The organism is Clostridium sp. chh4-2, assembly GCF_002899675.1.
GTDB lineage: Bacteria > Bacillota > Clostridia > Lachnospirales > Lachnospiraceae > CHH4-2.
On the sequence record NZ_PKUU01000001.1, the window covers coordinates 230686 to 408427 of the forward strand.

The following is a 177742-nucleotide window of genomic DNA, read 5'->3' on the forward strand; positions in this document are numbered from 1 at the left end:
GTCCGCAACAAGGGGGATATGGATTTTCTTTTTTATGGAACGGAGCGCCTGGGCAGCTTCCATGGTGGGCACGGCTACACGGATGATGTCGCAGCCGGCCGCTTCCAGTTCCAGAATCTGAGCAACCGTTTGGTTCACATCTTCCGTTTTCGTATTGCACATGGACTGGATCAGAATCGGATTTCCTCCGCCGATCACCCTGTCGCCTATATGAATTTCCTTTGTATGATCTCGATACATGTTCGTTCTCCTTTAAAAGTAACTTTTAATATCATTATATAATACAAAGACCATCAATGTCATGAGCAGTACCATTCCTGCCATATGAATCATACCTTCTTTTTCCCGGTCAACCGGCTTGCCTCTCACCGCTTCAAGGAATAAAAAGACAAGGCGTCCTCCGTCCAAAGCCGGAATCGGAAGCAGATTCATGATTCCTAAGCTGGCGCTTAAAATCAAACACCAGTTGGAAATAGTAAGCAGCATAGCTTCCACACCGTACCGGCTGTTTTCATTCACCGTACCGCCGATCATGGTAACAATCTTTATCGGTCCGGCCATAGCGTCTTCCGGCTTAATCTTCCGCTGGATCAGCATGCCAAGCCCCTGGAGGGTGGAACGGATATTATATTCGATCTCATAAGCGCTGTATTCAAGCATCTCCGGGATCGAATTAGTTTGCCTGTAAGTACCGTAAAACTGGAGTCCCATCAGATACGTCTCATCCTCTTCGGAATACTTCGGAGTGATCACCGTCTGATACGTTTTTCCGGCTGACGGGCGCTCATAGGTCACATTCAGATCTTCTCCCTGATGGAACATCAGATAGACCATGATATCACGATACGTCTTAATCTTCTGATTATTCAGCTTTTTAATCACATCTCCCGACTCTAACCCAGCCTCCGCCGCAGGATACCCTTCCATGGTTTTTGCCACTTCAGGCGGGTCATAACCGGCAACTCCCACGATAATCATTGCGAACAGAAATGCCAGAATAAAGTTGAAAACCGGGCCGGCTGCTATAACCGTTATTCTGCCCCAGACGGATTTATTGTTAAATGCCCTCTCATCGCTTTCCTCTTCATCTTCACCCAGCATCATACAAGAGCCGCCAAACGGCAGGATCTTTAACGAATACCTGGTTTCTCCCTTCATAAAACTGAAAAGCCTGGGCCCCATACCTATCGAAAATTCAACCACTTTAATGCCGTTTAATTTGGCAAACAAAAAATGCCCGAATTCATGGACCAGCACAACCAGGCCAAATACCAGTATTGCCACAATAGTACTCAGCAAATTACCACCTGCTTTCTAAAAATTCATAAGTCTCTGCCTCTGCCTCAAGTATCTTATCTACAGTTGGTTCTTTTACCGCCTGATGGTGGTTCATCGCTTCTTCAATCATTTCCGTAATATCTAAATACCGGATCTCACGGTTCAAAAATTTCTTGACCGCAAGCTCATTGGCCGCGTTAAAAACGGTCGGCATCGATCCCCCTGTTTTCCCGGCTTCATATGCAAGCCTGAGCCCTTTAAAATTATGAAAATCCGGTGCTTCAAATGTTATGCTTTTCAGAGCCGCAAAATCCAGCCTCTCCCCCGGCAAATATCTCCTTTCCGGGTAATAAAGCGCATATTGGATCGGCAGCTTCATATCCGGAGTTCCAAGCTGGGCCATAACCGCTCCGTCATTAAACTGTATCATCGAATGGATTACGCTCTGAGGCTGTACAACCACCTGAACCTGATCCATCTCAACGCCAAACAGCCACTTCGCTTCCATGACCTCCAGACCTTTATTCACCATAGTAGAGGAATCAATGGTAATCTTCTGTCCCATAGCCCAGTTGGGATGTTTCAGGGCGTCTTCCACACGCACATCCGCCATCTGCTCTCTTGTTCTTCCCCGGAACGGACCGCCGGACGCAGTCAGCAGGATCTTATGGATCTCTTTTTTATTCTCTCCGTTAAGACATTGGAAAATGGCGCTGTGTTCACTGTCCACAGGCAGAATCCGAACGTGTTTCTCTTCAGCCAGTTTCATAATAATATGTCCGGCTGTAACCAATGTTTCTTTGTTGGCCAGGGCAATGTCCTTCCCCGCTTCCATGGCGGCAATCGTCGGGCGGATTCCGATCATTCCCACAACCGCAGTCACCACAATCTCAGCAGACGGTTCCGTAGCCGCCTCGATCAGCCCATCCATGCCGGAAACCACCTTCGTATCCAGATCGGATATGAGTGCGGCCAGTTCTTTTGCTTTTTTCTCATCCCACACGCAGACAATAGACGGATGGAACTCCCTGATCTGCTGTTCCAAAACCACAATATTACTCCCGGCAGCCAAAGCGGTAACCTGTATATCCTTTTGGTTTCTAACCACCTCTAAGGTCTGGGTTCCTATGGAACCAGTTGATCCCAAAATTGAAATCTTCTTCATGGTTTTAACTCCTAACGTAAAAATAATATGGCAAAGTAGATGGCCGGAGCCGTAAACAGCATGCTGTCAAACCGGTCCAGAATCCCCCCATGCCCAGGGATCAGATGTCCATAATCCTTAATATTATGGTTCCTCTTAATTGCGGACGCCGCCAGATCCCCGATCTGCGAAATCACCGCCGCAATTGCGCAGGCTGCCGAGCAGGCCAGCTGTGGATTCGACATCTCTCTCATATGGGAACCGAAAAAGCATGCGTAGATAAATCCCAAAACCGCCGCTCCGGCCACTCCTCCCACGGCTCCTTCAATTGATTTTTTAGGGCTTAACACCGGCGCCAGCTTGTGTTTTCCCAGCAGCATACCGCTGCAGTAGGCACAGGTGTCGCATCCCCAGGAACTGAGGAATATAAGCCAGACGAGATATCTTCCATCCGGAATCACCCTCACCTGATAGAGGTAAGAAAGCATGACGGCCGCATAGAAAATGCCGAAAAATGCAACTGTCACCTCTTCTGTTTTATACTTCGGAAATGTAAAAACATAGACCGACATCAGAAGCATCAGGGCTGCAATCACCATCAGCATCACATACTGCTGGCCTTCAAACCACAGAAGTCCGTAATAAGATATTACAGTCAGGTATCCGATAACGCCAAGAGGATTTTTCTCTATCTTCATCACGCGGTATAATTCAAACAAACCTATCAATGAAATCATTCCCGTTGTAAGAAAAAGTATACTGCCGCCGCTCACCACTACAAAAAGCGCAATGATGACCAGAATGATTCCGCTAATCAACCGGGTTGTAAACATGCCGTCCCTCCTCTTTTGTTATTTTGCTCCGCCAAAGCGCCGTTCCCTACTATTATATTGAACAATAGCTTTTTTTAATTCATCCATATTAAAATCAGGCCACAAACAGTCCGTCACATAGATTTCCGTATAAGCCAGCTGCCAAAGCAGATAGTTTGACAGACGCAGCTCCCCGCTGGTGCGGATTAAAAGATCCGGGTCCGGCATAGAAGCCGTATCCAGATAAGAATTAAATACCTCTTCATTCATATCTTCCGGCAGAATCTTCTGTTCCTGGCAGTCTTTCATCACATGCTTTACCGCGCGGACGATCTCATCACGTCCTCCGTAATTGACGGCAATTACAAATGTGAGGCCGGTATTCTCTTTTGTTTCCTGTTCCAAACGGTTAATGCCATCGATAATGTCCTGGTCAAACCGCCTCCGGTCCCCAATCATCTTAACACGGACGTTATTTGCAGAAGCCACTTTTAAAAGCCGTACCATATAGTAGCGGAACAGCTGCATAAGAGCTCCCACCTCTTCCGACGACCTTTTCCAGTTTTCTGTTGAAAATCCGTATACGGTCAGATATTGGATACCCAGGCGGGCTGCGTTCTCAACCGTCTTTTCCACTGTGACACAGCCTTCTTTATGGCCTAACGATCTGGGAAGACCTCTTTTTTTCGCCCATCTGCCATTACCGTCCAAAATGATCGCCACATGGCCCGGTATCACCATATTTTCAAATTCTGCTGCCATACAATTCTCCCTCGTTCACACAATTCATCACATTTTCAAAATAATTCAATCTAAAAACAGGGACAGGTTTAGAGCCTGTCCCCGCCATCCTCTTACTAAACGGTAAGAATCTCTTTTGTCTTCGCTTCGATGGCTTTATCTACCTTTTCCACCATCTTATCCGTCAACTTCTGGATCTTTTCTTCCGCTAAATCCCGGTCATCTTCTGAAATCTCATTGGATTTCTCCATCTTTTTGAATACATCATTGGCATCCCTACGGATATTACGAAGCGCTACTTTACAGGCTTCGCCCTTTTTCTTCACATCTTTTGCCAGATCTTTTCTGCGCTCTTCCGTCAGTTCAGGGAATACCAGACGGATCGTGTTGCCGTCATTGGTCGGATTAATTCCCAAATCTGAAGTAAGAATTGCTTTTTCAATCCCTTTTAAAAGCCCTTTTTCCCAAGGCTGAATCACAATCATTCTGGCTTCCGGCACGGATATGTTGCCCACCTGCTGAAGCGGAGTCAGTGTTCCGTAATAATCTACTTTGATCTTATCGAGCACATGCGGGTTTGCACGTCCGGCACGGATCGACGCGTATTCCTCCTGAAGTACCTCCAAAGATTTTTCCATCTTCTCCTCATACATCTTCAATTTTTCCTGCATAATTCCCTCCTGATTATACGGTCACCACTGTGCCGTTAATTTTACCCTGCATCGCATTCGCAATGCTGTCTTTTTCATTCAAATCAAATACAGCCATAGGCATCTTATGCTCCATGCACATAATTGACGCAGTGAGGTCAACCACAGCTAGCTGCTTATCAATCACTTCCTGAATGCTGATGGTATCATAGCGCTTCGCATCCGGATTCACCTTAGGATCGCTGTCATATACTCCGTCAATGGACTTCGCAAGCAAAATACAGTCCGCATCCATCTCGATCGCCCTTAACGTGATGCCGGTATCCGTTGAAAAATAAGGATGTCCCGTTCCGCCTGCAAAGAATACCACCATTCCATGTTCAAAATACTTATTCGCCCGATCCTTTGAAAACAGCTTTGTCATGGAGCCGCATTCAAACGGGGTCAGAATCTGTGTTTTCATACCTGCATTGCGGAAAATCTCTGATACGTAAATGCAGTTCATAACAGTTGCCAGCATACCGATCTGATCCGCTTTGGTACGGTCAATCGCATTGCTGGTGCGCCCTCTCCAGAAATTACCGCCGCCGATCACGATGCCGACCTGAACGCCTGCATCCACCGAAATCTTAACCTGTCTGGCTACTTCTTTCACCGTATCTTCATCAAAACCTGTCTTTTTCGGACCGGCAAGAGCTTCACCGCTTAATTTTAATAATACCCGATTCATCTTCATCAGACTAATCTCCCTGCAATCTATTATTCTTCTGTTTGTCTTGTATATCATACCATACTTCCATGAAATTGAAAAGAGAGAAATCCGCTCCCTCACAGAAAAAGGGACTTTATGTTCATCCAGTGTTTTTGCACCAAAGCATCGAATGTTCATCGTCCCTTATTCCGTATTATTTAAACTTTTCTACCTGCTGGTTAATCAGTTCCATGTCCTCAAAGTAGTTAATCTTCATCGCATTCTTCACGTCGGTAAGCGTCTTGGCAGCTGTTTCATGTGCCTTTTGGCTTCCTTCCTTCAAAATACGGAAGATCTCAGGAATATCCTTTTCAAACTCTTTCCTGCGGCTGCGGATCGGTTCTAATTCCTCCTGCAATACGGAATTGAGGAAACGTTTCACCTTTACATCTCCTAAACCGCCGCGGGTATAATGAGCCTTCAGTTCATCCAAACACTGATAATCCGGTAAATACCGCTCAAAGTGCTCGTCCCGGCAGAATGCATCCAGATAAATGAACACCGGATTTCCTTCCACCTGTCCCGGATCAGAAACCTTCAGATGATTCGGGTCTGTGAACATGCTCATAATCTTCTGTTTCACCTCATCTTCGGAATCGGACAGATAAATACAGTTATTTAAGGATTTGCTCATCTTGGCTTTTCCATCGATGCCAGGAAGGCGCAGACATGCTTTATTGTCCGGAAGCAGGATATCCGGCTCCACCAAAGTTTCACCGTAAACGGAGTTAAACTTGCGGACGATCTCCTTGGTCTGCTCTAACATAGGCAGCTGGTCTTCTCCTACCGGCACAGTAGTCGCTTTAAATGCCGTAATGTCCGCAGCCTGGCTGATCGGATATGTGAAGAATCCAACCGGAATGCTGGCTTCAAAATTCCTCATCTGAATCTCGGATTTCACCGTAGGATTTCTCTGAAGTCTGGATACCGTCACCAAATTCATATAATAAAAGGACAATTCACATAATTCCGAAATCTGTGATTGTACAAACAGCGTAGATTTTGCCGGATCAAGTCCGCAAGCGAGATAATCCAACGCTACCTCGATTATGTTCTGCCGAACCTTCTCCGGATTATCCGCATTGTCCGTCAATGCCTGCGCATCCGCAATCATAATGTAGATTTCATCATACTGGCCTGAATTCTGAAGTTCTACCCTGCGCTTTAAAGACCCTACATAATGGCCTACATGCAGCCTTCCGGTAGGCCTGTCACCAGTTAAAATTATTTTACCCATCTTATGTCCTCCAACAGTCATCTATTATTGCTTAAATAAAATCCTGATTTATTTCAATCATAGGTTTTAGTATACCATAAGAATCAGGATAGTTACAATAACTTTCATCATTTTTGCTCTGATAATGTGACAATAGTAAGCCATCCCAACCCATAAGAAACCATTTCAAGCTTCTGTGTTTCCTTGTCAAAAATGAGTTCTATATCAATTGGATCGCTTGTATATACTCCGATTCCATCGCATACAATCCTTCCATCATACCCATCTTCGTAAGGGATTTTTTCTGCCTCCAAATACTCTATCACCTCATCCTTAACCGCCTTTTTATTAAATCTCCCATCCAATACATAGATATTGTCCTCCAGCTTATCCAGAGTAATATCCAGTGACGTAATAAAGCACTCTTTTACGCTTATTTTCTTATCTGCATAGGGATTAAACAAACTGCATGACATATAATACTCTCCGGACGGTGACGAAAAAAAGGCAGTAATGGAATGATTCTCTGAGTCCACACCGGTTCTTTCATCAATCATAAACTTAGCTGCAGATTCTTTATCCATTCTTGAAGGCCATACACAATGAAGATCCGTATAGTCTGTAACGGTTTTATCCAGCATCTCAATGGTCATATCGCATACATTCAAGGTTTCATCCCCAATTTGAATATTGAATAAGTTCTGTCCTTTCCTAATCTCTTCCGGGACTTTCTCAAACTCAGTTAGTTTCTTTTTCTGCTTATGATTCTGTTTCACCGTTTCTTCCTGCTGTACCAGGTTCTGTTCTTCCTTTTTGGGACTACAGGCCATCATTATGCTTAAAGAGATTAACAAACCTGATACATAGGCTAAAACTGCTGCTTTTCTAAAAATTTTTGTATTTTTCAACTCATTCTTCCCCTTTTATTCTATGTAAATAGAGTAACAATATATAAAAACTCCAGGATAAATTAAATATCCTGGAGCCAATTGTTTATTCCATATATTTATCATAATTTTCTGTCAGATATAAGGGACTACCCCCTCTCTCTGATAGAGGAAATTAATCATTACTGACCCATCTGTTTAGCAACTTCTTCAGCAAAGTTCTCTTCCTTCTTCTCTAAACCTTCACCGGTTTCGAAACGAACGAATTTTTTAACTTTAATAGCTGCGCCGTTTGCTTTAGCAACTTCAGCTACATACTGAGCTACAGACTGTTTTCCGTCTTCTGCTTTTACATAAACCTGGTCTAACAGACAGATTTCCTTTAATTCTTTGTTGATACGTCCCATAACCATACCGCTGATGATCTTGTCATTCGCATCCGGTTTTTCGTTCTTAGCTGCTACAGTTAAGATTTCTTTCTCTTTTTCAATATAGTCAGCATCCACTTCTTCTCTGCTTGTATATAATGGTTTTAAAGCGGCTGCCTGCATAGCTACGTTCTTAGCCATCTCTTTGATCGCATCGTTAACTACAGTAGTTTCAACGTCTACTAAAACGCCGATCTTTCCGCCTGCATGGATATAGGAAGCTACAAAACCATCATTCTCTTCTAATCTCTCAAATCTTCTGATGTTCATGTTCTCGCCGATGATGGAGATCTGGGAAGCCAGAGCTTCTTTTACTGTTAAAGTAGTATCTTTTGCCCATGCTTCTGCCATGAAATCGTCGATAGAAACGGATGAAGAGTTCAGTGCCTGAGCTGCTACATCTGCTGCATATGTCTGGAATTTCTCATTCTTAGCAACAAAGTCTGTCTCTGCATTAACTTCTACAACAACTGCTTTTTTCTCATCAGCTGAAAGAGCGGTAACTACAATACCTTCTGCTGCAATACGTCCAGCCTTTTTAGCTGCGCCTGCAAGTCCTTTTTCTCTTAAAAATTCAACTGCTTTATCCATATCACCTTCAGTAGCTGCAAGTGCTTTCTTACAATCCATCATACCTGCACCGGTCATTTCTCTTAATTCTTTTACCATTGCTGCTGTTACTGCTGCCATCGTATTTCCCTCCGTTATTCGTTTTAAGTTATCTTTAAACACAAAAGTGCTTCAACCTGTTTATCACAGGCCGAAGCACCCTTCATTCCAATTAAGCTTCTACAGTTTCTTCAGCATCTGCTTCAAAAGCTTCTTCAACATCTGCAACTGCTTCGCCCTGGTTTGCTTCGATTACTGCGTCTGCCATCTTAGCTACAATTAACTTAACGGCTCTGATTGCATCGTCGTTACCCGGGATTACATAATCTAATTCTTCTGGATCACAGTTTGTATCTGCAATACCGATCAGCGGAATACCTAATGTATGTGCTTCCTGAATACAGATTCTTTCTTTCTTAGGATCTACTACGAAGATTGCATCTGGGATCTTCTTCATTTCCTTGATACCGCCAAGGTTTCTCTCAAGTTTTTCCCATTCTTTCTTTAATTCGATAACTTCCTTTTTAGGCAGTACATCGAATGTTCCGTCTTCAGCCATAGTCTCGATTGCTTTTAATCTTGCGATTCTGCTCTGGATTGTCTTGAAGTTTGTTAACATACCACCAAGCCATCTTTCGTTAACATAGAACATTCCGCAGCGCTCTGCTTCTGTTTTGATTGCATCCTGAGCCTGTTTTTTTGTTCCTACGAAAAGGATTGTACCGCCTTCAGCAGCGATATCAGAGATTGCATTGTATGCTTCGTCAACTTTACCTACAGATTTCTGTAAGTCGATGATGTAGATACCGTTTCTCTCTGTGTAGATGTAAGGAGCCATCTTAGGGTTCCATCTTCTTGTCTGATGTCCGAAATGAACACCTGCTTCCAAAAGCTGTTTCATTGAAATAACGCTCATGTTATTACCTCCATTTGGTTTTTTTACTTCCGCCTGCGTCTCATGCTTCTTCAGGGACCTGTTTCAGGCACCTCCTGAAAAATCGACAGACGTGTTTTTTGTCAGCCTTATAAATATAGCATAAGTCTATTTTCTATGCAAGCACTTTTCTTCATTTTGTCCAAAAAATTACAGCAACAGTCAAAATAACTGTTGCTGCAACTGTTTTAACCTCTTTTATCTGGCCAGCGTTTTTTCTTTCAGTTTATCCAGTTCATCAAAAATCACATCATTCAGAACCTTAATATAGGTTCCCTTCATACCGGAAGAACGTGATTCTATAACTCCTGCGCTTTCAAACTTGCGGAGTGCATTAACAATAACAGATCTCGTAATTCCCACTCTGTCCGCAATCTTACTGGCAACCAGGATTCCCTCGTTACCGTCCAATTCCTCAAATATATGAGTGATGGCTTCCAATTCTGAAAATGACAAGGTGCTGATCGCTGATTTTACAATCTGGATCTTTCTGCTCTCTTCCGCATTCTCTTCATTCACGGAACGCATCATCTCCAAGCCTACCACAGTTGTTCCATACTCACTCAGAATAATATCATCGATATCATACTGCGCATCTGCTTTATAGATAAATAAGGTTCCGAGACGTTCCCCAGCTATATCAATCGGTGTGATAATTGCCTGATACTTTTTAACATTTTCTTCTGCAAAACCTAATGTTGCAAGATTAACATTTTCTTTTGTTGAAAGAATGCTAAGCAGCCTTTCGTTCAGCATGCGGTCTACATAACCGCCAACCTGATCCTCAATCAATTCCTCAATCTCATCAACTCCGGGACTGATGCTTACTCCAAGCACTTTTCCCTTCTTGCTGATCACCAAAATATTAGACTGTAAGATTTCCGTCAAAACATGACAGATATCATTGAAGACCACTTTGTGTGAATTATTGTTATGCAATAGCTTATTGATTTTTCTGGTTTTATCCAACAATTGAACGCTCACCTTCGAATACCTCCTTGTTTAATTTTAATATCGCCGAAAAAATACCCTTTTAATGGATAAATTGTAACACGATTTTTTATTAATAACAAGAGTTTTTCGAAGTTTTATGAATTTTTTAATAATTATTTTTATTTCGCATTCATATTCACGCTATATCCGCACTGTTCGTTGGAACAAAGTAGTTTATTTCCTTTTTCTACCATATATTCTCCACATTCCGGACACTTTACCGTAGACGGTTTTTGCCAGGACATAAAATCACATTCCGGATTGTTTTCACAGCCAAAATACTTTCTGCCCTTTTTCGTCTTTTTAATTACGACTTCTTTTCCACATTTCGGACAAGGAATTCCCGTCTTCTCAAAATATGGTTTCGTATTTTTACAATCCGGAAATCCGGGGCAGGCCAGAAACTTTCCGTGCGGGCCATATTTGATCACCATGTTGCGCCCGCAGAGCTCGCAGATCTCATCAGATACTTCATCCGCAATCGTTACGGATTCCAACTCTTCCGCAGCTTTCTTAACCGCTTCGTCCAGATCCGGATAGAAATTGCGTACAACCGTTTTCCAGTTTGCAGATCCGTCTCCCACCTTATCCAGCAGATATTCCAGGTTTGCAGTAAACTGAAGATCCACAATGCTGGGGAAGTTTTCCTTCATGATCCGGTTCACAACTTCTCCAAGCTCTGTTACGTAAAGATTTTTGTTTTCTTTCGCAACATAGCGTCTTGCAATAATTGTGGTAATTGTGGGTGCATAGGTACTTGGCCTTCCTATTCCCTGTTCTTCCAGCGCCTTTACAAGCGACGCTTCCGTATAATGGGACGGCGGCTGCGTGAAGTGTTGGCTGTGTTTTAACTCCTCCAGCTTCAGTACGGTTCCCTTTTCCAGTTTGCCAAGAATCAGATTGTTGTCTTCCTTATCCTCATCCTGAACATAGACGGACATGAATCCGTCAAATACGATCTTAGACGCAGCCAGGGTAAAGTAATATTCTCCTGCGCCAATTCTTACGGATGTGGTTTCATATATGGCAGGTTTCATTCTGCTGGCTGTGAAACGCTTCCAGATCAGCTGATAAAGCCGGAACAGATCTCTCTGCAGGGACTCTTTCACAAGGACAGGAGTCAGGGCGATATCGGTCGGACGGATCGCCTCGTGAGCATCCTGAATCTTTCCGTTCTGTTTTGCCTCTTGTTCATTCAATTCCACATATTGTCCGCCATAGGTAGCGTCAATGTATTTTCTGGCTGCAATATCCGCTTCTTCTGCAATTCGGGTGGAGTCGGTTCTCAGATATGTGATCAGACCAACCGTTCCCTTTCCTGCGATATCCACACCCTCATATAACTGCTGCGCCAAACGCATGGTTTTCTGGGTAGAAAAATTCAGGACCTTCGATGCTTCCTGCTGTAAGGTACTGGTGGTAAAAGGAATCGGAGACTTCTTGATCCGCTCCCCCTTTTTCACTTCCTCCACAATATAGCTGGCATTCTCAAGTCCGTCTAATATCTTCTGCAGTTCTTCCTTGTTGTGTATGGTCTGTTTGCCGTTTTTATCTCCATAAAATTTAGCATTTAAGGCTTTTTTATTGCCTTCCGGCTTTAAATCGGCTTCCAGATTCCAATATTCTTCCGGAATAAATGCATCGATCTCTTCTTCTCTGTCACAAATCATGCGAAGCGCTACGGACTGGACACGGCCGGCGCTTAATCCGCGCTTTACTTTTGCCCATAAAAGCGGGCTGATGCTGTAACCCACCATACGGTCCAGTATACGCCTTGTCTGCTGGGCATCCACCAGATCCATATCGATCTCCCTCGGAGACTTTAATGAGGTTTTCACTGCGTTTTTAGTAATTTCGTTAAAGCTGATGCGGTAGACTTTCTTGTCTTTCGCTTCATCCAGTTTAAGTGCTTTGACTAAATGCCAGGAAATCGCCTCCCCCTCCCGGTCAGGGTCAGTTGCGAGATAAATCGTATCCGCTTTTTTCACTTCTTTGCGAAGCTTTGCAAGAATATCCCCTTTTCCACGAATGGTAATATATTTGGGTTCATAATCATTTTCAACATCGATTCCGAGCTGGCTTTTTGGTAAATCCCTGACATGCCCGTTCGATGCGTCCACTTCATAATTCGTACCCAAAAATTTTTTAATTGTTTTTACCTTTGCCGGTGATTCCACAATTACTAAACATTTGGCCATTGCTGACACTCCTTATCTCTTCTCTATATCTTTTTTACATAATAATTGCTGGTTGTCTGCAGTATAAAACCGCCCAATTCCAGGCCAATCAGAATGCTCATGCACTCGCTTGGCGGCAACCCGCACGCTTTTACAATCTGTTCTAAAAATTTTGGTTGTAAATCCAAGCAACTATACACCATTTTTTCTTTCTTTGCAAGTCCATTTACATTTTTTTCATGAAGTCTTAATATTTTTTCTTGCTTCAAACCAAAATATTCTATTAAATCAGACGGATTTGTCACCAAATTTGCTCCGTTTTTTATCAATTGATTACAACCTGCGCTGAGCGCATCGGCCGCCCGCCCAGGCAATGCAAATATTTCCTTTCCCTGTTCCAGCCCATAGTCCACAGTAATCAGGGAACCGCTCTTTTCCTTTGCTTCAATCACGAGTACTGCATCGGACAATCCGCTGATAATCCTGTTTCTCATGGGAAAATTTGCGGATTTGGGTTCCTCTCCCAAACGGAATTCCGATATGATCCCGCCGCTTTTTAGAATCTCTTCGTACAGGGCATAATTCTCTTTCGGGTAGCAGATATTAATTCCGCATCCCAACACCGCATAGGTATCCCTTCCTTCTTTTACAGCTCCCCACTGGGCCGCTCCGTCGATGCCGCGGGCCAAACCGCTGACAATCTGTATGCCGTGGCGGCTGAGAATTTTACCAAAATATTCCGCTTCCTGTTCCCCATAGCTGGTACAGTTTCTGGCTCCGATTACTGCAATGGACGGGCGTTCCGTCTCCGGCAGCTTTCCTTTTACATAAATTCCCATAGGCTTTCCATAAATATGCATCAACCGCTTCGGATATTCAGAATCCCAAGGGGTAAGGAACCGTATTCCCATCTTCTCCAACGAATGATACTCTTTTTTGTAATGATCCCGTTTCCCTTTCATCATTTGAAAGCATTCTGCCTGGCGTTCATTGAGGAATTTATTGTCCACTAAACTTTTTTCTTCTATATTATATATGTCTTGAAAGCTTCCGCAGTAATCATAAAGCCTGTCAATCGTTACAGCCCCTAAACCCGGTACCTGGCACAGCCAATAAAGATACTCTTTCTCACATTCTTCCATATGCGTTCCCTCCCCAATACTTTTCATCCAAAGACCGGTATGCAATGGCCTCACACAGATGTTCATGGCCTATGTTTTCTTCCCCTGACAGGTCCGCAATCGTCCTGGCTACTTTTAAAATCTTATTATATCCTCTGACGCTTAATTTCATGGTTTCAAAAATCTTCTTGATAAATGTTTCATCCTCCGGCATTAAAGCGCAGTATCTTTTAATCTGCTGGCCATTCATGCGGCTGTTAAAAAGCATTCCGCTTCCCGCAAGCCGTTTCTGCTGAATCACCTGAGCCTTTATCACCCGTTCTTTAATCCGGTCGGAACCCTCTTCCTTCTGTTCACCATTTAAGTCTTCAAAACTTACAGGAGAGCTTTCTACACAGATGTCAATCCGATCCAGCAATGGTTTTGATATTTTTCCCAAATACCGCTTTATCTGCCATTCACTGCAGCTGCACCTGGATCGGTCCGGGAAGAATCCGCAAGGGCAGGGGTTCATGGCCGCGGCCAGTAAAAAATCAGCCGGAAATACATAAGAACCATGCAGCCTGGTCACTGTAATTTTATGTTCTTCCAACGGCTGCCGGAGCGCTTCTATGGTACTGCGCTTAAATTCAGGAAATTCATCCAAAAATAAAACGCCTTCTGAAGCCAAAGACAATTCTCCCGGCCTGGGATATCTTCCTCCGCCGGTCAATGCCTGCTGGCTGATTGTGTGATGAGGCGTCCGGAACGGACGTTCTGATAAAAGTGGGGTTTCATGCGGGAGAAGTCCGCATATGCTGTAGACTTTAGAAATTTCCAGACGTTCCTCCGGGGTCAGATCCGGCATAATGGTGGGAATCCTCTGAGCGATCATAGTTTTCCCTATCCCAGCCATGCCAATATAAAGAATGTTGTGTCTGCCTGCCACCGCAATCTCAGTCGCCCGTTTAAACAGCAGTTGGCCATGTACATCCGAAAAATCCGCCCGATTCCTCGTAACAGGAAATATCGGTTTAATCTTGGGCCCGGCGTTTCGTTTTTTCAATTCCGCCGGATTATTCAACAGCTCTGTTACTTCCAGGATATGCGAAACGCCGATAACCTGTATTCCCTGAATCACGCTCCCTTCCATAACATTCTCTTCCGGCAGAAAACACCTGCTAAATCCCGCCTCTTTTGCTGCCGATACAATGGATAATATGCCTCTCACTGCCTTAATCTCTCCATCCAGGCCCAATTCCCCGATCAGCAGGGAATGTTTCAGCACTTCCGGTTCAAGCACCCCATAAGCGCCTAATACTGCCACCGCTATGGGCAGATCATAGGCTGTTCCTTCTTTTCGAATATCGGCCGGGGATAAATTTACCGTCACTTTCTTGGCCTGCAGACGAAAACCTGAATTTTTCAAAGCGGTTCTGACCCGGTCCTGAGCCTCTTTCACCTCTGATGCCAGATAACCGACCATGGAAAAACCCGGAAGCCCCTCGCTGACGTCGGCTTCAATTGAGACAATATAGCCCTCAAGGCCTAATATCCCCCCACTAAATGCTTTACTGAACAAACCAATTTCCTCCAATCTCAATTTATCGTAATTTTTACAATGGAAAACTTGTACAGAATTGTACGCGAAACTTGAATAAATAAGAATAAGTACACTATAACGGATTTTTCCGTAAAAGGCAAGGGAAATCATACCGGAATATTCTCATCTTATATAGAAGGCAGCTCGGGCAAGTCTTTTTCCCTGTATGAAACATAAAAGGGATAACACTTGCCCATGCAACACATGGTAAGCCAAAAAAGCGGTTCATAACGCATCATTTTCCCTGAAATTCAGTCATATAAGGGCGGTATCTGAGAGCCAGGTTCCCTCTCTGGCGTTTAGGATTCTCCCTTTCTTTTATCGAAATACTATCGTGAAATACTTTCCAAAGATCCTGATAGAGTGTTTCATCGGTCTGCTGGGACAGCCGTTCCTCCCAAAGTTCACCGGCCGTATGAACCATCATCCAGCCGCAGTCTTTTTTATGAACCGCGGCCTTATGCCGCAGTTCGTCATACAAGATCCAATTTTCACCGGAAAGACGGTCTGCAAAATACGGGGCAGTAAGCACCGTGGCATCATTTTTCGGCCCGATCTTACTGAAAAGGATTCCATCCTTCATCTGTGAAAAGCGCACAAATCCCGTTAAAAGGTGGGCTTCATGCTCCACATGACGGGTAATTGTAAAAATATCATAAACCTCCGGCATTGCAAGCATATCCGTAATTTTTCTTCCATGGTGGAATGCCTGTTTTAAAAAGCGGAACATCTTATCCGCCTTCTTGGGGTCAAAACTAAGAGAAGTCTTATAGACCAGTTCCCATACCTCTTCCGATATCTTCCGCCTTATGGAATCGGAAACTTTACCCGCTTTTTCTTCATCGGTGACCACTGGACGGTAGTCACAAAAAAATTCCAGATTGTACTCTCCGTCCAGAACAAGCCGGACTTCATTCTCATCCAGCCATGCATCATAAATTCCGCACAGAATATTCTCAAACGAGTCCTGACAAATATATATGTTCTTCAAACTAAATCCTCCCCGTTAAGCTGGACAGGCAGTCTTCCTGGGTAGGAGCTGCATTGACATTAAAATCATCAAACAGGGATAATTGGCGAAATGTATCTTTATGCTCAATATCCCAAATCTTTCTCTTTTCTTCGCCCACAATACGCCTGGCTATATCATCCTGATCCAAACGGATCGGAAAACAGGTTTTGCCGGAGCAGGTGATAAAATATCCGGCCCGTTTCAACACAACTCCCAGTTTCTTTAAATCTTTAAAATCGAGAATGCAGCTTCTTCTGGCAGCCAAAATACGCCTGGCTGATTTCACACCCATTCCGGGCACGCGAAGCAGTGTATAGTAGTCCGCTTTATTAACTTCTACCGGGAACTGATCCAGATGGCGGATCGCCCAGTCACACTTGGGATCTAAGAACACATTAAAATTCGGATTCTTCTCCGACAGCAGTTCCTCTGCCTGAAAACCGTAAAAACGCAGAAGCCAGTCCGCCTGATATAAGCGGTGTTCTCTGAGCAAGGGAGGTCCTCCCGGCAGTGCCGGAAGCAGTTTATCATCGTTAACCCTTATAAACGCGGAATAAAAAACCCGCTTCAAGTCGTAATTCTTGTAAAGAGCTTCCGCTACGGCTATCATCTGGAAATCCGTCTCCGGAGTCGCTCCCACAATCATCTGCGTACTCTGTCCGGCCGGCACAAAGTCCGGTTTTTTCCCATAGACAGCCAATTCCTGCTTTTGAACGGAGATTCCGGTCTGAATCTGGCGCATGGGGGAAAGTATATTCTTTCTGCTCTTTCCCGGAGCCAGCTTCTTCAGGCCGTCTGCGGTGGGAAGCTCCAGATTCACGCTCATACGGTCCGCTAAAAAGCCAGTCTTTTCTATTAAAACAGGATCTGCTCCGGGGATCGCTTTCACATGAATATATCCGTTAAAACGGTGGACTTCTCTCAGTTTCTTTAACGTGAGATAAATCAGCTCCATCGTATAATTGGCGCTGTGAAGGATACCGGAACTAAGAAACAGCCCCTCAATATAATTCCTCTTATAAAACTCCATGGTGAGCGCACAGACTTCATCCGGCGTAAAAGAGGTTCTCACCACGTCATTGGACTTGCGGTTGATACAGTATTTACAGTCATGGATACACTGGTTTGTAAACAATATTTTTAAAAGGGAAATGCATCTGCCGTCGGCAGAAAAACTATGACAGATACCGGCTTCCCTGGCATTGCCCATCGTTCCTTTTTTTCCGGATCTGTCGACGCCGCTGGACGTACATGCAGCGTCATACTTGGCCGCATCAGACAGAATCCTTAGCTTTTCCTGTAAATTCATCTCTTCCTGTATTAACATAATCTGCACCTTCTTTAAGCTGATAAGAACATATGTTCTATCAAAATCTTATCACAAATAATGCAGATATGCAACCATTTATTCGAACGTTTGTTCTTTTTATTTTGTTTCTGCTAAAGACTGCAGGTAATCAATAATTCCGTTATCCTCATAATAATCTGCCAAACGCTCTCCGCTGCCAATAAAAATCGTATGGTCGGCATTGATTCGAAAGATCAAATCATAAGAGTGAAAATACCGCCGCGGGAAATTGATCCAGACAATATCCAGATTGCCTGAATTTCCATGATCCTTTGTTCTCACACGCTTTTCCTCTTCTTTTGGAAGGCGTTTCATATCGGCGGCCAGTTCCTGCAGCCTTACCAGGCGCTCGTCACCAGCCTGCAATTCCATATGGTTTCCATCTATGGTCACCATGGCCGATACGGCCGGCGTGGTATACACTTGGCGCACCAGAAGCCATCCGTGAACATAATATCCGCAGAACAGGGCTGTGGATATTAAAAGTCCGGTTCCCACAGTTATCCACATAACTCTTTTCTTCTTTTTATTGCAGTGCTCCAAAATGAGAAGCAGCAAGGTCATAACCAGTACAGTCACAATCATCGTTCCATAACCGCCCGGCTGGTTCATAACCGTCAGTTTATCAGGCATAAACCGTTCCATAAAATGCATGATCCGGCTCCCAAAGCATCCGTTTACCACACCATAAACCAAAAGAGCGGCACAGATGAAAAATATAATCCAATCCTTTTTTGTCTTAATCCGCCAATGTTTCATCCAGATTCACCCTCCCGCTGCTTTCATATTCGTCCCATACGTCCTTAAAATTGTCATAGTTGAATTTCTGTATATAACCGGCAAAACGCTCCGTAATCCGGTAAATCCATCCCTCATCCGTAACTAAATACCGCTTATAAGGATTTACAAATGCGATCATATATCCGCTTCGCAGCTTCCCCATTCTGATCTCCAAACGGACTTCCTGTTCGCCGATTCTCTGTACATCTGTCAGCAGTTCCGGTTTTCCGTCTTCGAAAAAGGCTTCATTTAACTGATCGAAAACCTGCTTGGAAAAACTGTCTCCGATCTCATCGGCAAAAAGCGTACCGTAATATTCCGAATTGAGAAAATACGCATTGATTTCCTCCAAACGGTTATTTTTTTCCACGCAATAAGCATTGAGCCCGGTAAGCGCTCCTCCGTAAAGGCCGATCACAAGCATCCAGACCACCGCAAACTTCAGATATTTTCTCAAGGTAAAGATCCTGGAATCCCCGGTAAAAAATGCCAGGCTTCCATATACGGCGCCTCCTGTCAGCACAGGTGTAATCCGCTCCGCTAAAATGCTCAATGTGCCATTTTGCGGGAAATATGCGTCCGCAATACCACCGAAACGGGTATAGAGATAAGGAACATCGTGGATCAATCCATAAAAAACCTCACTGATCTTATATGGAACCGCCAATATGATCTTTGTAAGGAGAAAACGGTCTGTATAATACGAGATGCTGAACCATCCCATGATCAGCCCAACCAGCGTGAAAACGATAATCCGCCTTGTTCCCTTTTCATAGTGGACGATTTGCTCTTTTAATTTATGGTCTTCCCCCTCATAAAGAGTATGGGGGATTTCCAACTCCTTTTCTTTTTCCAGATATCCTTCTACAAGCGCGCTGCACTCGGAACAGTTCTCAATGTGCTTTTCAATATCCGGATCTTCATTCTTTCCTTTCAGGTAATCCAACACCCTTTCCTTATAGCTGCATCCCATTATCTCACCTCCGATTTTCCGGCAGCAGTATGATTTGTTCCATATACCTTCCTGTACCGCCCTCTTGCCCGATAGATCCTGACCTTAATGACCGCCTCAGAAAGGCCCATAATGCCGGCTATTTCCGCGTAGGAAAGCCTTTCATAATCTCTCAGCAGCAAAATGGTGCGGTCATCTGCATTCAGAGCAAAAAATGCCGCTGCAATTTCCTCTCTGTTTTCCTGTTCAATGATCTTTTCTTCAGGCATATTTTCAAAGGGAAGCATCTGTTCCGGGCACTCTTCACAAAGCAGTTCCGGCCGTTTTTTTCTTGCAAACGACAGAAACGTATTCCTGGCAATGGTAAGGCACCACGTTTTTTCACTGCATTCTTCCTTAAATTTCTTCATTCCCAAATATACCTTCAAAAAAGTTTCCTGGGACAAATCTTCCGCCGTCTGATGGTTTTTGGTCATATAATACAGGTATCCGTATACCGAATTCTTCTGCTCCTGGTAGATCCGTTCGAACTGAAGCTTCATCACGCTCCTCCTTTGTCCTGCCGTTAAGCGGCCGTTCAGTTATATAGACGCAGCAAACGTTTAAAAGTTACAGCTGATTTTATTCCGTAATACAAAAAATGCAGGAGAGAATGAATCCAGCCATTCTCTCCTGCACAACTGCCTTTTATTCTTCATATCCGTTAGGATTATTCTTCTGCCATCTCCAGGAATCCTGACACATCTCCTTAATTCCCCGTTTTGCAGCCCATCCAAGCTCTTCTTTTGCTTTCGACGGATCAGCATAACATGCAGGAATATCTCCCGGACGTCTCTCTTTGAACACATAATTAATCTTTAAACCATTGGCCTCTTCAAATGCGTTAATCACATCCAGAACGCTGTAACCCACACCAGTTCCCAGGTTATAGATCCATACGCCGCCGGAGTTCTTCTCCAGCTTTCTGACAGCCTTTACATGGCCGTCCGCCAAGTCTACCACATGGATATAGTCTCTGACGCATGTTCCGTCAGGAGTATCATAATCGTTGCCGAATACGCCAAGACAAACCAGTTTTCCAACCGCTACCTGAGTGATGTACGGAAGCAGGTTATTGGGAATTCCCTTTGGATTTTCTCCAATTCTTCCTGATTCATGAGCACCGATCGGATTAAAGTAGCGTAAAAGCATGACCTTCCATTCCGGATCAGCCGTATGTAAATCGGTCAGGATCTGCTCCAGCATTCCCTTTGTTCTGCCATAAGGATTGGTGATCTGTCCCATCGGGCATTCCTCTGTGATCGGAACAAAAGCAGGATCTCCATAAACGGTTGCGGAGGAGCTGAACACGATGTTCTTAACGTTATGTTTTCTCATAACATCGCAGAGAATCAAAGTTCCCGTAATATTGTTATGATAGTATTCCAACGGTTTATAAACAGACTCGCCGACCGCCTTTAACCCTGCAAAATGGATTACAGCTTCAATCTCTTCGTTCTCAAATACCTGTTCCAGTCTTTTCTCATCCAGCAGATCTACTTCATAAAATACAAGTGATTTCCCTGTTATCTCCTGTACGCGGTCCAATGATTCTTTACATGAATTGCACAGATTATCCACGACCACAACCTCATATCCTGCATTAAGCAGCTCGATACATGTGTGGCTGCCGATATAACCAGCGCCGCCAGTAACTAAAATTGCCATAACAAAATCCTCCTTTATGCGAAATAAAACCTTTCCAGTTCATTATAATTGGAAAGGTTTTATTATTCAATGTAAAATTCTTAGAATTTGTGTACAAATTCTTTTAATATTACCTGCACAGTTTTCTGAATTCATCGGCCACGAACTGAACCTGAGGCCCGATAATTACCTGAATACTGGTTTTTCCAGGACGGATTACACCTGCTACTCCGGCAGATTTGATTATTTTTTCATTTACTAACGTATTATCCTTGATTTCCAGTCTCAGTCTTGTGATACAGTTATCGATGCTGGTAATATTCTCACTTCCGCCCAGACCTTCCAGAATAATGGAAGCCACTGTGGTGAAGTCATTATTTTCCAAAGTTACTTTGCTTTCATCCTCTTCATCGTCATCTTCACGTCCGGGAGTCTTAAAATTAAATTTAACAATTGCAAAACGGAAGATCACATAATAAATCGCGCCCACAACTAAGCCGATAGGAAGCAGAAGCAAAGGATTCTCTGCCATAGGAGCTTTCATGCTGAGCACCCAGTCTACAAGTCCTGCGCTGAACCAGAAACCGGAACGCACCGGAAGATAAGCGCATACAGCCAGAGAAAGTCCGGTTAAAATTGCATGGATCAGGTATAATCCCGGAGCCAGGAACATGAATGCGAACTCCAGAGGTTCTGTTACGCCTGTAAAGAAGGAACACAATGCCGCTGCCATTAAAAGGCCTGCTGCAACTTTCTTTTTATTAGATTTTGCAGTATGCATCATTGCCAGTGTTGCTGCCGGAAGACCGAACATCATTACCGGGAAGAAACCTGTCATATACATACCTGTCTGTCCGTAAACAGCTCCGTCAACCGTTCCCCAGAATTTAAATAAATCATTGATATCGGCAACATCAAACCAGAATACAGAGTTCATCGCATGATGAAGTCCTGTCGGTATTAAAATACGGTTGCAGAATCCATAAATACCTGCGCCGATCGGGCCTAATCCGATTACAGATTCGCCGAACTTAACGAGGCCGCCGTAAACAAACGGCCATACAAAGAATAAAACTAAAGCTACTACAAGAGAGCACAATGCCGTAATAATGGCTACACACCGTTTACCGCTGAAAAATGCCAGCGCATCCGGCAGTTTCGTGTTCTTAAACCGGTTATATACGGAAGAACCGATAAGTCCGCACAGGATACCAATCGCCTGGTTCTCCATCTTACTGAATGCAGGAGCCACTTCTTCTATCGGAATTCCCTGCAGAACAGACAATATATCCGGTGAAAGGATCTTTTGAATCATCAGCCATGATACAAGAGCAGCCAGAGCCACCGTACCGTCATTGTCATCCGACATGCCGATAGCGACACCAAGAGCAAATAAGAGTCCCATATTGCCGATCAATGCATCGCCTGCCTTTACCAGGAAAAATGCTAGCGGCATAGGATTTCCCTGTCCTGACATAACCGATGGGCTGATCCAATATCCAATACCCATTAAAATACCTGCTGCAGGCAGAACAGCCACCGGCAGCATTAATGATTTCCCCAGTTTCTGAAGATACTTCATCATAATTAATTAACCCCTTTCTTTTTCAAACGCCTCTTTTAATGCTTCAATTGCCTCCGCTTCATCCGGACCCTCCGCCCGGATCAGAACGTCATCCCCAAACTCTGCGCCCAGGCCCAAAATCTCAATTATGTTCTTTAAATCAGCGGAATGTTTATTAGAATCCCCTCGTAATTCTGATTGAAACTTTCTTGCCGTCATCGTAAGTGCCGACGCCGGTCTTGCGTGAAGCCCACACGGATCTGTTATCTGAAACCGCCACTCCCTCATAGCAGCCTCCTACAGATCTATGATCTTATCCAGTTCCTTCACCTGCATACCGATATGGCATACCATATCAGGAAATTGCGGTGTATTACAGATAATAACCGGTGTTATCACATCATAGCCTTCCTCCTTTATTTTCTGAATATCAAATTCTACCAACAGGTCTCCGGCCTTTACATGGTCTCCCGCTTTCACATGGCTGGTATAGTATTTTCCCTGAAGATTTACGGTATCAAGCCCGATATGGATGATGATTTCCGCACCGTTTTCCGTCTTAATGCTGACCGCATGTTTTGTTTCAAACATCACGACAACTTCTCCGTCCGCAGGTGACACAACCCTGCCTTTAGAAGGAATGATCGCCACCCCTTTACCCAGGATCTCATCGCTGAACACAGGATCCTTTACCTCTTTCATCGACACTGCCATGCCCTCCACCGGAGCCAGCACTACTTTTTTGTTTGAATTTCCCCCAAGCATTTTTTTTAATGATCCAAACATCTTTCACCCTTCCTTTCTTTAACCTCTCACCCGTTTGATATGAATGGCGAGATAAGCCGCCTCTTCGTCCGTCACATCGTGGTGATAAGTATTGTTTATATACTCCCGGATTTCCTCGCTCAAAGCAAATTCTTCCGGATACATCGTGGAAATCATGGTAATGAATTCTGGATTTGTCTGTTCCAACAATTCATTACTGTAAATTCTCTGCGACAAAAAGCGCAGATGGGTGATGAACCTCTCATAATTCAAAGACTGTTCATCATAGCTCATATGAAACCGCTGTTTCACCAGTTCCAGAACATACTGAATTAAATTGGTAATATCAATTGTATCCTTCATCTTAGTATTGTATTCTGCATTTACAATATGAAGGGCTACTGAAGCCGCCTCATCCACCGGCAGATCCACATGAAGCTTCCGTTTAATCAATGCCACCGCATATTCTCCAATCAGATATTCTTCCCGGTAAAAACTTCTGACCTCTCTCAAAAGCGGATTGGCAAACATCATGTTTTTATGAAACCGTTCAATGGAAAAATTAATATGATCAGTCAAAGTGATATAAATATTTTGGTTCAGCTTTTTATTTAAAACCTCTTTGGCATAATTAATAATCTCTGTGGAAACCTGAATATGCTCCAAAGGAAGATTGGACAGCAATGTTTTAAATTGGTCTACCTCGGTCTGGCTGTCTAAGCGGAAGATCTTTTCAATCCGGGGTTCCGGAATTTCTGATCCGGGTTTGGCTCTGAATCCCAGCCCTCTTCCCATCACCACGATCTCCTTCCCATCTTCCAAAACGCTTACTATATTATTATTGATCACTTTATCTACTTTCATGTTCACCCCCACATCGCTGCTGCCATTTGGTTCAGGGCATAAAAAAAACCAACCCTGATATTAAGCCATATGTACTATGTCTTTTATCAAAATTGGTTTTGCCTGCTTACCAGTAACAATCCATATCTATTATGTTTTCAACTGTCGTCAGTATATCAGCTTTCTATTACAATGTCAACAGATTTTTATATGTTTTTTATATATTTATAACTTATTTTTTCATAATCCCCGTCAAAACAGACGATAGAAGGTTCCGGCATCTTAGTTTCCACTGGAAAGTATTTGTGAAATCAGATACTTTCTGGCATCCCTTTGCGTCTCAAACTCCCGTCTCTCTCCCAGGATATAGGATATCGCATCGTTCCAGTCTTTAATTGAATATAAAGACGGTTCCATACGGTTCAACAGTGGTATTAAAGAAAGACGGTTCGCCGGAAGGCGAAGATCCGATAAATAATCGCTGTGAAGTTCTTTAGCCAGTTCGTCCAGTAATTTGCCTTGATGTAATACTTCTCTGTCATCTGTAGTCATCGGTACCACCTCTCAAACTCATCACATAATAAGCATTATGTAGTGAATGATATGGAAATGAAACGGATCCCTGGCATTTCAATTAAATTTGGATGCAGTCAGGGCTTTTTTTCGTGCACAAGAAAGAAAAACGCTGCATTTTAACACCGCCGGATAAAATTTTATGGAATAAAATGCTTTTTTTCTTGCTATTTTTTTCCTGTTATTGCATAATAAAGTAAGATATAATTCATATGTAAAAAACTATATGGCACATAATGCTTATTATGTGCTTTTTATTATGCCAAGTTCCAATGAACTCTTTCGATATGAACAGAACCGCCTAAATAACCAGTTTCAGCCGGTTTAACTTTCTCGCCTGCTCCATGCTGCTGGTCAGCGTATAAATTCTGGTTGTTTCAATGCTGGTATGCCCCAGAATATCCGCCAAATGGACAATATCTTTTTCCAATTGATAAAACGACAGGGCAAACAGATGGCGCAGATTATGGGGATATACCTTTTCCGGACTGACCTTTGCCGCCATGCACAGCCGTTTCATTTCAGACCAGATATTGCTTCTGTTCAGCGGTTTTCCGCTTTTGGTGATAAATATGGGGCCGGAAATGATCCCTCTCTTTTTACAGTATCTCGTCAGTAGATCTAAAAGCTTGGGGGGAAGGAAAACCGTGCGTTCCTTGCCCTTATTGACAATGATAACTCTGCCTGTTTTCAGCGCTTCCGCCGTGATGAACTGATGCTCGCTCACTCTGATTCCCGTGCTGCAGATCGCCTGCATAAGCAGATCCAGACGTTCATTTTTCCGGCTTCTGGCCGCCTGCACCAGTCTCTGATACTCATTCCTGTTCAGTTCCTTGTCCATCTCCCGGAAGCTCTTTCTCTGAATTTTTAACAGCCGCACCCGGCATTCAGGCCAAACCAGAAAAGAAAACAAATTATTCAAGGCCACCAGCATGGAATTCGTGCTGGCAGCCTTGTATTTTTCTGATAGCATCTGTTTGTATTTTACCATACATTCTTTTGTTATCTCTTTTCCTTCCGGAAGCCAGTTGTAAAACGCCCGGATATCTCTTCGGTACTTTTCAATAGTCGCCTTAGAGCGCTCTTCCTCCGTCAGATACGTTTCAAAAGCTATCATCATCTCTTCAGTCAATATTTTTTCTGTCATTTCAGCCATCGTCCTTTCCTGCGTTACATCGGATACAGATCTTATTATAACCACAGAGAACGATTTTACTAAATAGCTGACGCGTCATTTCTTTTCTCAACGCATTTTTTATCTTTTATTGTGATGCTTGTCCGCATACATCGCCTTATCCGCCTTATGGATCAGATCATTCAGAGAAAACGGAGCTTCACTCCATGCAGTTCCCACAGCAGCGGTCGCCGCCACCTTCCTATCTTTTGCCAGCATCTCCATTCTGGATCTCCACAGCTCGATCAGGCGTTCCAGCTCAGATTCTTTTCCGTCGCATACCACCACCAGAAACTCGTCTCCGCCATACCGGTAGCCATGAATACGGCGTCCCATAACGGAACGTATGCTGTCGGCCACAATACACAGCAGCACATCTCCTACATCATGACCTTTTGTATCATTCACCTCTTTTAAATGATTTACATCAAAAAAGATGACGCCGCAGGACGTAAGCATTTGGTATTCGCCGTTTACCATATGCGCCAGTTTTGTCCGGTTAAACAGGCCGGTCAGCTGGTCGTGTTCAGCCAATTTCCGTTCTTCCAGGGCAATTTGCTCGGTCAGGTCGGTATAATAACCGCTGAGATAAAGGTTGCCCGCATTATCCTCCGTCACGCGGTAAAATACCTGCATCGGAACATAGACGCCGCTGCCGTTTGTAAGGCGCAGCCGCAGGGTACTTGTATTGCGGTTTTTAATCATCTCCTCCATCACGCTGTGCGCCATCGCTTGATCGTCCGGATGCAGTCCGGTATAGGCATCGCGCCCGTAGTAGTCCATGCACTGTTCATGGCTCATACCGCTCATACGGCAAAACTCCTCATTGATAAATACCGGAATTACTCTTCCGTCCGGATAGATCTTCATCTGCACAAAACCACCGGGCATATCGTTCATCAGGTCATGCATAATCCGGTTGTCGCTCAGAATCTGCGCTTCGTTGTCACGCCGCAGCAGGATGGCCGCTATATAATCGCCCAGCGCCAGCAAATGATCAGCATGGGAAACATTTCGTTTGGGATTATCAACTCCCATATAACCGATCAGCGTTTCTCCCATCCACAGCGGAACGAGAATCAAACTGTAAATCCCCTGGCTCGTTATAATCTTATTGGTGTCAATTCCGCTTTTCTCAATGCTCTCTATGTTCTCCAGACAGACATGGCCTTTGTTTTTAAAAATCTTCAGCGCATATTCCTGAATCGAATACGGAAGGTTCTGCAGATTATCTTTTTCCGGCTGAATGCCGGGCGCACAGAACTCATAGGTGTTTTGTGATACCTGCTTTTCATCGTCCAGTTCGAAAATATAGGACCGGTCTCCGTCAAAATACTCCATCGTCTTCTCCAGAGTCAAAAGTATGGATTGTTCCGGATCATCCTTCATCAGGAGATACCGGGACGCATCATTTAAAAAGCTCAGCTGCTCGTTGATCTCCTTAGCCGCCTGTTCCGCCTTTTGCTGATCAGCCAATGCAAGGCTCAGCTGTCTCGTTTCCTCCGTAATCGGCGTATATGCGGTATAGATAACCGTATTCCCATTTTCCCGGGAAGCAATGCGGCCTACGAGATGAAAAGCGCTGTAACCGCCGCTGCCGTTAAGCACCCGTATATTGCATTCCATATCCCGGTCATTTTTGACGGCTTCTTTGATTGTATTCATCATGCGCTCCCGGTCCTCCGGGTAAATGGCCTGAGCCGGTTCCTGCATCTGAAGATCCCCGCCGTTCCTGTTCACAAGTTCCGCGTACCTTTTATTTACATGCGAAGCGCTGATGGTGCCGTCTGAAGTCACCTCAAATATAATCGCGCCGCATGGAAGATTGTCTAAAAGTTCCCTTCTGCGCTCTTCGATTCCGGCATCAGACGTCATATCCGCATAATATCCATTAATGAATTTTCCCCCGGAAGGATCTGCAGTGGTGCGGTAAAATGCCTGAATATGCACATACCCCTTCCCTTTGCTGCATAGACGTACACGAGTCGAAAAGATTCCCTCTTCCGCCTCCGTCTTGGCGACCACCCGTTTCAGTTCCAAAAGGTCGTCCGGATGCACGCCCGCAAACGCATTATCTGCATAGAGTTCAAAAGCCTCCTCATGGGTCATGCCCATCATCTGACAAAAGCCGTCATTGATGAACACCGGTAAAGCGCTTCCGTCGGGAAGCAGCTTCATGCGCACAAAACCGCCGGGCGTATCGTTCATCAGCCGCTGCAGCAGTTCGTTGTCATTTTTTATATGCAGCAAATGATCGCGGCGCATCAGCATAGACGCCATATAGGCGCCGATAGCTACAAGCTGGTCAGTGTGGCTTGTATTTTTCCTGGGATTATCCACACCTGCATATCCTATAAGTTTCTTATGGTTTCTCAGCGGAACAAGAAAAACATTATGAATATTCTGCTGTATGAACACCTGTTTTTCATGTTCCCGGTACTCAGGCATTTCATTTACATCCTCAATGCAGATATTCTGGCCTTTGCGGAATTCTTCCAGCGCATAATTCTGTCTCCAGTATGGCATCGCCTGCAAATTAGCCTTTTCTGAGGAAATACCGGGCGCACAAACTTCGTAGGTATTCACCGATACCTGATTTTCATCATCCAGCTCAAATATATAGGACCGGTCTCCGTCAAAATGCTCCATAACCTTTTGCAGCGCCTGGTAAATGGCTTCGCCCGGTTCCTTATCGCTTAGCAGGTATCCTGAAATTTCATTGAGGAAAAGAAGCTGTTCATTTACCTCATTCGCCAGCTGTTCGGCCTTCTGCCTGTCGGCAAGCGCTACGCTGATTGACAGCGCTTCCTCCGTAATCGGAATGTACGTAACATATATGAGAATGGTTTCACTATCCTGCACTTCTGTCTTGCCCACCACATGCATGGGAAGATATCCTCCGCTGCCATGAAGCACGCGGAAATCACACGACATCTCTCCTCCGGTTATCGCTTCTTTTACGGCCGCCATCACACGGTCCCGGTCGTCAGGATGCACCGCGGTTATGGCATTTTCTCTGTGAATCTGCTCTTCGTCACGGCACACTAATTCTGAAAAACGCTTGTTTATATGCCGGACATTTAAGAGACCGTTCTTCATTTCATAGACCGCGGCGCCGCAGGGCAGGTTGTCTAAAAGCTCTTTTCTCCGTTCTTCCAGCTCCATATCCGCCGTCATATCCGCATAATATCCGTTTGTATACTGAACTCCGTTTGGATCTGTGGTTGTCCGGTAAAAAGCCTGAAAATGCATATAGCCCTTTTCCTTATGATAGAATCTTGCCCGCGCGGAAAAAATCCCGTCTTCTTTCATGGCATTAATCACAGCCTGCTGAATTTCCTCCACATCCTCAGGGTGCACTCCGGCATAGGCATTTTCGCCATAAATCCGCTGCGCTTCTTCGTGGCTCATGCCCATCATCCGGCAAAAACCATCATTGATAAATACAGGAACCGCTCCTCCATCCGGAAGCATCTGCATGCGCACAAATCCCCCCGGCGTATCGTTCATAAGCCGCTGCATGGAATCATTGTCATTTTCTATTGTTGTGAGCAGATCGCGCCGGTTTAAAAGCACTGCCACATAATCGCCAAGCGCAGACAAATACCCGACGAAATTAAAGGACCTCCGGGGATTACATGCCCCCAGCATGCCGACGAGCACACCGTCCTGCATCAGCGGCACGGCAATTAAAGACTGGATTCCCGCTGCCCTGAGTTTCAGTTTTTCAACAGACCGTTCGGGCTCCAGCTCCTCGATATTTTCGATCACGATCTGTCTGTCGCTCTTTAACTGCTCAATCCAGCCGGCCATCTCAGCGTATGGAATCTGCTTTTTCGTATCTATATTTACTGAAAGTCCGTCGGCACAGACCACATAAGAGATGCTCCCGGCCTGTCTCGCTTCTGAATACTCCATTATATATACAAAATCCGCATTAAAATAAGCCATCTGCCTACTCAGCAGACGTTCAATCGCCGCCTCCGTATCCGGGTTGCTGAGAATACTTTTAGACACTTCATTCAGAAACTGAAGCTGTTCCGTAGTTTCCGCCACTTTCTGCTGTGTCTGCTTCTGTTCCGTAATATTCTCAATAAGCAGATAAACCACACTGCAAGCCGGACTTTTTGCAATCACTCTGCCGTAATAACGGAGACACTCTTCATGGGCAGGCTGTGTCAGATGGTCATAAAAAATCACGTCTCCACGCATCTCCACTCCGTCCCGTGAGGCTGTGCGGACCTCTTCCTTAAAACGCCCGGCCTCCTCTTTGGACATAAACGTCAGCGGATCGATTCTCAGTATATCGGTTAAAGGGATGCCGGTGCGCATCTCCTCCCGGTATTTTTCATTGGCACGGATGATCTCGCACTTTCCTTCCGTAAATTCCAGAACACAGGCGCCGCCCACATAGCTGTTAAAGATCAGACTTTCAATGGATTCCGAATTCCAGAACGCATTGCCGTCCAGCGCACTGATCGTTTCAAACGTACCTATATTTTTCGCTTTTTCTCTGCACCTGGACAGATTTTCGAACTCGTTCACCGGCATCGGCCTGTCGTAATAATAGCCCTGGATCAAAAGGCAGCCGATGGACTGAAGAAAATCCGCCTGTTCCTTTGTTTCCACGCCCTCGGCAATCACCCGCATGCCAATCCATTTTGCCATACGGACAATGGACTCGATAATGTTGCCGCCCCGTCCGGTATTATCCCTTCCCGACAAAAAACGCATGTCCATTTTCAACACGTCGGCAGGCACATCCTTGAGCACGCTGAAGGACGAATAACCGCTGCCGAAATCGTCGATTTCAATGGTAAAACCATAGGCCCGCAGTTTTTTTACCATCTCCACAATCCGCACAATATCGAAAGAAAGGGCCGATTCCGTAATCTCCAGCTGTAAAAGCTCTGCTGGTATTCCATATGATTCTACCAGACCGGTAAGCTTCTCATAGAAGTCTTCTTCCAGAATATCGATTCGGGAAACATTGACAGAGACAGGCAGAGGGTATCGGCCCTCATCAATCCAACGGCGCAGAAGCCCGCATACCTTCTCCCATACATACTTATCCAGCTCATAGATAAAACCATTTTTCTCGAACAGTGGTATAAAAGAGTTGGGAGGGATCATGCTTTTCTGTTCTTTGCTGCGCCAGCGGGCCAGCGCTTCCGCCCCGACCAAAGCGCCGGTTTCATGGTTGTACTGAGGCTGGAGCCATACCTCAAACTGGCCGTCCGAAAGAGCGTACTCCATCTGTCCCAGGATTTTCTGGTCCTCCATAAACCGCTTCTGCATCTCATTGTTATAAGTTGCCACAGAAACGTTATACCGTCCTTTTACGGAGCGTTTCGCCAAAAGAGCCTTATTCATCATATCGTTAAATGAAAGGCTTTTATCGTCGATCAGATAGCGTCCTATGCTCAGCTGAAGCTTGATGTGAATCCCCTCCGCCTTAAAACAGTCTTCCACCGATATGATAAGTTCCGGCAAAAGGGCGGGCGTATCGCTGGGAAGAAGAAGCGCAAAATTATCCGCCGATATACGGCACGCGATACCGCGATATTCATCCACAAAACCGGTCAGGACGTTGGCGATTTGTTTTAACGCACGGTCTCCGTTTTCCCGGCCATACTGCGTATTGATTGCATTAAAATTATCCACATCCAGACAAGCCAGCAGATAAGATCCCACAGGCTCCCTGGCAATCATTCCGGCTGACTTACGGAAAAACAGATCGCTGCTGTAAAGACCTGTTAATGCATCCAACTGGCTGAGACGGCTTTTAACCGCATTTTTCACCCGCAAAAGGGCAATCCGCGGCTTCACCGGTTTGGTAATAATATCCTCTGCGCCAAAATCCAGCGCTCTCATCTGGCCGCTCTCATCTTCTTCTGTTGTAACCGCAAAAACAGGAAACAGAAGCATCTCGCTCTCCCTGCCGATCTGGTCCAGCACCTCAAAACTCCCCGGCATGTCCAAGTCACACAAAACCGCTAAAACCGTTTCCCTGTGTATTATTTGAAGCGCCTGTGCACTGTTTTCGGCCTCCTTGACGCTGTATTCACGTTCAAATACAGCGCGCAGACTACTGCGTTCCGCCTCTGTTTTGCCGACAACCAATATGGGCGCCTGTATCGTTTCATCCGTCGTAATCATTCAAAGGATAACTCCTTTCCCAATATCCCGAAGCCGGATTCTCATCCGGCTCCCAGACTTCCTATTCGCAGCACGGCAGAGCCGCGGGCTCCATCCGTCAGCCATTCAAATAACGTTTCATCTCATGCAGCATGTGCTGGATATTCACCGGTTTGGACAGATGCGCATTCATCCCCGCCCGCTTTGCCTCCTCACGGTCTTCCGTGAATGCGTCTGCGGTCATGGCAAAGATCGGTATGGTGGCCGCATCTTCCCGATCCATCCGCCTGATTGTTCTGGTCGCCTCATATCCATTCATAACCGGCATATGCACATCCATTAAAATCAAATCGATCTCTCCGGGAGCCGACTGGGCAAAATAATCCACGCAGGACTGTCCGTCGCCTACAATGTCGATCAGCATGCCTCTGTCCTGCAGCAGTTCCTTTACAATTAACTGGTTCAATTGATTATCTTCTGCCAAAAGGATATGCTTACCAGCCAGATCAACAATTTCATCCTCTTCGGAACTGGATTCCACTTCTTCAGACATCTTCTTCTCCTGCTCCCTGGAAGGAAGGGCGAAATCGAGATTTACCGTAAATACAGTGCCCTCCCCAGAGGTGCTTTCCACAAAGATCGTTCCTTCCATCAGATCCACAATCATTTTTGCTATTGCCATCCCCAGTCCGCTGCCCTCGATCTTATTAATCCGGCTGTCCTGTTCTCTGGTAAAAGACTCAAATATATGGGCGGCAAAATCAGGACTCATCCCAATTCCGGTATCCTCCACCCGGAACGTCAGATGGGTAAAGTTTTCACGCTTAGAAGCTTCTTCCGTCACGTCCATCGTGATCCTCCCGCACTCCGGGGTGAATTTTACCGCATTGGACAGCAAGTTGATTAACAGCTGGTTCAAACGCAGAGCATCAAAACAGAGAACCTTATGCTCAATCTGATGGAGCCTGATCTCAAAATGCTGCTTTTTCTGTGCCGAAGCAGGCCTGATAAGCTTCTCCAGATTATTCAAAAGGTCCTCCAGTGAAGCCGCGTCATTGTGCAGCAGCATCTGTCCGCTTTCAATTTTTGATAAGTCTAAAATGTCATTGATCAGGCTGACCAGCAGCTGTCCTGACTGCTCGATATTCTTTAAATATCCCTTCACTTTTTCCGTATCTTCCAAATGGTCATCTGCCAGTCTGGCCATGCCGACAATGGCGTTCATCGGAGTTCTTATATCGTGAGACATATTGGACAGGAACCGGCTCTTTGCCAAGTTAGCGCTCTCCGCAGCCTTTCTGGCCTGTTCCTCTGCCAATACAATCCGGCGGGTGGAATTACGGTAAAGGAAGACAAACGCGCCTAATATACAAATACTGAATATTATCAGAATATAAAATAATTGGGAATTATGGATAATCGTCTCTGCCTGTTCCATAATAACACGGTTCGGAATAATGGATAACACATACCAGCCGGGCGCACTGTTCATAGGAACATAACAGAATACATATTCCTCCTTCTGATATTTAAATCGGGCCACGCCGAAATTCTGCTGTTTTAAAGCGGTGCGGAATGACTGAACAGCCTGATTGTTATTTCCCTGCAAATCGATAATATCAAACAGGTTCTGAAATGTGCGGTTGCTGTTGCGGTGCTGGGAGCGGATCAGAATATCCCCTTCCTGATTCACCACATAGGAAAAACCGGTATCATTAAAAAATGACAGGGAAAACTGCTGTGCAATTTCTGCGCGGCTTTTCGATTTCTGAATAACACCACGGGCGCCGTCCGCAAAGGAGAAGCACTCATAACTGTTCAATGTCCATACACCGGTCTGCATATCCAAAAATGGTTCCAATACCCCATGGCCGCTCAAATTCTGGAACTGTGCAAGCTGTTCCGGTTCTAAAGCCCTTCTTTCTTCCCGCAAATCCGTATAGATTATGCCGGAATCCAGATTGATGCAGGCAACTGAGGATTCCATCGTGCCAAACAATTCCATTTTTTTCTGAATGATATCGTAATTATCCGAGTCTTCCACGGACAGCCCTTTGGCCAGTCCGTGAAGCGCCTCCGCATCTTTTTCTATGTAAGTGTCCAAAGCATGCCCTCCCTGGGCTGTTACCTCCAGAATATCTGTCACTGACAGGTTCCAAAGAGACTGGCGCACTTGGGCGAGATAAATGATGCCTCCAATCAAAATAGCGGCTACAATCCCAACCAGAAAAACGCCCCAAAAATAATTTTTTTTCGATTTCACCACCTGTCACCGCCCCTCATTTTCGCTGTCCCAATTCCCGATCAGCTCACTCATACCGGTAACAGCCGCAGCCGCATCGCCGCCCTCTAACATTCCCACGATACTCTCCCGGGAAAAATCCCAAATAGGGAATCTCAAGTTGTCGTCAGATCCTATCACACTGCGGCCATTGGTCAAATAAGGGCCAATTGACTGAATCGCTTTGTCTTCAGCAAGCCTGTTCTCATTTAACGGGCTGAAAGAACACTGGCTGTTCACAAATTCCCAAATAACGTCCGGTCTTGTCAAATATTCCACAAACTGCTTGGCCTCCTTTAGATGTGGGCTCTCCGCCCATACGCTGACACGTGTATCCACATTGATAACCAGAACACTGCCATCGTCCATAATCGGGTAAGGCCGTACCTTAAATTCAAATTCCGGATTCAGATCCAGAAGACGCGGGACAGCCCATGCGCCGGTCAGCATAAAAGGCTGTTCCCCTTTGGCAAACAACGTCAAATCATCCTTCGTTTTGGCTGTCTTCAATGCTTCTTCCCGATCCACCCAGCCGCGCTCCAGCATCCGCTCCACCAGTTCAAATCCAGGACGGAGCGCTTCTGCCAAATCTGCTTTTCCCTCATTAAACTGTGATATCGCCCAAACGGGATCTTCCTGCTGGTAATAAGGCAGCATCCCTTTGGCAATCACAATGGTTTTCAAAGAAATATCGTTATTTGCCACAATTGGAGTGATTCCCTGTGAAACAAAATAATCGCATACGCTCTCCAACTCCGACAGGTTTTCCGGCACCATCTGCCCGTGTTTCTTTAACAGATCGGTATTGCAGAAAAGTCCGAATGCAGAAATAGAGGTTGGCAGATAGCAAATCTCTCCCGCTGCCGCCATCTGGCTTTTCGCCAAATCACTGAATTGATCCAGCGTGGATAAGTCAGACAAATCCGCCAGCCGGTTCTGCTTTTCCAGGTCCAAAGCCCGGGCATGGTCCACCATGATAATATCGTCCCCATTCCCTGTATCCAAACGTTTTTCCAATACATCGAAATAGGTCGGACTTTTAATCCCGTCATAAGAGATTGTAATATCGGGATATTCATCCATAAAACCGTGCAGTGCATTTTCTATCGCCTTAACATTCAATGCCTCGTATTTAAAACCAAAAAAAGTCAATTCTGTCTCAGGTGCCGTGGGTTCCTGCGCTTGATAAAGGATCCTGTTCTCGCCCTGCTGTTTTGCACATCCGCTCAATATCCCAAATAACGGAAGGATGCAAACCAGCAATTTATATCTCCAACTTCTCATTCTGTACCTCCAAATTATCCGCAAAAACCCCTTATTAAAATCTCAATTGATTATATATTATCACACCAGCGCCGATCGCGCAACGTAACCTGAACATCAAAACAACACCTTGGTATCAGATTTAAAATCTGATACCAAGGTGTTGTTTTTCTTCATTCCTCTTCGAACTATTTTTCATTTTTCTCAAACTCCGTCTTGAGCTTTTCCAGGGCCTTTTTTTCGATCCTGGACACATAAGAGCGGGATATATCCAGTTTCTCAGCAATTTCTCTCTGCGTATGTTCTTTTATCCCAAATAATCCGTAACGCATACTGATTACAATTTTTTCCTGATCCTTTAAACAGCTTTCATAGGCGAGGTATAGCTCCCTCACCTCCTGCTGCAGAATCAAGCCCTCCAGTATTTCTTTATTTTCCAGTTCGATCACATCCACAAGGCTGACCGTTTCGCCATCCTTGTCGACCCCAATCGGCTCAAACAGTGAAACCTCTTTCGAGTATTTCTTATTGGCCCGAAGAAGCATTAAGATCTCGTTTTCCACGCACTTTGCGGCATACGTAGCCAGCCTAGATCCTCTGTCAACATTAAATGTGTTCACCGCTTTAATCAGGCCAATGGTACCAACAGACAGCAGATCATCCATATCATGATCTGTATATTGATATTTTTTAACCACATGCGCTACCAAACGCATATTCCGTTCAATGAGTACGGACCTTGCTTCCTGGTCACCCTCTTTGTAGCGTTCCAGATATTCTCGTTCCTCTCGTGCAGTTAAAGGCTGGGGAAATGTCTTCAAAGAAAGCCACCTTACGCATTACTTACTTTTATTTTATGCTAAGGTGGCTTTTTAAGTGCTTTTACACTTTTATTTTATTTTAGTGATGGAACAGGCGGATGCCGGTAAAGGCCATGGACATTCCGTATTTGTTGCAGGTTTCAATTACATTGTCATCCCGGACAGAACCTCCCGGCTGGGCGATATACTTTACGCCGCTCTTGTATGCACGGTCAATGTTATCCCCGAATGGGAAAAATGCATCCGAACCGAGGGATACATCCTTCATCTGATCCAGCCATGCCCTCTTCTCTTCTTTTGTAAATACCGGCGGTTTTACCTTAAAGGTATTTTCCCAGATACCGTCGGCCAAAACATCCATATAATCGTCGCCAATATAAACGTCAATGGCGTTGTCGCGGTCCGCCCGGCGGATGCTGTCGACAAACTGCAGGTTCAGCACCTGAGGCGCCTGGCGCAAAAACCAGTTGTCCGCTTTATTTCCCGCCAAACGGGTGCAGTGGACTCTGGACTGCTGGCCTGCTCCGATTCCGATGGCCTGGCCGCCCTTTGCATAGCATACGGAATTGGACTGGGTATATTTTAACGTGATCAAGGAGATCAAAAGATCGCGCTTGGCATCTTCCGGAATCTCTTTATTCTCAGTCACTACCTTAGACAGCAGTTCGCTGTCGATCTTTAATTCATTTCTGCCCTGTTCGAAAACAATTCCAAATACCTGTTTCCGTTCAATCGGGTCCGGAACATAGTCGGGATCGATCTGTATTACATTATAATTGCCGTTCTTTTTGGACTTTAAGATCTCGAAAGCCTCCGGTTCATAACCAGGGGCGATCACTCCGTCTGAAACCTCCCTTTTAATGATACGGGCCGTATCCACGTCGCACACATCGGAAAGAGAGATAAAATCGCCAAATGAAGACATGCGGTCAGCTCCTCTGGCTCTGGCATATGCGCATGCAAGCGGAGAAAGTTCACCCATATCCTCCACCCAGTAAATCTTAGCCAGCGTCTCGTCAAGAGGCAGGCCTACTGCGGCTCCGGCCGGAGATACATGCTTAAAAGAAGCTGCTGCCGGCAGTCCGGTGGCCTGTTTTAATTCCCGCACAAGCTGCCAGCCGTTAAATGCATCCAGAAAGTTGATATATCCCGGTTTTCCGCTTAAAACCTGGATCGGAAGTTCTCTCTCCCCCCGCATGAAGATTCTGGAAGGCTTTTGATTTGGGTTGCATCCATACTTTAACTCCAATTCTTTCATCTTAACGTTCTCCTGTTCTTATCTGTTTTTATTAACAATTCTTGTTTCATAAGCGCCTGTAGCGATATCAATATATCTCACGAATAAGGAAACTTTATTATCTTCGTTTAAATTCTTCCACAAAAGATCGGTAAATTCATCAATATCTCCCTTGATTCCAACAAGTTTCGGCTCTCCTTCAAAACTTGGAAGCGGATTTCCGTCATGCATATATGTGTGGATAAAGTGGCCCTCGCCTGCCGCAGGATTCTCATATGCAAACGTATAGCGGCTGCAGGATTCCGGGTTCCCGTTATTGCTCTTTAAAATGGACATGGCATAATTATATCTTCCATTTTCAATATGCATAATTCCTGAAATTCTCGGTGTATAATTAGGGCCGTCCGGTTCAAACTCACGGCTGCGCAGAGACTGTTCAAAAGTCAGCTGTTTATCCATTCCTTCATAGATTGTGTCGGTCTGGTCTCCGTTGGTAACAATCGTTTTATTGCCGAGGACCCGAACCGGAGCATAGATAATCAGGCTTGGATCGGTTAATTTGGATGGATCAAACGCCTGAGTGCGGATTCCTTCCCCGTCTTCCACAAACACACGGTTACGGCTGTTTTCGCTTCTTCCCATGATGAAATAAGCGGTCACTGCCGTTTTTCCGTCCTCCGTTCTTCCAATCACAATTCCTCTGCCCGGATAGGCATTATTCTTCAATTCCTCTTCAATTGCCAGCATCTTCATCAGCTGATTCCTCCTAACTTTTTATATGTCCTGCCCAGCCGTTACTATGAAACATTTAATCAATAAAAAAACGCCTGGGCAGTACGAAGATCAAAAGGAATTTCTCCTTTTGTCTTCAGCATGCCCAGGCGGTCGGCTCAATCTTCTTACGTGCTCCCCTGTAGTTTCCCACTTATCCGCCAGTCGCACGTCCTTTTCTAATCATATAATATTATTTTTTTCTTTGCAAGAAGATTTTTAAATTTTATTCATTTCTTATTGCGGCCAATGGGCTCAGCTTCATCGCCCTTAAAGCCGGGAAGAAGCCTGCAGCCATACCTACGAAGATGGCGAACAGAATTGCAGATCCTGACAGCCACGGCGGAATTCTGGATATATCGCCGTCAATTCCCATCATGAGCTGGGCCGCTCCTAAAAATTTATTGATCACAATGGACAGGGTGTAACTTAATATAATCCCGATCATTCCTCCCATAAATCCGATAAATCCCGACTCCAAAAGGAACATATTGCGGATTACGCCCATATCACAGCCAAGAACCTTGATGATTCCGATCTCCTTTGTCCGTTCATAGATGGACATCATCATGGTATTGGCAATGCCGATTGCCGCTACAAACAGGGAAACCGCGCCGATTCCGCCTAAAACGGCCTGAATCATATTATACTGCTGCTGGGACTGTTCCAGCCACTCCATGCTGCTGTATGCCTGATATCCCATATCTGTAATCTCTTTCTGCACTGTGGTAACATTTGACATATCATCTGCATAGACGATCGCCTGGTCATAGATAAAATAGTTATATGGTTTTCCCTTTTTATTGGTGGGCTGTCCCGGGATCGGATCTTTTCCAAATACCCGCTTCAGTTGGGCTTTCAGAGAATCGATATCCACGTAGACGTCATAGCTGTAACTGTTCCAGTCATCAACGCCTCCCTCTACCATCGCCGCTGTGGGAATCATATACTTTTTCGGAGGTTTGGAAGGAGATCCCCCTTCTCTTGATCCCCCGCTCTGTGCCTGATAATATGCATTCGTATCAAAGACCACAAACATGGGTTTATTCAGAAAATCCACGTCCGGTATCTCGTCATAATTACGGTAACCGCCTTTACTTTTCGTATTGTAGAAGTTACGGGCGGCCTGATTTCCCACCACCATCGCAAGATCGCCGCCCGGCTCAGGCAAGCTTCCTTCTCCAATGGAAATCTGCTCCATATACTCTCTGGAAACCCCGTTCATGCCCAGCTGCGCTTCATAAACGCCCTGCTTCATAACCACATAAAAGGACAGCATGGGAGATACTGCCTGCACATGTTCAACCCGCTTCAGCAGTTTTACCGTATCATCCGTTATGTAATTAGGCTCCTTTGAAGTGTCGTTATTTCCCCACCTGTTCTGCGAATATACGGTGATGGCCGTCAAACTTCCGGAAGCCTCGTACTGCTCCATTGTCAGTTCCTTTAAACCAATTCCCAAGGAAACCATTACAACAATGGAAGCCGTACCTATAACAACTCCCAACACAGTGAGTGTCGTCCTCAGCTTTCTCCGCCGCAGGTTATTTACGCTCATTAAGAGCAGATCAAGAAATCTCATCGTCTGTCTCATCCTCTTCCTGGGCCGCTTTTTTCTTTTTTCTCTTTCTGACAATAATGACAGCAACCACTATGACGGCCAGCGCTGCAGCCGGCAGTATAATTAATTTGTATTTACTGAAGAAAGACGGATTTTCTGCCGGGATGTCATCGAAATTACCAACCATGGAATCATCAAAATCCATCGGAATTTCTTCCGTTACATAAAGAGTCATCTCTTTTTCCAAAGCGGTTTCATTTCCATTCTCATCTTCATAGGTTATGGTGATCTTCACTTTGCCGTCGTCGGCCGTTGGAGCCACGCCGCTGATCATCACATCCACATTGCCGGTTTCACCCGGTTTAATATTGCCTACATAGGTGTCTGTCGTCTGTATGGAATCGGCTTCAAATTTTGCCATAACATTATAAAGAAGCACTTTTCCGGTGTTATTGATCGAGAACATGACATTGGATTCCGATCCCACGTTAATGCTTTCCGGCATAATCTCTATGGTGCCCGTGTTGATTCTGGCATGCTGGTAAACGGGGATATCCACAACCACGCTTTCCTCGGCATTCTTAAACTCAGGGCTGTCATACTTTTCCTTAACCGTGATGGAATAGGATCTCTGGTCAATGCTGGCTTTCGACACCATCTTCACCCGGATCTCAGCAGTTCCTCCGGCAGGCATGGAATTCACAACCGTTGAAGAAGAGCCGGATTCCATGGAAAAGACAGCGCTCTCAGTGACTTTTTCAGACTCTAATGAGAACAGGATGTTGCTGGCAGGCACGTCGGCAGATGCATTCTTCATCCTTAAAATCAATTCAAACTCTTCACCCGCAAAGATCTTCTCCGGAATTGTCTCGTAGCTGTCCACAATTAAACGGGCTTTTGTTCTGTCGTTTGCATTGAAATCGCCTTTATTGTCTTCTTTGTCTTTATTGGTAACGCGGACGAAGAAAGACTCCTCCGCTTTTAATAATGCGCCTTCGGAACTGTCTCTGTATGTAATCTCCAATTTTACCGGGTAATATCCGCTGTAGGCCTCTTTACGGATCATAAAGCTGTAAGGCAGCTCCACCGTCTCTCCGCCTGCGATTTTATCAAAACGGCGGTCGTAATTGGCATCGTTAATTTCAAATGGAAATTCCGTATCTTCTTTGCTCATCACCATGCTCACCGTAACGTCCTGAGCTGAAATGGTGCTGTCATTTCTCAAATTCATGGTAAAGTTGAGAACATTCGGATAAACGCCGTCAGGAGTGCTCTGCCCCTCTCCAAGGACAAAGGTTATGGTTTTATCGTCCTCTTCATCGTCATTCGACGAACCGGTGGACTTGCTGATCCAGACATTGATATATTCGTCCGCAAGTTCATTATTCTTATCGTCATACACTTTAATCGGAACTGAATAATATCCCTCGGCGATATCACGCCTTACCCTTGCGGAAATCGATACGCTTTTTGAGGAACCGTCCTTGAGAGAACCCACGTCTTTAATATCAAAGGTGCTCTCATTCACTTCAAAGGGAAACACATAGGTGGAGTCCAGATCTTCATCATCCGAAATGATCACATCCGTTGAAAGGGACACGCCCATCTTGCTTAAATCTTTTCCCGAGTTATTCTTCAACGTAAAGGAAATGCTCATGCTCTTTCCCGTTTTACCGCTAGGCGTCTTTTTTGTAATTACATAGTCGTTATCGCTGGTATCAATCAGGGCAAAGGACGTAAACGGCACCGCTCCCAGCAAAGTGATCACCGCTAAAATCCAAACCAGACTTTTTTTCAGCTTTTTCATACTCTAATCTCCTCTTTGTTTAACTTTCTTCTGTATCAGGACCATCTTCCTCTGAATGATGGCGCTCTTCTATCTTTAAGATCTTGCCGTCCACGATATGAAACTGCCGGTCGGCAAAGGATGCGATATGGTTGTCATGAGTAACCATAACGAGGGTCTGGTGCTGCTCCCTGACAATCTTTCTCATCAGTTTCAGCACTTCCATGGTGGTCTTCGAATCCAGATTACCGGTAGGCTCATCCGCAAATATGATCTGCGGGTCCACAGCCAGAGCCCTGGCAATTCCCACACGCTGCTGCTGCCCTCCGGACATCTCATTGGCCATATGCTTCATCTGCTTTTCCAGGCCAACCAGTTTCAGATATTTGACTGCTTTTTCATTCCTCACCTTTCGCGGGATTCCACGGAAGGAAAGGGGCAGAGCCACATTCTCCACCGCGTTCATGGTCTGAAGCAGGTTATAGGACTGAAAAATGAATCCCACATGCTTTCTTCTGAATGCCACCAGCTGATTCTCCGTCAGCTTCTCTATGTGGGTCTTAGCGATCACGATCTCACCTTTTGTCGGCTTTTCCAAACCGGCCAGCATATTTAAAAGCGTCGACTTGCCGGAACCGGACGGGCCTACAATGGCACAAAATTCTCCTTTGTACATGGTAAAATCCACACCGTTGAGGGCGTATACTTTGGTATGGCCTACCTTGTATATCTTATAAAGGTCTTTTACTTCTATAATGGGTATTTTGTTGTCTGACAAAGTTAAGGACCTCCCTTTTCCTGTTTCTATTGGTTTATTATACAGTAAAATGATAATTTGTACCGCCTTTATTTTCTTAAAGTTCCTTAAATATTCCTTACACGGTTTTTCCGGAAAACTTTCTAAAAAAGTATAACATATTTTTGTAAAAAATTGTAGAAATATCCGGACTTATACTATATAATAGGGAAAGGAAAAAAAGGAGGTTCGAGATGAATACCATAGACGCTATTAAAACACGAAGAAGCATTCGCCGTTTTAAAGAGACTGCCGTCCCTCATTCTTTGCTGGAACAGATCGTCTCTGCTGCTTCATTTGCTCCATCCTGGAAGAATTCTCAGGTAACACGTTATATTGCTATTGAGGATTCCAATTTAAAGAAGGCGATTGCCGACACCTGCTGTGGTGAGCATAACGCCTGTATTATAAAGCCAGCACCATTATTAGTCGCTACTACCTTAATTACAGGTCGTTCCGGTTATGAACGTGATGGCTCTTTTTCTACCATCCGGGGTGAAGCATGGCAGGCCTTTGACTGCGGAATCGCATGTCAGACCTTTTGCCTTGCGGCGAAAGAATTAGGACTTGACACAGTGATTCTGGGGCTTTATGATTTTGAGAAGGCATCTGCCCTCATTCAGGTTCCGGACGGTCAGCAGCTGATGGCTCTGATTGCCGTAGGCTATGGGGATGAAACTCCTGAAGCTCCGAAACGCAAACCATTAGAAACATTATTAACATACCGTTAAAAGGAGATAGTTATGAGACATTTATTAAACCCGCTGGACTTTACAGTGGAAGAAATTGATGAATTGCTGGAACTTGCAACAGATATCCAACACAATCTGCCGAAATACAGTCATGTATGTGACGGCAAAAAGATCGCAACTTTATTTTATGAGCCAAGCACCAGGACCCGTTTAAGTTTTGAAGCTGCTATGCTGAATTTAGGCGGCAACGTGCTGGGCTTTTCTTCTGCCGATTCCAGCTCCGCTTCCAAAGGTGAGAGCGTTGCAGATACCATCCGCATGATCTCCTGCTATGCGGATATCGCAGCCATGAGACATCCAAAAGAAGGTTCCGCCCTGGTTGCTTCCCAGGCTTCCCATATTCCGGTTATCAATGCAGGCGACGGCGGACATCAGCATCCGACTCAGACATTAACGGATCTGATGACAATCCGTTCTGAAAAGGGACGTTTGAACAATATGACCGTAGGTCTTTGCGGCGACTTAAAATTCGGCCGTACCGTACATTCTTTAATCAACGCCCTGGTTCGTTATCCAAACATCAAGTTCCTCCTGATCTCCCCTCCGGAACTGCGCATACCGGATTACATCCGCAAAGACGTTCTGGAAGCCAACCACATCGAGTTTGAGGAGATCGGTAATTTAGACGACGCCATGCCGGAACTGGACATTCTTTATATGACCCGTGTTCAGAAAGAGCGTTTCTTCAACGAAGAAGATTATATCCGTTTAAAAGACTGCTACATCCTGAACAAGGAAAAGATGAAACTCGCTAAAGATGATATGTTCGTCCTTCACCCTCTTCCAAGGGTTAATGAGATTTCAACCGAAGTGGACAGCGATCCGAGAGCCGCCTACTTCAGACAGGCACAGTACGGAGTTTATGTGAGAATGGCCCTTATTATGACACTTTTGGAGGTGAATAAACCATGTTAAATATCAGCGGATTAAAAGAAGGCGTGGTCTTAGACCACATTCAGGCCGGAAAAAGCCTGGATATCTACTATCATTTAGGCCTGGACAAGCTGGAATGCCAGGTAGCCATCATTAAAAATGCCAAGAGCAGCAAAATGGGCAAAAAGGATATCATCAAAATTGACGGCGATCTGGAACATATCGATCTCAATGTGCTGGGTTATATCGATCACAATATCACGGTCAACATCATCCATGACAGCGTAATCTCTGAGAAACGCAGCTTAAAACTGCCGAAAAAGATTACGAACGTAATCCACTGCAAGAATCCTCGCTGCATCACATCCATTGAGCAGGAGCTTCCTCATATCTTCTACTTATCCGATGAGGAAACAGAAACCTACCGCTGCATGTACTGCGAAGAGAAATATTCCAAATAATCAGACGAAACACCGGAAAGAGAGAACCTGAAACGGCATAAAAGCCTGTGTTCCAGGTTCTCTCTTTCCATCTGGTTTTGCCGATCCCGGGCCTTCAATGACACCTCATGATCTTATTACCCCTTATTCTCTAAACTTTTCTTTTGTAATCTCGATAAACAGTTTCGCCGCATCCGACAGATAGACATTTTTCCGGTAGGCGATAACGAAATCCCATTCATTATTTCTTTTTCCCGCGGAACAAAACAGCAGTCGTTTTGGAGTATAGAAGTATTTTTCACACATATCGGTACAAAATCCTACTCCGATCCCTGAGGCGATGATGGAAAGCACGCTCTCCACGCTTTCAAGGGTTATGATTTCCGGGGAAATGGTGGAATCCATCATGATTTTGTTTGCGATTTTTCTGGTCCGGAATTTGGAGTCCACCAGGAAAAACAACTCCTCTCCTAACTGGTTTACGTCAATCCAGGGATGCTTTCTGCCCTCTCTTGCTTCAACGTAACGTGACAGCTTGTTATCCGGCGAGATAGCCAAAACCACCTCTTCTTTGCATATCTGTTCATAATTAAATCCGGCATAATACCCGTCCGTCACCGTATAAACGGCCAGATCGATCTTTCCGTCAATCAGCGCTTTATTTAATTCGGAAACTCCGTTTTCCACCACACGGATCTTATAATTGGGGTAACGCTTTTTAAACTCCGGCAGCGTATTGGGCAGCACATAACGCCCTCTGGTCGGCGTGATTCCGATCGAAAGTCTGCCTCTGAAGTTTTGATTAATATCATTTAAATTATTTTGGAGCTGTCTGCTCAAATCCAGGATTTTGAAACCGGTTTCCACATACTGTTCTCCTGCATAAGTGAGGATCAGTCTGTTGTCCACCCGTTCAAACAGCTTAGTCTGGAGCCGTTTCTCCAGATTCTGCAGGAATTTACTGATTGACGGCTGTGTGATATCCAATGCCCGCGCCGCGCCTGAAAGTGTCTGATTATCTCTAATTGCCACCACATACTGTATCTCTCTAAAATCCATAAGCCCCTCCAATCCTTTCTTTTTCCCAGTATACCACACTTATAACTTTAAGCTATAAAAAGTATGCTTAAACTCTGGATTTACAGCAATATTACCATATAGTAAGATAAGTCCAAGAGATTTCAGGAGGTAAAATTGATGATAAAAGGCTATTTGACTACCAGCGACAGAGCAAGAATTTACTATGAGGACCGAGGAACCGGAATACCCATTCTTTTCGTTCCCGGCCACATGTGCACCACCAAATTTTTTGAAAAAAATGCAGAGGTGCTGGAAAAAGATTACCGGGTGGTAACATTTGACCCGAGAGGTTTCGGCAATTCTTCTAAAGTGCTTCACGGAAATGACATTGAACGCCATGCGGACGATATCAAAGAGCTGATCGATCTTTTAGACTTAAAGGACGTAATCCTGTTGGGATGGTCTTTGGAAGGCAGCACCGTAGTCACTTATGCGGACAAATACAACTCCTACCGTTTAAAAGGCCTGGGACTGATCGACTGCTGCCTGTTCCCCTTCTCTCCCGAAGACTGGAACTCTTATAATTCCAAAAATTACAATATGGATGACTGGAATCAAAAATACCGGCTGTGGATCACAGATCCGGAGGTTTATTTTGATAATTTCATCCAGAGAATTGATAAATATCTCACGCAGGAAGAGATTTCCATGGTACGCACAGAGATTTCTAAAACTCCACCCTGGATCGGGTTTGCAATTCATTCCGACTGGTGCCACACCAATGCGGAACCATTGTTAAAAAATCTTACGGTTCCGGTTTACATCGCCAGCGGCTGTTCCAAAGGGCACACACCTTCCATGGGCCGTCATTACAATGAAGTGATTCCTACTTATCATGAGCTCCATGAATTTGAGAACGGGGGCCATATCTTATTCTGGGTAGAACATGAAAAGTTCAATCGGACATTGGGGAGTTTTATATCAAAGATATCTTAATCTATTGACAATTCACAAATAGGAGGGTTTTATGTTAGCAATTATTGGGTATGCCATAATTATTGTTATGATGTTTTTGATCCTGAAGGATAAGGCTTTACCAGCCACTTGTTTTGTATTCCTGCCGATCATTGGGGCGGTCATTGCAGGATTCAGCATTACGGATATTTCCGGTTTTGTATCAAAAGGCGTGGGTACCACCTGGGCCACCGCTATTCTGTTCGTATTTTCCATCTTATATTTCGGAATTATGAACTATGCCGGCCTTTTTGATAAGCTGGTGGATTATTTATTAAAGGTAGCAGGCAATAACGTCACCATGATCCTGCTGGCAACTGCCATTATCGCCATTATCGGCCATATCGACGGAGCGACCACCTCCACTTACCTTATCACTATCCCGGTTATGCTCCCGATCTTTAAGAAAATGAAACTGCGTCCGACGGTTCTTCTGCTCATTGTCAGCTCAGCCACCGGAGTCATGAACCTGGTTCCATGGGGAGGGCCTACCATCCGTGCAGCCACCGCAATCGGCCAGGACGCCACCCAATTATGGGTCAGCATGATTCCCATGCAGGTATTTGGAATCGTCTGTACGTTATCTCTCGCCGTTTACTTCAGCTTTGTCGAAAAGAAACGTCTGGCTAAAGCAGGTGAAGCGGGCATCGTTGTGGATTTATCCAAGGACAGCGGACGCATAGAAGAAACCGACCTTTCCATGAAACGTCCTAAATTGTTATGGTTCAACCTTTTACTTACCATTATAATCATCGTTTTATTAGTTAAAAACATATTCCCGGCTTACGCGGTATTCATGTTCGGAATGTTAATCGCCATCGCTGTCAACTACCCGGATTTAAAGATGCAGCAGACCATCATCCATGATTTAGCCGGAGGCTCCATCGGCCTGGTTGTCACATTAATCGGCGCAGGCGTATTCTTAGGCATCTTTGTCAATACAGGCATGATTGACGCAATGTCACAGGTATTAATTCATTTGCTCCCAGGCAGCCTGCAGAAATATCTCCATCTCATCATCGGAGCCTTAGGCGCGCCAATGGGCATGATCATGGGACCGGATCCTTATTATTATGGAGTGCTTCCGTTAATCAGCGAAACCGTCGCCCGTTTCGGCGTGACACCGGATCAGGTTGCTCACGCGATGTTAATTGGAGAAAATGTTGCTCTCGCAGTCAGCCCCTGCGTTCCAACCACCTTCTTGGCAATGGGCCTTGCCGGAGTAGAATTGAAAGACCATATCAAATTCTCCTTCAAATGGCTATGGGGAATCAGCATCCTCATGTTAGTTTTCGCAGTCTTATTTAACATTATATAATAAGATACGCCGGAAAGAAGGGGATGCCCAGGCAGGCGGGGAAAGTATTGAGCCAAATGGGATTCGGGATTCGCCCCTAAGATGTACTAAGACCCGCAAGAACTAAAAGAGACAGGGCGCGCCCATTCGCAGTAAACTCTTGATGACTTTGCTGCTCAAGGGGCGCTTAGAAACTGATTCGGAATTCAGTTTCTACCTGTCTCTTTTTGTCCTTGTGGATCTAAGTACATCTAAGGGGTTCCATACGATCCCATTTGGCTCAATACTTTCCCCGTCTGCCTGGGCATCCCCTTCTTTCCGGCTGTTGCTTGGCTAGCTAAGGATAAAAAAGATTTGGTGAATGCGGGAGTAAGTTTTTACATAAACCATGAAGTCTTTTTCAAAAATGCCTTCACCATTTAATGTAAAGGGTGAGGTCATTTTGCGAAATGACTTGATGATTAAAGTAAAATCCGAAGACATTTCTGAAACTCCCTTAACGATCTGTGTAAATGTGATTCTACATAAATACCTACGCACCAATATTGTTTTTAACCAAGCCAGCGAAAACCAGCCCGGAATCGGGAGGCGGAACCGGAAGCCAAAGGTCGGAGGGGCCGTCCGGGCCGGGGAAGGAAGATGCAGCCAAATGGGATCGTATGGAACCCCTTTAGAACTACTTAGTCCCGTGAGGACAGAACGAGGCAGGTAGAACCTGATTTCGGTGTCAGGTTCTAAAGCGCCACTGAGCAGCGAAGTCATAAAGAGTTCACTGCGAATGGCGCTGGCCTGCCTCGTTCTGTCCTTACGGGTCTTAGTAGTTCTTAGGGGCGAATCCCGAATCCCATTTGGCTACATCTTCCTTCCCCGGCCCGGACGGCCCCTCCGACCTTTGGCTTCCGGTTCCGCCTCCCGATTCCGGGCGTCCCCCTTTCGCCAGCTCAGTTAAATAACAATTTTGTGCATTGATTTTTATTGCAGGTGAATTACTTCGATTTCGGGGATCGTATAATTTCTTATAATGCTGTCGCTGGTGTAGATCTTTGATATGGAACTGTTTTCTCTTACAATATCGTATTTAATTACGTTATTCTCACAGTGGGCTACCCACAGCGCGATATCGGAAACGCCTCTCTGTCTCATGATGTTGGCCGCCCTCAATACGGTTCCTCCGGTGCAGCAGATATCGTCTATGATTAGAATCCGCTTTCCGGTCAGGCTCAGATTCTTATTAAACAGCTCATAACTGATGATCTCTCTGCTGTCGTCTAAGACCCTTTGTTTTTGCCCATAGAAGTATGGAATCTCATCGTTGGCACAGACATTTAGTCTCTTTGGATATTTCTTCATGGCTCCTGCATCTGGGAAAAACAGATAATCGGGCTGAAACAGCCGTCTCACCTCATCAATATAAGGATTAATGTCCAGCTCGACCACATGATGTATCAGATCGGCTATTCCGTGGGAATGATTGTCCAAGGTATAGATATGTGAGAAATTCAGCCGGTTGATGATATTGGCAAACAGTTTCAGACTGTATACGTACCCGTCAATCGGGCGGTCCATGCGCCCGTATGGGACATACAGCATGGTCAGTTCAATCTCAGCTCCAGGTTCCTTATCTCTTATAAACTCTACGGCAAACTGGAGATCCGTAATGTCTTTATTATCCTGAAAAAACAATTCGATTCTGTTAAGATCCGGCTTCACTGCAGCCGGTTTATAAGAAACTTCACCGTTGCTGAACTGCTCGCTTCCGAAAATTCTGTTATTTACCTTTATCATGGTCTTCCTCCCGTTGTTCCTTATCTTCACTTTCTTCTATATTTATCTTCCATTTACCCTTACTTGCACTGCATGTTCGCATTTATTCTTTCCGTATTCGAAAAACCCGAAATAAATACAGAAATCTCTTATCAAATTGGATTTCTTAATTTATTTCGGGTTTTCAAACAGACATTATCTGCATATATCATTTTTAGTTTGAGCAAGACGATAAGCCGGGTTATGTCGTTGGATGGCCATCTATCTAGGTCTGCCGTCGCCGGCAGACTCAAGCGACCTACCCGGAAACAGACGGGCCGCCTTATGTTTCCTGTTCGGTCTTGCTTCGGATGGGGTTTACATATGCCCCGGCTGTTACCAGCCAGGCGGTAGTCTCTTACACTGCCCTTCCACCCTTACATGTTTCCATGCGGTATATTTCTGTTGCACTATCCCTGGAGTCGCCTCCGCCAGACGTTATCTGGCATCCTGCCCTGTGAAGCCCGGACTTTCCTCATCTGCAACCTTTCGGTATCACAGCTGCGGCCACCTGTCTTACTCAAACTAAAACAGTTTATCACAATTTTATATCTGGTGTCAACTGATTATTCTGCTTGTTTATGTTCTCACCTTAAACCCGGAAACAGCTTCCGCCGATAAATTCTCTGACAATGGAATTTTTCGGAATATCCTCACTGCTGACGCCCAGGAAATAATCCAGGAATTTAAGCAACCTCTTGGCTTCCAGATATTCCTCAGAATCTCTCGGAATTCCGAACAAAAGCGGTTCTGCGTATTGTTTCAGCACAGCCAGTTCATAGACAGATGCAGAATTAAACATGATATCCGCCTCTTCCTGGAATGGGAATATATTATTCTCCTCCCCGTTGCGCACCGACTGCCATCTGCTTATGGTTTCCTGAGCGCTTTCTCCTCTTGTTCTGGCATCCCGGACCATCCGGCGGATCAAACGTCCATCCGTGGTTGGTATCCGGTTGTGCTCATCAATATTCAGCTGCGTCAACGCGCTGATATAAATCTTGAATTTATTCGCTTTCGGTAGAGAATAGGAAAAGCGGTCATTCAGGCAGTGAATGCCCTCAATCACCAGGATATCTTCCTTGCCAAGGGTCAGATAGTCTCCCTTGTACTCCCTCATCCCGGATATAAAATTATACCGCGGCATCTCCACGGTTTTTCCGGCCAGAAGATTGGTCATATCCTCATTAAACTGTTTGATATCCAGACATTCCAAAATCTCATAATTATAATTGCCGTTTTCATCTTTGGGACTGTCCACCCGGTTTACGAAATAATCGTCTGCAGCTATCGGGTGTGGTTTCATCCCCAACGCTTCCAGCTGAATGGAAAGGCGGTGGGAAAATGTCGTTTTGCCGGAAGAAGAAGGACCTGCGATCATCACAATTTTTTTATCCGGCTGTGCGACGATCTGTTCTGCGATCTGCCCGATCTTCTTCTCCTGAAGCGCTTCCTGGATCAGAATCAGCTCATTGGCCTTTCCGTGGGCGATCATGTCATTTAATGCGCCTACCGTGGGCACTCCAAGGCGGTCGCCCCAATCGGAGGATTCCTTTAAGACATGGAATAATTTTTCCTTTTTCTTAAACTTAGGCGTCTTTTGGGGAGCGGAAACGTCCGGAAGCATCAGCATGAATCCGTTGTCATACAAGACCAGATCGAAATATTTGATATAGCCCGTATTCTGAACCATATAACCGTAAAAATAATCCTCAAATCCTCCGATGCTGTAAATATTTACCCTGGATACACGGCGGTACTTGAACAATTTTTCCTTGTCATACATCCGGTGTTTATGAAATAATTCCACCGCTTCATCCGTATGGACATTCCGCTTCATGATTGGGATCTCCGCTTCCACATATTCCCGCATCTGTGCCTTTACCCGGTCCAAAAGATCTTGGTTCAGCACAAAATCTCCTTTCGGCTGTGCAAAAAGGCCCTTTCCAAGGGAAAAATCAATGGCCACTTTTTCGATATTCTCAGCTCCCACCACCTCGTAAAATGATTTGAGCATCAATAAAATTGCGCTGCGGTGATACGTCTGCATCCCGGGTTTATCCGCAGTAGTTACAAATTCTATGGTACAGTCTCCGGTCACCTTTTTGTGGAGCTCCGCCAGCTTCCTGTTTACAAAAACCAGCACAATATCATTTTCAAATTCAGACTGGTGATCCTTCGCAATATCCAGATAAGAAGTTCCCTCTTCATATTCTTTCTTTATACCGCCGATTGTCACAAACGCCATGCACATCCTCCTTTTGTTCTGAATCTATACGATTACAGCAGCCGGAAATGCCGGCGCCGCTTTTATAATCTCTATTTGCCCATCCGTAATTTTATTAATATAACCTGCCATAAAATCGATAAAAATATGCTCCACACCATAATGCCCGGCATCGATCACTGCCATTCCTCCGGCAACTGCATCAATTCCCTCATGGTGGCCGATGTCCCCGGTAATCAGCACCTGAGCCTGTCCCTTTAATCCATGGGAAATCATGCTGGAGCCGGAACCCGGGGATACGGCGATTCTGCGAACCGGACTTTGGATCTCGTCCATCCCATAGATGGTCACAAACGGCAGTCCAAATGTATCTTTTACATAAGTTCCAAGCTCACTTAACGTCATTTCCGATGGGAGGGTTCCGATTCTTCCGATTCCATACTCACCGTCTTCCGACTGTCCGGTAACCTCCAAAACGCTGCAGTCTGAAAGCTTCAGATAATCAGCTGCCAAATCCGCCATGCACCCCGGCGCAATATCGAAATTGGTATGCATCGCATAATAGGAAATTCCGTTTTCTATCAGGTCAAGCAGCCTGCGGCCGATAAAATCCTGGTCATTAATCTTTTTAACCGCCTTAAAAATCAGCGGATGATGGGTTAACAGCATATCCGCCTTTTGGCTCACCGCCAAGTTAACCACATCATCCGTCGCATCCAGCGCAATCACTATTTTTTTCACTTCTCTGTCCATCCTGCCGGCCAGCAGACCCGGATTATCCCATTCACAGGCATAGTTCTCGTCCGCCAGCTGGTTTAACAGGTTTATGATCTGTTCACATCTCATTCAGTATCTCCTCAATCCACTGTAACTGTAATAAAATCTCCTGTTTTCTGCTTTTGCTTCCTTCTGTCCCGTGAAGTTCCAGCTGTTTTAAAACATTCTGGTACAAGCATTTTTCCTTTTTGAGAAATTCCTTTAAAACAGGGTTTTTATGTTCTGCCAAATATTTTCCATAGAGATAATAGGAATCCCTGGAAAGGTTCATGGTTCCGCGGATCACTTTCATGACCGTATAATATTTTCCCTCATCACAGGTCATATCCTCTTTTACAATACAAAATCCCTGGTCTTCCAGATATCTTCTGACCTTGTCAAGCTCTGACTGAGGGGACAGAATCCAGGTTACCACACTGTCCCACACATGTCTTCCCTCTTCCAGAATATGTATTACCAGTTCTCCGCCCATTCCGGCGATCACCACGGTGTCCGCTTCACCGGAATTTAATTTCGATACGCCGTCACTTAAACGCGTTTCAATCCGCTCCTCTAATCCATGAAGCTTAATATGCTTTTGAGCCCGCTCCAAAGGGCCCGGCCGTACATCCATCGCAATGGCGGATACAGCTGTATTCTGCTCCACCAGCCAGATCGGGACATATCCATGATCTGTCCCGACATCAGCGATCCGGCTGCCCGGTTCCACAAAGGAAGCTACCAGCTCCAGTCTGCGTGATAATTTCATAAGTTCCTCTCACTCTGCCAACGGCGTATTTTATATCCTTAATCTAAATAATCTTTTAATTTCTTGCTACGGCTGGGATGGCGCAGCTTGCGAAGGGCCTTGGCCTCAATCTGCCTGATCCGCTCCCGCGTTACATTAAACTCTTTTCCCACTTCCTCTAAAGTTCTGGGGCGGCCGTCCTCTAAGCCAAACCTCAGTTTCAGCACCTTCTGCTCCCTTTCGGTCAGCGTATCAAGCACTTCCATCAACTGCTCGTGAAGCAGAGTAAAGGTAGCTGCATCCGCAGGAACCGCCACATGGTCATCCTGTATGAAGTCGCCTAAATGGCTGTCCTCCTCTTCACCGATCGGGGTTTCCAGAGAAACTGGTTCCTGGGATATCTTCATGATCTCCCTGACGCGCTCCACCGGTATCTCCATCTTCTCCGCAATCTCTTCCGGCTGCGGTTCCCGTCCCAAATCCTGCAGAAGCTGTCTGGATACCCGGATCAGCCGGTTTATGGTTTCCACCATATGTACCGGAATACGGATGGTTCTGGCCTGATCCGCGATGGATCTGGTGATGGCCTGGCGAATCCACCAGGTCGCATACGTGCTGAATTTATAACCCTTTGTATAGTCGAACTTTTCCACGGCCTTTATCAGACCTAAATTGCCTTCCTGGATCAGGTCCAAAAACTGCATTCCCCGGCCCACATACCGCTTGGCTATGCTGACAACAAGGCGCAGATTGGCTTCCGCCAGTTTCTTTCTGGCGTTTTCATCGCCCAGGCTCATGCGTTTTGCAAGATCGATTTCTTCCTCTGTGCTCAAAAGAGGAACCTTGCCGATCTCTTTCAGATACATGCGGACCGGATCTTCGATGTTGACGCCTTCCGGCACAGAGAGGTCAATGTTCTCCACATCGATCTCTTCCTCATCGTCCAGCTCTTCTTCGATGAACAGATCCGGATCAATGTCCTCGTCATCGCCGATTCGCAGCACATCCACTTTATTATTTTCCAAAAACTCGTAAATCTTGTCCAGCTTATCCGGGTCAAGAATTTCATCACGGAAGAAACCAAGAATCTCCTGATTTTCCAGTACATTCTTTTTCTTTTTCGCTTCTGCCAACAACAGTTCCAGCTTTTCATCGAATCCTAATGTCTTCTCGTCCATGTTTCTCCATCCCTCCACAGCCTGCTAATAGTGTTGCCCTAATCAAAAGAAATATGCAGTGTTTTCAACGCTGCCTGTTCCTTGATAATCCGCTGTAATTCCGCAATATCTCCAGCATTCCTGCTGGCATGGTCAAGGCTGTTCTTCTTCACTTTTAATACGGTTTCCGTAAATGCCTTTTTCTGTTCCTCATCGTCCAAAGCCCCTTTTAAGCTGGCATTAAATAAAGACGCCACCTCTTTGTACTGATCCTCATCGTTGATAAAACGGTTCAGGATACCGGCCGGATTCACTTTTCCCTCCGCATGGTCTTTAAACACCATCTCCGCTACCTGATGGTACAAATCCTCGATAAAATCAGACGGCGTAATAATATTCTCAATACGTTCAAACAGGGATGGATTTTCAATCAGCCAAGTGAGCAGCAGACGCTGGGACTTTTTCGTTCCATCTTCTTTTTCTGCCTTTGTCGGCCTGATCTTCTCTTTTTTATAGGTTTCATCTTTCACTGCGCCCGGTACAATGCGGTTTCCCAGGCGGTTAACCAGCTGCCTTAAATCCTCATAATTGATAAAATGTTCTCTGGAAACTGCCTGCAGATAATTATCCCTCTCCAGCGCTTCCGGGAATTCCAACAGCTTTTTAGCCACTTCATTGTAAAACTGGGTCTTCTGTTCCGGGTCGTCCATGCTGTAATTCTTCTTAATTACATCGATCTCATACATAAAACTGTTCTTCGCCTGTTCAATCCGTTCCCGGAACGCTTCCGGCCCCAGATTTTTCATAAATTCGTCCGGGTCTTTATATGGCTGCATATTCAGCACTTTAATGGACATTCCGACGGATTTCAGAATCGGGATCGCGCGAAGCGCAGCCTTAACTCCCGCACCGTCGCTGTCATAAGTCAGGATTACCTGATCCGTGTAGCGTTTTAAAAGCGCCGCATGCTGGGTGGTAAACGCAGTTCCCAAAGAAGCCACCGCATTGGTAAATCCGGCCTGATGCATGGCGATCACATCCATATATCCCTCGCAGATTAAAATGAACTTCTCTCTGGAAGTCCTGGCATAATTGAGCCCGTAAAGGTTCCGGCTCTTATCAAACAGCTTTGTCTCCGGGGAGTTTAGATATTTAGGAGTGCCGTCTCCCATCACGCGTCCCCCAAAACCGATCACCCGGTTGTTCACATCCAGGATGGGAAACATGACGCGGTTCCAGAACTTGTCATACGTTCCCCGCTCTTCAATATTTACCAGGCCTGTCTCCTTTAAAATCTGGTCTTTATATCCTTTGGATTTTAAATAGCGGTACAGGTCATCGCTTGTCTTATTGGCAAAACCCAAGCCAAACCGCGTGATCGTCTCATCGCTCAGCTTCCGGTCCTTCAGATACTGGTATCCGATCTGGCCCTGGGGCTGTTTCAGCTGATAATAAAAATAATTGGCAGCCGTCTTATTGATCTCTAACAGCGTGGATCTTAAATCCGCCTGCTCTCTTGCCTCTTTATCATATTCCATAGTCGGCAGCTCCACTCCGGCCCGGTCGGCCAGCATCCGGAGCGCTTCTGTAAAGGAATAATTTTCATATTCCATAATAAATGTAATTACATTCCCACCTGCCCCGCAGCCGAAGCAATAGTACATCTGCTTGGCCGGTGATACGGAAAACGACGGAGACTTCTCACTATGAAAAGGACATAATCCAAAATAGTTGCTTCCCTTTTTTTGTAATTTTACATATCCAGAAATCACATCTACAATGTCATTTCTCGCCCTTACTTCCTCAACAATGTCTTCCGGATAGTACATGAAGTAACTCCTTTCTCTATGCTTTCCATGCCTTTGGCACAAATAATTCCTCAAATTTATCGATGGCGTAGATATCGCTCATGCCGGCGATATAGTCGCAGACCACCCGCTCCGCCTTTTCTCCTCTGGATTCCATCATACAGAAATATTCTTCCGGAAGCTTATCTAAATGTTCCAGATAATATTGGTACAGGTTCACGATTAACTGCTGCGCCTTTCCCTCTTCCGCCTTTGGAATATCGCTTCTATATACATTGTCAAACATCCATTTGCGAAGCCCCTTCATCGCCTCTTCCATACCGGGCGACATGGTAATCTCCGGTTTGTTCATGCTGTGGCCGATGATGTCGTGAATCATGGTATTGAGACGCTCCCTGACGCTGTGACCCAAAAGATCCGTATATTCACACGGAAGGTCTGATTCCACAAAAATCTGCGCGCGGATCGCATCGTCAATATCGTGGTTGATATACGCGATCTTATCCGACAGCCTGACAATGCATCCTTCCAGAGTGGACGGATGGCCTGCGGTCCTGTGATTTAAAATGCCGTCCCTGACCTCTTTTGTCAGATTCAGCCCCTCTCCCTTTTTCTCCAATACCTCCACCACGCGGACGCTCTGCTCATAATGGGCAAATCCTTCCGTACAGATCCTGTCCAGAATGGCTTCTCCCGAATGTCCGAACGGCGTATGGCCGAGATCGTGGCCAAGTGCGATGGCCTCCGTCAGATCTTCATTCAAACGGAGCGCTTTCGCAATGGTCCTGGCAATCTGGGCCACCTCCAGCGTGTGCGTCAGCCGGGTGCGGTAATGGTCGCCTTCAGGCGCCAGAAATACCTGGGTTTTATGTTTCAGTCGTCGAAATGCCTTGCAGTGCAGGATCCTGTCCCTGTCCCGCTGATACACCGGCCGTATGTCGCAGAGCGGCTCCGGCCTGTCCCTTCCAAGGGTATTCTTGCTCAGTGATGCATATGGACTGAGGTATTCCTCTTCCCAAGCTTCAATCGATTCTCTGATATTCATATAAACCCACCTTTCCCCATGCGGATTCAGAACTCAAATCAGTAAAGTTTCCGGTTTATCCTTCGTATTTCTTGATCTCCCTATATGTATTATATTTCCACATCTGCGGTTTTACCACAACATACCGTAAGTATGTCTTCTCCATTGTCCGAAAATTATTTAAATTATATCACAAAAATGGCAAAAAGTATAGCTCAGCATCAAATAGAAAAAGATCCCCGCCATATGATAAATCATTGTATGGGAAGATCTTTTTCCTCTTTATTCCGTTATTTTTCTATCAATTCCATAGCTGCTTCCCCGATTCCCTCGCAAAATGTGGGATGGGGCATCATGACTTCTGCCAAATCCCCGGCAGTCATTCCTTTGCTGACAGCAAGCTCCAATTCTCCGATCATATCCGTAGCCCTGGCGCACATGAGCTGGGCTCCGATAAGCTTTTTGCTTTCCGCTCCCGCCACCAGCTTGATAAAACCTCTTTCCTGCATGGACAACACCGATTTTCCATTCACGGACATGATATATTTTCCTGTCTTTACTTCTATGCCCTTTTCCTTCGCCTGATCCGCAGTCATGCCCACGCAGGCGATCTCCGGGCTTGTGTATACGCAGGAGGGAACTACATCCAGATTCTGACTAAAAGGCAGGCCGAACATGGCCTCCACCGCGCGGTATCCTTCCGCACTGGCCACATGAGCCAGCTGGATTCCTCCTGTCACATCCCCGATGGCATAGATGCCTTTTACGGATGTCCGGAAGTCTCCGTCCACTGCCAGGAATCCTCTGTTTTTCTCTATTTTTTGTTCCATCACTTCGGAAAACAGCTCCTCCGTATTCGGCTTCCGCCCGGTGGCAATCAGGATGCGGTCCGCACATACCTTCGCTTCCCTGCCTTTTTCTTCATAACGGCAGACCAGCCCATCGTCTGTTTTTTGGATCTCCTTCACCGCTGCGGATGTATGGATGTCCACTCCTCTTTTTTTCATAATCATCTTCAGGTTTTGGGATATCTCCTTATCCATTCCGGGAAGAATCCGGTCCATGGCCTCAATGACCGTCACCTGGCTGCCGAAATCGCTGTAAATCGTAGCCATCTCCATGCCGATCACTCCGCCTCCGATAATGACAAAACGCGGATAAATGGTTCCGTCCCCATTTAAAATACCGTCGCTGTCCACAACGCCTTCCGTCTGTGCTCCGGCAATCGGAGGTATGGACGGCCTGGAACCGGTTGCAATCAAGATCTTATCACACGAAAGAACCTGCTGTTCCCCGCCTTCCTTTCTAACCGTCACTTCCTTTTCTCCGGTCACCGTTCCCTGTCCGTAAATCACCTCAACCTTGGCTTTTTTCAGGCTTTGGGCGATACCGTTTCTCAGTTCCGAAACCACCTGGTCCTTACGGTTCCAAACATCGGCGCTGCAAAGAATGCGTTCACCACAGGTGATGCCAATTCGTTCTGCCGCCCCCATCTCCCTGTATAACTCGCAGGCATGAAGCAGGGATTTAGTGGGAATGCAGCCTTTATTTAAGCAGGTTCCTCCCACATTTTCACGTTCGATCACCGCCGTTTTCCTGCCCAGCTTAGCGGCCTTTAACGCCGCTAAATATCCTCCCGGCCCGGCTCCGATCACGATTAAATCATAACTTTCTGCCATAATTCCTCCCTTCCGTCACGGTACGGACTGTTCATTTTCTTTAAAGCAGCCTTTGATATCCGCTTTGACCGTTTCCTGAAGCGGGTTTTCGCATGTAATCCCCTCCACGGCTTCCCTCATATCTTTCTGCCGGTGGGGTACGCCGCAAAGAGCCTGTTCCAGCTTTGCCGTAAACTCCGTATCCAGCATATCGGAATAGGCCGCCGCTTCCTGAATCTTCCCGCCGTTTACATTCAGCCGGATCATAATGTTCCCCCAGGAAAACCTCTGGTTAATTTCATACTGAAACGGGATTTTCCGTCCGTATTTCCACTCCCAGGAGGAAAACTTCTCACGAGCCTTTTCGATCTCAGCATCATTAAGCCTTTCTTTCGAAAACGGTTCCGCCTTTTTTTGGTAAACCTGTTCAAATGCGCGGATCAGCGCCTGTTTCATCTGTTCCACGGTGATATCCGGCACATAGGAAACCAGATTTTCTACCCGGCTTTTCACCGAATCCACGCTTTTCGATCGTAACTTATCCATAGACACATTGAGATATTCGGACATCTTATCCGTGTCCACCTGAAGCAGCACCGTGCCATGGTGATAACAGTAATCTCCGGTCTGGTAAAATGCATGGCCGGAAAACTTTTTTCCGTCCACCGTCAGGTCATTGCGCCCGGTCCGCTTTGCCTGGATGCCGAATGACTGAACCGCCTTTAATATCACTTCTGTCTGTTTCTCCACATCGTAATTTTCTTTTCTAGCAAAAAATGTGAAATTTAAATTGCCCAGATCATGAAACACCGCTCCGCCTCCGGAAAGACGGCGGGCCAGAAACCCGCCGTCTTCCTCCAGACGTTCTATTCTGCATTCCTTCCAGCTGTTCTGGTTTTTCCCGATCACCACCGTTTTCCGGTTCTGCCACAGGTAAAGAATGCATTCTTCCGGACGGACATGCATGAGCAGATATTCCTCCAATGCCAGGTTCCCGTAGGGATTGGTATCTTTGCTTTCGATTATGCTGATTGACTCTATCATACCGCTCCTTTATCCGCCATACGGCTCTTATTCAAACATATATTTCAGTTTTGGACTGCGGGCCGCCGCCACTTCATCCAGACGTTTGATCCGGGTGGTATGCGGGGAACCCTGAATCCATTCCGGATCGCTTTCTGCCTTTTCATAGATATCCAAAAATGCGCCGATCAGCTCATCCAGCCCTTCTTTCGATTCGGTTTCCGTCGGCTCCACCATCAGCGCTTCGTGCACAATCAGCGGGAAATACATGGTCGGAGGATGGATGCCGTAATCCAGCAGCGCTTTTGCAATATCCATAGCCGACACATGAATCTGGTGTTTTTCCTGTTCCAGACTCATCACAAATTCATGCATGCAGGTTTCCTCATACGGCATATGGTATTTTCCGGATAATTTCACACGGATGTAATTGGCGTTTAAGACCGCATTCTTACAAGCGTCAGGGATGCCATCTTTCCCCAGCATCAGCGCATAAGTTAACGCCTTTACGACCACCAGAAAATTGCCGTAGAAGGATTTTACCATGCCAACGGAAGAAGCGTATTCTTCCATATGATAACCGTCCTGTTCCACCACTTTAAGCCCCGGCAGAAATTCCGCCAAAAATTCCTTGCAGCCCACCGGGCCGCTTCCCGGACCGCCTCCGCCATGCGGGGTTGAAAATGTTTTATGAAGATTTAAATGCACCACGTCAAATCCCATATCTCCCGGCCGGACCACACCCATAACGGCGTTTAAATTAGCTCCGTCATAGTAGTTGAGCCCTCCGGCTTCATGGATGATCCTGGTGATCTCCAAAATATTCTTATCAAACAGCCCCACCGTATTGGGATTGGTCAGCATTAAACCGGCCGTATCCTCTCCCACAGCCTCTCTCAGTTTCTCCAAGTCCACGCAGCCATCCTCCTGTGAAGGAATATTAACCACCTCAAAACCGGCCATCACCGCGCTGGCCGGATTGGTCCCGTGAGCGGAATCCGGCACAATGATCTTGGTTCTCTTTAAATCCTTCCGTTTATCATGATAGGCTTTAATCAGTAAAAGGCCTGTAAACTCGCCGTGAGCGCCTGCCGCAGGCTGAAATGTCATCTGATCCATTCCCGTGATTTCACAAAAAACTGTTTCCGCTGTTTTTAACACCTTCAGACAGCCCTGAACCGTATGTTCCGGCTGCAGAGGGTGAATCTGGGTGAATTCCTTTAAGGAAGCGGTCTCCTCATTCACCTTTGGGTTGTACTTCATGGTACAGGAACCCAGCGGATAGAAACCGTCGTTTACTCCATGGGTGGCCTTTGCGAGTTCCGTATAGTGGCGGCTGATATCATTTTCCGACACTTCCGGCAGATGGAGCGGCTGTTTTCTGGCCGCTGCGCCAAGTTCCACAACCGGCACGTCGCATTCCGGCAGAATGCTGCATCTTCTTCCCTCTACGCTTCGTTCAAATATCAGTTTCATCCTGCGCACACCTCCTTTACCAAACGGGCCAGTTCATCCATCTCAGCCTTGGAATTCATCTCCGTAGCGCACCATAAAATCCGTTTGTCTTTTAAAGGCAGCCCTCCAAGGTATCCGTTCTCCTCCAAATGATCAAAAAGAACCTTTGGTTCCACAGGACATTCCGTCACAAACTCATGGAAAAATTCTTTATCATATACCGGTTTTAATCCCGCCTCTGCCAATGCATTCCTTAGATAATGTGCTTTTGACATACAGGAAACGGCCGCCTGATAAAGCCCCTCCGCTCCCATAGCCGACAGATAAACCGACGCGGTCATGGCGCACAGCGCCTGGTTGGAGCAGATGTTGCTGCTGGCTTTTTCACGCCTGATATGCTGTTCTCTTGCCTGAAGGGTCAGCACAAATCCTCTCTTTCCCTCGCTGTCAACCGTCTCTCCCACAATTCTGCCCGGAAGCTTTCTCATCATCGCCTTTGTGGCCGCCATAAATCCCAGATAAGGGCCTCCGAATGCCAGCGGAAGTCCTAACGGCTGGCCTTCTCCCACCGCCACATCGGCGCCGCATTCCGCCGGCGTCTGAAGCACCGCCAGGGAGATCGGATTGCATCCCATCACAAATTTGCCGCCCTTTTCATGAACCGCCCGGCCACAGCTTTCTGCATCTTCCAGAACCCCGTAATAATTGGGCTGCTGAAGGTAAAAACAGGCGGTCGTCTCATCTGCCAGGGAAGCCAGAGCTTCCAAATCGGTCACCCCGTCCTTTTCCGGCACGATGATCAGCTCTGTATCACGTCCATAACAGTAGGTTTTCATGGTTTCAATCACCTGAGGATTCATCGTGGCGGAAACAAGGGCTTTCACCCTCTTCCGTTCCTTACACATAAAAATGCTTTCGGCCGCAGCGGATGCTCCGTCATAAACCGATGCGTTGGCACAGTCCATCCCGGTCAGCTCGCAGATCATAGTCTGGAATTCAAAGATGGACTGCAGATTTCCCTGGCTGATCTCCGCCTGATACGGCGTATAAGCGGTAACAAAATCCTCTTTGGTGGTAACGCTTTTCACAATTGCGGGTATGTAATGGTGATAAGCCCCGGCTCCCCGGAAAATATGTTTGAACACCCGGTTTAAAGAAGCCATCTCCTCCAGCTTTTCCCGGACTTCCATCTCCGAACAGCCCGACGGGATGTTCATCTCCCCTTTTAACATCACTTCCTGGGGAATATGGGAAAACAGGGCGTCAAAACTGTCATAGCCGGCTTCTTTAAGCATCTCTTCCTGCTGTTTATTCGTATTGGATAGATAAGACCCCATATCCTTCTCCTTTCGCCGTTTCCTTAATCGCTGTTTTCGTTATTCGGTGTCCTCTTTCGTAAATGCTTCGTAGCTGTCCGCATCCATCAGCTCTTCCTGATCACTGACATCCGTCACTTTGATAAACCATGCCCCATATGCATCCGCATTGATGGATTCCGGGCTGTCCAGCAGCTCTTCATTGATCTCGGCCACAATTCCGGTCACCGGTGAATACACATCGGAAACTGCTTTTACTGATTCCACGTCTCCGAACGCTTCTCCGGCCGTCACTTCATCCCCCGGCTCCGGCAGATTCACAAATACAAGATCCCCCAATTCGTTCTGTGCATAATCGGTCAATCCGATTAACACGGTATTATCATCCTCAAATTTTACCCACTCGTGTGATTTTGCGTACTTTAACTCCTTTGGAAATGTCATGATAAACTCCTCCTGTTATTTATTTTCTTTTATAAAATGGCAGTGCCACAACTTCTGCTTCGATCTTTCTTCCTCTTACCAATGCTTCCACCGGAGTGCCCGGCTCGGCATATTCCTTCTCTAAAAGAGCCATTGCCACCGGATAGCCAAGATACGGGCAATGGGTTCCTGAGGTCGTAATTCCGATCTCTTTTCCATCCGCATAGACGGTTTCATGTTCCCGGATGATTCCGCGCCCGGTCACCTTTAAGCCAACCCGCTTTCTGGACGGCTCTCCTTTTGCTTCCAGGGCATGTTTTCCGATAAATTCTTCTTTTTTCATCTTTACCGCAAATCCAAGGCCGGTTTCTATCGGAGTGATCACGTCATCCATCTCATGACCGTAAAGCGGCATGGAAGCCTCTAACCTAAGGGTATCCCTGGCGCCTAATCCGCATGGAATCAGCCCCTCTTCCTCTCCGGCAGCCATAAGTGCTTCCCACATCTGCGGAGCCTGATCCGCCGCCATATAGAGTTCATAACCGTCTTCTCCCGTATATCCTGTCTTAGAAATGATGCATTTCATTCCGGCCGCCTGGGCGTCTGCATTGCAGCTGTAATATTTAACAGGTATCTGATCCTCCTTGGCGATCTTTAGAAGGATTTCATGGGCTTTTGGTCCCTGCAGGGCGATCTGTCCCACGCTCTTTGAAATATCCGTAAATACAGCGTCTCCGAACTCATGTTCTTTCATCCATGCGAAATCCTTATCCTTGTTGGACGCGTTGACAACGATAAAATAATGGTCGTCCCTGATCTTATATACGATCAGGTCATCCACAACTCCCCCTTCTTCATTGCACATCGGGCTGTACCTGGCCTGGCCGTCATACATGCCGGTAAAGTCATTGGTCAGAAGATGATTTAAATTCTTTAAAGCATCGCTGCCAATGCAGGTGATCTCTCCCATATGGGAAACATCAAACAAGCCGCATTTCGTTCTCACAGCCATGTGCTCTGCTATGACACCCGTCTTGTACTGGACAGGAAGAAGATATCCTGCAAACGGTACAATCTTGCCCCCATATTTAACATGGGTGTCATACAATGTTGTTTTTAGTTCCATGTGCTACCTCCTCAAGTTTGACAAATTTTAGACACAAAAAAGAGCATACAGCAAATAATTGCTATATGCCCTGTCTTCGTACCTGAAAGATTACTTCGGTTTTCCGAAGCTGCCTCGTCGGTGGTGCTAACGGCAATGGTTAAAATGCCATATTCACCTTTCCAGAGTTTCGTCCAAATCCGGTCCTTTTGCCTGAGAGTTTCTCTCCCCTTCGGCGCTGTTAACCAGTCTCTCCCGGATTCTTCAACCGATTATGAATTTGTATTTTAATCCTACCATATGTTGTGGTGAAAATCAAGTTTCTTTATACATATCCCAAAAGTCCCGGCAGCCACATGGACAGAATCGGCACATAGGATACCAGTAAAAGGACGATAAAGATGGCCGCAAAGTAGAGAAGGAGGGGCCGGATTACATTTTCAATTCTGGTCTTTCCTACCTTAACACCTACGAATAATGTGGTTCCCACAGGCGGCGTGATGGTTCCGATGCACAAGTTGAAGATCATCATAATTCCGAAATGCACGGTATTCATCCCAAGGGCCTGGCAGATCGGAAGAAAGATCGGCGTAAAGATCAGGCAGGCCGGAGTCATATCCATAAATGTTCCGATAATCAGCAGTAAAATATTGATGATGAACAGGATCACATACCGGTTGTCGCTGATGCTCAGCATAGCTTCTGAAACAGCGGTTGGAATTCCTGTAAACGCCATAACCCAGCTCATGATGCTGGACACGCCGATCAGGAAGATGATGATGCCCGTCATTTCCGCACTGTCTAAGAAGATTTTAGGCAGCTCGCTGAATTTGATGGATTTGTAGAAAAACAGGGACAGCACCAGGCTGTACACAACCGCCACAACGCTTCCTTCCGTCGCTGTAAAAATACCTGAGATAATGCCGCCGATTACGATAATAATCATCAGCAGGCACGGGATGGCCTGGAAGAACACCTTCACCTTTTCAGACATGGTATATTTCTTCGTGCTCCGGTATCCGCGCTTTTTCGCGAAATAATAGATAACGATCATACAGGCCAGGCCCCACAAAATTCCCGGAATGTATCCGGCCATAAAAAGCGCCGCTACGGAAGTTCCTCCGCTCACCAAAGAATAAGTGATCATAACATTGCTGGGAGGAATTAAAAGTCCCGTAGGTGCCGTTGCTATATTGGCCGCCGCGGAGAAGTCGCGGTCATAGCCCTCTTCCTCTTCAATGGGCCCGATGATGGAACCCATAGCGGAAGCAGCCGCAGTACCGGAACCGGAAATCGCTCCGAACAGCATGTTTGCAACCGCATTGGTGTGGGCTAAAGCGCCCGGAATTCTCCCGGTAAACAGCTTTGCAAAGTTGATTAACCGGATGGCAATTCCGCCTTTATTCATGATATTTCCTGCCAGAATGAAAAAGGGAATGGCAAGTAAGCTGAATACGGAAATGCCGGAAAAAATTCTCTGTGCGCCGGTCAGTACGGCCGCTCCCGTGTTTAATACGGGAAGGATGGCACAGATCGAAGAGATGGCAAGGGCTACGGCGATTGGCACGCCGGCCAGCAGCATAATTACTAAAAGGACCAGAATAATCAGTCCGCAGACAACAGCTATATTCATACGTTTGCTTCCCCCCGTTCGCTGAAATCACCATGGAGCATGTCCAGGGCGTTGATAAGGCTAAAGATCATAATCAGAATGCCGGTCACCGGAACGATCACATAGATATATCCCATAGGAACGCGAAGAGATGCGGTGGTCTGAATCATGGTGAGCTTGGTGATGGAGATTCCTCCGTATACCATCACCACTCCGGCAAATGCAAATGCTAAGAGGTCAATGGCCACTTCCAGGTATTTTCTGCCGGGTCCGGTCAGTTTATCGGCTAAAAATCCCATTCTCATGTGGTCGCGTTTTCCGAATACATAGGCGGATGCCAAAAGGGCCATCCAGGTGAAAGAATAAGTCAGCAGTTCCTCGGATACCGTGCTGGGACGGTTAAAGAAATACCGGGTAATAATCTGATAGGTACCGATCACGGTCATCATCATGAATAAAACGATGATGCACAGGCCTAAGACTTTCATCAATATCTTTCTCACATTATGCAGAGCTTCCATCTATTCTCCCCCTTTCGCTTTTTCATTGGCTTCCTGGATATGCTGATAAAGATCGGCAATTTTCGGATTTTCTTTTAACATTTTTTCATGGAGAGGAAGGACTTTTTCCTTGAATGCGTTCACATCCACATCGATGAACGTCACTCCCATGTCTTCCGTGGCGATGCGCTTTGCTTCCACGATGCTGTCATCCCACTCTTTCATCTCCACCTCGGTGGACAAAGCGGCCGCATCTTTAAAGACCTGATATTCTTCCGGGCTTAAACTGTTTAAAAATTTCAGGTTTCCAACCAGCATATCCGGAACCATCTGATGTTTGTTGTAGCAGTAATATTTGGCAACTTCGCCGTGTTTGTTATTGGTTAATGCCAGCTCGTTGTTTTCCGCTCCGTCGATCACGCCCTGCTGGATGGCCGTATACACCTCGCCGAATCCCATGGGCGCTGCCGCCGCCCCAAATGCATTTACCATGGCTACGCTGGCCGGGCTCTGCTGAACCCTGATCTTTTTGCCCTTTAAGTCGTCCGGCGTGTTGATCGGTGTTTTAGCATAGAAATTACGTGTTCCCGCATTGTACCAGGTCACCACGCGGAATCCGGCTTCATCTGTGGAAGCATAAACCTGCTCCATATAGTCCGTGTCTTCCATGACTGATTTATATACGTCCTCTGAATCAAACAAGTAAGGCATGCTGAAGATCTCATATACACCGGCAAATGTTTCCAGGTTGGCAGTTCCGGCCACAACGAAGTCAATGGCTCCCGTCTGGGTCAGCTCGATGGCCTTCTGGGCAGAGCCTAAAATCTCGTTGGGGAAAATCTGAACTTCATATTTATCGCCCAGGCGTTCTTCCACATATTCCTTAAATGCCAAAAGTCCCAAATGCTGCGGATGTGTTTCCGACTGTCCGTGAGAAATACGGATAATCCGTTTCCCCGATGTTACAGAACCGCATCCTGCAAGTCCTGCACACATTACGGCCGCCATGGCGATGGCTGTTATTTTTTTTAATATCTTTTTCAATGCTCTCTCCATTCCTTTCTAAATCTAATTAACCGTGTCATCCTTATGAGCCGGACAGAATTATAAATGGTTCCGGAACCTGCGTCATACCAGGAAAGGGCCCTTTCCCTGGAATCTTCAAACTCCTTTTCAGTCACTTAGCCGGTTGGCCTGTCCGTTTTTTTTCACGCAGCCGCTTATCGCGAAAACGGCTGCTGCCTTCAGAATAGCAATTGCTGTTCCAACATGTTTGAACAAAAAAATACTCCCGGAATTTTACAACTCAGATATTGTTAAGTTTTTAGCGATTTCTTAACAGTATCCTCATTATAAAGCCCGGGAGGACTTTTGGATAGCGTAAAATATTGTCATTGAGGTGGACATTTTTAGCCTGTTTGATTCTTTTTTTGTCTCATTAGTACATATGTACAAAATTTATCGATCATTTTTGTACATTATAACTACTGCGATACTCGGATGGAAGCATACCATTCATCCTTTTGAACACTTTAGAAAAATACTTGGAATCCGTATATCCGACTCCGCTGCTCACGTCTTTTATATTGATCGCCTTATTCTGGAGCATTTTTTTCGCCTCATTCATCCGCACCTGGGTCAAATAGGCGGTAAAATTCTGGCCGAAGCACTGCTTAAACAGCTTGCAGAAATAAGCGTCCGAATAATTCATAGCCTTGGCCGCATCCTGCATGGAGATCTCCTCCATATAGTGATTTTTCACATAATCCCGGATGATTCCGGCGATCTGGCTGATCCGATCTTCATTGATTTCCTCCTCCGGTTCCTGCATGTCCTCGAATGAAACCGGCTGCTCTGCGTCCTTTTTCTCCGCCTTTAATCCCGCCTGGCGCAGCGCTTCCTCCATCACCGGAAGAAGTTCTTCATCGTCACACGGTTTTAGCAGATATTCCAGAGCGCGGATCGAAATCGCCCTCTTTGCATAGGAAAATTCATCGTATGCCGTAAGGAAAATGATGACCGCTCCCGAATCCTGACGCCGGATCTGTTCCGCAGCCTCTACCCCGTTCATTCCCGGCATACCGATATCCATAATGACAATCTGTATCTCATGCTCTTTAAAGATTCTGAGGGCTTCCAGTCCGTTTTCCGCCTGGATCACCTGGCAGATATCACCAAAATGCTTTTTCAGTTTTCTGCTGAGCGCCATCCGCTCGATCATCTCATCGTCTACAACTAATACCTGATACATATTATCCTTCTTCCTCAACTGTAAATGTCATCTGTACCACAGTTCCGCAACCGGCGCTGCTGTACAGATAGAGTTCCCCATCCTTATACATGGTATGAAGCCGTCGGTAGATATTGCCGATTCCAACTCCGGTCTTATCCTCTTTTCCCTCCGAAAGAGCTTCCCTTATCTCCTTCAGCCGTTCTTTTGATATACCGCTTCCCGTGTCCGCAACGGAAATCCAAAGCTTTCTTCCTTTCATCCAGGAGCGGATACAAATCTTGCCGCCTTCCGGTTTATCGCAGATTCCGTGAACAATCGCATTTTCCACAATCGGCTGCAGGGCAAAGGACGGAATCAGAAGATCCAGGGTTTCCGGACTGCAGTCAATGCTGTACCGGATACGTCCCCCAAATCTCATCTTTTGAAGGTAAATATAGTCTTCCACCACCTTAATCTCCCGTTCCAAGGGCATGACGGACGCAGTGGATTTTAAATTATACCGGAACAGGCGGCTCATGGCGGTAATCATCTTCTCTGTGGTCTCGGCCTCTTCCACCTGAGCCATTCCCACGATCATATTCAGGGTATTAAAAAGGAAATGAGGGTTAATCTGGTTTTTCAGCATCTGAAGGCGGACGGCATCCAACTGTTTTTCCACCTCATGTTTTTCCTTCAATGTGGTAATATACCCCTTTGTAGAATGTTTCATCACCCCAAAGGCACGGATCAAATCTGCGATCTCGTCTTCCCCTTCCGGGCAAAGGTCCCTGCCGCTGAAATCATTCTGCGCAATCCTTTTGGATTCCTCGGAAAGCTTCAGAACCGGCGCCACCAGATTGCGTTCCAAAGAACGGTTCATCCTCCAGATCACCAGCACGGCCACAGCCGCGAATATAACGGTGAAAGCAGGCACAAGCATAAATAAGGGCACGAGGCGATGATAATTCAGATTTCCTTCCTCCTCATTCATCTGCTGCAGACTGCCCGCATAACTTTGCAGATATCCTTGTATGCCGTAAATCTCATAGAGCCGGTCCACATACGCCTCATCGGACGGATCGGTGGAAAAAAAGAGTTCTTTCCTTTTCTCATAGGTCTCAAAACTGTTTCGGATAGACCAGGTTTTAGCAAACCGGTCTGCTCCGATCTTCTCATAATCATAAGGAAGGGCGGACAATGCAGATAATGTCTCCTGGCATGCATTTAAATAGGCATCCCTGTTTTCTTCACTGCCGTCCCGGATAAAATCGGCAAACCTCCTGCTCTCCGTCTCGATAGCCACCCTGAAATCCAGGCTTTTTGCATTATTTTCCAGAATCGTATGAAATCCCGTCATCCCGAAACCTGCAATTGAAAATGCGGCCAATACGGCCAGAAAAACGGCGGCTGTAGCCGGGCCGGTAATCATACGGATCTTCTGCCTGAGGGAATAAGAAAGCCATTGTCTATGAAATTTTTCTCTGATCTTTGACACGGCCACCCTGATCTGCTCCATCCTAAAGTCCTTCCCGCGTATGTTCCATCTATTTCTGATACTCTTATTCTATCTCAATTAAAAGCGTTTGAAAAGGAAGAAGTTTCCTTCTTCTTATTCTCCAAATAATTCCTCAAAGGAACGGATGCAGCTCTGAGTTTTAGACCGATCCAGAACCGCAAATAAAATGCGCTCAAAATATCCGTCAAAACCGCCTTCCAAAAGCTCCTTCCACCACAAAGCCACCTCTTTCGGATCATTTCTGAACACTCCGCATCCATATGCGCCTAAAACCAGATTCCTATCCCCTTGTTCTGCAAATACAGCCAGGGCAATAGCCATCCGCCGCTTCATAATCCTCTTTGCCTCCTGCTGATCTTCTCCCTTCTGCAGAACCTGCCCCATATTAACGGCCGGAAGGGTCAGAACCGACGCCTTTACCGGTTCCTTTAAAAGATTAAATCCTCCGTCTCTGAAAAATACAACATTGGGAGAATAGATCCCATGATCCGTATACATCACGGAACCAAAATTCCGGTTGGCTCTGTAGTACTCCTCATGCACCGTCAAGGTCTTATATAACCCGCTGGAGGCGGCCAGGCTCTCTTCCTGCGCCATCGCCCCGTTTAAAAATCCGCCTCCCGGATTCTTAGCGCTGGCGAAATTCAGCACACCAATCGAGTTCTTTCCTTCCTCCACAAGTTCGATAACCGCATCTACTGTAGAATTATTTTCCACAGTCATGTATAAAACGCCTTTTCGTTTCCGTTCACCGCTTTTATATTTCTTTAAAAGGTTCTCTCCTTCTTCCGGCGTGATTAAGATACTTTTCTTAACAGACGCTCTGTGATCTTCCATAATGGAGATTTTTTCTCCCTGATATTCATAATATCCCTGTTCCATAATCCGCAGCGTTTCTTTTGCAGTCGCTTTTCTATCCATTCTCATCCTCCAATTTTCTTCTGTAAAGCCTGGATGGACGATGTCCCTCCTTTTCCGTAAAAAATCCGGTTTCCTCCACCAGGTCTGCCGCCTTTCTCCTGAATGCCGCCTTTAACAGCGTTTTACCCAGAATCACTTCATACACCTGCTGCAGCTGGGTCAGGGTAAACTGTTCCGGCATCAAATGAAGCGCCAGATCCGTATATTCCAGTTTTCCCCTAAGCCGTTCCACCGCATAGGCGATAATCTTGGCATGGTCAAAAGCCAGCCCGTCATTATCCGTTATGATATACTCGCAGGACTGGCCGCTCATTCCCTTTGTCGTGACCTTATCCACCGTACTTTTTAATACCGTCGATTTATGGCGCAGCTCCAAACGAAATCTCTGCCTTTTTATGATCTTCCCATCTTTTTTCTCCGTAATCTCTTCCACCATGGGACAGGTGAGACTGAACCACGCCGCATTATCCGCGTCATCCCCTGCCTCTAGCTGCACTTTAGTCCCGTCAACCAACGCCATATAGGAACAGCTCATAACCCAGGTACGGGGATCTCTTCCCAAATCACTGAATGTATAAAGCTGCTCCAAATACACCTGATCCACGCCCGTCTCTTCCTTCAGCTCTCTCCTGGCCGCCTGTTCCGTCGTCTCAACCGGGCGCACAAACCCTCCCGGAAGAGCCCAACACCCCAGATAAGGATGGCCGCCTCTCTGAATCAACAGCACTCGTAATTCCTTTTCCGGCAGCTTCCTGTAATTTTCCTCTTCCTCTTCCGTTACAGTAAAGATCACCATATCCGCCGCCACGGAAGGTCTCTCATAATCCCCCGGCTTATACTGCCTCAGAAATTCTTCTTCCGTCAATCCGTTCCTGTCCCTCAACGCTTCCATCCTCACGCCTCCTCATCTTCCTGTTTCAGCAAAATATCCCGAACCTCCGTCAATGCAAATCCCAGAAGATTCGTTCCCCTCCACTTCACAGGACATTCCGCATCCGGGTTATTTTTCCCCATTCCGATTCCCCATATCCGGTCTCTGGGGCTGGCTTCGACTAAAATTCTCTTTTTTGTGGTCTTTAAAAATTCCCACAAATCCGGATTCTGAGAAAACTTCGCCAGATTAGCCCGTTTTACTATCTCATAACAAGAACTCCCCCACCGGTCAGGATCAAAGTTTTTCACCGCCCGTCCATAAGCTTTCATCTCTTTGGGATGATTCGCTTTCATAATCATAGAAAGCATCTCCTCATCCCCAAACATTCTGGCCTTCTCCGCCATCATATACTGCTCCGCGCAGGAATAGGTAACGCCGTCTATCGTAAATGGGCACTTCCACCACTGGCTGAGACAGCTTTCATTGATATGCCCGTCCGCAGGAGGCGTATGACCCCAAAAGAACAAAAACCGCAGTTTTTCGCCTTTCATGTATGCTTTCTTCAATTCCTGGATTTCGTAAATCATGACATTCTCCTTTTTTATCTGCTTTTGTTATTATCATTTTGTTAATATCTATATGTTAATAACATTATACCACTGCATTTAGAGATGTCAATCCTTTATTTTGTCCCCAAAAAAGATACACACAGAATTTTTTACATCAAACGTGAAGGCATTTCGGAAAATGCCCTCACCCTTTACATTAAATCCTCAAAGCATTTTCAGAAAAGCCTTCACCCTTTACATTAAATCCTCAAAGCATTTTCAGAAAAACCTTCACGTTTAATGTAAAACCTTACTCTAGCATCCACCAAATCTTTTTATCCTCAGCCAGCCAAGCAACAGCCGGAAAGAAGGGATCACCCGGGCACCCGGCAGAACTGATAAGGCATAGGGGATCGTTTGCAGCCCCTTAGTGATACTTGGTCGGCAAGAGCGGAAAATGGCAGACAAATACTGAATTCCGAATCAGTATTTGAGGCGCCTCTGAGCGATGAAGTCATAAAGAGTTCATCGCGAATGGCGCCGCGCTGCCTTTTTCCGCTCTTGACGGCCTAGTATCACTTAGGGGCGAAACTCGAATCCCCTATGCCTTATCAGTTCTGCCGGGTGCCCGGGTGATCCCTTCTTTCCGGCGTTTCTTTCTAAACTAAATAAAAATTTGAACCCACCCTACTGCGCCTTCACAGAGGTAATGTGAGGATTTACACCCTCATACCAGTATAAAAATCCTTCCATATCAATTACATCGCCAATCTGCAGATTCTTCACCGCTTCATAAACCTCAGTGGTATTGTCACACAGATAGGATTCCACCGTAAAGGTGTAGGTCTCACCATTCAGGGAGACATTAAAATACAAATCGTTTCCGTCTTCTCCGGAGCCGTCCCAGTTATACAGAAAAGCGACGTCCTTTCCATCCGCATCCTGTCCCGCAGCTTCAACCGTCATGCCTTTGAAAGACACGAACTGGTTCTGATGGTTAATCAGCTCATCGGTGCCAAGCAGTTCAGTAACATCAAATGCCGGCGCGATATAGCTGCCGTCCAGGATCTCAAAGGATGCTCCTTCTGCAATTTCAACTTCTCCGGCCCACTCAGTCTTGTAACCGGTTACTTTGATCTTGGTTCCGGGAACCAGTTTTGCATACTCTTCTTCGGTGCAGTTCACATTGTAGACAAAATATGCGCCGTCTTCATCCTGAGTATACAGAGTCGCTTTGTTATCCCACCAGGACTGTTTTGCCTGAACATAGGTCTCGATCACAACTTCACTCTCAAGTTCTGCAGCCACATACTCTTCATAAGTCATAACGCCCTCAGATTTAGCGCCGGCGTTTTCAGAAGCGCTGCTTTCCTCTTTGCTTTCCTGTCCGGCAGCTTCAGAAGCTGCAGCAGTCTGAGCGGCCACGGTGGTTTCGGCAGCACTCGCTTCTGTGCCTGCTGCAGATGTGGTTCCTTCGGACTTTCCACAGCCGGAAAGTGCCAGCATAAGCGTAAGTGCCATTGATAATACAACTGTTTTTTTCATAATTCCTCCTCTTTTCTGAAAAAAATACTTACCTTGTTTCCAAAAGTATTATACCTTAAAATTCCAATAAATCAATGTTTTTTCTTTTTTATGAACACATACAGCAGAATCAGAATCCAGGCCGACACCAGCGAAAGGAGCAGAAAAACAGACGGGAGCGGAAGCTCTCCCAAGTCTTTCTTGCCGAAGGTGGATTCGTTCCCCTGGCCAAGACGGTATAAAGCGGTCACATCGCTGTAGAGCTTTTCCATATATGCATCATCCACAGTTTCTTTACGCTTAACTGACTTTACCACATTCTCAATCAGCTGTCCGGCAGCGTCGCGAAGGGAGGCAGAACCGTTAAATACCGGTGTCACAAAGGTATCATCCATATGATCCAGCAAAAGCTTTGCCGCCTCTATCTTCACCTCGTAGTGAAGGTTATTGTCCTCTCCGGCTCGTGACAGATATTCCTGGTACTCGGCCGACTCCTGAGCCTTTAAGGTGACCGGTATATACCCTTCAGTCTCTGAATAGGCAGTCTGAACATCATTGGTCAGCAGATATTGGGCAAACAGCCAGGAAGCCAGAACCTCCTGTGGATTTGTCTTGTTAAATACGCATATGGAAGGCCCCTGGGATATCATCTGCGGATTCTTTGGATCAAACTGGGGAATCATCTTGACCTCAGTCTCAAATTCCACCTTGGAATCCTCGCTGATGTCGCTGAGCGGCGCTTCGCTTCCCATCCAAGTCGCTCCCGCCGTGGAATCTACGGCAAATACACACTGGCCGGCATTGAGGAAATTGGCGGGATAACTGGATATCTTAAAGGTCGAAAAAGCTCCGTTCTTCACATGCTCCGATATGGTGTACAGCAGTTCTGTGGCCGTATCATTGAATATTTCAATGGTTCCGTCACCGGTCGAATATCCTGCGCCTTTCTGCTTCAGCATTTGAATCATCATATTATCTGTGGACTTATAGATAAAGGGGATCATGACCTTCTGTCCGTTTATCGAATAAATGCCTTCGCCATCCCGCACAGCCGCCGCGTCGGACACTTCCCAGATAAAATCCCAGGTTAAAACCTCCGGCAGTTCATATCCCAAAGCTTCCACGTAAGTTTTGTTGATATAGCAGGCTTCTGTGGAACGCATAAACGGAATGGCATAATAATGGCCGTCAATAGAACCCTCCTCCAAAAACCGCGGAATGATCTCATCCTGTTTTGGGCTGTCGTACATTACCTTGCTGCCGCCAAACCCATATTTTTCATCAGTAAACAACTCATCTAGCGGCGCCACCACATTAACTCCCGTCAGATAGGTGGCAATATGGTCCGGATAGGTAATGCAGACATTTGGCGTAGTATTGGTGGAAATATTGGTAATCACATCATTGTATATCTTGCCGTAATCCGTATACAGGCGCAGATTCACTGTGATATTTGGATACAGCTTCTGGAAATCGTCAATGGCTTTCCGGTAGATATCGGTCTGGGTTTTGTTGGTATCGTTTTTGGCCCAGAAGGTGATCTCATAGTTTTTCGACATATCGAACTCCTCGGGAACCGTAAAATCAGGCAGGCCCCGGGAACCGTGACAGCCGTTTAAAGAAAATGCAGCCATCATGGCAGTAAAAAAGAGAACGCCGCGTTTGAATAATCCTTTCATCCTTTTGTACCTCCACGCGCCACTCCTTCCATTACCTTCTTATGGAATGCAAGAAACAGCAGAATCAGCGGAACGGATATCACCACCACTGCAGCCATCATTGCCGGAATATTTTCGCGGCCGAAACCATTTTCACGGATTTCCTGAATACCGTTTGATACCAGATAGTAGTTGGGATCGTCGGTGATCAGCCTGGGCCATACGTAGGAATTCCAGCACTCGATCACTTTCAGAATAACGATAGTGATCAGCGTCGGTTTGCAGATCGGCATCATCACCCGTCTCAGATACCGGAAATCCGACGTGCCGTCCACTTTGGCGGCATAGTACAGCTCGTCCGGAATCTGGGCGAAATTTTCCCTCAGAAGATATATATAGAACACCGATGTTACCGAAGGAAGGATTAATCCCATAAAGGTATTGCGCAGCCCCAAATCCGTGATGGTGGTAAAGTTGGTAATGACCACCAGTTCATTGGGAATCATCATCAGAGAAAGGAAACAGGTAAACGCCAGGTTTTTTCCCTTAAATTCCAGTCTGGCAAATGCAAAAGCCGCCAAAATAATCACCCCCAGCATCAGCACCGTGGTGATCACAGTAAAAACTAACGTATTTAAAAGGTATTTTCCAAGAGCCACCGTGGTAAATGCATCCAAATAGTTCTGCAGAGTGGGCGACAGGGTAAAGAATCTTGGAATATGTTCCGAGTTGTAGGAACCATAACTTTTTACAGATGTCAGAATCATCCAGTAAAAGGGAAACAATACGACTACCGCCCAGAAAATGAGCAACGCATAGACAGCTGCCTTGCCGGCATTTCTCCGTACTCTGGCTGACTTTTCTATCTTTTCATAATCAATTTGTTTTTCCATCAGTGTCTTCCTGCCCTTTCCTTATGAATAGTAAACATGCTTCCTGCTGACCAACAGGTTAATGCAGGTGATGGTGAGCACAATGGCAAACAGAAGAATGGCCGCCGACGACGCATAAGAAGGGTACCCGCCGCTGTCCCCATAGAGCATATCGTACACATAGCCCACAATGGTGTTCATCTGCGCTGCATTCAAATCCGTGCCAAACAAAGCCACCGCGTCGCTGTAAGACTTAAATGCTCCGATAAAGCCGGTGATAACCAGATAAAAGATCATCGGCGAAATCATCGGCAGCGTGATCTTGCGGAATATGCGGAATTTGGAAGTGCCGTCCACCCTCGCGGCATTATAATAGACCTGATTGACGGAAGCCAGCGCACTGACCAGAATCAGAATTTTAAAGGGCATAACTACCCAAATGGTATAAAAACACAGCACAAACATCTTAGCCCAGTAGGGTCCGTCAATGAAATCAACGGAACCGCCGCCGAACCAGTTGATCAAAAGATTTACCAGACCGTCCGAATATGCCGTCTTCTTAAATAAAATCATAAACACCAGACCGACCGCCAGCGTATTGGTCACATACGGCAGGAAGTAAATGGTCTGGAACAGCTCCCGCAGCGGCTTAATGGAACTGAGCTCCACAGATATCAGCAAAGCAAGTCCGGTGGATACCGGCACCGTAATAATCACAAGAAGAAAGGTATTTTTCAACGCCTGCAGAAAATAAGGGTCATGCAGGACATAGGAATAGTTATAAATGCCCACTCCAAAAAATGTCTGGGACGCGGAGTTATAGCCTTCTTCAAAGGAATAAATAAAGACATCGATCAGGGGATATATCATAAATGCGCCCAGAAACAGGAATGCCGGTATGAGATACAGCCAGCCCTTCAAATTATTTTTTTCCATAATATTCTCCCATCATCCAAGTTCAAAACGGATTCTCTCCTCCGTTTCCTTGTGAAACAGAAATACCTTTCGGGGCTTCAGGGCAAATCCCATCGTCTCCGCCCCCGTATCCAGACGGCTTTCGGAATCAATAATGGAGCGGATGACAGCATTTTGTGAGTGTTCATGAGTGGTAACCACACTGAAATCTCTGCCCATCACCTCCAGGCGGCTCAGGCGGCAATGCAGAGGGCCTTCCGCCTGAAGGAGAAAGCCTTCCGGCCGGATTCCAACCGTAACCGGCTGATCCGAAACGCCTTTTACATCCAGAACCGCTTCGGTTCCAATGTATAGCCTGCCGCCGCGGACCTCTCCGTCAAACACATTGATCGGCGGAGTTCCTAAAAACTTCGCCACAAAAAGATTCACCGGATCGTCGTAAACCTCCTGAGGCTTTCCGATCTGCTGAACCACTCCCGCCTTCATCACCACAATGATATCGGAAATGCTCATGGCCTCGTCCTGGTCATGGGTGACAAAGATAGTGGTAATCTTCGTCTGTTTCTGGATTCTCTTTATCTCCTCTCTGGTCTGAAGCCTCAGCCTGGCATCCAGATTGGAAAGGGGCTCGTCCAATAAAAGCACACGGGGCATCTTAACAAGCGCCCTGGCGATGGCAACGCGCTGCTGCTGCCCTCCGGAAAGCTCACTGGGCCTGCGGTCCATCAGCTCTTCAATCTGCACCAGACCGGCCGCCTCATACACCCGCTCCTTCATCTGATCCCTCGATAGTTTGTCCGCTCCCTTTAGATTCTCCAATGGGAACCTGATATTTTCCTCCACGGTCAGATGAGGATAGAGGGCATAATTCTGAAATACCAGTCCAACGCCCCTGTTTTCCGGCGGTAAATTGGTGACATCATCTTCTCCAAAGAAGATTTTGCCTCCGGTAGGCTTTTGCAGGCCGCAGATCAGGTTCAGTGTGGTGCTTTTGCCACAGCCTGAGGGCCCCAGAAGCCCCACCAAAGAGCCGTCCGGAATTTCAAAATTGAAATCATTCACGGCTGTCACCTCGCTGCTCACCTTCTTATTCCGCCCGGAAAATTTCTTTGTCAGATTCTGCAATACGATTTTCATGCTGTCTCGCTCCTTATTTTATTCAAAACGTACTTGTCCAGTAGCCTTTACAATTACTCTCTGCTTTCTTTTTTACATCATTCAGAATTGTCCGTTAAATTATTAGATTTTAATAATCCCCATATTGTTTGCTCCCCCTTACGGATCTTAGATACCCTTTTATATTCATTAAGGCTATTCTCTAACACTGATACATCCGAAAAATACTTTTTAACAAATGTAACACTTTTTACGTTTTTAAATTTTAAAACGGATTTACAATATTCACTTGGCAACATATTTTTTCGTTTTTCAAAATCTTTATACTTACCTTCATTACAAATAATAAGCATTTCAATTTCTGGTGCAGTAACTACATTTATAATCTCCACTTTATCTTGATACGCTTTACTTATTTTAAAATTTTCTCTTCGTGAATCCAGTATTCTATACACGATTATTTTTCCTGAAAATTCTTTTCGTAAATATTTTTCTTCAAAATCTTTTCCTTTTCTTGATCTAAGAACTTCTTCTTCAAGTAATTCAGCTCTTGAAAAAATCAACTTATCCTGATCCAATAGCAAATCCAATATAGCTCTCTCAGCTCCACCTTCACAAATACAAGCTTTATATCCAGCCATTTTCATTCTCCCGTATTTTTACACTAGAAAGAATCTTTTTTAGTGCTAAATATGAATCATATACCGGCACTGTACCCTCTAAATACCCGCTTTCATATGCTTCACTCTTTTTTATATCATTACGTTTCAAGATAATAGAAAGATTCTCTGCATAAATTCCTCCACGGTTTCTAACAATGTAAATACAATCGTTTCTCTCAAATTCGTCTAGTAGTTCTGAATAATGAGTAGAATAAATTAAGGTTGCACCATTCTTATTCACATTTGGATTCATAAAAAAGCGTACTAATGTAGTAACAATTTCTTCGTTAAAATGATTTTCTAATTCATCAACAATTAAATATCCACCATCCACAAAGCAAAGCAGTGCATTCATAAAAACATTTATTCCTTTAATAGTTCCTGATGAAAGATATTTTTCTATCTCACTCGGTCTATTGAGTATAATTTCTTCTGACTCATAGAACTTTAGCCGAATATCAGTTTGCTTTTTTTCTATATTACATTTAAAATACTCAATACTTGGATCCAGAAAAGTGAGAAGTTCTCTCGGAAATCTTCCAAGAATATTTAACATATTATGATTGGTCCACATCAGCATATCCCGTAATGGAAAATTAGATTGCTTCTCTTTATTTATCGCAATCATAATACTCACATCATCTAACAAAAATTGCTCTTTCTGATTTCTTTCAATCTTTATATCCACATTTTTGAAATCAAATAAACTCTTTTTAGTTTTTACTTTGTGCACATCTTTTTCCCACAATCGCTCATCCGTTATAACTAATTTTTCTCCATTATCGACAGTATTTATTTTTTTAGTAATTACTGTTTCAAGCTTATAAATACAATTTTCATTATAAAAAAAACTAAAAATTTTTACATTTTCCTCTTCTGATAAATCATTCAGAATTTCTTTAGATTTAATATTGTTAAGAGCCTCGTTATTAAGAAGATTAAAGACAAATGAAACCGCTTTTAATATTGTTGTTTTTCCAGAAGCATTAATACCTATAAAAGAAATTGCCTGATTAGTATAAATATTCGAAAAAACATGAAATAATTTTTCTTTATCATCTTCAGCAACTCTTTGTTTGGTAATAAAATCAATGTCAATATTTCCCTTAAACCGTGGCATATTTTGTATACTAATTTTCAACAGCCTCATGTTTTCACCTCTTTTATTCTCGTGATACTTGTTTTTACCATTATATTATGTCATAAATCAATTGAATATTCAATGATTATTAACGAAATATCCGATTTTATTTTCATTTTTTATTGATTCACCCTGGAAAACTGTCACGCAGACACAGCGCCCCATACCCCAGCTGGGGGTTAGGCCAGACATCATATCCGGGCAACTGTCTGGCCCCTCTGCGCAGATAGGCTTTGATTTTTTCCCCATAGAGAAAAGGATCATGGCCTTCAATAATCCCCCATTCCATCATCAGAGCCGCGCTTCCCGCCACAAATGGAGAAGCGAAGGACGTTCCCGTAACCGTTTCATAGCCTCCCCCGGAATTGGCAGTCATAATATTAACTCCCGGCGCCGCCAAATCCGGTTTTACCTGATTTGTCACCCGGGTATAACCGCGTCCTGAAAAGTCCGCATAGGACTGGTATCTGCTGTTATAAGCTCCTACGGAGATCACCTGGGCTGCAGTGGAAGGTATGGTCAGCGTAATGTCCGGAGTGGGTCTTAAAAATTTTGTAGAGGCATTTAAAATATTAGAAGACGGCAGCCACATATCATAGCTTCCTGATACGATATGCTGCGGCTCCAGGCGGAATGTCCAGATTCCGCTGTCTATATACAGATCCACCGGCTGAAAATCCAGATAGATTTCCTGGGCCTGGCTGTATGGACTGGGTTCCCCATAGAATACGAGAATCCTGGTCTGCCCGTAACGCAGAGTCCGGTTTCCTCCGCCCTGGTCCGTAACGCTCAGCACTTCCCCGGACGGGGTGATGAGGCTGATCGTAAAGGAATCCACATACTCCTTCCAGATCTGGACGCTGAATCCCGTCTCGTATGGGGCAGCCGAAAGTTCTACAAGCTCCGTCTCCCCCATTCTCAGCACTCCTGACGTATGTCCGCCCGTATTCCCTTCATTGCCGGTACCCGCAACGATGGAAGTTCTCCCGTAATTGGAAATATCGTCTAAAAATGTTTCCACCAGACTGGTTCCGTCATGAGAGCCATAAGTATTTCCAAAGCTTAAATTAACCGCAGCGGGCATCTGAAGACGGACGCCTGTTTTCACCACATAATCCACCGCCTTCATGAGCTCAGTTGTTCTTGGAAATCCCCCTTCTTCCGGCACACCTAATTTCACGATCACCAGAGGACTTTCATACGCCACCCCACGGTACCGTCCTCTGCTCTCCCTCCCATTTCCTGCCGCGATTCCTGCGACTGCGGTTCCATGGCCGCTGGCATCGACAGAGGGCACAATTCTTCTGGCCGCCGTCCTCTCTCCTGCATTCAAAGCTTCATTTATCTCCTCCTCCGTAAAAATCCGGTCCAAGACCTGATCCCACAGATAGAGAATCCTGGTGCTTCCGTCCTCATTTCTGAAATCTTCATGGTAATAATCGATCCCTGAGTCAATGATCCCCATAATCACCCCGCGTCCGCTCAGATTCTTGCCGGTATCCTGAACATAGGTAATGCAGGAAGCGGACTTCCCCTGGTTCAATGCGAAAAACAGCCGTTTGGGCTTTTCAATGTATTCAATTTCCGGCAGCCGGCTGAGCCATTCGATCAAATGCTGCGGTACGGTCAATATGGCGTACTCATTGAGCAGATCAAAGATGATGATCCCCATATCCGCCAGACTGGAAATGTCTCCCGAATATTTCACAATCAGATCCCAGGTGCGTTCCTCCGGATTATACCCCACCCCCAATTCTTCCGATTTTTCCAATTCCTCTTCCGAGGAATCCAGCGCTAAATTTAAAAGATTATCCAGTTTTTGATTGTCCATCTGATCTCCGTTTTTTGTTACGATTCACAGCCCCGGTGGTCTCTGAACAGCAACTTTTTTACCAATATATGCAAAAAGGAAGAAATCTTTCGATCTCTTCCTGCTGTTAGTACTCTTATTCCAATTTTCTTATTTCAAAAATCCGTTTACAATCTGTGCCTCGGCTTCCGCTTCCGTCAATCCCAGAGTCATAAGCTTAATAATCTGTTCTCCCGCAATCTTTCCGATCGCCGCTTCGTGAATCAGCGCCGCATCCGGGTTGTTGGCCGTAATCTCAGGAATCGCGCTGATCTTTGCATCGTCCATGATGATCGCATCACATTCCGTATGGCCTGCGCACTTGGCATTTCCGTTAATCTTGGAAATAAATGTCTGTCTGGAATTTTCCTTTGCCACAGAACGGGAAATGACATTGGCGCTGGAATCCTCCCCGTTTAAGTTAACCGTGAATTCGCTGACCGCATCCTGGATTCCATGGGTTAAAAGCCGTTCCCTGATCACCAGCTTGGCGCCTTTTGCCAGATCGGCCACTGTGCTGCGCTTGGTGGAATCCACGCCTTTGATCTGAACCATCTCCATCTCCACATACCCGTTCTCTTCCACCGTGACTTCCGTGCCCGGGTTCATGATTCTGTGGCCTTTCCCGTCTCCGCTTCCGTAGTGTTTTTCCACATACTTCACTTTCGCATTCTTTCCTACGAAGAAACGGTGGATTCCGTCGTGTTTGGAATCCGCATCCCCGCTGTTATGAATGCCGCACCCTGCAATAATCGTAACGTCCGCATCATCCCCGATGTAGAAATCATTGTATACCATCTCGGTAAGACCGCTTTGGCTCAGAACCACCGGAATATGAACGCTTTCATTCTTCGTGCCGGGTTTGATTCTGATATCAATGCCGGTTCCATCTTCTTTTGAAATAATATCGATGTTGGCTGTCGTATTTCTTCCTGCCATCTGTCCGTTTGCGCGGATATTGTATGCACCTGCCGGAATTTCGTGCAGGTCTGCCACTTCTTCTAATAAGGTTTTCTGAATCTGGTCCATATTATCTCGCCTCCTTATAGAACTTTTCACACGCATCCACCGCGGAAGCGGTTCCTAAAATCTCCGGAAGAATCTCATCTTTCGGCCCCTGTTTTGTAATACTGCCATCCGCTATGACCACAATCTCGTCTGCGATATTGAGAATCCGCTCCTGATGGGAAATAATCAAAATGGAACCGTCTGTCTGCTGGCGCATCCGGTCGAACACCTGAATCAGGTTCTGGAAGCTCCATAAATCGATTCCGGCTTCCGGCTCGTCGAATACGGAAAGCTTGGAAGCCCGGGCCAGAACGGTTGCGATTTCAATCCGCTTTAATTCACCGCCTGAAAGGCTGGCGTTGACTTCCCGGTTGATATAATCCTTGGCGCAGAGCCCTACTTCCGAAAGGTACTTGCACGCATCCACCGCGGACAGATTCTCCTTGGCCGCAAGGCGGATCAAATCCAGCACCTGAACGCCTTTAAAGCGGACCGGCTGCTGGAAAGCAAAGCTGATTCCCATATTGGCCCTGTCCGTAATGCTCATTTCCGTAATATCGGTTCCGTCAAATATAATGCGGCCGCTGTTCGGCTTTTCAATTCCGGCAATTAACTTTGCCAGCGTGGATTTCCCGCCGCCGTTGGGGCCGGTAATTACCACGAATTTATGATCTTCAATGGTTAAATTCAAATCCCGTATGATACCTTTTTGTCCCTTTTCCGCCTGAACTTCAAAGGACACATTCTCTAATGTAAGCATGACTTCCTCCAAATATTGTTTCTGGTTTTACCCGCATTTGATATTATATACCATTTTTCCAATCATTACTATATCTTTATCCAACTTTTACAATTCGACCCGCCTTCCTCCGGCGCATTCGTACAGCCGGTGAGAAATCGACAGCACAGTCCGGCTTCGTGCCGCGGCCTGCAGCGCCTCCAGCACCCGCTGTTCCGTATTGGAATCCAGGTTTGCCGTGACCTCGTCCAGCAAAAGGATCTTCGGGTCTGCCGCAATCGCCCTGGCGATGGAAAGCAGCTGTATCTGCCCTTGTGAAAAAAGCGCGGCGCTGTAAGGGGTATCCAGCTGTTTTGGCAGCTCTTGTACCGCATCCAGCAGCCCTGCCGTATCGAGAGCCTGAATCACCTGTTCCCGGCAGAGATTTGTATCTCCCAGCGTAATCTGGTCCAGGATTGTCCCCGGCACCGGATGAAATCCCTGCTCCACATAGCCAAATATCTTTCTTCTGTCATTCTCACCAATCTGGTCAGCCCGCTGCCCGAACACATTTACAGCGCCGCTCCATGGCTCATACAGACCGAGCAGCAGCTTGAACACAGTGCTTTTCCCCGCCCCGGTTCTGCCGGACAGAGTCACATGTTCTCCCTGACGCACCGTCAGAGAAAATTCATGCAGGATTTCCTGCGCGTCTTCATATCCGAAGGTTACATTCTTTAGCTGCAGTGCCGGAATATCTGTCACAGACTGCCTTTCCTCCTTCGCAGGCAGATCCGAAACCAGCGGCATTTCCGGTTCTTCCAAAAACTCGTTGATTCGGTGGATGCCGGCCGCCGCTGCCTGAATATTCTGAATCTCCATACCGATGCTTTCTAACGGGTCAAAGATTTTTCCCACATAGGAAATCACGGCGACGGCCGTGCCCACGGACATTCCGAACAGCTGCATGAGCCAGCCGCCTTTCGCCGACAGAATCATCATCAGAGCCACAAGAACTGAACTAACCGTAATGATGATGGGGGAATAGACCGCATCGTAAAAATTGGCGCGGTTCACCGCCTTGAATCCATCCTGAATATAGCTGTCATACCGCCCTTCCATATAGCTTTCTTTATGCAGATTATGAATCATCCGAATATTTCGGATGGTATCCGGCACATGATTATTTGCACGGCCGACTGCTATGCGGTTATCCAATTGTGCCGCCAGCATCCTCTTTTGAAAAATGCGCGTCATCAGATACAAGAAAGGCAGAACCAAAAGCAGCAAAATACCAAGTCCCGGGCTTTTCAAAAAAATCACTGCCAAAATACTGAGCATGCGGAATGCATCCGCCGCCATACTGATCACTCCCGAGGTAAACAGCGCTTCCACGGTATCCACATCATTTACAAACCGGGATACGGTGGTTCCGGTATCCTGACCGGTATAATAATCCGCCGGCAGCATTTTTAATTTTCGGCACATACAGCTTCGTATCTGATGGGTCGCTTTCTGTCCGAATACGGTAATTAAACTCTCCTTTCCCGCATCCAGAATGCCGGAAGCTGAAAATAGGAGAAAATAGATGAGTACCAGAGATGGAGAAAAGGATTTTCCTTCCGCCAAAGCGTTCACAATCCGTTCCAGCGCCAGCGGCGGAAGAATCCCGGCAAATACACTCCCTGCAACAAATAAAACCAGCAGGCCGGACAGCCCTTTATTCTTTAATACCGTTTGCTTCACAGCTTCTGTAATCGGACGTTTACTCTTCACTCCGGCTGCCTCCTTTCCTATGACTGGCCGCATGATTCTGCGCCTTATATAAGTATGCGTATTCCGGATTCTCATCCATCAGCCGCTCATGAGAGGAAACCGTTACTCTGCCGTCCGACATCCACAGCACCTGGTCCATCTCAGAAAACAGCGCCAGCCGGTGTGAAAGAATGAGCACCGTACAGACACCGGGCAATCGTTTTATATTTTCAAATATTTCTCTTTCCGTCTGCATATCCACTGCGGAAAATGGGTCGTCCAGGACAAGAAACTCTTTTCGGTGGAACAGTGTCCGGGCCAGAGCAATCCGGGCCTGCTGGCCTCCTGACAGCGTCACGCCGCCATTTCCAATCCGGGAATGGATTCCCTCCGGCATCTGTCTCACTTCTTCATCCATCTTCACCCAGGAAAGCGCCTCCCAGGCATCCCCTTCTAAACCCAGAAGAATATTTTCTTCAATTGTTCCGCAGATCAATTCCGGCTCATGTCCCATATATACGGCACTGCCCCGCAGACTAATTTTCCCTTCATAAGGCAGATTTTCCAGAAACAGTTTCCCCAAGGTGGATTTTCCACAGGCCACAGGGCCGGTAACGCCAATAATTTCTCCCTCGCCTGCCGAAAATGAAACATTCGAAAGGATTTCTGCTCCATTGGGGTAGGAAAAGGATACATTTTCCATCCTCACAGACGTTCCGGAAGCCGGCATTTTCATTGACGGGCATTTCCCGCCGTCCGCACCGTTTCCGCGGCCTGACAACAGCGGTTCGATCCTCTTCCAGGAAACGGCTGCCTTCTGCACGGAATTGAAAAGCTTGGCTGCTTTGGAGGATTTGGACGCCAGTTTTGTAAAGCAGGATAAAAATGTGACAAATGCAGCGATATCCCAGGAAGTCCATCCTTCGCCCAATACATTTTTTCCTCCAAACCACAGGATACAGACTGCTCCTATCATGGAAATCACCTGATATACCGGCTGCATGGAATTTTCCCATATATTCGCCCGAACCGCTTTTTTCTCATAATCCTGCAGGCATTCCTCATAGACTTCATCCCTTCCGGTTTCCCGCCCATAAATCCGGTAAGTGACCGCATTTCCCACCCTGTCATAAGTGGCTGAGTTCAACAACCCTTCGCTCTCTTTATAGGCCCGGGCGCTGCGGGTCACGATTCCCTTCAGCCGATTGGCGATCCCGTAGGCCACAGGAGGAAAGAGCATCGCCAGCAGAGTCAGCCGCCAGTCATAACCAAGCAGCATTGCAAGATAGGCAAGCATCACAACCCCGGTATCAAAGATCTCCGTAGTAAACTTCCTGATTCCTTCCACACAGGCATCTACATCCGCCGCAGCTTTTGTCATCAGAGATCCGATTCCCTCTTTCTCAAGCTGTATCTGACTTTTCGCCAGCATGCTGCGATACAGTTCTTCCTTCATATCACGGTTGACCTGGTTCGCAAATTTTCTCACATAGAGCCGCTTAACATACCGCATTATCTGTACCAGAAGAATCACCAGCACATATGTAAAGGCAAGCGCCGCCATGGAACCAAATGTTCGGCTGCCTCTGATGATATCGCAAAGGTACTGCGCAAGCTTCCCCTCAAACCAAGGGCCAGCCGTCATACCCACATTGTAAATGATACCGGATACCGTCACGATGACAAGCGTCAATTTTTCCGGTCTGATAAAAGCTGCGATCGTTCCCTTTTTCTCATCAGCCATCTTCCTATTCCTCCCCCAGAATCTCTCATTTCCGGCGTTCATACCGCTTTATTTCGTCTGCTCAAGCCTCTCACAGATATGCGGAAAGCCGCTGCGGCTTTCTGCTTTAGACCGGAGATACAGTTGATTCAATGTCTTACAAAAATTCCGGCATTCCTCCTCCGGAAGTTCTTCTAGCAGCCACTCATAAAAGGATGCTTCTACGACGGCCTTGGAATTCTTCAATGAATCTGCTTTGGCAGTAGCATAGAGCAGCCGGCTTCTATGGTCTTCCGGATTTTCCTCCCGCAGCAGATACCCTTTCTGCTCCAGCCTGACCACTCTCCTGGCCACAGCCCCTTTGTCCATGTTGAGGCTCTGCCCCGCATCCCTCTGTGATATTCCGGGATGATGCCGGACAAGATGGATCAGATCGAATTCCCCGCTTCCAATTCCTTTTTCTTTCATCATTTGCACCACCAATTTACCGGCCTCCCGTGCAATCTTTGTTATTTGCCGTTTCGTCGCGTCCATTTTCCCACCGTACCCCCTCTATTGCAAATTGGTTGTACCATCAACCTTTTTTTGAATTGTATCACTACTACAGCCATCTGTCAATCCGTCCTGACGCCAGAAAAGACCACTGTGACTGTGAACAGTAGCGCAAGCAGCTCTTCTGGCTTCATTCGTTTTTGACACTTCAATCCGTCCTGTGATATACTGGACGTAATTGTTCAGTACCCTCACAATTACGAGCAAAAATCTTTGCGAAATCGCATGTGGCGATGGGATTTTTGCCTGCTTTTCCAAGTTTTATTACGGTCAGCGCAGTAAATGCGCAGACCTGCTGAACAATTACTACCGGACAATAAATTCATTAAAAAGAAGGATATTCCATGCTGATACTTAAAATAATCGTTCCACTTATCTTTTATAATCTCGTTCTCAACGTTGTGAACCTGATCCTGCCGCTTGGCATGTCACCGCTGGCTGTCACCGGTACAGGCGCCATCGCGTCCATTCCGATACTCTACATCTTTTACCGCATGGAGCAAAGACAACGTGGAAAATGCCGTGAAACTGATGTAACGCTGTTTCACGGCATTCCCTATATTATGCTGTTGGCGGCTGCCTCCTGTATCCTGCTGAATTACCTCATCAGCGTTTCTCCTCTCCCTGAACTATTTATGGGATACGAAGAACAATTTGCTCAAGATCTGCTCAGCCCTCCTTTATGGGTGCAGCTTTTATGCACCGTAATCGCAATACCGGCGGCGGAGGAACTGTGTTTCCGCGGTTATATCTTCGCCCTCGTCCGGGATAAGGCCGGTTTTTGGCCGGCAGCATTATTCTCCGCCCTTCTATTCGGACTTTATCATGGAAATATGCTGCAGGGAATCTACGGTTTCTGCCTCGGTTTTCTCCTTGCCTGGATTTATGAGAAGTACCGCTCTGTATGGGCATCCTACCTTTTCCACCTGACCGCCAATCTCGTATCCGTATTGGCATCCAAATGGGACCTGCTGAATAATGCCTCCGGCCAACCGGCCGCTGCTCTGCTTCTCATTGCGGGATGCCTGATATTGGTTCCTTTCTGCATTTTAAAAATCCAAAGCAGCGTTCATACACGTTAAGGCTTTATTCTTCAGGGAAATTCCATTGAATAAACCGGTAAAACGGCTTTCTCTGGCGTTTCCTGAAGTCTTCTTCATCGATCTTAGACCAGTCCAGAACACCACGTTTCGTCCTGGCTCCCAACTCTCCTACTTCAATATGATTGATCAAGCATTTCTGCGGCCGGTCTGTGTTGCACAGAGTCGGGAAAAGGTTGGACTGCACCTCTTTTTGCAGAGAAAGCCCTGCGGCATCATAATGCTCAAATATTCCGATGGAAGAATATCTCTGTCCAAAACTGTAATAAACCACATCATCGATCTGCTCCGGAGTTGCAATTCCTTCATCGATCAGATACATGGCCTCCCGGAACAGGGCGTGCTGAAGGCGGTTTCCAATAAATCCTTCGATATTCTTATTCAGAGTCACAACTTTTTTACCGACATCATTTAACAGATCTTCTGTAATCTTTACCGCTTCCTCGTCTGTATATTGGCTTTTACACACTTCCACCAACGGCACCACATGGGCAGGATTCCATGGATGAGCCACCAAAAAGCGCTCCTTATGCACCAAAAGGCTGCCTAATATATCGGCAGAAATTGCAGAAGTGGCCGAAGCGATCACAATATCTTCCCGGCAGCATTGTTCCACCTTCTGATATACGCCCCTCTTAATTTCCACGTCTTCCGTTACCGCTTCATAGCAGAAGTCAATTCCGCTCAGATCTTCATAGCTGTAGGTATAACGCACCTTTGACATGCAGACCGCTTTTTGCTTCTCATCCATGATTCCCTCTGAAATCAATTCATCAAAATTATGGCTGATCTCAATTTCCCCTTTGTTCACGCCAGTATCATGGCTTCCCAGCAAAATCACTTCATACCCGTTGCCGGAAAATAACGTAGCCAGACTCGCCCCGATCTGCCCTCTGCCGACAATACCAATTGTTTTGATATCATTCATAAACCCCAACCTCCTATTTTTCGTTCTATTACTAATTTAACACAGACGGGGTGGGACGTCTAACAAATTTTACATTAAGGGTGAAGTCATTTTGAGAAATGCCTTCACCCTTAATGTAAAAAAGCTTTATTTAGCCCGGCCAGCCATTTAGGGCAAAAAAATAAGAACCTCTGAAAATCAAAGATTCCTATCTTACTTAATGCGGGAGATGGGACTTGAACCCACACGAGCATACACCCACAAGATCCTTAGTCTTGCCTGTCTGCCAATTCCAGCACTCCCGCAAAAGAACAAATGCAGAAGAAGGGAGTCGAACCCTCAAGGTATTGCTACCACACGGACCTGAACCGTGCGCGTCTGCCAATTCCGCCACTTCTGCATTTAAAAGTTTTACGAATTTTTTAATCAATTCGTACAATTATAGTACTATACTTTTCGAAATTAATCAAGTACTTTTTTCAATTTTTTTAAATTATTTTTGTTTTTTTCCAGATTATCGTATAATCCGGGAAAAAAGCAGCAAACTATACTTCAGTGATAAGAAAAAAGCCAACTGCAAATGCAATCGGCTTCTCTTCTTTCTGATGCGGGAGATGGGACTTGAACCCACACGAGCATACACCCACAAGATCCTTAGTCTTGCCTGTCTGCCAATTCCAGCACTCCCGCTCAACGTATGGTAGTATATCATAATTTGTAATAAATGGCAAGTATTTTCGATAATTTTATTTTTTCAAAATATTGACATTTTTGGTTGACAAATCCTGAAAAGCATATTATAATAAACTTCGTTGATTTGCAGAAGTGGCGGAATTGGCAGACGCGCACGGTTCAGGTCCGTGTGGTAGCAATACCTTGAGGGTTCGACTCCCTTCTTCTGCACTTTTCAATATTCCTTGATAGCTCAGTCGGTAGAGCACGCGGCTGTTAACCGCGGTGTCGTAGGTTCGAGTCCTACTCAGGGAGCTTTTAAGAATCATGCTGAGGCATGGTTCTTTTTTTTATATCATAGGAAAGTGCTCCTATGATATAAAAAAGCCCTCCGGGCAGGAACGCACTGCGGTGGTGAGGTATAATGTCGCTAAAGCGACCCGCCTGCCCCATCTTCAATTTCCAGTTATCTCCTATGGCTTAAATATTACAAAAGTGTTACAATTCTATTGTTCCATGAAACACATCCCCGTTTTTCTTTCGAATCTCAGGGACTGTAATCACAAAACACAAGAAATAAAAGGAGGTACTGTTCCATGAATTTTAACTTTAACTGTACCGGATATCCATGTCCGGACACTAACAGCTGCGCATCTCTCTACGAATTACTTTGCCAGTTAGTTAGCTGTAAATAATTACATACCATAGGATAAATCAAAAGCCGCAGCCGGATTTTACAAGCTGCGGTTTTTGCCCTATCACTGCATATTTTTTAAAAGCTTCGGATATTGTCATTCTCATCCCCGCCGCTTTTATCAATTGATTTTATAACAACGTAATATCCAAAATTATCATTTGCTTTCACATATACCCGGTCATTCACCTTGTGGCCGATCACGGCTTTTCCAAGCGGTGATTCAATGCTGATCTTGCCCTGAAGAGAATTGCCCCGGATGCTGGTTACGATCTTATAGGTTTCCGTCTCGTCGTCTTCTTCAAAATAAAGTTCTACCAGATTGTTAAGCCCCGCTTCATCCCCTGTGGATTCGTCGGAAACTACGATTGCAGTTTTTAACATGCGCTCCAAATAGCGGATTCGGCTTTCATTTTTATTCTTGTCCTTTTTGGCCGCATAATACTCGAAATTTTCACTCAGGTCTCCCTGGGCTCTGGCCTCTTTTACTGCTTCAATCGCTTCTTTGCGCACCACCAGTTTTCTATATTCAATCTCTTTTTCTATCTTTTCTATATCACTTTTGGTTAAACGCTCTGCCATGGCTTCCTCCATTTTTACATCAGGCGTGAAGGGATTTCTGAAAAAGCCTTAGCGTCTGATGTAAAAAAGCGGGAAACTCCCACTTTTTTACATCGATCGCTAAGGCTTTTTCAGAAATCCCTTCACGTTTAAAATAACGGTAACTATTCAGAGGGGGCATCTTCTTGCATGGCCTACGGCCATACAAGAAGCATCGGAGATTCCTCCGATGTGAATATTGAGACAAAAATCCGCTTACAAGCAAGCTTGACGCTGATTTTTGTCTCAATATTCCCGCCCTCTGAACAGTTACAAATAAATAATTAAGCGATTTTAGTTTTTGCAAGCTCTGCTAATTTAGCAAAACCTTCTGCATCGTTAATAGCCATGTCAGATAAAACTTTTCTGTTCATCTCAACACCAGCTAATTTTAAACCATACATAAATTTGCTGTAAGATAAGCCGTTGATTCTTGCTGCTGCGTTGATACGGGCAATCCATAACTGTCTGAACTGTCTCTTTCTTTCTTTTCTTCCTGCATAAGAGCTTGTTAATGCTCTCATTACGGACTGTTTTGCTACTCTATACTGTTTTGAACGAGCGCCTCTGTAGCCTTTAGCCAGCTTTAACACTCTGTTATGTCTTTTTTTAGCGTTCATACCGCCTTTAATTCTTGCCATCGGTTATTTCCTCCTTCTTAACTATCAAATCTTATAAATATGGTAAAATCTTTTTCATAACTTTTGCGTTTGTTGCATCAGTTACGATATCTTTTCTAAGATTTCTTTTTCTCTTGGTAGACTTCTTAGTTAAGATGTGAGATTTATATGCTTTGTTTCTAACCAATTTTCCGGTTCCTGTTTTTTTGAAACGTTTTGCAGCTGCTCTGCTTGTTTTTAATTTAGGCATTGTAATTTCCTCCTTGATAATTGTCTAACGCTTTGCGGTTAAGAACATAACCATGCTTCTTCCTTCTACTTTGGATGGCTTATCGATAACTGCGATATCCGATAAATTCTGTGCGAAATCGTCCAGGATATATCTGGACTTGGACATATGCGCCATCTCACGGCCTCTGAAACGAAGAGTAACTTTTACTTTATCCCCTTTTTCCAAGAATTTTCTTGCCGCGCCCATCTTGGTATTCAAGTCGTTGGTATCAATGTTGGGAGATAAGCGAACTTCTTTCACTTCGATTACCTTCTGTTTTTTCTTAGCTTCTTTTTCTTTTCTTGCCAGTTCGTAACGATATTTACCGTAATCGATAATCTTACAAACCGGTGGCTTTGCTGTAGGAGCAATCTTTACTAAATCCAATTCTGCCTCTTCTGCTAATTTCAACGCATCTTTGACAGGCATGATACCAAGTTGTTCCCCATTCTCGCCAATCAATCGAACTTCCTTATCTCTGATTTGTTCGTTAATCATTAACTCGCTAATAGCCGTGCACCTCCATAGTGTGATATAATATAGGAATTCACATAAAAAAATAGATAGAATAAATTCTATCCACCATCTAAGCTGCTTACATAGTTCATCTATGTATCTCTTAAATATGAACCAGGGTCACGTAATTGTGCCGAGGTGAGGTGGATACCTACTTTCCTGTTTGTTGTTCTCACAACTTTATTCATTCTACAATAACATTTACTAAATGTCAACTCTATTCTTGATTTAATTGCAAAAATAATTGCAAAAATTGTAACACTTCAGCCTTCCAATGCCTGTATCGGCTCATTTGTGATGATTCATAAAAAATGGGAGACTGCAAATCCGTATCTGCAGCCTCCTGTTTTTTTCTTATTTCGCTTTAAATGTAGCACATTCTGTATGGCTGGCCTGACGTGCGCCGTCTCCTGCGATTCCGATGTGTTCGGCAGAGCAGTGACGGTTTTCATTGTACACGCACTGAACTGCCTCACAATCGATCTCCAGTTTGCTTTCCGGCGTTTTAAACACGTTGTGGAAAGAACTGTCCTTGCTCTCGTCAAAACTTCCGCAGCAGGTATCACATTTGTCCTTTGCGCTGTGTCCATCCACAATAATGGCATTTTTACAGCAGCAATTATCTGCATTATGCATACAGGTTGTTACATTACAGTCTAATTTTGTCATGATAAACTGCCTCCTTGTTTTTCACTTAATAACAAGGATAGTATGCCGCAATCCAACCGGTTATATGCGCTTTATTTCTGCTCTTCCGTCACTACAACTTTTTTGATTTCTTTGGTTCTGATTTCTTTACAAATGTCATCGATGAACGCGTCAAGAGCCTTCTGTCCCTCATCTCCATTAAAGCGGCTGCGAACGGAAACCAGACCGTCAGCCTGTTCCTTCTCTCCTACAACCAGCATATAAGGGATCTTTTTAAGCCTTGCATCACGGATCTTGTAACCGATCTTTTCAGAGCGCTCATCCACGGTGCAGAGGATGCCGTTGGCTTTCAGCTGTTCTTCCACTTTCTCCGCATAATCATGATATTTTTCGGAAATAGGAAGCACGCGAACCTGTTCCGGACACAGCCAGGTCGGGAATGCACCTTCGTATTTCTCAATCAGCCATGCCAAAGTTCTCTCATAACATCCCATGGAAGTTCTGTGGATGATGTAAGGGCGCTTCTTCTCGCCGTCTCTGTCAATATAGGTCATATCAAACCGTTCTGCCAGGAACATATCCAGCTGAATGGTGATCATCGTATCCTCTTTACCGTATACGTTCTTGGCCTGGATATCCAGCTTCGGTCCGTAGAACGCCGCCTCTCCGGCTTCTTCCGTGTAATCGATTCCGATATCGTCCAAAATCGTTCTCATCATGCCTTCCACTTCATCCCAAAGCCCTGCATTGCCCAGGTATTTGTCGGAATTAGCAGGGTCCCATTTAGACATACGGTATGTTACATCGTCTGCAAGTCCTAACGTTGTTAAACAATATTTAGCCAGATCCACGCAGCCTTTAAACTCATCTTCCAGCTGTTCCGGCGTTACGATCAGATGGCCTTCTGAAATGGTGAACTGGCGCACACGTGTTAAACCATGCATTTCACCTGAATCCTCGTTACGGAACAATGTGGATGTCTCGCCGTAGCGGCAAGGCAGGTCACGGTAGGATTTCTGGCTCGCTTTATAAACATAATACTGGAATGGACAGGTCATCGGACGGAGTGCGAACACTTCATCGTCCTTCTCCTCATCTCCCAGCACAAACATGCCTTCTTTATAGTGTCCCCAATGATCCGAAATCTTATAGAGATCAGATTTTGCCATAAGCGGAGTCTTGGTTCTCATATAACCGCGGCGCTCTTCTTCATCCTCGATCCACCTCTGCAGCGTCTGTACGATCTTCGTTCCCTTAGGAAGAAGCAATGGAAGTCCCTGTCCGATCACGTCCACGGTTGTGAACAGTTCCAGATCACGTCCCAATTTATTGTGATCGCGTTTTTTAATATTTTCCAGATATTCCAGGTATTCATTCAGTTCGTCTTTTTTTGCAAATGCGGTGCCGTATACACGGGTCAGCATGGCATTTTTCTCGCTTCCTCTCCAGTAAGCGCCGGAAGATGAAGTCAGCTTAAATGCTTTGATCGGCTTTGTGCTCATCAGATGAGGGCCTGCACAAAGGTCTGTGAAATCTCCCTGAGTATAGAAGGATATCTCCGCATCTTCCGGAAGATCCTGAATCAGCTCCACTTTATATGGCTCCCCTTTTTCTTCCATGAACTTAATTGCTTCTTCTCTCGGAAGGGTAAAGCGTTCAATCTTAGCTCCTTCTTTGATAATCTTCTTCATCTCCGCTTCGATTTTATCAAGATCCTCTCTGGACAAAGAAGGCATATCGAAATCATAATAATAACCGGTATCAATGGACGGGCCGATAGCCAGTTTTGCATCCGGATACAGACGCTTTACCGCCTGGGCAAGAACGTGGCTGGTCGTATGACGGTATGCGGCAAGACCAGCTTTATCGCCGGCTGTCAGTATGCTCAATTCACTGTCTTCCTCCACAACGGTTCTTAAATCCACCACTTTTCCGTTAAGTTCCCCTGCACACGCCATTCTGGCAAGCCCTTCGCTGATATCCGAAGCAATATCAATCACCGACATAGGCTGTGCGTATTCTTTCACGCTTCCATCTTTTAATGTAATCTTCATCACTTTGTCTCCTTTATTTGATTTTCAATAAGTGCATTTGAAATACTGCCGCCGCTTCCCGATGACGGGCTTTCGGCTGGATACAAAAAGTCCCTTCTATATGCCTAAACATATAAAAGGGACGATACACTTCACTGTGTTAATCGCGGTTCCACCCTAATTGTTATTGATCCAACAATCAAAACCACTTCATTCTGATGATAACGGAATCACCGTGTCCGATTAAGGACCGCTCCGAGATGGTTTTCAGATATCATTTCCGCAAGGCACTTCCACCATATATGCCTCTCTCTGTCCGTTCCTCATATCCTACTGTTCTCATCAACGTTTTTTCTATATCTGCCTATGATTATATCATGTTGAAATCATTTGTCAACCGGTTGATCCAAACTGTCGTTTAACTCTCTTACTGCCTCAATGCAGCTCAGTTCCTCGCCGTCTAAGCTGTACAGCTGCCCATCCTGTTCATAAGTAAATACATTCACATTATCAATATAAACCTCGTCATCGCAGGCAATTGTGATCTTAGTGAAATTCAGCGGCCCGAAATCCAGATCCACCTGAGTATCTCCTTTAACATTGACCAGCTTGCTCACATTTCCCAATGTGACGATAACCGTACTCAGGGATTCACTGTCCGCCCTCAGCCGTACTCTGATATTCTTATTCTGCCTGGAACCTCCTCTGGTTCCTATATTCTGGCTGATCTGGCTTCCCTTTCCCGAAAGTTTTGCCATCTTATTGGACTCTCTGTTCACAATGCTGCTTCCCCGCCCAAGTGTCCATTCTTTTCCGTCCAATCCGAACTGAGAGTTGAAGACAAGGTTGTTCGTATAGTTTCGGTAAGTCCAGATGCCGTAGCCCATCGTCTTCGCCTTTAATACAGGCTCTAAAGAAGACAGAAATTCAGGGCGCTGATCCGCATCGATCCGGGCGTTGTGGCCGAATTCCTCAGTGGTATCCATAAACAGAAGCTGATCCACATATAAAGGCTTGCCGCCGCTGAAAAAGCTGGCCAGATCCAAGAAATTGTTTAAATGACCCAGCACCGATTCAGCGCTGACCACTTCACCCTCGTTCATCTGTCCCATAGACGTCCCAAACATCAGCGATGTATAAGGCGCAGTACCGCAGGGAAACGTGTTGTAATGATCCGCTCCCACCAAGCCGCCGTCACCATCCGTGACCGGGTCCACATCCAGCCGTACTTCCATGGATAGTTCCGGAAATACCGTTTGAGTATCCGCTAAAAGCTTATTTAAAAAATCATCATAAAATTGGTAAAAGCAGAGAAATGCCTTATCCTCTCTGGGAGGAAGGTAGATATCATCAAAACTTTTTAATTCCGTTCCGTAATATTCCTGAACTTCTTCCAGTTTATAGTGTTCAATCATGTAATCCTGATAACCCACGATCTCCGCCATGCGGATACTGGTGCTTCCCCGCCCCATACTTCCTGCAGAATCAACGAAATTCCAGAAATCTTCCCAAGTAAGAAATCCACCGTAAAAATTGGGATGGGAGGACGCCTTTTCATAGACCGTCTTCGCATAATCCAGCCACGCTTCCTTGGTGCTTTCCTGGTAAAGCAGTCCCTGATACCGGGGCAGAACGCTTTCCTGGGAGTAATAATCCCAGGTATAACCAACCCTGAGCTCCACCCAAAGTCCGTTGTTCTCGGCCGCCTTCATCACCTTATCCAGCTTCTTCCACGCATAGGAATTATAAGAAACGGGAGAAATCTGAGGCTGAAATTCCCGCCAGGGAAGTGCCAATATGATACTGTTGAATCCATCCTTTGCAATCTGCGCCAGCTCCTGATCCATATTCGGACTTTCACTGTTCCAGAAATTCACCACCCAGTCATCCGAATAATAGGTAGCTGATTTTAAATATTCAGGTTTTTCTGTAAAATCATGGTTCTTGGTTTCAAATCCGCACAATAAAACCCAGGCTGCCGCCATACAAAGGAGGATTTTAATTTTTCTTTTGCTCATAAAAATCCTCTATAAAATAATAATCAGCGCAATCGTGATGGATATGATGCTGACAAGTATGGAAAGTGAATTTACCGCGCTTGCCAATTCCACATCCCCGCCTAAATTGCCTGTAAATGCCGGAGATACCGATGAAACAGGGCCGAATGAAAGAATTGCCAGCGCCTGACGCACTTCCAGCTCAAACGGCATAAGAAAGTAAAAGGCAAGGGAAAATAACACGGCAGTTCCGTAACGCAGCACCAGAAGTTTCATAATCCTGGCTGCTTTTCCTTTATCCAAATTCACCTCAAAGCCGATTCCCAGCATTAAAAGGGCCAGAAACGCATTGGCGCCCCCAACCGTTCCGGTAAAGTCAATGAGAAGGGAAGGGAGTTTTACATTCATTATGGTTAATGTTGTCATCACAACATAAGAATCAAAAGGCACGGAAGAAAACAGCTTGCGCAAAACGGCCTTTATGGAAACCTTCTCTCCGGTTCCCATAACAGCCGATGCCAGACTGTAAGTAATCCCCGTGCACATAACTGCGTTTCCGGCGTCAAACAAACTGGTTGCCGCAAAACCAACCGGCCCTAAAAAGCTCTGCACAAACGGCACTGTAAAATTGCCGATATTGTATCCGGACAAGTTGATCATATCAAACATCTTGTCTTCTTTTGATCTGCCGAGATTTATCATAAATCCCAGCAGAACCAGAAGAATATTGCTGACCAGACCGATGACGCACATCATCAGCAGTGACTTTTCCATGGTGATCTTACTGAAATTCGATATGATCGCCGACGGCAAAGTGATATTAATTACAATTTTAGAAATCAGGAAAAAATCTTTTGCATGAAAGAAGCCTCTGCGCTTCAGCACATAACCGACGGCTATAATCATGACAAAAGCAAATGCCCTTGAAAAAACCGGTAATATAGCAGCCATTACTTAACTTCTACGCTCCATCCTTCAGGTCCTTCAATCTTACCTAACTGAATTCCGGTAATGGTATCATAGATTCTCTGGGTTACGGCTCCGATTTTTCCTCCGCCGATTTCCATTCTCTCCTCTTCATAGCGAAGCTCTCCTACAGGAGAAACCACCGCTGCTGTTCCGGTTCCGAAACACTCTTCCATCTCGCCTGATTCAGCAGCTGCTACCACCTCATCCACTGAGATTCTTCTCTCTTCTACCGGAATGCCCCATTCCTTGCAGAGTGCGATTACAGAATCTCTTGTAACACCCGGCAGAATGCTTCCGTTGAGTTCCGGAGTTATAACAACGCCGTTGATCTTAAAGAAGATGTTCATAGCTCCGACTTCTTCGATGTATTTACGGTGAACGCCGTCCAGCCACAGTACCTGGGAATATCCTTCGTCATGCGCTTTCACCTGGGAAGCCAGAGATGCAACATAATTGCCGCCTGTCTTCGCTTCTCCAATACCGCCTTTTACGGCTCTTACATACTCGTCTTCGATCCAGATCTTAACCGGATTAATGCCTGTTTCATAATAAGCGCCCACCGGTGAAAGAATGATGATAAATTTATAAGTGTTCGACGGTCTTACTCCTAAAAATGGATCTGTCGCAATGACAAATGGTCTGATATAAAGGGAAGTTCCCGGTTTTGTAGGAATCCAGTCGGAATCCAGCTTAACAAGCTGAATCAGTGCATCCATGAATAAGTCCTTTGGAATCTCCGGCATACACAGTCTTCTGTTGCTGCTGGCAGCTCTTTCAATATTTTTATCAGGGCGGAATAACAGAATTCTTCCGTCTTCTGCCTTATATGCCTTTAATCCTTCAAACATCTCCTGACCATAGTGGAATACCATGGCAGACGGTTCCAGAACAAGGGGCTGGTAAGGGATAATTCTCGCGTCAATCCATCCTTTTCCCTCTACATAATCTGCTACAAACATGTGGTCTGTAAAAATCGTTCCAAATACCAATGGGTTGTCCTTTCCTGGTTTTTCCTTCGGACAAGTTGTCTTCTCAATTCTTATGTTGCTCATAGCGCTTTTTCTTCCTTTCCCACACTGGCTTAAAATGTCAGCAAATTTATAAATCATTATCAACCAAAACCTAGGATCTGTCAATAGATATTAAATGTTTTTTCAGCCATCCGCCGCTCAAATAACGCCACAGATAGATGGAAGCCCGGGCCACCCAGTCCAGAATCATGGCAATCCAAACACCTACCAATCCCATTCCCATATATCGTCCCAGCACATAGCTCATCAGTACTCTGCAGAAGATCATGGAAAGCACGGTGATTACCATCGCAAATTTGGCGTCATCAGCGGCCCTCAGCGCATTGGGAAGCGCAAAGGACGGCGGCCATATCAGCACACAGCAGATTCCATGGATCATGCTGACCTTCCATGCCAGCTCGCTTGTTTCCTGAGACATCCGGTAAAATCCGATAATATGATGCAGTCCTAATATCATAGGCAGACAGATCGCAAGGTGGGCGGCCGCAACCAATAGGCACAGTTTCATTGTATATTTTTTCGCCTCGTCAAAACGTTTTGCCCCCACAGTCTGACCCACAACAGTGACGATTGCAAGCCCAATTGCAGTGCCGGGTATCACCTGGAAAGAAGCGATGGTATTACTCACCGCATTGGCAGCTATTGAAACAGTGCCAAAGCTGCTGATCAGCCCGGCCACCATAAGCTTGCCTCCCTGGAACAACCCGTTTTCAATCGCAACCGGTATCCCAACATGCATAATCTGGGCCACCATATACCGGTTTATACGGAAATTAAATTTCCGGCTGATATGAAGGGGAAGCTTTTGATTTCTGACCACATTTACCATAATAACCGCAGCGACCACCCTGGACGTTAATGTGGAAATACCGGCTCCCTCCACTTCCATATGAAATCCGAAGATCAGACAGGCGTTGCCCACTATATTGATCGCATTCATCAAAGCGGATACTTTCATGGATATGAGGGAATTGCCCATGGACCGGCAGATGGCCGCACATCCGTTGTAAACCGCTAAAAAAGGGAAGGATAAGGCGGTCAGATAGAAATATGTTCTGGCATAGCTCATAACCGCAGGCTCAATCCGCCCGTAAATTCCCCTTAGAATTTGGAAATTAAACAATAAAGAAAACGAGGTAATAACCGTTGCCAGCATTAAAACAACCAATACCAGCTGATCCGCCGCTTTACAGGCTGTCTTTTGATCTTCTCCTCCCAAGTAATGTGAGGAAACCACCGCTCCACCGGTAGCTAATGCAGTAAAAACATTGATCAAAAGTATATTCAGCGTATCCACAAGAGAGATTCCCGATACGGCGGCCTCTCCCACATTTGCAATCATGACCGTATCGGCCATACCTACCATAACCGCCAAAAACTGTTCAATAATCAGCGGCAGTATCAAACGCCGGATAGCCGCAGTGGAAAACAGCGGAGCTTTGCTTTTTGTTTGTTCCATCTTAAACCTCTTTCTTCCGTTCGGATCTGTTGTCACTCAATTCAGGCCATACCGTTACCAGCATGGTGCCGAAACAGGCAACGCCGCCGATAAAGTTGGATATGGGTTCCGCCATAAAGATACCGTCTGTCCCCATTCCAAACCGGGGCAGTAAAAAGATCAATGGAATAACAATAATCACCTTTCTGAAAATAGAGAAAAATACGGCTCTCTTTGACTTTCCAAGAGCCACAAATACGGCCTGCCCTGCAAACTGCAAGGACATCATAAAAAATCCAAAATAGTAGATCTGCATGGCCGGAACCCCTGCTGCAACAAGTTCCGTATCCTTATTAAAGATACGGATGAAAAATTCCGGATAGCCATGAACCAGAAGCCACATAAAAGAGGTGTAGATAATGGAAACTGCGGAAGTAAATATAATGGCTTTTTTCACCCGCTTATACTCCCTCGCCCCATAATTAAATCCCATAACCGGCTGCGCACTGTTGGTAACACCGTTAACCGGCATGGAAATCACCTCGCGGACAGAGTTGACCACCGTCATAATTCCCACGTACAGATCCCCGCCATACTGCTGTAAGCTGGCATTATACATGATCTGTACCAAACTGTTGGTGATAGCCATGGTAAACCCGGACATGCCCAATCCCACAATGCTGAGTACCCGGCTTTTTTTCAAATGAAAGCAGGAAACCTTCAGTTTCAGTATCGTCTTTTTCCCGGTCAGGAAATGAACGATCCAAACAGCGGATAATCCCTGGGAGATTACGGTAGCCACCGCAGCTCCCCTAACCCCCATATTCAATACAAAGATAAAAATAGGGTCCAGGATAATATTAGTAACTGCTCCCAAAAGCACGGTCATCATTCCGATCCGCCCAAAGCCCTGAGAGTTGATGAAACTGTTCATTCCCAACCCCACCATGACAAACAGGCTTCCCAACAGATAGATTGTCACATACTGGTCGGCAAATGGAAATGTCATGTCGCTGGCCCCAAATAAATACAGCATAGGCCGTTTTAAAAGCAAACCAAGAACGGTTATCACAATTCCTACAATGATCATCATGGCAAATGAATTGCCCATGATCGCTTCCGCCTCTTTATTATTTCCCCGCCCCCTTTCGATCGAACACAAAGGAGCGCCTCCCATCCCAAATAAATTCGCAAAAGCAATTACTATGGAAATAATTGGAAGGCAAAGCCCGATCCCCGTCAGGGAAAGGGTGGCATGATCCGGTATCCTGCCTATGTATATGCGGTCAACAATGTTATAAAGCACGTTAATCAGCTGCGCCAGCGTCATGGGCACCGCCAAATTCAAAATATTTTTAACAATGCTGCCCTTGGAAAAATCATTTTTTGTCTCTTCCATACCCTCACCTTATCTTTCCATTTTCAATATTCATTGCCAATTATAGCACCATCACGGGAGACGGCGCAATAAGAAAAGGCGGAAAGTCTGTTTCCTTATTTAACACAATAGAAAAACTGCCAACCCGATATTCTTAGGTTGGCAGCTTATTACAATTTCGAAGTTTTTCAAATCATAAATCCGGAATATATCCACTGTTTCCATACTCATTACAAGCTTCGCCTAAATTTTTCTTTTTTAATTCCCTGTGATAATTTCCCACCCCCGGACCGCAGAAATGCTGCTTAGCAAAATATACTTGCCAATAGAGAATATAAATTTCTTTTGTCAATCTATGTATCGACTCATTGGACAAATACCTCATAAAATTATCATATCTTGATTTTTCGTTCAAACAAAATATTTCTGAAGTTTCAACAAAACCCTCTTTTTTCATTTCGTTATTAAAGTCATCGCTTATTTTTTTAAGAATATTTCCATTTAATCCATACTTGCTGCATTTACTACTCAAAGTATCCATAATCAGATCGAATTCCTTTAACACATTTTCCGTAACATTATTAATATCAAGTTTTTGTTCAATGATATAATAATCTACAGCCCCCAAAAGCCTGTACAGCAATGTGAAATGTTGGGGCATCTCTGAGACGCCTGCCGGAATCGCCGGAATCGACAAAGCAACAGAATATGCATATGCCGCTTTCGCCCCATACTTGACAAGTGTAACTGCAAGCCCTTCAATGTCCTTGCCAGACTTCCCATCATGATAGGTTCCTCTATACCCGCATTCACAGCAATTTAAGTTAAATACAGTATTTTTGCAGGCATTTTTAAATTTCGCCTGATTTTGCATTACCCACACAGAGCTTAATAAGGGGATTCCATTGCCAACATAAAAACTATTGCCATGGCAATGGAAAGCCACATATTCATACTGCCCTGTTAACAGATAGTTTTGCACTGTAGATCCGTCAACTTTAGCAACTACCTGATTGCAACAGCTTTTAGCCGGTATACAGTCATAGTCTTCTATCTTTTCCTTATGGCCGTTAAACCAATTTCTCCAATATCGGTTTAACAGCTTTGCACTTTCGTCAACTTTATCCTTTCCATTACCTGCGCCTACCACATTCACAAACAATATCTTATTCCCTGTTGTATTTTTACTGCCGCTGCCTGCTGCTGCCAAATTCCTGATATTTCTATTTTTTCTCGTAAATCTGCTAAGGAAACCACCCATATAGTGATTATACAGACCGGTAAAAGCCCAGAGTTCTTCCCCAGGTTCAGCAGTCAATTCATAGTTATGCTTATGATAAAAGGTTGACGGCAAAGAACTTTTGGGCAATCCTGCACTGTAAGTTTTCCCATTGCTCAGAGTAGCCGTTATCTGTGTCAGCAGTACACTTCCGCCATATTTTTCGTCGTCGCACTTCGCATTTGTGTACTTGAAATTCACTAATTTAGCGTCACCTATAGGGAAATTAAAGGGTACCTCCCCCTCTTTCTCACAGCCATGGCTTTTTGTAATACCAGAATTGTTGTCATAAACAAACTGCAGCCTGTTAATACAGTTATCACAAACTGCCCCGTTAATCCCGGTAAGCTTATCTGCATTTACGACAAAGCTATAGTCACTATAATAAGTATCCTGATACGTATCAATTGGTTCTACCTCATATTCATATACATGCGATATGGCGTAGAGGACATTTGGCACTATGCCGCAAGTTCCCGCCTTGTCAGTGGGCTGCGAATCCTTGTCACTGCATCTGGCCTTACATCTGATACCGACAATTTTATGCCCTCTATCTGCCTCCAGCGTATAGGTTTTCTTATCAAAGCAATACTGAACCGCAGGTTCTTCGCCATAGGTGTATCTGCTTTTATTTGTTGTTATCTGTATATGCCAGGTAAATACCCCCGCTGAATTAGAATAATAAAAATTACAGCCTGAGATCCAAGAGAAAACAGTTATATATTCATCGCTGTCAAATTTAGTTTCAATAAGATTCCCCTCACTGCTTCCATGGCATTCACTTAAAGCCGGGTTATTATTATATATGAATTGTATACCGTTAACAAGACCGTCACCTATTGCTATCCGTACACCCGTCACATCATAACCACATCTTATAGGTATTCTGTCTGAATAAACCTTACCGTTAGATTTCTCGAACCGTGGATCATTAGAGGGTATTCTTATACTCTCATTTATTGCTGTTTCCGTTACCTTTGCCATATGTTTTCCCCTTCTTATACTTTAATTGAGTACTCACCATTCTGCAGATTCGTAAAAGATACCCTTCCTAAATATTAAATTTCCACAAAATTTATATGAGATTTTGATATATTCTCATTATAACTTATTAATACGGGAATGTATAGCACAACTCAATTCCCTATTCGGCATGAGGCTTATTGAAGACATGAAAAAAGAAGAGCCTTTACGACTCTCCTTCTCCATATTTTTCCGTCTTCTCTTCCTGTCGAAATGTATTCGGTCCTAAAAACTCTCCTGCATTCCAATGTGGATTGAATGTTTCAACCGACTTAGCTTTTTCTTCCAACGTTTTTGATTTCTGCTCTTTTTGGTCCATTGTTATCACCTCGAAAATAGTATGGCCGAAATCCCGTGTTGGTATTCAAAAACCATTGTAAACAGGCTGGTGCTGTCTCTAAGCTTTTAAGTTTATGATACCGCACCTCCGCCACTATTCTACTATAAAAATGCAGATATTATTTTTAGCACATTATGGTGAATGGCTCATATGATTCAGCGAAACTCTTACAAACCTCATTTATTCAAAAATTCCTTACAAACCGTTCATATTTCAGAAATACACTGCTCATATTTTTTGCCTATACTATGTTCTATAAGACAAAAGCGCTTATGATTTTTTTCATAATACTTGGCCGGTTGGAGCGATCCAGACCGGCCTCCTCCCTTTTTAGGGAAAATTATCAGCACGGTGATCAATAAATACGCTCTCTGATCTCATTTACAACCTCTACTGCTTCTCCCCACACCCCTTCAGTCCCTGTCATATAATAAATACCTCGTCTATACTATACGATTCTACTGCTGGAGATTCCGTGACGCTTAGTAATATCTCCGCCAACTGCACTTGGTACTATTGCAAATCAACTCTGCGCATTAGCTATTACAAAACCATAAAATGATCCTAATAGATGAATTTAGGTTTGACAGAACTGTACTAAAATCGTAGAATGAAATAAAGGCAGTAGGTTAATGCACATCAGACCAATATAAACGTTGCCATAAGAGGAGGGATTGCGATGAAAAATATGATTTATCAGCTACAGAAAACCAGAATAGAAAGTAGAGGAAAAAAGTATGAACGCAATAACTTATCTAGAAATGAGCAAAGAACTGCTTTGTGAAGATGCATTGGATTCTTTTTGTAGGTATCAGCAGGTAAAACGATGCTGGCGTAAACAAAACAATGAATGGGTTTTGGTTGACAACAAATTTGTTGAAGATTGGGATTCTTCCAAAAAACGCAGCATAATAGCTGATTTAAAATCTTGTTTAGATGCCGGTGGAGTTGTTTTTGGAGCTATTGATGACAGTAAAATCATTGGATTCGCTTCTGTTTCATCTGATTTGTTTGGAATAAATAAGGAATACGTTGAGTTACTAATGATCCATGTATCTAATGCCTACAGAAGCAAAGGCATTGGGCGGAACCTCTTTGCGCTTATTGCAGAAAGTGCAAAGAAAATGGGCGCAAAAAAAATTTATATATCAGCACATTCATCTGAAGAATCACAAGCTTTTTACAGAAAAATTGGCTGTGTTGATGCAGTTGAGATCAATCAAGTTATCGCCCAAAACGAGCCATTTGACGTCCAAATGGAATTTGAACTCTAATTATTGGAATTTTAATATTAGATAATTCTTTATAGTGAGTATGTGTTAAATAGTATTCAAAAAGGGGTGAAGTCAATGGCTTCACCCTTTTCTCTTCTCTTTAGTTTCTATAATATATCCAAAGATTTCCTGTTGTTAGAGTCCTATTGTTACAAAACTCTCCTTTCCCGTGAACTTTATTTTTTATCGAACATATGTCTGATTAACTTCTTGATTAACTTTTGATTAAGCAAATAAAAAAACCCTTGATTTATCAAGAGTTTTTCATGGAGTAGACGGGATTTGAACCCGTGTCCAAAAACCAATTCCCTGTTCTTCTACTATCATAGTCCGTTGTTTAACATTCCCTCTGCCTCACGGAAACGAACATCCTTGAGGTTTCAGTAGCTTCATCATACGCCCAGGTGCTCAAAGCTTTGCACAAGTCGTTTCTCACAAAGTCGATGCCAGGGTCTTAATGTGTGAGTGCACTAAGTCTGACAGCTGCCATTAGGCAGCGATTGCTAAATTGTCTTCAGCGTTTATATTTATTTTGCCATTTAACGCATCGCATGCGGATAGCTTCACCAGCTGCATGGCCCCTGTCGAAACCAGTACTACCCCTGACTGGCATCTCTTTCAAAAGAGATGCCTATATCTTATCATCATCTAAAGTTTGTGTCAAGCACGCCTTTTATCGAAATTTCTGGCGGTAATCCCGCTCCACTTCCCTCTGCTGGTCCTTTTTTGCAATATCCTGTCGTTTATCATAAAGCTTCTTGCCTCGCGCCAGGCCGATCTCCACTTTTACCAGGCTTCCTTTAAAATAAACCTGAAGCGGGACGAGGGTATATCCTTTTTCCTTAATCTTGCCTGCCATCTTATTGATCTCTGATTTATGAAGAAGAAGCCTTCTGACGCGAAGGGGATCTTTATTGAAGATATTGCCCTTTTCATAGGGACTGATGTGCATGCCGTAAATATATACCTCACCCTTATCAATCCGGACAAATGCCTCCTTAATACTGCATTTACCCATACGGATGGATTTTACTTCCGTACCATATAATTCAATTCCACATTCGTACTTTTCATCAATAAAATAATCATGATATGCTTTTTTGTTATTGGCGATTAATTTAAAACTTTCTTTCCCCATACTTCCTCCTGTTATTCCACTTCTTCTGTCTCTCTTTTTGCTGGAATAAAGTCGATTGTCTTGGCGAGTTTGTCGGTTCCGGTCACTGTAACCCAGATCTTTTGTCCCAGCTTGTATGTCTTTCTGGAAAGTTCTCCGATCAGTTCCATCCGCTCCTCGTCAAAGGCATAATAATCTCCGTGAAGATCATTTACGTGAACAAGCCCTTCCACCGTATTCGGCAGCTCCACATAGAATCCCCAGTTTGTGACGCCTGAGATAACGCCTTCAAACTCTTCTCCAATGTGGCGGGACATGTATTCACATTTTTTAAGCTTCAAAGTCTCCCTCTCCGCTTCATCCGCCCGGCGTTCCATGGCAGAACACTGCACCGTAACGCCCTGAAGGATCTTATCATAGTGGGCAATCCGCTTTTCCGACAGCCCGCCCCTCATGTTCTCCTTGATGATCCGGTGAATCTGTAAATCAGGATACCGGCGGATCGGAGACGTAAAATGAGTATAATATTTGGCAGCCAGGCCGAAATGCCCAATGCACATAGGCATGTACTTGGCTTGTTTCATGGATCTTAATGTAAGCCGGCTGATCAGCGCCTCTTCTGTAGTTCCTTCAATCTTTTCCAGCAGCTTCTGAAGCTCTTTCGGATGCACTTCTCCCTGCTGGGTTTTAATGGTATAGCCAAAATTGTTGATAAATGTTCCCAGACGCTTCATCTTTTCCGGGTCCGGATAATCATGCGTACGGTAAACGAAAGGAAGATCCTGCCAGAAATAATCTTCCGCCACGGTTTCATTTGCCAAAAGCATGAAATCTTCAATCAGCTTTGTGGCGGCATTTCTTTCATAAGGCTTGATCTCTATAGGTTTTCCGTTTTCATCCAGAATGACCTTGCTCTCAGGAAAATCAAAGTCGATAGAGCCCCTTTTTCTTCTCTTCTCCCGTAAAATGTCGGACAGCTCTTTCATCAGGTCGAACATCTCCACAAAATCCCGGTATTCCTCCATCACCGCTTTATCCCGGTCTGTTATGATGGCATTCACCGCTGTATACGTCATCCTGCGGTCCACATTAACCACAGTTTCTGCAATCCGGTGGCCTGTGACGGTTCCATGCTCATCCACATCCATAATACAGCTTAAAGCCAAACGGTCCGTACCCGCATTCAATGAACAGATTCCGTTGGAAAGCTTATGCGGCAGCATGGGGATCACACGGTCCACCAGATAAACGCTTGTTCCTCTGTTTAACGCTTCCTGATCCAATGGGCTTCCTTCTGTCACATAATTGGTAACATCCGCTATATGAACGCCCAGCTTATAGGATTTTCCCTCTTTAGTAAGGGTGATCGCATCATCCAAATCCTTTGCGTCTTCCCCATCAATGGTCACCGTCTGCCATCCTCTTAGATCCAGACGCCCTTCCATCTCTTTAGGGTCTACACTGTCCCCGATTCGCTCCACCTGTTTCATCACTTCTTCCGGATATGCTTCCGGCAGTCCATAGGCTTTCACGATAGATAAAATGTCCGTACCCGGATCATTCACATGGCCGATGATCTCTGTAATCACGCCTTCCGGTTTCTTATTCCCGTCGCCGAAATCCGTGATCTTAACCACCACCTTATGTCCCTGAACCGCTCCCATGTCTTTTCCCTGGGGTATGAAAACATCCTTATTGATTTTAAGATTATCCGGAATTACAAATCCAAAATTTTTGTTTTTTTGATAAAAACCCACAAGGGTTTCATTGGCATGTTCCAGAATACGGATAACGGAACCTTCCGCCCTCTTCCCCTTGCTCTCCTGCTCGATCACGATCTGAACCTTGTCCCCGTGCAAGGCTCCGCCGGTCTTGTCCTCAGGAATAAATACATCGCTGTCCCGTCCTTCGATTGTGACAAATCCGAATCCCTTGGGGTGTCCTGAAAACATTCCAACCATCGCAAATGTCTCCGGCTTTCCATATTTACCGCGCTTGGAAATGCCCACTTTGCCTTCTCTCAAAAGCTCGTCTAAGACTGCCTTTAAGTCGTCTCTCTGATGTTTCGGGACATTTAAAAGCATTGCCATCTCTTTTAACTTCATCGGCACGTAAGCCGGGTCACCAATCAGAGACAGCACAATCTCTTTTCTCTCTTTTAACTGCTCTTCGGTCATCTCTACCTCTCATTTCTTGTTAGTTCCTTATGATAAAATGAAAGCACCCTTGTTCCCAAGAGTGCTCATCTGTTAAAGTAAATTCAAAACAATTGCCAATATAACAAACGCAAAGGCTGCAAACTTTGTAAACTTCTCAAGGTTTCCTTCCATGGAACGACCCTTGTTCTTTCCCCAATAAGTTTCCGCCATGCCGCCGATGGAACCAAGTCCTGCTGACTTGCCTTCCTGAAGCAATACAATCACTGTTAACGCTATGCATATGAGAACAAATACTATTGATAATATCAACTTAACCATTACAATCCACACCTCCTATAGTCAAACACAGATATCATACCATATTTGTCCTCTAAATACAACCTCTATTTTATTTTTTCTTCGATCCTGAGAAGCTGGTTATACTTGGCTGTCCGGTCTGATCTGCAGGGAGCTCCGGTCTTTATCTGACCGCTGTTTACTGCCACCGCAATGTCTGCGATAATGGAATCTTCCGTCTCACCTGAGCGGTGGGAAATCACGGTAGTAAATCCCGCTTTCTTCGCCATCTCGATGGCTTCCAGGCTTTCGCTCAGCGTACCGATCTGGTTTACTTTGATGAGGATAGAATTTCCGGCTTTCATTTCGATTCCCTTTTTGAGGCGCTCTGTATTGGTTACAAACAGATCGTCTCCAACCAGCTGTACTTTATCTCCCAACGTCTTAGTGAGCATCTGCCATCCTTCCCAATCCTCTTCCTGAAGACCGTCTTCAATGGAAATGATCGGGAAGCCGTCTACCAGCCTGCGGTAATAATCCACCATTTCTTTGGCATCCCTGCGCACTTCAATACCCGTCATCTTGCTCTCACCCGGGAAATAATACAGCCCCGTTTCCTCTTCAAAAAGTTCGCTGGAAGCCGCATCGATTGCAATCTTTATATCTTTTCCCGGATGGTATCCGCTCAGTTTTACCGCCTCCACAATATAGGAAAGCACTTCCTCCGTATTTTTAAGGTCAGGGGCAAATCCGCCTTCATCTCCCACCGCGGTGGAATATCCGCTGGTTTTCAGCAGTTTTTTCAGCGTATGGTAGATTTCGGCGCACATCTGAAGACCCTGGCTAAAGCATTCCGCCCCCACCGGCATGATCATAAATTCCTGGAGGTCTACGGTATTGTCCGCATGAACGCCGCCATTTAAAATGTTCATCATGGGAACCGGCATCGTATCCGCCTGAATTCCTCCTAAATAACGGAACAGCGGAATTCCCAATTCGTTGGCCGCAGCCCTGGCAACCGCCAGGGATACGCCCAGGATGGCATTGGCGCCCAGTTTTTCTTTATTATCCGTTCCGTCCGCTTCCCTGAGAAGACGGTCAATCAGCTTTTGGTTGGAGGCGTCTTCAAATGCGACCACCTCGGCCAGAACCGTATTAACGTATTCCACCGCTTTTTTAACGCCCAAACCATGATATCTGGAACCACCGTCCCTTAATTCCACCGCTTCGTATTTGCCTGTGGACGCCCCTGACGGAACGGCTGCCCGTCCTTTAGCTCCGCCCTCCAGCGTCACCTCCACCTCTACGGTGGGATTTCCCCTGGAATCCAGAATTTCACGTCCCATCACGCCTACAATTTCGAATTTATTATACATAAAATGGCCTCCTAAAATTAGTTTCGTTCTAATGTAAGGATAGCCATTTTCTGCATTTCTATGCGCTTTTTTTATGGGCTTTCGAACACCGTTTTTTACATCAAGGGTGAAGGCATTTTCGAAAATGCCTTCACCCTTCACTTTAAATCTCAGGTTAACCAGCCAATATCAAGAAAAAAAGAGACAAGGAGTATCATTGAAACTCCTTGTCTCTTTTTTTCTGCCTGCCGTCCGGGTATCCCCTTCTTTCCGGCATTTCTTTCTAACTAAAATAACGCTTCACAACATCATTATCTTTCATCATAGGTCCCTTTAACAAGTACTTCCCCATTCCGCATCATCACATTTCCGCCTGCAATCACAGTATCCAGTTCCATACTGTCGTTAACAAGCAGAAGATCCGCATCTGCGCCCTCTCTGATGGAACCTTTCAGTCCGTCGATTTCAAGCGCCCGCGCTACATTGGAGGTTCCAAGAGGAAGAACTTCTTCTAATGGGAAACCTGCCTCATTTACGAGATAAGCCAGCTCCTTTATAATCGTGTCCACATCTGAAACCCCGATCTTTACCAGCTTTCCGTTTTCATCATATTTTGACCAGCTGCCCTGTCCATCGGAACTGAAGGTCAGGTTTTCCATAGGAACTCCCTGGCTCTTCGCATCTTTTAACAGAAGCGCCACTTTGTCCCGTCTGGACTCGCCGCAGGTAATGTCAATGGTTCCGCCCATTTTGGCAAACTTAAACGCATCCTTTAACAGCTTTTCCGTGCGGCTTACATGGGTCGGCTGGAAGGTTTTAATCGGAATGGAGGTTCTCTCCAAAGCCTCGAATACAGGTTCCAATCCCCTGTTATCGTCTCCCATATGCAGAACCACGATTCCGGCTTTGCCTGAAAGCATTCCTGCCGTCCTGACATCGCTTCCAAGGCGGATCAGTTCTTCAACGGAGATATTGGGCGCGCGATGGTCTGATATGGCCAGTTTTACGCCGATCACTTCATCGATAAATACGATGTCCTTCTGAAGGTCGCCGGTGATCGTAACCGGTGGGAAACCATAGGAGCCGGAAACAGCGTATGCGCTGATTCCCTCTTCTTTCAAAGCTTTAACCTTTGCTACAAGATTTTCAACACTTCTGGTGATTCCATCTGTTCCGAGCAGTCCCAGAACTGTGGTCACACCGCCCTGAATCAGGGAAGAAAGCTGGACTTCAGGCGCTCTCGTATGAAAGCTTCCCTCACCGCCTCCGCCTGTAACATGCACATGGCGGTCGATGATGCCGGGAATCAGCTTCATCCCGGTTCCGTCGATCACCTGGCAGTTACAGAGCGGAGAAAGATCATCTCCAATTGCCTCTATCTTCCCGGCACAAAGCAGCACATCATGAATGCCGATGGATTCCGGCGCGTAGATGTCTGCCTGTTTTATCAATATCATAATGATACCCCTCTTTACATTTGGTAATTATTCTAACTTATTTGCCTTTCACATGATGACAGGCTACATAATGTTCGCCTCCGATATCTTTCAGTTCCGGACGCTCTTTTTTGCACAGATCCGTCGCATAAGGGCAGCGGTCATGGAAATAGCATCCGCTCGGAAGATTAACCGGGTTCGGAATTTCGCCTTCAATCTCAACGCTTTCCACCAAAGGAGCTTCTCCTACGGTAGGAACAGCGGAAAACAGAAGGTTCGTATATGGATGAAGCGGATTTTCAAAAATCGTATTCTTATCTCCCATCTCCACGATACCGCCCAGGTACATAACGCCGAGACGGTCGCTGATATGGCGCACAACCGAAAGGTCATGGGCAATAAACAGATAGGAGAAATTAAATTCATCTTTTAAGTCCATCAAAAGATTCAGAATCTGAGCCTGAATGGACACATCCAGCGCAGATACCGGTTCGTCCGCAATGATGAATTCCGGCTGAACCGCCAGAGCTCTGGCAACGCCGATACGCTGTCTCTGTCCGCCTGAAAACTGATGAGGATAACGGGACGCCTGCTCAGGACGAAGTCCCACGCGTTCCAGAATCTCCATACATTTTTTTCGCGCTTCTTCTTTGGTGTTCACAATCTTATGAAACAGCATTGGTTCCATAATAATATCTTCTACGCGCTGTTTAGGGTTCAACGATGCATAGGGGTCCTGGAAGATCATCTGCATATCTTTTCTGTAAGGCAGAATCTGGTTGGGTTTTAAATGGCTGATATCCGTTCCTTTATAGAGAACCTGGCCTCCGGCCGGCTCTAAAAGACGGATGATCGTTCTCGCAGTTGTGGATTTCCCGCATCCGCTCTCTCCAACCAGACTGAATACTTCCCCTTTATTGATCTTAAAGCTGACATCATTGACCGCATGCACGATCTTATCCTCTTTGACAATCTTTCCGTCTTCAATACGAAGGGACTGAAGAAGACCTTTTGTAAGACGGAACTCCTGTTTTAAATTTTTAACTTCAATTAATGGTTCCTGCATTGCTGTCCTCCTATTTAACTTCCTTCGAGATCAACGGAAAATGACACGCTACCTTATGATCATTTCCTAAATCCTGCATCTGAGGCTGCTCTTTATTACAGATCTCCTGGCAGTATTTACATCTCGGTGCAAAGTAACATCCCTGAGGTAATTCAAACATGTTGGGAACCATACCCGGTATGAATTCCAGGCGGTCTCTGTCTTCCCTTAACTTAGGAATCGAGTTCAAAAGACCTTCGGTATAAGGATGCGCGCTGTGGTAAACCACGTCCTCATTGCTGCCTGTTTCAACCAGCTTGCCGCAGTACATAACGTTGATTTTATCAACCATTTCAGAAACTACAGCAAGGTCATGTGTGATCAGAATCAGAGACGCATGTTTTTCCTTAACTAACTTCTTCATTAATCTCAGGATCTGAGCCTGAATGGTAACGTCCAGAGCCGTAGTCGGCTCATCTGCGATCAGCAGTTTGGGATCGGTTGCGAGTGAAATCGCGATGATAACTCTCTGCCTCATACCACCAGAAAATTCATGAGGATATGCTTTTAAACGGTCTTCCGGATTGGGAATTCCTACCTGTCTTAAAAGTTCAATACAGCGTTCCTTCCTCTGAGCCGCATTCATCTGCGGTGCGTGGAGGATTAACACTTCCTCCATCTGTCTCTGTATCGTATAGAGCGGATTTAAAGAAGTCATCGGGTCCTGGAATACCATGGAGATATCTTTTCCCCTGATCTGAGTCATGTCTTTTTCGCTCATTTTTGTTAATTCTTTGCCGTCGAACAGGATGCTGTCAGCCTCTACCACGCCCGGCTCTTCTACCAGCTTCAGAATGGAGAAGCTGGTAACGGATTTTCCGCTTCCGGATTCTCCAACGATACCGAGGATCTCTCCCTTTTTCAGGGAAAAGCTGACATCATCAACCGCTTTTACTACGCCTTTAAATGTATGAAAATACGTTTTCAGTCTTTGTACGTCCAATAACGTTGTTTCTTCATTCGCCATTGTCATTCTCCCTTCCAGCTTATTTCAGATTCGGGTTCAATTCATCGCGCAGGAAGTCTCCCAGCAGATTGATACCGAACACAACCAGCATAATATAAAGTCCCGGGAATACAGATGCCCACCAGAGTCCGCTGAACAATACATCGAATCCGGTCTTAACCAACAGTCCTAAGGACGGTTCCGTAATCGGCACGCCGACACCCAGGAAACTGAGCGTTGCTTCAGTCAGGATAAAATCACCGACCTGAATCGTTGCCAGGACAATAATTGAAGTCACAACATTGGGCATAACGTGTTTTAATATAATCCGGTAATTTGGAAGCCCGATGGTTCTGGCCGCCTCCACATACTCCTTCTTGCGGACGGAAAGCGTCTCGCCTCTGACCGTTCGGGCATATTTCACCCATCCAACCATGGTTAACGCGATCAGCAGCTTATCAATACCACGGCCGAACACGGACATGATAAATAAAGCGATCAGCATAGATGGGAAAGACAGCTGGATATCAGCGATTCTCATGATGATAGAATCCACTTTTCCGCCGAAATAACCGGCAATCAGACCTAACGTGGTACCGATTAAACAGGATGCCAGCATACCTACTAATCCGATCGTAAGAGAACTGACGCTTCCGTAGATAATCGCACTTAAAATATCACGGCCCTGGTTATCCGTACCCAGAAGGAATTTCAAGCTTCCTCCATTGCTCCAGGCAGGAGGAAGATAGGAATCCATCAGATCGATCTGTGTCAGATCATATGGATTCTGAGGAGCCAGGAACTTTCCAAAAACTGCAACAAGAATTGCAATCAAAACTAATATGCTGCCGATGATGGCGGGCAAATTATGTTTATAATGGTAGAAGAATTCTGATTCCAGAAAATTCTTCCACGCTGATTTCTTTTCATTTTTTGTGTTTTTTGTCTCACCCATGTCGTCACCTCAACTCAATTCTAGGGTCTATAAAGGTATATAAGATATCTACGATGAAATTAAGCACTACGAACAGGCAGGAGGTTGCCATCAGGTAAGCCACGATAATCGGACGGTCTGCTTTACCGATCGCATCGATCAGCAGTTTTCCCATACCAGGCCACGCAAAGATCGTTTCCGTAATCGTAGTAAATGCGATCATGCTTCCCAGGTTCATACCAAAGATCGTAATAACCGGAATCAGCGCATTTTTAAGCGCATGCCCGAACAATACCGTTCTGGACGGAACACCCTTTGCTCTTGCAAATTTAATATAGTCCTGCTTCATATTTTCCAGAATACCGGAACGGGTCAAACGCAGAGTAGTTGCGATATTGGTCATAGCCAGTGTTACAGACGGCAGCAGGATATATTTCCATCCTCCCGGCGCAAAAAGACTGGTTTTAATTCCCAAAATTGTTACGGTATTACCTCTTCCTGAAGCCGGAAGAAGACGGAATACTACAGCAAATATATAAATCATCATCATGCCCAGCCAGAATGAAGGCAGTGAAATTCCCAGGATGGAACCTGACATGATAATTTTACTTGATTTCCTTTTTGGAAAAGCGCCTGCATAAACACCCAGAGGGATTGCAATCACCAGAGTCAGCAGTGCTGCTACAATTACGATTTCCATCGTTGCCGGAATTCGTTCCACAATCAGCCCCATAGCCGGAAGACCATAAGAATAGGACTTACCGAAATTACCATGAAGAACATCATTTAAAAAGATTCCGTACTGAACAGGAAGCGGACGGTCTAATCCCAAACGCGCACGCGCGGATTCAATCTGTTCCAATGTTGCATTTTCCGGAACCAGCATATCTACCGGATCACCAATAAAATTGGTTAACAAAAAGACGAGTACTGATACTATAAACAATACTACAAGCATTTGAACAAACCGTTTGATAATATACTTAATCACTTTTTCTCACCTCAATGTGTAGTTCTTGTCAATAAAACAGGCTTCCATCGGCAGACCCTTATTTCAGCTGACTGCCGTGAAAGCCTGTAGCCTATATTCGTTTCAATCCCTTATAAGCCAAAGCTTATTTGTAAGAGAACTCCCAAGCAAATACATAGTTGTTTGGTCTTGGTGTGTAGTTCAGAGTATCTTTAATTGCGTATGTATCCTGTTCAAAATGAAGAGGAATATAAGCAAACTCGTCTCTTGCGATCTTCTCAGCCTGTGCGATGATCTCGCCGCGTTTTGTCTCGTCGATTTCTTCATATGCCTGGTCGATCAGTTTATCAACTTCTGCATTAGAATAATGGCCTCTGTTTACACCGCCTACAGCTGCTTCTCTGTCATAAGTATAAAGCATATCATGAAGCAGGGAAGTACCGTCGCCTGAAGAATCAGACCATCCGGTCATAAGCAGCATGGATTTGTTCTCAAAAGGTTTAATATAAGTAAAGAAGTTTGCCTTTGGCATCAGGTTTAAGTTAACCTTAATACCGATTTTTTCGAAGTAACCAGTAACTGCCTGTGCGATTTCCGCATCATTTACATAACGGTCGTTTGGAGCGTCTAAAGTAACTTCAAATCCATCCGGATATCCTGCTTCTGCAAGAAGCTGTTTTGCACGTTCCGGATCATAAGCCGGGCGGTCTACCGGCTGATAGCCAATGTAATTTTCAGGAATGATGGAGTTCATAACATAAGCAGATCCGTTCATAACAGATTTGATGATTGCATCTTCATCAATTGAAATATACATAGCTTCTCTGACCTTAGGATCAGACATCGGGTTTTTCACTCCTGGGAATAAAGGAGAATCCTCACGGCTGTCCAGGTTTAAGTAAATTTCACGTAAGCCTTTCTGTTTCAGCACCTGGATTCCGGCAGTGTTCTCAAGTCTGTCGATATCCCTTACTGCTACGTTGATTGTAACATCAACTTCACCGGTCAGCATGGTTGCTGTTCTGGTTGCTTCATTGCTGATTGGGCGGAATCTTACGTTCTTAATAGAAGGCATTTCACCCCAGTAATCTTCGTTGGCAACTAAATCAATATGATCTTCTTTTACCTGCTCAACAAATTTATAACGTCCGGTACCGCATACATTTGCTGCGATCTCTTCTTCTGTTTTGCCTTCGATGTTCTCTTTTTTCAGTATGTAAATCTGTGCCATATTGAAAAGCATAATCGGATTGGTCTGGTTGAGCTTAATCTCAACTGTATAGTCATCAACAGCTGTTACAGACGCAAATGTAGATGTATAGCTGCTGAATGCAGAAGGTGAATCTGGGTTGCCTGCTACATTGATGGAAGCAACAACGTCTTCTGCTGTCATCTCGTCGCCGTCATGGAATTTAACACCTTTTCTTAAATGGAATGTCCAGGTGAGTCCATCCTCTGACTGATCCCAGCTCTCTGCAAGATGTGGCTGATACTTCATCTCAGGATCTGCCATTACAAGAGGCTCGTAAACATGAAGCATAAACTGGTTTGTAGGACCTTCATCATAACGGTATGGGTCCATAGAAAGAATATCAGAAGAAGTAACGATAACAATGCTGTCCTTACCCTCTGTAGATGTTCCTTCTGCTGCTGCGGCTGTTGTTTCTCCAGATGCTGCCGCTGTTGTCGTAGCGCCTGCCGCGGTCGTTCCCGCTGCTGTGGTTCCTGAAGTGGAAGAACCGCCGCCGCATCCTGCTAATGATGCGGAGATCATAGTTGCTGCCAGAACCAAAGAAATCATTCTCTTTTTCATAGTACACTCTCCTATCTTTTTGCTTAACAAAAAACAAAGGCGCAGATCACCTGTAAAAGTGTAAGCGTCTTTGCTTTTCCTTTATTCAAATTTTACATACCTAGACTTCATTCGTCAAATATTTTATAACAAATTGTTAAAGTTTCCTGGTTTCTTCCCTTTAAAGCAGCACATTAGGTTGTTTTATTTGTAATTTTATATTATAATCAACCTAATAACTATTGATAAAGGAGAATCAATATGAAAGAAAAACTGGTGATAATAACACTCAATTCCACGGCCCGCATCGGACTATACTCCTATCTCTCCTCCATATTCCACAATTATCTGGAAATCGAATCCGTTCTGCTGCCCGATGTGACCCCAAAACTGCTGTCCTCCACCTCATGTATCCTGTATTCCGCCGCAGATATCCAGCCTAAATGTCAGGATATGTTGCCGGATCATGTCCACGAGTTGATTTGCATCCGTACCTTTAACCATACGTACCTGCATAAAATACTTCAGATTCCGCCCGGCTCCTTTGTTTATCTGGTAAATGACTCCGAACGGAACACCTATGAAGTAATCCGCCAGCTTCAGGATTTTGGTATTTCCCAATATCATTTTCTGCCCTATTATCCCGGCTGCAGCCCTGTTTCCCCTGAAATCAAATATGCGGTGACCGTAGGAGAAGTCCATCTTGTTCCCAAAACCATTCCAACTGTAATTGATATCGGAAACCGGGTGGTGGATATCTCTACCATTAACGAAATTATCGCATGGTATCACCTGCCCCTCAACCTGGCGGATGAAATCACCAGAAACTACATCAACCACATTGTTCAGATCATCAAGCTTTCCAACCAGCAGCTTTCTCAGGCCCTCGACACGCAGATGATAACCCAGGCCATAATCAATACCATCGCTAACGGCGTCTGCCTGATCGACAGCAGCGACTCCATCCAGATGGTCAACCAGCCATTTACTTCCATGCTCTGCCTGCTAAATCACGATTTAATCGGCCAGAACCTGCCTGCGCTTTTAGAGGATCACGCCATAACCTGTGACCTGCATGGAAGCAGTGAATTCCTGTTAAAAAATACCAACGAAGAACTGATACGCCTTTGGATTCAGGAAATCGACACCATCAATGCTTCCCGCATGTATCTGATTCACTCCTACCGCTCTAACGATACCAGTGAACTGATGGACGATACCACACCAGGTTCCATGACCAGGAAGCTGTATGATTTCAGCCATATTATCACCCAGACCCCTTCCGTTCTCCATCTGATTGAAACTGCCAAACGGATCTCTTTAAATGACTTCCACGTTATCATCCAAGGAGAAAGCGGAACGGAAAAGGAAGTGCTGGCACAGGCCATCCACAATAATTCCAGACGCCACGACGCTCCCTTTGTCACCCTCAATCTCACCTCTTTGGAAGCAGCCGTGATAAATACCGAACTTCTGGGATATGAAGACGGAGCATTTCCCGGCGCCCGCCCCGGAGGCATGACAGGAATTTTGGAATCCGCAGACGGCGGAACCCTGTTCATCGACGGAATCCAGTACATGCCCCACTATCTTCAGTCGGTGCTGCTTCAGGTGCTCCGAAACGGTTCCGTAAAACGGGTTGGGGGTACCCGTCCCATACCGGTCAATATCAGAGTGATCGCCACCACGACAAAAGACCTGTATCAGATGGTCCAGGAGGGAACCTTTATAGATGAATTATTTTTTACCATCAATTCCGTGTCTTTAATCACAGTTCCGCTCAGGCAGAGGGAGGCTGATATTCCATTGCTGCTGGACCACTATTTGAAAAATGTATTTAACAATTACAATATAGCGCCGGAAACCATTTTGTCGGAGCAATTGCTTCAATATTTGAAACAATACTCCTGGCCCGGCAACACACAGGAACTGAACAATTTATGCCGTCATTTTTTCAGCATCTATAACCGGGAACTTTTGGCATTACAGAACCTTCCGCCTTATATATTAAACCAAATTGCCGCTAACCAGTCGAGATTAAGCGTTGCCGAAAAGCAGATTTTAAATCTGATAGCCTCCACTCCGCACATCGGCCGTTCTGTTATCAAACGGCTTTTGGAAGAAGACGGGGTTTCCATTACGGAGGGAAAGATCAGAAGCACGCTTCAGACGTTAAGCGATCATGGATATATCAAAGTTCACCGGACAAGGGGTGGATGTGAGATCACAGAGATGGGGCAGGTAATTCTCATTCAGTAAAAGACTTGGTATTTCTTATTCTTTATCTTTTGGCCTTTGAGTATTGCCATTGTAATTGCCGCAGAAAATACCTTTTTTAACCGGAGACAATATAAATCCGATCACTATACCGAGCAAAGAAGCGGTTGCTATAACCAGACATTTATCTGACGGACACCATTCCTTATAAAAAAACTCTCTCATATTTGTTCCTCTCTTTCTGAAAATGATTTGAATAAAAACATCATAGTTATAGAAGGATTATATGTCAAATTATATGAAAATACCAGGCCTCCGCCCATATTTTTTCGGATTGTACTGAGAAATAATTCCAGCGCATAAAGTCTTATCCTGTCTTTCAAACCATTGCCATTTTCTTTTCCATAAATTTACATGAAGGGTGAAGGCATTTTCGAAAATGCCTTCACCCTTCATGTAAAAAGCTTGATATAAAAATATCTTATGCTCGGAGTTCAATCCCCAATCCCTGAAGTCCGTTCAGAATCTTTTTCATGGCAGCTCCCACTTCATCATCTGTCAGGGTTCTGTCATTAGCACGGAACACGATGGAGTAAGCCACGGATTTATGGCCCGCCAGAATCTGTGCTCCTTCATAAATATCGAACAGCTGATAGCTTTCCAGTATCTTGCCGCCGCGCTGTGCGATGATATCTTCAATCTGTCCAACCAGAATGTTCTTAGGAACCACCATACTGATATCCCTGGTAACAGCCGGATACTTAGCAATTCCCGTATATTTTCTGTCGAAATCAGCGAATGGGATTACGTTCGGCATATCCAGAACCGCCACATAGGCTCTCTCGCCGATCTTATAATTATCCGCCACTTCCGGATGAATCTCACCGATATAACCTAAGGTAACTCCATCATATACAATATCCGCTTTTCTTCCCGGATGCAGATATGGACGGTTGGCCTGTGGATCATAGTGGACTTTCTTTTTCATTCCCAATTTTTCAAACAGCTCTTCCACCACGCCCTTCATGGTGAAGAAATCACCCTCTCCGTACATGCCAAGCGCGAACTGCATCCTCTCATCCGGAAGTTCTGTAAGCGGAAGGCTCTTAGGGAGGTAAATATTGGCCAACTCATATAATTTAACGTCCTTGTTTCTTCTATTATAATTAGTCGACAAAGAAGTTAACAATCCGTTCAGCGGAGACGTTCTCATCACAGAGAAATCTTCACCGAGAGGATTTAAGATGGTCACCGTTTTTCTCAGACGGCAATCCTCCGGAAGCAGCAGTTTGTCAAATGCTTTCGGGCTCTCGAAGGAATAGGACATGCTCTGGCTGAAGCCGGAAAATTCTGCAACTTCACGGGCCACTTCTTCAATTCTCAATTTATAGGATAATTTTCCTGTGGTCGCCTCTCCGGAAGGAAGTGTGGTTGGAATATTATCATATCCGTAGAAACGGGCCACTTCTTCTGCAATATCTGCCGGACGTTCCAGATCCTGACGGAACGTAGGAACTACGACTTCCTGTGCCGCTTCATCAAATTCAAGATCCAGTTTTTTGAAATAGCCCTTCATCGTTTCCGCATCGATCTCAGTGCCTAACAGGCTGTTGATCTTTTCCGCATTAAATGGAACCCGTTTTCCTTCCCGTTTCACCGGATAAATATCGATCATTCCGCCAACGACTTCTCCGGCACCCAGTTCTTCAATAAGCTGACAGGCGCGGTCAATGGCTGCCTGGGCATTATTAGGGTCCAGCCCCTTTTCGAATTTTCCGGAAGCGTCTGTTCTCAGACCAACCTTTTTAGAGGAAAGGCGGATATTGGTTCCGTCAAAGCAGGCGGCTTCAAATACCATTGTTTTTACATCATCTGTGATCTTAGAGTTTTCACCGCCCATGATTCCGGCGATACCAACTTCTTTTTCACCGTCATTGATCATGAGTACGGTGCTGTCCAGTTTTCTGTCCTGGCCGTCAAGGGTCTGGAAGCTGTCGCCGTCTGCCGCACATTTTACGACGATTTCATGGCCTGCCAGCAAATCATAATCATATGCATGCATTGGCTGTCCGAATTCTTCCATCACATAGTTTGTGATATCCACGATATTGTTGATCGGACGGATTCCGCTGGCTGCCAGACGTCTCTTCATCCACTCCGGTGACGGAGCCAATTTAATATTCTTCACCATTCTGGCACAGTAACGCGGGCAGAGCGTTGTATTTTCAACGCGTACCTTCAGGTAATCGTTGATATCCTCTTTATTTCCCGTAGCAGCCACTACAGGCGGGATAAACGGCTTATTAAAAGTAGCCGCCGCCTCTCTTGCAATTCCGAGCACGCTGTAGCAGTCCACACGGTTGGAGGTGATTTCATATTCGAATACCACGTCCCTAAGTCCCAGCACTTCTACTGCATCTGCCCCGATTTCGGCATCTTCCGGCAGAATGTAAATTCCGCTTTCCGGCGCATCCGGATACATATCTCTGGATGAGCCCAGTTCTTCGATGGAACACATCATGCCGCAGGATTCAATTCCTCTTAATTTACCCTTTTTGATCACAATTCCGTCTTCCGGAAGAGGGCCGCCGTCATGGCCTCCCGCAACCTTACCGCCGTCCAATACAACAGGAACCTTATCCCCTTCTTTTACATTAGGAGCGCCTGTGACGATCTGAATGGATTCTGTTCCAATGTTAACCTGGCAGATGATCAGCTTATCCGCATCCGGATGACGCTCGATTTTGGTGATCTGTCCTACCACAATTTTCTCTAAATTTTTATCCAGGGCTTCATAGCCCTCTACCTTTGTTCCTGATAATGTCATTGCGTCTGTGTATTCCTGAGCAGTTACATTCAGATCCGGAACATATGCTTTTATCCATGATAATGCTGTGTTCATTTGAAAAATCTCCTTTTTTATTATACTGACCTGGTCTTTTAACTTAAAGCGTCAAGGCATTTTGCAAAATGCCTTGAGGGTTCATGTTAAAATTGCTTCAGGAAACGAATATCGTTTTCATATAACAGACGCATATCGTCAATTTCATATTTCAAAAGCGCAATACGCTCTAATCCTACGCCAAATGCAAAACCGGTATACTCTTCCGGATCAATTCCGCACATCTCAAGCACGTGAGGATGAACCATACCGCAACCTAAAATCTCAATCCAGCCTGATCCCTTACAGAAACGGCATCCGCTGCCGCCACACTTAAAACAGGTAACATCCACTTCCGCGCTGGGTTCTGTAAATGGGAAATGATGAGGTCTGAATTTAACCTTGGTATCCTCGCCGAACAGCTCTTTTGCAAATTCCGCCAGCGTTCCCTTTAAATCTGCAAATGTAATGTGCTTGTCGATTACCAGCCCCTCAATCTGATGGAAGGACGGGGAATGGGTAGCATCCACTTCATCGGAACGGAATACACGGCCAGGAGCGATCATACGGATCGGCAGTTTGCCCTGTTCCATCACTCTGGCCTGAACCGGAGAAGTCTGCGTTCTCAGCACGATGTCTTTATTAATATAGAAGGTATCCTGTTCATCCTTTGCCGGATGGTTTGCAGGAATGTTCAGTTTCTCGAAATTATAGAGATCGTATTCCACTTCCGGCCCTTCTACCACTTCATAGCCCATGCCCACGAAAATACGCTCAACTTCTTCCAATGCAATCGTATTCGGATGGCTGTGGCCCACATTGCTTTTCTTGGCAGGCAGAGTGACGTCGATCACTTCTTTTTTCATCTGCTCTTCTCTCGCCCTTCTCGCAAGAGCCTGTTTATTCTCTTCCAGCTTCGCTTCGATTAATTCGCGGGCATCATTTACCATCTGCCCCACTTTCGGCCGCTCTTCCGGTGCCACATCCTTCATACTCTTTAATACGGTAGTAAGCTGCCCCTTTTTGCCAAGGTATGCAACCCTGATCTCATTTAATTTTTCAAGGGCATCGGAAGCTTCAATCTGTTTCAGCGCTTCTTCTTTGATTTTTTCTAACTGCTCTCTCATCTTTTCCTCCATTTCATTTGTCTTTCATATGATATAAGATAGAATCCCGCAAGCGGGATTCTCCGCCTGCGGCGGGTCGCTTCAGCGACATTATGCCTCACCGCCGCAGTGCGATCCTGCCCGGAGGGCTTTTTATATCATAGGAGCACTTTCCTATGATATAAAAAAACTCCATCCCAAATAGGGACGAAGTTAAATTCGCGGTACCACCCTGATTCCTGCCGGAAGACCCGGACAGACACTCGGCATACGTAACGTGTATGAACGGCAGAACCTACTGATAAATGGTTCAATTCTGCAGCTCCAGCGGGAATTTCGGACAATTATCTGAACTAAAGGGAACTTTCAGCCGGTGATTCCCTCTCTCTGCTAGAAAATAAATGCCTACTAACGCTTTCACAGCTTTTCCTGTTATATTTTCTAAAATCTGAATATCATTTTAGCACATCTAAAAAAAAAGTCAAGATTAGACTTGATATCTCCATAAAAACGGTGTAAAATAGGTTTCCTCTGACAACTGTTGCATTTAGCAACTGTTGTTTTTATGAAAGGAAGGAATTGATTTATGCTCAACCCCATCAGTATCATCCGACGGTGTGAACAAAACTATCTGCGGTGCAGAATGGAATCCTACGGGCTTCACCCCTTAGACGCCCTCACTTTGCATGTTTTATTTTCCTTAGATTCATGCAACCAGGACTGTCTCTGCTGTGAGATGAACGTGGATAAAGGGCGGATCGCCAAAACCGTGTCCGCTCTGGAAGAAGGCGGTTATCTGGTCCGCAGTGTCAATTTACATAATAAACGGGAAAAACTGCTTCATTTAACCGAAAGCGGGAAAGAGATGGTATCTGTCATCCAACAGATATTTGACGAATGGAACGATATCTGCTTCAAGGATTTTTCGTCCGAAGAACGGGATCAATACCTTTCATTTATAAAACGAATCGCATGCAATGCGGCAGAAAGCCGAAAGGAGTTTAAGCAACATGATTAAAAACTTAACTGAGGGAAATCCCTTAAAAACTTTATTTTTCTTTGCACTTCCCATGCTGGCAGGCAATCTGTTCCAGCAGCTTTATAATATGGTGGATTCCATGGTGGTGGGGCGTTTTGTAGGTGCCGACGCTTTGGCAGCGGTGGGTTCTTCCTTCCCGATTGTATTTTTGGCCGTAGCTTTAGCCAGCGGACTGTCCATGGGATGTACGGTTGTGGTATCCCAGCAGTTCGGCGCAGGCCAGATCCGGGAGATGAAAACCACGATTTCCACGGCTCTTATCTCCTTGTTTGTGTTGGGAGCCATGATCATGATCGTCGGGGAACTGTTGGCGCTCCCGCTGCTTTCCCTGTTAAAGACACCGGATAATATCATTGACAGCGCGTTAAGTTATCTGACCATCTATTTCGGCGGAGTCATTTTCCTTTTTCTCTACAACGCATTAAACGCTATTTACAATGCTTTAGGAGACAGTAAAACGCCCCTATGCTTCCTCATGGTATCCACGCTCACTAATATTGTGCTGGATCTTACTTTTGTAATTAAATTGAATATGGGCGTAGCCGGCGTTGCCTGGGCTACCTTAATCGCCCAAGGTGTATGTGCCGTACTGTCCTTTATCGTGCTGATAAAAAGAATTGTCCAGATGCCGGACGAACGGGAATATCCCGCAATCCCCAAACGCCCTCTCTTCCACTCTTCTGCCGTGCGCAGAATAGCTAAAGTCGGGGTGCCTTCCATGATCCAGCAGTCCATTGTCTCTTTCAGCATGCTGATGATGCAGGGCCTGGTAAATTCTTACGGCTCCACCTTTATCGCAGGCTACACGGCGGCAACCAAGATCGATACCTTAGCCATGATGCCGAATATGAACTTTTCTAACGCCATGTCCAGCTATACCGCACAGAACATCGGCGCAGGCAAACCGGAACGCGTCAGACAGGGATACAAAGCCAACCTGTTCATGGTGCTGATTTTCAGTATTATCATCACCTCTGTCATCTTCTTGTTCGGCCCTAACCTTTTGAACCTGTTTATGGATTCCAATACGGATTTGGCCGCCATCAATTATGGAATGAAGTATATGACCACTGTTTCCACCTTCTACATCCTGATGGGCGTGATGTTCACTTCCAACGGACTTCTGCGCGGCGCCGGAGACATGAGAGCGTTTATGGCAAGCTCCCTCTTCAATCTGTTCACCCGCGTCGTCATGGCATATACCTTGGCGCACTTCATCGGCGAAGACGCGATCTGGTGGTCCATCCCGATCGGCTGGGCAATCGGTTCCGCCATCTCATTCGGACGCTACCACAGCGGCAAGTGGGAAAACTCTAAAGTTATTGAATAATATTGTTGTGAAGTTATTTACATAAAAATCGTCCTGTTTTACATTAATAACTGAATAGATTTTTGATTATCTCTTTATTTCTTCTTAATCTAAAAGCTTGGAAAACCCGCAGCTGCGGACTTACCAAGCTTTCTTTGTATTGAAAGAACCTAACATATATCTCCATAACGGCACAGATTGGTGCGGCATCTTTGCAAGCGTCCGTCATCCAAAATGAACTTTGGTTATCCCCGAAACCGCCGCTTCATCTCCTCACCGGATAAAATGTCCAGCTTCCCTTCATCCATCGCATAGATGTGGGTACAGAGCGTTTCCAAATCGTCGTAATTGTGGGAGGTCATCAGAATTGTCCTTCCCTCCGCCTGGAGTATTCGGATAATCTCTTTTGTGTCATTGTAGGTCTTATAGTCAAGGGCATTAAACGGCTCGTCCAAAATCAATATATCCTGATTTTCCATAATGGCCTGTGCGATGCCCAGCTTCTGCTTCATGCCCAAGGAGTAGTGCTCCACCTTTGTTTTATCCTCCGGGTCGAGCCCTACCTTTTGCATGGCGCGGCGGATTTCTCTATCACCGGCCACGCCGCGGATGCCCGCCAGATACCTCAGATTCTGCAGTCCTGTATTGAGACTGATAAAACCGGGGGCGTTTATCAGCACCCCCATATTCTCAGGAAAATCGCGGCCTTTGCCCAGGATCTGCCCCCTCACGCGTACCTGTCCCCTGTCCGGGGTCAGAAACCCGCAGATAATATTGAACAGGACCGATTTTCCACTCCCATTGGCCCCGACAATGCCAACCGTGCTTCCCTTTTCGATATTTAGGGAAACATTCGACAGAACACACCGTCCGGAAAAACTCTTACTTACTTGGTCTAATGAAATAATGGGTTCCATAGGTTATCCTCCTTAATGATTGAATAGCCGCTTGATGCCCCGGCCATAAAGCCAGAGAACCAGGGCCAGGTAAAGGGCGGCCAGTAACACGGCTGCTGCCGCTCCGGGTATGGTTCCGCCCGTCTGCGGGAAATCCAGCCTCGCCAGGCTGGAGATTCCTGTCGGCAGCCACGAAATTGGAAACACGCAAAGAAAGTGTAACAGCAGGGCGGCTACAAATCCTGCTGTTGCATGCCCCGTTATGCAAAGGGCAGACAGGATCAGCAGGAATTGAAATGCAACATCCAGAAGTTTTAGGCCCACTGCGGCTGCGGCCAGTCCCCTATCCAAAGGGAAATTCAGCAGCAGGGGCGGAATGATGGCTGCAAGGGTCAACAGGCCGCCATACAGAAGAATCCAGAGATGCCCGGTATGAAGGAGCGCCCAGAGAATATCATTTCGCCGCTTCAGGCGGACTGTCAAAAATATGGAACGTTCCCCGACGGCCCGGGTACAGAATCCCCCCAGCGGCCACAGGGGAAGCAGCTCCATGGTCAGCAGGGTTAAAAGGCCCATCGGGTAAAAATATCCGGTGCCGTGTCCGATAAACAGCCGGATGAGCCAATCCGCACTATCCTCTGGTACGCCTCCGGCAACCCATGTCCAGACCGTCACAAGAAGAATCATGCCAACCAGAATCAGCACGTTTTTGGAGGTAAACAGGATACGGCGGTAATAGGGAGCAAGGCCTTGCTTACAACGCCCCGGAACAGCAATCCGCCGGCTCCATCTGCAGGTGACAAGCCACACCATTATGGCCGCCAGAACTGCTGAGGTTGCTGTTGTCAACGGCAGACGCCAGGGGTATGCAAGATTGTGGAGCAGAAACACCCAATGGTTCAGTCCGGTCAAATACACAAACGGCGGACAGGACATGACCGGCAGCTTAATCCAGAGCACTGCGAATAAATAAAGCGCCATGAGCAGCCTGACCGCCATGGACCGGCTGAAAAAATGACCCAGGCAGAGGGTGATCAGGGCAATCATCCAATATCCAAGAAGCATTTGCCCGGCACAGCAGAGGATAGCTGCCCACGGAGACGGAAAATACTTTTGCAGCAGTATAAATACTTCCCGCCACTGTCCGACCGATGCTCCCGGCCAGTTTCCTGTGATGGGGAGCCCCAGTCCGGAGAGCAAAAGAGCGCCGATCTGACCGATCCAGAACCATACAGCAATCAGCGATAGCGCCAGCCATTTGTGGAAAAAGTACCGTCCATACGTCCCATACCGCACCAGCACCAGAACCGTATCATCCTCCATCACGCTGGTACAGAGAAACAGGAAAACCGGGAGTACGGCAAAACTGAAATAATACTGGTCATTCAGGACTGTCAGCAAATGATAGGAAAGATAGCTTTGTACACCCACTCTTTCACTCAATCCAAACAGAAGGGATAACCCAAAAATCAAGCAGAGCTTACCTGGGCCAACCCTCATCCATACACGGTGCATCATAGGCTTATACCTGATAAATGGAGCGTTTTTTAACTTTTTGAAAATAAAACGCCATCGCTCCCATTACAATACACATCAATATCGGTCCGGCTGCAAACGATGCAGGACGGACAGACAGGGAGCTTAGGCTGGTAGGCTCAAATGCTGTTACAAAGCGCAGTTCCGGCATGCCAAGGATTGACCAGAAGAAGTTCTCTAAAATCACATAAATAAACGGTCCTGTCAGAATTACGAATATATTGCTGCCATAAAGAGCCAGAACAAAACCAAATGTCATGGTCAGTACACCCATCAGCCCCTTCCACAGAGAAAGCAATAACGCATAGAGAACCGGCGTTTTAGCATACAGGTTCAGGAAAACGTGGGAATATCCTTCCGGAAGCGGCCAGAGTTCCTGCGGTTCCCTGACGTACAGCGCAAACAGGGCAGAAATGAAATAGGGGATCATAATGATGATAAATGCAGATACTGCGCACACACACCACTTTGTAACCAAATAACGGTGCCTGCCGATCCGTGGCAGGGTGTAGGCCAAAAAGCGGTCCCTGCGCTCATAGTAAAGCTGCCAGCAAATCGGGATGGTAACAAACAGGGGAAACAAAAGGCTCAAAAACTCCGTACCGATTTCCCAGGGATCAATCTCAAAATGGATTGTATACCCACGGTACAGGGTACAGGAAAGAATACAGGTCAGCAGCGTCAGCAGGAACGTTGTGACAAATACCGGTTTAACTATTTTCTTCCCTTCTAAAATAAAATTTTGCATGTCTGCACTTCCTTTCCATTGGATTAAATCTATTGCACCTATATATTAGCATCCCTCGCCATAAAGGCAATACCATAGGGACAAACAGGGGTTTTATGGGAACGAAACGGCTCGTTTCCATAAAACCCCTGTTTTCATCTGCTTCAATTTTCAGGAAACCAATACCCCAATGGTGATATAGGCGATTCCATTCAGTTGATCATTGCCGGTAATAATCTTTCCTCCATGCCGTTCCACAATCTGACGGACATTATATAGGCCATAACCGTGCCCGGCTTCCCTTTTCGTTGACCAGCCCCGCCGGAACATCTGGATAAACTCCATATTGGATAGAGCCGGGTGCGGGTTCAAAACAGAAAACCGGAGGCCGTCTGCCTCCTCTTCTGCTCTGGCATACAACACATCTCCGGGTGCTGCTGCCTCGATGGCGTTGTCCAGCAAAATGGCAATCACCTCCACCCAGTCGGCCTCAGATAAGGAACGGCGGAGAAATGCACCTGCAATCGTCATTTCCACACGAACCTGTTTTAATTCCGCCTGCTTCATTTTTCCAAACAACAGCCCGCTGATCACTTTACTGTCGCATTTTAATAATTCCTTATCCGCGCCGTCCAGTCTTACATTTTGAAGCAGAGATGTCATCGCTTCCTGTGCTTCCTGTAAATCATGTGCAGTGGAAACCGCTGCTGCAACCGCCATCATCTGATTGTTAAAATCATGTTGACGTGCCCGCACCTGTTCAATCAGTTCTTCCACCAGAGGAAGATACTGCTCCAATGTCGCAGTCCGCCGCTGTTCCTGTATACGGTACTGGCGAAGGAGCAGGACAATACCATCGCAAACTGCCAGCAGCCCCACCACCCCCACCGTTGCAGGCAGCCACCTAAGCATGGCAGAAACGTCAAATCGGAACAGAAGCAGATGCAGCAAAAGCAGCAGCGCCGTATTGCTGCACACCATACAGATAACGGTATCCCCGTCTGCCAGCCTGTCCTTCATCCATCCAAGCACCCCCGTGCCCCAAAGCGCCAGCCAAAGGCAGAGCGGTAATACCCGGCCTACATAGAGAAACCACACGGGCTCCGTCAGGCTGCATAGGGCAAGGATCAGTAAACAGAGTTCCCTCAGCAAAAGGTACAGCGCAAAGGCTGCAATCGTACCGAAGAGCGTATGTCCCTCGCTCTTTTGAAACCACAGACTGTTTAATAACAACACGCCGAGGAAAAAAAACAGAAACGCGACGATATGATCCACAGGGAATACGGCATATGCAATTTCGGTGTCGTGATCCCCAAGGCCAAGGCGGGAAAGCAGGCAGATGCCGGCAAACAATACCGGGAGCAACCGATCCGGTTTTCCCCTGGATTGTCCCAACAGAGCAAGGCTGCAAAGGTATAAAAGAAGCCCGTCCAAAGCACTTTGGATTAAAATGGAAACCGTCATGGCTGTTCACGCTCAAACACTGCTTTCTGGTATTTCTCACCAATCGGGATTGCTGTTTGGCATTCCTTTAAGTAAAGCAGGCGGTTTGCCTTGTCGATTTTATAAATATGAACCGGATTGACCAAAAAGCTCTTATGGCATTGCAGCAGCCTGTTCTGCGGCACCATGTCCAGCAACCGGGAAAGGCTATAACCAGAAATCTGATCTGTTACTTCACCTCCGCCATTTTTTGCCGTATGGATTAAAAGCCTTTTTCCAAAAGATTCAATATAGAGAATATTTCTTATTTCATATTCAAACAGAAACTGCTTTTGCTCAATCCGGAGGATTTCCGGGGCTGCCTGCATCTGTGCCCCCATCTCAAGAGCCGCTTGAAATGTCTTTTGAAATTCAATCTCCGTGAAAGGCTTTACCAGAAAATCGTAGCATTTGATTTCCCGATAGGCTGACAACTCCTCCCCGGCCAGCTCCGTGGTAAAAAGGATGGGTGTAAACCGATATTCCGGCATAGAGCGCAGCTGCCTTGCCAGTTCCGTTCCCCGATAATCCAAAAGCTGTATATCTAAAATAAATAAATCAACCTTGCTTTTCACTGCATAGGAAAGAGCATCGGCAGCCTTAGCAAATGCAACAAGTTCGTGCTCAAATGAGATTTTTTCAATATGACGGCGTATGAGTACAACTGCGCCCGGCTCGTCTTCAACTAATAATATAAGTCCCATAGGCCGCCTCCCTTCTTTCCGGCGTTTCTTACTCCGCTAAATCATTTTCACAAGCCCTCATCGCCTGCAGAGTCTTGTCCAACAGCTCATCCAAACTCCATCCCAGCTGCTCTGCCCCCTCTTTTATCACATCGCGGGAGCATCCGGCTGCGAAACGTTTATCCTTAAATTTCTTTTTCAAACTGGACAATTCCATATCCTGTACGCTTTTAGACGGCCGCATTCTGGCAGCGGCTCCGATCAGCCCGGTCAGTTCGTCCGAAGCGAACAGCACTTTTTCCATCTCATGTTCCGGCTTCACATCGGAGCAAAGTCCGTAGCCGTGACTGCATATGGCGTGGATCATATCTTCCCCCACACCGCCTTCTTTCAAAAGTTCCGGAGCTTTTTTACAGTGTTCTTCCGGATACAGTTCAAAATCGATATCATGAAGAAGTCCGACAGTTCCCCAAAATTCTTCTTCCTCTCCATATCCCAGTTCCCTGGCAAACCATTTCATAACGCCTTCCACGGTCCGGCCGTGTAAAATATGAAACGGCTCTTTGTTGTACTTCTTTAATAATTCCAGTGCTTCCTCACGGCTTAAATTACTCTTCATTTTTCTCTCTCCTTATCCTGAATTTCTATTTTTAGACGTCTCTATTGATTCGGGTGTCAAAAGGTCTTGCCCCTGCAAATTGTCTGAATTGTTTGCATGTGCAGGAATTTAGGAATCCTTAGACTGCCGGATTTTGCGCTGAGACGAAAATGACAGCATGTCTGAGCGCAGCGAGTTCTGCATTTTCGTCTCGCTTTTAGCAAAATTCGGCGGTCTTAGGATTCCTTAATTCCGAACCCTGACAAACAATTCAGACAATTTGCAGGGGCAAGACCTTTTGACACCTGAATCCTCTATTCAAACTGCGCCTGATACATCTGATAATAAAATCCCTTTTTCTCCATCAGTTTCTGATGATTTCCCTGCTCCACCACGTCTCCGTTGTTCACCACCAAAATTAAATCGGCATCCCGTATGGTGGACAGCCTGTGAGCGATCACAAAACAGGTTTTTCCTGCCATCAGCCTTCTCATGGCCTGTTGAATACGTATCTCGGTCCGCGTATCCACGTTCGAAGTGGCTTCGTCCAGAATCAGCATTCTGGCATCTAAAAGCATGGCCCTGGCTATAGTAAGAAGCTGCTTCTGCCCCTTGGAAACATTGGTTCCGTCCTCGTTCAATATGGTATCATAGCCCTGAGGCAAATGTTTAATAAATGAATGGATGCGGGCCGCTTTTGCAGCTTCGATAACCTCTTCTTTAGAAGCCCCCGCCTTTCCATAAGCCAGATTTTCATAAATCGTTCCATGAAACAGCCAGGTATCCTGCAAAACCATGGCATAGGACTTTCTCAGGCTCTTTCTGGTAACCCCTCTGATGTCTTTTCCATCCACGGTAATCGTCCCCGAATCCACATCGTAAAAGCGCATCAGCAGGTTAATTAATGTGGTTTTTCCGGCTCCCGTGGGGCCTACTATTGCGATCAGCCGGCCCGGTTCCGTCTTTAATGAAAGATCATGGATGATGGTATGTTCCTTATCATATCCGAAATTAATATGCTGAAGCTCTACTTCACCATTCACATGTTCCAGCTCCTTTGCCCCCTCACAGTCTTCCGGCTCAGGCAGTTCATCAATCAGGATAAAGATGCGTTCCGCAGCGGCTAACGACGACTGCAGCTCCCCAATAATGTTGGCCGCCTCATTAATCGGACCTGAAAACTTCCTGGAATACAGCACAAAGGAGGAAATATTTCCGATGGACATCTGGCCGGCCAGATACAGCAAAGCGCCAAATACACTGATCAATGACAGCGACAGGTTGTTGATAAAGTTAACGGTTGGCCCTACCACGCTTCCGTAATATTCCGCCCTGTAATAAGCTTCTACCGCATTATAATTGACTTCGGAAAACTGGTTTAACGTATTTTGTTCCTGGGCATATGCTTTCAGCGTCTTCTGCCCGCTGATCATCTCCTCCACAAACCCGTTCAGGTATCCGATGGTTCTGGACCGTTCCCTAAACAGAGGGCGCGTCTTTCCCGTAATAAATTTCGTCCAAAAGATAGAGAGCGGTACCGTAAATGCAAACACCAGTACCAGCCTGGGAGAAATCATCACCATCATGGAAAATGCTCCGATTACCGTGATAAATGTGGTGGCAATCTGGATCAAATCACTGGAAAGCGACGTATTAACCGTATCAATATCATACGAAATCCGGCTGATAATATCTCCTGTCTGGTGGATATCGAAAAATCCCACCGGAAGGCTGAGCAGCCGGTCAAAAACATCTTTTCTCATCTGGTAAACCACTTTTTTACTGATTGTCAGCATTAAAACAGACAGCAGGTAGGATAAAGCCGCAGAAGCCACATAAAATCCGGCCATCCATGCCGCATAATAAAAGACCCGGTCAAATTCCACCGACCCTTTTCCCGGCTCAATCGCATCGATCGCATATCCCGACAGCATGGGGCCGATCAGAGCAAACAGGTTGCTGCCCACAGTCAGCAAAATTGCTAAAAACAACAGCCATTTGTATCGGAACAGATATTTTCCAAGTCTGGAAAGCGTATATTGTTTCGGCTTTTTCAGCCGGTTGTCTTCAACTTTTCCATCAAAACTCACTTTATTTCTCGCCATATTTCCCTCCACAATCCCATACAATTGTCCACATGTTAACCGGCATTTTCACCCCTATGCCGCTCCCATCTGAGAGTTGCTGATCTCCTGATAGATCTGACAGCTCTTCATCAGCTCTTCATGTGTTCCGTAGGCAACCGCTTTGCCGTCTTCCAGAACGAGAATATGATCGGAATGCATGATGGAACTGATTCTCTGCGCCACAATCACACAGGTGGTATCGGAAAAATGATCCCGTATCTCCTTTCTCAGTGCCGCGTCCGTCTTATAATCCAGCGCGCTGGAAGAATCGTCCAGAATCAGAATCTTAGGATGGGCTGCCAGCGCTCTGGCAATTAGTATCCTCTGCTTCTGGCCGCCACTTAAATTGGCCCCCTTAATATCCAGCATGCTTCTGATATCGCCGCCTTTCTGTGATACAAACTCCGTGGCTCTGGCATATAAAAGGGCTTCCTGAATCTGTGTTTCGTCCAGGTCCCTTCCCATATCCACATTTTCCAATATGCTTTTGGCAAATATCGCATCATTTTGGAAAACCACACCGAATTTCCGGCGCAGTTCTTCTAATCCCATGGTCTGAATCTTCTGTCCGTCAATCCAGATACTGCCCTGATCCACATCATAAAAACGCATCAGCAGATTCACAATGGTGGATTTTCCTGACCCGGTCTCCCCTATGATTCCCAGTGTTTCCCCTTTATTCAAACGGAAGCTGATATCTTCCAGATTGTTTTCCCCTTTATTATAAGAAAATGACACATGGTCAAATTCCACCATGCTGTCTCTTCTCTCCTCTGCGTCTGCCATCTCTTCCAAAAGCTCATCAGAGGCATCCAGAACAGCGACCACACGTTCCGCAGATGCCATTCCTTTAGAGATCATAACAAACATCCTGGAAATGGACATCATAGCGTTGAGGATAATCGTAAAATACGTCATAAAAGCCAGAATCTTTCCCACCTGGGTCTCCCCCCGGTTTACAAGATAAGCTCCGGCCAAAATTACAAGTACCAATCCCAGATTCAGAATAACGTTCATGGACGGATTGATCACTGCGGATGTCATGCCCGCCTTTCTCTCCCGCTCCACTACGGTCTGATTGATTTCATCAAATCTTTCCCTCTCATAATCCCCTTTGGAAAGAGCCTTAATCACACGGATACCGGCAATGTCCTCCCGCACCAGGCGGACGAAATCATCCACGGCCAGCTGAAGCTTGGTGAACATAGGAACGCTCCGCTTGGTCACGATCACCATAACAAGAGCCAAAAGCGGCATTAAGCAGATCAAAATGGCGGAAAGGCGTGGTTCCAACGTCATGGTAACCACAATCCCTCCTGCCAGCAGAATGGGAGCCCTCACTCCCAATCTCTGTATCCTGGCGATCACCTGGTGAAGATTATAGGTATCGCTGGTTAAACGGGAGATCAGCGTTGGCTTGGAGAGATTATCCACCTGTCGTTCCGACAGATAGATAGTCTTTTCATACAGATCATACCGGATCACCTGCATCACATCGCTGGCCACTCTGGAAGCCATACGGTTCGCAATGATATTAAAGGACACCGCCATTATGGAACAGACGATCATAACGATTCCCCATAAGAAAATCTGTTTCTGCTTATGTCTTGGAGTTACAGTATCAATCATATAAGCCAGAATCCAAGGTATGCATAAATCCATCACCGTTCCGGTAAACTTTACTAAAAACCCAATTGACATTTTAAGATAATACGGCTTTAAATACCCGGTAAGTATCCGTTTCATGTATCCACCCCTTTTTAATTAAGTCCCCTAAACTGCAAACTGGCTATTATACAGCTCTGCATAAAAGCCCTTCTTCTCCAATAAAGTTTCGTGTGTCCCCTGTTCAATAATATGACCGTCTTTCATAACCAGAATCATATCCGCTTCTCTGATGGTGGACAGACGGTGGGCTACAATAAAGCTGGTTCTGCCCTTCATCATCTTGGCAAATGCCTGCTGGATCATGACTTCGGTTCTGGTATCGATAGAGGATGTGGCCTCATCGAGGATCAGCATAGGCGGAAGACAAAGCATAACTCTGGCAATACATAAAAGCTGTTTCTGCCCCTGTGATAAATTGCCGCCGTCTTCCGAAATAACGGTGTCATATCCGTTTGGCATACGCTTAATGAAGCTGTGCGCATGTGCTTCTTTTGCCGCCCTTATGATCTCTTCTTCCGATGCTTCCGGTTTTCCATAGGCAATATTTTCGCGGATCGTTCCCGACTTGAGCCATGTTTCCTGGAGCACCATGCCGTAATTGGTTCTCAGGCTTTTTCTGGTCAGATGGCGGATATCATAGCCGGTAACCTTAATGGAGCCCGAATCCACATCATAGAAACGCATCAGCAGATTGATAACCGTCGTCTTTCCGCAGCCGGTAGGGCCTACGATTGCGATTCTCTGTCCCGGCTTCACTTCCAGGTTTAAGTCTTCAATCAGGGACACCTCAGGGCTGTAGGAAAAATAAACCTGATCCAGCTTCACGCTGCCGTCCACTTCCTTTAAATCCACCGCATCCTCTGCATCCTCAATAATCGTTTTTTCATCGATCAGTTCAAATACCCTGGATGCGGACGCCAAAGCGTTCTGCAGCTCCGTCACCACCCCGGAAATCTCGTTAAACGGTTTTGTGTACTGGTTTGCATAGCTTAAAAAGCAGGAAAGCTGGCCTACCGACAGCATTCCGCGCACCGCTGCAAAAGCCCCCACGATTCCCACGCTGGCATACACTAATCCATTGACAAACCGGGTGGCCGGATTGGTGATGGAGGAAAAAAAGATCGCTTTTAAACTGCACGCTCTCAAGCGCTCATTAATCTCTTCGAATTCTTTCTGTGCCTCCTGTTCATGGCCAAATGCCTGAACAATCTTCTGGTTTCCCAGCATCTCGTCCACCAGAGAAGTCATCTCTCCTCTTGTTTCCGACTGGAGCCGGAACATAGTAAATGTTTTTTTCGCAATAAAAGCCGCCACAAATAAGGATACCGGAGTCACCAAAACCACCACTAAAGTGATCAGGGGATTGACGGAAAGCATGAATCCCAAGGTTCCTAAAATGGTGAGCACACCGGTAAACAGCTGGGTGAATCCCATCAAAAGTCCCTCTGAAAACTGATCGATATCAGCAATAATCCTGCTTATAATATCTCCGTACTGATGGGAATCCACGTATTTTAAAGGCAGCACCTCGAGATGGTTAAATGCCTTTGTTCGGATATCTTTTACCACGCGGTAAGTTATCTGGTTATTAATGTGGTTCATCAGCCATTGGGACAATGCGGTAATAAGGATTACGCACCCGATCTTTTTCAGAATTACAAGCAGCCCTGCAAAGTCTACCTGCCCCGGCCCGACAATTAAATCCACGCCCTGACCTACCAGGATCGGAGCGTAAAGGGTGGTTGCCACCGTGATGGCCGCTAGGACGATGGATGCCGCAACTCCCCATTTATACTGGCTGATATAGGATAATACCCGCTTTAATGTTGATTTGTATTTTTTCATCTTAGCCCACCTCTTCCTTTGAAAGCTGTGACAGGCAGATTTCCCGGTACACTTCACAGCTCTTTATTAATTCTGCATGGGTTCCGCAGCCGGCCATACGGCCATCGTCCAAAACGATGATCTGATCCGCATTTTTTATGGTGGTAGCCCGCTGGGATACAATAAATACAGTCATATCTTTGGTTCCTTCTTTAATCGCCTTTCTGAGTTTTGCATCCGTCGCAAAATCAAGAGCCGAGGCGCTGTCGTCCATAATCAGAATCTCCGGCTGTTTCACCAATGCTCTGGCTATGGTTAAACGCTGTCTCTGACCTCCCGACAGATTCTTTCCGCCCTGATCGATGTTCAGTTCCAGACCGTGATCCTTGGTATCCACAAACTCCCTGGCCTGGGCGATCTCAAGCGCACGGTAGATCTCTTCGTCCGTAGCGTCTTCCTTGCCCCATTTCATATTATCTCTCAACGTTCCTTTAAAAAGCACCGCCCTCTGGGGAACGATTCCGACCTTGCTTCTCAGCTGTTCCAAAGGATATTTTTCCGCTTCCACTCCGTCGATGAGCACCTGCCCGGTTCTGGCTTCATAAAATCTTGGAATCAGGTTAACGAGGGAAGTCTTACCCGATCCGGTACCTCCGATAATGCCGATGGTCTGTCCCTTTTTCGCTGCAAAATCAATATCGGTCAGGGAATCTTCCTTGGCTCCCTGATACGCGAAATTCACATGATTGAAACGGACTTTCGGCTGTCCGTCCACGCCTCTTGCCTGTTCGGACACAAGGTCTGTAATGGTGGTCTTCTCATCAAAGACGGAGCTGACACGGTTGGCGCAGGCCAGCGCTTTGGAGATGGAAACGATCAGGTTTGCCATCTTAATCAGCTCCACCAGAATCTGAGACATATAATTGACCAGAGCAACCGTCTCACCCTGAGTGATGATGCCCTGGTCCACCTGCTGCCCGGATACCCATACCACCAGGATAATGGCCAGATTGACAATTACATAGGTTATCGGATTCATAAGGGCTGAAATCTTGCCCACAAATACCTGGAATTTTACCAACGTGCTGTTGGCATCGTCGAATTTGGCGATCTCATCTTCCTGACGGTTAAACGCCCGGATTACCCTGGCTCCCACCAGATTCTCCCTTGTTGCTAAAAGAACCTTATCCAGCTGGCGCTGCACTTTTTTGTAAAGAGGCATGCTGACAGCCATGATTCCAAACACGACCACACAAAGCAGAGGAATTGCAACCACAAATACCATAGCCGCCTTTGCATTAACGGTAAATGCCATGATCATGGCTCCGAATACGATAAACGGCGACCGAAGCAGAAGGCGGAGGGCCAGATTGAGACCGGACTGCACCTGATTGATATCGCTGGTCATTCTGGTGATCAGCGTGGCCGTTCCGATCTTATCGATCTCATTATAGGACAAGCTGTTAATATGGGAAAATAAATCATTTCTCAACTCGCTTCCAAAGCCCACGGAGGCTTTCGCGGCAAAATATTGTGCGGTCAAAGAACATGTCAGGCCAATAACTCCCAACAGAACTAAAACCGCACCCATCTTCAATATATAAACCGTATCCTGATTGCGGATACCGACATCAATAATTTTAGCCATTACCAGAGGTACAAAAAGTTCAAAGCTGGCTTCCAGCATCTTGAACAGAGGCCCCAGCACGCTTTCCACTTTATAATTCCTGATATACTTCATTAACTTATGCATTTGTGTCTTCCTCCAAATTTTCTGTTTAAAAAACGAAAAATCCTTTTTATTATACCATTTTCTTACAGCAATAACAAGATTTCAAACAGAAGGAAATTAAGATCCGGCTTGATATTTTTTTCTGCACATGTTAATATGCTTGTTATATAAGAACAGTCATAAAGGGGATTCTATGCTTCGATTAATTATAACCTGCAAACGGATTTACGACCGGTACGTTGAAGATGAAATGACCGTATATGCGGCTCAGGCATCTTTTTTTATTGTCATTGCGGCATTTCCGTTTATCATGCTCCTGCTGACCCTGATCCGTTTCGTGCCGGGACTTACCAAACTGGATGTGCAGACCACATTAATAGCCATTGTACCCAACATGCTGAATTCTTTCGTGATCGGCATCGTGGAAGAGCTGTATACCAAATCCACAGGAACCATCCTTTCCGTAACCGCAATTACGGCTCTTTGGGGTGCCTCCAGAGGAATGCTGAGCATTGAAAAAGGATTAAACAGAGCCTTTAAAAGCCAGGAAAAAAGAAATTATATTGTCAGCCGCATTGTCTGCTCCGGGTATACCCTGGTTTTCATGGTGGTCTGCATCATGTGCCTTCTTCTCTTGGTTTTCGGCAACTCCCTGCATCATTTTATGGAACGCCGTTTTCCGATTATTGCCAATGTCACATTTTACCTGATTAATTTCAGGCTGTTATTGTCTCTCACCATATTAGTGGTATGCTTTTTATTTTTATACACCTTTATTCCCAAGAAAAAACAAAAGATGAGGAAGCAGCTGCCCGGTGCGGTTGTAACCACCGTAGGCTGGATTCTCTCATCTTATGCGTTCTCTATTTACTTTAATAATTTCAGCAATTTTCCATACATGTACGGAAGCCTGACGGCAGTCGTTCTCCTCATGCTGTGGCTTTATATGTGTATCTGCATTGTATTTTTCGGCGCTGAGATCAATTATTATTATTCTACTGAGGAAAACATAGGCGTTGACAGATAACGGTCTCCGGTATCCGGCAGCAGAACGACGATGGTCTTTCCCTTGTTTTCCGGCCGCTTTGCCAGCTGAACCGCTGCCCATACGGCTGCGCCTGCGCTGATTCCCACCAAAACGCCTTCTGTCGTGGCGATCCGGCGTCCCGTTTCATATGCGTCCTCGTCCTTTACCGGCATGATCTCATCATAAATTTCCGTGTTTAAAAGTTCAGGCACAAAGCCGGCTCCAATTCCCTGAAGACCGTGAGGACCGGCTTTCTTCTCTGATAGATACGGAGATCCTTCCGGTTCCACTGCCACTACTTTCACTTCCGGCTTCTTCGTCTTTAAATATTCTCCGATTCCTGTAATAGTGCCTCCGGTTCCAACTCCCGCTACAAAGATATCCACGTTTCCGTCCGTATCCTGCCAAATCTCAGGTCCGGTGGTCTGTCTGTGCGCCTCTGCGTTGGCCGGATTGACAAACTGGCCGAGAATTACGGAACCGGGAGTTTCTTTCTGAAGTTCTTCCGCCTTTTCAATGGCTCCCTTCATTCCCTTTTTCCCATCTGTCAGCACCAGTTTGGCTCCATAAGCCTTCAACAGGGCTCTGCGCTCAGAGCTCATGGTCTCCGGCATGGTAAGTATGGTCTGATATCCTTTAATCGCCGCAATACTGGCAAGTCCGATTCCCGTATTTCCGGAAGTCGGCTCAATAATCACTCCGCCGGGTTTCAGATATCCGGACTTTTCGGCGTCCTCAATCATGTACAGAGCCGCCCTGTCTTTCACACTGCCTGCCGGATTAAAATATTCCAGCTTCGCCAGCACATCTGCCTCACATCCGTACGCTTTTGCAAGACGGTTCATCTTGAGAAGCGGGGTTTTTCCAATCAGTTCCAGTGCACTTTCCTTTACATTCGCCATATTAACCTCGATTCCGCCGCCGGTGGCAGCATACTCTTTTTAATTCCTATTGTATCGCTAGGAATTGTTGTACCGATTATACGACCACCGGGGGAATTTGTCAATCCTGAATCTGGTATAATTTTCCGTACTTCTCTTTTAAATACTGAATATAGTATTTAGGCGTAAAATCTTCACCGGTTACGCTTTTTAGAATCTGTCTGCTGTTCTTCAGCTTTCCGTACTGATGGATATTCTGTCTGAGATATTCCCGGATCACCGATACATTTCCCTCTTTTAAAAGGCCTTCAAAGTCCATCTCTTTTTTCATATGGTAATAGAGCTGGGCGCCGAACGCGCTGCCGAGAGCGTAGGACGGGAAGTACCCGAAAGACCCCTGAGACCAGTGAATATCCTGCAAAACTCCCTCAGAAACATTTTCCGGACGGATTCCCATATATTCCTCATATTTATCCGCCCACAGCTTTGGCAGGTCTTTTACCTCGATCTCTCCTGCGATCAGCTGTTTTTCCAGTTCATAGCGGATCATAATGTGAAGGCTGTAAGTCAGCTCATCCGCCTCCGTGCGGATCAGGCCTGGGGTAACTTTATTGACAGCTTTTACAAACTGTTCCATGGTTACATCCCCCAGCTGCTCCGGAAATAATTCCTGAAGCTTTTTATAAATAGGCACCCAGAACGCCTGATTTCTTCCGATGATATTTTCAAAAAAACGGGACTGGGATTCGTGCATTCCCATGGACGCGCCCTGGCCCGCCAGAGTCTGAGTCAGATCATCCCGGATTCCCAGCTCGTAAATACCATGGCCCGCCTCATGAATGATGGAAAATGCGGAACTGTCCACCCGGTCATTATAATGGGTGGTGATCCTCACATCATGGTTGTGAAGGTTTGTTGTAAACGGATGGGCGCTGACCGCCAAAACTCCCTTATCAAAATCGAATCCCACATATTCTGCAAGGAATTTTGCCAGCTGTTCCTGCTTTTCCACCGGATAATCGCCGGTCAGGAAACTGTCGTCAATGTCCACGTTGCTGGATGTGACTTTTTTCAGGAACGGTACCAGTTCTTCCTTTAATTCGCTGAAAAAGAGATCCAAAGTTTTCTGGTCAAATCCCTTTTCATAAGTATCCAGCATCACATCGTACAGATCCCTGCCGTCTTTTGCCCGGTAAGAGGCAAACTTTTTCTGATAATCCACGATTTTTTCCAGAGTAGGCGCAAATTCATCAAAATCCTGGTCTTCCTTGGCTTTTGACCATATGCGTGTGGATTCGGAAACCAGCTCAGCAAATTCCCGGTATTCGTCCGCAGGCACACAATCCAGCTGCTCCACTTCTTCCGACAGCTCTCTTATAACAGCCTCTTCCACTTCAGATCCCTTTTCTTTTTTGCAGGCCTCTAAAAGCTCTTTTACCTTCTCATCGGTAACTGTGCTGAAATACTCTGCGGATAGGGTGCCGATTACTTTCGAAGTATAGGTACCTGCATCCTTAGGCGCTAATGTCTCGTTATCCCACTCAAACAGAATCATGGCAGTCTGAAGCGCCATCATTTTTTCCAGATACGGATGTAATTCTTCATATGCTTTACTCATGTCAACCTCAATTCTTCCGCCGCCGGCGGCATAAATTTTTCTTGCTACATATGCTAGAGTTTCCAATTTGAGCCGCTCTTATCCGCAATCCTGTTTTCTGGTATTTTATCCTATTTTATCTAAAATTCCGTTTAGATAGGCGATCACGACACCGTAATTGGACATCGGGACATTTTGGGCTCTGGCTTTCTCTATTCTTGATAATACATATTTTCTGTTAAACATGCAAGCTCCGCATTGAATAACCAGGTCATACGGCGTTAAATCCTCCGGGAAATCCTGTCCGGCAGTCAGCTCCACCGTCAGTTTTTCTCCCACCTTTTTTCTCAAAAGTCCCGGGATTTTCACCCGCCCGATATCTTCGGAAAGAGGAGCATGAGTACAGGCTTCCGCGATCAATACCCGGCTGTTTTCGGTCAGATTATCAATGGCCGATGCGCTCTTTCTGTAATATTCAATATCCCCTTTATGAGCTGCAAACAACACGGAAAAGGAAGTCAGACGGCTGCTTTCCGGCTTCTTTTCATACACGGTTTTAAATACCTGTGAATCCGTAATAATCACATCAGGCGCCGCCGACAAAGCTTTCAGCGCTTCTTCCATCTTATCCGTGGTACAGCTCATGACCACGCATTTCTTATCCAGCAGATCCCTCAAGGTCTGCACCTGCGGAAGAATCAGTCTCCCTTTGGGAGCCTGGATATCCTGAGGCATCACGAGAAGAACCGTATCCCCGGGATTTACCACTCCTTCCGTTATGCTTTTTGCATCATAATCTTCCGGCAGCCTCCTGATCAGCTCCGCCCGTATCTCATCGATTCCTGTGTTCTCCTTTGCGCTCACCGCAATCGGCTTTTGCAGAAACGTTTTTTCTGCCTGGTTCACAAGACTGTCTAAGTCCTGAATTTTGTCGCATTTATTCACAATTAAAAGAACCGGGGTATGATTCTTTTTTAACAGCTCCGTCCATGTTAATTCCTGTTCCATATCACTGTCGGCCAGAACCATCAGGGCAATATCCGTCTTTTCCAGCGCTTCTTTTGTCTTTTTTACCCTTTGCTCTCCCAATTCCCCTTCATCGTCAAATCCGGCCGTGTCGATGAAGACAACCGGGCCGATTCCATGAATTTCCATGGATTTATAAACCGGATCGGTGGTCGTTCCGGGCACCTCGGACACCAGTGCGGCTTCTTGGTTCGTCAGGGCGTTTATCAGCGATGATTTTCCGCTGTTCCTCTTTCCAAATATCCCGATATGCAGACGGTCTGATCTTGGCGTTTCATTCAGGCTGCTCATAATTTACCTCCATACGCCGCACCGGCGGCTTTCTTAGATTTGTACGTTTTATTTAAAAGCGGAAATCACGTCTTCCGTTTCCGATCTCCGTCAGGCGTTCTTTTGCAATTTCTCTCACCTTGTCGCTTAAAATATTGTCCAGTTCCTTTTCAATCAGAACCTCACCCTTTGCTTTCGTATCTTCAGACGCATAATCTTCCAGATATTCTTTTAAAGTCATCAGCGCATTGGGCTGGCAGCAGTTGGCGATCTGGCCTGACTTCAACAGATGCATGAACCGGTCTCCCGTTCTTCCTTCCCGGTAGCAGGCGGTGCAGAAGCTGGGGATGAATCCCATACCGATCAGCCAGTTTACCACCTCATCCAGGGATCGCTTATCGCTGACATCGAACTGGGCAGAACTCTTATCCTCTTCTTCCGGCTCCACATAGCCGCCTACACTGGTTCGTGATCCGCCGCTGATCTGAGAAACGCCAAGTTGAAGCACACGTTCTCTCACACGCTGGGATTCCCTTGTGGAGATGATCATTCCCGTATAAGGAACAGAGATTCTGATCAGGGCCACAATCTTTTCAAATATGGAATCAGGAATCGCGTTGGAGAAAGTCGCCACATCGATATCGTCGGCAGGACAGATTCTCGGAACGCTGATCGTATGCGGCCCAACTCCCTTATATGCTTCCAAATGTTCCGCATGCATCAAAAGTCCTACAAAGTCGTACCGGTACATATTCAGGCCGAACAGCACACCGATTCCCACATCGTCAATTCCGCCTTCCATGGCGCGGTCCATGGCTTCCGTATGATAGGCATAATTGCTCTTTGGGCCGGTTGGATGAAGCTGTTCGTAGCTCTCTTTATTGTATGTCTCCTGGAACAGAATATAAGTTCCGATTCCGGCATCCTTCAGTTTTTTATAATCTTCCACAGTGGTGGCCGCAATGTTCACGTTCACGCGGCGGATGGCTCCGTTTTTATGCTTAATGCTGTAAATAGTCTCAATGCTTTCCAATATGTATTCCAGCGGATTATTTTTAGGATCTTCTCCGGCTTCCAGCGCCAAGCGCTTATGTCCCATATCCTGAAGGGCGATCACTTCCTGGCGAATCTCCTCCTGGGTCAGTTTTTTTCTCGGAATGTGACGGTTCTTTGCATGGTACGGGCAGTAGGTACAGCCGTTGATGCAGTAATTGGAAAGATAGAGCGGGGCAAACATAACGATGCGGTTGCCGTAAAATTTCTGCTTAATCTCCTTTGCCAGGGCAAAGATTCTCTCTTCCACATCTTTAGAATCACTTTCCAAAAGAACTGCCGCCTCCCTATGGGAAATCCCCTTCATCGCAGCCGCTTTATCCAGAATCTGATCGATCAGTTCCATATTGTCTTTATTCTTCTTAGCATAATCCAGTACATCCAAAATCTCTTCGTCATTGATAAATTCCTCTGCTTTTGCAGACATCATATCATATTTCATATTCCACTCCCATTCTGCCGTATACGGCTCACAAACGATATTTGTTTTATCTCCCAAAATTCATCTTCAGATTCCCGGGGCCGACGGATAATTACAGTCTCCCCGCTCTGCGGAAAGCTGGTATCCGATCGCCTGCATTCGTTTTTCCAGCCCGGCCCTGCATTCCGCTGCTTCATCGCCGGTACTGATCTTATTATCATACAACATGTATTTCGTTCTCACCGACAGAGGGGATAGATTGGGCATCACCACATTGGCTCCCGCTAAAACCCCCATTTCCCGTCCCCTGTCATCTATGGTTCCCAGCGCCGTGGTCGCCGGTATCAATGCATATGGAAACATCAATCGTAAAATCCCCAAAAGCACCAGGGTATCCGCCGCGCTTCCCGGCTTACAATCCCGAAACGGGGTGTCTTTATGTGGAATAAACGGCCCGATACCGATCATATGAGGTTTTAATTCCTTCATAAATAACAAATCCTTCACAATACAGTCCGTGGTCTGTCCCGGTGATCCCACCATAATTCCGGTTCCCACCTGGTATCCGATCTGTTTCAAATCCCATAAACAACGCATTCTGTTTTCCAGGCTCAATTCCTGCGGATGAAGCTTCCGGTAATGTTCCGGATCAGCGGTTTCATGGCGGAGCAGAAAACGGTTGGCTCCCGCCCGGTAATAGGCAAGATACTCTTCATAGCTTCTCTCCCCGATGGAAAGTGTGATCGCGCAGTCCGGATAAGCCCTCCGGATTGAGGATACGATATCCGCCATCTCCGATACCGAATAGGACAAATCTTCCCCTCCCTGAAGCACAAAGGTTCTGAAATCCAGCTGATACCCCAGCTTACAGCATTCCAGTATATCTTCTTTTGTCAGATGATATCTGGCCGCATTGGCATTTCCCTTTCTGATTCCGCAGTAATAGCAGTCATTGCGGCAATAGTTGGAAAATTCGATCAGCCCTCTGGTAAATACCTTCTTTCCATAATGTCTGACCGCCAAATTCCTGGCTTTTTCAAAAAGATATTCCCGGTCATCCGGACCAATCCCTTCAATCAAAGCTGCAAATTCCTCATTGGCCAGCATCTGTTCCTGTTCCAATTTGTCAATTAACTGTTTCATAACCATCTCCCATCACATAATTTACAGCACGCTACCTTTCCATAAAACAACAAAACCAGAAGGAAACCGATACCGTCTCCTTCTGGTCCGCCAATAACGCAGAGATTCTGTTGAACTTCTCTGTTTTTATAAAACAAGAAGCCTGTTAAAAAACAGGCTTCAATAAACAGACCCACCCAGGGCCTGAAAAACATCGTTATTGTTCCCGTCTTCTCTCTTGGGGCGAACCCTAAAGTTTAGATTGGTTTTTATAGATTACAGCAGTTTGTTAAAAGAAAAATCTCGTAACGCACTTATAAATACATCATACAGATAATGGGAATTCTTGTCAATAAGGAAATAGCCGGATTTTAAAAAGTACTGTTAAAGTAAAATTCTTACAACCAGAAAAGATGATATAATTGACTTTTTCCTTCATATCGTGTACCATATAAAAAAATAGTAGTAAAATCAACCCGCCGGGGTTTCATTTTATTGTGTAGTAGGCCTGTGTTACACAACACAGGGCTGCTTTTTTTATTTCATTAAGACTGGGGAAGAAGAACCTGTTGATCTGAAATCGTGTATCTGCTCATGTGAATGAGCACAAAAAATAAAAACTATACTAAGAGAGGTATAAAAATGACAAGCTTTACTTACAAGGATGTTTATGAGGAAGATGGAAAACGGGTACTGGAACTGAATGTGCTCCCGGACAAGTATTGTAATTTCGAATGTATTATCTGCCCTATCGGCAGAACAAAGAACAAATTGGACTCGCCCCAGGATTTTGGGTGCATCGGTGAAGATCTTGAGGAGCTTTCCCAGCGCCTGAACATGGAAAAACCGGATCTTGTGTTTATCAACTCCAAAGGAGAAGCTCTGATTCACGGCCGAATCAAAGAGATTATTGATTTTATCCGCCTAAGAAATGTACCCATACGTCTTTTAACAAATGGATATCTGCTGGGCAAAAAAGAATACATGGAGATTGCCAGCTGCTGCGAGGAGGTTTTAGGAGAGATCAAACTGGTAACCGAGGCCGCTTTCCAAAAAGTCCAAAGGCCCATGGAAGGGTATACTCTCGCCGAATACATAGATAACATGGCTGCTTTTCGCAGTCAATACAATGGAAATTTCTTATTTGAAATTACGATTATTAAAGGATACAACGACAGCACAGAGGATGTGGAACGGCTGAAAACAATTATTGGCCGTCTCCGGCCGGATCGTTTGATTGTGATCCGTCTGGAGGATGAACGGTTCCGAAAAAAGCTGTGGCTGGAAGATAAACAATTTGAAGAGATCAAAAAACAGCTGGAGGAAGCCGTTGGAGCTTTTTAACCTCTCAGAACAAGACTTCATTATAGTGTGACTGAAGCCATTCTTTCACCCATGCCGTAAAGCACTGAACCAAGGGAAGATCAACAGATTGAGGGGAAAGCGACAGGCCTATGGTACGGAACTGGCGTGGATTTAAGGGAAGTTTCAAAATATTGCCAAATCGGCTCAAATACAATTCCGGCAGCTGTAGCAGTGGGTGGAATTGCCGGAGTCTTGCTTGGTAAAAGGCTTTCGGAAACATGCAGAAAGCTTGTTATGCAGGGGCTCTCGCTTTGTATGATCTATGAAGGTATTACAGGTTCCATGAAAGGAGAAAATGCAGTTATTATTATTCTGTCTTTAGTTATCGGTGCCATTATAGGAGATTTCATTGATATCGATAATTGTATAAACCAACTTGGAGACATAATACAAAGGATATCGGGGAATCCAAAAAGCAAGATATCCGGAGGATTTATTAATGCAACTTTGTTTGTATGCCCCGGTGCAATGGCCATTGTTGGCTCACTGCAGAGCGGTACTGAAGGCGTACATGAAATATTTTATTCCAATTGCCTTGTATGGCGCAGCCCTGTTCTTATAAGCCAATCGCACATTCTTCCGACAACAAAAATAGAACTGTACTTTATCCCTATAAGAGATAAAAGTACAGTTCTGTTTCCATTCTTACGCTACTTTTCTATTCGGCATAAAATAAAATTAAAAATACTTTTTGTTGCCCCAAAGATTACTTTTTTTCAAATCCAGATATTCATTATACGCCTTTTCCAATATCTGCTTTTCGTTGGAAAACTTCAGCAGATGGTAGGCCTCGTAGAACTTATAATATCCGGAATCGATAAAGTATTCTTCCCGTTGTGGTTTGCTGTAATAGCTGTCTGCCATCATCAGATACCAGTGCACATCCTTCTCCACCGTATCCTGCGGTGTGTTGAAAGAGTACTGGCTCTTGCCGATGTACTTAATAATGGATGCGCTGACCCCGGTCTCTTCTTTTACCTCTCTCAGCGCCGTCTCTTTAAATTCTTCTCCTGCTTCTACAGTTCCTTTTGGCAAAACCCATCCTTCATATTTGTTTTTATAGTTCTTATACAAAACCAGAATCTTACCTCGAAATATAACCACACCGCCACAGCTCGTTGCCTCTATCATTGCAATCCCTCCTGAGTTTAACTGATCCGGTTCTTGTGTCCGGTTCTCAGTTGCTGGTGTGTCTTCATAGACTGGTTTTAGTATACCTCGTTTTATTTTTATTTGCAAGCACTGTATAAAGGCACCTGTTTAAGAAAGATTTTCCTGCATTCCGAAAAACAGTTTTTCAGCCGTGATCGGAAGCTCTCTCACGCGGACGCCTGTCGCATTGTAAATCGCCTGGGCAATGGCTGGAGAAGGCGTGTTGATTACGATCTCTCCGATGGATTTAGCGCCGAATGGGCCGGTAGGCTCGTAGCTGCTTTCAAATTCCACACGGACGGTTCCCATATCCTGACGGGTCGGAATCTTGTACTGCATAAAGGAATTCTGGGCCAGAACGCCTTTTTCGGAATATGTGATATCCTCATACAACGCCATTCCAATTCCCTGGACAATTCCGCCTTCCGTCTGAACCCGGGCCAGGTTTGGATTGATCACCGTACCGCAGTCCACCACCGCAACATAATCGATCAGCTCATACGCTCCGGTCTCCTTATCCACTTCCACTTCCGCCATGCCTACCATAAATGGAGGTGGTGATATCGGCGAACTGTGGGATTCACTGGCCGATAAGGCATCCTCGTTGTTGCACATCACGCGGTTGCCGATGTCCTTCAGCGAAATTTCTTTAGAACCTCCCGGCTGATATACGCGTTTTCCGTCAAATTCCAGGCTATCTTCTGCGCATTCTAGATAGTCGGCCGCTTTTTTAATAATCTTCTTTTTCAGGCTCTCACAGGTCTTTACAACTGCCATGCCGGTCAAATAGGTGGTACTGGAAGCGTATGATCCGGAATCATAAGGCGAGATATCCGTATCCACTCCGTGAACAACAATATCATCCACATCACAATCCAGACAGTCGGCAGCCATCTGGGCAAGAATCGTATCGCAGCCGGTTCCCATATCGGATGCTCCGATCATCAGGCTGTAAAAACCGTCATCATTGACTTTAATTGCCACAGATCCCACATCCACATTGGAGATTGAGGAACCCTGCATGGCCATGGCGACGCCGACACCACGGACTTTTCCATTTCCCATATCACGGCACGGATATTTTTCATCCCAGCCAATCATCTCTTTTGCACGGGCCAGACAGCGGTCCAGCGCACAGCTGTTGGTCTGCTCGCCATAGTAAGCAGGCATAATATCGCCTTCCCTCACCATATTGAGTTCCCTGAGTTTAACAGGGTCCATCTTTAATTCTGCCGCCAGCTCATTAACCGCTGATTCCACGGCAAAAATTCCCTGCGTGGCTCCATACCCGCGGTATGCGCCTGCAGACATAACATTCGTATATACAACATCATATGCAAAACGGTACGCCTCCGTCCTTCCGTATAAAGGAATGGATTTATGGCCGGATAATCCCACCGTAGTAGGGCCGTGTTCGCCAAATGCTCCCGTATTGGACAGGGTGTAAACATCAATCGCCCGGATCATTCCGTCTTTGCCTGCACCGATTTTAACGGTAACTTCCATCTCGTGCCTTGGAGAGGATGCAATCTGGGATTCATAACGGCTGTAGATGAGCTTCGCCGGTTTTCCTGTTTTCAGCGTTACAAGAGCCGGGTACACTTCTGTGACAACCGTCTGTTTCGCGCCGAATCCGCCTCCGATTCTGGGCTTTAACACGCGGATTTTCGATTTTGGTATATCTAAGGCATTGGACAGAATCCTTCTCACATGGAAGGTGATCTGAGTGGAGGAAACCACGTTTAAACGACCGTAAGTGTCCATGTAGGTATAAGTTCGGAAAGTTTCCATCATGGCCTGCTGGTTGGCTTTCGTGTGATAGGTCCGCTCAATCACAACGTCACAGCTGTTCATCACTTCGTCCACATCTCCATGCTGGTCACTGGCCGTCGCGCAGAGATTTCTCTTATTATGGGCTCCCACCGGGACCTTGCTTCTCCAGTTTTCCTCCGGGTGAATCAGGATATCATGATCCTTTGCCTTGCGGAAATCCAGGATCGACTCTAAAACCGTATACTTTACTTTTATCATTCTCAGAGCCTGTTCTACCACCGCTTCCGTCTCTCCTGCCACAATCGCGACGGCATCTCCCACAAAGCGGACTTTTTTGTCCAAGATCAGCCTGTCATATGGGCTTGGCTCAGGAAAGGTCTGTCCAGCCATAGTAAAACGTTTTTGGGGAACATCCTTGTAAGTGAGGACACAGGCAATTCCAGGAATCTTGCAGGCCATATACACGTCGATGTCATCGATGATGGCGTGGGCATGAGGGCTGCGGAGGATCTTCACAACCAGACAGTCCTTTGGTGCTAAGTCATCTGTGTAAACCGGCTTTCCGGTTACCAAAGCCATGGCATCCTTTTTTATCACAGGGGCGCTGACCGCGCGCAGTTTCTTCTCCATCCTATTGTCCCCCTTTCCTGTCCAAATATTTTTTAACAGCCCGAAGCTGTCCCATATATCCGCTGCAGCGGCATAAATTTCCTGTCAGGTATTCCTTAATCTCTTCTTCCGAAGGATTTTTAAGCTCTTTTTCCATAGCCAGCACATTCATAATGAATCCGGGACTGCAGAATCCGCACTGCTCTGCGCCTTCTCCGGCAAGGAAACGCCCGAATTCCTCCGCCTCTTCCTGCAGCATCTCAAGAGTGATCACAGAATGGCCGTCCACCCGGGCTGCCAATGTGGAACAGGAAAGAACCGGTTTTTCGTCCACCCATACGGTGCAAAGGCCGCAGTTTGATGTCTCACAGCCGCGTTTTACGCTGTAGCACCCTTTGGAACGCACCAGATCCAGCAGAAGGGTATCCGCTTCAATCTCCGCCTTTGTTGGTAATCCGTTTAAAATAAATTGAATTGTCATCTCTCTACTTTGCCTCCCTGATCTGACCCATCAAACGTTTCAGATAAATCTTTGTCAATTCCTGACGGTACTCCGCACTGGCGCGAAGGTTTGTGCCAAACTTAAACTGAGCTGCCGCCTCTTCTGCCAGCCTGTCCAAATCGCCGTCGTCATCCATCTTAACCAGCTTTGCGCAGGACGGTCTGGCCCCCACAGAAATGTACCATCTGGAGTCCTTTTTGCCCACCGCACAGGCGATCAGCGGGAAATCCGTTTTCGTCTGCCGCTGGGTCACATAGGCCGCTTTTCTTCCGTCTTTTTTTATAATAATGCGCACTAAAATATCATTGTCATATGGCATGGAAACAAAACTTTTAAGGGAAATAATTCCTCCCTTATGTAATTCAACATAAGAATCCAGCGCCAGCAGACAAGTGATGATATCGGAAAAACCAAAACGTCCGTAAACGCTTCCGCCCACCGTTGCGCTGTTTCTGAACTGCACCCCCACAATATGACGGGTGCACTCTTTAAAAATTCCGTCAAAATATTTATTCAATCCTTCATGAAGTTCCAGCTGACGCAAGGTACACATACATCCAATGGAAAACATCTCGTCTGCTTCCTTTATACCGTCTAACTTCAGCCCGGACAGATCTATGATCGTCTGCTTATTGATGTTTTCCATCTTCAGCCACATCATACCGCCGACCACTACCGCACTCTTTTTCTGGTTCAGCTCCCAGGCTTCATCCAGACTCCTAACCTTAACATACGCTTTCGCCTTAAACACGATAATCCTCCTTAGGTTTTTCGACAAAAATTAACAGGTGTATTATAGCATGAATACACCTGTTTTGACAAACATCACTTTATTTAATTAACAATATCTCCCGTTTCAGCGTTTATCGGGAAAAATAAACATCGAAAATGCTTCTGGCAATGGGCGCAGCCGCCTTTCCGCCGGAACCTCCCTCTTCCACAATGACGGTTACCACCAGCTGAGGATCGTCTGCCGGAGCAAATCCGGTAAACCATGCATGAGTTTCCTTCCCGGTTTCAAATTCGGCTGATCCGGTCTTTCCGGCAACCGTATATGCATCCGTTCTCACCGCCGATCCGGTCCCTTCCGTAACCACCGACCTCATAAAAGAAGTCAATATCCCGGCTTCCTCTGCGCTCATCAGGTTCCCGTAGGAGGCCGGCATGAATTTCTTAATCTCTTCCCCGCCGATATTTTCCACATGATCGATCAGATAAGGCTTCATCAGCGTTCCGCCGTTGGCAATCGCAGCCGTAATCATCGCATTATGCATCGGTGTGATCTGGGTCTGTCCCTGCCCGATGGAGGTCTGAAGAATTGTCCAGGTATCCGCACCTGTCCCCATCACATAAGAACTCTTGCTGTAGGGAATGGAGAGCGGCAGCTCCGAATTAAACAGCAGTTCCCCTGCCAGGCTCTTTAAATTCCCCAGGTTCAGTTTCAGGCCCAGGTTGGCAAAGGCCCCGTTGCAGGAATTGGCAAATGCCAGCTGGAAATTCTGGGCTCCGTGTGCCGTTTCATGATAACATTTGATCGTATAATCCTCGATATGAAAACGTCCGCTGCAGTCAAAGGTATAGTCATTGTAATTCGCCGGATTTTCCCTGATATATTCCAGCGCCGTAACGATTTTAAAGGTGGAGCCGGGAGGGTACAGACCCTGGGAAGCCCTGTTTAACAGCTGGCCTCCGGTATTATCCGAAGAGATCAGATAATCCCAGTCCGCTGCCAGAGTATTGGGATCATAGTCCGGTTTGGATACCATGGCTAAGATCTTTCCCGTATCCGGTTCCATCACAATCACCGCTCCCTTTCTGTCCCCCAGCGCCGCCGAAGCCGTCTGCTGAAGCTGAACATCCAGAGTGGTCACGATATTATCGCCGATATTTTTCACCCCGGACAGCTCATTTACCGCCTGTTCGATCAGGTTCACATGGGACGAAAGCAGATAAAAATTACCCAGGGATTCCAGCCCGGTCTTTCCCTTACTGGAATAACCGACGATATGGGCAAACAGGGAGCCGTAAGGATAGACCCTGTTTTCATTTCCCGAACCATCCACATCCGTCCGCGCCAGCACCGTGCCGTCATTGCTCAATATCTCTCCCCGGACAATCCGGTCCGCAAAGCTGTCCAGCCTGGCGTTATAAGAATTGTTTATCACGTCTTCGCTTTTAAACTGCAGAAAATATGCGAAATAACAGGCCATGGCTAAAAACAGGCCCACGATCACATAGGTCAGGATTAAAATATTATGATTTGCCTTAGGAGTCTGATTCTTCTTCGTCTTCATATTCATCCTCTTCATTCCGCTTTAAAATATACAGTCCCTGAATTACCTGAAACAATATAAACGTGCTTAAAACCGAACTCCCTCCATAACTGACGAGAGGAAGGGTCACTCCGGTAGACGGGATGAACTTAATCACCCCGCCCACAGTTAAAAATACCTGCACGATATAGACGATCCCCAATCCAAAAGCGGTCAGCTTATAAAAACTGGCCTGCATCCGGTTGGCGATCATCATAAACTGCAAAAAACATCCCAGGCAGATCAGAATCACGCAAAGGGCAAAGATTCCTCCCATCTCCTCCGAAATGGCCGCAAACACAAAATCCTTTTCCACCACGGGAATTTTCTTCGGCATTCCCTGGTAAAGCCCCATACCAAACCAGCCTCCCGTCCCGATGGCGAACAAAGACTGGGTAATCTGATAACCCTTATTATCAATATCCGCCCACGGATTCATCCAGGCGGATACCCGGACCCGCACATGAGAAAACAGACGGTAAGCCAGCACAGAAGCAAATGAACCCCCCGCCGCTCCGGCAATCAGATAAAACCAATTGGACGTAGCCACAAACAGCATAAACAGATAAGTTACAAAAAAGATCAGCGCGCTTCCCAAATCCTTGGACGCCACCAGAATCAGCACATGAACGGCCGCTACCGCCGTGGTAATGAGCACCGTCTTAAAATCCAAAGACCGGTAAAACATGGTGGCAACAAAAAATACAAAGCTGATCTTAACAAATTCCGACGGCTGAAAGGACAGCGCCCCCACCCCCAAAGAAAGCTGGGCGCCGAAGCTGCTGTTTCCCACCAGAAGCACTACGGCAAGCAAAAGCAATCCCGCAATTCCGTAGACCCATGGAATCTTTCCAAGCTGCCATACCCGGTCCATGACAAATGGTATGATCATCGTCACAACCGCGGATACGCCCACGATCACAAACTGGCGCAGCGCCCGTTCCGTGGAGATACGAGTCAGTATAATGAACCCGACGCACAACAGCATGCACATGTTGTTCACCAGCAGTCTGGACACATGACGGTAAAACAGTCTGGATATATAAATATAGCACAGAAAAAACACCAGCTGCGCCAGATAAAAGATAATCACCACTTCATCTTCCGTTTTCAAATACAACACCGTATAGGCCAGCAGATGCAGGACAAACATGACCCGGTTCTGTGCGCCGCAGATGCGGAATTTCCTGGCTTCCGTCGGCATGGCGAAGTACCGGAAATTAAGGTACGTATAGACCGCCATGAGCAATATCAGAAGGTATTTGGAAACATCAATAATCAGATTTATCACTATTCCACTCCTCTTTTAAAATGGCCTCTCGTGTATTCCTTCACAGGCAGTTCCGCAGACTTTCCATACATCCAGACATCCGCAAATGCCGCTGCAATCTCCTTCACTTCTCCCGGACTTTCCGTAGAAAACTGCAGGCGGATTCCAGACGGGTTCAGCCTTTTTATCAGTTCCCGGTCCCCTAACAGAGATAGCGGAGCTGAATTATAAAAGACATTGTAACAAAACGGACAGATATTCTTAACCGGCATCTCTTTTCCCATCCGGTCTTTCAGATACAGAAGTTCCGTCTTCCCACTGCAGCCTTCCATCGTCTTTCTGATGCACTGGGCGGAAACCATCATGGGAATGGCCCCATATGCGATCATCTCTTCTCCCCCGCACCCCAGCCGTTCCAGTTCCCGGCTGTTTAATTCCACAGGAAGAGTAAGCCTGTCCGCTCCCAATTTAAACATCTCCGCCTTGGCTTCCCGGTTATATGCATACAGGTTATAATCAAAAATCAGAGGAAGAACGATTCCCTGTTCCTTTAGAAATTCCACCTCTTCCACCGTCCGCACCAGGATTCCGTCAAATCCGGAAACCACCAGTTCCTCTTTCCACTTCAGGAAATATCTTTCCGCTTCTTTCCTGAATATATACGGCATTGCCAGAAAACACTTCTTTCCCCACTTATGGCACTCCGAAACAGCCTGACTCCACACACCGCCGTTCCACTCCGCACTGTCTATCAATATCTCACTTACTTCTTCTATTTTTAAAACAGGCTCCAGCGTCTCTTTTTTCTCCAGAAGAACATGAAGTTTTTTATCGGGATTCGGGAGGCTCTGAGTTTTATCTTCCGCCTGCTCCGGATGATCAGGAACATTCCTATGAAAACGTCCTAAAATCTCTTTCTCAAGCAGCTCCAGCCCCGACCGTCTCAGCTCATTTAACTCCTGAACCGGCATAAAAATGCTGCCGTTTAATTCCACTCTTAGCTCTTCAAAAACAAACGGGGTATTGCCCGTTTTCTTCATCTGTTTTAAGATCTTTTCTTCCGTTAACGGCTGTTTCAGCGCCGTCTGAACCATCTGCCCCGTCACCTTCACACCGCAGCTTCCGCAGCGCAGTTCCAGCACAGAAGGCTGTCCCTCTGTGAGCGTCAAAACTCCCTTTACCGGTTCCTGTTTCTGCCTGTTCACATAGGTCTGATCCAGATAATCAAACAGCTGCTGGTTGCCTTCCCTGAAAGCCGGTTTTTCCTTTAAAACCACCATATTCCTGCCATTATGCTGCTCATAATAACCGTCGGTCTGTCCTCCCCGGTCAAAAAGATCCAGAAGAGTTTTTTTATCTTCCTGGTTCACCCGGTAACCGGCCCTTCCCTTTTCCAGATAGAGGTCCACATATTTTCTGTAAATGCTGACCACTCCGGCCGTATATCTGGGGCTCTTCATCCGTCCCTCAATCTTCATGGAAAAGATTCCGGCCTCAATCATCTCCGGTATCAGATCCAGAGTGCTTAGGTCCTTCAGGCTTAATACGTACCGTTCATTATCCTTGTTCACCTTTTTTCCGTTCTTTAACACATCATAAGGAAGCCTGCAAGGCTGGGCACACCGCCCCCGGTTTCCGCTCCGCCCTCCGATCAGGCTGCTGAACAGGCACTGCCCGGAATAACAATAGCAAAGCGCTCCGTGGACAAAGCTCTCGATCTCCACGTCCACCTGTTTGTGAATCTCCGAGATCTCTTCCAAAGACAGCTCTCTGGCCGTCACGATTCTGGAAGCTCCCATATCCTTTAAAACTTTCGCTCCATAGACGCCGGTTATGGTCATCTGCGTGCTGGCATGGATAGGAAGATCCGGAAAATGTCTCTTGATATAATGAAACACGCCAAAATCCTGAACGATCACCGCATCCAGCCCCCGTTCATAATATGGCGCAAGGTATTCCTCCAAATCCATCAGCTCATCGTCACGAACCAAGGTGTTTACCGTCATATACACGCTGCTGCCATGCAGATGGGCATAGTCCAGCGCTTTAATCAAAAGATCCTCATCCGGATTGTCCGCATAAGCGCGGGCTCCAAAACGGCTTCCGCCGATATACACCGCATCCGCTCCTGCATTTACCGCGGCCACCAGACTTTCATAGGAACCGGCCGGCGCAAGCACCTCCACACGTTTGTTCTCCATTCTTTCAATCCTTTCCTGTCCATAAATTCAAAGATGCCCCATTCCTGCATGAGACATCCTATGTATCTTACTTTTTAGTTGTCTTTGTAGCCGCAGCCTCTCCTCCTGCTTTCTTCTGATCCGCAGACTGCTCCATCTGCCTGAGAGCGGCTTCCAGCTTCATCTGGGTGGTGATCAGCTCATGCTTCAGGCTGTAAACTTCTTTTTCCATATCATTGTTCTGCTTTTCCAGCACTGCCACCTGGTCCGTGGCTTTAAAATAATCATCCGCAATATTAAGGGCGATCATCACCGACTGGTATTCCTGGCTTTGCTTGGAAAAACCATCCTGCTGCCGCAGCCTTAATGTCTTTTCGTTGATATAGCTGGCCACTTTCTGAAGGTAGTGTTCTTCCTCCATGCCGCCCAATGTATAAATCTTCCCATCTATCAAAACTTCTGCATAATGTTTTGCAGCCATAGTAAAATTCTCCTTGCTCTCTTTTTCATTCTCGTTCATCATGCGTTAAAACCGCCCCTTCAAATGGCTTCATAAACGGCATGACTCTCTGTTCCTCCACAGTATAGCACACTTACCGTTCAATTCCAAGATGATGATAAGCAAGATCTGTGGCCATACGCCCTCTCGGAGTACGGTTTATCAATCCCTGCATCAGCAAATATGGCTCATATACATCTTCCAAAGTCCCTGCATCTTCCCCGAGAGACGCGGCCAGCGTATCCAGGCCCACAGGCCCTCCGCCAAACTTCTGTATCATGGTCAGCAGGATATTGCGGTCATTATTATCCAGCCCAATGCGGTCCACATCCAGTATATCCAGAGCAAAATCCACCACTTCTCTGGTAATCACCCCATCGTATTTCACCTGTGCAAAATCGCGGACCCGTTTCAGCAGGCGGTTGGCTAAACGCGGCGTTCCTCTGGATCTTTTTGCAATCTCCATGGCCCCTGAGCTCTCAATCTCCACTCCCAGCACATTGGCGGAACGGCAGACAATGGCCTTTAATTCCTCCGGAAGGTAGAAATCCAGCTTCTGAACCACGCCGAAACGATCCCTGAGCGGAGCGGTCAAAAGCCCCACTCTGGTCGTCGCCCCAACAAGCGTAAAATGAGGCAGATCCAGGCGGATCGACCTGGCAGACGCGTCCTTTCCCAGCACAATATCGATGGCAAAATCCTCCATGGCCGGATAAAGCACTTCCTCCACCTGTCGGTTCAGACGGTGAATCTCATCCACAAACAGCACATCCCCCTCCTGAAGGTTATTGAGGATAGCCGCCATCTCCCCCGGCTTTTCAATGGCCGGGCCGGAAGTGATCTTCATATTAACGCCCATTTCATTGGCAATAATCCCTGACAACGTGGTCTTTCCAAGTCCGGGAGGTCCGTAAAACAAAAGGTGGTCCAGAGAATCCCCTCTTGACTTGGCCGCCTCTATGTAAATCTTTAATGTGGACTTGATCTTCTCCTGCCCAATATAATCATCCAGAAGCTGCGGCCGCAGATTGAGTTCTATTTTTTTTTCTTCTTCCGTTACTTCTGTATTAATAATTCTTCGCTCCATAATACTTCCCTGTCTTTTTATACTATAAGAAGGACAAATGCTTTAAAGAGGCTTTCAATACGTCCTCCACCGTCATCTCGTCCGTGATCTCCACCTGTCTGACCGCCTTAGCCGCCTCGCTTCCCGAATATCCCAAAGCAACCAGCGCTTCCATCGCTTCTTTTCCGGTCTGTCCCACCAGGCTGCCGCCCAACGCTTCCGTTTCCGCTTCCTGAGGAAGCATATCTTCTATGTGAACCCTGTCTTTCAAATCCAGAATCACCCGTTGGGCTGTCTTAACTCCAATTCCGGGCGCCTTGGATATCGCCTTGGCATCACCTGAGATAATGGCCATCCGCAAGCTGTCCGGTGTCAGCGTGGACAACACCCCAAGCGCCCCCTTCGGCCCGATTCCATTCACGCCGATCAGCTGCTTAAACATGTCCAGATCCTGACGGTTCAAAAAGCCGTAAAGGCTCATGGCATCTTCCCTTACCTGAAAATAAGTGAACACCTTCACTTCATTGCCCACCTTCGGAAGCCGTTCCAACAGGGAAAGGGGCACGTGTATGTTATAGCCGATATTGCCGGCTTCCACCACAATCGTATCTTCAAATGTCTCAACCAACAATCCTTTTATATATGAAATCACAATAAAATCTCCTTTATTATATCTGACGATATCATACCATAGCCGCGCAACATTTGTAAACAACAATACCGAACAAATATTCTGTTTTTCAATTCCGGGTTACCGTTCACCGTGTTGACTTTTCCCCCACTTCCCCTATATAATGGGTATGCGGGCAGGACTTGCCCGTATATTGACAGGAGAACACTATGATTACAATCGATAAACAGATTTCGTTACCCGACACCTATCCGCTGAACCGGATCGGCAGTCTGGACAGCCTGCTCTTTTTTGATATTGAAACCACCGGTTTTTCCGGTGATTATTCCAATCTCTATTTAATTGGCTGCACGTATTATAAAAACAATTCCTGGCATCTGATCCAATGGTTTGCCGATACCAGAGAATCCGAACCGGAGCTGCTGCACGCATTTTTCAGCTTTTTAAAGAATTATAAAATATTAGTCCATTTTAACGGCGACGGCTTTGATATTCCCTATCTGCTCAAACGCTGTAAATCCTATGGTCTTTCCTATGATTTTTCAGAGGTACAGAGCTTCGATATCTACCGTAAGATCAACCCCTACCGCTATCTGCTCCAATTGGACAGCTTAAAGCAGAAATCCATAGAATGTTTTTTGGGAATTGACCGGGAAGATACCTATAACGGCGGCCAGCTGATCCAGGTCTACTATGATTATCTCCAGTCCCGCAGTGATTACCTCTATCAGCTCCTGATCCTTCATAATGAAGACGACTTAAAGGGAATGCCCCAGATTCTTCCGATTCTCAATTATCCGGACTTTTTTGAACATTCCTTCTCACTTGAAGGTCAAGCCATTGAGTCCCTAACCGATATTTTTGGAGATGAACACCGTTCCCTCTTACTCACCTGCAAAAGCGAATACAGGATACCGGTTCCTATTGAACGCTCGCTTTCCTGCGCGGCCTGCCGGGCCGAGGGCAATCTGCTGCTCCTCTCCATCGAGCTTTATGACGGCTGCCTCAAACATTTTTATCCAAATTATAAAGACTATTATTATCTGGTCTATGAAGATACGGCCATACATAAGAGCGTAGGCGAATATGTGGACAAGGACGCCCGCACAAAAGCAACTCCCAAAAATTGCTATACAAAAAAAAGCGGCTGTTTCCTGCCGCAGTTTGAACCGGTATGGGAGCCTTTTCTCCAGCAGGAATATAAAGCGAAATTAACATACATCGAATATGAAGACTCTCTCTTCCATGAATCGGATAGGTTTGAAGCATACCTGCGGCAGTTAATTTCACAGCTTCTGGCCAAGTCTGTTCTTTAATTAGGAAAAACACCTGAAAATGCGCCTGGATTTGCGGCGCATTTTCCATTTTATCCCTCTTTTTTCCGGCCCTCTCTATTAAGAATTCCCTTCACAGTTAAACCTGTTTTAATAATCTTTCTGCTTGAGTAATTTTCTGATATAGGCAAATGTTTTTTCTTCGCCCTCTTCCTTCAGCATCAAAAGCATTTTCTCCAGCAGCGCCCTTGTATCGGGATGGATTACAATGTACGGGCGGGTAAAGCTGTAATATTCCCAAGGGCAGCTGTCTGTATAGTTTTTTCCTTTATATACCTTGGACGCAGCGATCCGGTCCATCATCATCTCCACCACGTATCTGAGCGGCATTTTATGCCCGACCAGGCCGTCCTGAAGTCTGGTGGAAAAATCAATCCAATATTCAAAATGATGCTTATTCCGTCCCTTGTGATGAAGCCACGCCTTAGAAAAGCCCAAAACCTCCCTCTCCGCCGCGTTTGGACTGCGGTTTCCCTGATAATACCTCACTCCTGTCCAGAATTCCGTGGGACTGTATTTGGACAGATCGTGAAGCAGGCCCTGTTTGATCAGCCCTACCCGGAAGCAATGATTCATAACCAGACACTTATGCTGAGTGATAGTGAAGAAATGATTCCATATATTCTGTAATTTCATCTGTATTCCTCTTTTACACTATATTTTATTAGATTTTTCAGTTTTTAACAGAAAAATATTTGACACTTTTTTAATAGTATGATATTCTTAGGGAGGTTGCAGGATAGGCTGCAAACCACTACTATTTTTTATATTTTTTGGAGGTATCATCATGAGTAAAGGTACAGTTAAGTGGTTCAATAACCAGAAGGGTTACGGATTTATTTCCGACGAAAACGGCAGTGATGTATTTGTTCATTATTCAGGTCTTAACATGGACGGCTTCAAATCCTTAGAGGAAGGCGCTGAAGTAGAATTTGACGTTGTTGACGGAGCCAAAGGACCACAGGCTACAAACGTAACCAAATTATAATCATCTGATGTTTAACTATCATTGAACATCTGCCGGTGTACCTTTTTTCATTACTTATAGAATGAAGCAATTCGTTATACCGCACGTGATTACAAGTAAGAGCCATCTCCAGATGGCTCTTTTTGTATCTTCTCTTTTAATGAGTCGCTTTTGTTAAAAGTTCCTTCAATTCCTCCACAGTAAACAGATAATTCTTATTACAGAAATGACAGTTCACTTCCACGGTCTCCCCTTCATCAATCATCTGGGAAAGTTCTTTTCTTCCGATGCTGATAAGGGCTTTTTCCACTCTCTGCTTTTCGCAGTTGCAGTAAAAGCGCGTATCCATCTTCTCCGTAATCTCCAAGTTAAATTCCCCAAGGATATGCTCCAGAATCATCTCCGGCGTTTTCCCTTCGTCCAGCAGGGATGTGATGGATGAAATCTCACCCAGCTTTGTTTCCAGGCCGCTTATGATCTCCTCAGAAGCTCCCGGCATCAGCTGGATAATAAATCCGCCCGCCTGTCTCACCGTATTGTCCTTATTCATCAAAACACCAAGGGCCACGGAAGAAGGCGTCTGCTCTGAAGTCGCATAATAATACGTTAAATCTTCGGCAATCTCACCAGTGACAAGAATCGTCTGCCCAACATAAGGCTCTTTTAATCCGATATCCTGAATTACGCTTAAAACGCCCACTCCAAGCGCTCCGCCCACATCCAGTTTTCCTTTGGAATTAGGAGGAAGCATAACGGACGGATTAAATACGTAACCTTTTACATTTCCTTTGGAATCAGCGGTCACCGTAAGGCCTTCAATCGGCCCGTCTCCCTGAATCTTTATGGTCAAAAGATCGTCATTTCCCTTCATCATGGACCCCATCATTCCGCCTGCGGTCAAAAGGCGTCCCAAAGCAGCCGTTGCCACCGGGCTTGTATTATGAAGTGATCTGGCCAGTTCCACCAGTTCTTTTGTTGTCGATGCAAACGCGCGGATCTGTCCGTCCGCCGCTGTCGCTCTGATTATATAATCTGACATAATTTCCTCGCATTCCGCCGTCTGAAAACGGCTCTTCTATTATTATTTTCCGGATTCTCTCGCAATCACATAAACGCGCTCGCTGTCTTCCACCGGTTTTTCCCTGGTAAATGCATCATAACATTCCACAAATTCCAGGCCGGATTCCTTTAAAGCCCGACGAATCTCATCCAGGCTATAGGCTCTTTGATAATGCACCTCTTCGTATTTCCGGTACAGACCTTCTTTTTCTTTAATGAAAAGGGTAAGGTCATATTCATTCAAATGTTCTTCTTCGTCGTAAAAGTTATCCCAGATAAAGCTTCCCTCATCCCGGTTCTCTGCAATCGTGGAATCCGCCAGCAGTTCTCTGTACTTATACTCCGTATTCAAATCAAAGATAAAAATTCCTCCCGGGTCCAGATAGTTATTTACCAGTTTAAATACCTCAACCAGGTCTTCATACGTCAGAATATAATTCATGGAATCACAGATGCTCACTACAGCCGCAACCGTGCCGTAAAGCTCAAATTCCCTCATATCCTGTAAAAGGTAAAGAATATCCCTGCCGGATTCCGCCTTTTTATCCAGCGCGATCTCCAGCATTTCTTCCGAATTATCGATGCCGATCATATCATATCCGGCTTCGGATAACTGCTCGGTCAGGCTGCCCGTTCCGCATCCCATATCCAGAACAAGGCCTTTATCAATCCCATATTCCTTTAGAAGCCCTGTCAGGTATTCACACCACTCCCCATATGGAATGTTGTCCATAAACATATCATAAACTGCAGCAAAGCTTGTATATTCATCCATACGATACCTCATTCCGCCGCATTTAACAGCATAAGTTTTAACCACATTATCATATCAATTTTTTCTTATAAAATCAACCAATAATCAAATTTGTCAGCAGTTCCGCCTTCCGCCGGAAAGTCGCGCTTGATTATTGGTTCCGTATTCCTTATACTTATAGGAAGAATAAAAGAAGGAAAAATTACACCTATGAAAAGAACCCCAACCAGAACTAACGTAAAAAAACTGCTGTTAAAAAGACTAATCCTGCCTGTCTTTCTGCTGCTTCTCTGCGCCGCCATTTTCCTGTCACTTCCAGTCCATAATTATACCTCTCCAAGAACATTGGACCCGGAAGATCTCATGGAACAGGTTTACGATAAAAATGCGCCTTACGTTACACTGACCGCCGGCACCTTATATTACACCGGCTTCGATTACCAGCATAATGGAAAACTGAAAGGCCATTATTACTACACCCTGAACCAGGAACGATGCCAGTTTTACCTTTTAAAAAGCCAGGGAAACCAAAATCCTCCTGCCGTTTTAGAAAACACGGCAATCAAAGGAACGTTAAATCAATTTGACCAATCCCTCTATCAGACTTTAATCAGCCAGATGGCCGGCAACCTGTCCTGGACAAGTCAGGAACTGGCATCCATGACCGTTCCCTATCTGATCTCCACAATCCCCAGCTACAAAATTCATCAGCTGATCCTGATGGGTGCGCTGGCATTCTGCGCATTGCTGGCTGTGGTTGATATTATAAGAAACTGCGTTCTGGCCTGCATCAGTCTCTCTTCACGGAAATGACTGCTGATCAAATCATACTTTATCTATGCTTAAAAAATACTGAGTTCTAATTTTTGCGAGAGGTATTCCAACATCTTTACCCCTCCGACGCTATTTCCTTTTTCGTCCAGTGCCGGTCCGAAGGCGCCGATTCCCATAACCCCCGGCACTACGGAAAGGATTCCGCCTCCGACTCCGCTTTTCGAAGGCAGTCCCACTTTCGCTGCAAATTCTCCGGACGCATCATACATGCCGCAGGTCACCATTAAAGACCTCACCAGTTTTAACACGTTTCCGGACATATACCGCTCCCCGGTCACGGGATCGCATCCGTTACCGGCTAAAACAGCTCCTAAAAATGAGATGTCACGGCTGCAGACCATGAGAGAGCAAAGGTGAAAATACACGTCCAAATGCTCTTCCACCTCTCCCTCCAGGATGCCGTTTGTCTTCATCATATAAGCCAGCGCCCGGTTCTTATCACCGGTCATCCGTTCTGATAAGAAAACGGCCTCATCAAACTTCAGTTCCGGATTCCCGCAAAGCTTTCTTGCAAATTTTAAAAACCGCTGGGTCCGGTCGTTAGCACAGTTCCCCTTGATACAGCTGCATACGACAATAGCGCCCGCATTGATCATCGGATTATAAGGTTTTCTGCTGGCCTTTTCCAGCCGTATAATGGAATTAAACGGATCTCCGGTAGGTTCCATTCCCACCTTTTCGAATACCGCTTCCATCCCCATATCTTCCACAGCAAGGATCAAAGCAATCACTTTAGATATGCTCTGTAATGTAAAATGCTGTTCCCAATCCCCGTATCCAAACGCTTGATTGTCCGCGGTAATAATGCTGATTCCCAGCTGCATCGGGTTCGCCCCGGCAAGTTCAGGGATATAATCGGCCGGTTTTGCGCTGCCGAGAAAACTTCTCCCATAAGCAAGAGCCTTCTCCATCTCCTCTTTCAAATTTATAATCGTCTTTTGCCCAAACTCTGTCAATAAATAGTCCTTCCTGTTTTCCATCGTACTCCCCAGTTCCTTTTCTCTATTATTTTTCATTCTCACAGCAGTCTTTTGGCAACAGTTCCGTCTTTGATGCCTGTGTTGTTGACTCTGTATAATTTTTCTTATATAATATCATTAATTTTGTCGACTATGGAAATACCTGCTGTTAATCCGGGTATAACCTGGAGATTATAGGCGGAAAGGAACTGCATATGAACTTCCAGCATCTTCAGTATGTAACAACCATCGAGGCCTGCGGATCCATATCCAAGGCTGCCAATAAATTGTACCTGTCACAGCCCTATATAAGCCGTATCCTTCATGAATTGGAAAATGAACTGGGAATTATTATATTTGAACGTGGAAATGAAGGAGTCAAGCCCACCGAAGCTGGCGCCGAATTCCTTGTTCTCGCCAAAAAGCTTTTAAAAGATATGGACAGCCTGCAAAATTTATATAAAAACAGCGGCCAAAAGACCTGCCGCTTCACGCTGTCCATCACAAGATGTTCTCACGGAGTGGATGCACTGGTACGCATGCTGGAAGAGATACAGGAAGAAGAAAAAATCCAGTTTAATATCCGTGAATCCACAAACTCAGAAGTTTTAAACGATATCTATGGTAAAGTTTCAGAACTGGGACTGGTCTGTATCGCAGATGCACAGACAGCTACCTTTCATCATCTGCTGAAAACCAAAGGAATATCTTCTAAATTCGTCTGCCGTCTGGAGCCGATGATCATACTCCGTAAGAACCACCCGCTCCTTTCCCGAAAAAAGAAGATCTGCCTGGATGACTTATATGAATACGGATTTGTTCTGGACGATACCTCCGATTTTGACCTTGGTATTGATATGCTGTCTTACTATCATCTGGTAGACATGCAGCGGATTCAAAAGAAAATACTGGTAAACAGCCGTTCCGCCCTTCATAATCTGTTGACGCGCTCCGACTACGTAGGCGTCGGCATAAAAAGCACCCTGGATCAGGACACTCATTTAGGAATCGTATCCATACCGGTGGAGAAAGAGGATCTCCGCCCCGATTTAGGCAGCGCTTTCTATCTGGTATGGCTGAACGATACCCCCGAAAGCCCGGCCGCACGGTTGTACATAGACCGCATGATGGAATGCTACGGCGACCGGTAAAATCCTCTCAAACAAAAAGTTCCTGCAGAGCGCCATTGAAACCGGCATTCTGCAGGAACCGTTCTCTTTATTCCTTACTCTTCATCATAATCACCCATTCGGATTCCGTGATTACTTTTCCCTCCTGATTGATCAGTTTTGCATCATATTTGGCAATTCCTCTTCCAGGTTTCTTGCTGTGTCTCACTTCCGTCGTGGAAAATTCCAGATGTACGGTGTCTCCAATGCATAAAGGAGCCGTATACTTAATAGACAATTCCAAAAATGCGATCGTAGTTCCCTCAAATAATCCCGTCTGATTGGACAATCCTGTCATAATAACAGGCCCCAGCATTCCATGGGCAACCCGTTTTCCAAACATGTTATTTTTACCGAACTCTTCATCCATATGAAGCGGATTAAAATCTCCGGATAATCCTGCGAAATTCACCACATCCGACTCGGTAATCGTTCTTCCGCAGCTCTCATATACTTTGCCGATCTCAAAATCTTCCAGGTATAACCCTCTGTCCACATGTGCCATAATTAATTATCCCCCTTTGTAATTATATCTTTTAAGCCCATCAGCCCTTCTTCAAATATCCTGGAATCCATAAGTTTTACCTCTTCCACAATCGGTTTAAATTCCAGATAAGGAAGAATGTCCTTATCAATATCGATTCCCGGCGCCACTTCGATCAGCTTCAATCCCTCTTTCACAAGCTGGAATACACAGCGTTCCGTGATAAACAGCACCTTCTGCCCTTTTTTCAGACTGAATTCAGAACTAAATGTTACCTGCTCAATGGAAGATTTAAACTTTTTACGCTTTCCTTCATTGACAATCACAACTTTTCCGTCCTCCAGCCTCATCTGGAAGCCTCCGGCCGTCAGAGTTCCGCAGAACATAATATGATTCGTCGATTGGGAAATGTCCACAAAGCCGCCGCATCCTGCGATTCTGGTTCCAAAACGGCTGACATTTACATCACCCTTTTCATTCACCTCTGCGAATCCCAGATAGGTCACATTTAAATTACCGCCGTTATAGTAGTCAAATTGGGAAGTCATCGGAAGCGCCGCCCATGCGTTGACAGCAGAACCAAAATCCTGTCCTCCGGTAGGCACTCCGCCCACCAGGCCGCTTTCGATGGTCAGAATCATCTGATCGCCGATCCCCTCTTCGTTGGCAACCGCCGCAACTCCTTCAGGAATCCCGATTCCCAAGTTAACCACCGAATTGGGCTCCAGTTCCATGGCCGCCCGTCTCGCAATCACCTTTCTCTCATCCAGAGGAATGCTTCCGAAGCCTACGCCGCCTTTTCTGTAATGACCGGAAAGAACCGGATCATAGTAAGAACCCGGAGTCTGTCTGTGATACTCCACAGGATCGCTGCACACCACAACCGCATCTACCAGGTTGCCAGGTATCACAACCTGGCTTCTGTCCAGTGAACCGGCCGCCACATAATTCTTAACCTGTACAATCACCTTGCCGCCGCACGCCTTTACTGCAAGAGCCACGTCTAAGGAATCGATATATGCGGATTCCTCCTCCATGCTGATATTGCCCAGTTCATCCGCCGTTGTACCGCGTATCAGGCCGATATCCAGTTTCGGAGTTTTATATAAAAGATATTCTTCCCCGCAGATATCCAACAGCTCTACAATATCTTCTTTTGTCACATCATTCATCTTGCCGCCCTGAAGTCTGGGATCGCAGAATGTATTCAAACCGATCTTGGTGATCTCCCCCACTTTTCCGGCAGCAGCCGCACGGTACATATGTGCGATAACTCCCTGAGGGAAGTTGTACGCCTCGATCTTATTCGTATTGGTCAGCTCGATCATACGGGAATTATTAGCAAAATGGCCTGTGATATAGCGCTTAAAAAGCCCTTCATAGCTCATCTCGTAGATCGCCTGATCTTTATTGTTCCCCATACCGGCTGCCTGCATCAAAGTCAGATTTTTAGGACTGTTTGTTTCTAAATACTGTTCCCCCAGTCTGACCATAATCTCTCTCGCAACCGTTGCCAGCATAAACCCCGATACTGCCACTCCGTCATTGTCTTTAATCAATGCCAGAGCTTCCTTCATCTCCACACGTTTCCCCATCACTTACCTCCTGAATGCTGTTTTTCTGTTCTTGCATACCATATCCTACATGTTTATATCGACATAAATATGTATAAACACATATTATTAATTATAGCTTACATCACATTCTTTTTCAACAGAAGTTTCCCGGTAAATCTCATAGACAGGGCCCGTCCGCTCTGGTATAATTTTAATCATGGGGCGGCATCATTCTGCCCTTATATAACAAGATGAACCGGGGTATAAAACATGACTTACTACACAGCAGATGAACTGCAGGAAACCTATAATTTCAGAAGTGCTTCTGATTCTGAAGATGCTGTAATCCAGCAATTTCTCATAACGGTCCAGGATCTCCCATCTAAAGACAATAAACTCGATTATTTTTTCAAAAAGGCGGCGCCTGTTATCGTGATCGCAGTCTTTTTGTTCAGCATTTATTCCGGAATTACCAGTGGATTTAATCTTGGACTGGCCCTGCTCCCCGTCATGCTGGTGGCCATCTACGGAGTACAGATGTTCCAGGTTTACAAACAGAAATGGAATTCTTCCGGCATAAAACATAACTTCAGCAAACATGGAAACCATTTCCTTCTGGCTTCCGCCGTATGCAATGATAAATCAATTAAAAAAGCCGCCTTCGGCCGCAGTACCTATCTCTTAAAGGGAAAAAGTTCCGGCGGGCAGGCGATGGAGGAAATTCCCGTTATCAAACCCCATTATGACATGATGCAAAGCGGATCGCATTTTAATATAATTGCCGCCGCACACGATAACGGATATCAGGTTTTCGCCCTCCCTCAAAGTATTTTTCCAACGCGCGTACCGCACTCCCATGCTAAGAAAAATGAGGCGGTGCCGGCCAAACCAAAGCGCCGCCGCATGGAACCTTCCGACTGCGCGCTGGTTCAGAGCATGCAAAAAGAACGGATTCATATCCGCAATCAGCTCTATTTAAGAAATCAGCTGATCATTCTTTTCTGCCTGGCCGCGTTCTTTCTCTATCAGATTGTGACCGTCAATTCGGCCGGAATCACCCTTGGGCTGTTTATGCTGTTAGCTTATTCGCTCATCTTTCTGTCCAACTTTATACATGACCACGGCATTGCAAAGGCTCTGAAGAAATATGACACCCTGTTCTGCGCGGACGCTTCCGCCTGTGTGATCCGGGACGGCAGCAGCTCCTTCGTAGAATTCCGTGACAGCACCGGTCAGATTCTTTTTACTACTTCATTGAAAGATGATGTCTTCTGGTTTCATACGGGAGATCGGGCGCTTCTCGTTTATTTCAATGAGAAAGACCCCATCGCATTTAAAAATATGTAATTATTTATCACAGAAAGGATGGTTTTTATATGAATTATCAATATTTAATCGTAACAGTAGAAGATGGAGTGGGCGTCATAACATTTCACCGCCCCGAGGCACTGAACGCACTGAATTCAGCCGTGCTGAACGATCTGGATCACGCTGTGGATGAACTGGTTAACGACGAATCCGTTCGCGTTATCGTTTTCACCGGCGAGGGAAAGAGCTTTATCTCCGGCGCTGACATTGACGAACTGGCTGATTCCCGCGGCCTGCAGGTAATCAACTATTCAAAGAAAGGCTGCGAAATCTTCCGAAAGATCGAACTTTTACCCAAGCCTACTATCGCTGCTGTCAACGGATATGCTTTCGGAGGCGGATTTGAATTTCTGCTTTGCTGCGACATCCGCATTGCCAATGAAAAAGCATCTTTTGCCATGCCTGAAGTAACCCTTGGAATCGTGCCCGGCTTTAACGGCACCCAGCGCCTTCCAAGAGCCATCGGCGTATGCCAGGCCAAAGAGCTGCTCTTCACCGGAAGAAGAATCAAGGCCGACGAAGCTCTCGCCCTCGGTGCCATCAACCGCGTCGTTCCCCTTGACACCTTCTGGCAGGAAGTAATGGCAGAAGCCCAAACCATTGCCAACAACTCTTCCACCGCCATCTATCTCGTAAAATCTGCAGTCAATGCAGGTATCGACGCCGCTTTCGACGTAGCAAAAGAAGTAGAAGTCGGCTATATGGCCGCCTGCTTCGGAACCGAAGACCAAATCGAAGGCCTCTCCTCTTTCCGCGAAAAGAGAAAACCTTCTTACCGAACGAAAAAATAGGTATTTTAACCTATTTGCGAAGGGGTACGCACGGAATGGGGAGGCGGAGCCGGAAGGGAACGGTCTGAAGGGGAATCCGGGCCGGGGAAGGAAGATACAGCCAAATGGGATTCGGGATTCGCCCCTAAGAACTACTAAGGCCCGTAAGGACAGAACGAGGCAGGCCAGCGCCATTCGCAGTGAACTCTTTATGACTTCGCTGCTCAGCGGCGCTTTAAAAACTGAGACGGAAATCAGTTTTTACCTGCCTCGTTCCGCCCTTACGGGCCTAAGTAGTTCTAAAGGGGTTCCATACGATCCCATTTGGCTGTATCTTCCTTCCCCGGCCCGGATTCCCCTTCAGACCGTTCCCTTCCGGCTCCGCCTCCCCATTCCGTGCTGGTTTTCGCTAGCTTGGTTAAATACAATAGTTGTGCGTCGGTATTTATGTAGAATTGTATTTGCATAGATCTTGAAGGGATTTTCAGAAATGCCTTCAAGTTTTACATTAAACGTCAAGTCATTTCACGAAAAGACTTCACCCTTTACATTAAATCGTCAAGGCTTTTTACGAAAAGGCTTCACCCTTTACATCAAATCGTCAAGGCTTTTCCCAAAATATCTTCACGCTTGATGTAAAAATTACTCTTTCCACCAAATCTTTTTTATCCATAGCTAGCCAAGCAACAGCCGGAAAGAAGGGGAAACCTGGGCGAGCGGCGGAAATGGAAACAGATAGGGGATCGTGTGCAGACCCTTAGTAATACTTGGTTGGCAAGAGTGGAAAAAGGCAGACAAATACTGAATTCCGAATCAGTATTTGAGGCGCCACTGAACGATGAAGTCATAAAGAGTTCATCGTGAATGGCGCCGCGCTGCCTTTTTCCGCTCTTGGCGGCCTAGTATTACTTAGGGTCGAAACCCGAATCCCCTATCTGTTTCCATTTCCGCCGCCCGCCCAGGTTTCCCCTTCTTTCCGGCGTCTCTTCCGAAACTAAATAAAGATTTAAATTTCTATAAATTTTTACCGCAGCATTTTTTGTATTTTTTGCCGCTTCCGCATGGGCATGGATCGTTACGGCCAACCTTCGGGCCTTTTCTGATGGTGCCGGAAGCTTTCTGAGTTTTGTAAAGCTCTTTTCTCTTTTCTTCACTTAAAATAGCATCCCACTGAGGCAGGTTATACAGCCAGTCAGCTTTTGCTTCCACCATGTTATAATATAATTTCTCAGGATCGATCTCAATCTTTACCTCTGTATCCTCTTCCATGGTATCAATTGGGTTTTCATATCCTTTTAAGCTTTCATTGATGCCATCCAGAAAACCGGTCATGATCAAAACTTCTGTTTCATACTTTTCAGCCAGTTCTTTTACCGTACCGGTAATTACTTCTGTTGGATTGGAAAGAATCTTTTCATAAATTCCCTTTTCAATTGTGAAATAACCAGCCCAGAGGTTCTCTCTTTCTTTATCATCTAAGCCATCTCCATAGGCCAGGTTTCTCCATGTCTCTAAAATAGCCATACTTCTCGTCCATCCTTTTTCTATTCTTGGGGTACATCCTTACATAGTATATAACATTTTACCGATTTTTGCAAAATATTTTTCAAAACAAAAGAAATTTGATACAAATTCTTTTCCTGTCTCACAAAAACGCCCCACCTGCCGCGTTTCACGCAGCAGATGAGGCATTAAAAAGGGGAGGATAAGTATTAATTTTTATCATTTGTTGATAGTAACATTATTAACACTTTACGGAAATATATACAAATAAAATTAATTTTTATTAATTCACATATCTGTAAATATAAGATTCCCCTTCCTCACCGGACCGAACAATCTCTCCGCGCTCATACAGATACTGCAGATGCGCCAGAATTTCGGAAGCCGCCATCCATTTCATCATAACAGGATACGCATGGAAGTTACCCTCTTTATAGTACCATTTGACCTTTCCGGCCACCTCATAAGCACACATCGGCTTCGTATAGAGAACGCCGGTAATCTCGTCCAGACGTTCCTCGTGGTGTTCCAGTATTTCATCCACTCTGGCCTGCAGATCCTTAATTGCCCCGCGATGAGCCGGAAATACATGCTTTACTTTTAAATCACGAACTTTCTTCAGGTTCGCAACATAATTGGTCAGAGAGTGATACTCTTCACCGTAAAATCCGATATTGGGTGTTATCTTATTCAGCACATGGTCTCCCGGGAATAGAACTTCCTGTTCCTCATCGTAAAAACCGATCAGGCCCGGCATGTGTCCCTTTAAATCGATTACTTTCAGATGGTATTTTCCATAAGTAAGAACATCACCGTCTGATAAAACCTTTATACATTCCAGCGGAACAGATGAATCCATATCTTCATCCTTAGGCATCTGCTCTAAAAGTGATGTGGACATTCCGCATTTTAAAAAGTTGTCTTTTAAATAATCATATTTGGATACAGGGTCATTGCCGCTGATCCTGATACTGTCCCACCGGCTGCAGCAGACACCGCCAAATTCCTTATAAAGGTTTGGCAGGTTGCCGCAGTGATCCTGGTGGGTATGGGTAAGGAGGATATCGGTATTTTTCTTATCTAACCCCAGTTCTTCCACCGCCTCGCGCAGAATCCGGTCACATTCTTCCGTGTCGAATCCCACATCGATGATGCAGCTTCGGTCCTGTCCCTTAATGATATAACAGCTTAATTCTTTTAAAGAAGACCCCTTTAGAGGAAGCTTCACTTCATAAATATCATCTAAAATCCGTTCCGCTCTGATTACTTTTTTCTTTCGTCATTCCATACGTAAAGAACGCCTTTTTCTGTGTACTCTTTTACCTGCTCGTCTGTGTAGCCAAGGTCCTTTAAGATTTCAGGTCCCTGTTCACCGATCAATGGACCAACTTTGTATTCCGGAACACCCATCTCATGAAATTTTACAGGCGGTCTTACCAATGTTCTGGTGTTTCCGTTGTCATATTTCATCTTATACAGACATTCATTTGCCCAAGCCTGCTCATCTTCCAGAATCTCTGTCCAGGACTGTGCAAGGCTGAATGCAACGTCAGCTTCTTTCAGAAGAACTTTCCACTCTGCAGCGGTCTTCTTGCCCATAGCTTCCATACAGATATCATACATCTCTGTACCAAGTCCGTTGGCCTGAAGGTTCTGGATTGGGAAATATCTTTCATCGTCTACTAAGTCTTCTCTTCCGAGAGCTTTCATAAACTGTTTGTAGTACATGTTGTAATCAGGCATACAGGTCTGGATAAATCTGTCGTCTGCAGTTCTCCATGCGGAGTTAAATGGGTTAGCGCCTTCACGGATATTGATCGGATATTCTTTTGCGATTCCGTCGTAGTTTGCAGCCTGGATCATCATACCCATGTTGTAAACAGCAGTTTCAAATAAGCTGGTTTCAACTTTTTCGCCTTCACCTGTCAATTTTGCATGATATAATGCTGCCAGGATGCCGGCTGCCAGGTTCATGGCAACGTTGTGGTCACCAACGCCAGGTACTACGTTGAAAGGAACGGTTCCTCTCTGACGTAAGGAATCCAGATATCCGCCTCTTGCGAAGAATGCGGTAAAGTCGAATCCAGGAAGGTCTTTATCAGGACCATACTCGCCGTAACCGGTAACAATCGCATAAACCAGTTTTGGATATTTCACTTTTAATGTTTCATAGTCAAGTCCTGCGCGCTCAAGAGCCTGAACTCTCCAGTTTGTAATCAGAACATCGGCTTCATCCAAAAGTTTGAAGAATGCTTCTTTTCCTTCGGGTGTCTTCATATTCAGGGAAATACATCTCTTGTTTCCGTTTTCCAGATCCCAGGTAGTATTCTCATACATATCCAAAGGTCTTCCTTCTGAAGGCGCTGTGTGTCTTAACGGATCACCTTTTGCGGATTCGATTTTAATAACGTCTGCTCCACAGTCTGCCATGAAACGTCCTGCTCCTGCTGCTGCGATAAAGGTTGCAAGCTCCACAACTTTAACGCCTTCCAATAATTTCTTGCTCATATTGAAAATCCTCCTTATATTGAATTTAATAATTCTTTATTTGTCCAGTTCTTCCATAATAGCCGGAATTACTTTGTACAGATCTCCTACGATTCCATAGTCCGCGATCTCAAAGATCGGCGCGCTCTCATTGGTATTGATCGCTATGATCTGCTCCGAATTCTGCATTCCTGCCGCATGCTGGATCGCTCCGGATATTCCGCATGCAAAGTAGATTTTCGGCTTTACTGTGGTTCCTGTCTGGCCTACCTGGTATGCATGATCGATCCAGCCGGCATCCACTGCGGCTCTCGATGATGCGATCACTCCGCCAAGCTTATCCGCAAGCTGTTTTAACAGCTCAAAGCCTTCCGGTTTTCCAAGTCCCATTCCTCCTGCCACGATGATCTCCGCGTCAGTTAAGGACACTGCTTCCTTCATGCTCTTTACGATCTCCACCACTTTTGTGCGGATATCACCTTCTTTGAATTCCACGTCAAGCTTAATCACTTCGCCCTTACGGCCTTCTTCATATGCGGCCTTTTCCATAACTCCCGGACGTACGGTGGACATCTGCGGACGGTGGTTCGGGCATACGATGGTTGCCATTAAGTTTCCGCCAAATGCAGGACGGGTCTGTTTGATCTTTTTATCTTCCGGATCGATCTCCAGCTTTGTACAGTCTGCTGTCAGTCCGGTGTTCGCTCTTACTGCAAGACATGGGCCAAGGTCACGGCCGATATGGGTTGCTCCAAGCAGCACGATCTCCGGTTTATATGCTTCAATCGC

General features: G+C 45.7%; 152 protein-coding genes, 5 tRNA genes, 2 other RNA genes, 2 riboswitches and 2 other annotated features (1 of these 163 cut by a window edge). Of the genes, 20 read left to right on the plus strand and 139 right to left on the minus strand.

The genetic code is table 11. From position 1 onward, the window contains the following. The 36 genes from ispG to C0033_RS01320 all read right to left on the minus strand — a co-directional run. On the minus strand, nucleotides 1-240 hold the start of the coding sequence (gene ispG, locus C0033_RS01135) for a flavodoxin-dependent (E)-4-hydroxy-3-methylbut-2-enyl-diphosphate synthase (RefSeq protein WP_103226026.1). Its footprint begins 813 nt before the window's first position; 240 of the gene's 1053 nt are visible here — the first part of the coding sequence; it begins with the start codon at nucleotides 238-240; its stop codon lies off the left edge, out of view. 12 nt (nucleotides 241-252) lie between these two features. Next, nucleotides 253-1299 carry a M50 family metallopeptidase gene (locus tag C0033_RS01140; protein ID WP_347501005.1) on the minus strand — a complete coding sequence of 349 codons (1047 nt, stop codon included), beginning with the start codon at nucleotides 1297-1299 and terminating at the stop codon, nucleotides 253-255. A 1-nt stretch (nucleotide 1300) separates the two neighbouring features. Beyond that, complete coding sequence (locus tag C0033_RS01145) at nucleotides 1301-2443, minus strand: 1-deoxy-D-xylulose-5-phosphate reductoisomerase (protein WP_103226027.1); 1143 nt, start codon at nucleotides 2441-2443, stop codon at nucleotides 1301-1303. Nucleotides 2444-2454: 11 nt separating this feature from the next. Beyond that, nucleotides 2455-3255: a phosphatidate cytidylyltransferase gene (locus C0033_RS01150; RefSeq protein WP_103226028.1), complete on the minus strand. Its 801-nt coding sequence runs from the start codon at nucleotides 3253-3255 to the stop codon at nucleotides 2455-2457. A gap of 18 nt (nucleotides 3256-3273) precedes the next feature. Then, a complete protein-coding gene (locus C0033_RS01155) occupies nucleotides 3274-3996 on the minus strand; it encodes an isoprenyl transferase (protein ID WP_103226029.1) in 723 nt (240 codons plus the stop codon). Nucleotides 3997-4091: 95 nt separating this feature from the next. After that, nucleotides 4092-4646: a ribosome recycling factor gene (gene frr, locus C0033_RS01160; protein ID WP_103226030.1), complete on the minus strand. Its 555-nt coding sequence runs from the start codon at nucleotides 4644-4646 to the stop codon at nucleotides 4092-4094. Nucleotides 4647-4659: 13 nt separating this feature from the next. Continuing rightward, the gene (gene pyrH / locus C0033_RS01165; protein ID WP_103226031.1) at nucleotides 4660-5361 is read right to left on the minus strand and encodes a UMP kinase; all 702 of its coding nucleotides are present in this window, start codon (nucleotides 5359-5361) and stop codon (nucleotides 4660-4662) included. A gap of 169 nt (nucleotides 5362-5530) precedes the next feature. Further along, nucleotides 5531-6613 carry a tryptophan--tRNA ligase gene (gene trpS, locus C0033_RS01170; protein ID WP_103226032.1) on the minus strand — a complete coding sequence of 361 codons (1083 nt, stop codon included), beginning with the start codon at nucleotides 6611-6613 and terminating at the stop codon, nucleotides 5531-5533. 107 nt (nucleotides 6614-6720) lie between these two features. After that, nucleotides 6721-7500 carry a hypothetical protein gene (locus C0033_RS01175; protein WP_103226033.1) on the minus strand — a complete coding sequence of 260 codons (780 nt, stop codon included), beginning with the start codon at nucleotides 7498-7500 and terminating at the stop codon, nucleotides 6721-6723. Between the two features lie 161 nt (nucleotides 7501-7661). Continuing rightward, on the minus strand, nucleotides 7662-8597 hold the full coding sequence (gene tsf, locus C0033_RS01180; RefSeq protein ID WP_103226034.1) for a translation elongation factor Ts: 936 nt from the start codon (nucleotides 8595-8597) through the stop codon (nucleotides 7662-7664). 91 nt (nucleotides 8598-8688) lie between these two features. Next, the gene (rpsB, locus tag C0033_RS01185; protein WP_103226035.1) at nucleotides 8689-9432 is read right to left on the minus strand and encodes a 30S ribosomal protein S2; all 744 of its coding nucleotides are present in this window, start codon (nucleotides 9430-9432) and stop codon (nucleotides 8689-8691) included. Nucleotides 9433-9648: 216 nt separating this feature from the next. Next, the gene (gene codY, locus C0033_RS01190) at nucleotides 9649-10434 is read right to left on the minus strand and encodes a GTP-sensing pleiotropic transcriptional regulator CodY (RefSeq protein ID WP_103226036.1); all 786 of its coding nucleotides are present in this window, start codon (nucleotides 10432-10434) and stop codon (nucleotides 9649-9651) included. A 128-nt stretch (nucleotides 10435-10562) separates the two neighbouring features. Continuing rightward, a complete protein-coding gene (gene topA, locus C0033_RS01195; RefSeq protein ID WP_103226037.1) occupies nucleotides 10563-12641 on the minus strand; it encodes a type I DNA topoisomerase in 2079 nt (692 codons plus the stop codon). Between the two features lie 23 nt (nucleotides 12642-12664). Further along, on the minus strand, nucleotides 12665-13762 hold the full coding sequence (gene dprA / locus C0033_RS01200; RefSeq protein WP_103226038.1) for a DNA-processing protein DprA: 1098 nt from the start codon (nucleotides 13760-13762) through the stop codon (nucleotides 12665-12667). Next, nucleotides 13749-15302, minus strand: a complete 1554-nt coding sequence (locus C0033_RS01205) for a YifB family Mg chelatase-like AAA ATPase (RefSeq protein ID WP_103226178.1) — start codon at nucleotides 15300-15302, stop codon at nucleotides 13749-13751. The genes dprA and C0033_RS01205 overlap by 14 nt, the downstream gene beginning before the upstream one ends. A 256-nt stretch (nucleotides 15303-15558) precedes the next feature. Next, nucleotides 15559-16314, minus strand: coding sequence for a TIGR03915 family putative DNA repair protein (locus tag C0033_RS01210; protein WP_103226039.1), 756 nt, complete (start codon nucleotides 16312-16314; stop codon nucleotides 15559-15561). A 1-nt stretch (nucleotide 16315) separates the two neighbouring features. Continuing rightward, entirely contained in the window at nucleotides 16316-17662 is a 1347-nt protein-coding gene (locus C0033_RS01215) for a putative DNA modification/repair radical SAM protein (RefSeq protein ID WP_103226040.1), read from the minus strand. Nucleotides 17663-17761: 99 nt separating this feature from the next. After that, nucleotides 17762-18442 (minus strand): hypothetical protein, encoded by a 681-nt coding sequence (locus tag C0033_RS01220; RefSeq protein ID WP_103226041.1) that lies wholly within the window; start codon nucleotides 18440-18442, stop codon nucleotides 17762-17764. Next, nucleotides 18423-19436, minus strand: coding sequence for a hypothetical protein (locus tag C0033_RS01225; RefSeq protein WP_103226042.1), 1014 nt, complete (start codon nucleotides 19434-19436; stop codon nucleotides 18423-18425). The genes C0033_RS01220 and C0033_RS01225 overlap by 20 nt, the downstream gene beginning before the upstream one ends. Further along, complete coding sequence (locus C0033_RS01230) at nucleotides 19436-19957, minus strand: RNA polymerase sigma factor (RefSeq protein ID WP_103226043.1); 522 nt, start codon at nucleotides 19955-19957, stop codon at nucleotides 19436-19438. Before C0033_RS01230 ends, C0033_RS01225 begins: the two co-directional genes overlap by 1 nt. Before the next feature lie 145 nt (nucleotides 19958-20102). Further along, nucleotides 20103-21122: a UDP-glucose 4-epimerase GalE gene (galE, locus tag C0033_RS01235; protein WP_103226044.1), complete on the minus strand. Its 1020-nt coding sequence runs from the start codon at nucleotides 21120-21122 to the stop codon at nucleotides 20103-20105. 109 nt (nucleotides 21123-21231) lie between these two features. After that, on the minus strand, nucleotides 21232-22686 hold the full coding sequence (gene nagE, locus C0033_RS01240) for an N-acetylglucosamine-specific PTS transporter subunit IIBC (protein ID WP_180994512.1): 1455 nt from the start codon (nucleotides 22684-22686) through the stop codon (nucleotides 21232-21234). A gap of 6 nt (nucleotides 22687-22692) precedes the next feature. Beyond that, nucleotides 22693-22953 (minus strand): HPr family phosphocarrier protein, encoded by a 261-nt coding sequence (locus C0033_RS01245; protein ID WP_103226045.1) that lies wholly within the window; start codon nucleotides 22951-22953, stop codon nucleotides 22693-22695. Nucleotides 22954-22962: 9 nt separating this feature from the next. Then, a complete protein-coding gene (locus C0033_RS01250; RefSeq protein WP_103226046.1) occupies nucleotides 22963-23451 on the minus strand; it encodes a PTS glucose transporter subunit IIA in 489 nt (162 codons plus the stop codon). Nucleotides 23452-23469: 18 nt separating this feature from the next. Next, a complete protein-coding gene (locus tag C0033_RS01255) occupies nucleotides 23470-24294 on the minus strand; it encodes a PRD domain-containing protein (protein WP_103226047.1) in 825 nt (274 codons plus the stop codon). 261 nt (nucleotides 24295-24555) lie between these two features. Beyond that, the gene (locus tag C0033_RS01260) at nucleotides 24556-24825 is read right to left on the minus strand and encodes a hypothetical protein (RefSeq protein ID WP_103226048.1); all 270 of its coding nucleotides are present in this window, start codon (nucleotides 24823-24825) and stop codon (nucleotides 24556-24558) included. 322 nt (nucleotides 24826-25147) lie between these two features. Then, nucleotides 25148-25993: a tyrosine-type recombinase/integrase gene (locus C0033_RS01265; protein ID WP_103226180.1), complete on the minus strand. Its 846-nt coding sequence runs from the start codon at nucleotides 25991-25993 to the stop codon at nucleotides 25148-25150. Nucleotides 25994-26101: 108 nt separating this feature from the next. After that, the gene (locus C0033_RS27290) at nucleotides 26102-32179 is read right to left on the minus strand and encodes an EAL domain-containing protein (RefSeq protein ID WP_207656846.1); all 6078 of its coding nucleotides are present in this window, start codon (nucleotides 32177-32179) and stop codon (nucleotides 26102-26104) included. Between the two features lie 97 nt (nucleotides 32180-32276). Further along, entirely contained in the window at nucleotides 32277-34421 is a 2145-nt protein-coding gene (locus C0033_RS01285; protein WP_103226182.1) for an ATP-binding protein, read from the minus strand. Nucleotides 34422-34427: 6 nt separating this feature from the next. Continuing rightward, nucleotides 34428-35723: an ABC transporter substrate-binding protein gene (locus tag C0033_RS01290; RefSeq protein ID WP_103226049.1), complete on the minus strand. Its 1296-nt coding sequence runs from the start codon at nucleotides 35721-35723 to the stop codon at nucleotides 34428-34430. A gap of 167 nt (nucleotides 35724-35890) precedes the next feature. Continuing rightward, entirely contained in the window at nucleotides 35891-36523 is a 633-nt protein-coding gene (gene sigK / locus C0033_RS01295) for an RNA polymerase sporulation sigma factor SigK (protein WP_103226050.1), read from the minus strand. Between the two features lie 79 nt (nucleotides 36524-36602). Next, entirely contained in the window at nucleotides 36603-37781 is a 1179-nt protein-coding gene (locus C0033_RS01300; RefSeq protein ID WP_103226051.1) for a phosphoribosylaminoimidazolecarboxamide formyltransferase, read from the minus strand. Between the two features lie 18 nt (nucleotides 37782-37799). After that, the gene (locus C0033_RS01305; protein ID WP_103226052.1) at nucleotides 37800-38513 is read right to left on the minus strand and encodes an IMP cyclohydrolase; all 714 of its coding nucleotides are present in this window, start codon (nucleotides 38511-38513) and stop codon (nucleotides 37800-37802) included. Nucleotides 38514-38628: 115 nt separating this feature from the next. Further along, a riboswitch (ZMP/ZTP riboswitch) is annotated at nucleotides 38629-38710 on the minus strand. A 47-nt stretch (nucleotides 38711-38757) separates the two neighbouring features. Beyond that, entirely contained in the window at nucleotides 38758-40113 is a 1356-nt protein-coding gene (locus C0033_RS01310) for an ABC transporter permease (RefSeq protein ID WP_103226053.1), read from the minus strand. Beyond that, nucleotides 40100-41899 (minus strand): CARDB domain-containing protein, encoded by a 1800-nt coding sequence (locus C0033_RS01315; RefSeq protein WP_103226054.1) that lies wholly within the window; start codon nucleotides 41897-41899, stop codon nucleotides 40100-40102. Before C0033_RS01315 ends, C0033_RS01310 begins: the two co-directional genes overlap by 14 nt. A gap of 19 nt (nucleotides 41900-41918) precedes the next feature. Next, nucleotides 41919-42656, minus strand: coding sequence for an ABC transporter ATP-binding protein (locus C0033_RS01320; RefSeq protein WP_103226055.1), 738 nt, complete (start codon nucleotides 42654-42656; stop codon nucleotides 41919-41921). Nucleotides 42657-42868: 212 nt separating this feature from the next. Here C0033_RS01320 and C0033_RS01325 point away from each other — a divergent pair, with 212 nt between their 5' ends. Genes C0033_RS01325 through C0033_RS01335 form a run of 3 tightly spaced genes read left to right on the plus strand, consistent with a single transcriptional unit; the run spans nucleotide 42869 to nucleotide 44760 of the window. Beyond that, nucleotides 42869-43405: a nitroreductase family protein gene (locus C0033_RS01325; protein WP_103226056.1), complete on the plus strand. Its 537-nt coding sequence runs from the start codon at nucleotides 42869-42871 to the stop codon at nucleotides 43403-43405. A gap of 12 nt (nucleotides 43406-43417) precedes the next feature. Continuing rightward, the gene (gene pyrB, locus C0033_RS01330; protein WP_103226057.1) at nucleotides 43418-44341 is read left to right on the plus strand and encodes an aspartate carbamoyltransferase; all 924 of its coding nucleotides are present in this window, start codon (nucleotides 43418-43420) and stop codon (nucleotides 44339-44341) included. Further along, nucleotides 44335-44760 carry an aspartate carbamoyltransferase regulatory subunit gene (locus C0033_RS01335; RefSeq protein WP_103226058.1) on the plus strand — a complete coding sequence of 142 codons (426 nt, stop codon included), beginning with the start codon at nucleotides 44335-44337 and terminating at the stop codon, nucleotides 44758-44760. Before pyrB ends, C0033_RS01335 begins: the two co-directional genes overlap by 7 nt. Before the next feature lie 123 nt (nucleotides 44761-44883). Here C0033_RS01335 and C0033_RS01340 read toward each other — a convergent pair whose 3' ends face one another. Beyond that, entirely contained in the window at nucleotides 44884-45798 is a 915-nt protein-coding gene (locus C0033_RS01340) for a LysR family transcriptional regulator (protein WP_103226059.1), read from the minus strand. Between the two features lie 138 nt (nucleotides 45799-45936). On the opposite strand from C0033_RS01340, the gene C0033_RS01345 reads away from it, so the two are divergent. Continuing rightward, on the plus strand, nucleotides 45937-46755 hold the full coding sequence (locus tag C0033_RS01345) for an alpha/beta hydrolase (protein WP_103226060.1): 819 nt from the start codon (nucleotides 45937-45939) through the stop codon (nucleotides 46753-46755). A 31-nt stretch (nucleotides 46756-46786) separates the two neighbouring features. Continuing rightward, a complete protein-coding gene (locus C0033_RS01350; RefSeq protein WP_103226061.1) occupies nucleotides 46787-48091 on the plus strand; it encodes a citrate:proton symporter in 1305 nt (434 codons plus the stop codon). A gap of 951 nt (nucleotides 48092-49042) precedes the next feature. On the opposite strand, the gene C0033_RS01360 is transcribed toward C0033_RS01350, so the two are convergent. From C0033_RS01360 to C0033_RS01530, 35 genes are all read right to left on the minus strand, one after another. Continuing rightward, a complete protein-coding gene (locus C0033_RS01360) occupies nucleotides 49043-49855 on the minus strand; it encodes a phosphoribosyltransferase family protein (RefSeq protein WP_103226063.1) in 813 nt (270 codons plus the stop codon). A 195-nt stretch (nucleotides 49856-50050) separates the two neighbouring features. Next, an RNA gene (rnpB, locus tag C0033_RS01365) (RNase P RNA component class A) lies at nucleotides 50051-50396 on the minus strand. Between the two features lie 69 nt (nucleotides 50397-50465). Next, nucleotides 50466-52121 carry a nucleoside kinase gene (locus tag C0033_RS01370; protein ID WP_103226064.1) on the minus strand — a complete coding sequence of 552 codons (1656 nt, stop codon included), beginning with the start codon at nucleotides 52119-52121 and terminating at the stop codon, nucleotides 50466-50468. A gap of 24 nt (nucleotides 52122-52145) precedes the next feature. Beyond that, complete coding sequence (locus C0033_RS01375) at nucleotides 52146-52946, minus strand: Nif3-like dinuclear metal center hexameric protein (protein WP_103226065.1); 801 nt, start codon at nucleotides 52944-52946, stop codon at nucleotides 52146-52148. After that, nucleotides 52936-53625: a class I SAM-dependent methyltransferase gene (locus C0033_RS01380; protein WP_103226066.1), complete on the minus strand. Its 690-nt coding sequence runs from the start codon at nucleotides 53623-53625 to the stop codon at nucleotides 52936-52938. Before C0033_RS01380 ends, C0033_RS01375 begins: the two co-directional genes overlap by 11 nt. Nucleotides 53626-53663: 38 nt before the next feature. Next, nucleotides 53664-54782, minus strand: coding sequence for an RNA polymerase sigma factor RpoD (rpoD, locus tag C0033_RS01385; protein ID WP_103226067.1), 1119 nt, complete (start codon nucleotides 54780-54782; stop codon nucleotides 53664-53666). A 38-nt stretch (nucleotides 54783-54820) separates the two neighbouring features. Next, nucleotides 54821-56590, minus strand: coding sequence for a DNA primase (gene dnaG / locus C0033_RS01390; RefSeq protein WP_103226068.1), 1770 nt, complete (start codon nucleotides 56588-56590; stop codon nucleotides 54821-54823). A gap of 16 nt (nucleotides 56591-56606) precedes the next feature. Then, a complete protein-coding gene (locus tag C0033_RS01395) occupies nucleotides 56607-57614 on the minus strand; it encodes a deoxyguanosinetriphosphate triphosphohydrolase (protein ID WP_103226069.1) in 1008 nt (335 codons plus the stop codon). 269 nt (nucleotides 57615-57883) lie between these two features. Continuing rightward, a complete protein-coding gene (lpdA, locus tag C0033_RS01400; protein ID WP_103226070.1) occupies nucleotides 57884-59272 on the minus strand; it encodes a dihydrolipoyl dehydrogenase in 1389 nt (462 codons plus the stop codon). Nucleotides 59273-59287: 15 nt separating this feature from the next. After that, nucleotides 59288-60295 (minus strand): lipoate--protein ligase, encoded by a 1008-nt coding sequence (locus tag C0033_RS01405; protein ID WP_103226071.1) that lies wholly within the window; start codon nucleotides 60293-60295, stop codon nucleotides 59288-59290. Between the two features lie 27 nt (nucleotides 60296-60322). Continuing rightward, nucleotides 60323-61750: an aminomethyl-transferring glycine dehydrogenase subunit GcvPB gene (gcvPB, locus tag C0033_RS01410; RefSeq protein WP_103226072.1), complete on the minus strand. Its 1428-nt coding sequence runs from the start codon at nucleotides 61748-61750 to the stop codon at nucleotides 60323-60325. Next, nucleotides 61747-63066, minus strand: a complete 1320-nt coding sequence (gene gcvPA / locus C0033_RS01415) for an aminomethyl-transferring glycine dehydrogenase subunit GcvPA (protein ID WP_103226073.1) — start codon at nucleotides 63064-63066, stop codon at nucleotides 61747-61749. The genes gcvPB and gcvPA overlap by 4 nt, the downstream gene beginning before the upstream one ends. 39 nt (nucleotides 63067-63105) lie before the next feature. After that, a complete protein-coding gene (gene gcvH, locus C0033_RS01420; RefSeq protein WP_103226074.1) occupies nucleotides 63106-63489 on the minus strand; it encodes a glycine cleavage system protein GcvH in 384 nt (127 codons plus the stop codon). Nucleotides 63490-63508: 19 nt separating this feature from the next. Then, on the minus strand, nucleotides 63509-64594 hold the full coding sequence (gene gcvT / locus C0033_RS01425) for a glycine cleavage system aminomethyltransferase GcvT (protein WP_103226075.1): 1086 nt from the start codon (nucleotides 64592-64594) through the stop codon (nucleotides 63509-63511). Between the two features lie 170 nt (nucleotides 64595-64764). Beyond that, nucleotides 64765-64841, minus strand: a riboswitch (glycine riboswitch). Between the two features lie 57 nt (nucleotides 64842-64898). Next, nucleotides 64899-66206, minus strand: a complete 1308-nt coding sequence (locus C0033_RS01430; protein ID WP_103226076.1) for a TRAP transporter large permease — start codon at nucleotides 66204-66206, stop codon at nucleotides 64899-64901. Continuing rightward, a complete protein-coding gene (locus C0033_RS01435; RefSeq protein ID WP_103226077.1) occupies nucleotides 66203-66706 on the minus strand; it encodes a TRAP transporter small permease in 504 nt (167 codons plus the stop codon). Before C0033_RS01435 ends, C0033_RS01430 begins: the two co-directional genes overlap by 4 nt. Then, complete coding sequence (locus tag C0033_RS01440; RefSeq protein ID WP_347501009.1) at nucleotides 66707-67720, minus strand: TRAP transporter substrate-binding protein; 1014 nt, start codon at nucleotides 67718-67720, stop codon at nucleotides 66707-66709. Between the two features lie 430 nt (nucleotides 67721-68150). Then, the gene (locus C0033_RS01445) at nucleotides 68151-68936 is read right to left on the minus strand and encodes a response regulator (protein WP_103226079.1); all 786 of its coding nucleotides are present in this window, start codon (nucleotides 68934-68936) and stop codon (nucleotides 68151-68153) included. 1 nt (nucleotide 68937) lies between these two features. Then, a complete protein-coding gene (locus C0033_RS01450) occupies nucleotides 68938-70413 on the minus strand; it encodes a sensor histidine kinase (RefSeq protein WP_103226080.1) in 1476 nt (491 codons plus the stop codon). 93 nt (nucleotides 70414-70506) lie between these two features. Continuing rightward, on the minus strand, nucleotides 70507-71334 hold the full coding sequence (locus C0033_RS01455) for a TIGR02452 family protein (RefSeq protein WP_103226081.1): 828 nt from the start codon (nucleotides 71332-71334) through the stop codon (nucleotides 70507-70509). Further along, on the minus strand, nucleotides 71327-72226 hold the full coding sequence (locus tag C0033_RS01460; protein WP_103226082.1) for an NUDIX domain-containing protein: 900 nt from the start codon (nucleotides 72224-72226) through the stop codon (nucleotides 71327-71329). Before C0033_RS01460 ends, C0033_RS01455 begins: the two co-directional genes overlap by 8 nt. Nucleotides 72227-72228: 2 nt before the next feature. Next, nucleotides 72229-72795 carry an NADAR family protein gene (locus C0033_RS01465; protein WP_103226083.1) on the minus strand — a complete coding sequence of 189 codons (567 nt, stop codon included), beginning with the start codon at nucleotides 72793-72795 and terminating at the stop codon, nucleotides 72229-72231. 648 nt (nucleotides 72796-73443) lie between these two features. Continuing rightward, nucleotides 73444-74301: a hypothetical protein gene (locus C0033_RS01470; RefSeq protein ID WP_103226084.1), complete on the minus strand. Its 858-nt coding sequence runs from the start codon at nucleotides 74299-74301 to the stop codon at nucleotides 73444-73446. A 71-nt stretch (nucleotides 74302-74372) separates the two neighbouring features. After that, the gene (locus C0033_RS01475; protein ID WP_103226085.1) at nucleotides 74373-75959 is read right to left on the minus strand and encodes an extracellular solute-binding protein; all 1587 of its coding nucleotides are present in this window, start codon (nucleotides 75957-75959) and stop codon (nucleotides 74373-74375) included. Then, nucleotides 75956-76831 (minus strand): carbohydrate ABC transporter permease, encoded by an 876-nt coding sequence (locus C0033_RS01480; protein WP_103226086.1) that lies wholly within the window; start codon nucleotides 76829-76831, stop codon nucleotides 75956-75958. Before C0033_RS01480 ends, C0033_RS01475 begins: the two co-directional genes overlap by 4 nt. 21 nt (nucleotides 76832-76852) lie before the next feature. Beyond that, complete coding sequence (locus C0033_RS01485) at nucleotides 76853-77746, minus strand: sugar ABC transporter permease (RefSeq protein WP_103226087.1); 894 nt, start codon at nucleotides 77744-77746, stop codon at nucleotides 76853-76855. A gap of 12 nt (nucleotides 77747-77758) precedes the next feature. Continuing rightward, entirely contained in the window at nucleotides 77759-78862 is a 1104-nt protein-coding gene (locus C0033_RS01490) for an ABC transporter ATP-binding protein (RefSeq protein WP_103226088.1), read from the minus strand. Between the two features lie 77 nt (nucleotides 78863-78939). Continuing rightward, a complete protein-coding gene (locus C0033_RS01495; RefSeq protein WP_347501006.1) occupies nucleotides 78940-79482 on the minus strand; it encodes a hypothetical protein in 543 nt (180 codons plus the stop codon). Next, nucleotides 79469-80653: an AAA family ATPase gene (locus tag C0033_RS01500; protein WP_103226090.1), complete on the minus strand. Its 1185-nt coding sequence runs from the start codon at nucleotides 80651-80653 to the stop codon at nucleotides 79469-79471. The genes C0033_RS01495 and C0033_RS01500 overlap by 14 nt, the downstream gene beginning before the upstream one ends. Before the next feature lie 118 nt (nucleotides 80654-80771). Continuing rightward, nucleotides 80772-82475 carry a S8 family peptidase gene (locus tag C0033_RS01505; protein ID WP_103226091.1) on the minus strand — a complete coding sequence of 568 codons (1704 nt, stop codon included), beginning with the start codon at nucleotides 82473-82475 and terminating at the stop codon, nucleotides 80772-80774. Between the two features lie 129 nt (nucleotides 82476-82604). Continuing rightward, nucleotides 82605-83522, minus strand: coding sequence for a SufD family Fe-S cluster assembly protein (locus C0033_RS01510; protein WP_103226092.1), 918 nt, complete (start codon nucleotides 83520-83522; stop codon nucleotides 82605-82607). A 1-nt stretch (nucleotide 83523) separates the two neighbouring features. Further along, a complete protein-coding gene (locus C0033_RS01515) occupies nucleotides 83524-84261 on the minus strand; it encodes an ATP-binding cassette domain-containing protein (protein ID WP_103226093.1) in 738 nt (245 codons plus the stop codon). An 87-nt stretch (nucleotides 84262-84348) separates the two neighbouring features. Further along, the gene (locus C0033_RS01520; protein WP_242984385.1) at nucleotides 84349-85995 is read right to left on the minus strand and encodes an ABC transporter ATP-binding protein; all 1647 of its coding nucleotides are present in this window, start codon (nucleotides 85993-85995) and stop codon (nucleotides 84349-84351) included. After that, complete coding sequence (locus tag C0033_RS01525; RefSeq protein ID WP_103226095.1) at nucleotides 85985-87718, minus strand: ABC transporter ATP-binding protein; 1734 nt, start codon at nucleotides 87716-87718, stop codon at nucleotides 85985-85987. The genes C0033_RS01520 and C0033_RS01525 overlap by 11 nt, the downstream gene beginning before the upstream one ends. A 48-nt stretch (nucleotides 87719-87766) precedes the next feature. Next, nucleotides 87767-88168: a MarR family transcriptional regulator gene (locus C0033_RS01530; protein ID WP_347501007.1), complete on the minus strand. Its 402-nt coding sequence runs from the start codon at nucleotides 88166-88168 to the stop codon at nucleotides 87767-87769. 425 nt (nucleotides 88169-88593) lie between these two features. Between C0033_RS01530 and C0033_RS01535 the strand changes: the two genes are divergently transcribed. Beyond that, complete coding sequence (locus C0033_RS01535) at nucleotides 88594-89331, plus strand: type II CAAX endopeptidase family protein (protein WP_103226097.1); 738 nt, start codon at nucleotides 88594-88596, stop codon at nucleotides 89329-89331. Nucleotides 89332-89335: 4 nt separating this feature from the next. On the opposite strand, the gene C0033_RS01540 is transcribed toward C0033_RS01535, so the two are convergent. From C0033_RS01540 to C0033_RS01555, 4 genes are all read right to left on the minus strand, one after another. After that, a complete protein-coding gene (locus C0033_RS01540) occupies nucleotides 89336-90277 on the minus strand; it encodes a 3-hydroxyacyl-CoA dehydrogenase family protein (protein ID WP_103226098.1) in 942 nt (313 codons plus the stop codon). 200 nt (nucleotides 90278-90477) lie between these two features. Further along, nucleotides 90478-90561: transfer RNA gene (locus tag C0033_RS01545), tRNA-Leu, on the minus strand. An 11-nt stretch (nucleotides 90562-90572) separates the two neighbouring features. Then, nucleotides 90573-90656: transfer RNA gene (locus C0033_RS01550), tRNA-Leu, on the minus strand. A 206-nt stretch (nucleotides 90657-90862) separates the two neighbouring features. Then, nucleotides 90863-90946, minus strand: a tRNA-Leu gene (locus C0033_RS01555). Nucleotides 90947-91075: 129 nt separating this feature from the next. Here C0033_RS01555 and C0033_RS01560 point away from each other — a divergent pair. Continuing rightward, nucleotides 91076-91159: transfer RNA gene (locus C0033_RS01560), tRNA-Leu, on the plus strand. A gap of 11 nt (nucleotides 91160-91170) precedes the next feature. Further along, a tRNA-Asn gene (locus tag C0033_RS01565) sits at nucleotides 91171-91243 on the plus strand. A 457-nt stretch (nucleotides 91244-91700) separates the two neighbouring features. Here the strand turns inward: C0033_RS01565 and greA are convergent. From greA to C0033_RS26800, 13 genes are all read right to left on the minus strand, one after another. Next, on the minus strand, nucleotides 91701-92204 hold the full coding sequence (gene greA / locus C0033_RS01570; protein ID WP_103226099.1) for a transcription elongation factor GreA: 504 nt from the start codon (nucleotides 92202-92204) through the stop codon (nucleotides 91701-91703). Between the two features lie 302 nt (nucleotides 92205-92506). Beyond that, nucleotides 92507-92863 (minus strand): 50S ribosomal protein L20, encoded by a 357-nt coding sequence (gene rplT, locus C0033_RS01575; RefSeq protein WP_103226100.1) that lies wholly within the window; start codon nucleotides 92861-92863, stop codon nucleotides 92507-92509. Nucleotides 92864-92894: 31 nt separating this feature from the next. Then, nucleotides 92895-93092, minus strand: a complete 198-nt coding sequence (gene rpmI / locus C0033_RS01580) for a 50S ribosomal protein L35 (protein ID WP_002603682.1) — start codon at nucleotides 93090-93092, stop codon at nucleotides 92895-92897. Nucleotides 93093-93116: 24 nt separating this feature from the next. Further along, the gene (infC, locus tag C0033_RS01585) at nucleotides 93117-93611 is read right to left on the minus strand and encodes a translation initiation factor IF-3 (RefSeq protein WP_103226101.1); all 495 of its coding nucleotides are present in this window, start codon (nucleotides 93609-93611) and stop codon (nucleotides 93117-93119) included. A 372-nt stretch (nucleotides 93612-93983) separates the two neighbouring features. Beyond that, complete coding sequence (locus C0033_RS01590; protein ID WP_103226102.1) at nucleotides 93984-94298, minus strand: DUF1540 domain-containing protein; 315 nt, start codon at nucleotides 94296-94298, stop codon at nucleotides 93984-93986. Between the two features lie 71 nt (nucleotides 94299-94369). Beyond that, entirely contained in the window at nucleotides 94370-96331 is a 1962-nt protein-coding gene (gene thrS, locus C0033_RS01595) for a threonine--tRNA ligase (RefSeq protein WP_103226103.1), read from the minus strand. Nucleotides 96332-96445: 114 nt separating this feature from the next. Next, nucleotides 96446-96665 (minus strand) — a binding site (T-box leader). Nucleotides 96666-96696: 31 nt separating this feature from the next. Next, complete coding sequence (locus C0033_RS01600; RefSeq protein WP_103226104.1) at nucleotides 96697-98328, minus strand: hypothetical protein; 1632 nt, start codon at nucleotides 98326-98328, stop codon at nucleotides 96697-96699. Nucleotides 98329-98337: 9 nt separating this feature from the next. Further along, complete coding sequence (locus tag C0033_RS01605; protein ID WP_103226105.1) at nucleotides 98338-99258, minus strand: AEC family transporter; 921 nt, start codon at nucleotides 99256-99258, stop codon at nucleotides 98338-98340. Further along, nucleotides 99258-100328, minus strand: coding sequence for a branched-chain amino acid aminotransferase (locus C0033_RS01610; protein WP_103226106.1), 1071 nt, complete (start codon nucleotides 100326-100328; stop codon nucleotides 99258-99260). Before C0033_RS01610 ends, C0033_RS01605 begins: the two co-directional genes overlap by 1 nt. Nucleotides 100329-100398: 70 nt before the next feature. Continuing rightward, on the minus strand, nucleotides 100399-101766 hold the full coding sequence (locus tag C0033_RS01615) for an MATE family efflux transporter (RefSeq protein ID WP_103226107.1): 1368 nt from the start codon (nucleotides 101764-101766) through the stop codon (nucleotides 100399-100401). Nucleotide 101767: 1 nt separating this feature from the next. Then, nucleotides 101768-103144, minus strand: a complete 1377-nt coding sequence (locus tag C0033_RS01620) for an MATE family efflux transporter (RefSeq protein ID WP_103226108.1) — start codon at nucleotides 103142-103144, stop codon at nucleotides 101768-101770. A gap of 172 nt (nucleotides 103145-103316) precedes the next feature. After that, nucleotides 103317-105386 (minus strand): hypothetical protein, encoded by a 2070-nt coding sequence (locus C0033_RS01625; protein ID WP_103226109.1) that lies wholly within the window; start codon nucleotides 105384-105386, stop codon nucleotides 103317-103319. A 205-nt stretch (nucleotides 105387-105591) separates the two neighbouring features. Then, the gene (locus C0033_RS26800) at nucleotides 105592-105744 is read right to left on the minus strand and encodes a hypothetical protein (RefSeq protein ID WP_180994513.1); all 153 of its coding nucleotides are present in this window, start codon (nucleotides 105742-105744) and stop codon (nucleotides 105592-105594) included. A gap of 782 nt (nucleotides 105745-106526) precedes the next feature. On the opposite strand from C0033_RS26800, the gene C0033_RS01630 reads away from it, so the two are divergent. Further along, nucleotides 106527-107039 (plus strand): GNAT family N-acetyltransferase, encoded by a 513-nt coding sequence (locus C0033_RS01630; RefSeq protein WP_242984386.1) that lies wholly within the window; start codon nucleotides 106527-106529, stop codon nucleotides 107037-107039. 264 nt (nucleotides 107040-107303) lie between these two features. Here C0033_RS01630 and ssrA read toward each other — a convergent pair. The 11 genes from ssrA to C0033_RS01685 all read right to left on the minus strand — a co-directional run bounded on the left by ssrA (nucleotide 107304) and on the right by C0033_RS01685 (nucleotide 119150). Next, nucleotides 107304-107642, minus strand: a transfer-messenger RNA (tmRNA) gene (gene ssrA / locus C0033_RS01635). Nucleotides 107643-107712: 70 nt separating this feature from the next. Next, nucleotides 107713-108177 (minus strand): SsrA-binding protein SmpB, encoded by a 465-nt coding sequence (smpB, locus tag C0033_RS01640; protein ID WP_103226111.1) that lies wholly within the window; start codon nucleotides 108175-108177, stop codon nucleotides 107713-107715. Between the two features lie 11 nt (nucleotides 108178-108188). After that, on the minus strand, nucleotides 108189-110333 hold the full coding sequence (rnr, locus tag C0033_RS01645) for a ribonuclease R (protein ID WP_242984387.1): 2145 nt from the start codon (nucleotides 110331-110333) through the stop codon (nucleotides 108189-108191). A gap of 72 nt (nucleotides 110334-110405) precedes the next feature. After that, nucleotides 110406-110633: a preprotein translocase subunit SecG gene (secG, locus tag C0033_RS01650; protein WP_347501008.1), complete on the minus strand. Its 228-nt coding sequence runs from the start codon at nucleotides 110631-110633 to the stop codon at nucleotides 110406-110408. Between the two features lie 65 nt (nucleotides 110634-110698). Continuing rightward, a complete protein-coding gene (gene eno / locus C0033_RS01655) occupies nucleotides 110699-111967 on the minus strand; it encodes a phosphopyruvate hydratase (RefSeq protein ID WP_103226112.1) in 1269 nt (422 codons plus the stop codon). Between the two features lie 290 nt (nucleotides 111968-112257). Beyond that, nucleotides 112258-113403, minus strand: coding sequence for a beta-aspartyl-peptidase (gene iadA, locus C0033_RS01660; RefSeq protein ID WP_103226113.1), 1146 nt, complete (start codon nucleotides 113401-113403; stop codon nucleotides 112258-112260). A 37-nt stretch (nucleotides 113404-113440) separates the two neighbouring features. Continuing rightward, nucleotides 113441-114448, minus strand: coding sequence for a dipeptide ABC transporter ATP-binding protein (locus tag C0033_RS01665; protein ID WP_103226114.1), 1008 nt, complete (start codon nucleotides 114446-114448; stop codon nucleotides 113441-113443). Between the two features lie 10 nt (nucleotides 114449-114458). Continuing rightward, nucleotides 114459-115454, minus strand: a complete 996-nt coding sequence (locus tag C0033_RS01670; protein ID WP_103226115.1) for an ABC transporter ATP-binding protein — start codon at nucleotides 115452-115454, stop codon at nucleotides 114459-114461. A 19-nt stretch (nucleotides 115455-115473) separates the two neighbouring features. Then, complete coding sequence (locus tag C0033_RS01675) at nucleotides 115474-116388, minus strand: ABC transporter permease (RefSeq protein ID WP_103226116.1); 915 nt, start codon at nucleotides 116386-116388, stop codon at nucleotides 115474-115476. Between the two features lie 4 nt (nucleotides 116389-116392). Next, nucleotides 116393-117358 (minus strand): ABC transporter permease, encoded by a 966-nt coding sequence (locus C0033_RS01680; protein ID WP_103226117.1) that lies wholly within the window; start codon nucleotides 117356-117358, stop codon nucleotides 116393-116395. 124 nt (nucleotides 117359-117482) lie between these two features. After that, a complete protein-coding gene (locus tag C0033_RS01685) occupies nucleotides 117483-119150 on the minus strand; it encodes an ABC transporter substrate-binding protein (protein ID WP_103226118.1) in 1668 nt (555 codons plus the stop codon). A gap of 240 nt (nucleotides 119151-119390) precedes the next feature. Here C0033_RS01685 and C0033_RS01690 point away from each other — a divergent pair, with 240 nt between their 5' ends. Next, the gene (locus C0033_RS01690) at nucleotides 119391-121388 is read left to right on the plus strand and encodes a sigma 54-interacting transcriptional regulator (RefSeq protein ID WP_103226119.1); all 1998 of its coding nucleotides are present in this window, start codon (nucleotides 119391-119393) and stop codon (nucleotides 121386-121388) included. Nucleotides 121389-121403: 15 nt separating this feature from the next. Here C0033_RS01690 and C0033_RS26805 read toward each other — a convergent pair whose 3' ends face one another. The 3 genes from C0033_RS26805 to pheS form a co-directional block, all read right to left on the minus strand. Further along, nucleotides 121404-121571, minus strand: a complete 168-nt coding sequence (locus C0033_RS26805; protein WP_180994514.1) for a hypothetical protein — start codon at nucleotides 121569-121571, stop codon at nucleotides 121404-121406. A gap of 256 nt (nucleotides 121572-121827) precedes the next feature. Beyond that, complete coding sequence (gene pheT / locus C0033_RS01695) at nucleotides 121828-124248, minus strand: phenylalanine--tRNA ligase subunit beta (protein ID WP_103226120.1); 2421 nt, start codon at nucleotides 124246-124248, stop codon at nucleotides 121828-121830. 86 nt (nucleotides 124249-124334) lie between these two features. After that, entirely contained in the window at nucleotides 124335-125354 is a 1020-nt protein-coding gene (gene pheS / locus C0033_RS01700; protein ID WP_103226121.1) for a phenylalanine--tRNA ligase subunit alpha, read from the minus strand. A gap of 179 nt (nucleotides 125355-125533) precedes the next feature. Beyond that, nucleotides 125534-125763 (minus strand) — a binding site (T-box leader). A 156-nt stretch (nucleotides 125764-125919) separates the two neighbouring features. Between pheS and C0033_RS01705 the strand changes: the two genes are divergently transcribed. Both C0033_RS01705 and C0033_RS01710 read left to right on the plus strand, forming a co-directional pair. Next, the gene (locus tag C0033_RS01705; RefSeq protein WP_103226122.1) at nucleotides 125920-126351 is read left to right on the plus strand and encodes a winged helix DNA-binding protein; all 432 of its coding nucleotides are present in this window, start codon (nucleotides 125920-125922) and stop codon (nucleotides 126349-126351) included. Further along, the gene (locus tag C0033_RS01710; RefSeq protein ID WP_103226123.1) at nucleotides 126344-127702 is read left to right on the plus strand and encodes an MATE family efflux transporter; all 1359 of its coding nucleotides are present in this window, start codon (nucleotides 126344-126346) and stop codon (nucleotides 127700-127702) included. Before C0033_RS01705 ends, C0033_RS01710 begins: the two co-directional genes overlap by 8 nt. 224 nt (nucleotides 127703-127926) lie before the next feature. Here C0033_RS01710 and C0033_RS01715 read toward each other — a convergent pair whose 3' ends face one another. The 10 genes from C0033_RS01715 to C0033_RS01760 form a co-directional block, all read right to left on the minus strand. Then, nucleotides 127927-128598 (minus strand): ABC transporter ATP-binding protein, encoded by a 672-nt coding sequence (locus C0033_RS01715; protein WP_103226124.1) that lies wholly within the window; start codon nucleotides 128596-128598, stop codon nucleotides 127927-127929. 12 nt (nucleotides 128599-128610) lie between these two features. Next, nucleotides 128611-130095 carry a hypothetical protein gene (locus C0033_RS01720; protein ID WP_103226125.1) on the minus strand — a complete coding sequence of 495 codons (1485 nt, stop codon included), beginning with the start codon at nucleotides 130093-130095 and terminating at the stop codon, nucleotides 128611-128613. Nucleotides 130096-130099: 4 nt separating this feature from the next. Then, nucleotides 130100-130861, minus strand: a complete 762-nt coding sequence (locus C0033_RS01725; protein ID WP_103226126.1) for a hypothetical protein — start codon at nucleotides 130859-130861, stop codon at nucleotides 130100-130102. A 150-nt stretch (nucleotides 130862-131011) separates the two neighbouring features. After that, the gene (locus tag C0033_RS01730) at nucleotides 131012-132304 is read right to left on the minus strand and encodes an ATP-binding protein (RefSeq protein WP_103226127.1); all 1293 of its coding nucleotides are present in this window, start codon (nucleotides 132302-132304) and stop codon (nucleotides 131012-131014) included. Next, a complete protein-coding gene (locus C0033_RS01735; protein WP_103226128.1) occupies nucleotides 132301-133026 on the minus strand; it encodes a LytTR family DNA-binding domain-containing protein in 726 nt (241 codons plus the stop codon). The genes C0033_RS01730 and C0033_RS01735 overlap by 4 nt, the downstream gene beginning before the upstream one ends. 28 nt (nucleotides 133027-133054) lie before the next feature. Further along, complete coding sequence (locus C0033_RS01740; protein WP_103226129.1) at nucleotides 133055-133624, minus strand: hydrolase; 570 nt, start codon at nucleotides 133622-133624, stop codon at nucleotides 133055-133057. A gap of 293 nt (nucleotides 133625-133917) precedes the next feature. Continuing rightward, nucleotides 133918-135708: an ABC transporter ATP-binding protein gene (locus C0033_RS01745; RefSeq protein ID WP_103226130.1), complete on the minus strand. Its 1791-nt coding sequence runs from the start codon at nucleotides 135706-135708 to the stop codon at nucleotides 133918-133920. A gap of 54 nt (nucleotides 135709-135762) precedes the next feature. After that, nucleotides 135763-137475, minus strand: coding sequence for an ABC transporter ATP-binding protein (locus tag C0033_RS01750; RefSeq protein ID WP_103226131.1), 1713 nt, complete (start codon nucleotides 137473-137475; stop codon nucleotides 135763-135765). 27 nt (nucleotides 137476-137502) lie between these two features. Further along, nucleotides 137503-139242, minus strand: a complete 1740-nt coding sequence (locus C0033_RS01755) for an ABC transporter ATP-binding protein (RefSeq protein ID WP_103226132.1) — start codon at nucleotides 139240-139242, stop codon at nucleotides 137503-137505. A gap of 1 nt (nucleotide 139243) precedes the next feature. After that, nucleotides 139244-140974, minus strand: a complete 1731-nt coding sequence (locus C0033_RS01760) for an ABC transporter ATP-binding protein (RefSeq protein WP_103226133.1) — start codon at nucleotides 140972-140974, stop codon at nucleotides 139244-139246. 172 nt (nucleotides 140975-141146) lie between these two features. Here C0033_RS01760 and C0033_RS01765 point away from each other — a divergent pair, with 172 nt between their 5' ends. Next, the gene (locus C0033_RS01765; protein ID WP_103226134.1) at nucleotides 141147-141980 is read left to right on the plus strand and encodes a YihY/virulence factor BrkB family protein; all 834 of its coding nucleotides are present in this window, start codon (nucleotides 141147-141149) and stop codon (nucleotides 141978-141980) included. Here the strand turns inward: C0033_RS01765 and cysK are convergent. The 5 genes from cysK to hydE form a co-directional block, all read right to left on the minus strand. Continuing rightward, nucleotides 141944-142882 carry a cysteine synthase A gene (gene cysK / locus C0033_RS01770; protein WP_103226135.1) on the minus strand — a complete coding sequence of 313 codons (939 nt, stop codon included), beginning with the start codon at nucleotides 142880-142882 and terminating at the stop codon, nucleotides 141944-141946. The genes C0033_RS01765 and cysK overlap by 37 nt on opposite strands. A gap of 100 nt (nucleotides 142883-142982) precedes the next feature. Then, entirely contained in the window at nucleotides 142983-144479 is a 1497-nt protein-coding gene (locus C0033_RS01775) for a carboxypeptidase M32 (protein WP_103226185.1), read from the minus strand. Nucleotides 144480-144584: 105 nt separating this feature from the next. Then, entirely contained in the window at nucleotides 144585-145775 is a 1191-nt protein-coding gene (hydF, locus tag C0033_RS01780; RefSeq protein WP_103226136.1) for a [FeFe] hydrogenase H-cluster maturation GTPase HydF, read from the minus strand. A gap of 52 nt (nucleotides 145776-145827) precedes the next feature. Continuing rightward, on the minus strand, nucleotides 145828-147249 hold the full coding sequence (gene hydG / locus C0033_RS01785; protein ID WP_103226137.1) for a [FeFe] hydrogenase H-cluster radical SAM maturase HydG: 1422 nt from the start codon (nucleotides 147247-147249) through the stop codon (nucleotides 145828-145830). A gap of 66 nt (nucleotides 147250-147315) precedes the next feature. Then, nucleotides 147316-148371: a [FeFe] hydrogenase H-cluster radical SAM maturase HydE gene (gene hydE, locus C0033_RS01790; RefSeq protein WP_103226138.1), complete on the minus strand. Its 1056-nt coding sequence runs from the start codon at nucleotides 148369-148371 to the stop codon at nucleotides 147316-147318. Nucleotides 148372-148992: 621 nt separating this feature from the next. Here hydE and C0033_RS01800 point away from each other — a divergent pair. After that, a complete protein-coding gene (locus tag C0033_RS01800; protein WP_103226140.1) occupies nucleotides 148993-149694 on the plus strand; it encodes a radical SAM protein in 702 nt (233 codons plus the stop codon). 699 nt (nucleotides 149695-150393) lie between these two features. Here the strand turns inward: C0033_RS01800 and C0033_RS01810 are convergent. From C0033_RS01810 to ruvA, 10 genes are all read right to left on the minus strand, one after another. Continuing rightward, complete coding sequence (locus tag C0033_RS01810) at nucleotides 150394-150846, minus strand: NUDIX hydrolase (protein WP_103226141.1); 453 nt, start codon at nucleotides 150844-150846, stop codon at nucleotides 150394-150396. A gap of 129 nt (nucleotides 150847-150975) precedes the next feature. Further along, nucleotides 150976-153270, minus strand: a complete 2295-nt coding sequence (locus C0033_RS01815) for a molybdopterin cofactor-binding domain-containing protein (protein ID WP_180994515.1) — start codon at nucleotides 153268-153270, stop codon at nucleotides 150976-150978. Between the two features lies 1 nt (nucleotide 153271). After that, nucleotides 153272-153730 carry a 2Fe-2S iron-sulfur cluster-binding protein gene (locus C0033_RS01820; protein WP_103226142.1) on the minus strand — a complete coding sequence of 153 codons (459 nt, stop codon included), beginning with the start codon at nucleotides 153728-153730 and terminating at the stop codon, nucleotides 153272-153274. Nucleotides 153731-153734: 4 nt separating this feature from the next. Next, nucleotides 153735-154502 carry an FAD binding domain-containing protein gene (locus C0033_RS01825; RefSeq protein WP_103226143.1) on the minus strand — a complete coding sequence of 256 codons (768 nt, stop codon included), beginning with the start codon at nucleotides 154500-154502 and terminating at the stop codon, nucleotides 153735-153737. Between the two features lie 112 nt (nucleotides 154503-154614). After that, nucleotides 154615-156045, minus strand: a complete 1431-nt coding sequence (locus tag C0033_RS01830) for a penicillin-binding transpeptidase domain-containing protein (RefSeq protein WP_103226144.1) — start codon at nucleotides 156043-156045, stop codon at nucleotides 154615-154617. Next, nucleotides 156017-157354, minus strand: coding sequence for an FtsW/RodA/SpoVE family cell cycle protein (locus C0033_RS01835; RefSeq protein ID WP_103226145.1), 1338 nt, complete (start codon nucleotides 157352-157354; stop codon nucleotides 156017-156019). The genes C0033_RS01830 and C0033_RS01835 overlap by 29 nt, the downstream gene beginning before the upstream one ends. Beyond that, complete coding sequence (locus tag C0033_RS01840) at nucleotides 157354-159534, minus strand: U32 family peptidase (protein WP_103226146.1); 2181 nt, start codon at nucleotides 159532-159534, stop codon at nucleotides 157354-157356. The genes C0033_RS01835 and C0033_RS01840 overlap by 1 nt, the downstream gene beginning before the upstream one ends. 67 nt (nucleotides 159535-159601) lie before the next feature. After that, nucleotides 159602-160036 (minus strand): cell division protein ZapA, encoded by a 435-nt coding sequence (locus tag C0033_RS01845; RefSeq protein ID WP_242984388.1) that lies wholly within the window; start codon nucleotides 160034-160036, stop codon nucleotides 159602-159604. Between the two features lie 70 nt (nucleotides 160037-160106). Then, complete coding sequence (gene ruvB, locus C0033_RS01850; RefSeq protein ID WP_103226147.1) at nucleotides 160107-161099, minus strand: Holliday junction branch migration DNA helicase RuvB; 993 nt, start codon at nucleotides 161097-161099, stop codon at nucleotides 160107-160109. 22 nt (nucleotides 161100-161121) lie between these two features. After that, entirely contained in the window at nucleotides 161122-161730 is a 609-nt protein-coding gene (ruvA, locus tag C0033_RS01855; protein ID WP_103226148.1) for a Holliday junction branch migration protein RuvA, read from the minus strand. A gap of 188 nt (nucleotides 161731-161918) precedes the next feature. On the opposite strand from ruvA, the gene C0033_RS01860 reads away from it, so the two are divergent. Then, on the plus strand, nucleotides 161919-163025 hold the full coding sequence (locus C0033_RS01860; protein WP_103226149.1) for a ribonuclease H-like domain-containing protein: 1107 nt from the start codon (nucleotides 161919-161921) through the stop codon (nucleotides 163023-163025). 108 nt (nucleotides 163026-163133) lie between these two features. Here the strand turns inward: C0033_RS01860 and C0033_RS01865 are convergent, their stop codons facing one another. Next, the gene (locus tag C0033_RS01865) at nucleotides 163134-163679 is read right to left on the minus strand and encodes a DUF5662 family protein (protein ID WP_103226150.1); all 546 of its coding nucleotides are present in this window, start codon (nucleotides 163677-163679) and stop codon (nucleotides 163134-163136) included. 151 nt (nucleotides 163680-163830) lie between these two features. On the opposite strand from C0033_RS01865, the gene C0033_RS01870 reads away from it, so the two are divergent. Beyond that, nucleotides 163831-164031, plus strand: a complete 201-nt coding sequence (locus tag C0033_RS01870; protein ID WP_103226151.1) for a cold shock domain-containing protein — start codon at nucleotides 163831-163833, stop codon at nucleotides 164029-164031. A gap of 136 nt (nucleotides 164032-164167) precedes the next feature. On the opposite strand, the gene hslO is transcribed toward C0033_RS01870, so the two are convergent. Both hslO and C0033_RS01880 read right to left on the minus strand, forming a co-directional pair. Further along, nucleotides 164168-165049, minus strand: a complete 882-nt coding sequence (hslO, locus tag C0033_RS01875; RefSeq protein WP_103226152.1) for an Hsp33 family molecular chaperone HslO — start codon at nucleotides 165047-165049, stop codon at nucleotides 164168-164170. A 42-nt stretch (nucleotides 165050-165091) separates the two neighbouring features. Next, nucleotides 165092-165844 carry a class I SAM-dependent methyltransferase gene (locus C0033_RS01880; protein ID WP_103226153.1) on the minus strand — a complete coding sequence of 251 codons (753 nt, stop codon included), beginning with the start codon at nucleotides 165842-165844 and terminating at the stop codon, nucleotides 165092-165094. 189 nt (nucleotides 165845-166033) lie between these two features. On the opposite strand from C0033_RS01880, the gene C0033_RS01885 reads away from it, so the two are divergent. Next, nucleotides 166034-166636 carry a hypothetical protein gene (locus C0033_RS01885; protein ID WP_103226154.1) on the plus strand — a complete coding sequence of 201 codons (603 nt, stop codon included), beginning with the start codon at nucleotides 166034-166036 and terminating at the stop codon, nucleotides 166634-166636. Nucleotides 166637-166665: 29 nt separating this feature from the next. Here the strand turns inward: C0033_RS01885 and glsA are convergent, their stop codons facing one another. Next, nucleotides 166666-167568, minus strand: coding sequence for a glutaminase A (glsA, locus tag C0033_RS01890; protein WP_103226188.1), 903 nt, complete (start codon nucleotides 167566-167568; stop codon nucleotides 166666-166668). 263 nt (nucleotides 167569-167831) lie between these two features. Between glsA and C0033_RS01895 the strand changes: the two genes are divergently transcribed. Next, nucleotides 167832-168767 (plus strand): LysR family transcriptional regulator, encoded by a 936-nt coding sequence (locus C0033_RS01895; RefSeq protein WP_103226155.1) that lies wholly within the window; start codon nucleotides 167832-167834, stop codon nucleotides 168765-168767. Between the two features lie 67 nt (nucleotides 168768-168834). Here C0033_RS01895 and C0033_RS01900 read toward each other — a convergent pair whose 3' ends face one another. Beyond that, on the minus strand, nucleotides 168835-169290 hold the full coding sequence (locus C0033_RS01900; protein ID WP_103226156.1) for a MaoC/PaaZ C-terminal domain-containing protein: 456 nt from the start codon (nucleotides 169288-169290) through the stop codon (nucleotides 168835-168837). Between the two features lie 2 nt (nucleotides 169291-169292). Next, the gene (locus C0033_RS01905) at nucleotides 169293-170864 is read right to left on the minus strand and encodes a CoA-transferase (RefSeq protein ID WP_103226157.1); all 1572 of its coding nucleotides are present in this window, start codon (nucleotides 170862-170864) and stop codon (nucleotides 169293-169295) included. A 231-nt stretch (nucleotides 170865-171095) separates the two neighbouring features. Between C0033_RS01905 and C0033_RS01910 the strand changes: the two genes are divergently transcribed. After that, on the plus strand, nucleotides 171096-172172 hold the full coding sequence (locus tag C0033_RS01910; protein ID WP_103226158.1) for a hypothetical protein: 1077 nt from the start codon (nucleotides 171096-171098) through the stop codon (nucleotides 172170-172172). 29 nt (nucleotides 172173-172201) lie between these two features. Then, complete coding sequence (locus tag C0033_RS01915; RefSeq protein ID WP_103226159.1) at nucleotides 172202-172984, plus strand: enoyl-CoA hydratase-related protein; 783 nt, start codon at nucleotides 172202-172204, stop codon at nucleotides 172982-172984. A gap of 278 nt (nucleotides 172985-173262) precedes the next feature. Here C0033_RS01915 and C0033_RS26810 read toward each other — a convergent pair whose 3' ends face one another. The 5 genes from C0033_RS26810 to C0033_RS01935 all read right to left on the minus strand — a co-directional run. Continuing rightward, nucleotides 173263-173430, minus strand: a complete 168-nt coding sequence (locus C0033_RS26810; protein WP_180994516.1) for a hypothetical protein — start codon at nucleotides 173428-173430, stop codon at nucleotides 173263-173265. 547 nt (nucleotides 173431-173977) lie between these two features. Then, complete coding sequence (locus C0033_RS01920) at nucleotides 173978-174487, minus strand: SEC-C metal-binding domain-containing protein (protein ID WP_103226160.1); 510 nt, start codon at nucleotides 174485-174487, stop codon at nucleotides 173978-173980. 262 nt (nucleotides 174488-174749) lie between these two features. Beyond that, a complete protein-coding gene (locus C0033_RS01925) occupies nucleotides 174750-175694 on the minus strand; it encodes an MBL fold metallo-hydrolase (protein ID WP_180994517.1) in 945 nt (314 codons plus the stop codon). Between the two features lie 35 nt (nucleotides 175695-175729). Beyond that, nucleotides 175730-176974: a CaiB/BaiF CoA-transferase family protein gene (locus tag C0033_RS01930; RefSeq protein WP_103226162.1), complete on the minus strand. Its 1245-nt coding sequence runs from the start codon at nucleotides 176972-176974 to the stop codon at nucleotides 175730-175732. Nucleotides 176975-177010: 36 nt separating this feature from the next. Then, nucleotides 177011-177742 (minus strand): electron transfer flavoprotein subunit alpha/FixB family protein (locus C0033_RS01935; RefSeq protein ID WP_146043717.1); only part of this gene is annotated, 732 nt, incomplete at its 5' end.

Excerpts from the sequence above, each read along its gene's own strand:
- pheS (WP_103226121.1), bottom strand. The coding sequence starts at position 125,354 with ATGAGAGAGCAGTTAGAAAAAATCAAAGAAGAAGCGCTGAAACAGATT.
- C0033_RS26805 (WP_180994514.1), bottom strand. The coding sequence starts at position 121,571 with ATGAGAGAGTTTTTTTATAAGGAATGGTGTCCGTCAGATAAATGTCTG.
- C0033_RS01810 (WP_103226141.1), bottom strand. The coding sequence starts at position 150,846 with ATGATAGAGGCAACGAGCTGTGGCGGTGTGGTTATATTTCGAGGTAAG.
- C0033_RS01300 (WP_103226051.1), bottom strand. The coding sequence starts at position 37,781 with ATGAAAGAATTGGAGTTAAAGTATGGATGCAACCCAAATCAAAAGCCT.
- C0033_RS01740 (WP_103226129.1), bottom strand. The coding sequence starts at position 133,624 with ATGAAGAGTAATTTAAGCCGTGAGGAAGCACTGGAATTATTAAAGAAG.
- C0033_RS01475 (WP_103226085.1), bottom strand. The coding sequence starts at position 75,959 with ATGAAAGGATTATTCAAACGCGGCGTTCTCTTTTTTACTGCCATGATG.
- C0033_RS01615 (WP_103226107.1), bottom strand. The coding sequence starts at position 101,766 with ATGGAACAAACAAAAAGCAAAGCTCCGCTGTTTTCCACTGCGGCTATC.
- C0033_RS01265 (WP_103226180.1), bottom strand. The coding sequence starts at position 25,993 with ATGACAGAAAAAATATTGACTGAAGAGATGATGATAGCTTTTGAAACG.
- thrS (WP_103226103.1), bottom strand. The coding sequence starts at position 96,331 with ATGAAGATTACATTAAAAGATGGAAGCGTGAAAGAATACGCACAGCCT.
- gcvPA (WP_103226073.1), bottom strand. The coding sequence starts at position 63,066 with ATGGGGTCTTATCTATCCAATACGAATAAACAGCAGGAAGAGATGCTT.
- C0033_RS01505 (WP_103226091.1), bottom strand. The coding sequence starts at position 82,475 with ATGGACAATCAAAAACTGGATAATCTTTTAAATTTAGCGCTGGATTCC.
- C0033_RS01710 (WP_103226123.1), top strand. The coding sequence starts at position 126,344 with ATGATTAAAAACTTAACTGAGGGAAATCCCTTAAAAACTTTATTTTTC.
- gcvT (WP_103226075.1), bottom strand. The coding sequence starts at position 64,594 with ATGGAACTAAAAACAACATTGTATGACACCCATGTTAAATATGGGGGC.
- C0033_RS01760 (WP_103226133.1), bottom strand. The coding sequence starts at position 140,974 with ATGCATAAGTTAATGAAGTATATCAGGAATTATAAAGTGGAAAGCGTG.
- C0033_RS01605 (WP_103226105.1), bottom strand. The coding sequence starts at position 99,258 with ATGGCTGCTATATTACCGGTTTTTTCAAGGGCATTTGCTTTTGTCATG.
- C0033_RS01915 (WP_103226159.1), top strand. The coding sequence starts at position 172,202 with ATGAATTATCAATATTTAATCGTAACAGTAGAAGATGGAGTGGGCGTC.
- C0033_RS01775 (WP_103226185.1), bottom strand. The coding sequence starts at position 144,479 with ATGAGTAAAGCATATGAAGAATTACATCCGTATCTGGAAAAAATGATG.
- C0033_RS01395 (WP_103226069.1), bottom strand. The coding sequence starts at position 57,614 with ATGAATATCAGAGAATCGATTGAAGCTTGGGAAGAGGAATACCTCAGT.
- C0033_RS01860 (WP_103226149.1), top strand. The coding sequence starts at position 161,919 with ATGATTACAATCGATAAACAGATTTCGTTACCCGACACCTATCCGCTG.
- C0033_RS01340 (WP_103226059.1), bottom strand. The coding sequence starts at position 45,798 with ATGGATTTTAGAGAGATACAGTATGTGGTGGCAATTAGAGATAATCAG.
- C0033_RS01865 (WP_103226150.1), bottom strand. The coding sequence starts at position 163,679 with ATGAAATTACAGAATATATGGAATCATTTCTTCACTATCACTCAGCAT.
- C0033_RS01830 (WP_103226144.1), bottom strand. The coding sequence starts at position 156,045 with ATGAAGACGAAGAAGAATCAGACTCCTAAGGCAAATCATAATATTTTA.
- C0033_RS01315 (WP_103226054.1), bottom strand. The coding sequence starts at position 41,899 with ATGAAAAAGCTGAAAAAAAGTCTGGTTTGGATTTTAGCGGTGATCACT.
- hydE (WP_103226138.1), bottom strand. The coding sequence starts at position 148,371 with ATGAAACAGTTAATTGACAAATTGGAACAGGAACAGATGCTGGCCAAT.
- C0033_RS01540 (WP_103226098.1), bottom strand. The coding sequence starts at position 90,277 with ATGAATGATATCAAAACAATTGGTATTGTCGGCAGAGGGCAGATCGGG.
- C0033_RS01220 (WP_103226041.1), bottom strand. The coding sequence starts at position 18,442 with ATGAAACATTGGCGGATTAAGACAAAAAAGGATTGGATTATATTTTTC.
- C0033_RS01745 (WP_103226130.1), bottom strand. The coding sequence starts at position 135,708 with ATGGCGAGAAATAAAGTGAGTTTTGATGGAAAAGTTGAAGACAACCGG.
- C0033_RS01495 (WP_347501006.1), bottom strand. The coding sequence starts at position 79,482 with ATGGCTGGATATAAAGCTTGTATTTGTGAAGGTGGAGCTGAGAGAGCT.
- C0033_RS01625 (WP_103226109.1), bottom strand. The coding sequence starts at position 105,386 with ATGGCAAAGGTAACGGAAACAGCAATAAATGAGAGTATAAGAATACCC.
- C0033_RS01430 (WP_103226076.1), bottom strand. The coding sequence starts at position 66,206 with ATGAATATAGCTGTTGTCTGCGGACTGATTATTCTGGTCCTTTTAGTA.
- C0033_RS01305 (WP_103226052.1), bottom strand. The coding sequence starts at position 38,513 with ATGAAGATGCTGGCAATTGAAGAGGAATTGAAGAATAATGCCTATCCG.
- ruvB (WP_103226147.1), bottom strand. The coding sequence starts at position 161,099 with ATGGAGCGAAGAATTATTAATACAGAAGTAACGGAAGAAGAAAAAAAA.
- C0033_RS01905 (WP_103226157.1), bottom strand. The coding sequence starts at position 170,864 with ATGGGGAAACGTGTGGAGATGAAGGAAGCTCTGGCATTGATTAAAGAC.
- C0033_RS01590 (WP_103226102.1), bottom strand. The coding sequence starts at position 94,298 with ATGACAAAATTAGACTGTAATGTAACAACCTGTATGCATAATGCAGAT.
- hydF (WP_103226136.1), bottom strand. The coding sequence starts at position 145,775 with ATGAGCAGCCTGAATGAAACGCCAAGATCAGACCGTCTGCATATCGGG.
- C0033_RS01445 (WP_103226079.1), bottom strand. The coding sequence starts at position 68,936 with ATGTATCAGGTATTAGTTGTAGACGATGAGATGATCGAGCGGATGGCG.
- C0033_RS01670 (WP_103226115.1), bottom strand. The coding sequence starts at position 115,454 with ATGGCGAATGAAGAAACAACGTTATTGGACGTACAAAGACTGAAAACG.
- C0033_RS01685 (WP_103226118.1), bottom strand. The coding sequence starts at position 119,150 with ATGAAAAAGAGAATGATTTCTTTGGTTCTGGCAGCAACTATGATCTCC.
- frr (WP_103226030.1), bottom strand. The coding sequence starts at position 4,646 with ATGCAGGAAAAATTGAAGATGTATGAGGAGAAGATGGAAAAATCTTTG.
- galE (WP_103226044.1), bottom strand. The coding sequence starts at position 21,122 with ATGGCAATTTTAGTTACTGGCGGCGCTGGTTATATCGGCAGCCACACA.
- infC (WP_103226101.1), bottom strand. The coding sequence starts at position 93,611 with ATGATTAACGAACAAATCAGAGATAAGGAAGTTCGATTGATTGGCGAG.
- C0033_RS01620 (WP_103226108.1), bottom strand. The coding sequence starts at position 103,144 with ATGGAAGAGACAAAAAATGATTTTTCCAAGGGCAGCATTGTTAAAAAT.
- C0033_RS01910 (WP_103226158.1), top strand. The coding sequence starts at position 171,096 with ATGACTTACTACACAGCAGATGAACTGCAGGAAACCTATAATTTCAGA.
- pheT (WP_103226120.1), bottom strand. The coding sequence starts at position 124,248 with ATGAACACAGCATTATCATGGATAAAAGCATATGTTCCGGATCTGAAT.
- C0033_RS01360 (WP_103226063.1), bottom strand. The coding sequence starts at position 49,855 with ATGATAAAGGTAAATAACAGAATTTTCGGAAGCGAGCAGTTCAGCAAC.
- C0033_RS01435 (WP_103226077.1), bottom strand. The coding sequence starts at position 66,706 with ATGGAAGCTCTGCATAATGTGAGAAAGATATTGATGAAAGTCTTAGGC.
- tsf (WP_103226034.1), bottom strand. The coding sequence starts at position 8,597 with ATGGCAGCAGTAACAGCAGCAATGGTAAAAGAATTAAGAGAAATGACC.
- hslO (WP_103226152.1), bottom strand. The coding sequence starts at position 165,049 with ATGTCAGATTATATAATCAGAGCGACAGCGGCGGACGGACAGATCCGC.
- C0033_RS01460 (WP_103226082.1), bottom strand. The coding sequence starts at position 72,226 with ATGGAAGCGTTGAGGGACAGGAACGGATTGACGGAAGAAGAATTTCTG.
- C0033_RS01150 (WP_103226028.1), bottom strand. The coding sequence starts at position 3,255 with ATGTTTACAACCCGGTTGATTAGCGGAATCATTCTGGTCATCATTGCG.
- C0033_RS01725 (WP_103226126.1), bottom strand. The coding sequence starts at position 130,861 with ATGCAAAATTTTATTTTAGAAGGGAAGAAAATAGTTAAACCGGTATTT.
- C0033_RS01630 (WP_242984386.1), top strand. The coding sequence starts at position 106,527 with ATGAGCAAAGAACTGCTTTGTGAAGATGCATTGGATTCTTTTTGTAGG.
- C0033_RS01515 (WP_103226093.1), bottom strand. The coding sequence starts at position 84,261 with ATGCTTACATTAGAGAATGTGTCCTTTGAAGTTCAGGCGGAAAAGGGA.
- C0033_RS01350 (WP_103226061.1), top strand. The coding sequence starts at position 46,787 with ATGTTAGCAATTATTGGGTATGCCATAATTATTGTTATGATGTTTTTG.
- C0033_RS01930 (WP_103226162.1), bottom strand. The coding sequence starts at position 176,974 with ATGAGCAAGAAATTATTGGAAGGCGTTAAAGTTGTGGAGCTTGCAACC.
- C0033_RS01455 (WP_103226081.1), bottom strand. The coding sequence starts at position 71,334 with ATGGATAGAAAAGCGACTGCAAAAGAAACGCTGCGGATTATGGAACAG.
- C0033_RS01450 (WP_103226080.1), bottom strand. The coding sequence starts at position 70,413 with ATGGAGCAGATCAGGGTGGCCGTGTCAAAGATCAGAGAAAAATTTCAT.
- eno (WP_103226112.1), bottom strand. The coding sequence starts at position 111,967 with ATGTATAATAAATTCGAAATTGTAGGCGTGATGGGACGTGAAATTCTG.
- C0033_RS01720 (WP_103226125.1), bottom strand. The coding sequence starts at position 130,095 with ATGATGCACCGTGTATGGATGAGGGTTGGCCCAGGTAAGCTCTGCTTG.
- secG (WP_347501008.1), bottom strand. The coding sequence starts at position 110,633 with ATGGTTAAGTTGATATTATCAATAGTATTTGTTCTCATATGCATAGCG.
- C0033_RS01335 (WP_103226058.1), top strand. The coding sequence starts at position 44,335 with ATGTTAAATATCAGCGGATTAAAAGAAGGCGTGGTCTTAGACCACATT.
- C0033_RS01600 (WP_103226104.1), bottom strand. The coding sequence starts at position 98,328 with ATGAGCAAAAGAAAAATTAAAATCCTCCTTTGTATGGCGGCAGCCTGG.
- iadA (WP_103226113.1), bottom strand. The coding sequence starts at position 113,403 with ATGATATTGATAAAACAGGCAGACATCTACGCGCCGGAATCCATCGGC.
- C0033_RS01535 (WP_103226097.1), top strand. The coding sequence starts at position 88,594 with ATGCTGATACTTAAAATAATCGTTCCACTTATCTTTTATAATCTCGTT.
- C0033_RS01755 (WP_103226132.1), bottom strand. The coding sequence starts at position 139,242 with ATGAAAAAATACAAATCAACATTAAAGCGGGTATTATCCTATATCAGC.
- C0033_RS26810 (WP_180994516.1), bottom strand. The coding sequence starts at position 173,430 with ATGCAAATACAATTCTACATAAATACCGACGCACAACTATTGTATTTA.
- C0033_RS01290 (WP_103226049.1), bottom strand. The coding sequence starts at position 35,723 with ATGAGAAGTTGGAGATATAAATTGCTGGTTTGCATCCTTCCGTTATTT.
- nagE (WP_180994512.1), bottom strand. The coding sequence starts at position 22,686 with ATGATGAAGTATCTTCAGAAACTGGGGAAATCATTAATGCTGCCGGTG.
- C0033_RS01145 (WP_103226027.1), bottom strand. The coding sequence starts at position 2,443 with ATGAAGAAGATTTCAATTTTGGGATCAACTGGTTCCATAGGAACCCAG.
- glsA (WP_103226188.1), bottom strand. The coding sequence starts at position 167,568 with ATGGAGAAGGCTCTTGCTTATGGGAGAAGTTTTCTCGGCAGCGCAAAA.
- cysK (WP_103226135.1), bottom strand. The coding sequence starts at position 142,882 with ATGGCGAATGTAAAGGAAAGTGCACTGGAACTGATTGGAAAAACCCCG.
- lpdA (WP_103226070.1), bottom strand. The coding sequence starts at position 59,272 with ATGGCAGAAAGTTATGATTTAATCGTGATCGGAGCCGGGCCGGGAGGA.
- gcvH (WP_103226074.1), bottom strand. The coding sequence starts at position 63,489 with ATGACATTTCCAAAGGAGTTAAAGTACGCAAAATCACACGAGTGGGTA.
- smpB (WP_103226111.1), bottom strand. The coding sequence starts at position 108,177 with ATGGGGAAAGAAAGTTTTAAATTAATCGCCAATAACAAAAAAGCATAT.
- C0033_RS01870 (WP_103226151.1), top strand. The coding sequence starts at position 163,831 with ATGAGTAAAGGTACAGTTAAGTGGTTCAATAACCAGAAGGGTTACGGA.
- C0033_RS01895 (WP_103226155.1), top strand. The coding sequence starts at position 167,832 with ATGAACTTCCAGCATCTTCAGTATGTAACAACCATCGAGGCCTGCGGA.
- C0033_RS01225 (WP_103226042.1), bottom strand. The coding sequence starts at position 19,436 with ATGGGATGCAGCTATAAGGAAAGGGTGTTGGATTACCTGAAAGGAAAG.
- pyrH (WP_103226031.1), bottom strand. The coding sequence starts at position 5,361 with ATGAAGATGAATCGGGTATTATTAAAATTAAGCGGTGAAGCTCTTGCC.
- C0033_RS01310 (WP_103226053.1), bottom strand. The coding sequence starts at position 40,113 with ATGAGATTTCTTGATCTGCTCTTAATGAGCGTAAATAACCTGCGGCGG.
- C0033_RS01325 (WP_103226056.1), top strand. The coding sequence starts at position 42,869 with ATGAATACCATAGACGCTATTAAAACACGAAGAAGCATTCGCCGTTTT.
- C0033_RS01230 (WP_103226043.1), bottom strand. The coding sequence starts at position 19,957 with ATGAAGCTTCAGTTCGAACGGATCTACCAGGAGCAGAAGAATTCGGTA.
- rpoD (WP_103226067.1), bottom strand. The coding sequence starts at position 54,782 with ATGGACGAGAAGACATTAGGATTCGATGAAAAGCTGGAACTGTTGTTG.
- C0033_RS01840 (WP_103226146.1), bottom strand. The coding sequence starts at position 159,534 with ATGGAGAACAAACGTGTGGAGGTGCTTGCGCCGGCCGGTTCCTATGAA.
- dnaG (WP_103226068.1), bottom strand. The coding sequence starts at position 56,590 with ATGTACTATCCGGAAGACATTGTTGAGGAAGTAAGGGCGAGAAATGAC.
- C0033_RS01490 (WP_103226088.1), bottom strand. The coding sequence starts at position 78,862 with ATGAAAATCGTATTGCAGAATCTGACAAAGAAATTTTCCGGGCGGAAT.
- C0033_RS01260 (WP_103226048.1), bottom strand. The coding sequence starts at position 24,825 with ATGACTACAGATGACAGAGAAGTATTACATCAAGGCAAATTACTGGAC.
- C0033_RS01920 (WP_103226160.1), bottom strand. The coding sequence starts at position 174,487 with ATGGCTATTTTAGAGACATGGAGAAACCTGGCCTATGGAGATGGCTTA.
- C0033_RS01845 (WP_242984388.1), bottom strand. The coding sequence starts at position 160,036 with ATGATGAACGAGAATGAAAAAGAGAGCAAGGAGAATTTTACTATGGCT.
- C0033_RS01485 (WP_103226087.1), bottom strand. The coding sequence starts at position 77,746 with ATGGAAAAAAATAATTTGAAGGGCTGGCTGTATCTCATACCGGCATTC.
- gcvPB (WP_103226072.1), bottom strand. The coding sequence starts at position 61,750 with ATGAAACTGATATTTGAACGAAGCGTAGAGGGAAGAAGATGCAGCATT.
- rpmI (WP_002603682.1), bottom strand. The coding sequence starts at position 93,092 with ATGCCTAAATTAAAAACAAGCAGAGCAGCTGCAAAACGTTTCAAAAAA.
- C0033_RS01715 (WP_103226124.1), bottom strand. The coding sequence starts at position 128,598 with ATGGAACCCATTATTTCATTAGACCAAGTAAGTAAGAGTTTTTCCGGA.
- C0033_RS01750 (WP_103226131.1), bottom strand. The coding sequence starts at position 137,475 with ATGAAACGGATACTTACCGGGTATTTAAAGCCGTATTATCTTAAAATG.
- C0033_RS01155 (WP_103226029.1), bottom strand. The coding sequence starts at position 3,996 with ATGGCAGCAGAATTTGAAAATATGGTGATACCGGGCCATGTGGCGATC.
- C0033_RS01815 (WP_180994515.1), bottom strand. The coding sequence starts at position 153,270 with ATGGAGAAGAAACTGCGCGCGGTCAGCGCCCCTGTGATAAAAAAGGAT.
- C0033_RS01525 (WP_103226095.1), bottom strand. The coding sequence starts at position 87,718 with ATGGCTGATGAGAAAAAGGGAACGATCGCAGCTTTTATCAGACCGGAA.
- C0033_RS01500 (WP_103226090.1), bottom strand. The coding sequence starts at position 80,653 with ATGAGGCTGTTGAAAATTAGTATACAAAATATGCCACGGTTTAAGGGA.
- C0033_RS01610 (WP_103226106.1), bottom strand. The coding sequence starts at position 100,328 with ATGAGCAACATAAGAATTGAGAAGACAACTTGTCCGAAGGAAAAACCA.
- trpS (WP_103226032.1), bottom strand. The coding sequence starts at position 6,613 with ATGGGTAAAATAATTTTAACTGGTGACAGGCCTACCGGAAGGCTGCAT.
- C0033_RS01675 (WP_103226116.1), bottom strand. The coding sequence starts at position 116,388 with ATGGGTGAGACAAAAAACACAAAAAATGAAAAGAAATCAGCGTGGAAG.
- C0033_RS01250 (WP_103226046.1), bottom strand. The coding sequence starts at position 23,451 with ATGTTTGGATCATTAAAAAAAATGCTTGGGGGAAATTCAAACAAAAAA.
- C0033_RS01245 (WP_103226045.1), bottom strand. The coding sequence starts at position 22,953 with ATGAGGGAGTGGCGGTTTCAGATAACAGATCCGTGTGGGCTTCACGCA.
- C0033_RS01800 (WP_103226140.1), top strand. The coding sequence starts at position 148,993 with ATGACAAGCTTTACTTACAAGGATGTTTATGAGGAAGATGGAAAACGG.
- C0033_RS01690 (WP_103226119.1), top strand. The coding sequence starts at position 119,391 with ATGAAAGAAAAACTGGTGATAATAACACTCAATTCCACGGCCCGCATC.
- C0033_RS01885 (WP_103226154.1), top strand. The coding sequence starts at position 166,034 with ATGAAAAGAACCCCAACCAGAACTAACGTAAAAAAACTGCTGTTAAAA.
- C0033_RS01375 (WP_103226065.1), bottom strand. The coding sequence starts at position 52,946 with ATGAGATGTGAACAGATCATAAACCTGTTAAACCAGCTGGCGGACGAG.
- C0033_RS01735 (WP_103226128.1), bottom strand. The coding sequence starts at position 133,026 with ATGGGACTTATATTATTAGTTGAAGACGAGCCGGGCGCAGTTGTACTC.
- topA (WP_103226037.1), bottom strand. The coding sequence starts at position 12,641 with ATGGCCAAATGTTTAGTAATTGTGGAATCACCGGCAAAGGTAAAAACA.
- C0033_RS01215 (WP_103226040.1), bottom strand. The coding sequence starts at position 17,662 with ATGTTAATACAGGAAGAGATGAATTTACAGGAAAAGCTAAGGATTCTG.
- C0033_RS01480 (WP_103226086.1), bottom strand. The coding sequence starts at position 76,831 with ATGGAAAAACAAATTGATTATGAAAAGATAGAAAAGTCAGCCAGAGTA.
- rnr (WP_242984387.1), bottom strand. The coding sequence starts at position 110,333 with ATGACCGAAGAGCAGTTAAAAGAGAGAAAAGAGATTGTGCTGTCTCTG.
- C0033_RS01765 (WP_103226134.1), top strand. The coding sequence starts at position 141,147 with ATGCTTCGATTAATTATAACCTGCAAACGGATTTACGACCGGTACGTT.
- C0033_RS01370 (WP_103226064.1), bottom strand. The coding sequence starts at position 52,121 with ATGGCGTTTGTGACAATCGGCGGTATAAAGAAAGAATATGAAGAGGGA.
- C0033_RS01705 (WP_103226122.1), top strand. The coding sequence starts at position 125,920 with ATGCTCAACCCCATCAGTATCATCCGACGGTGTGAACAAAACTATCTG.
- rpsB (WP_103226035.1), bottom strand. The coding sequence starts at position 9,432 with ATGAGCGTTATTTCAATGAAACAGCTTTTGGAAGCAGGTGTTCATTTC.
- C0033_RS01665 (WP_103226114.1), bottom strand. The coding sequence starts at position 114,448 with ATGCAGGAACCATTAATTGAAGTTAAAAATTTAAAACAGGAGTTCCGT.
- C0033_RS01820 (WP_103226142.1), bottom strand. The coding sequence starts at position 153,730 with ATGACAATTCAATTTATTTTAAACGGATTACCAACAAAGGCGGAGATT.
- dprA (WP_103226038.1), bottom strand. The coding sequence starts at position 13,762 with ATGGAAGAATGTGAGAAAGAGTATCTTTATTGGCTGTGCCAGGTACCG.
- rplT (WP_103226100.1), bottom strand. The coding sequence starts at position 92,863 with ATGGCAAGAATTAAAGGCGGTATGAACGCTAAAAAAAGACATAACAGA.
- C0033_RS01380 (WP_103226066.1), bottom strand. The coding sequence starts at position 53,625 with ATGAAATTATCACGCAGACTGGAGCTGGTAGCTTCCTTTGTGGAACCG.
- hydG (WP_103226137.1), bottom strand. The coding sequence starts at position 147,249 with ATGAAATATGATATGATGTCTGCAAAAGCAGAGGAATTTATCAATGAC.
- C0033_RS01530 (WP_347501007.1), bottom strand. The coding sequence starts at position 88,168 with ATGATGAAAGAAAAAGGAATTGGAAGCGGGGAATTCGATCTGATCCAT.
- C0033_RS01405 (WP_103226071.1), bottom strand. The coding sequence starts at position 60,295 with ATGATAGAGTCAATCAGCATAATCGAAAGCAAAGATACCAATCCCTAC.
- C0033_RS01510 (WP_103226092.1), bottom strand. The coding sequence starts at position 83,522 with ATGGACCAGATTCAGAAAACCTTATTAGAAGAAGTGGCAGACCTGCAC.
- C0033_RS01880 (WP_103226153.1), bottom strand. The coding sequence starts at position 165,844 with ATGGATGAATATACAAGCTTTGCTGCAGTTTATGATATGTTTATGGAC.
- C0033_RS01345 (WP_103226060.1), top strand. The coding sequence starts at position 45,937 with ATGATAAAAGGCTATTTGACTACCAGCGACAGAGCAAGAATTTACTAT.
- C0033_RS01465 (WP_103226083.1), bottom strand. The coding sequence starts at position 72,795 with ATGATTTACGAAATCCAGGAATTGAAGAAAGCATACATGAAAGGCGAA.
- greA (WP_103226099.1), bottom strand. The coding sequence starts at position 92,204 with ATGGCAGAGCGTTTAACCAAAAGTGATATAGAAAAGATAGAAAAAGAG.
- C0033_RS01900 (WP_103226156.1), bottom strand. The coding sequence starts at position 169,290 with ATGGCACATGTGGACAGAGGGTTATACCTGGAAGATTTTGAGATCGGC.
- C0033_RS26800 (WP_180994513.1), bottom strand. The coding sequence starts at position 105,744 with ATGGACCAAAAAGAGCAGAAATCAAAAACGTTGGAAGAAAAAGCTAAG.
- C0033_RS01255 (WP_103226047.1), bottom strand. The coding sequence starts at position 24,294 with ATGAAAGTAGATAAAGTGATCAATAATAATATAGTAAGCGTTTTGGAA.
- C0033_RS01730 (WP_103226127.1), bottom strand. The coding sequence starts at position 132,304 with ATGACGGTTTCCATTTTAATCCAAAGTGCTTTGGACGGGCTTCTTTTA.
- pyrB (WP_103226057.1), top strand. The coding sequence starts at position 43,418 with ATGAGACATTTATTAAACCCGCTGGACTTTACAGTGGAAGAAATTGAT.
- C0033_RS01470 (WP_103226084.1), bottom strand. The coding sequence starts at position 74,301 with ATGAAAAAAACAGTTGTATTATCAATGGCACTTACGCTTATGCTGGCA.
- C0033_RS27290 (WP_207656846.1), bottom strand. The coding sequence starts at position 32,179 with ATGATTACGACGGATGAAACGATACAGGCGCCCATATTGGTTGTCGGC.